The organism is Thalassotalea sp. G2M2-11, assembly GCF_017168195.1.
In the GTDB taxonomy this organism is placed as follows: Bacteria; Pseudomonadota; Gammaproteobacteria; order Enterobacterales; family Alteromonadaceae; genus Thalassotalea_E.
Genome location: NZ_JADNYL010000001.1, coordinates 1,038,084 through 1,268,769, shown reverse-complemented (window position 1 = coordinate 1,268,769; position 230,686 = coordinate 1,038,084). Strand labels below are relative to the sequence as shown.

The 230,686-nt window shown below is 39.6% G+C and carries 205 protein-coding genes, 4 tRNA genes and 2 pseudogenes (2 of these 211 only partly in view); 99 read left to right on the top strand and 112 right to left on the bottom strand.

Features of this window, described 5'->3' with window-relative positions; all coding sequences use genetic code 11:
• The 3 genes and pseudogenes from IV514_RS05510 to IV514_RS05500 all read left to right on the top strand — a co-directional run.
• A pseudogene (locus IV514_RS05510) lies at positions 1 to 367 on the top strand (carbohydrate kinase) (it extends 604 nt beyond the left edge of the window).
• Between the two features lie 36 nt (positions 368 to 403).
• Positions 404 to 2,059, top strand: coding sequence for a glucose-6-phosphate isomerase (gene pgi / locus IV514_RS05505; protein WP_206483895.1), 1,656 nt, complete (start codon positions 404 to 406; stop codon positions 2,057 to 2,059).
• On the top strand, positions 2,046 to 2,546 hold the full coding sequence (locus IV514_RS05500; protein ID WP_206483894.1) for a dual specificity protein phosphatase family protein: 501 nt from the start codon (positions 2,046 to 2,048) through the stop codon (positions 2,544 to 2,546). The genes pgi and IV514_RS05500 overlap by 14 nt, the downstream gene beginning before the upstream one ends.
• A gap of 176 nt (positions 2,547 to 2,722) precedes the next feature.
• On the opposite strand, the gene IV514_RS05495 is transcribed toward IV514_RS05500, so the two are convergent.
• The 6 genes from IV514_RS05495 to queA form a co-directional block, all read right to left on the bottom strand.
• Complete coding sequence (locus tag IV514_RS05495) at positions 2,723 to 3,157, bottom strand: hypothetical protein (RefSeq protein WP_206483893.1); 435 nt, start codon at positions 3,155 to 3,157, stop codon at positions 2,723 to 2,725.
• A 293-nt stretch (positions 3,158 to 3,450) separates the two neighbouring features.
• Complete coding sequence (secF, locus tag IV514_RS05490) at positions 3,451 to 4,398, bottom strand: protein translocase subunit SecF (RefSeq protein ID WP_206483892.1); 948 nt, start codon at positions 4,396 to 4,398, stop codon at positions 3,451 to 3,453.
• Positions 4,399 to 4,409: 11 nt separating this feature from the next.
• On the bottom strand, positions 4,410 to 6,257 hold the full coding sequence (secD, locus tag IV514_RS05485; protein ID WP_206483891.1) for a protein translocase subunit SecD: 1,848 nt from the start codon (positions 6,255 to 6,257) through the stop codon (positions 4,410 to 4,412).
• Positions 6,258 to 6,315: 58 nt separating this feature from the next.
• Positions 6,316 to 6,651 (bottom strand): preprotein translocase subunit YajC, encoded by a 336-nt coding sequence (gene yajC, locus IV514_RS05480; RefSeq protein ID WP_206483890.1) that lies wholly within the window; start codon positions 6,649 to 6,651, stop codon positions 6,316 to 6,318.
• Positions 6,652 to 6,684: 33 nt separating this feature from the next.
• Entirely contained in the window at positions 6,685 to 7,818 is a 1,134-nt protein-coding gene (gene tgt / locus IV514_RS05475; protein ID WP_206484037.1) for a tRNA guanosine(34) transglycosylase Tgt, read from the bottom strand.
• 93 nt (positions 7,819 to 7,911) lie between these two features.
• Positions 7,912 to 8,961 (bottom strand): tRNA preQ1(34) S-adenosylmethionine ribosyltransferase-isomerase QueA, encoded by a 1,050-nt coding sequence (queA, locus tag IV514_RS05470; protein WP_206483889.1) that lies wholly within the window; start codon positions 8,959 to 8,961, stop codon positions 7,912 to 7,914.
• A 246-nt stretch (positions 8,962 to 9,207) separates the two neighbouring features.
• Here queA and aceK point away from each other — a divergent pair, with 246 nt between their 5' ends.
• The 9 genes from aceK to IV514_RS05425 all read left to right on the top strand — a co-directional run bounded on the left by aceK (position 9,208) and on the right by IV514_RS05425 (position 16,758).
• Positions 9,208 to 10,938: a bifunctional isocitrate dehydrogenase kinase/phosphatase gene (gene aceK, locus IV514_RS05465; protein WP_206483888.1), complete on the top strand. Its 1,731-nt coding sequence runs from the start codon at positions 9,208 to 9,210 to the stop codon at positions 10,936 to 10,938.
• 110 nt (positions 10,939 to 11,048) lie between these two features.
• Positions 11,049 to 11,125: transfer RNA gene (locus IV514_RS05460), tRNA-Trp, on the top strand.
• Positions 11,126 to 11,254: 129 nt separating this feature from the next.
• Positions 11,255 to 11,629 carry a DNA polymerase III subunit psi gene (locus IV514_RS05455; protein ID WP_206483887.1) on the top strand — a complete coding sequence of 125 codons (375 nt, stop codon included), beginning with the start codon at positions 11,255 to 11,257 and terminating at the stop codon, positions 11,627 to 11,629.
• On the top strand, positions 11,630 to 12,073 hold the full coding sequence (gene rimI, locus IV514_RS05450) for a ribosomal protein S18-alanine N-acetyltransferase (protein WP_206483886.1): 444 nt from the start codon (positions 11,630 to 11,632) through the stop codon (positions 12,071 to 12,073). It begins immediately after the preceding gene.
• A gap of 211 nt (positions 12,074 to 12,284) precedes the next feature.
• Positions 12,285 to 13,064 (top strand): LytTR family DNA-binding domain-containing protein, encoded by a 780-nt coding sequence (locus tag IV514_RS05445; protein ID WP_206483885.1) that lies wholly within the window; start codon positions 12,285 to 12,287, stop codon positions 13,062 to 13,064.
• A gap of 93 nt (positions 13,065 to 13,157) precedes the next feature.
• Positions 13,158 to 13,712, top strand: a complete 555-nt coding sequence (locus IV514_RS05440; protein WP_206483884.1) for a cytochrome b/b6 domain-containing protein — start codon at positions 13,158 to 13,160, stop codon at positions 13,710 to 13,712.
• Complete coding sequence (locus IV514_RS05435; RefSeq protein ID WP_206483883.1) at positions 13,712 to 14,941, top strand: erythromycin esterase family protein; 1,230 nt, start codon at positions 13,712 to 13,714, stop codon at positions 14,939 to 14,941. Before IV514_RS05440 ends, IV514_RS05435 begins: the two co-directional genes overlap by 1 nt.
• An 85-nt stretch (positions 14,942 to 15,026) precedes the next feature.
• The gene (locus IV514_RS05430; protein ID WP_206483882.1) at positions 15,027 to 15,791 is read left to right on the top strand and encodes an MBL fold metallo-hydrolase; all 765 of its coding nucleotides are present in this window, start codon (positions 15,027 to 15,029) and stop codon (positions 15,789 to 15,791) included.
• 196 nt (positions 15,792 to 15,987) lie between these two features.
• Positions 15,988 to 16,758, top strand: coding sequence for a hypothetical protein (locus IV514_RS05425; RefSeq protein WP_206483881.1), 771 nt, complete (start codon positions 15,988 to 15,990; stop codon positions 16,756 to 16,758).
• A 249-nt stretch (positions 16,759 to 17,007) separates the two neighbouring features.
• Here the strand turns inward: IV514_RS05425 and IV514_RS05420 are convergent, their stop codons facing one another.
• The 3 genes from IV514_RS05420 to IV514_RS05410 form a co-directional block, all read right to left on the bottom strand.
• Positions 17,008 to 17,871, bottom strand: coding sequence for an acyl-CoA thioester hydrolase/BAAT C-terminal domain-containing protein (locus IV514_RS05420; protein WP_206483880.1), 864 nt, complete (start codon positions 17,869 to 17,871; stop codon positions 17,008 to 17,010).
• Positions 17,872 to 17,966: 95 nt separating this feature from the next.
• A complete protein-coding gene (locus tag IV514_RS05415) occupies positions 17,967 to 18,248 on the bottom strand; it encodes a hypothetical protein (RefSeq protein ID WP_206483879.1) in 282 nt (93 codons plus the stop codon).
• Between the two features lie 139 nt (positions 18,249 to 18,387).
• The gene (locus IV514_RS05410) at positions 18,388 to 19,239 is read right to left on the bottom strand and encodes a LysR family transcriptional regulator (protein ID WP_206483878.1); all 852 of its coding nucleotides are present in this window, start codon (positions 19,237 to 19,239) and stop codon (positions 18,388 to 18,390) included.
• A gap of 140 nt (positions 19,240 to 19,379) precedes the next feature.
• Between IV514_RS05410 and IV514_RS05405 the strand changes: the two genes are divergently transcribed.
• Positions 19,380 to 20,084, top strand: a complete 705-nt coding sequence (locus IV514_RS05405; protein WP_206483877.1) for an NAD(P)H-dependent oxidoreductase — start codon at positions 19,380 to 19,382, stop codon at positions 20,082 to 20,084.
• On the top strand, positions 20,077 to 20,556 hold the full coding sequence (locus tag IV514_RS05400; protein ID WP_206483876.1) for a nucleoside deaminase: 480 nt from the start codon (positions 20,077 to 20,079) through the stop codon (positions 20,554 to 20,556). The genes IV514_RS05405 and IV514_RS05400 overlap by 8 nt, the downstream gene beginning before the upstream one ends.
• A gap of 151 nt (positions 20,557 to 20,707) precedes the next feature.
• Here IV514_RS05400 and IV514_RS05395 read toward each other — a convergent pair.
• The 12 genes and pseudogenes from IV514_RS05395 to IV514_RS05340 all read right to left on the bottom strand — a co-directional run.
• A pseudogene (locus tag IV514_RS05395) lies at positions 20,708 to 20,881 on the bottom strand (transposase); the annotation flags it as partial.
• Between the two features lie 84 nt (positions 20,882 to 20,965).
• Positions 20,966 to 21,910 (bottom strand): RDD family protein, encoded by a 945-nt coding sequence (locus IV514_RS05390; protein ID WP_241242177.1) that lies wholly within the window; start codon positions 21,908 to 21,910, stop codon positions 20,966 to 20,968.
• 125 nt (positions 21,911 to 22,035) lie between these two features.
• Positions 22,036 to 22,416, bottom strand: a complete 381-nt coding sequence (locus IV514_RS05385; RefSeq protein WP_206483875.1) for a hypothetical protein — start codon at positions 22,414 to 22,416, stop codon at positions 22,036 to 22,038.
• Positions 22,417 to 22,528: 112 nt separating this feature from the next.
• The gene (locus IV514_RS05380) at positions 22,529 to 23,275 is read right to left on the bottom strand and encodes a HEPN domain-containing protein (RefSeq protein WP_206483874.1); all 747 of its coding nucleotides are present in this window, start codon (positions 23,273 to 23,275) and stop codon (positions 22,529 to 22,531) included.
• A gap of 128 nt (positions 23,276 to 23,403) precedes the next feature.
• Positions 23,404 to 23,880, bottom strand: coding sequence for a hypothetical protein (locus IV514_RS05375; protein ID WP_206483873.1), 477 nt, complete (start codon positions 23,878 to 23,880; stop codon positions 23,404 to 23,406).
• A 142-nt stretch (positions 23,881 to 24,022) separates the two neighbouring features.
• Positions 24,023 to 24,328, bottom strand: a complete 306-nt coding sequence (locus tag IV514_RS05370) for a hypothetical protein (RefSeq protein WP_206483872.1) — start codon at positions 24,326 to 24,328, stop codon at positions 24,023 to 24,025.
• 105 nt (positions 24,329 to 24,433) lie between these two features.
• Positions 24,434 to 24,865 (bottom strand): NUDIX domain-containing protein, encoded by a 432-nt coding sequence (locus IV514_RS05365; RefSeq protein ID WP_206483871.1) that lies wholly within the window; start codon positions 24,863 to 24,865, stop codon positions 24,434 to 24,436.
• Between the two features lie 111 nt (positions 24,866 to 24,976).
• Positions 24,977 to 25,678: a hypothetical protein gene (locus tag IV514_RS05360; RefSeq protein WP_206483870.1), complete on the bottom strand. Its 702-nt coding sequence runs from the start codon at positions 25,676 to 25,678 to the stop codon at positions 24,977 to 24,979.
• A 327-nt stretch (positions 25,679 to 26,005) separates the two neighbouring features.
• Positions 26,006 to 26,572, bottom strand: a complete 567-nt coding sequence (tehB, locus tag IV514_RS05355; RefSeq protein WP_206483869.1) for a tellurite resistance methyltransferase TehB — start codon at positions 26,570 to 26,572, stop codon at positions 26,006 to 26,008.
• A gap of 137 nt (positions 26,573 to 26,709) precedes the next feature.
• Positions 26,710 to 27,468 carry a hypothetical protein gene (locus IV514_RS05350; RefSeq protein ID WP_206483868.1) on the bottom strand — a complete coding sequence of 253 codons (759 nt, stop codon included), beginning with the start codon at positions 27,466 to 27,468 and terminating at the stop codon, positions 26,710 to 26,712.
• Between the two features lie 65 nt (positions 27,469 to 27,533).
• Positions 27,534 to 28,808 (bottom strand): M56 family metallopeptidase, encoded by a 1,275-nt coding sequence (locus IV514_RS05345; protein WP_277601488.1) that lies wholly within the window; start codon positions 28,806 to 28,808, stop codon positions 27,534 to 27,536.
• A gap of 2 nt (positions 28,809 to 28,810) precedes the next feature.
• A complete protein-coding gene (locus tag IV514_RS05340; RefSeq protein WP_206483866.1) occupies positions 28,811 to 29,215 on the bottom strand; it encodes a BlaI/MecI/CopY family transcriptional regulator in 405 nt (134 codons plus the stop codon).
• Positions 29,216 to 29,457: 242 nt separating this feature from the next.
• Between IV514_RS05340 and prfC the strand changes: the two genes are divergently transcribed.
• The 4 genes from prfC to IV514_RS05320 all read left to right on the top strand — a co-directional run bounded on the left by prfC (position 29,458) and on the right by IV514_RS05320 (position 35,100).
• Positions 29,458 to 31,038: a peptide chain release factor 3 gene (prfC, locus tag IV514_RS05335; protein WP_206483865.1), complete on the top strand. Its 1,581-nt coding sequence runs from the start codon at positions 29,458 to 29,460 to the stop codon at positions 31,036 to 31,038.
• Between the two features lie 118 nt (positions 31,039 to 31,156).
• Positions 31,157 to 32,911 (top strand): arginine--tRNA ligase, encoded by a 1,755-nt coding sequence (gene argS, locus IV514_RS05330; RefSeq protein ID WP_206483864.1) that lies wholly within the window; start codon positions 31,157 to 31,159, stop codon positions 32,909 to 32,911.
• A gap of 16 nt (positions 32,912 to 32,927) precedes the next feature.
• The gene (locus IV514_RS05325; protein ID WP_206483863.1) at positions 32,928 to 34,046 is read left to right on the top strand and encodes an HDOD domain-containing protein; all 1,119 of its coding nucleotides are present in this window, start codon (positions 32,928 to 32,930) and stop codon (positions 34,044 to 34,046) included.
• Positions 34,047 to 34,311: 265 nt separating this feature from the next.
• On the top strand, positions 34,312 to 35,100 hold the full coding sequence (locus IV514_RS05320; RefSeq protein WP_206483862.1) for a TatD family hydrolase: 789 nt from the start codon (positions 34,312 to 34,314) through the stop codon (positions 35,098 to 35,100).
• A gap of 15 nt (positions 35,101 to 35,115) precedes the next feature.
• Here IV514_RS05320 and IV514_RS05315 read toward each other — a convergent pair whose 3' ends face one another.
• Complete coding sequence (locus IV514_RS05315; RefSeq protein WP_206483861.1) at positions 35,116 to 35,724, bottom strand: AhpA/YtjB family protein; 609 nt, start codon at positions 35,722 to 35,724, stop codon at positions 35,116 to 35,118.
• Positions 35,725 to 35,828: 104 nt separating this feature from the next.
• Here IV514_RS05315 and serB point away from each other — a divergent pair, with 104 nt between their 5' ends.
• Complete coding sequence (gene serB, locus IV514_RS05310) at positions 35,829 to 36,893, top strand: phosphoserine phosphatase SerB (RefSeq protein ID WP_346776897.1); 1,065 nt, start codon at positions 35,829 to 35,831, stop codon at positions 36,891 to 36,893.
• A 53-nt stretch (positions 36,894 to 36,946) separates the two neighbouring features.
• On the opposite strand, the gene IV514_RS05305 is transcribed toward serB, so the two are convergent.
• A complete protein-coding gene (locus tag IV514_RS05305) occupies positions 36,947 to 39,421 on the bottom strand; it encodes a PilZ domain-containing protein (RefSeq protein ID WP_206483859.1) in 2,475 nt (824 codons plus the stop codon).
• Positions 39,422 to 39,559: 138 nt separating this feature from the next.
• On the opposite strand from IV514_RS05305, the gene radA reads away from it, so the two are divergent.
• Positions 39,560 to 40,921, top strand: coding sequence for a DNA repair protein RadA (gene radA / locus IV514_RS05300; protein WP_206483858.1), 1,362 nt, complete (start codon positions 39,560 to 39,562; stop codon positions 40,919 to 40,921).
• 54 nt (positions 40,922 to 40,975) lie between these two features.
• Positions 40,976 to 41,386 (top strand): hypothetical protein, encoded by a 411-nt coding sequence (locus tag IV514_RS05295; protein WP_206483857.1) that lies wholly within the window; start codon positions 40,976 to 40,978, stop codon positions 41,384 to 41,386.
• Positions 41,387 to 41,459: 73 nt separating this feature from the next.
• Here the strand turns inward: IV514_RS05295 and metH are convergent, their stop codons facing one another.
• The 3 genes from metH to recA all read right to left on the bottom strand — a co-directional run bounded on the left by metH (position 41,460) and on the right by recA (position 47,450).
• Entirely contained in the window at positions 41,460 to 45,152 is a 3,693-nt protein-coding gene (gene metH / locus IV514_RS05290; RefSeq protein ID WP_206483856.1) for a methionine synthase, read from the bottom strand.
• A gap of 53 nt (positions 45,153 to 45,205) precedes the next feature.
• Positions 45,206 to 46,147, bottom strand: coding sequence for a homoserine O-succinyltransferase (gene metA, locus IV514_RS05285; RefSeq protein ID WP_206483855.1), 942 nt, complete (start codon positions 46,145 to 46,147; stop codon positions 45,206 to 45,208).
• A 274-nt stretch (positions 46,148 to 46,421) separates the two neighbouring features.
• Positions 46,422 to 47,450 carry a recombinase RecA gene (gene recA, locus IV514_RS05280; protein ID WP_206483854.1) on the bottom strand — a complete coding sequence of 343 codons (1,029 nt, stop codon included), beginning with the start codon at positions 47,448 to 47,450 and terminating at the stop codon, positions 46,422 to 46,424.
• A 335-nt stretch (positions 47,451 to 47,785) separates the two neighbouring features.
• Here recA and mutS point away from each other — a divergent pair, with 335 nt between their 5' ends.
• Positions 47,786 to 50,353: a DNA mismatch repair protein MutS gene (gene mutS, locus IV514_RS05275; protein ID WP_206483853.1), complete on the top strand. Its 2,568-nt coding sequence runs from the start codon at positions 47,786 to 47,788 to the stop codon at positions 50,351 to 50,353.
• Positions 50,354 to 50,554: 201 nt separating this feature from the next.
• On the opposite strand, the gene rpoS is transcribed toward mutS, so the two are convergent.
• From rpoS to IV514_RS05210, 13 genes are all read right to left on the bottom strand, one after another.
• The gene (gene rpoS / locus IV514_RS05270; protein WP_206483852.1) at positions 50,555 to 51,472 is read right to left on the bottom strand and encodes an RNA polymerase sigma factor RpoS; all 918 of its coding nucleotides are present in this window, start codon (positions 51,470 to 51,472) and stop codon (positions 50,555 to 50,557) included.
• A 79-nt stretch (positions 51,473 to 51,551) separates the two neighbouring features.
• Positions 51,552 to 52,373: a peptidoglycan DD-metalloendopeptidase family protein gene (locus IV514_RS05265; RefSeq protein WP_206483851.1), complete on the bottom strand. Its 822-nt coding sequence runs from the start codon at positions 52,371 to 52,373 to the stop codon at positions 51,552 to 51,554.
• A 32-nt stretch (positions 52,374 to 52,405) separates the two neighbouring features.
• Complete coding sequence (locus tag IV514_RS05260) at positions 52,406 to 52,984, bottom strand: YqaA family protein (RefSeq protein WP_206483850.1); 579 nt, start codon at positions 52,982 to 52,984, stop codon at positions 52,406 to 52,408.
• Positions 52,981 to 53,643, bottom strand: a complete 663-nt coding sequence (locus tag IV514_RS05255) for a protein-L-isoaspartate(D-aspartate) O-methyltransferase (protein ID WP_206483849.1) — start codon at positions 53,641 to 53,643, stop codon at positions 52,981 to 52,983. Before IV514_RS05255 ends, IV514_RS05260 begins: the two co-directional genes overlap by 4 nt.
• A gap of 11 nt (positions 53,644 to 53,654) precedes the next feature.
• On the bottom strand, positions 53,655 to 54,407 hold the full coding sequence (surE, locus tag IV514_RS05250) for a 5'/3'-nucleotidase SurE (protein WP_206483848.1): 753 nt from the start codon (positions 54,405 to 54,407) through the stop codon (positions 53,655 to 53,657).
• A 10-nt stretch (positions 54,408 to 54,417) separates the two neighbouring features.
• The gene (locus tag IV514_RS05245) at positions 54,418 to 55,458 is read right to left on the bottom strand and encodes a tRNA pseudouridine(13) synthase TruD (RefSeq protein ID WP_206483847.1); all 1,041 of its coding nucleotides are present in this window, start codon (positions 55,456 to 55,458) and stop codon (positions 54,418 to 54,420) included.
• 1 nt (position 55,459) lies between these two features.
• Positions 55,460 to 55,942: a 2-C-methyl-D-erythritol 2,4-cyclodiphosphate synthase gene (ispF, locus tag IV514_RS05240; protein WP_206483846.1), complete on the bottom strand. Its 483-nt coding sequence runs from the start codon at positions 55,940 to 55,942 to the stop codon at positions 55,460 to 55,462.
• Between the two features lie 2 nt (positions 55,943 to 55,944).
• The gene (gene ispD, locus IV514_RS05235) at positions 55,945 to 56,670 is read right to left on the bottom strand and encodes a 2-C-methyl-D-erythritol 4-phosphate cytidylyltransferase (RefSeq protein WP_206483845.1); all 726 of its coding nucleotides are present in this window, start codon (positions 56,668 to 56,670) and stop codon (positions 55,945 to 55,947) included.
• Between the two features lie 9 nt (positions 56,671 to 56,679).
• Complete coding sequence (gene ftsB, locus IV514_RS05230; RefSeq protein ID WP_206483844.1) at positions 56,680 to 56,970, bottom strand: cell division protein FtsB; 291 nt, start codon at positions 56,968 to 56,970, stop codon at positions 56,680 to 56,682.
• 91 nt (positions 56,971 to 57,061) lie between these two features.
• Positions 57,062 to 57,682, bottom strand: a complete 621-nt coding sequence (locus IV514_RS05225) for a hypothetical protein (RefSeq protein WP_206483843.1) — start codon at positions 57,680 to 57,682, stop codon at positions 57,062 to 57,064.
• A gap of 86 nt (positions 57,683 to 57,768) precedes the next feature.
• Entirely contained in the window at positions 57,769 to 59,151 is a 1,383-nt protein-coding gene (locus IV514_RS05220) for a HAMP domain-containing sensor histidine kinase (RefSeq protein WP_206483842.1), read from the bottom strand.
• Positions 59,152 to 59,497: 346 nt separating this feature from the next.
• Positions 59,498 to 60,796, bottom strand: coding sequence for a phosphopyruvate hydratase (gene eno / locus IV514_RS05215; RefSeq protein ID WP_206483841.1), 1,299 nt, complete (start codon positions 60,794 to 60,796; stop codon positions 59,498 to 59,500).
• A gap of 147 nt (positions 60,797 to 60,943) precedes the next feature.
• A complete protein-coding gene (locus IV514_RS05210; RefSeq protein ID WP_206483840.1) occupies positions 60,944 to 62,581 on the bottom strand; it encodes a CTP synthase in 1,638 nt (545 codons plus the stop codon).
• Between the two features lie 261 nt (positions 62,582 to 62,842).
• Between IV514_RS05210 and IV514_RS05205 the strand changes: the two genes are divergently transcribed.
• Entirely contained in the window at positions 62,843 to 63,427 is a 585-nt protein-coding gene (locus tag IV514_RS05205) for a DUF4202 domain-containing protein (RefSeq protein WP_206483839.1), read from the top strand.
• A 101-nt stretch (positions 63,428 to 63,528) separates the two neighbouring features.
• Entirely contained in the window at positions 63,529 to 65,658 is a 2,130-nt protein-coding gene (locus tag IV514_RS05200) for a TonB-dependent receptor (protein WP_206483838.1), read from the top strand.
• On the opposite strand, the gene IV514_RS05195 is transcribed toward IV514_RS05200, so the two are convergent.
• The 3 genes from IV514_RS05195 to IV514_RS05185 form a co-directional block, all read right to left on the bottom strand.
• A complete protein-coding gene (locus IV514_RS05195; protein WP_206483837.1) occupies positions 65,655 to 66,032 on the bottom strand; it encodes a YbaN family protein in 378 nt (125 codons plus the stop codon). The genes IV514_RS05200 and IV514_RS05195 overlap by 4 nt on opposite strands.
• A gap of 130 nt (positions 66,033 to 66,162) precedes the next feature.
• A complete protein-coding gene (locus IV514_RS05190) occupies positions 66,163 to 67,275 on the bottom strand; it encodes a metallophosphoesterase (RefSeq protein WP_241242175.1) in 1,113 nt (370 codons plus the stop codon).
• 129 nt (positions 67,276 to 67,404) lie between these two features.
• The gene (locus tag IV514_RS05185; RefSeq protein WP_206483836.1) at positions 67,405 to 70,461 is read right to left on the bottom strand and encodes a TonB-dependent receptor; all 3,057 of its coding nucleotides are present in this window, start codon (positions 70,459 to 70,461) and stop codon (positions 67,405 to 67,407) included.
• A gap of 417 nt (positions 70,462 to 70,878) precedes the next feature.
• On the opposite strand from IV514_RS05185, the gene IV514_RS05180 reads away from it, so the two are divergent.
• From IV514_RS05180 to IV514_RS05165, 4 genes are all read left to right on the top strand, one after another.
• Complete coding sequence (locus tag IV514_RS05180) at positions 70,879 to 72,984, top strand: winged helix-turn-helix domain-containing protein (RefSeq protein ID WP_206483835.1); 2,106 nt, start codon at positions 70,879 to 70,881, stop codon at positions 72,982 to 72,984.
• Between the two features lie 225 nt (positions 72,985 to 73,209).
• The gene (locus IV514_RS05175; protein ID WP_206483834.1) at positions 73,210 to 74,355 is read left to right on the top strand and encodes a cupin domain-containing protein; all 1,146 of its coding nucleotides are present in this window, start codon (positions 73,210 to 73,212) and stop codon (positions 74,353 to 74,355) included.
• A gap of 15 nt (positions 74,356 to 74,370) precedes the next feature.
• Positions 74,371 to 75,285, top strand: a complete 915-nt coding sequence (gene miaA, locus IV514_RS05170) for a tRNA (adenosine(37)-N6)-dimethylallyltransferase MiaA (protein ID WP_206483833.1) — start codon at positions 74,371 to 74,373, stop codon at positions 75,283 to 75,285.
• 3 nt (positions 75,286 to 75,288) lie between these two features.
• Entirely contained in the window at positions 75,289 to 76,254 is a 966-nt protein-coding gene (locus IV514_RS05165; protein WP_206483832.1) for a TIGR01212 family radical SAM protein, read from the top strand.
• On the opposite strand, the gene IV514_RS05160 is transcribed toward IV514_RS05165, so the two are convergent.
• Both IV514_RS05160 and IV514_RS05155 read right to left on the bottom strand, forming a co-directional pair.
• Positions 76,216 to 77,220 (bottom strand): ABC transporter permease, encoded by a 1,005-nt coding sequence (locus IV514_RS05160; protein ID WP_206483831.1) that lies wholly within the window; start codon positions 77,218 to 77,220, stop codon positions 76,216 to 76,218. The genes IV514_RS05165 and IV514_RS05160 overlap by 39 nt on opposite strands.
• A 1-nt stretch (position 77,221) precedes the next feature.
• A complete protein-coding gene (locus IV514_RS05155) occupies positions 77,222 to 78,106 on the bottom strand; it encodes an ABC transporter ATP-binding protein (protein ID WP_206483830.1) in 885 nt (294 codons plus the stop codon).
• A gap of 380 nt (positions 78,107 to 78,486) precedes the next feature.
• Between IV514_RS05155 and IV514_RS05150 the strand changes: the two genes are divergently transcribed.
• The gene (locus IV514_RS05150) at positions 78,487 to 78,669 is read left to right on the top strand and encodes a hypothetical protein (RefSeq protein ID WP_206483829.1); all 183 of its coding nucleotides are present in this window, start codon (positions 78,487 to 78,489) and stop codon (positions 78,667 to 78,669) included.
• A 2-nt stretch (positions 78,670 to 78,671) separates the two neighbouring features.
• The gene (locus IV514_RS05145) at positions 78,672 to 78,887 is read left to right on the top strand and encodes a hypothetical protein (RefSeq protein WP_206483828.1); all 216 of its coding nucleotides are present in this window, start codon (positions 78,672 to 78,674) and stop codon (positions 78,885 to 78,887) included.
• A gap of 23 nt (positions 78,888 to 78,910) precedes the next feature.
• Here the strand turns inward: IV514_RS05145 and IV514_RS05140 are convergent, their stop codons facing one another.
• Positions 78,911 to 81,037 carry a GNAT family N-acetyltransferase gene (locus IV514_RS05140; protein WP_206483827.1) on the bottom strand — a complete coding sequence of 709 codons (2,127 nt, stop codon included), beginning with the start codon at positions 81,035 to 81,037 and terminating at the stop codon, positions 78,911 to 78,913.
• Between the two features lie 217 nt (positions 81,038 to 81,254).
• Here IV514_RS05140 and napE point away from each other — a divergent pair, with 217 nt between their 5' ends.
• The 9 genes from napE to IV514_RS05095 all read left to right on the top strand — a co-directional run bounded on the left by napE (position 81,255) and on the right by IV514_RS05095 (position 87,805).
• The gene (gene napE, locus IV514_RS05135; protein ID WP_206483826.1) at positions 81,255 to 81,416 is read left to right on the top strand and encodes a periplasmic nitrate reductase, NapE protein; all 162 of its coding nucleotides are present in this window, start codon (positions 81,255 to 81,257) and stop codon (positions 81,414 to 81,416) included.
• A 16-nt stretch (positions 81,417 to 81,432) separates the two neighbouring features.
• Positions 81,433 to 81,966, top strand: coding sequence for a ferredoxin-type protein NapF (napF, locus tag IV514_RS05130; protein WP_206483825.1), 534 nt, complete (start codon positions 81,433 to 81,435; stop codon positions 81,964 to 81,966).
• Complete coding sequence (locus tag IV514_RS05125) at positions 81,959 to 82,252, top strand: chaperone NapD (protein WP_206483824.1); 294 nt, start codon at positions 81,959 to 81,961, stop codon at positions 82,250 to 82,252. The genes napF and IV514_RS05125 overlap by 8 nt, the downstream gene beginning before the upstream one ends.
• Positions 82,253 to 82,260: 8 nt before the next feature.
• Complete coding sequence (gene napA / locus IV514_RS05120; protein WP_206483823.1) at positions 82,261 to 84,759, top strand: nitrate reductase catalytic subunit NapA; 2,499 nt, start codon at positions 82,261 to 82,263, stop codon at positions 84,757 to 84,759.
• Positions 84,760 to 84,817: 58 nt separating this feature from the next.
• Positions 84,818 to 85,255: a nitrate reductase cytochrome c-type subunit gene (locus IV514_RS05115; RefSeq protein ID WP_206484034.1), complete on the top strand. Its 438-nt coding sequence runs from the start codon at positions 84,818 to 84,820 to the stop codon at positions 85,253 to 85,255.
• Between the two features lie 9 nt (positions 85,256 to 85,264).
• Complete coding sequence (locus IV514_RS05110; protein ID WP_206483822.1) at positions 85,265 to 85,855, top strand: cytochrome c3 family protein; 591 nt, start codon at positions 85,265 to 85,267, stop codon at positions 85,853 to 85,855.
• Between the two features lie 182 nt (positions 85,856 to 86,037).
• On the top strand, positions 86,038 to 86,211 hold the full coding sequence (locus IV514_RS05105) for a hypothetical protein (RefSeq protein WP_206483821.1): 174 nt from the start codon (positions 86,038 to 86,040) through the stop codon (positions 86,209 to 86,211).
• 99 nt (positions 86,212 to 86,310) lie between these two features.
• Positions 86,311 to 86,964 (top strand): pyridoxamine 5'-phosphate oxidase, encoded by a 654-nt coding sequence (pdxH, locus tag IV514_RS05100; RefSeq protein WP_206483820.1) that lies wholly within the window; start codon positions 86,311 to 86,313, stop codon positions 86,962 to 86,964.
• 97 nt (positions 86,965 to 87,061) lie between these two features.
• Positions 87,062 to 87,805, top strand: coding sequence for a transporter substrate-binding domain-containing protein (locus IV514_RS05095; RefSeq protein ID WP_206483819.1), 744 nt, complete (start codon positions 87,062 to 87,064; stop codon positions 87,803 to 87,805).
• A gap of 61 nt (positions 87,806 to 87,866) precedes the next feature.
• Here IV514_RS05095 and IV514_RS05090 read toward each other — a convergent pair whose 3' ends face one another.
• The 9 genes from IV514_RS05090 to IV514_RS05050 all read right to left on the bottom strand — a co-directional run bounded on the left by IV514_RS05090 (position 87,867) and on the right by IV514_RS05050 (position 95,923).
• Positions 87,867 to 89,000 carry a sodium ion-translocating decarboxylase subunit beta gene (locus IV514_RS05090; RefSeq protein ID WP_206483818.1) on the bottom strand — a complete coding sequence of 378 codons (1,134 nt, stop codon included), beginning with the start codon at positions 88,998 to 89,000 and terminating at the stop codon, positions 87,867 to 87,869.
• An 8-nt stretch (positions 89,001 to 89,008) separates the two neighbouring features.
• The gene (oadA, locus tag IV514_RS05085; RefSeq protein ID WP_206483817.1) at positions 89,009 to 90,778 is read right to left on the bottom strand and encodes a sodium-extruding oxaloacetate decarboxylase subunit alpha; all 1,770 of its coding nucleotides are present in this window, start codon (positions 90,776 to 90,778) and stop codon (positions 89,009 to 89,011) included.
• A 12-nt stretch (positions 90,779 to 90,790) separates the two neighbouring features.
• The gene (locus IV514_RS05080; protein ID WP_206483816.1) at positions 90,791 to 91,066 is read right to left on the bottom strand and encodes an OadG family transporter subunit; all 276 of its coding nucleotides are present in this window, start codon (positions 91,064 to 91,066) and stop codon (positions 90,791 to 90,793) included.
• Positions 91,067 to 91,554: 488 nt separating this feature from the next.
• Positions 91,555 to 91,631 (bottom strand) — tRNA-Arg (locus tag IV514_RS05075).
• Between the two features lie 117 nt (positions 91,632 to 91,748).
• Positions 91,749 to 91,825: transfer RNA gene (locus tag IV514_RS05070), tRNA-Arg, on the bottom strand.
• Positions 91,826 to 91,903: 78 nt separating this feature from the next.
• Positions 91,904 to 91,995 (bottom strand) — tRNA-Ser (locus IV514_RS05065).
• 197 nt (positions 91,996 to 92,192) lie between these two features.
• The gene (csrA, locus tag IV514_RS05060; RefSeq protein WP_206483815.1) at positions 92,193 to 92,390 is read right to left on the bottom strand and encodes a carbon storage regulator CsrA; all 198 of its coding nucleotides are present in this window, start codon (positions 92,388 to 92,390) and stop codon (positions 92,193 to 92,195) included.
• Between the two features lie 384 nt (positions 92,391 to 92,774).
• Positions 92,775 to 95,399 (bottom strand): alanine--tRNA ligase, encoded by a 2,625-nt coding sequence (gene alaS, locus IV514_RS05055; protein ID WP_206483814.1) that lies wholly within the window; start codon positions 95,397 to 95,399, stop codon positions 92,775 to 92,777.
• Positions 95,400 to 95,452: 53 nt separating this feature from the next.
• Positions 95,453 to 95,923, bottom strand: coding sequence for a regulatory protein RecX (locus IV514_RS05050; protein ID WP_206483813.1), 471 nt, complete (start codon positions 95,921 to 95,923; stop codon positions 95,453 to 95,455).
• Between the two features lie 173 nt (positions 95,924 to 96,096).
• Between IV514_RS05050 and IV514_RS05045 the strand changes: the two genes are divergently transcribed.
• Both IV514_RS05045 and IV514_RS05040 read left to right on the top strand, forming a co-directional pair.
• On the top strand, positions 96,097 to 98,076 hold the full coding sequence (locus tag IV514_RS05045) for a BACON domain-containing protein (protein ID WP_206483812.1): 1,980 nt from the start codon (positions 96,097 to 96,099) through the stop codon (positions 98,074 to 98,076).
• Between the two features lie 176 nt (positions 98,077 to 98,252).
• On the top strand, positions 98,253 to 98,870 hold the full coding sequence (locus IV514_RS05040) for a hypothetical protein (protein ID WP_206483811.1): 618 nt from the start codon (positions 98,253 to 98,255) through the stop codon (positions 98,868 to 98,870).
• Between the two features lie 17 nt (positions 98,871 to 98,887).
• On the opposite strand, the gene IV514_RS05035 is transcribed toward IV514_RS05040, so the two are convergent.
• Both IV514_RS05035 and dinB read right to left on the bottom strand, forming a co-directional pair.
• Positions 98,888 to 99,742 (bottom strand): MBL fold metallo-hydrolase, encoded by an 855-nt coding sequence (locus tag IV514_RS05035; RefSeq protein ID WP_206483810.1) that lies wholly within the window; start codon positions 99,740 to 99,742, stop codon positions 98,888 to 98,890.
• Positions 99,743 to 99,946: 204 nt separating this feature from the next.
• Complete coding sequence (gene dinB / locus IV514_RS05030; protein ID WP_206483809.1) at positions 99,947 to 101,011, bottom strand: DNA polymerase IV; 1,065 nt, start codon at positions 101,009 to 101,011, stop codon at positions 99,947 to 99,949.
• 167 nt (positions 101,012 to 101,178) lie between these two features.
• On the opposite strand from dinB, the gene IV514_RS05025 reads away from it, so the two are divergent.
• The 4 genes from IV514_RS05025 to IV514_RS17675 all read left to right on the top strand — a co-directional run bounded on the left by IV514_RS05025 (position 101,179) and on the right by IV514_RS17675 (position 103,760).
• On the top strand, positions 101,179 to 101,805 hold the full coding sequence (locus tag IV514_RS05025) for a Crp/Fnr family transcriptional regulator (RefSeq protein WP_206483808.1): 627 nt from the start codon (positions 101,179 to 101,181) through the stop codon (positions 101,803 to 101,805).
• Between the two features lie 72 nt (positions 101,806 to 101,877).
• Positions 101,878 to 102,504 carry an NAD(P)H-dependent oxidoreductase gene (locus IV514_RS05020; protein WP_206483807.1) on the top strand — a complete coding sequence of 209 codons (627 nt, stop codon included), beginning with the start codon at positions 101,878 to 101,880 and terminating at the stop codon, positions 102,502 to 102,504.
• Position 102,505: 1 nt separating this feature from the next.
• Positions 102,506 to 102,967: a DMT family transporter gene (locus IV514_RS05015; RefSeq protein WP_206483806.1), complete on the top strand. Its 462-nt coding sequence runs from the start codon at positions 102,506 to 102,508 to the stop codon at positions 102,965 to 102,967.
• Complete coding sequence (locus tag IV514_RS17675) at positions 102,954 to 103,760, top strand: GNAT family N-acetyltransferase (RefSeq protein WP_206483805.1); 807 nt, start codon at positions 102,954 to 102,956, stop codon at positions 103,758 to 103,760. The genes IV514_RS05015 and IV514_RS17675 overlap by 14 nt, the downstream gene beginning before the upstream one ends.
• 92 nt (positions 103,761 to 103,852) lie before the next feature.
• On the opposite strand, the gene nqrM is transcribed toward IV514_RS17675, so the two are convergent.
• The 14 genes from nqrM to IV514_RS04940 form a co-directional block, all read right to left on the bottom strand.
• On the bottom strand, positions 103,853 to 104,071 hold the full coding sequence (gene nqrM, locus IV514_RS05005) for a (Na+)-NQR maturation NqrM (RefSeq protein WP_206483804.1): 219 nt from the start codon (positions 104,069 to 104,071) through the stop codon (positions 103,853 to 103,855).
• A gap of 27 nt (positions 104,072 to 104,098) precedes the next feature.
• Positions 104,099 to 105,115 carry an FAD:protein FMN transferase gene (locus IV514_RS05000; protein WP_206483803.1) on the bottom strand — a complete coding sequence of 339 codons (1,017 nt, stop codon included), beginning with the start codon at positions 105,113 to 105,115 and terminating at the stop codon, positions 104,099 to 104,101.
• A 239-nt stretch (positions 105,116 to 105,354) separates the two neighbouring features.
• Positions 105,355 to 106,578 carry an NADH:ubiquinone reductase (Na(+)-transporting) subunit F gene (nqrF, locus tag IV514_RS04995; protein WP_206483802.1) on the bottom strand — a complete coding sequence of 408 codons (1,224 nt, stop codon included), beginning with the start codon at positions 106,576 to 106,578 and terminating at the stop codon, positions 105,355 to 105,357.
• Between the two features lie 61 nt (positions 106,579 to 106,639).
• Positions 106,640 to 107,263 carry an NADH:ubiquinone reductase (Na(+)-transporting) subunit E gene (gene nqrE, locus IV514_RS04990; protein ID WP_206483801.1) on the bottom strand — a complete coding sequence of 208 codons (624 nt, stop codon included), beginning with the start codon at positions 107,261 to 107,263 and terminating at the stop codon, positions 106,640 to 106,642.
• 3 nt (positions 107,264 to 107,266) lie between these two features.
• The gene (locus IV514_RS04985) at positions 107,267 to 107,890 is read right to left on the bottom strand and encodes an NADH:ubiquinone reductase (Na(+)-transporting) subunit D (RefSeq protein WP_206483800.1); all 624 of its coding nucleotides are present in this window, start codon (positions 107,888 to 107,890) and stop codon (positions 107,267 to 107,269) included.
• Positions 107,890 to 108,669 (bottom strand): Na(+)-translocating NADH-quinone reductase subunit C, encoded by a 780-nt coding sequence (locus tag IV514_RS04980; protein WP_206483799.1) that lies wholly within the window; start codon positions 108,667 to 108,669, stop codon positions 107,890 to 107,892. Before IV514_RS04980 ends, IV514_RS04985 begins: the two co-directional genes overlap by 1 nt.
• Positions 108,662 to 109,876, bottom strand: coding sequence for an NADH:ubiquinone reductase (Na(+)-transporting) subunit B (locus IV514_RS04975; RefSeq protein ID WP_206483798.1), 1,215 nt, complete (start codon positions 109,874 to 109,876; stop codon positions 108,662 to 108,664). The genes IV514_RS04980 and IV514_RS04975 overlap by 8 nt, the downstream gene beginning before the upstream one ends.
• Before the next feature lie 2 nt (positions 109,877 to 109,878).
• Complete coding sequence (locus IV514_RS04970; protein WP_206483797.1) at positions 109,879 to 111,216, bottom strand: Na(+)-translocating NADH-quinone reductase subunit A; 1,338 nt, start codon at positions 111,214 to 111,216, stop codon at positions 109,879 to 109,881.
• Positions 111,217 to 111,582: 366 nt separating this feature from the next.
• Entirely contained in the window at positions 111,583 to 112,776 is a 1,194-nt protein-coding gene (gene fabV, locus IV514_RS04965; RefSeq protein WP_206483796.1) for an enoyl-ACP reductase FabV, read from the bottom strand.
• Positions 112,777 to 112,915: 139 nt separating this feature from the next.
• Complete coding sequence (locus IV514_RS04960) at positions 112,916 to 114,013, bottom strand: TRAP transporter substrate-binding protein (protein WP_206483795.1); 1,098 nt, start codon at positions 114,011 to 114,013, stop codon at positions 112,916 to 112,918.
• 45 nt (positions 114,014 to 114,058) lie between these two features.
• Positions 114,059 to 115,444, bottom strand: a complete 1,386-nt coding sequence (locus IV514_RS04955; RefSeq protein ID WP_206483794.1) for a TRAP transporter large permease subunit — start codon at positions 115,442 to 115,444, stop codon at positions 114,059 to 114,061.
• Positions 115,444 to 115,962: a TRAP transporter small permease subunit gene (locus IV514_RS04950; protein WP_206483793.1), complete on the bottom strand. Its 519-nt coding sequence runs from the start codon at positions 115,960 to 115,962 to the stop codon at positions 115,444 to 115,446. Before IV514_RS04950 ends, IV514_RS04955 begins: the two co-directional genes overlap by 1 nt.
• Before the next feature lie 154 nt (positions 115,963 to 116,116).
• A complete protein-coding gene (locus IV514_RS04945; RefSeq protein ID WP_206483792.1) occupies positions 116,117 to 116,440 on the bottom strand; it encodes a BolA/IbaG family iron-sulfur metabolism protein in 324 nt (107 codons plus the stop codon).
• A 129-nt stretch (positions 116,441 to 116,569) separates the two neighbouring features.
• A complete protein-coding gene (locus tag IV514_RS04940; protein ID WP_277601494.1) occupies positions 116,570 to 117,130 on the bottom strand; it encodes an alpha-ketoglutarate-dependent dioxygenase AlkB in 561 nt (186 codons plus the stop codon).
• A gap of 129 nt (positions 117,131 to 117,259) precedes the next feature.
• Between IV514_RS04940 and IV514_RS04935 the strand changes: the two genes are divergently transcribed.
• The 5 genes from IV514_RS04935 to IV514_RS04915 all read left to right on the top strand — a co-directional run bounded on the left by IV514_RS04935 (position 117,260) and on the right by IV514_RS04915 (position 121,865).
• Positions 117,260 to 118,414, top strand: coding sequence for a methyltransferase (locus IV514_RS04935; protein WP_206483791.1), 1,155 nt, complete (start codon positions 117,260 to 117,262; stop codon positions 118,412 to 118,414).
• Positions 118,415 to 118,422: 8 nt separating this feature from the next.
• Positions 118,423 to 118,995 (top strand): YajG family lipoprotein, encoded by a 573-nt coding sequence (locus tag IV514_RS04930; RefSeq protein WP_206483790.1) that lies wholly within the window; start codon positions 118,423 to 118,425, stop codon positions 118,993 to 118,995.
• A gap of 16 nt (positions 118,996 to 119,011) precedes the next feature.
• Positions 119,012 to 119,602 (top strand): peptidylprolyl isomerase, encoded by a 591-nt coding sequence (locus tag IV514_RS04925; protein ID WP_206483789.1) that lies wholly within the window; start codon positions 119,012 to 119,014, stop codon positions 119,600 to 119,602.
• A 234-nt stretch (positions 119,603 to 119,836) separates the two neighbouring features.
• Positions 119,837 to 120,166: a hypothetical protein gene (locus IV514_RS04920; protein ID WP_206483788.1), complete on the top strand. Its 330-nt coding sequence runs from the start codon at positions 119,837 to 119,839 to the stop codon at positions 120,164 to 120,166.
• Between the two features lie 103 nt (positions 120,167 to 120,269).
• Positions 120,270 to 121,865 (top strand): MFS transporter permease, encoded by a 1,596-nt coding sequence (locus IV514_RS04915; RefSeq protein WP_206483787.1) that lies wholly within the window; start codon positions 120,270 to 120,272, stop codon positions 121,863 to 121,865.
• Here the strand turns inward: IV514_RS04915 and IV514_RS17670 are convergent.
• Positions 121,862 to 124,354 (bottom strand): EAL domain-containing protein, encoded by a 2,493-nt coding sequence (locus IV514_RS17670; RefSeq protein ID WP_206483786.1) that lies wholly within the window; start codon positions 124,352 to 124,354, stop codon positions 121,862 to 121,864. The two genes, IV514_RS04915 and IV514_RS17670, sit on opposite strands and share 4 nt — an antisense overlap.
• 216 nt (positions 124,355 to 124,570) lie before the next feature.
• On the opposite strand from IV514_RS17670, the gene IV514_RS04905 reads away from it, so the two are divergent.
• The gene (locus IV514_RS04905) at positions 124,571 to 124,741 is read left to right on the top strand and encodes a hypothetical protein (protein WP_206483785.1); all 171 of its coding nucleotides are present in this window, start codon (positions 124,571 to 124,573) and stop codon (positions 124,739 to 124,741) included.
• 52 nt (positions 124,742 to 124,793) lie between these two features.
• Here IV514_RS04905 and IV514_RS04900 read toward each other — a convergent pair whose 3' ends face one another.
• Complete coding sequence (locus IV514_RS04900) at positions 124,794 to 125,342, bottom strand: YkvA family protein (RefSeq protein ID WP_206483784.1); 549 nt, start codon at positions 125,340 to 125,342, stop codon at positions 124,794 to 124,796.
• A gap of 161 nt (positions 125,343 to 125,503) precedes the next feature.
• Between IV514_RS04900 and IV514_RS04895 the strand changes: the two genes are divergently transcribed.
• Positions 125,504 to 126,706 (top strand): DUF3667 domain-containing protein, encoded by a 1,203-nt coding sequence (locus IV514_RS04895; RefSeq protein WP_206483783.1) that lies wholly within the window; start codon positions 125,504 to 125,506, stop codon positions 126,704 to 126,706.
• Positions 126,707 to 126,766: 60 nt separating this feature from the next.
• On the opposite strand, the gene lysS is transcribed toward IV514_RS04895, so the two are convergent.
• The 4 genes from lysS to dsbC all read right to left on the bottom strand — a co-directional run bounded on the left by lysS (position 126,767) and on the right by dsbC (position 132,150).
• Positions 126,767 to 128,323, bottom strand: a complete 1,557-nt coding sequence (gene lysS / locus IV514_RS04890) for a lysine--tRNA ligase (protein ID WP_206484032.1) — start codon at positions 128,321 to 128,323, stop codon at positions 126,767 to 126,769.
• Positions 128,324 to 128,374: 51 nt separating this feature from the next.
• A protein-coding gene (gene prfB, locus IV514_RS04885) for a peptide chain release factor 2 (protein WP_206483782.1) occupies positions 128,375 to 129,473 on the bottom strand; the annotation gives its coding sequence in 2 pieces (ribosomal slippage) (positions 128,375 to 129,397 and positions 129,399 to 129,473; 1,098 coding nt in all).
• A 139-nt stretch (positions 129,474 to 129,612) separates the two neighbouring features.
• Positions 129,613 to 131,340 (bottom strand): single-stranded-DNA-specific exonuclease RecJ, encoded by a 1,728-nt coding sequence (recJ, locus tag IV514_RS04880; protein ID WP_206483781.1) that lies wholly within the window; start codon positions 131,338 to 131,340, stop codon positions 129,613 to 129,615.
• A gap of 42 nt (positions 131,341 to 131,382) precedes the next feature.
• On the bottom strand, positions 131,383 to 132,150 hold the full coding sequence (gene dsbC / locus IV514_RS04875) for a bifunctional protein-disulfide isomerase/oxidoreductase DsbC (protein ID WP_206483780.1): 768 nt from the start codon (positions 132,148 to 132,150) through the stop codon (positions 131,383 to 131,385).
• 504 nt (positions 132,151 to 132,654) lie between these two features.
• On the opposite strand from dsbC, the gene fldB reads away from it, so the two are divergent.
• The 4 genes from fldB (at position 132,655) to IV514_RS04855 (ending at position 139,157) form a co-directional block, all read left to right on the top strand.
• Positions 132,655 to 133,179 carry a flavodoxin FldB gene (gene fldB, locus IV514_RS04870; protein ID WP_206483779.1) on the top strand — a complete coding sequence of 175 codons (525 nt, stop codon included), beginning with the start codon at positions 132,655 to 132,657 and terminating at the stop codon, positions 133,177 to 133,179.
• 90 nt (positions 133,180 to 133,269) lie between these two features.
• Positions 133,270 to 134,511, top strand: coding sequence for an ATP-dependent RNA helicase SrmB (srmB, locus tag IV514_RS04865; RefSeq protein ID WP_206484031.1), 1,242 nt, complete (start codon positions 133,270 to 133,272; stop codon positions 134,509 to 134,511).
• Between the two features lie 230 nt (positions 134,512 to 134,741).
• Entirely contained in the window at positions 134,742 to 135,782 is a 1,041-nt protein-coding gene (locus IV514_RS04860) for a FecR domain-containing protein (RefSeq protein ID WP_206483777.1), read from the top strand.
• A 489-nt stretch (positions 135,783 to 136,271) separates the two neighbouring features.
• Positions 136,272 to 139,157, top strand: coding sequence for a TonB-dependent receptor (locus IV514_RS04855; RefSeq protein ID WP_241242172.1), 2,886 nt, complete (start codon positions 136,272 to 136,274; stop codon positions 139,155 to 139,157).
• A 60-nt stretch (positions 139,158 to 139,217) separates the two neighbouring features.
• On the opposite strand, the gene yaaA is transcribed toward IV514_RS04855, so the two are convergent.
• Positions 139,218 to 139,994 carry a peroxide stress protein YaaA gene (gene yaaA / locus IV514_RS04850; protein ID WP_206483775.1) on the bottom strand — a complete coding sequence of 259 codons (777 nt, stop codon included), beginning with the start codon at positions 139,992 to 139,994 and terminating at the stop codon, positions 139,218 to 139,220.
• A 335-nt stretch (positions 139,995 to 140,329) separates the two neighbouring features.
• Between yaaA and tal the strand changes: the two genes are divergently transcribed.
• The 3 genes from tal (at position 140,330) to IV514_RS04835 (ending at position 142,203) form a co-directional block, all read left to right on the top strand.
• Positions 140,330 to 141,283, top strand: coding sequence for a transaldolase (gene tal / locus IV514_RS04845; protein ID WP_206483773.1), 954 nt, complete (start codon positions 140,330 to 140,332; stop codon positions 141,281 to 141,283).
• A gap of 131 nt (positions 141,284 to 141,414) precedes the next feature.
• On the top strand, positions 141,415 to 141,588 hold the full coding sequence (locus tag IV514_RS04840; RefSeq protein ID WP_206483771.1) for a DUF3545 family protein: 174 nt from the start codon (positions 141,415 to 141,417) through the stop codon (positions 141,586 to 141,588).
• A gap of 96 nt (positions 141,589 to 141,684) precedes the next feature.
• A complete protein-coding gene (locus IV514_RS04835; RefSeq protein WP_206483770.1) occupies positions 141,685 to 142,203 on the top strand; it encodes a hypothetical protein in 519 nt (172 codons plus the stop codon).
• On the opposite strand, the gene IV514_RS04830 is transcribed toward IV514_RS04835, so the two are convergent.
• The 9 genes from IV514_RS04830 to IV514_RS04790 form a co-directional block, all read right to left on the bottom strand.
• The gene (locus IV514_RS04830; RefSeq protein ID WP_206483768.1) at positions 142,198 to 142,983 is read right to left on the bottom strand and encodes an EAL domain-containing protein; all 786 of its coding nucleotides are present in this window, start codon (positions 142,981 to 142,983) and stop codon (positions 142,198 to 142,200) included. The genes IV514_RS04835 and IV514_RS04830 overlap by 6 nt on opposite strands.
• Positions 142,984 to 143,088: 105 nt before the next feature.
• The gene (gene parC, locus IV514_RS04825) at positions 143,089 to 145,389 is read right to left on the bottom strand and encodes a DNA topoisomerase IV subunit A (protein ID WP_206483766.1); all 2,301 of its coding nucleotides are present in this window, start codon (positions 145,387 to 145,389) and stop codon (positions 143,089 to 143,091) included.
• A gap of 448 nt (positions 145,390 to 145,837) precedes the next feature.
• Positions 145,838 to 147,097, bottom strand: coding sequence for a GGDEF domain-containing protein (locus IV514_RS04820; protein ID WP_206483765.1), 1,260 nt, complete (start codon positions 147,095 to 147,097; stop codon positions 145,838 to 145,840).
• Positions 147,087 to 148,883, bottom strand: coding sequence for a tetratricopeptide repeat-containing diguanylate cyclase (locus tag IV514_RS04815; RefSeq protein WP_206483764.1), 1,797 nt, complete (start codon positions 148,881 to 148,883; stop codon positions 147,087 to 147,089). Before IV514_RS04815 ends, IV514_RS04820 begins: the two co-directional genes overlap by 11 nt.
• 259 nt (positions 148,884 to 149,142) lie before the next feature.
• Positions 149,143 to 149,556: a VOC family protein gene (locus IV514_RS04810; RefSeq protein ID WP_206483762.1), complete on the bottom strand. Its 414-nt coding sequence runs from the start codon at positions 149,554 to 149,556 to the stop codon at positions 149,143 to 149,145.
• Between the two features lie 325 nt (positions 149,557 to 149,881).
• Positions 149,882 to 151,090 (bottom strand): HAMP domain-containing sensor histidine kinase, encoded by a 1,209-nt coding sequence (locus IV514_RS04805; RefSeq protein ID WP_206483761.1) that lies wholly within the window; start codon positions 151,088 to 151,090, stop codon positions 149,882 to 149,884.
• A 12-nt stretch (positions 151,091 to 151,102) separates the two neighbouring features.
• On the bottom strand, positions 151,103 to 151,798 hold the full coding sequence (locus IV514_RS04800) for a response regulator transcription factor (RefSeq protein WP_206483760.1): 696 nt from the start codon (positions 151,796 to 151,798) through the stop codon (positions 151,103 to 151,105).
• Positions 151,795 to 152,199, bottom strand: a complete 405-nt coding sequence (locus IV514_RS04795) for a DUF3019 domain-containing protein (protein WP_206483758.1) — start codon at positions 152,197 to 152,199, stop codon at positions 151,795 to 151,797. Before IV514_RS04795 ends, IV514_RS04800 begins: the two co-directional genes overlap by 4 nt.
• 3 nt (positions 152,200 to 152,202) lie before the next feature.
• Entirely contained in the window at positions 152,203 to 153,063 is an 861-nt protein-coding gene (locus IV514_RS04790; RefSeq protein ID WP_206483756.1) for a MipA/OmpV family protein, read from the bottom strand.
• 473 nt (positions 153,064 to 153,536) lie between these two features.
• Here IV514_RS04790 and IV514_RS04785 point away from each other — a divergent pair, with 473 nt between their 5' ends.
• The 6 genes from IV514_RS04785 to IV514_RS04760 all read left to right on the top strand — a co-directional run bounded on the left by IV514_RS04785 (position 153,537) and on the right by IV514_RS04760 (position 161,958).
• Positions 153,537 to 154,142, top strand: coding sequence for a hypothetical protein (locus IV514_RS04785; RefSeq protein ID WP_206483755.1), 606 nt, complete (start codon positions 153,537 to 153,539; stop codon positions 154,140 to 154,142).
• Positions 154,142 to 156,760 (top strand): hypothetical protein, encoded by a 2,619-nt coding sequence (locus IV514_RS04780; RefSeq protein ID WP_206483754.1) that lies wholly within the window; start codon positions 154,142 to 154,144, stop codon positions 156,758 to 156,760. Before IV514_RS04785 ends, IV514_RS04780 begins: the two co-directional genes overlap by 1 nt.
• A 112-nt stretch (positions 156,761 to 156,872) precedes the next feature.
• A complete protein-coding gene (locus IV514_RS04775) occupies positions 156,873 to 157,388 on the top strand; it encodes a hypothetical protein (protein ID WP_206483752.1) in 516 nt (171 codons plus the stop codon).
• A 39-nt stretch (positions 157,389 to 157,427) separates the two neighbouring features.
• Positions 157,428 to 158,831, top strand: a complete 1,404-nt coding sequence (locus IV514_RS04770) for a S8 family serine peptidase (RefSeq protein ID WP_206483750.1) — start codon at positions 157,428 to 157,430, stop codon at positions 158,829 to 158,831.
• 234 nt (positions 158,832 to 159,065) lie between these two features.
• The gene (locus tag IV514_RS04765; protein ID WP_206483749.1) at positions 159,066 to 159,758 is read left to right on the top strand and encodes a TorF family putative porin; all 693 of its coding nucleotides are present in this window, start codon (positions 159,066 to 159,068) and stop codon (positions 159,756 to 159,758) included.
• A 70-nt stretch (positions 159,759 to 159,828) separates the two neighbouring features.
• Positions 159,829 to 161,958, top strand: coding sequence for a methyl-accepting chemotaxis protein (locus tag IV514_RS04760; RefSeq protein ID WP_241242170.1), 2,130 nt, complete (start codon positions 159,829 to 159,831; stop codon positions 161,956 to 161,958).
• Between the two features lie 143 nt (positions 161,959 to 162,101).
• Here the strand turns inward: IV514_RS04760 and parE are convergent, their stop codons facing one another.
• From parE to IV514_RS04735, 5 genes are read right to left on the bottom strand one after another with little or no spacing between them, the layout of a single operon-like run.
• A complete protein-coding gene (gene parE, locus IV514_RS04755) occupies positions 162,102 to 163,994 on the bottom strand; it encodes a DNA topoisomerase IV subunit B (protein ID WP_206483748.1) in 1,893 nt (630 codons plus the stop codon).
• Between the two features lie 36 nt (positions 163,995 to 164,030).
• Positions 164,031 to 164,624: a YqiA/YcfP family alpha/beta fold hydrolase gene (locus IV514_RS04750; RefSeq protein ID WP_206483746.1), complete on the bottom strand. Its 594-nt coding sequence runs from the start codon at positions 164,622 to 164,624 to the stop codon at positions 164,031 to 164,033.
• Complete coding sequence (locus tag IV514_RS04745; protein WP_206483745.1) at positions 164,624 to 165,439, bottom strand: metallophosphoesterase; 816 nt, start codon at positions 165,437 to 165,439, stop codon at positions 164,624 to 164,626. Before IV514_RS04745 ends, IV514_RS04750 begins: the two co-directional genes overlap by 1 nt.
• Before the next feature lie 15 nt (positions 165,440 to 165,454).
• The gene (locus tag IV514_RS04740; protein WP_206483743.1) at positions 165,455 to 165,892 is read right to left on the bottom strand and encodes a DUF1249 domain-containing protein; all 438 of its coding nucleotides are present in this window, start codon (positions 165,890 to 165,892) and stop codon (positions 165,455 to 165,457) included.
• A 34-nt stretch (positions 165,893 to 165,926) separates the two neighbouring features.
• Positions 165,927 to 166,544 carry an NUDIX domain-containing protein gene (locus IV514_RS04735; protein WP_206483742.1) on the bottom strand — a complete coding sequence of 206 codons (618 nt, stop codon included), beginning with the start codon at positions 166,542 to 166,544 and terminating at the stop codon, positions 165,927 to 165,929.
• A gap of 210 nt (positions 166,545 to 166,754) precedes the next feature.
• Between IV514_RS04735 and tolC the strand changes: the two genes are divergently transcribed.
• The gene (tolC, locus tag IV514_RS04730) at positions 166,755 to 168,131 is read left to right on the top strand and encodes an outer membrane channel protein TolC (protein ID WP_206483741.1); all 1,377 of its coding nucleotides are present in this window, start codon (positions 166,755 to 166,757) and stop codon (positions 168,129 to 168,131) included.
• A 79-nt stretch (positions 168,132 to 168,210) separates the two neighbouring features.
• Here tolC and hldE read toward each other — a convergent pair whose 3' ends face one another.
• On the bottom strand, positions 168,211 to 169,641 hold the full coding sequence (gene hldE, locus IV514_RS04725; protein WP_206483736.1) for a bifunctional D-glycero-beta-D-manno-heptose-7-phosphate kinase/D-glycero-beta-D-manno-heptose 1-phosphate adenylyltransferase HldE: 1,431 nt from the start codon (positions 169,639 to 169,641) through the stop codon (positions 168,211 to 168,213).
• A 68-nt stretch (positions 169,642 to 169,709) separates the two neighbouring features.
• Between hldE and lpxL the strand changes: the two genes are divergently transcribed.
• The gene (gene lpxL / locus IV514_RS04720; protein WP_206483734.1) at positions 169,710 to 170,648 is read left to right on the top strand and encodes an LpxL/LpxP family Kdo(2)-lipid IV(A) lauroyl/palmitoleoyl acyltransferase; all 939 of its coding nucleotides are present in this window, start codon (positions 169,710 to 169,712) and stop codon (positions 170,646 to 170,648) included.
• 63 nt (positions 170,649 to 170,711) lie between these two features.
• Positions 170,712 to 171,374 carry a TcpQ domain-containing protein gene (locus IV514_RS04715; RefSeq protein ID WP_206483730.1) on the top strand — a complete coding sequence of 221 codons (663 nt, stop codon included), beginning with the start codon at positions 170,712 to 170,714 and terminating at the stop codon, positions 171,372 to 171,374.
• Between the two features lie 19 nt (positions 171,375 to 171,393).
• On the opposite strand, the gene glnE is transcribed toward IV514_RS04715, so the two are convergent.
• Complete coding sequence (glnE, locus tag IV514_RS04710; protein ID WP_346776896.1) at positions 171,394 to 174,279, bottom strand: bifunctional [glutamate--ammonia ligase]-adenylyl-L-tyrosine phosphorylase/[glutamate--ammonia-ligase] adenylyltransferase; 2,886 nt, start codon at positions 174,277 to 174,279, stop codon at positions 171,394 to 171,396.
• Positions 174,280 to 174,406: 127 nt separating this feature from the next.
• On the opposite strand from glnE, the gene IV514_RS04705 reads away from it, so the two are divergent.
• The 9 genes from IV514_RS04705 (at position 174,407) to IV514_RS04665 (ending at position 181,169) form a co-directional block, all read left to right on the top strand.
• The gene (locus IV514_RS04705; protein WP_206484027.1) at positions 174,407 to 175,387 is read left to right on the top strand and encodes a hypothetical protein; all 981 of its coding nucleotides are present in this window, start codon (positions 174,407 to 174,409) and stop codon (positions 175,385 to 175,387) included.
• A gap of 24 nt (positions 175,388 to 175,411) precedes the next feature.
• Positions 175,412 to 176,314: a DUF350 domain-containing protein gene (locus tag IV514_RS04700; protein ID WP_206483729.1), complete on the top strand. Its 903-nt coding sequence runs from the start codon at positions 175,412 to 175,414 to the stop codon at positions 176,312 to 176,314.
• Positions 176,315 to 176,350: 36 nt separating this feature from the next.
• On the top strand, positions 176,351 to 178,063 hold the full coding sequence (locus IV514_RS04695) for a polyamine aminopropyltransferase (protein WP_206483728.1): 1,713 nt from the start codon (positions 176,351 to 176,353) through the stop codon (positions 178,061 to 178,063).
• A gap of 151 nt (positions 178,064 to 178,214) precedes the next feature.
• Entirely contained in the window at positions 178,215 to 178,628 is a 414-nt protein-coding gene (locus tag IV514_RS04690; protein ID WP_206483727.1) for a DUF2170 family protein, read from the top strand.
• A gap of 25 nt (positions 178,629 to 178,653) precedes the next feature.
• Positions 178,654 to 179,343: a PspA/IM30 family protein gene (locus tag IV514_RS04685; protein ID WP_206483726.1), complete on the top strand. Its 690-nt coding sequence runs from the start codon at positions 178,654 to 178,656 to the stop codon at positions 179,341 to 179,343.
• A 69-nt stretch (positions 179,344 to 179,412) separates the two neighbouring features.
• Positions 179,413 to 180,051 carry a hypothetical protein gene (locus tag IV514_RS04680; RefSeq protein ID WP_206483725.1) on the top strand — a complete coding sequence of 213 codons (639 nt, stop codon included), beginning with the start codon at positions 179,413 to 179,415 and terminating at the stop codon, positions 180,049 to 180,051.
• A gap of 2 nt (positions 180,052 to 180,053) precedes the next feature.
• Positions 180,054 to 180,374: a hypothetical protein gene (locus tag IV514_RS04675; protein ID WP_206483724.1), complete on the top strand. Its 321-nt coding sequence runs from the start codon at positions 180,054 to 180,056 to the stop codon at positions 180,372 to 180,374.
• A gap of 9 nt (positions 180,375 to 180,383) precedes the next feature.
• Complete coding sequence (locus IV514_RS04670) at positions 180,384 to 180,854, top strand: two pore domain potassium channel family protein (protein WP_206483723.1); 471 nt, start codon at positions 180,384 to 180,386, stop codon at positions 180,852 to 180,854.
• A gap of 75 nt (positions 180,855 to 180,929) precedes the next feature.
• Positions 180,930 to 181,169 (top strand): LPP leucine zipper domain-containing protein, encoded by a 240-nt coding sequence (locus IV514_RS04665; RefSeq protein ID WP_206483722.1) that lies wholly within the window; start codon positions 180,930 to 180,932, stop codon positions 181,167 to 181,169.
• A gap of 73 nt (positions 181,170 to 181,242) precedes the next feature.
• On the opposite strand, the gene IV514_RS04660 is transcribed toward IV514_RS04665, so the two are convergent.
• Complete coding sequence (locus IV514_RS04660; RefSeq protein WP_206483721.1) at positions 181,243 to 182,130, bottom strand: L,D-transpeptidase family protein; 888 nt, start codon at positions 182,128 to 182,130, stop codon at positions 181,243 to 181,245.
• Entirely contained in the window at positions 182,130 to 183,644 is a 1,515-nt protein-coding gene (locus tag IV514_RS04655) for a CYTH domain-containing protein (protein ID WP_206483720.1), read from the bottom strand. The genes IV514_RS04660 and IV514_RS04655 overlap by 1 nt, the downstream gene beginning before the upstream one ends.
• A gap of 148 nt (positions 183,645 to 183,792) precedes the next feature.
• Here IV514_RS04655 and IV514_RS04650 point away from each other — a divergent pair, with 148 nt between their 5' ends.
• From IV514_RS04650 to IV514_RS04600, 11 genes are all read left to right on the top strand, one after another.
• A complete protein-coding gene (locus tag IV514_RS04650) occupies positions 183,793 to 184,407 on the top strand; it encodes a TIGR04211 family SH3 domain-containing protein (protein ID WP_206483719.1) in 615 nt (204 codons plus the stop codon).
• 79 nt (positions 184,408 to 184,486) lie between these two features.
• Positions 184,487 to 185,557 (top strand): CDP-glycerol glycerophosphotransferase family protein, encoded by a 1,071-nt coding sequence (locus IV514_RS04645; protein WP_206483718.1) that lies wholly within the window; start codon positions 184,487 to 184,489, stop codon positions 185,555 to 185,557.
• Between the two features lie 85 nt (positions 185,558 to 185,642).
• Positions 185,643 to 186,059, top strand: coding sequence for an adenylyltransferase/cytidyltransferase family protein (locus IV514_RS04640; RefSeq protein ID WP_206483717.1), 417 nt, complete (start codon positions 185,643 to 185,645; stop codon positions 186,057 to 186,059).
• Positions 186,060 to 186,088: 29 nt separating this feature from the next.
• On the top strand, positions 186,089 to 187,615 hold the full coding sequence (locus IV514_RS04635; protein WP_206483716.1) for a capsule assembly Wzi family protein: 1,527 nt from the start codon (positions 186,089 to 186,091) through the stop codon (positions 187,613 to 187,615).
• Positions 187,616 to 187,862: 247 nt separating this feature from the next.
• Positions 187,863 to 188,258: an adenylyltransferase/cytidyltransferase family protein gene (locus IV514_RS04630; protein ID WP_206483715.1), complete on the top strand. Its 396-nt coding sequence runs from the start codon at positions 187,863 to 187,865 to the stop codon at positions 188,256 to 188,258.
• 2 nt (positions 188,259 to 188,260) lie between these two features.
• Entirely contained in the window at positions 188,261 to 189,292 is a 1,032-nt protein-coding gene (locus tag IV514_RS04625) for a CDP-glycerol glycerophosphotransferase family protein (protein WP_206483714.1), read from the top strand.
• Between the two features lie 302 nt (positions 189,293 to 189,594).
• Positions 189,595 to 191,148 carry a 2-isopropylmalate synthase gene (gene leuA / locus IV514_RS04620; protein WP_206483713.1) on the top strand — a complete coding sequence of 518 codons (1,554 nt, stop codon included), beginning with the start codon at positions 189,595 to 189,597 and terminating at the stop codon, positions 191,146 to 191,148.
• Between the two features lie 60 nt (positions 191,149 to 191,208).
• Complete coding sequence (gene leuB / locus IV514_RS04615) at positions 191,209 to 192,312, top strand: 3-isopropylmalate dehydrogenase (RefSeq protein ID WP_206483712.1); 1,104 nt, start codon at positions 191,209 to 191,211, stop codon at positions 192,310 to 192,312.
• 2 nt (positions 192,313 to 192,314) lie between these two features.
• Positions 192,315 to 193,724, top strand: coding sequence for a 3-isopropylmalate dehydratase large subunit (gene leuC, locus IV514_RS04610; protein ID WP_206483711.1), 1,410 nt, complete (start codon positions 192,315 to 192,317; stop codon positions 193,722 to 193,724).
• Between the two features lie 10 nt (positions 193,725 to 193,734).
• On the top strand, positions 193,735 to 194,331 hold the full coding sequence (gene leuD, locus IV514_RS04605) for a 3-isopropylmalate dehydratase small subunit (RefSeq protein WP_206483710.1): 597 nt from the start codon (positions 193,735 to 193,737) through the stop codon (positions 194,329 to 194,331).
• Positions 194,332 to 194,412: 81 nt separating this feature from the next.
• Positions 194,413 to 195,633, top strand: coding sequence for an HD-GYP domain-containing protein (locus tag IV514_RS04600; protein ID WP_206483709.1), 1,221 nt, complete (start codon positions 194,413 to 194,415; stop codon positions 195,631 to 195,633).
• 11 nt (positions 195,634 to 195,644) lie between these two features.
• On the opposite strand, the gene IV514_RS04595 is transcribed toward IV514_RS04600, so the two are convergent.
• Positions 195,645 to 197,225 (bottom strand): AAA family ATPase, encoded by a 1,581-nt coding sequence (locus IV514_RS04595; RefSeq protein WP_206483708.1) that lies wholly within the window; start codon positions 197,223 to 197,225, stop codon positions 195,645 to 195,647.
• An 86-nt stretch (positions 197,226 to 197,311) separates the two neighbouring features.
• Here IV514_RS04595 and IV514_RS04590 point away from each other — a divergent pair, with 86 nt between their 5' ends.
• Positions 197,312 to 198,559 carry a multifunctional CCA addition/repair protein gene (locus IV514_RS04590; RefSeq protein WP_241242169.1) on the top strand — a complete coding sequence of 416 codons (1,248 nt, stop codon included), beginning with the start codon at positions 197,312 to 197,314 and terminating at the stop codon, positions 198,557 to 198,559.
• 75 nt (positions 198,560 to 198,634) lie between these two features.
• Here IV514_RS04590 and IV514_RS04585 read toward each other — a convergent pair whose 3' ends face one another.
• Both IV514_RS04585 and fahA read right to left on the bottom strand, forming a co-directional pair.
• Entirely contained in the window at positions 198,635 to 201,184 is a 2,550-nt protein-coding gene (locus tag IV514_RS04585) for a TonB-dependent receptor (RefSeq protein WP_206483707.1), read from the bottom strand.
• A gap of 661 nt (positions 201,185 to 201,845) precedes the next feature.
• On the bottom strand, positions 201,846 to 203,168 hold the full coding sequence (fahA, locus tag IV514_RS04580; RefSeq protein ID WP_206483706.1) for a fumarylacetoacetase: 1,323 nt from the start codon (positions 203,166 to 203,168) through the stop codon (positions 201,846 to 201,848).
• A 219-nt stretch (positions 203,169 to 203,387) separates the two neighbouring features.
• Between fahA and IV514_RS04575 the strand changes: the two genes are divergently transcribed.
• Positions 203,388 to 204,101, top strand: coding sequence for a transporter substrate-binding domain-containing protein (locus IV514_RS04575; RefSeq protein ID WP_206483705.1), 714 nt, complete (start codon positions 203,388 to 203,390; stop codon positions 204,099 to 204,101).
• Between the two features lie 11 nt (positions 204,102 to 204,112).
• On the opposite strand, the gene IV514_RS04570 is transcribed toward IV514_RS04575, so the two are convergent.
• The 6 genes from IV514_RS04570 to IV514_RS04545 all read right to left on the bottom strand — a co-directional run bounded on the left by IV514_RS04570 (position 204,113) and on the right by IV514_RS04545 (position 210,639).
• Entirely contained in the window at positions 204,113 to 204,418 is a 306-nt protein-coding gene (locus IV514_RS04570) for a DUF1289 domain-containing protein (protein ID WP_206483704.1), read from the bottom strand.
• Positions 204,419 to 204,495: 77 nt separating this feature from the next.
• The gene (locus IV514_RS04565) at positions 204,496 to 206,052 is read right to left on the bottom strand and encodes a SulP family inorganic anion transporter (RefSeq protein ID WP_206483703.1); all 1,557 of its coding nucleotides are present in this window, start codon (positions 206,050 to 206,052) and stop codon (positions 204,496 to 204,498) included.
• A gap of 226 nt (positions 206,053 to 206,278) precedes the next feature.
• A complete protein-coding gene (locus tag IV514_RS04560; protein ID WP_206483702.1) occupies positions 206,279 to 206,962 on the bottom strand; it encodes a GntR family transcriptional regulator in 684 nt (227 codons plus the stop codon).
• A 114-nt stretch (positions 206,963 to 207,076) separates the two neighbouring features.
• The gene (locus tag IV514_RS04555; protein ID WP_206483701.1) at positions 207,077 to 208,597 is read right to left on the bottom strand and encodes an aldehyde dehydrogenase (NADP(+)); all 1,521 of its coding nucleotides are present in this window, start codon (positions 208,595 to 208,597) and stop codon (positions 207,077 to 207,079) included.
• A 42-nt stretch (positions 208,598 to 208,639) separates the two neighbouring features.
• Positions 208,640 to 209,653 (bottom strand): 4-hydroxyproline epimerase, encoded by a 1,014-nt coding sequence (locus tag IV514_RS04550; RefSeq protein WP_206483700.1) that lies wholly within the window; start codon positions 209,651 to 209,653, stop codon positions 208,640 to 208,642.
• Positions 209,654 to 209,724: 71 nt separating this feature from the next.
• Positions 209,725 to 210,639, bottom strand: coding sequence for a dihydrodipicolinate synthase family protein (locus tag IV514_RS04545; RefSeq protein ID WP_206484025.1), 915 nt, complete (start codon positions 210,637 to 210,639; stop codon positions 209,725 to 209,727).
• A 202-nt stretch (positions 210,640 to 210,841) separates the two neighbouring features.
• Between IV514_RS04545 and IV514_RS04540 the strand changes: the two genes are divergently transcribed.
• The 5 genes from IV514_RS04540 to IV514_RS04520 all read left to right on the top strand — a co-directional run bounded on the left by IV514_RS04540 (position 210,842) and on the right by IV514_RS04520 (position 214,551).
• Positions 210,842 to 212,116: an FAD-dependent oxidoreductase gene (locus IV514_RS04540; RefSeq protein ID WP_346776895.1), complete on the top strand. Its 1,275-nt coding sequence runs from the start codon at positions 210,842 to 210,844 to the stop codon at positions 212,114 to 212,116.
• A gap of 162 nt (positions 212,117 to 212,278) precedes the next feature.
• A complete protein-coding gene (locus IV514_RS04535) occupies positions 212,279 to 213,019 on the top strand; it encodes a DUF1538 domain-containing protein (protein WP_206483699.1) in 741 nt (246 codons plus the stop codon).
• Between the two features lies 1 nt (position 213,020).
• The gene (locus IV514_RS04530) at positions 213,021 to 213,800 is read left to right on the top strand and encodes a DUF1538 domain-containing protein (protein WP_206483698.1); all 780 of its coding nucleotides are present in this window, start codon (positions 213,021 to 213,023) and stop codon (positions 213,798 to 213,800) included.
• Between the two features lie 5 nt (positions 213,801 to 213,805).
• Positions 213,806 to 214,156: a P-II family nitrogen regulator gene (locus tag IV514_RS04525; protein ID WP_206483697.1), complete on the top strand. Its 351-nt coding sequence runs from the start codon at positions 213,806 to 213,808 to the stop codon at positions 214,154 to 214,156.
• Positions 214,153 to 214,551 (top strand): CBS domain-containing protein, encoded by a 399-nt coding sequence (locus tag IV514_RS04520; protein WP_206483696.1) that lies wholly within the window; start codon positions 214,153 to 214,155, stop codon positions 214,549 to 214,551. The genes IV514_RS04525 and IV514_RS04520 overlap by 4 nt, the downstream gene beginning before the upstream one ends.
• Positions 214,552 to 214,635: 84 nt before the next feature.
• Here IV514_RS04520 and IV514_RS04515 read toward each other — a convergent pair whose 3' ends face one another.
• Positions 214,636 to 216,213 carry an ATP-binding protein gene (locus tag IV514_RS04515; protein ID WP_206483695.1) on the bottom strand — a complete coding sequence of 526 codons (1,578 nt, stop codon included), beginning with the start codon at positions 216,211 to 216,213 and terminating at the stop codon, positions 214,636 to 214,638.
• A 461-nt stretch (positions 216,214 to 216,674) separates the two neighbouring features.
• Between IV514_RS04515 and IV514_RS04510 the strand changes: the two genes are divergently transcribed.
• Entirely contained in the window at positions 216,675 to 218,108 is a 1,434-nt protein-coding gene (locus IV514_RS04510) for an MATE family efflux transporter (protein WP_206483694.1), read from the top strand.
• 63 nt (positions 218,109 to 218,171) lie between these two features.
• Here the strand turns inward: IV514_RS04510 and IV514_RS04505 are convergent, their stop codons facing one another.
• The 5 genes from IV514_RS04505 to IV514_RS04485 all read right to left on the bottom strand — a co-directional run bounded on the left by IV514_RS04505 (position 218,172) and on the right by IV514_RS04485 (position 225,621).
• The gene (locus IV514_RS04505) at positions 218,172 to 219,716 is read right to left on the bottom strand and encodes a parallel beta-helix domain-containing protein (RefSeq protein WP_206483693.1); all 1,545 of its coding nucleotides are present in this window, start codon (positions 219,714 to 219,716) and stop codon (positions 218,172 to 218,174) included.
• Between the two features lies 1 nt (position 219,717).
• A complete protein-coding gene (locus IV514_RS04500; protein ID WP_206483692.1) occupies positions 219,718 to 220,944 on the bottom strand; it encodes a cytochrome c peroxidase in 1,227 nt (408 codons plus the stop codon).
• 10 nt (positions 220,945 to 220,954) lie between these two features.
• Positions 220,955 to 221,593, bottom strand: coding sequence for a c-type cytochrome (locus IV514_RS04495; RefSeq protein WP_206483691.1), 639 nt, complete (start codon positions 221,591 to 221,593; stop codon positions 220,955 to 220,957).
• A 182-nt stretch (positions 221,594 to 221,775) separates the two neighbouring features.
• Positions 221,776 to 222,831 carry a helix-turn-helix domain-containing protein gene (locus tag IV514_RS04490; RefSeq protein ID WP_206483690.1) on the bottom strand — a complete coding sequence of 352 codons (1,056 nt, stop codon included), beginning with the start codon at positions 222,829 to 222,831 and terminating at the stop codon, positions 221,776 to 221,778.
• A 144-nt stretch (positions 222,832 to 222,975) separates the two neighbouring features.
• Positions 222,976 to 225,621 (bottom strand): TonB-dependent receptor, encoded by a 2,646-nt coding sequence (locus IV514_RS04485; RefSeq protein WP_206483689.1) that lies wholly within the window; start codon positions 225,619 to 225,621, stop codon positions 222,976 to 222,978.
• 361 nt (positions 225,622 to 225,982) lie between these two features.
• On the opposite strand from IV514_RS04485, the gene IV514_RS04480 reads away from it, so the two are divergent.
• Together IV514_RS04480 and IV514_RS04475 are read left to right on the top strand one after the other, a co-directional pair.
• The gene (locus tag IV514_RS04480) at positions 225,983 to 227,431 is read left to right on the top strand and encodes a DNA-3-methyladenine glycosylase 2 (protein ID WP_206483688.1); all 1,449 of its coding nucleotides are present in this window, start codon (positions 225,983 to 225,985) and stop codon (positions 227,429 to 227,431) included.
• A gap of 3 nt (positions 227,432 to 227,434) precedes the next feature.
• On the top strand, positions 227,435 to 227,914 hold the full coding sequence (locus IV514_RS04475) for a methylated-DNA--[protein]-cysteine S-methyltransferase (RefSeq protein ID WP_206483687.1): 480 nt from the start codon (positions 227,435 to 227,437) through the stop codon (positions 227,912 to 227,914).
• Here IV514_RS04475 and IV514_RS04470 read toward each other — a convergent pair.
• Positions 227,904 to 229,496 carry a GGDEF domain-containing protein gene (locus tag IV514_RS04470; RefSeq protein WP_206483686.1) on the bottom strand — a complete coding sequence of 531 codons (1,593 nt, stop codon included), beginning with the start codon at positions 229,494 to 229,496 and terminating at the stop codon, positions 227,904 to 227,906. The two genes, IV514_RS04475 and IV514_RS04470, sit on opposite strands and share 11 nt — an antisense overlap.
• Positions 229,497 to 229,699: 203 nt before the next feature.
• Here IV514_RS04470 and IV514_RS04465 point away from each other — a divergent pair, with 203 nt between their 5' ends.
• Entirely contained in the window at positions 229,700 to 230,056 is a 357-nt protein-coding gene (locus IV514_RS04465) for a hypothetical protein (RefSeq protein ID WP_346776894.1), read from the top strand.
• 7 nt (positions 230,057 to 230,063) lie between these two features.
• Here the strand turns inward: IV514_RS04465 and trmB are convergent, their stop codons facing one another.
• A protein-coding gene (gene trmB / locus IV514_RS04460) for a tRNA (guanosine(46)-N7)-methyltransferase TrmB (protein WP_206483685.1) crosses the window boundary here: on the bottom strand, positions 230,064 to 230,686 show its 3' portion. Its footprint extends 103 nt past the window's final position; the window shows 623 of its 726 coding nt (coding positions 104-726); its start codon lies off the right edge, out of view; it ends in the stop codon at positions 230,064 to 230,066.

Below are 230,686 nucleotides of genomic sequence, written 5' to 3'. Positions count from 1 at the left end.
ATATTTAGCAAACACGAAACAAATAAGCCTTGAGGCATATTATGACCGTTTGTTATCACTGGGCGTTAAACTTATTCTTGTATCAGATGGTGCAAATGCAGTAAAGCTAATCACGCCGTGTCATACCAGCACTTTCGAAGTTCCCTCCATTAACGCAGTTGACACTACCGCCGCAGGCGATAGCTTCATCAGTGGCTTTTTATTTAATCTAACAAGTGCCTTATCAACCAATAAACAGACATTAGATAACATGATTGAAAAGCCAGAACAACTTTCATCCGCCGTGCTGTTCGGTATTAAATGTGGTGCATATACCTGCCAAAAAAAGGGAGCATTTGCTGCGCTGCCATCTTTTAGCAACCTTTAACCTTAAAATACCACTTTACTTTAACTTAGGTTCACTATGAAATCGAGAGAACAACTGAATAGCTGGCAGCAACTAACCCAACATGCTGATCATATGAAAAAACAACATATGAAAGAGTTGTTTGCTCAAGATGGTCAACGTTTTGAAAAATTTTCAATCAAATTGCCCTCAATACTCTTAGATTATTCAAAAAATACCATCACATCTGAGACAATGTCATTGCTAACACAATTAGCGAAAGAATGTGATCTAGAAAAATGGCGAGAGCGGATGTTCTCGGGCGAGCGTATCAATAGCACCGAAGATCGCGCCGTTTTACATACAGCATTAAGAGACCGCTCATATACACCGATTCAAGTCGATGGATACGATATATCAAAAGAGGTTGAACGAACGTTAGCACAAATAAAAGTATTTAGTGAAGATATCCGTCAAGGCCGCTGGAAAGGTTATTCTGGAAAAAGAATTACAGACATCGTCAACATTGGTGTAGGTGGTTCAAATCTAGGGCCACAAATGGTAACAGAGGCATTAAAAAGATTTAGTGACCACACAGTTAACGTTCACTATGTTTCAAATGTTGATGGTGCTCAAATTGCGGAAGTACTACGACCATTAAAGCCAGAGAACGTCTTATTTATCGTTTCCAGCAAAACCTTTACTACCACAGAAACTATGCTGAATGCTAAAACAGCACTGAAATGGTTAATTGCATCTTCATTTGATCAATCAGCCATAGCACAACATTTTATAGCTGTCACAGCTAACAAGAAGAATGCAATTAATTTTGGTATAGCAGAGCACAATATTTTTGATATGTGGGATTGGGTTGGCGGTAGATTTTCATTATGGTCTGCCATTGGTTTACCTATTGCAATAAACTTAGGGTATGACAATTTTGTCGAACTATTAAATGGGGCTTATGATATTGATTGTCACTTTCAACATACTGAATTATCGAACAATATCCCAGTAATTTTAGCTTTACTCAGTATGTGGAATTGCACTTTTTTAGGCGCTCAATCTCAAGCTATACTACCTTATGATCAATCATTACATATGTTATCAGCTTACCTTCAACAAGCTGAAATGGAAAGTAATGGTAAATCAGTTAATTGGTATGGAGAAACAATCTCTTATCCTACCGTTCCCTCCATTTGGGGGGAGCTTGGTATTAATGGTCAACATGCTTTTTATCAATATTTGCATCAAAGTAACAACATTGTCCCCGCAGACTTTATCGGCTCTGTTGAAAGCGTAACTCCAATACAAGGACATCACGAAACCTTAATGTCGAATTTCTTTGCTCAAACCCAAGCATTGATGCAAGGAGTTAATGAACAACAAGTAAGAGCGGATTTAATAGCTAAAGGTAGATCAGCTGACTATATTGATAAAGTTGCTCCACATAAAGTGCATCAAGGTAACCGCCCTACAAATACATTACTGATGGATAAGATATCACCTTTTACATTAGGTAGCTTAATTGCGATCTACGAGCATAAGATTTTTGTTCAAGGTATTCTTTTACAAATCTGTTCATTTGATCAATGGGGAGTGGAACTAGGCAAAGGACTCGCCAGCCAAATTGAAAGTGAGTTATATCATAATAATATTGATTTATCGCACGATAGCTCAACTTGGAACCTTTTAATGCATTATCAAGAAGTAAAATCGAATGACAAAGTATAATATTCAGCACCCTACTTATCCGATAACTTTACCAAACAAGGCTCAAATCATTTTAACGCCATGTCCGGGTAGTCAAAGGGTTGATATTGTCACATCAATAAAACAATTAAAATTACGTGATACTACGATATTACTGACCTTAATGTTTGATAAAGAAATGACAGAGAATAATTTACAATCACTGCCAACTCTGTGCAAACAACAAGATATTACTTGGTTACAATTACCCATTATTGATGATGATATTCCACGCAAGCCATTTGAAGACAAATGGGCATTATATCAACAAAAGATAATAAAAACGTTAGATGAAGGTGGCAATATAGCCATCCATTGTAAAGGTGGTACAGGGAGAACAGGGCTGGTGGCTGCAATGATTTTAATGCATAACGGTTGGTCGATTGAAAAAACAATAAAAAGTGTCCGACAAGTTCGCCCTAATGCTCTGCAAATTGAAAAACAACTAAGCTACTTGTATCTTGATTAACCTAAGTAGCAAACTGTTATATTAAAATCTTAGACTCCCACATCATATAAAATTTGAGCCACAGCCCAATTAATTACCAATAAAAATATAACCAGCGCTGTATTTTAATAGAAGCACTCATAAAAAAACCGCTTGTTTGAGCAAGCGGTTTTTATTTAATCTAAGTTAATAATAAATTAACTGTCTTTAAATTGTCTAACAAACTGTTTAATATCAACACCATTACACTTTAAGTTACTAATATTAGTTACTTTTTTAACTGCAGCCAAGCCTGATTTAACCGCTTGTAAACAAAGTTGCGATTCATGAGTGCGATTCGCTGGGTATAAACTAACCGTTGAAGTGTCGGCCTGTTCACTTGTTTGATAATAGGCTTTCGCAAAAGCTTTGATTGTCATGCCATTACACTGAGTATTTTTGGTAAAATGTGTGTACTTACCACCAAACTCTTTCCCTTGGTCCAATGCCGCTTGGTAGCCTTTTGTTGCTGCAGTAAAACATAACTGGCTATCTGTTGAAGCATCTACCGTATAGAATTCTGCGTTATCGCTGATAGCTTGAGCACTGCTTGCTGATAATACTAAAGACAAGGTTAATAATAACTTTTTCATGATGACTCCCATGCACTTAATTCAAGTGGATTTCAATTGGTCGCCATCATACACTGACGTAAATAAATCACAATTCAAACACACGTTTAAATGTGCAAAATTTGACCAAAATCAAAGTAAATACGGAATATTTACATTTTATTGAACAATAGTTTGCAAAACCTGTTATTCGGATAGATTTATACATTCTCTAGATTTTACCTTTGAAAACCGTTGGTCAGCATAAATTGAGTGTTAAGCAAAAACTAAAAAGCCGAGCAATGCTCGGCTTTTTCTCAATAATACGCTTGCGATCAAGGCATCATAGTTTCTTGATCAGCCCCTTCTTTTTCGATCACTTCAGGGATCAAGTCTTCTTTTGAAATACCTAATGCTAAAGCAATTGAGCTGGCAACATAAACAGATGAATAAGTACCAACAAAGACACCGAGTAATAACGCGGTGGCAAAGCCATGAATTAATGCGCCACCTTGGAAAAACAAAGCAGCAAGTACTAATAATGTAGTAATTGAGGTAATAAAAGTACGACTCAATGTTTGGGTTAACGAGATATTAATAATATCCTCAGGGCCACTATCTCGTACCTTACGAAAATTCTCGCGAATACGATCTGATACAACAATGGTGTCATTAAGCGAGTAACCTATCACGGCTAAAATCGCAGCCAAAACCGTTAAGTCAAACTCTAAACCAAGTACTGAAAACAGACCTAAGGTCAGTAATACATCGTGGAATAAAGCAAACACAGAGCCTAAAGCGAAACGCCATTCAAAACGAAACGCCACATACACTAAGATACAGATCAGTGCCGTTAACATCGCAAGACCACCTTGCTCAGTTAATTCATCACCAACACTGGCCCCCACAAATTCAATGCGGCGCATGATCAGCTCTTGCCCTGTTCCTTCTTTTAAAATCGACAGGATCTGATTCCCCAGCATTTCAGCTTTTACACCTTCTCGTTGCGCTAGGCGAATAACCACATCTTTTGAGCTACCATATAGTTGAACAATCGCATCTTTGTAACCATTGCTGTCCATGATCTGACGAATTTGTTTTAAATCCGCCGCTTGCTCAAAACCAACTTCAATTAAAGTACCGCCGGTAAAATCTAAACCAAAGTTTAGTTTGTTAACAAACAAAGAGGCTAATGAGGCAAGCATTAATACAATGCTAAACATCATAGCAAATTTGCGATAACGCATAAATTCAACAGTTTCTTTCAACTTCAATAATTGCATACTGTTCTATCCTATATTGGCAGTTTATCGAGACGTTTACCGCCCCAAATAATGTTCACTACGGTACGGGTACCTATAATTGCGGTGAACATCGAGGTGATAATGCCGATTGATAAAGTAACAGCAAACCCTTTGATAGGCCCTGTACCAACAGCAAACAAAATAATTGCTGCAATCAATGTCGTGATGTTCGCATCTAAAATGGTAGAAAATGCCGCATCATATCCTTGATGGATTGATTGCTGTACTGACTTGCCACTACGCAATTCTTCACGGATACGTTCAAAGATAAGTACGTTAGCATCAACTGCCATACCCACTGTTAATACGATACCAGCCATACCAGGAAGCGTTAAAGTAGCCCCTGGGATCATTGACATCACACCAACAATTAAGATCAAATTGGCTCCTAGAGCAAGGTTAGCAACCACACCAAAAGCTCGATAATAAATCAGCATAAAGATAAAAACTAACGCAAAACCGCCAACAATGGCTTGAAAACCTAACTCTACGTTTTCAGCACCTAATGTTGGGCCAACGGTACGCTCTTCAACAATTTGTATTGGCGCAATTAGCGCACCTGCACGAAGTAATAACGCAAGGTTATGGGCTTCTTGCTGTGAGCCTGCACCGGTAATTCTAAAGGTTTTCCCTAAACGCGCTTGAATGGTAGCAACACTGATGATTTCTTCATGCTTTTCAAAAATAGTATTGCCTTGTGCATCCAATTTATCGGTTGGTTTATATTCAATAAATACCGTCGCCATTGGCTTACCAATATTGTTTTTCGTGGCATTAGAGAATTTACTACCGCCAGGTGAATCAAGCGTGATATTGACTTGAGGACGCGAGTATTCATCAAAACTAGAACCTGCATCAACAATATGATCACCGGTCAGCATGACCCGTCTTTTCACTAGCGTTGGACGACCTTCACGGTCATATAATAACTGTGAGCTTGCAGGAACACGACCATTTAACGCACTACCTAAATCACCTTCACCGTCAACCATTCTAAATTCGATTGTCGCCGTTGCATTGAGAATCTCTTTCGCTTTCGCAGTATCTTGTACCCCTGGCAACTCAATAATAATATTTTTCTGGCCTTGACGCTGAACTAATGGCTCAGCCACCCCTAGTTCATTTACACGGTTACGAATAATGGTAATATTTTGCTGAAGTGCATACTCACGAATTTCTTTTAGCTTTTGTTCAGTCATCGTGGCAGTTAAGGTCAAGTTATCTTCATTATCAACAAACAAGAAATCACGATAGCGTTTTTTCAAATAAGAAGTTGCTTGTTCAAGATCTTCCAGCTTTCTAAACTGTAAATCAATACCATTACCCGCTTTTTTGACACTGCGGTAACGAATTTTTTCATTGCGTAAGTCAGTACGAAAATCCCCTACCATGCCATCTTGTGCTTTGACAATCGCTTCGTTCATATTGACTTCCATAGTGAAGCTAACGCCACCACTTAAGTCCAAACCAAGCTTCATTGGCAAACCACCAATACTATCTAACCACTGTGGCGTTGCTGGCGTTAAGTTTAACGCAACAGAATACTCATCGCCCAAAGCTTCGTCTAACATATCACGCGCTTTAAGTTGGTTTTCAGTATCTTTAAAGCGGATCAATACTTGACCATTTTCTAACGCGGCACTTGCATAACCAATGTTTTGCTCACTTAATTGTGAATTAACAGAATCAAGAGTAGCTGCATTTGCCTCAACCCCTCTTAACCCTGATATTTGCACTGCTGGGTCTTCACCGTAGAGGTTAGGTAACGCGTAAAGCGCCCCTATTGCTACCACGAAGAGCACCATTAATGTTTTCCATAATGGAGACTTGTTTAACACAATATTTCCTTAGTTCTTTTAAAATAAAAAACACCCATCATGCGACAGGTGTTATCAATTATAAGTTTTTCATTGTACCTTTTGGTAATACTGCGTTGATCGATGCTTTTTGAACAGTAACTTCAGTACCTTCAGCAATGTTGATCACGATAAAATCTTTTTCATCAGATACTTTAACGATTTTACCTACTAAACCACCTTGAGTGAGCACTTCATCACCTTTCGATAAGGCAGCCATTAAGCCTTTATGTTCTTTCACTCGTTTGGCCTGAGGGCGGTAAATCATGAAATAAAACACTAAACCAAAAACCAATAACATGATCACCATTTCCATACCACCACCTTGTGGAGCTGGAGCGCCTGCTGCATGTGCTGTACCAATCAATAAACTCATAATGTCCTCTTATACTTCTTCTAATATAAATAATTAAACTTGTTCACTGCCTTCAGCTAACGGTGGTACCGGTAACCCTCTTAAGGCATAAAATTCTTCAACAAAGTCGTCTAACTTACCTTGCTCAATCGCATCACGCAATCCTTTCATTACTCGTTGATAAAAACGTAAGTTATGAATGGTATTTAGCTGCGATCCTAAAATCTCATTACACTTATCTAAATGATGTAAATACGCTTTAGAATAGTGCTGACACGTGTAACAATCACATTCACTGTCTAATGGCCCTGTGTCGGTTTTATTCTTCGCGTTACGAATTTTTACTACACCATTAGTGACAAACAAATGACCATTTCGCGCATTACGGGTTGGCATGACACAATCAAACATATCAATACCACGACGCACCCCTTCAACCAAATCTTCAGGTTTGCCTACTCCCATGAGATATCGGGGCTTATTTTCGGGGATCAAGGGGGTAGTGTGATCTAATATGCGCACCATGTCTTCTTTTGGCTCCCCTACAGAAAGACCACCGATAGCATAACCATCAAAATCTATGGCTTTTAACCCTTCAACAGACACTTCACGTAAGTCTTCATACATTCCGCCTTGGACAATGCCAAATAACGCATTAGGATTATCACCATGGGCATCTTTACTACGTTGCGCCCAGCGAAGTGATAACTCCATTGATTCTTTAGATTCCTGGTGAGTCGCAGGGTATGGTGTACATTCATCAAAGATCATCACAATATCAGATCCTAATTTAGCCTGTACTTCCATTGAGCGCTCTGGCGTCAGCATAATTTTCTCACCATTGACGGGAGAGCTAAAACGTACCCCTTCTTCGGTGATTTTTCGCATCGCCCCTAAACTAAAGACCTGAAAACCACCTGAGTCAGTTAAAATTGGTTTGTCCCAGTTAATAAAGTCGTGTAAATCACCATGTTGCTCGATAATATCGGTGCCTGGACGTAGCATTAAATGAAAAGTATTTCCTAAAATGATCTCTGCGCCAATCTCTTTAATTTCTTCACTTTTCATACCTTTTACGGTGCCATAGGTACCAACAGGCATAAATGCCGGTGTTTCAACCGTACCACGAGCAAAAGTCAAACGGCCTCGACGTGCTTTACCGTCTTTACTTAGTAACTCATAGCTCATCGCCTTTTGGGGCGTATTCTCTGTGTGCTTTTCTGTCATTTTGTTTTCCTTACCTACCAGCGAAACAGGCCAGCGGCTTAATGGTTTTTATCGTTAACTCGTCGTTTTTTTGGTCAGCAACATGGCATCACCATAACTAAAGAAACGATACTTTTCTTGTACAGCATGTTGATATGCTGTCATGATATTTTCATAGCCAGCAAATGCGCTGACCAGCATTAATAAGGTAGATTCTGATAAATGAAAGTTAGTGATCAACGCATCAATCACCTCAAACTGATAACCAGGTGTGATAAATATATCGGTATCACCATAAAACTCTTGTAGTGCTTGTCCCTTCGCTTTCGCTACCTGTGCGGCACTTTCGATTGAACGTACCGAAGTAGTACCTACGGCAATTACGCGGCCACCATTGGCTTTAGTTTGCTTAATTTGATCCACCACAGTTTGTGGCACCTCAACATATTCGGCATGCATCACATGATCGGCAATTTCATCTACGCGAACGGGTTGAAACGTACCAGCGCCAACATGTAAAGTGACAAACGCTAGCTCTGCCCCTTTTTCAGCTATTTTTTTCAATAGTGCATCATCAAAATGCAACCCCGCTGTTGGCGCTGCAACAGCACCTGGTTTTTCATTATATACCGTTTGATAGCGCTCTTTATCACTGTCTTCATCGGGGCGGTCTATATACGGCGGTAATGGCATATGGCCGATTTCTTCCAAAATATGTAAAATATTTTGCTCAGCATGTACTTCTATTTCAAATAACGCATCATGGCGCGCCACCATGGTTGCTTTTACTTTACCTTCAAGCAGTAACTCACTCCCTACTTTAGGAGATTTACTGGCACGTACATGCGCTAAAAATCGTTTATCATCTAATAAACGTTCAACCAATACTTCAATTTTGCCACCACTGGCTTTTTGACCAAACATACGCGCAGGGATAACACGAGTATTATTAAAAACTAATAAATCACCAGCATTAATATGTTCAAGAATATCAACAAAATGCAAATCTTGGATTTCACCACTATTGCCATCTAAGGTCATTAACCGACTCGCGGTTCGGTTTTCTTTAGGATAACGAGCTATTAACTCTTCAGGTAATTCAAAGGAGAAGTCGGCTACGCGCATGATGATAGGTTCAAATATTGACTGATTAAAAACCGCGTAATTTTAGTGTTCACGCTAGTTAATAGCAAGTAAAACTCAATTATCATCTGTACGAATTTGTACAGAATAGCTCACAGGGATCGTTTGCGAGATAAATCTCCATACCAAGAGGTATAAATACGGTTTATTTTAGTCATACTAAAAAACTATCGCCCTTAGGCATTTAATTATCGTATGCTAAGGCAAAGCACAATAAAAGAGCTGTTTATGACGCCAAACAATCACGCCCTCGTACACGCCATTGCCAAAACCATACTCAATGGTTTTGCTCGTCATATTTATATTTTTAGTGAATTAACGCGCTCAGCTAAAGAGCGTTTTGAACAATGTCAATGGCATGAAATTCAACAAGCTGCACGTGAACGTACTGACTATTTTGATAAGCGTGTTGAAGAAACGTTAGTCACCATTAAACATGACTTTGAAATTATGCAGCTCGATGATGAGCTATGGAAAGCAATCAAACATTGCTACCTTAAACTGCTCGATCAACACCCTCAGGCTGAACTGGCAGAAAGTTTCTATAATTCAGTGTTTTGTCATTTATTTGAGCGCAAGTATTATCATAATGACTTTATTTTTGTTGAATCAGGGCAAACTGATTTAAATGATATCGTTCACCCACCAATATACACTCGGTATCAACCTGCCGAAAATGGTTTACGAAAAACCATTAACCAGATTATTGCCAATGCTGATTTTACCTTGCCTTTTCCCCAGTTAAAATCTGAAGTCAATGCCTTACTCCGCATGTTCAGGAAACAATCTAACTTAGCCAGTTATGAGTTGTCTGAGTTGGAAATTGATATGCTCAATTTTACCTTCTACCGCAGTAAAGGCGCTTATATTATTGGTCGAGTTCTGACACCAAACGGTGAAATGCCTTTTATTGTTTCAGTCACCAATGATGAACAACAAGGGCTGCACCTAGATGCCTTACTGACCAAACAAGAAAATATGGCAGTAGTGTTTGGCTTTGCCCGTTCATACTTTTTTGTTGACTGTTTGTATCCGCAAGCCTTAGTCAATTTTTTACGCGGTTTGATCCCACATAAAACACGTGCCGATCTCTATTCTGCTATTGGTTTTCACAAACAAGGTAAAACGCAGTTTTATCGTGATTTTCTCCATCATTTGGCTAAAAGTGACGACCAGTTTAAATTAGCTGATGGTATTAAAGGTATGGTGATGTCAGTATTTACACTGCCTTCATACCCTTATGTATTTAAAATTATTAAAGATAAGTTTGCCCCGAGTAAACAAATGACCAAAAAGGACGTCAAAGCAAAATATCGCCTTGTTAAGCTTCATGATCGCGTTGGACGGATGGCTGATACCATGGAATATTCCGAAGTAGCCTTCCCTAAAAATCGTTTTTCACAAGAGCTACTCGATGAGTTAACCACAGTTGCGCCATCAATCATTCGTTTTGAAGATGATTTAATTATTATCGAGCATTTATATATAGAACGGCGCATGACCCCACTGAATTTATATTTAGCGGATGCCAGCGATGAACAAATTGAAGAAGCCATGTTTGGTTATGGTGAAGCAATCAAACAATTAATCGCCGCCAATATCTTTCCTGGCGATATGCTGTTGAAAAACTTTGGCGTCACCCGGCACGGGCGGGTAATTTTTTATGATTACGATGAAATCACCTATATGGATGAAGTAAATTTTCGCGTAAAGCCAGAGCCAGTAACTGAAGAACAAATATATGCTGCAGAGCCTTGGTATAGTGTAGAACCTGGCGATATGTTTCCAGAAGAGTTAGCCACCTTTGCCTTAGCAAATCCTAAATATCGAAAAGCATTTTTAATTCATCATGCTGACCTACTGACCGCAGATTATTGGCAGCAACGACAGAAAAATATTAAACAAGGTATTTATGAGGATGTCTTCCCTTATCCTAAATCGTTAAAGCTACTCGAATGAGTGCCAACCGCTTATGCAGCATGTGGTGAACAATATTTAGCCGAACAGTATAATTTTTTCATTTAGCACTTTACCTTTAGATTTGCTTGCGTATAATTCACCTCCGTTGCAGGGGTATAGTTCCAATTGGTAGAACAGCGGTCTCCAAAACCGACGGTTGGGAGTTCGAATCTCTCTACCCCTGCCATCTTATCTTTTGATAGCCAATTCTTTTAATTTTCTCAATATTACCTTTTAGTTAATAAAATAGCTTAACAAGCCCAAGCGCGAGTTTTATACTGACGACATATTGCATCAATGAATCAACACAGCCTATATGAGTATTTCCGCCAAGCAATTTAGCTATTTAACTGAAATGGGCATTGATTTGTGGCAACGAAAAGATCAGCCAACAACACCCAGCAATCAAGCTAAGCCGCAAGGTGACTATCTAACGGTCTCGTTAAATGAGTTAGCCGAGCAACAACTGTTTCAAGACATTATGTTAGCGTTTAATACCAACCTTGCCGATGTCACTCAAAAAGACAAGGCAATAGTATTTAATGATATTCATTGGTATTTTCATGACCAAGCGACCGTCAGCTATAGCGATGGCGTGTTAATTACCCCCAAGGTAAAACAGCTTAGCAATAGCGATATTAAAAAAGCGTTATGGCAACTGATCCACCCCATTAACATGGAAGCACAATAAATGTCGCTAGAGTTTTACGCCATTACTCAGGCAGATGTCAGCCGATTAATGACGATTGAAAATGCTTGCCATAGCCATCCTTGGAGTGAAAAAGTATTCGCTAGTTGTATTGGTGGCCGATATTTTGGCTACTATTTACACTTAAATGAGCAAATAATAGGTTTTTATATTGGCGAATATATTTTGGGCGAAGCAACCTTAATGGATATTTGTATTGATCCAAACATGCAAGGAAATGGTTATGGTAAACATTTACTTGCCCACTATCATGAACAAGCCCAAGCATTAGGCGCTAATACATTTTTATTAGAAGTGCGTGCTAAAAATATCTCCGCACTAATGATGTATATTAATCATGGCTATTCGGAAATAGGCAGACGAACGGGGTATTACCCAAGTAACGTTGGCTATGAAGATGCCATTGTTATGTCGAAACAGAACTAAGCCAATAATCGCCCACCAAACATGATACATTTAATTACGAAAACATATAAATCAATGTTTGGCTTTGATTTTATTTAACATTAAACTGAAATTCCGAATAATTTAGCTATGTAGAAAATCATTTAATTTGCTCTTATTACGCCAATTTAAACCTCTCTTACATCAATCAAAAGCACACACTCAAGCACTAATTAATCTCGCTTGGTTTGGCATGGCTTACTTGCTGTTCATTGCCATTTATAGTGTTTTTTACTTCAACTATGTTGCTAAAGGCGATACTCAATATCTCGACCATCTTCTTTGGTGGCTAAAGCTTTCAGGCATTTGGTACTTTACAGCGCCGCTGTCATTGCTGATGTTAACATTGAGGATGAAAAAACATTCTCTACTTAACAATGCGATAGTTATCGGCGCGCCTATGGTGCTGATTGCTATAACCCTGCAACTACTGTTCGATTTTTCCTATGTAAAAACCGATTTAACGGGGTATTTTGTGTTATTTATGCCGAAACAACTCGCCATATTTGGTGCTATTTACCTGTATTGGTATGTAAAAATTTATCAAAAGCATATACATAATTTGCAAACACACCAGCAAGCACCGATCAAAGCAAGTGATAGCCAAACAGCAAAAACATCTCCCCTCGTACTCATTGAGCTCGAACATTTAGGCAGACCTTTTAAACTCGATGTGCAAACAATATATTTGATACGCTCTGCAGGTAATTATGTTGAAATCAACAGCACTGAAGGCCAATATTTAAAACGCGCCAGTTTAAAGCAAATATTAACTGAACTCCCCGATCACTTTTACCAGTGCCATCGAAGCAACATAGTTAATTTACATTGTATTAGCGCTATTCAGAATCAAACATCTGGTAATGCATTAGCCATCTTAAACAACCATCAACAGGTGGCCATTAGTAAACGCTGTAAAAGCAATATCAAAGAAAAACTCGCCGATTATCCCATTAGCCTCAGCGAATATTAATTGATACCAAAATCCATCCATTCATCACAAAACCGTAGTTGATATGGCCTAGCAAACATAAGCTAAAGGCAAATTAATGATGGAGAATCCGATATGATTTCAGATAAATACCTGCCGACCCGAGTGTTTCATTGGGTCAGCGCATTACTGCTTATCAACCTACTCGCCGCCGGCTTTTATATGGCAGATGGTAACGACTATTCAATTTACCACTGGCATAAATCTTTGGGTGTCATAGCATTAGTATTCGTTATGATGCGTTTGTATCATCGCTATCAACACACTTGGCCATCAATAGCCGATGGTTCGACACATCAATGGCTAGTTAACTGCGCCCATAACTTGTTATTAGCTTGTAGTATATTGATGCCAATATCTGGGCTGATCTATTCAGGCTTTGGCGGCTACGGTGTTAGCCTCTTTAACATCGTAATTATCCCAGATAATTACACGATATCAGGAGATGTGATCCCTTTTAGTGCAACCTTAAGTAACCTAGGTAAGCAAACACACACTTATACAGGTTTTACTTTTGTGGCATTGCTCAGTGCACATATCATCGCGGCATTAAAGCATCATTTTGTTGATAAAGACTTAACGCTCAAACGCATGATGTCTAAACGTTATACACAATCGGAGACGGTATAATGAAATATTTTAACCTGTTAAGCAGCTGTCTACTTTTACTTTGCTTCTTACCAGCAATTGCACAAACTCAGCTTACTTTATCTCCTTTTACCACGGTATCGTTAACCGATGATCAAGACTTTAGTGATTTAAGCCAGTTTGGTAAGCAAATTCGCAATAAAAATATTGTTTATCTTGATGAGCTTACCCATGGCGAACATGAAGTTTTCGCGCTGAAATCACGTTTAGTAAAATACCTTCATCAACAGCATGGCTTTGATGTGCTACTCCTTGAAAGTGGCTTTTTTGATGTGCAAGAGATCTGGAAAAACACTCAGCAAAGTTTAGCAAGCCAAGCGCTAGGTAATGTCTTTTTTGCCTACGCGAAAGATCAGGCGTTTTTATCACTACTAAATTATATCGATCAGCAAAGGGCTAGCAGTAACCCATTGGCTGTTACTGGTTTTGATGGTCGCTTAAGTGGGGAACAATCGATAAAACATTTTGTTCATCGGTTAAAATCTCAACTAGATAAACTGCCACAAGCTCAGCAACTTTTGGCGAACTGGCCTGTATTCTCTAAGATGTTACAAGCGAGTATCGCCAGAAAACCGCTCTCCTTCAGTAATAATGAAACCAAGGGTTTACTTCAGCACGGCTACCACATTATTGATGCGCTCATTGCTGCAGATAAACAACCTCAATTAGACTCTCCTGCCTATTTTGCTCGCTTACTAGCTGGTGTATTAAGACTGATTGAGGTTGATTATCAAATAAGGCGCTTTGACGAGCATGATCTGGTAATGGCGAATAATATTGATTGGTTACTCACCCATGTTTACCCCAATAAAAAAGTTATTATTTGGGGGCACTATGTGCATGTAAACAAACAAGGATATATCACTAACCGTTACCACAACGTTGCGACCGCATTAGCGAGCAAATATGCAAGCAAATCATACCATGTTAATATTGCGGGCTTATCAGGTAGCTACAGAAACTACATTGATGGTTCAGTAAATCAATTACCTCTAATAGATAAACCGCACTTAGCCGCTGATCTCACGCTCCCCTTTAAACACAATAATCAAGCGGTGTTTATTCAACCAGCGCAATTTAAGGCAAAACAATATCAAGAGTTTTCGTTATTTGGTCATGGTTACCAAAGTGAGCACCAGATAAAAGTAAAGCATTGGCAGTCGCACTTTGACGCTAGCTTTTTGATCAAGCAAGTATCACCAAGCCCATAAGCCATTAAACACCAGTAGCCAATGGCTTACTGGTGCCTGAATAAATAGTTTTACCAATAAAGGAGTTTACCGATAGAATAGCAATATGAAACTCCATAAAATTTCAGGTTATATCCAAACTATTTATCTAGTTGAGTACCCGCATGGTTTACTGCTACTCGACGGTTGTAGTCGTGCAGATATCACAACATTAGCGCACTTTATTATCCACAAGCTTGGCCGAAGCTTTTCAGATTTAACAACGGTTGTTGTCACACATATGCATCCAGATCATGCAGGGGCTGCTAACCAATTAAGAAAATTAACTCAATGTACCGTGGCAAGCGCAAATGTCAGTGGTCAGTGGTACTCAGGCATTGACGGTTTTTTAATGCACCTGACCGATATGGCACTAACTCAGTGGGTAGCCAAGCGTAAAGCCAAGCCAAGAAAAAATATCTGGTACTCACGTAAATTAACCGCAGATGTTGCCTTAAATGATGGTGATACCATACCGCACTTTCCCGATTGGCAAGCCCTGTTTACTCAAGGGCACACAGATAGAGACTTATCCTTGTATCATCGAGCAGAAAATTGTGTCTATATTGCGGACTTATTAGTCAAAGTGAAAGGAAAAGCCACCTTCCCTTACCCAATATTTTATCCCAACCGTTATAAAGCCTCGCTAAACCGCATTAAGCATTTACAAGTAAACAAAATATTATTGGCTCATGGCAATGACATACAATTATCAGATGAGGAATTCGAGCAGATCATCGCACAATCTCCCTCTATCCCAATGACCCATTGGCGATCAACCAAAGCAAAATTAAAAAAAGTGTTATTTGGTGTCAGTCGATTAAAGTCTTAATGGGTGACTTCAACAGGATCTTTTGGCAATTAAAGCACGACAAAGTCGCTTGGTGTTCACAAAATTAGATGAATAATTTCAATCAAATGTCACTGTCGAAAAAGTACCTATAGCAGACATTTAACTCCTATAATTGAAACACCTTAGTTATTGTTCTAATCTGGAACAAAATAAATATAAATAAGAAAACAACAAAATGCTCTTTCGACGCGTATTAGATAATCTATCAAAACAAAATTGGTTAGCGGTAGTGTTAGACTTTTTTATTGTCGTATTAGGTATATTTGTTGGTTTACAAGTTTCAAATTGGAATGAAGAACGTAAAAGTAATGAGCAATCTAGCATAATGTCTGAACGGCTCAGGAAAGACCTAAAAGAAGAAGCATGGAACTATCAGTATCTGATTGAATATTATAGTGATGTAAAAAACAATTTAGAAAAAGTGATCAGTGATTTAGAACATGACCAATACTTAAATGATGAAGAATTTATAATAGCCGCTTACCGAGCAACTCAATATCAAATTGATTATAGAATTAGTGCCACATTTGATGAACTTAGAGCAAATGGTGAACTGAAACTAATCAAAGATGAAATTTTACTAAAAACTGCCATACATGTATACAATTTTGAATTATTTAAAACATTAAGAACAAATGGTCAGAATTCAAAATACAGGGAATTATTCAGAAAATCTGTACCTATTACGTTACAAGATGAGTTGCTAAAACAGTGTGGCGATAAATTAGCACAAACATTGGACTACAAAACCATAGTAAATTCACTTGATTACCCGTGTAAACTGAAGTCTTCAAAAGAATCAATAAAAGAGATAGTAAATATTCTTAAACAAAACAAGGAAATATTAGGCCTTTTAAGGCTTCGTTATTCTCAGTTAGCATCTAACATTTCCAGTCTTACAAAATATTACCCAGAGATAAGAAATGGACTCAAAGCATTACGTTAATTACAAATATTCTAGCGTTTGAAGCGATACACATTATTTAGGGATAGTGAATACAATGTAGAATTGGTTCATCACACCAATAACGCTTTTACGCTTACGGTTGATGGCAAAGCTACTGTAAACATATTATCTTTTGCTTTTTTTGCGTATAGAAAGTTCATTAGACAATAAACCTTTCAACTTCCGTTGTTCACTTTTTCCAGAAAGTACTAAATACTGACATTCAAAACCATAGTATTTTTGTTAGCGCTACAATGTACTTACAAAGTGATTAATGATAGATTTTTTAATTTCGGGAGCTGTCTCTTTACTGAAACCGTGACCAGTTTTATAAGAGTTATGAATTACTTTGTGTTTAAACTGCTTGTTTTTTAAATAAAGCTCTATGTCTTTAGACATTTTATAAGACGGCCACACTTGATCGTTTTCTGCTGAAATCATAAATATTGGACCATTAATATTTTCAAATTTAAATAAAGATTTATTTACGTTAGTTTTATTATCTAATGCAACAGTAAACCTGTCGATTAACTTAGCACTTGAATCCAACGCTAACCCCAAAGCAGGAATATCTTGACCTTCATATGTCCAAGCTGACTTGGGTACTGTTAGACCATACCAAGCAACCTTGCTTGGGGTCGTGACAACAACCGACTTGATTCGAGCGTCCATACTTGCTAATAAAAAAGCAGCTTCCGAGCCTCTAGAGCCACCAACAACACCAATTCTAGAAGAATCTATTAAAGGATGAGTTTCTAAATAATCAATTGCTTCAATAAAATATTCCATTGGTATTTGATCTAGAGTTTGAGAAATACCTTTTTCTTTAAAGTAAGCTAACCCTAAAACAGCAATACCGTGAGGAGCGATCATTTCACCGTTAGCATCACCAGTACCTAATCCACCTTCAAAACCACCAAAGGCAATAACTACAGGAAGTTTTCTGTCAGTTTGAGGTAAATACAAGTTAGCGACTAAATTTTTATATTCGACTTTATTTACCTCATATTGGTGATTTTCAGCTTTTAATGAAAAAGAAACTAATAAAGCAACTAGAAGTAAAAATGATATGGATTTGTGCACGCTATCTCCTTGTAGTGCTAACGCCGCCATATGGGGCGCATAAATGCTTGGCTAAAATTAGCGAAGAATGAGCGCAAGCCAAGCGTTTTGCGTCCAATTGCCATTATAGCCTTGTTAAACGTAAATTATTTGCCGTACTTTAACTCAAACAAATGTTTAATCAAATCGGTTCGTTGCACATTAGAGTGCCCAATTGATGCAACAAATGAAGCTACGACAATAAGGTGGGCTGGAGATAGCGAATTAATTCCTGACCAAATTAGCCAGAAACTGTAAAGCAAAAGCATTAGGCCGCCTATGAAAGGAATAAAACTAAGCCTATGAATTTTTTTCTCAATACGTTGTATTTGATCTATTTTTTGATACTCAGTAAGTGCTTTTACATCTTCTACAGAATTTAATTCCATCTGCTGAACTTCCTTTACGTATAAAGCCTTGCTCACTGGAAAAGTGGGAGTGCAGCGAGTAATTTTTCCTTATGCAGCAACTTGTTATGCAGGTATTTTGCCTTGGGAATACTCAGTTAACCAGAAGTGCCCGCACGAATTATTGATTCAAAACATCTTCGATCCAATTTAGAAATCTGGCTGCACTTCTAGTTTCGAAGCTGTCCTTATTTGGTACATAATAGCAAAAGTCTGATTTGACCGATCGAGTTTCAAATTGTTGTAGAAGGTTAGATTTTAACAGCCTTTTAGTGAGCGTCGTAGAACAGAACACAAGTCCATTCTCTGCCATAGCCTGCTGGATCCCGAAAAGCTCTTGATCAAATTTTTTAAGTTTAATATTAGACCCATCCAATCCATTTTTTTCCAACCAAGCGCCTAGTGGAGGATCCTGTAACGATTTATTTTTCCACTCCGTTGTAAAAAGGGTAATGGGGTCATTTGACCAAGAAGGAGGCGTCATTCCATAAGCACCAAATACATTGAATGATTCAAATCTAATAACATCAGAATCCTCGGCAAGTGAGGCGTCACCAAACCGAATTGGAATAATATATGATTGACTATCGACCGACTCACCGGTCGATATTTCCATAGAAATATCGGGGTTTGCTTGTTCGAATTCATGCTGGGAAGGGATCAGCACCATAGCAGCTAATGATGATGTTGTAGTCACTCTCACCACACTGCCAGCCTTCATCACCTCTTCTAGAGCACTGTCAATTTTCCGAAATCCGTCCGAGGTTGCTTTAGCTAGTCTTTTACCTGTTTCGGTTAGTAATATCCGCCTTCCAAGTCGATGAAACAAATTTACATTTAACCGACTTTCTAGGTTGGTAATGTGGTGTGAAATGGCTGTTGGCGTCAGCGAAAGTTCTTCTGCAGCCAACTTAAAACTTCCCCGACGGGCAGCCGCCTCAAAGGCTTTCAGTGCCTGTAACGATACCTGCAAACTTAATCTCCAAATTAACAACTAGTTCATCGATTCTCTTAGATGATTTAAACTCATCTATAAGTGTAACTTTCTCGTTTGTACTAATCTACTCAAAATCACAAAATAGCTCCTGTTACTAATCAACTAAGAGAATACACATGAGCACATTATTACACATTGATTCAAGCGTTAGAGCTGCGTTCAACCCAAACCCAGACCACAATTCCATATCGAAAAATATTGCTCTTCGATTTATTGATACATGGAAAAATAATCGTCCTGAAGATGAATATATCTATCGTGACGTTGGAGTTAACCCTCCTGCTTTCATTACACAAGATTGGATTGGCGCTGTGTTTACCCCTGAAGAAAAAAGAACCCCTGCACAGAAAGAGAAACTGTCACTATCAGATAAACTGATAGCTGAGGTAGAAGTAGCAGATGTTATCTTGATTTCCTCACCAATGTATAACTACGGCATGCCGGCTCAGCTAAAAGCGTGGTTCGATCAAATTGTACGCATAAACAAAACGTTTGATTTCGATCTCTCACGAGGGGATTTCCCGTTGAAGCCTTTATTCTCAAGTAAGACATTGATCATAGTGACTTCCAGCGGAGAGTTTGGTTTTGAGAACGGAGGGATAAGAGAAGATTCTGGTCACCTGGTACCGCACCTACGAACACTGAGTAAATACTTAGGAGTGGATACAATTTATGAGATTGCCTCTGAATACCAAGAATTTGGCGACGAGAGACACCGCATGTCAGTAGCCAATGCAAAACACCGAGCCGAATGTATCGCATCAGAACTTAGTATTTCAACTATGGCACCATCGTTAAAAGGTGAGACCACTAATGTCTGACCATATCACTGAAGAACTGCTCATAAAGTGTGGAGAAAACGTTATTGATTTAGCTATCAGCAATGTCAAGATAGGTGGCTTGCCGTTTGCAGCAATTATCATTAACCAGAATGGAGAAATTATTGGCAAAGGGGTAAATCAAGTCGCCAAGCATCTGGATTGTACCGCACATGCTGAAATTCAGGCGATAAGAAATTCTTCATGGAATGAAAAAAACGTTTCTTTAAAAGGGACAACATTAATTGCTTCAGGAGAGCCTTGTGCTCTGTGTTATATGGCAATCCGTATTGCAGAGATTATGAAAGTTATAATCATATCGGATAGATATGAGGCGGAAAAACACGGGTTCGATTATCAATGGACTTACAAGTATTTCAATGCCAGTCTCTTTCATGAGCTCGAGGTTGTGAAGCTAAATAATGACAGGAAATTGCTTCCATTCGAGATAGCCAAAATTAATCTGAGTGATTAAGATTAGTACTCTAAACCTTTTTGTTAGTATCCAGTTTTTAATAAGCGCCATATTACGATGTCCACTTTTTTTGGGTTGGGTATATCTAGGCATTGTAGCCTCCTCAATGTAATGAGGAGGTGTCCACTAAAGCGGGTCAAGACCAGTTGTTAAACTTTCCTTCACGATATTCTTTACGCCAACGACAGAGCATTAACGGGTGTATATCGAGTGCCTCTGCAACATCCTTAGACATAACATTGTCGTTTAAGCTTAGTTCGACTGCTTTGATTTTGAAATCGACAGGATAAAACCATGTCTTTTTAGGTTGGGTATATCTAGGCATTGTAGCCTCCTCAATGTAATGAAGAGGTGTCCACTAAAACGGGTCAAGACCACATTGACGCCATAGTCTCTTGTTAGATTACGACTACTCCGAACGATTTAACTCTTGAGGGTTAAACTGGTGGTTGTAACTATTCCACTTTGATGCAATACCAATATCATAACCATAAGTAAGCGTTACTTGAATCAAGTTTTTGTTTAGTGACTCTGGATAAGTTTTAACTATCACCTGTGCTAATTGCTTGGCAATATCCGAATCGTCAACATTATTTTTATAGAGAAAAGCCTGTGTATTCACATAAGTAGTCGTTGTCGTGCCTGAATCAGACGAAGTGAAAGTAGTTGAACCTTCTGTGACACCTGCATATTTTACTGATTCGTTACTATTTATTGCTTCCTGAGTAGCTAATAAGCCTTTGAAAGGTACTGATTTAGCTAAGTCGGAAGTAAATACTGGTACAAGGGCTGCTGTAACGAATAAACCTGCAACCACAACTAAGTGCGGTTTCCACACGGAAGGTAACTCTTCAGGGCTAACCTCAGTATTTACAACATAAGTATCTACAGCAAGGTCATGTAATGATTGCCGAGTTGCACGGTTAAAAATATATAAGTAAGAAATTGAAAATAAGCCACCAAATATAATAAATGACAACGGATACATTAAATATGAAAGCAATGCTTCGTTAGTAATTTGTGCTCCATTCAGTGAAAATGGAACTGCAAGGAAGCTATACCTTAAAAATGATTTAGGTAGACTAATAGTTGAATTGGATGAATCTACAACCTTGGTATTTAGTATTCTCTTACCGATAGTTTGGCCATTTGATAAAGAGCTATTCATAACTCCAAAATATGTAATTGATACGACAAAGCCAATTAATCTTCCCCAGCCACCGAGCTGAACAAAGATATCTTCAAGGAATAAACCTACAACATATCCCAAAACACCTAAAACAAGAGTGTCAATAAACAGCGCCCCGATTCTTCTCCAGAACCCACAAATCCATTTTTCTTGTACTTCTTCCAAAATTTAATCCTTACTACAATATTTAAAGTAATCTAACGCCCGCATAAGGGGCGGAAAAAGCTTGGCTAAAATTAGCGAAGAATGAGCGCCAGCCAAGCTTTAGACGTCCATTTTTAATGCGTTTGTTATGTATCTTTTTCACTAGATTTAATATTCTTGTTATCTTGTTCTATTCTAGAAACCTTTTCATTTAACTCAGCCAAAGATTTTTGAATATCCATTAACACAGGGTTAGACCTAGAGTGATTTCTAATTTCTTCTTCACGAAACCCAAGCCTAGAATCTAAATAACCGAGCACCAAAGAAGCTAATACAAAAATGATTAAAATAATCGGTACAGCGATTAGTGGGCTGTTAAACACAAAATTTGTTACAGGGTTATCACCTAATGACTTTATGAAAACAAAAATAATAAGTAAGAATTGTACATATCCGATATACATTTTTGAGCGATCAATATAGACCTTCCAACGAATTAATGCTTTTTTATTAAACCGTGAACTCAAAACTACTCCTAGATACATAACGCCCCATTCAGGGGCTGATAATAGCTTGCTAAAATGTGTAGCGAAGCGGAACCGAGCAAGCTGTTAGCAGTCCCGTTACTGTAATGGCTTGTTATAAATTCATTGCTCCATCAATTTGTTCTTGTAGAGCATGTACAAAGATCTCAATGTCCGTTACAGCTTTAAGCGCCACTTCCTCATTTAGGACAATTGGACTACCATCTTTAGTTTTAGCGTCACGATGCACAATATCATGACGAACTTTAGTCACTGTATCAATTTCAGATATATCTAAGTTTAATTTACAACCGAGAACCGCCGAGTAAACATTAATTACCTTAGGAATATTATGATATAGATAATCAGATAGCTCACCTAAAACTAGGCTAACAACTCCATTAGGTGATTTATTAATTTGAGTTAGTGAAAATTTAGCTTTTTTAAGACCATCAACATTTAAAATCGCATTCTCAAGTAAGTTAGGATGCTTAACTACTAGTAATTTTAATGTGTCACTAAGGTATGATTCTAGAAGAGTAACAGAGTGCGCATAAGTCATTTTTATAATCGTTTCTTTGAACTCAAAGATTACTATTTTATTTAGCATTTCCTTTAGTTTTGATATTTCTTCATTGAATTTAATATATTCTTCTGAGTAAGACCTTTCATTTAACCAATATAGTTCTTCTTCAAGCTCTGCTTGAGCACGAAATGATTCTTCTTTTTCATCATATTCTTCTGACAATCGCTCCCACTCATCAGAATACTCGTCACTATCTTCATCTTCCAAATGATCGCGAATCCACGCTTCTTTCTGTTCTTCCTGAACTGCGAACCAATATTCTTTTGTTGAACTCATACTCTGAACTTTGACCTGAATTTATAACGCCCCATTAAGAGGCTTTTAATTGTTGGCTAAAATGTCAAGCGAAGCGGAACCTAGCCAACTGTTAAAAGTCCTGCTTGAATGGCTTGTTAGGGCTATTTTTATATAGAACCTGATTCGCATTGTGTTTTTCTTAAATTACGCTCAATCAATAAAGGTTGCCTTAATTGAGTAACCAACACCTCAGAAACCCCTAAACCTGTGTCTACCTCTTGTATCCAAATAGATATTTTATCGTCAACTACTTTTCTGTTTAGCATATAGTTTTTGTTAGGCTCCAACTTCACTTTGAAATTTACAAAAGCTTCTCTTGTACTATTTGGAATGTGTCGATTTGAAGTGCTAGCCTTAACCCATAAATCATGTTCACCACTCAAATATTGCTTAGGCTGTGCCCAAGAGGTTGGTTTTTTTTGATGACACATTAAGTGAACATACTCTGAGTCTGAGCCATTTACTCTTTTAAAGTTTTCAAACCTGAAATTATTTTCCTTAACTCCTACTTTGACAGGTAAAACACTACAGCCAAGCGAAGTTACACATATAGCCAAGATTGAAAGCAATTTTAAATTTTTCATATTCATTTCCTTTTGATAGTTAAATTTAACCAGACTACTTCTATAGCCCTAACGCCCCATTCAGGGGCTTTTAATTGTTGGCTAAAATAACGAACGCAGTGAGGAAAGCCAACTTTTAAAAGTCCCGCACTGCAATGGCTTGTTATATAACTTTGTTACCACAAGCTGGACAGTAGCATTGCTCCGATTTCTCTCCAAGCTCTAAAACTGTAGGTACTAGATTACGATTACAACTTGAGCAAGTTAAATTGTTTTTACGTGCAGTACGTACAAAGTAAAAACTTAAACCCAGTACTAAAACGGCTACGATTACAATTGGAAATGCGTAGTCAGGGAGCCAAACTACACCAGCAAACATTAAAAACAAAACGCCCCATAAAGTATTGGCTGCATTTTGATAAATTTTCTGTTCTTTAAATATTTCGTCTCTATCTTCCTGATAACTCATGAGCCTTCCATAGTTATATAACGCCGCATTAAACGGGAATTTGCAGTTGGCTAAAATTAAGCGAAGCGAACAAGCCAACTGTAAATTGTCCGATTAAATGCCTTGTTATACATTTATAGTTGTTGCCCAGTTATTATTGGCATGACCAAGAACCCAGTCGTTTAAAGGACTTGGCTGTAAATTATAGTTTTTAATTTCTGAAAGTTTAACCCAGAACAGATCTAAGTGAGATTCTTTTGATTCAGGTTCAACAGAGGAATCTAAACCTAAAACATCTACTAGAAATACTAAATTTATCTCGTGGTTATCTTTTACATCTTCAGGCCACATATGTTCAATAGCACCTACGAAGTCACCCACTTTACAGTCATATCCAATTTCTTCATTGATTTCACGAGCAATTGTTTCTTGAACGGTTTCGCCAAACTCTATATGACCACCCGGCAGAAAAGTATTTTTTGCCCCTTTGGCACGTACAAGCAAAACGTGATTATTATTAATGATTAATGCTCTAGCAATATTGTGAAATGTACTCATAACTCTCTTGATGTATAACGCCCTAATAATGGGCTAAAAATAGTTTGCTAAAATGTTGAGGAACGAAAACAGCAAACTGTTTTTAGTCCTTATTTATTAGCTTGTTAAGTGCTACTTACTCTCATTTTCTTTTGTTGATGAGCCACTACTTTCTGTAGGGGCTGCAGATTCGCTTACTGGCGCAACAGTTCCAGGAGCCATTTGCATTGAAGGAAGATCTGCGCTCAATTTTGCGCGACTTTCACCTCCTGGTGCGATCTGCATGTTGGGTATGGGGGCACTATCTCTAAAAGTGACGGTTTTAGATATATTTGTATTAGTTAGATTTTTATCTTTCACGTGTTGATCTCCATTCAAATTAGCAGTAACAAAATAAATAACCAAGGATATTGCGACAGCAAATATAATCCCAGTTATATTATTAAGAAATGAATTTATAGTTGTATATATATTTTTTTCTGTTTGAGCGCTTACTAAGCCCTCAAGGTAATATTTTTCTGCAATTTTGAGTTGCTTACCTATGGCTATATTTCCGATTAAATATGCAAGTAATGAGCAAATAATTGTTGTAAAAAATAGCCACCATGATGTTTTTATTGCCCATAAGTAATGGGCTGTATCTAATGGTATTATAAATTTTATTGCTGTGAGTGATAAAGCTAGCCCAGCAGAAGATAAAGACAAAATAGCTTTGTCATACCCCTCACTGTTGGAGAGTTGCCTCTTAAGAAGGTCGTCTCTGAATTTGTCGTGAATTTCTACGCAACGACTTTGTTCATCTTTATTGCGTTGAAATTTAGCAGCCTGACTCATAACTGTCCTGTAGCATTTAACAATTTAATAGTGCGCAAGTTGCGCATTTTTCTACCGCGCCATTGCTCACTTTTCTGATTACTACATTATTATCAAATTTACTAACCTTTTGCTAGCTAAGAAAATATTTGAAAGTTAGCAAAGTGGTCTAAGGACAAAAATGCGCAAATTGCGCATTTTCCTGAATATAGGGGAAGTTTGTTGGTTCTGGATATAAAATCAGTATCGAAAGAAAATATTTCAATGCCCGTTTCACGCTCACAGATGCAATATCAACTAACTCATCAATACTTTAGCTCAAATGTAAGCGACTATAGCTAAGCATGCTTATCTGGGTTTACGTGCCAACATAGTAGCAAACTGCAATTTAGCGCCATTATGCATGGTACCAACATCTTCATTGTATTTAATCATTTCCCATCCTTTATAAGCTTCAGCTAACTGCCCTGCTTTTAAAGTAAATGGAAAAGGTGCTGGGCATGGATGTGTTTCTGTGTTCATCGCACAAACAATCAAGTTATAACCGCCAGCGAGCGTATGTGTTTGCATATCAGCCAGCACCGCTTCGACATTCAATGGGTCGATAAACATCAGCGTTACGGTACAGTTGATAAAGCCATAATCTTCGCTAAGGTTTGCATTATTAATGTCATAGAGTTGAGTGTTAATGTTAGCCAGGCTCTCTTCAACACTAATACTTTTCAGCATATCAATCGCACTGGGATTAGTGTCAATTGCGGTCACATCAAAACCTTGCTGGCTAAGATATACAGCATTACGCCCGTTAGAACACCCCATATCTAATACCTTGCAGGGTTCAATAATTTTACAAGCTTCAACGACTTCACTGTGCGCAGGGTTTAAACCATAGCGGCTATTTAGATCAACATTCATGTAAACGACTTAAGTTGTGAAAAAAGAGCCGTGATCTTACTATTAATCCAGCACGGTTAACTATGAATAGATCGAATAACTAGACTTTATTTGACCTTAATCAACCTAGCAAAAAATTTGCTCTAAGTGATACAAGATTATTGGTATATAGAGGTTCTATAAACACAATTAGCATTAGGTTGACTTTCTGATGCGGTTAAATAAAAGCCAATATTTTCATTTTCTGTGATGGGAAGTAAGGATATCTCTTTCAAAACTCCATCAGGTGTAGGCTCAATACTTACCCGTTTTTTGAAACTCAAACTTGTACGCCAACTATTAGCACTGAGTGTGATCTTATCTATATCGTCTGAATGCCATGTTCCTGCAACCTTAACCTCTCGGTAATCGTCTAATGCAACATCCCAAATATCAAAATTAATTGTAAATTTAGCATCAGTGTTCAACCTTAAATAACTACCGCACTTAACACTTCCGTATTCATTTACTTCAATGAATGGCTTTATTTCTTGTTTTTTATGCAGCTTATCTGAAAATAAATATAATCCCATATGATTGTGAGTAAAACTGTGATTGTCTACCTTTAAAATAGAAGTCCATGAAATATCAAAACCTGAAGACTCTAAAAGTTCAATTACCTTATAAATTTGCGCATTAGAACTAATAGAAGGCGTATAAAGAATAGAATTGCTTGAAATAGATTCAGGAACTTTTACTGTACTAATAGAGTATAATATTTTTGATGATTTAAATTTATCTTCGATTAACGTTAAATCTGTTTCAGATAAATTATCATTAAATATGTGGACATGTAATTTTGAAGAGCAAGCACTCATCGACAGTAGACTAATCAACCAAACACAACGTAATACAACACCAAAACTTACTGCATTCATCAAACTTTTCCTAGCTTTATTCAAGTAGGACAAAATTCCCTTTGTCCTACTAAACTAACAATCTACTATTGCTCTACTACGTTAATTTTCTCAATTAAATCAACATCTTCATATGTTGAGTTTTCATCCATACGAAAATCTAGCTGTACTAAGTTATTTCTTACCACACTGGAGACAGGTTCATATTTCCATTTCTTCAGTGCAGCAATTGCAACGCGATCAAACACATATGCCGGCTTGCCTTTCATCACTTCAACATTCATTACGTTGCCATCAGTGTTAACATCAAATTTCAAGACTACCGAGCCTTCTATCTTCTCTTCTGCTGCTTTTAAAGGATACTTTGGCTCAACTCTCATAATTGGTTTTGAAATGGCTTGTTCTTTGGGTGGTGTTCGGTACTGTTGTTTAACATCACCTTGGCCAAGGTTACCTGCGTAGCTAAAGCTTGATAACATGGCGACCGTCATTAAAGAGACCAGTGACACGCTTAAAGTTGATGCTTTATGATTTGCCTTAATTTGTTTAATTCGTTCAAACATAATGGCTTTATCTCCATACTTTTTAAATGATAATTGCGCAAAAGCGATACGTGGTGCGGTTTGCGCTGCAACCAATAACGCCTTGCTGTAGTTAACCCTGCTGCTCATGTGCTTGCGCGCCAAAACACGTGAGTCACAGGAAAGTTCTTGGTCACGACGAAAGCGAAAATACGCAAGCCAAACCAAGGGGTGAAACCAAAATAACGCCACCAAAATAAACGCCACTAGGTTCCAATAAATGTCATTGCGATCAAAATGACAAATCTCGTGTTGTAAAATCAGTTGTTGCTGCTCTAAGTTATAAAGCGAGTGAAAATTCGTCGGCAGTACCAATTTTTGTTTGAATAATCCCACCAACATAGGGCTATAGGCCTGTTCACTATAATAAGTCGCAAGTTGTTTAGGCGGTTCACCATCAAAAGGTAATTGCGCAAGCTGAGCAAATGTCAGCTTTTTTAACGACAAATGACGAACAAAATGAATATGAACAACTAACCAATAAGCCAACATCAAGGTACTAACCGATAACCATAAATAGATAAAAAAATCAGAGCTGACTAATGGCGTGATATCTTGTGTAGGATTAACAATATAACGGCTCACTTGTGAGCTAACAGCTAGCGAATGTTGCACAACAGGTAACGGCAGCAAATAGGCGATTAAACTCATCGGAACTATGCTCCACATTAAATACTGATTAGCAGCACCTATTTTTCTACTCATTATACTGTGACTAACAAGTAACACTGTGAGTGAGATAGAAAGTGGGTATAACAGAGAAATGAATGTCGCTACCATGATCAGTTCCCTTTGTTCTCAGCTTCATTTTCTTGCTCCCAAGAAGCAATAATATTTTTGAGCTCAGCAATGTCATCTTTATCGAGATCTTTGTTTTTAGCAAAGCCGGCAACCAACGGTGATAACTTACCTTTAAATAACCGTTCAACCAAACTTTGACTTTGGCTCTCAACATATTCGTCACGTGCAATTAACGGCGTGTAAAGGTAGCGTCGTTGCTGTTTTTCAAAACTAATCGCATGCTTTTTTACTAAGCGATTTAATAAGGTTTTAACCGTTTTCTCGTGCCATTCTTTTTGCTGGTTAAGTCGTTCAATAATGTCATTGGCGCTGGCTGGATACTGTTGCCAAAGTACATCTAATACTTCAAATTCTGTTTGAGACACTTCTTTCATCATTCTACTCATTAAATTAGTCTACAATGGCATTAGCATACGCACTTACTTTAAAAATTACAAATGTAATCACAAGTTAAAGATTACACCTGTAATCAAATAAGTCAACGATAAAATGACATTATTTAAAGTAAAGAAAACTTTTTCGAACTAAAGGTGAGATTATTACTGCCTTAAATCAATGTTTTCGCTATAATAGCGCCCGCTAAAAATTCATCTATTTTTCAACATTCATTTTTAAACAGGTAATTTGCATGTCTGTACAACAGCAGGAAGTCGACATTCGTAGAACGTTTGCGATTATTTCTCACCCTGACGCCGGTAAAACGACTATCACTGAAAAAGTGTTACTTTTTGGTCAAGCCTTGCAAAAGGCAGGTACCGTAAAAGGTAAAAAATCAGGCCAGCATGCAAAATCTGACTGGATGGAAATGGAAAAAGATCGGGGTATTTCAATCACTACCTCAGTTATGCAATTTCCTTACAATGATTGCCTCGTGAACCTGCTCGATACACCGGGACATGAAGACTTCTCGGAAGATACTTACCGTACCTTAACGGCTGTAGATTCTTGTTTGATGGTCATCGATACCGCTAAAGGTGTTGAGGATCGTACCATCAAGCTAATGGAAGTTACCCGCCTGCGCGACACTCCCATCATTACTTTTATGAACAAAATGGACCGCGACGTGCGCGATCCTATGGAAGTAATGGATGAAGTTGAAGATGTATTAAAAATAAAATGTGCGCCAATTACTTGGCCTATCGGCATGGGGAAAGAGTTCCAAGGGGTGTATAACATCCTCACCGATGAAACCATTTTATATCAATCAGGCCAAGGTCACACAATTCAAGAAAAGCGCGTGATCAAAGGGTTAGACAATCCAGAGCTTGATACTGCCATAGGTAATTATGCTGATGATTTACGTGAAGAGCTTGAATTAGTCATTGGCGCTTCGCATGAATTCAACCAAAAAGAGTTTTTAAGTGGTGAATTAACGCCTGTATTTTTTGGTACGGCACTCGGTAACTTTGGTGTTGATCACATGCTTGACGGGCTAACAAAATGGGCTCCAACGCCATTACCTCGTAGTACCGATAAGCGTGATGTTGCCGCCAGTGAAGAAAAGTTCTCAGGTTTTGTATTTAAAATTCAAGCCAACATGGATCCAAAACACCGTGACCGTATCGCTTTCATGCGCATCGTATCAGGCAAATATGAAAAAGGCATGAAAATGCGTCAGGTACGAATTGGTAAAGATGTCAAAATAGCGGATGCTGTCACCTTTATGGCGGGTGATCGCGCTAACGTTGAACAAGCGTTTGCTGGTGATATTATTGGCCTGCACAACCATGGCAGTATTCAAATAGGCGATACGTTCACTTCAGGCGAAGAGATGAAATTTAGTGGTATTCCTAACTTTGCGCCTGAAATGTTCCGCCGTATTCGTTTACGTGATCCGCTAAAAGCAAAACAACTGCAAAAAGGCCTAATTCAATTATCTGAAGAAGGTGCAGTTCAAGTATTTCGCCCATTCAACTCCAACGATATGATCGTGGGTGCTGTCGGTGTTCTACAATTTGAAGTGGTAGTACAACGCTTAAAAACAGAATATAACGTTGATGCCATCTATGAACCAATCAGTGTTGCCACGGCGCGCTGGTGTAGTTGTGATGACGAAAGAACATTAGAGCAATTTCAGAAAAAAGCCTATGATAATTTGGCCCTAGACGGTGGTGATAACCTCACTTATATTGCACCTACTATGGTCAATCTTAATTTGGCACAGGAACGTCATCCTGAGATTAAGTTTCATGCCACGCGTGAACACTAAATAGGCCAAGCAAATAACGAATTGATTACATTCTTCATTGCGTAACAGCACTTAATACGCAATGACTTGGCTCCACTTTACTAGTGAGCCAAACAACCATGAAAAAGAGTTTATTTAAATGAATATTAAACAGTTATTAAGTGAAAAAGTATTATCGGCGATGGTAGCAGCAGGCTTACCTGAAGACACTAACCCTGCCGTTAGTATTTCAAATCGTGCCAATTTTGGTGATTACCAAGCCAATGGCGTGATGGGTGCAGCTAAAAAACTTAAAACTAACCCGCGTGAGCTCGCAAGCAAGGTACTAGAACACTTAGATTTAAGCGATATTGCCAGTAAGGTAGAGCTAGCGGGTCCTGGCTTTATTAATATTCATTTATCACAAACTTGGTTAGCTGAGCAACTTAGTTCAATTGCTGCCGATACTAAGCTCGGTGTTGCACAACGAGGCCAATCGTCTGACGATCAAGCCCAAAATGTAGTGGTTGATTATTCTGCACCTAACCTAGCGAAAGAAATGCATGTCGGGCACTTACGTTCCACCATTATTGGTGATGCTGTGGTACGCGCATTGGAGTTTCGTGGCGACACAGTGATTCGCCAAAACCATATGGGCGATTGGGGCACACAGTTTGGCATGTTATTAGCGCATTTAAGCGATAAATTACAAGCCAATGAAGTGGCTGAAACTGCCTTAGCTGATTTAGAAAACTTTTACCGTGAAGCAAAAGTTCGCTTTGATGACGAAGAAGGCTTTGCCGACCGCGCACGTGAATTTGTGGTAAAACTTCAAAGTGGCGACAGCGAGTGCGGCACACTTTGGCAGCAATTTATTGATATTTCTATCGCGCATAGTGAAGAGATATACGAAAAACTCAATGTCACATTAACACGCGACGATATCATGGGTGAAAGTGCTTATAACCCTGACTTACCAAAAGTTATCGATGAGTTAATGGCAAAACACATTGCGGTGGAAGATCAAGGCGCTAAAGTGGTCTTTATCGATGAAATGGCCAATAAAGACGGTGAACCTTCAGTATTTATTGTACAAAAATCGGGTGGCGGCTATTTATATGCCACCACCGATTTATCAGCATGTCGTTATCGTAGCGGTGAACTTAATGCCGATCGTATCATTATTTTCACCGACGCACGTCAAGCCTTACATTTTAAACAGGTTGAAATTGTGGCCAGAAAAGCAGGCTTCTTACCTGAACATGTCAGCTACCATCACTGCCCGTTTGGTATGATGATGGGTGATGACGGCAAGCCATTTAAAACTCGTACTGGTGGCACCATCAAGTTAGCTGAGTTATTAGATGAAGCCGTCGTGAGAGCAAAAGCTCTTATTCAAGAGAAAAACCCAGATTATAGCGGTGAAAAACTAGATGAAATTGCCCGAAAAGTAGGCATTGGCGCAGTTAAGTTTGCTGATTTATCGAAAAACCGCACCAGTGATTATATTTTCAACTGGCAAACCATGCTAAGTTTTGAAGGAGCGACTGCACCTTACTTACAATATGCATACTCACGCATTCAAAGTATTTTCACTAAGGCTGACGTTGATCAAACAAGCTTAACAAATGACTTTGCCATTGTTGAGCCACAAGAAAAAGCACTGGCATTAAAGCTATTGCAACTTGAAGATGTTATTGACGCAGTGATTAGCGAGTGTACGCCTAATCTGTTATGTAATTACCTATATGAACTTGCTAGCTTATATATGAGCTTTTACGAAGCGTGTCCAATATTAAAAGAAGGGATTGATGCTCAAGTGAAAAACTCACGTCTGGCATTATGTGCGCAAATATCAAAAACCTTAAAGCAAGGTTTAGATATTTTAGGCATTGATGTCATGGAACGTATGTAGTTCATTAGGCGTTTTGATGAAGGTATTATTAATCAACAATCAGGCTAATGATTTAGCCAACCTTAACAGATTGCTCAAGCAAAATACCTGTCAAACCGTGCTTCTTATTGATCCAATACAGGCATTAAAGCTGTTACCTAAAAGCAGCTTTGATGCCGTTATAGTCAGTGATCATTTAACAAAAACCACCAGCTATGATCTACTTAAAGCAATTAGTATTAAATACCCGAAATTAATACGGATTGCCTACCTCAGCCAGGGTTCCACGCTCGAAGAACGTATTGCCCATTATCAGTATGAAGTGACGGTAAATGATACCCAGCTTGTTGAGCAATTACTGTATTTTCAGTCGCAGCATCAGCATATAACTAAAGCAATCATTGTTAATACGCTAAAGCAAGTAAAGTCGCTACCAAGTCCACCAAAGGTTTACCTGCAATTACACAACTTACTTGAAAGCCAACATGCGAACGCAGACAAAATTGCCAAGGTGATCACGCAAGATCCTGCACTTACGGCTAAAGTGATCCAGATAACCAATAATATCTATGCGCATATTGAGACCCCAATAAACAATATTGCAGAAGCCATCGCTAAGCTTGGTATCGACACATTAACCTGTGTTGTGTTAACCGCAGAGTTATGTGCGAACCAATCAGTTATTCCTCACTTTTTTATCAGTAAGTTTCAACAACACAGCTTATCAACCGCACGTTTTGCAGCAACAATTGTTCCTAAGGAAGAAAAGCAAATCGCCATGCTGGCAGGCTTGTTACACGATATTGGCAAATTAGTATTATTTTGTATTGATGACACGCTAAGCGAAAATTACTTAACACAACAGGCACAGCAAAATAGTGATGTGTTACTAGAACAGAAAATGTTTTCAACTGATCACTGCCAGCTTGGCGCATACTTGTTGCATTTATGGAGTTTCCCGTATGAACTGATCAATGCGGTATTGCTACATCATTCACCAGAGAAACTACTCTCTGACCATTTTTCTGTACCGCAAGCAGTATATTTAGCCAATACCTTATTAAACGAGCAACTGCCTTACCCTGACTTTATCGCCCATTTTCAGTTGGCAGAAAAAATACCCTCAATGCAACGGGATGCCCGCAAGTACTTATAATAACGAAGCTCAGCTTCGCATAAGTCATGCGTTTTTAGCAGCTATTTTTACTGACCTCTGCATTATTTTGAAACGAAATAGCAAGCGTTCCCTGCGCCATAAAGCCTTAAATTCAGACAAAAATATCAAGCTGGAAATATGAGATACTGTTACGTTATTGTTTTATTGGACTTAGCACTATTTCTTAAACAAAGCTGAGATTAACTAAATATTTGTTAAGCCTATATTTCTTCACTATAGTTGATGCTACCGAGGCGGAGAACTTATGCAATTTACCGATAGCCATTGTCATATTGACTTTACTGAATTTGACGCTGAGTTTGACTCTTTGCTTGGCAAATGTGCGCAGCAGCATATTCATCGCTTAATTATTCCAGCAGTTTCTCCACATTATTGGCAGCGCCTGTTAACGACCTGTCAAACATCGCAACCATGTCAGCTCTTACCTTGCTTAGGCATTCATCCATGGTTTTTAACTGAGCTCAATGAACAGCACCTTTTGGCACTCAGTGCTAAAGTCGCCGACCACCTAAATGAGATAGTGGCGATTGGTGAGATGGGGCTTGATGGCGTGATAGCCGAACAACAAGATAACTGGGCCAAGCAGATCACCTTTTTTGAGTACCAGCTTTACCTTGCCAATCAAGTAAAAAAACCCGTCATTATTCATCATCGACGCACCCATAATGAAATCATCAGTTTATTAAAAAAAACACCTGCTAGCTGCGGAGGTATTATCCACGGCTTTTCAGGCAGTTATCAGCAAGCGATGACTTACATAGAGATGGGATTTAAATTAGGCATCGGCGGTACTATCACCTACCCTAGAGCACAAAAGACCATTAAAGCGGTGAGTAAACTGCCCTTATCGTCACTGGTATTAGAAACTGATGCGCCTGCAATGCCAATTCATGGTGAACAAGGAAAACATAATACGCCCCTGACCTTATTAACTGTATTCGATACCTTATGCCATTTAAGATCAGAGCCACCAGAGCAACTGGCAACAGCGCTTGAAAATAATATCAATAGTTTTTTAGGCAACACAGGATGAACGATTTCAGCGCTATCAATCAAGTGCTCTTGCTAAGCGGAAACCTTGACGACTAAATCGGTTTAAACCACGCGTTAGTAAAAAGCCAACCACACCCGCTAAAATCATCATTAACCGTAATAAATCAAAATGCGCTTCACTTGCCTCAAGTAATGGCCCTTTTAATCGTTCATTACTCACAGTTAAGCGGATATAGCCTGTCAATTGATTATCGTGGCGTAGCTCTGTGATAAAGGGGGTAAACTGTCCACTACGATCAGGCTTAAACTCTGAAAAACCATAAAGATCATTGATACTAATTTGATTATCAGTAGCCAGTAGCAACTGCCCTGTTGCATCATAAAGGCTAATATCTTTTACCCACTGTTGTTGCATAATGTCATCAAAGTATTGCTCAAGTTTATCACTATCTTTGCGTAACAAAGGAACGGCAGCGGCAATTTGAGCCAAATTTTGCTGACTCACGTAGCGAAAATGTTGTTCGATGGCTTGGTTGTTTTGCCCAAAACTAAAAAACCATAAATTCATTAAGACAATAATGATGAATATAGCTATAGCTAATTGCATAATTTTATTATAAATCGATGATACTTTAGGGTATAAAGGCAATTCAGTTTGTGTCATAGCAAGCATAAGTTAAACATCGCACGTAACTACACTATAAAGTGTTCTCGCTTTGTTTTAAATAAATGCTTATCAATTGCTTTAAAAATAAGGTTTTTTTTACCGTGTCAATCGCTGTTAATAACGTATCTCTTGCCGCTATATTCGATAAATCATTAGCTCAATGTATCGATATTAAACAATCACCTAATGTGTTTCCGTTAGCTTGCTCCATCAATGATGAACAACTGGCGCTGGAGCAAAGTGGTCAACTTTGTGAAAATATAGCGAGTACTAGTGCAACAATAGAGCTCAAAGCATTAGATTCAGCGATTGAGTTAATTGTTTTTTGCCAGCTACAACTAAAACAGTTAGTGGAAATTGTTAATCAGTGCCAAATATCAATTATTGCACTTAATGCAATTAATCACAGAAATGCACAGACAAGTTATCGCTTTATGATCAACTGCCAAGAGCTCTCATTGGCACGAGCGGAATTAGCAAACTTAGCGTTAACACACGGGTTTGAGGCAGCAATTATTAGCAATGCGCCAACTTTATCAGAGCCCGGTGTACTGGTCATGGATATGGATTCCACGACCATAGAAATTGAATGTATCGATGAAATTGCGGCGTTAGCCGGTGTAGGAGAGCAAGTAGCACAAGTAACAGAGCTTGCCATGCAAGGGAAGTTAGATTTTGCCCAAAGCCTACACCAACGTGTTGCAACATTAGCAGGTGCGCCAGCCTCCATCTTAGCTCAAGTCACTGATAATATTCCATTAATGCCCGGGCTAACCACACTTGTAGAGTATTTACATGCTCATCAATGGAAAGTGGCTATCGCTTCGGGTGGTTTCACTTATTTTGCCGATCATCTCAAAGCATTATTATCACTCGATGCTGCTCATGCCAATGTGTTAGAAATTATCGACGATAAGCTGACCGGAAAAGTGTTAGGAGATGTTGTTGATGCTAAGGCCAAGGCGCAATGCTTAACGACATTACAACAGCAATACCAATTACCCGCACAGCAAACAGTTGCCATGGGAGATGGTGCCAATGACTTAGTGATGATGGCTGCGGCTCATTTAGGAGTGGCATTCCATGCTAAGCCAATTGTATTAAAACAAGCCGATAGCGCAATCAATCATCAAGGGCTAGATTGCCTGATACATTGGTTAAAATAATGTCGAGATAATAAAGACAAAGATAGAACAGCAGCTAACTCAACTGCTGTTCATTATTGTGTCGCTAATGCCTGTTGTTCTAATAATTTAAAACGAAATAATGCTTCACTGGTGATATCGAAAACTTGTATCACCCCAGAAACACTCCATATTTCTTGCTCAAGCTGTTTGCCGCGATGAATCGCGTAAGAGCTAATATAGCTTAACTCTGGATTTAAGTAAGTCATATCTGGTTCACTGCTACGAGAAACTAAAACCTGTAAGCAGAAAAATACACCGCGTTTTAAGGCATTTCGAATAAACATTCGTTTCAATTGATCTGAACCAAGTTCTGAATCAAGCTTAGTGGTAACCGACTGCTCTACCATTTCGTTACTCTGATTAATGGCGATATATAAAATATCTTTTTTCGGCGCATCACCGGCTTGCATTCGCTTCAAGGTAGAATGCATTAAGCTGGTCGCTTTTAAGTTATTCAATAACGGATAGAGATTATAATACTGGTGACGATCACTTAATGATTTGCAATACGATAAGAATTTCGATTGTTCATCATTCGTGGTAATAGTTTCAATTTTATAGCGACTGCCACTGCTTTGGATCACCAAAGATGGTGTTTTTAAACTACCGCTATAAATATTACGCAATGCCTTAGCAAGACCAGGACTCAACATAGCATATTCATCTGGCGGTAACTTATCGCGATTTTTTTGGATAAGCGCTTTAAAGAAGGACCGACCAATATGCTGATGTTTCTCAACATAAACCCGCAAATTCAGCGTTGTTTTCTTTTTATTTAAACGCATGACTTCATAGGGTAAGCCATTGAGATCAAACGAGGATGTTATTTTTTGTAATTTAGGAAAAGAAACCTGAATTACATCTCCTTTCTTTAGCATCACAGGCTTATCAACCTCTAATTTCAGCCCTGAAGTTGAAAAGTCATGGGACACCCCCTGCCATTTGACATCGTCAGCAAACACTTCAACGGGGGTTTTATAGATAAATCTAGGCTCTTGTCGTTGGTTATTATAGTTAATGCCGACATCATCGACATTATTAGGCTCAGCCAAACGTTTATGACCAAACGATTTAATTTTACTGGTATTAATATCATCAAACGGTAATTGTTGATAGAAGCTTTTGATTTCTTTATTTTCAATATGCTGAGCAACCACGATTTCGCTTAGCCCCGCCAGAGATTGTTTAACATCACTGGAAATAGGCGCATTGAGATACTCATCTTTTTTTGCCAGCGTATCTGCGAGTGTCAACGAGGGCTCAGCCAAATCAGTATCGAGCGTCAAATAAGATAATTGCGTAATGGCAAAGCTTTTTTTCGATGCCGCAAAACCTAAAAATTGCGCCATAAACGATTTATCGTTGGCTAGCTGAACGGTGTCAGCAGTATAAAAATAGGACTTACCATTGCTAGCATGGATAAAGCTATAGACCAGCAACGACTCTCCTTTGGCTGCCGCTTTTTTCACACGTACTAAACGTTCTGGGGTCACTAAGTTATGCAATGTTGAACGACGCGCTTCATCTTGCCAATATTGATAGACATGTTGATTATTATGACAGGTTAACGCATACCGAGGCACGACTTCTCCTGCATCATCACACATAAAAATAGGTAATTCATTAGACTGAGGCAAAACAAATTGTTCATAGAGCCGCGACTGTAATGCACTGATCGTATTATCTAAATTAATTTTATAACGGCGTTTATTCCCTTGAATAAACCCTTTTAAGAAATGCCTGAAACCATCACGTTGTTGAGCGCCAGTGTATACTCGCTTCACTCCTACTAACTGCATACCTTCAATTTGTTTAATACTTCTCACTTCATAATTAAAAGTATCGTCTTTACCAAACTGAAACTCACCGGTGAGCCCAACATATCTAATTTTAATTAATTGTCTAACTTTCAGCTCAACTTCATTCGTCAAACGAAACTTACAACCATTAATACTAATATCAGAACTCATCGCATCAACAGTATTGCGTTCACCTAATATAACTTGCAGCGAAATGGCATAATTCATTCGTTCTTCACAACGATTATGATAAGGGCCAAAACGATATAATTGGGCAGAATACTGTGTTTTTTCAAAAACTTTAGCTGGGGGAGGCTTAACCGCTTCAGGACTATTAAGCTGGCTTTTTTCACGTTGATAAATAACACGAAAGTTATTTTCGGTATTCATTACCGCTTCATAAACGCCGAACGTATATTCCCCATACTCAGCCACCGCCTCTTCAAATACCTTAATAGCGATATCATCTAGGTAATGATTACGCTCTTCATGTTCATATGCGCGACATTCACCATCAACATGACCTCGCAGATCAATTAAACGAGTACAAGGTGAAGACAAGCGCTTAACTTCCATTTTCAGCAAAAAGCTATCTTTTTTTGAAAGTTTCGCGGTCGCAGTTGCAAAACGTTTTTCAAAGTCACTAGCTGTTACTTGGCCTTTAAATTGGTCAATAATAGATTGATATTTTGAAAAGTCTTTCGTCATTTACGTTTCTAATTTTGCCGTAGCTATATACACAAATTTTTGAGAAAATCATTATAAGTTTATTTTCAAAAATGTAATAGCGCTAATTATTATAATTATTAATAGCTTAAGCAATTTACATACCTTAAAAGGAAAAAGATGGCAAAAAGTAAAACGGCTTATGTCTGTACAGACTGTGGGGCCGAGTATTCTCGCTGGCTAGGGCAATGTAATGAGTGTAAAGCTTGGAATACCATTTCTGAATTTCGCCAAGCAAAAGCCCCCGGCAGAGGGCAAAATTTCAGCGGTTTTTCAGGTATGGTTGAGGCAAAAGTTCAAACTCTTGACACCATAGATCTGGCAGAATTGCCGCGCTTTTCTTCTGGGTTTGCCGAGTTTGATCGTGTGCTCGGTGGTGGTATTGTTCCCGGTAGCGCCATTCTTATTGGTGGCGAACCGGGGGCGGGTAAAAGCACCTTGTTATTACAAACCATGTGTGCCCTTTCCACACAAATGCCAACCTTATACATAACAGGTGAAGAATCTCTCCAGCAAGTTGCCATGCGTGCTAAACGCTTAGGATTAAAAGCTGACACACTGAAATTATTATCTGAAACCAGTGTCGAGAATATTTGCCATATCGCAGAAAAAGAGCAGCCAAAAATTATGGTGATAGACTCTATTCAGGTGATGCATATGGCTGATATTCAATCAGCACCAGGCAGCGTATCACAAGTTAGAGAAACCGCCGCGTTTTTGACCCGATTTGCGAAACAACACCATGTAGCAATGCTGATTGTAGGGCATGTCACTAAAGATGGCTCTTTAGCTGGCCCTAAAGTACTTGAGCACTGTATCGACTGCTCCATCATGTTAGAGGGCAGTACAGATTCTCGTTACCGAACATTAAGAGGTAACAAAAATAGATTTGGCGCAGTCAATGAATTAGGCGTTTTTGCCATGACTGGCACAGGGCTAAAAGAAGTTAAAAACCCATCAGCGATATTTTTAACCCGTAGCGATGAACAAACACCGGGTAGCGTAGTCATGGTGCTATGGGAAGGAACAAGGCCATTACTTGTTGAAATTCAAGCGCTGGTTGATCACAGTGCTTTAGGTAATCCTAGGCGAGTTGCCGTTGGCGCGGAACAAAACCGTTTAGCTATGTTACTCGCGATTTTACATCGCCATGGCGGCTTACAAATGAATGATCAAGATGTTTTTGTCAATGTTGTGGGCGGCGTTAAAGTCTCTGAAACCAGTATTGATTTGGCATTGGTATTAGCTCTAGTTTCAAGCTTTAGAGATAATGCGCTACCACAAGATTTAGTGGTATTTGGTGAAGTGGGGCTATCGGGAGAAATTCGTCCTGTGCCTAGTGGTCAAGAACGGATCAATGAGGCTGCAAAACATGGTTTTAAACGGGCTATTGTGCCGTTTAATAATATGCCAAAAGCGCCTATTGAAGGTATGGAAGTGATTGGCGTGAAAAAACTCAGTGATGCACTTGAACATATTTAACAATCTGTCTCTAGATCGGATGCTCAACACGCCCATATATTAAGGAACACATCAATGACATATTGTAAGCGCATTATCATTTTGCTCACGCTAAGCATAGCAACTCTTGCCCACGGCCAACAAAATCCGTTTATCGGAACTTGGCAACTGGTATCGGGTGAATACCTTGATCATAACAATAAGCTGGTTTCCTATCAGTCACTTGATTTAGTCTCACAAAAAGTGATCAACAAAAATCACTTTAGTTTTATTTCAACCAAAGCAGGAAAGTTCTGGTCAGCGGGTACTGGTAGCTATTCATTTAACGAGAAAACTTACATTGAATCCCCTACTATTGCTTCATATCAATTAGAAGATGGTGGTCATTATCAATTTGATTACCAAATAAAGGGAGATCTTTGGTATAACGCTAGGTGGCGAGATAAAACCCGTGTGGAATTTGAAGTCTGGCAAAAAGTAAAATAACACTTCTTATAATAATTAGATAAAAGGCTGCAACTGCAGCCTTTTGTCATGTTAAGTTAACAATATCAGCAATTTAATCTGGTTCGTAATCCAAATTGGCTGACAGCCAACGCTCAGCTTGTTCAATGGTCATTTCTTTTCGAGCAGCATAATCTAGCACCTGATCTTTTGCCACTTTAGCGACCGCGAAATACTTACAATCAGGGTGAGCAAAATACCAACCACTTACCGCAGCACCAGGCCACATCGCGAAACTGGACGTTAACTCCATACCAATATTTTTCTCAACCTGTAATAACTCCCACAGCAAACCTTTTTCAGTATGCTCAGGACAAGCAGGATAACCAGGTGCAGGTCGAATACCTTGGTATTGCTCACGGATCAACGAATCATTATCAAAACACTCATCAGCCGCATAACCCCAATATTCTTTGCGGATTTTCTCATGCAAATACTCGGCGGATGCTTCCGCTAATCTATCGGCAACCGCTTTGATCAAGATACTATTGTAGTCGTCATGATCTGCATTAAATGTTTTAACTAGCTCATCACAGCCAAAACCTGCTGATACCGCAAATGCCCCCATGTAATCTTTAACCCCTGAGTGTTCATCAGCCACATAATCGGCTAAACAGCGATTATACTGCCCTGCAGGCTTTTTACTTTGTTGGCGTAATTGATGTAAGCGCATTTTAGGGCTTGTTCGCTCGTCATCATCAAAGACAATTAAATCATCTTGCTGACGATGCGCAGGAAATAAACCAAATACCGCTTTCGCCGTTAATTTGTGATGATTGATAACATCATCAATCATGGCATTAGCATCATTAAACAATTTAGTCGCTTCTTCACCAATTAATTCATGTTCAAGAATACTTGGGTATTTCCCTGATAGTTGCCAAGTCATAAAAAATGGCGTCCAATCGATATACTTGCGCACCTCTGTTAGGTCAAGTTGCTCCAGCACCGTTACCCCTAATTTATTAGGTTTTTTCGGCGTATAGTGCTCAAAACTTAATGGAAATGCATTAGCACGTGCTTGCTCAATTGAAATTAAACTGGAACGAGGTCCCTTTTTATAATGACGTTCACGCACCCGTTGATATTCAAGATCCTGACGCTTAACAAAGTCAGGACGGAGTTCATCAGACAATAAACTACTGACCACAGATACAGAGCGTGACGCATTCGGCACGTATACCACGGGCTGTTCGTACTGTTGCTCTATTTTAACCGCAGTGTGGGCTTTTGACGTAGTAGCACCACCAATAAGTAAAGGAATATCAAATGCTTGACGCTTCATTTCTTTCGCAACATGCACCATCTCATCAAGCGATGGGGTGATCAAACCTGATAAACCTATCACATCGGCTTTTTCTTCTTTAGCAACACGCAAAATTTCTTCACATGACACCATGACCCCTAAATCAACTATGTCATAGTTATTACACTGCAGCACTACCCCGACAATGTTCTTGCCAATGTCATGAACATCACCTTTTACCGTTGCTAATACCACTTTACCGTTAGTGCTGGCTTCCGTTTTCTCCGCTTCGATATAAGGGTTTAAGTGAGCAACGGCTTGTTTCATTACCCGAGCAGATTTCACTACTTGTGGCAAAAACATCTCGCCGGCACCAAATAAATCCCCGACGACATTCATACCATCCATGAGCGGCCCTTCGATCACATCTAGAGGGCGTGTTGCTGCAATACGGGCAGCTTCTGTATCTTCGATAATAAACTCATTGATCCCTTTTACTAGCGAATATTCCAATCGTTTATTAATTGGTAATTCTCGCCATGCAAGATCCGCCTTACTGTCTTTAGTACCGGTCTGTCCGCGATATTTTTCAGCAATTTCAAGTAAGCGTTCTGTCGCGCCACTATCACTATTTTGGATCACATCTTCCACGGCAAGTCGTAATTGTTCATCGATATCAGAATAGATTGCCAATTGGCCAGCATTGACTATACCCATGTCCATGCCATTTTTAATCGCATGGTATAAAAACACCGCATGAATGGCTTCTCGCACTGGGTTATTACCACGAAATGAAAACGAGACATTAGAAACACCGCCTGAAATCATCGCATGCGGTAAATTCTGCTTAATATCGGCTACTGCTTCAATAAAGTCGACGGCATAATTATTATGCTCATCAATCCCTGTAGCCACAGCAAATATATTCGGATCAAAAATAATATCTTCTGGCGGAAACCCAATTTCATCAACCAAAATATGATAGGCGCGATGACAAATTTCATACTTGCGCTTACGAGTATCTGCTTGGCCTTGTTCATCAAATGCCATCACAATCACTGCTGCGCCATACCGCCTTAACAATGAAGCTTGATGGCGAAAGTTTTCTTCACCCTCTTTTAATGAGATTGAATTGACAACCCCTTTACCTTGAATACATTTTAATCCGGCTTCTAAAATATCCCATTTAGAAGAATCCAGCATAATTGGCACTTTGGCGATATCAGGCTCTCCGGCAATCAAATTCAAAAAGCGAACCATTGCCGCTTTCGAATCAAGCATGCCTTCATCCATGTTGATATCAATAATTTGCGCGCCATTCTCCACTTGCTGTAAAGCAACAGCGATAGCTTGTTCGTAATTTTCTTCGGTGATCAAGCGTTTAAATATTGCCGAACCAGTCACATTTGTTCGCTCACCCACATTGACAAATAAAGTATCTTTATCGATAGTCAATGCTTCTAAACCCGACAAACGACAAGCAATATTGCGCGGTTCGATTGAACGAGGAGCAACTTGCTCCACCATTTGTGCCATACCTTGAATATGCTCTGGCGTAGTACCACAACAGCCACCAATGATATTGAGAAAGCCCGCATTGGCCCACTCTGCAATATGGCTATTCATATCGTCAACACTAAAGTCATACTCACCAAATGCATTAGGTAAGCCTGCATTGGGATGCGCCGAGACAGCAACGTCTGAAATTCGGCTTAACTCCTCCACGTATTGGCGCAGTTCCACTGGCCCTAAAGCACAGTTCAAACCAAAGGAAATAGGCTTAGCGTGACGTAGTGAATTATAAAAAGCCTCGGTTGTTTGCCCCGATAAGGTACGACCTGACGCATCAGTAATGGTGCCAGAAATCATCACTGGAAGCTTATAACCTATTTGCTCAAAGACTGTTTCTACCGCAAAAATAGCGGCTTTGGCATTTAAAGTATCAAAGATGGTTTCAATTAATAGGATATCGACACCACCGTCGATTAATGCTTTAGTTGATTCAATATACGCTTGGGTTAATTGATCAAAATTGATATTGCGAAATGCAGGATCATTAACATCTGGTGAAATCGAACAAGTGCGATTAGTCGGCCCTAAAACCCCTGCGACAAAGCGAGGTTTATCCGGTGTTTTGGCAGTAAATTCATCGGCAACTTCACGTGCGATTTGTGCTGCAACAAGGTTAATTTCTGCGCTATAACTTTCCATATCATAGTCAGCCATCGCAATTGTAGTTGCATTAAAGGTGTTAGTTTCAATAATATCTGCACCCGCTGATAAATACTCCCCATGAATGGCTTTGATTATCTCAGCTTGGGTTAACACCAGCATGTCATTATTTCCTTTGACATCAAGGTGCCAATCAGCAAATCGTTGACCACGATAATCTTGCTCTTCAAATTTATAAGCTTGTATCATTGTGCCCATAGCGCCATCTAAAATTAAAATGCGCTCTGATAACTGTTGCTCTAGCAAGGTATACGATGCTGATTTATTCATACTACTCTCTTTACGAAACGCAAAGTGTTGAAACACGTTGCGTAATATTTTGACTAACTACTTGGGTGTAAGGCTTTTATATTGTCGGCATCCAATTGATACGGTGTTATTTGATAAACGTAATAATTGAGCCAATTAGTAAATAATAGACTACCGTGCGCCTTCCAAGTACATGCAGGTTCATTGTTGGGATCATTGTCTGGGAAGTAATTTGCTGGCAAGATTGTCTTGCTACCCACTTTTAGATCTCGCTGATATTCATCAGCTAAGGTTGTCGCGTCATATTCTGGATGCCCAGTTAAATACACTTGCTGTTTATTTTTACTAGCCGCAAGGTATACGCCTGCTTGCTCAGACTCGGCAATAATGGTCAGGTTATCGATGGATTGATAATCTTCTTTGCTAATATAACCATAACGCGAATGCGGCACATAAAATTGATCTTCAAAACCACGCGTTAATTCTTCTTTAGGATCATTCGGCTGATGGCTATAAACACCAGACAGTTTTTCTGTACGTAAATGCCGATTCAAACCATAGTGATGATACAAGGCTGCATGAGCTGCCCAACATGAAAACATGGTAGAGGTAACATTTTGCTCTGCCCAATCAAACACTTCGCAGATTTTGTCCCAAAAGGTGACTTTTTCATAATCCATTAACGCTAAAGGTGCCCCCGTGATGATCAAGCCATCGTATTGCTTGTGCTTAATGTCATCAAATAAATAATAGAAGTTATCTAGATGCTCTTTCGGGGTATTTTTTGATTCATTTAAATTGATCCGCACAAACTCTATGTTTATTTGCAATGGCGTATTAGACAGCATGCGACAAATTTGTACTTCGGTTTCAATTTTATTCGGCATTAAATTAAGTATCGCCACCTGCATCGGGCGTATATCTTGATTAGCAGCCCGATGTTCAGACATTACAAAGATGTTCTCCTTGTTGAGAACCTGTAATGCAGGCAACTGATCTGGGATTTTAATTGGCATTTTAGCACCTACAAGCTTAATTATTTGCTACGAATCGACTCCATGACTCACTCTAGGTGATAATGTGCCTTGTTAGTTTAGCTATGTCAACATCTAAACGTATAGACGTCTATAATATTTTGCGCTTTCTTATTAACTATGATCATAGGCTGTATGGATCATAGATCCATAGACCTTACCATTTTCAACTTATGTAAAGCTCACTATCAAAATAACGGCAATAAAAAAGCCATCAATTATTGATGGCTTTCGTTATCACTTGCTAAAGAGAAGATCACTCTGCAACTGGCTCTTCCTGCTCTTTCGAAACATCTTTTTTGTTTAAAAACATTTCTCGTAATTTACTATCAATTTCTTTAGACATTTCAGGATGTTCTTTCAAATAATCAACCGCTTTCGCTTTACCTTGACCAATGCGTTCACCGTTGTAGCTGTACCAAGCACCCGCTTTTTCTACCAGTTTATTTTGCACGCCCAAGTCAATTAACTCGCCTAAGCTATTAATACCTTCACCATACAATATTTGAAATTCTACTTGTTTAAATGGTGGTGCAATTTTATTCTTAACTACTTTTACTCGGGTTTCGTTACCGACAATTTCATCACTTTGTTTCACTGCACCGATGCGACGAATATCCAAACGAACTGACGCATAGAATTTTAAGGCATTACCACCCGTTGTTGTTTCTGGGTTACCAAACATGACGCCAATTTTCATACGAATTTGGTTGATAAAAATGAGCATAGTATTTGACTGCTTTAAGTTACCAGTCAATTTACGCATTGCTTGTGACAACATACGTGCTTGTAGCCCCATATGTGAATCACCCATATCACCTTCAATTTCCGCTTTTGGAGTTAATGCTGCAACCGAGTCAACTACGATGACATCCACTGCTCCCGAACGGGTTAACATGTCACAAATTTCTAACGCTTGTTCACCCGTATCTGGTTGAGATACTAACAATTCGTCAATATTTACCCCTAGCTTTTCAGCATAAATTGGATCTAACGCATGCTCAGCGTCAACAAACGCACATACTTTGCCGTTACGTTGTGCTTCTGCAATCACTTCAAGTGTCAGTGTTGTTTTACCACTAGACTCAGGACCGTATATCTCAACCACACGCCCCATAGGTAAACCACCTGCACCAAGCGCAATATCAAGTCCTAGAGAACCCGTAGAAATGGTTTCAACATCCATGCTACGATTCTCACCTAACTTCATAATTGAACCTTTACCAAACTGACGTTCAATTTGACTTAACGCAGCAGAGAGTGCTTTTTCTTTATTATCGTCCATTTCTAGCTCCACAAATAAAACTTAAAATCATTTAATGACGCAAGTATACTGTATGACCGTACAGTATCAAGTTTTTTTATAACTTTTTTTATTTCGCAGAAAATTTCCAACTAACGACACTTTTAATTTATTGAAATATAACAACAAAATTAAGCTCAATAACTTTTTAAAATTTTCACTAAAAAAGTTACTCTTCACACTTTATCTCTCAATACTGTCATTATACAGTGTTTGAATTACTGTCACTGTGATGAAAATTAAGGAAGTTAATTTAAATCGCTTATGGCATAATATTTTTATTAAAATTTATCATAATCTTATTAGCATAATAATTAATGACTACACCAAATTTAGATCTATCTTCTCACACCCCAATGATGCGTCAGTATCTAACCATTAAAGCTGAATTCCCGCATATTTTATTGTTTTATCGCATGGGAGACTTTTACGAGCTTTTTTTTGATGATGCCAAAAAAGCATCAGATCTACTGGATATTTCACTTACTGCTCGTGGTAAAACAGGAGGAAATGCCATTCCTATGGCAGGCGTGCCTTATCATGCAGTTGAAAGCTATTTAGCAAAGTTAGTACAACTTGGTGAATCGGTTGCGATATGTGAGCAAATAGGCGATCCCGCTACCAGCAAAGGCCCTGTAGAACGAAAAGTTGTAAGAATAGTTACCCCAGGCACGGTTAGCGATGAAGCACTACTGGCAGACAGACAAGATAATTTGCTCGTGTGTGTGTTTGAACATAAAGGAAAATTTGGTTTGTCATACCTTGATATGACCAGTGGCCGATACGTTGTTTGTCAGCCAAAGTCTGTCGAGCAACTGCAAGCAGAGTTACAACGGTTGTCACCAGCAGAATTACTCTACCCTGAATCGTTTGTTCATATGAATATTGTTGAGCAATATAAAGGGCTTCGCCGTCGTCCTGATTGGGAGTATGATTTATCAACCGCGACTCAGTTATTAAACCAACAATTTGGCACAAAAGAACTTTCTGGTTTTGGCGTTGACGATCACCCTTTAGGCCTTTGCGCCGCAGGCTGTTTATTACAGTATGTAAAAGACACACAGCGCAGTGCCTTACCACATATTCGAGCGATCCTTGCTGAATCAGCACAAAAAGGGGTCGTACTTGATGCTGCCACCAGACGCAATTTAGAGCTCACCCAAAATTTACAAGGTAACACTGACAACACCTTAGCGGCTGTATTAGATAAAACATCTACGCCCATGGGCTCGCGCCTACTTAAGCGTTGGTTACATTTTCCATTACAAGATATTGAAACGTTACAATTAAGACAAAATGCCATCAGTGCACTGCTTGGCAATGAAATGTACTTGGATTTACAACCACAATTAAAAACCATTGGTGATATCGAGCGTATTGTCGCTCGAGTAGCACTTCGCTCCGCAAGGCCGAGAGATTTTGCCCGGTTACGTAACGCACTAGGACAGTTACCTGAATTACAAAGCACGCTGGCACTGGTAACTGATCAACAATTAACGCCTTTGGCAAACAAAATACAGCCTATACCAGCAGTTTTTCAATTACTCGATAATGCAATTATCGACAATCCTCCCGTATTAATTAGGGACGGAGGGGTCATCGCTAAAGGTTATAATGATGAACTCGATACGTTACGTGATTTAAGCGAAGGAGCTAGTGAGTTTTTAGCTCAACTTGAAGCTAAAGAAAAAGCAAGAACTGGTATTCAGAGCTTAAAAGTTGGTTATAACAAAGTTCATGGCTTTTATATCGAAATCAGTCGTGCTAGTTCCAATGAAGTACCTGATGATTATATCCGTCGCCAAACATTAAAAAATAATGAACGCTTTATCACCAATGAACTCAAGCAACATGAAGAAAAAGTACTGAGCGCTCAAAGTAAATTTCTCGCTTTAGAAAAACGCTTATATGAACAATTATTCGATCAGATATTACCTTCGATCGAACAATTACAACAATTAGCCCAAGGCATTGCTGAACTTGATGTACTGACAAATTTTGCCGAGCGAGCTGACAGTTTAAATTATGTGAAACCTGTACTTGTTCAATCACCGGGTATACATATTGAAGCAGGGCGTCACCCTGTGGTCGAGCAAATGACAGATGAAGCTTTTATTGCCAACCCTGTGGAATTAAATGAACAGCGTAAAATGCTCATTATTACAGGTCCCAATATGGGGGGTAAGTCAACCTACATGCGCCAAACCGCTCTGATTGTTTTACTTGCTCATATTGGCTGCTATGTCCCCGCTAATGCGGCTAAAATAGGGTTGGTCGATAGAATTTTTACACGAATTGGCGCTTCCGATGATCTGGCAAGTGGTCGTTCAACCTTTATGGTTGAGATGACTGAAACTGCCAATATTCTACATAATGCCACCAGTAAAAGCTTAGTATTATTGGATGAGATAGGACGAGGTACCAGTACTTATGACGGTCTTTCACTCGCCTGGGCCTGTGCAGAAATGCTAGCATTAAAAACGCAAGCGTTTACCTTATTTGCCAGCCACTACTTTGAATTAACGCTACTGGCTGAACAAATTACTAGCTTAGCGAATGTACATTTAGATGCCATGGAGCACGGTGACGACATCATATTTATGCATGCGGTACAAGAAGGAGCGGCAAGTAAAAGTTTTGGTTTACAAGTCGCGCAATTAGCAGGCGTACCTAAGCCTGTTATCCAACGAGCAAAACAACGTTTAACTGAACTAGAAAATCAGCAAGCACCATCAATCATAGAAGATAGTCCAGCGTTATTTGAACAGTTATCGTTAGTTGATACTGAGCATCCGGTTGTGAGCCAATTGAAAGCAACCGACACAGACGATTTAACCCCGAAACAAGCGCTCGATTTGTTATTTCAACTAAAAGAACAACTATAAACTAAAGCAAATAGATAACAGAGTTAACAACTAAAAAACCAGCAACAATGCTGGTTTTATGTATAGCATGTACGGTATGCCGTGAGTGCATGGATGCACAGGAACGGCAATGTATAGGATGTACGGTATGCCGTGGGTGCATGGATGCACCGAAACGGCATTGTCAAGATGCACGGTTCAGCTTTTATCTTCCTAAGAAAACTAAGCTTGAAACAATGCTTCTATCGACAAGTCTTGCGAGCTTAGAATATCGCGTAAACGTTTTAATGCTTCCACTTGAATTTGACGAACACGTTCTCGAGTTAAGCCAATTTCTACGCCAACATCTTCTAAGGTTGCAGCTTCATAGCCTAATAAACCAAAGCGTCTTGCTAACACTTCTCTTTGCTTAGAGTTAAGTTCATTTAGCCAGTAAACAATATTGTTTTTAATATCATCATTTTGAAGATTACCCTCAGGTCCATCAGCTTTTTCATCAGGGATGACATCCAGCAACACTTTATCTGATTCACCACCAAAAGGGGTATCAACTGAAGCAATGCGTTCATTTAATCTCAACATTTTGCTGACATCTTTTACCGGCACGTCAAGCTCTTGAGCGATATCTTCTGCTGTCGGTTCATGATCTAATTTCTGGACAAGTTCGCGCGCTGTGCGTAAATAAATGTTCAGCTCTTTCACTACATGAATCGGTAATCGGATGGTACGGGTTTGGTTCATAATGGCCCGTTCAATGGTTTGACGGATCCACCAAGTAGCGTAGGTAGAAAACCTGAAACCTCGTTCAGGATCAAATTTTTCAACCGCGCGGATAAGGCCTAAGTTACCTTCTTCTATTAAGTCTAATAGAGGTAGTCCACGGTTATTGTATCGGCGGGCAATTTTAACAACCAAACGTAAGTTACTTTCGATCATACGTTTGCGTGATGGTTCGTCACCCTTTAGGGCAAGACGAGAATAATAGACTTCTTCTTCTGCAGTTAATAATGGGGAAAATCCAATTTCACCTAGGTACAATTGAGTTGCATCTAAATTACTTGGTACTTCATCTTGAATCTTGGATAACACTTTTTCTTCGTTACTCGATTCAATATTTTTCACTTCTTTTTCTATGCCCATGCCACTTCTCCCGTACTAGCAAAGCTGATATTACTGACTAAATATTCACGTTAACTCCAAAATTAAATCAATTTATTTATTATCTTCTCGGTAGGTATTTTAATGGGTTGACCGATTTTCCACGAAAGCGAACTTCAAAATGAAGCATAACTCTTTCAGCGTCAGTATCACCCATTTTTGCTATAACCTCTCCGGCTTTAACAGCTTGCTGTTCCTTGACTAAAATGCGATCGTTATGAGCGTATGCACTTAAATAATCATCGTTATGTTTAACAATAATTAACCGTCCATATCCTCGTAACACATCACCGGCATAAACTACCCTGCCATCAGCTGCTGCCTTCACCGAATCATTACGGCGACCCGCGATGTCAATTCCTTTATTACCTTGTTTTTTATAAGAAAACCTAGCAATCACTTTACCTTTTGCTGGCCATACCCATTGTCTTATTTTTTGTGAGAATGGCTTAGTGTTTGGTATCGGCTTTTTGCTTGTTTTTTGGTCTCTTACAATTCCACCATACTCCTGCTTTTTATTTGATGCAACAGCTTTTTTGACAACTTTTTGTTGTCCTGTTTGTAAGCTTTCACGTGAGGGTTTATTTTTACTAGGCTTGATAGATTTTTTAGCCAGAAAAATTTTTTGACCCGGAAATATTTGATATGGTGGAGAAATATCATTCAAAGAAGCTAAGGTTCTAACATCTAAACCTGCACGCCATGAAATGGAATATAAAGTTTCACCTTTTTTAACTATATATTCACTCCCTTTGATACTATTTTTTACTCGTTTACTTAATGGTACTTGTCCTTGTACATCAACAACAGGAGCTGGTGTCTGTCGAGACGAACAGCCGACAAGCACCATTAACAAAATAATAATCAGGTTCTTAAATAACACACAGTCCCCTATATGAACTTAATTTCTATTTTTTATCGAAAGATGAAATAGGCAATAACCACTAAAGCAACGATTGCCCAACCGATAACATCTATCCATTTTCTCAACCCTTGTTCCATCTTCTCGCCTCCCCAATAGATCACACCAGCGACGAGAAAAAAGCGCATGCCACGGCCAATTGCCGAAACCAGTAAAAATGGTAAAAAAGCCATTTGTAAAAAACCTGCGCTCACGGTAAAAACTTTGTAAGGAATAGGTGAGAAGCCTGCTAAAAATACAACCCATACCCCCCACTCGGTAAACCAAAGCACCGCTTTATCAAATGTTTCTTGTTTGCCCCACTCTATCAGTAAGGGTTGGATCCAAGGCTCAAACATATAATAGCCAAGCGCATATCCTGCCATACCACCAATAACAGAAGCAACTGTAGTAATAGTTGCATAATGCCATGCACGATTTGGTTTTGCTAATACCATAGGCGCTAATAAGACATCGGGAGGAATAGGAAAAAATACCGACTCTGTAAAAGTTAATATGGCTAAAATTTTAGGTGCTAACCTGTGTTCAGCCCACTTTAGGGTCCAGTCATAAAGTGCGGTAAATAGCTTCACTGTACCGCTCCCGGGACTAAAGGAACAAAACGCACGGCTTCTATAGTCTGCTCTTTAAATTCACCGCCATGACGCGTAATAATTTTCAGTACCTGAGTATCACCGCCTACTGGTATCACCAATCGCCCACCATCGGTTAGTTGTTCCAACAACGCTTGTGGTACTTCTGTCGGTGCAGCTGTGACAATAATAGCTTGAAATGGTGCTTTTGATTGCCAGCCTTTCCAGCCATCACCATGTTTCATTGAGACATTATGTAAATCAAGCGATTGTAATTTTCTTTTAGCTTGAAACTGTAATGATTTAATACGTTCAACCGAATAAACGCGATCGGTGAGCTGAGCCAAAATTGATGTTTGATAGCCTGAGCCCGTACCAATTTCTAAAATACTGTCTGGTCGACCATCAGCAAGCAGTAATTCCGACATCTTAGCCACGATATAAGGCTGAGAAATTGTTTGTCCTTGCCCTATCGGTAAAGCAGTATTGTCATATGCTTTATGGGCTAAAATTTCCGGAACAAAAATGTGCCGAGGACTACAAGCAATTGCTCGTAACACTTCTGAATTAACAATACCTTCTTGTTGGAGCTTTTGTGCCAGTAATTCTCCACTTCGGGTTAATTTCCCCCCGATACGACTTCCTGCTCTGACATTCATTTAACTAGTTCTCATAATTTAAAATCGCAAACCCATTCTTGCATCTTGGCCATACTTTTATACGCAGTCATATCCACCGTTAATGGTGTAATTGACGCATAACCTTCGCTGATGGCATGAAAATCTGTTCCTTCACCAGCATCTAATTCTGCACCTAATGAGCCATACCAATAAATATCACGATGCCATGGATCTTTTGATGACTTCATAGTTTCCGCTTTATGTCGGTGTCCTAACCGCGTCACTTTTACGCCTTTTAATTGATCTAATGGCAGGTTAGGTACATTAATATTAATAATTTGATCGGCGGGTAACGGGTGCTGTTTTAATCGCTGAATAAACTTAGCCGCTACTTTAGCTGCCGTCAGATAATGCTCTTCTTCTTTGCCGACAAGAGACACTGCAACTGCTGGCATCCCCATATGCCGCCCTTCAGTTGCCGCTGCAACCGTGCCGGAATACAAGGTGTCATCACCTAAATTAGCGCCATGATTGATACCCGCGACCACTAAATCAGGTGCAGGGTCCATCAATTGACTAATGGCTAAATGCACGGAGTCAGTTGGCGTACCATTAACAGAGATAAACCCATTGTCTAACGTCTGCGCACGAAGAGGGTTGAGCAAAGTTAATGAATTGCTGGCACCACTGCAATTTCTATCAGGCGCTACCACAGTCACATCGGCAAACTTTGCTAACTCTTGGTGTAACACTTTAATACCTAATGCATGTACACCATCATCATTACTTAATAAAATTCTCATCTTCTTAACCTTACTCAAATCGGGTTAAACTGACATCTTGATAATCAATCAGCTCTCGTAATATCGACGTAGCAAAACAGCCCGCGGGTAAAGTAAAACCGACTTGCACTGTCTGATTAGTTTTATCCACTTCAATCGAACTATCTTGTACAGACAAACGAATTCGACGTCGTTCCTGTTTTAAGCCAAACTTCACCAAACCTTGACAAATTTCAGGATATTGCTCCGCTATTGCCTGCTCTAATTGCAGAGGTAAACCAGCGGTCATTAACTCGCCTTTACCCCACATTGGCGCGGTAATATCCACATCTTTACTTTGAAACCTTTGCAACATAGTGTCATCAACTTCTGTGAGAGGAAATACCGACTGAGTGCCAGATAGCATCATGACGTCACCGATATGTAATTGCTCAAACTTATCTTGCGCAATACGTGATGAAATCACCTGATTAAACACTAAAGAACGTGCGGCAGACAGATAGATACTGCGTTTTTTCTTATCTTTAAATTTTTGTCCAGCAAACATCGCCAGTGCTTTATCAATATTACCGCCATCGCGACCAAAACGTTGTTCACCAAAATAATTGGGGACACCATGTTGAGTAATTGCCAACCATCGTCGTTGCACATCACCAATATCGGAGACATTTCGCAGCGTGATAATAAAGCGATTACCGCTTAATGCGCCAATACGCAATTTTTTGTTATGGCGCGTCGATGCTAACACTTCCACACCTTGCAATGAAAAATCAGTTAAATCGTCAATATTTTTACCTGGGAGGTGAATACCAAACCATTGCTCGGTCACTGCAAAACGATCTTTTAATCCTGCATAACTGACCAAGCTATCTTTCACCGCAAAGAATTTAGCTAATTGACGAGCAACATAAGTGGTGTTTTGATCGGTTTTTCTAATTTTAACTAATAAGTGTTCCCCTTCGCCATGCGGGGTGAAAGGTAATTGCTCAATCACCTTAAAGTCAGCAAATTGTGTTCTTAAATCACCTTGGCTTTGAGGGTTACCATATAGATAAGCAAATGATGCTAACATGTTAGCTGGCACCTTTTTCAGTCAAGAGCACAACCGCATGCACTGCGATCCCTTCTTTTCGCCCAGCATAGCCGAGCTTTTCTGTTGTTGTTGCTTTAACATTGACTTGATTTAACTGACAATTCAAATCTTGGGTAAGACATTCTCGCATGGTCAATAAATGAGGGGCTATTTTGGGCGCTTGAGCAACTATAGTAATATCAGCATTGCCCAATTGATAATTTTGTTGTTCCATCAGTCCTACTACATGTTTCAATAAAATACGGCTGGAAATATTTTCATACTGCCCATCGGTATCCGGAAAATGATTACCAATATCAGCTAAACATAACGCCCCTAAAATGGCATCACACAAAGCGTGTATCGCCACATCACCATCAGAGTGAGCAATAAAGCCATGCTCAAACGGGATCTCAACACCAGCTAAAACAATTGGACCTTGACCACCAAACTTATGAACATCAAAACCATGACCTATTCTCATACTTACTCCTGTGGCTCAGCCGTTGCTGATAATAACTGTTGTTTAGTTAAGATAAATTCAGCTAGCGCTAAATCATCAGGGCGGGTGATTTTAATGTTATCACTGCTCCCTTCAACTAAGTGACATTTTCCACCAACAAATTCAATAGCAGAGGCTTCATCAGTGATAATGGCGTTACTTTCCAATGCAGCTTCAATAGCCGCTGTTAACTGTACGGTTTGAAACATTTGTGGAGTCAACGCATGCCATAGGTTGTCACGTTCAACCGTTTTACTGATAAGTCCTGATGCACTTCGCTTCATAGTATCTTTAACCGGAGCGGCTAAAATGCCCCCCTCTTTATTTGCTAAGCAGCTAGAAATTAACGCTTCTATATCATCAATGGTCACACAAGGACGCGCTGCATCATGCACTAACACCCATGGAAAAAGCTTGGCATCTAATGATTTTAAACCCACTAGGACTGAATCAACACGCTCAACTCCCCCGGTGACAATTTCAATCGCAGGGTGAGAGGCCAGTTGAGTATCAGAAAAGTACTCATCTTGTCCACCTAACGCAATAATGACTTTCACAATTTGAGGATGTTCAAGTAAACGCAATACCGTGTGTTCAATAATGGCTTGCTTGGCGATTTGCAAATATTGTTTGGGACATGTAGCCTGCATGCGCTTACCTACCCCTGCTGCTGGCACCACAACTGCCAAGGGGATATTATCTTGCTTCATAGAGGCATTTTAACCTTTTTTATCTTTATCATGGGGTATGATCCGAAAGAATGTCTCTCCCTCTTTGATCATACCTAACTCCTTGCGCGCACGCTCTTCAATTGCTTCTAGCCCTGATTTTAGATCATCCGTATCGGCATAAAGCAATTTATTACGCTTTTTCAATTTATCATTATCTTTTTGCTGACGAGCGACTTCTTCTCTTAGCGATAAGTAATCAGGCACACTGTTTTTACCGAACCATAGTCGGTATTGTAAAAGTACCAAAAACACCAGCAAAATGCCGGATAATAAGCGCATAAAGGTAGTTAATTAAATGTTTACTGTTGATGTATTATAAGTGCGCTAACAGCCCTGTAAACCACCTTAATGCATTTAACGCCAATATCGTTTAAAAGATCAGCGGCTGTTTAAAATTACGCCAATTAATTGCACACGATAGCAACAACTCACGTAAAGAAGGAATGATAGGATGGGCTTTTCGATCATTTAACCAGCAATGACCAGCACAGGCGGCCGTCATCACACGCTTTGTTGGTTTTAACAATCGCTTGTTTTCATCAACATTTTCACATTCATCGGTTAATGAAAACCAACCATGTAAGTTAGTACGAAAGCGATGATTTTCACTATCAATTCGATCAATAGAATCAAGCACTATGTGGGTATTTTCTACAACGGGCACCACAAGTCCATGCTTTAACGGCTGAGATAAATACCAATGATTAACCTGCTCTATGTCTTGACCGGTTAACGGCATATGTGTGGCTTGTTTGGCTGACCAACTAGCATTTTGGATATCTAAATCCAGCGGTGTTTGACATTGCAGCATCATATGGGCTGTACGCTTAATGTAATGAGGTAAACTTTTTAATCGCCCTTGAATCAATTGAACTGATTTACTATCCGCATCAGCAAGATGAATAATTTCCCGTTCATAGAGTGCACTGCACAGTTCAGCAAAGTCAGCTGATTGTGATTCATCTTGCCAAAGGGAAGTCTGCTCTGTCATAGAGTTTATTAACTACTTTTCATATGCTACTGCTTAGCTTTTAAGCATACTGCATTGTTAAGCAAAGATAAAATGTTAGCCACAACTTAAGCTTTTACCAATAATTGTTTAGGAATGACTAAGTCAAACTGTACGCCATGACCAAGTTCGCTTTGGCAAGTAATGGTACCGTCAAGTAACTGCGTTACTAGATTATACACTATGTGCATACCTAAGCCGCTTCCCCCTCTACCTCGTTTGGTGGTGAAAAATGGTTCAAATACTTTAGTTTTCACCTCTGGTGCCATACCTAGACCATCATCTTGATAAGTCACTATCACGTTACTGTCTTTTTCATCTATCGTGATATTAATATGACCTTGTTCTCGGCCTTCAAAACCGTGCAGCACTGAATTAAGCACCAAATTATTAATCACTTGCACTAAAGCGCCTTCTGAAGTGTAAACGGTCACTGGCTGCTTAGTGACTATATTTACGCTGTGATTCATTTTGTTGAGTTTGGGTCGTAAATTTTCAATAATTTCTTCAATTTTTTCACCGACATTAAATTTTGTCACTTCAGTGCTAGCTTGCTCAACCGCTGCATCTTTAAAGTTTCTCGTCAGGTTTGCCGCACGATCTAAGTTATTATGAATGAGATTGGCACATTGACTAATATCATTCACTATTTTTAGTGCTTGTGATTTTGTTAATTCGTTACTATCTAATGCGAGCTTCAACGTCTTTGCTTGTTCAGATAAGTGGCTTGATGCCGTGATACCAATACCAATTGGGGTATTAATTTCATGAGACAATCCGGCAACCATATTCCCTAATGAAGCCATTTTTTTAGATTCAACTAACTGATCACGAGTTTCGGTTAACTGCAACAATGAGACTTCAAGTTCAGCTGTTCGTTGCTTTACTTTCTCTTCTAATTCATCTTTATATTGCACTAAATTCTGATTAGCGGCAGAAAGATCGGATGAAACCAAACGAATGGCATATGTGGTAACTGACAAAATTGTTAAAATAGTAATCGCAGACTGAACAGTATTGCCATCCGTCGTGTGTGTCATTACACCAAGCGCATTCAAGCTAGTAATGGCAACAATATTAATAAACATGACGATAAACAAGATAGTAATAAGCCGGTTATTTTGCGTTAAACCAGAAAAGCAGACAATCGCAGGAAAAGCATATAACACTTCATCTCTGATCCCTTCATTTACCCACATCAACACCAGCACCATAAAGGTTAAACTAAGCAATAAAATGGCACTCGCAAGCCCTTGTTTTCCTTTGTTAGCAAAATAGTAAACACTGACAAGAAAAAACATCATGGCGAAAACAAGGTACATAGTAATGGATGGTGAAAAAATCGCCATTTGGAGCACAGCAATCAATAGCGCCACTTCTGTTGCCCAAAAGACTTGAATAGTTCGTTGATGGCTTAACTTGCCTAAATCATTTGATATGCTATTTTGCAATGATTGTTATCCTTTACCGTTCGTTAGAGTGATTAGCTATTAAACTCCTTTATGAAAATATAATGAATTGATTGATAAAAGTATATGTTGTTAATAAAAGTTACTCAGAATATTGATTAAATTTGATATAAAAAAAACAAAGACTTGATAAGTGTTGCGACATTATCCAGATACAATCAGAACATCATTGCCAAGATAAAAAAAACCACTCAAACGAGTGGTTTTAAATAAATAACGAATGAGCTTGAAGCTAACTCAATCTAGAACAAGGCGGATGCACGGAGCTAACGCTAGTTAGTGAGTACATCCAACGCAGTTATTGAATGAGTTAGCAATAAAATCGTCGTTATTGGCCTTTCACTTCAGAAAGGCCGTTAAATACTGCTTTATCACCTAAGAATTCTTCAATACGTAATAATTGGTTGTACTTAGAAACACGATCTGAACGACATAATGAACCTGTTTTAATTTGTCCTGCCGCAGTACCAACCGCTAAATCAGCAATAGTAGCATCTTCAGTTTCACCTGAACGGTGTGAAATTACCGCAGTATAACCAGCATCTTTTGCCATTTTAATAGCCGCTAATGTTTCCGTTAACGAACCAATTTGATTGAATTTAATCAAAATTGAGTTAGCAATGCCGTTATCAATACCACGTTGTAAGATCTTAGTGTTAGTGACAAATAAATCATCACCAACAATTTGTACTTTATCGCCAATTAATTTGGTTTGATAAGCAAAACCATCCCAGTCAGATTCATCCAAGCCGTCTTCAATTGATACGATGGGGTATTGATCACATAAAGTTTTCAAGAAATCAGAAAATTCATTTGAAGAAAATTGCTTGCCTTCACCTTTAAGGTCATAAATACCCTTGTCAGCATCATAAAATTCAGATGCAGCACAGTCCATTGCAAGTGTTACGTCTTTACCTAGCACATAACCAGCTGCCTCAGTTGCTTCTTTAATTACCGCTAACGCATCTGCATTTGATTCTAAGTTTGGTGCAAAACCACCTTCGTCACCAACCGCTGTGTTCATGCCTTGAGCTGATAATACTTTTTTCAATGAGTGAAAAATTTCTGCGCCCATGCGAAGTGCTTCACTGAAGCTACTAGCGCTGACAGGCTGGATCATAAACTCTTGAATATCAACGTTGTTATCCGCATGCTCACCACCGTTAAGAATATTCATCATAGGTAATGGCAATGAATATTGACCTGATGTGCCGTTTAAGTCAGCGATATGTTCAAACAATTGTACTTTCTTTTCCATCGCAGCCGCTTTAGCGTTTGCTAAAGAAACCGCCAAAATCGCATTAGCACCAAATTTTTCTTTATTTTCTGTGCCGTCTAAATCAATCATGATTTGATCGATTTCAGCTTGCGCTAAAGCATCTTTACCGACAAGCGCAGCAGCGATGTCATTGTTAACCGCAGCAACCGCTTTTAATACACCTTTACCTAAATAACGTGCTTTATCGCCATCACGTAATTCCAATGCTTCACGAGAGCCTGTAGATGCGCCAGAAGGAGCAGCCGCACGCCCCCAAGCACCAGACGATAAATAAACGTCCGCTTCTACCGTTGGGTTACCACGTGAATCCATAATCTCACGAGCGATAATTTTACTAATTGTAGCCATTATTGTTCCTCTAAAATACTCACGATAAACGATGAGTCACTTTACGTTAAATTGATACTCTGCCCTTATCAACACAAACTGTATTAATAAGGCGCTTAAAAACAAGAAACCGCAGCACAAGGCTACGGTTTGATTATCATGATTTGCTTAGCTTGATTGCTGTTTTTGTTGCTCAAATGTAGCAGCAATAAAGCTTTCAAATAGTGGGTGGCCATCACGAGGAGTTGAATTAAACTCAGGATGGAACTGCCCAGCAATAAACCATGGGTGATCAGGGATTTCGATCACCTCAACTAATGTTTTGTCCGTAGATAACCCCGAGAACACTAAACCAGCTTTGCTGATTTGGTCGCGGTAGTTATTATTTACCTCATAACGGTGACGGTGTCTTTCATAAATTGTTTCACTACCGTATACGTCACACACCTTGGTACCTTTCACTAGGTGACACAATTGTGAGCCTAAACGCATGGTACCGCCTAAGTCTGACTCTTCACTGCGGTATTCAACTTTGCCTTGTTCATCAAGCCATTCACTAATCAAACCAACGACAGGGTACTGTGTTTCAGGGTTGAATTCGGTACTGTGAGCACCTTCAAGACCAGCAACATTACGGGCATATTCAATTAATGCCACTTGCATCCCTAAGCAGATACCTAAATAAGGGACTTTGTTTTCACGTGCATATTGTGCCGCGATAATTTTACCTTCAACACCACGCTCACCAAAACCACCAGGCACAAGAATAGCATCTAAACTAGCTAACATATCGGTGCCTTTCGCTTCGATGTCTTGCGAATCAATATATTGAATTTTCACATTGACCTGATTTTTCAAGCCCGCATGTTTTAATGCTTCGTTAACGGATTTATAAGCGTCAGGCAATTCAATATATTTACCTATCATGCCAATAATCACTTCACCCACTGGATTAGCTTCATGGTAAAGTACTTCTTCCCATTCCGATAAATCCGCTTCCGGTAAATCTAAACCAAAGCGTTTACAAACTAATTCGTCAGCACCTTGCGATTTCAGCAACGCAGGAATTTTATAAATAGAATTAACGTCACGCATAGAGATAACGGCACGTTCTTCAACATTGGTGAACAAGGCAATTTTCGCGCGCTCATTGGCAGGAATAACGCCTTCACTACGACACACTAAAATATCAGGGAATATACCAATGGAACGTAACTCTTTGACAGAGTGTTGTGTTGGTTTTGTTTTGATTTCACCCGATGGTGCTAAATAAGGCACTAACGTTAAGTGCATAAACATTGCTCGTTCACGACCAAGTTCGGTACCTAATTGGCGAATCGCTTCTAAAAACGGTTGAGATTCAATATCACCAACCGTTCCGCCAATTTCAACCATAGCAACGTCATAACCTTCAGCACCTTCGATCACACGACGTTTAATATCATTGGTGATATGTGGGATCACCTGAATAGTTGCCCCTAAAAATTCACCTTTACGTTCACGAGATAGAATGTCTTGATAAATTCTTCCGGTAGTGAAGTTATTGCGCTTGGTCATTTTGGTGCGAATAAATCGCTCATAATGCCCTAAATCCAAATCAGTCTCTGCGCCATCTTCCGTGACAAACACTTCACCGTGTTGAATAGGGCTCATTGTCCCTGGGTCTACATTAATATAAGGATCAAGCTTTAACATGGTGACTTTTAAACCACGCGCTTCTAATATTGCGGCAAGTGATGCTGCTGCAATACCTTTACCAAGTGACGATACAACGCCGCCTGTCACAAAAATATATCTAGTTGTCATGCGATACCCAGAGTCAGGAAATTCAGAAATTAAGTTTAACTGTTAGTGCTTTTTGTTATGTTGGCTTGATCAAACTAAGAAAAGCAGACCATCTCAACAAGACGGGAAAGTATTATACGTAAAATCACAGAATACGACAATACAAACTCCACGCCAATCTATAGAAAATAGCTTATTTTTTTCATTTTCCTAATTTGATTCACCACAATTGTCAGTTAATATATTGAGAAAGACCGCTTGTTCACTTAATTGGAAACCTTAATGACTAGTCCACAATGCCAGCAGGTACTCGCTGCAATCGATACCATCAACCAGCAAGATCCCAATATCACAGTTGTTAATAACAATGAACAACCCAAAGAGTTACTTTATGGTCGATACATGAGCCAATGTTTAAATGAGTATTGGCCAGATGCGAATGAACTATTACAAATTGCTGTTCGAGCCCAACATATCAAACGCTGGCATTTAGCTCGAAGTGAATTTCCAGCCGGTAAACAAGGATATTTAACTTGGCGAAAAGAGCTAGGTAAATTTCACGCACAAACGACCAAATCCTTGATGCTTGAACATGGCTACTCTGAGCAAGAAGCAGAAACAACTGCCAGTATTATTCGAAAGGAAAAACTGAAAAAAAACTCTGATAGTCAAACGTTAGAAGATGTTGCTTGTTTAGTATTTTTACAATATTACTTTGAAGCATTTGCTGCCAAACACAGCGAAGAAAAAATCATTCGGATTTTACAGTTAACTTGGCGAAAAATGTCGGAGAAAGGCCACGAGATAGCGTTAAGTTTAACCTTACCTGAGCACTTAGCAACACTAGTCAATAAAGCATTATCGTAAAACACACGGCCTTTGATGATACAACTTTTGTCTGTCGATACTATTTATTGCTAAGCTAAAGTTGTTCGCATCTTTCTTAATAAAAGTGGGCAATATTCTCAATGAATAATATTTACAAATTATTTGTCGCAGCAACATGCTATTCCTCCTTTAGTTATGCGGGTGATATCGATAACCTCCTCGAATTAAGCCTCGAAGAGTTGATGAAAATTCAGGTGGTCACTGCCGCTTCAGGCTTTGAACAAAAAACCAGTAGAGCCCCAGCAACTGTCACGATCATTTCAGCCCAAGAATGGCAAAGAACCGGTGCGAGATTTCTTTCAGATGTTTTGTTAAGTATCCCTGGCGTACATGCAGGTAAATCACAAGCTGATTATCGTCACAAGAAATTTTTCATTCGAGGATTATCAGGTTATGGTTCAGGACAAATAAAGCTTCTTATAGATGGAGAGCCATTCGAATCAATTCAAGATAATAGTCTGTTTCTCGGACTGCATTTACCATTAACAAACTTTAAGCGTATTGAGGTGATTAAAGGTCCTGGTTCTGCAATCTATGGTGCTGATGCTTTTGCCGGAGTAATCAACCTTGTGTCATATGAAGCTAACGAGATACCAGCCACAGTAGGAGCGAGGTGGGGAAGCTTTAATACTTATGACCTATTCGCTCGTGGTAGCAACAACATCGGCGATTCTTATTTTCAATGGTCTTTTGATTATACTCAATCTGATGACGATAAAAATCGTGTTGTTAATTCTGACTTACAATCTGTTTTTGATAGTATTTTTAATACATCAGCATCCCGGGCACCGGGACCTATTGACGAACATTACGAGATTTTTACCTTACTGGCTAAATGGCAATATAAGAACATCTCTTTAGATTATTATACGTGGCGAAATTTCGACTATGGTAATAGTGCTGGCGTAGCGCAAGCATTAGATCCTGATGGTTCTGGTGCGACATACGCAGATCAAATTAAAATGAAATTAGATATTAGCCACCTCGTACCTGGGGAGTTAACAGGATTAGTTAATTATCAAACTCAAAAAATAACTAGCTATTTAACAGTGTTTCCCGCCGGCACCTTACTTCCGGTAGGCCCTGATGGTAATATCAACTTTACTCACCCTGTCGGGCTTACCACTTTCGAAGATGGTGTTATCGGCACTCCAAGCCCTGATAGCCGCTCAATCACCATGAGATTAACCCATCTCTTCGACCTAACAGACAAACAGTTATTTCGCTGGGAATTTGGCTACGAAAAACAATACTATCGAACCAGTGAACGAAAAAACTTCGGCCCAAGTATATTAGATGGTACCCAAGCATCGGTATCTGGAGAGTTAACTGATGTCACTGGCACTCCATTTATTTATTTACCTGATATTAATCGAGATTTTAAATATTTATCTTTACTGGATGAGTGGCAAGTCTCTCCAAAATTACAACTCACTTTTGGTATTCGTCATGATAGGTACTCAGATTTTGGTTCAACAACCAACCCTAGGTTAAGCGTTATTTGGCAAATATCGGACGATTTTACAATGAAAGTTTTTTCAGGTTCGGCATTTAGAGCACCGTCTATCGCTCAATTATACGCAAGAAACAACCCGGCGAGTATTGGCAACCCAGACTTACATTCAGCGTCTGTTGATACTATTGAAACAGGCATTAACCTTGAGTATTTCATCACCCAAAACTTTGTCATGTCATTGAATGCTTTTTCTTATCAGGCAAAAGATCTCATCGCCTTTGTTTTTGATGAACAAGAACAAGTAAATATTGCACAAAACACAGGTGAGCAAAAAGGACAAGGAGGTGAGCTTTGGCTAAAATGGAAACCTCAAGACAATATTAGTATTGATGCAAATTATTCTTTTTTACAGGCCAAAGATGAAGATAATAATGATATTGCCGATGTTCCAACACAGATGGCCTACTTAGGAGTGAACTGGCAATTTAATGACTTATGGGTAGCTAACACTGAAATGAAATGGCTGGCGGATAGAAAACGTCCACTAACGGATACGCGAAAACCGTTAGCAAATTATTTATTAATCAATAGTAAATTAGAAAGAAAAAATATTTTACCTAACTTATCCATCAGTTTGATTGCTCGCAATATACTTAATAAAGCATACGCTAAAGAACCTAGCCCCAGTACAATTTCCGATGACTACCCGATTGCAGGCCAACAACTATTATTGGAAATAAATTACCAATTTTAGTCTTTAGCGGCAATAGGTGTATTACCATTCGAGATAGGCAAACGTGAAAGAAAAATAAATGGCCCTGCGATTAACACTACAACTAATAAGCGTAAGGCTGTACTTTCCATTATATAGCAAGACCACGCACCAGCTATGATCATTGATGTTAGAGCGATAATTTTGGCTCGTTTAGGAATGCTACGCGATTGTTGCCAATGATAAATTAATGGGCCAAAGATTTTATTTGCTAATAGCATTTTATGCATCTTAGGTGAAGATTTGGCAAAACAAGCCGCAGCAACGAGCACAAATGGCGTAGTCGGTAATAACGGTAGGAAAGCACCTAAGGTGGCCAGAGCGACAAAAAATATCCCAGTAACTTTTAGTAGCATACCACCTCACTTGCCTATTTGAGCTATTATTTCAAAGCGTTAACAAACATAGTATAACAACGCTTAACTTATCTTATCCCAAGTACATTAATAACTATTTTAGCAAAGAGTAGGCAATTAAAAAATTTTCTCAATGATTTTTTATCATTAATGGCAACTTGTCTCCCCTGAGAGTAGCACGCCACATTTGATCACCATCAACCATCAATAACTCGCCATATTTACCACGTTTAATGCTTGAATCAATAGCAATCACTCGGCCTTGATAACGTGTTTCTACTTGTTTTTGCGACGTATGTCCGACCACTAAATGATCAATATCAAAATGTGATAACAATAAATCAATTTCAGCAGAACTTGCCCCATTGTCTTTAAAGTATCCTCGATACCAAATCGGGCCATTGGTTTTATGTAAATATTGCGCCCAGCCACTTCGTTCCTGATCAAGCTCAGCTTTAACTAAATTATGCTTAAATACTTGATTAATATCTTTAAGGGAGCGCTTTTCTTGCGCTAAAGATGGATGAAAACCGCCATGAGCAAATAGCATATTATTAACTTTTACTAGCACTGGTTTAGTTCTCAGCCAATCACCTAATACAGTACCTTTACCATATAAATGTTCAAAAGAATGCTTTAATCGATGTGCGACAGCAACATACTTAGGGTGCAAATAGCGCAAATCGCCATTTAAAACCATGACTTCATGATTCCCCAATAATAAATGTAATTTTCCCCCCGCTTGCTCAGCTTCTTGTTCTAAACGATAGAGGAACCATAATATTTCTGTGACTTTATCACCTCGATCAAAAACATCACCCGTAATAACGAAATGGCCATTTTTAAATTGCCAATGTCCTTGCTGGTCAATCACCCCATTATTCTCTAACAGTGTTTTCATCAAATCATATTGACCATGAAAGTCACTAGTAGCAACTACTTGAAAGTCTCCGTTAAATTCCAAAACCTCTTGCTCAGTAAAGTTAACCCGATCAAGAATCATATCATCACGACAATGGGTTAACTTAAGCGGTAAAGTCCCAGTTAATTTTTGGTGATACAGTGTATCGTTACAAAACCCAACGGCTGCCAAACCACTTTGTTCTTTAAAGACATAAGGCCCATCTTCAATCACCATTTTAGGCACTTTAAGGCTCTGCTCATTTGCGTGAACACTTGCCACATTCATCATTACACACAAACTACAATAAAACGCACTGACAAAAAAATTAAGCTTTAGCATTATTGATAACTATCCAACCAAGAAGAAAAGGGAGCACATCCGTGTGATAACACATGGTATCCGTACCTCAACTAGTTTCACTTCCCTGTGAAACTAGCTTAGGGGCAGTTGCCCGTAGGGAGAAAACGATTAAAATTTGATTTGAGCACCGGCATAGAAGAAGCGCCCTTTTCCGCCACCATAGGCACTGTCGTAATTACCTCGACCACCTAAAATGAACGGACCATTGTTATCAAATACATTATTGATACCACCGAATAGGCGTAGCTCTGCACCACTGTTTAAATCAGTGCTGTATGAAACAGATACGTCATTACGCACATAAGAAGGTAAGAATAACTGATATGGTGTTTCTGGATCATCCACACACACTGTTGAATCTTCAGCACAAGCGGCTTGATATTCAGGAATAATACCGCCACGACCATTTTCGTCTAAAGGCTCATAAAATTCATCGTAGCGTGATTTGCTTGAAATCACTTCACTTTTATATTTCATGCTCCAGCGCACACGCCAGCTATCTTTATACCAAGTTACAGAAGCACTTGCAGCGTCTTCAAAGACATCAGCTGACAATGAGCCAGTATAATCCTTGCTATATTGCCCATCTGGTGATGTTTTGGTTTCTTCGTAGCTGATCACATGTGTCCAATCAGCCTTTATTTTAATTCTGCCATTATCGTTTAAATCGAAGCGGTACTCAGCTGCCAGATCATAACCACTGGTACTAATTTCATCTTGGTTATACAAACGTTGCATTACCCCTGTGATTTGACCATCACTTGGGTCACGTTGTACGTCGTTACAAAATGAATTACTGCTACCAAATTCCATCGATGAGTTATAACAAAATTCGATAATATCTTCATTGCCAAATGAAGTGATCGCATCTTCAATCGAGATATCATAATAATCGATTGCCATTCTAAAGCCGTCAAGAAAAGCTGGCGCCATGGTCATACCAAGTGTGACGGTGTCTGCGGTTTCTTCAAATAAATCCTCATTACCCACATTCGGTGAGTAACCATTATTCTCATCTTCAAACACACCATCGGTAGCGATCGTAGCGGCAATACCGGCTACTTGACGACAATTTTCATGGCCAGCTCCGGTCGAAGTCGCCGTTACCCCATCACAAAGATCATCAAAAGAATCGTAATCACCACGCGGTGGAGACATGGCTTCAGTTATAGTTGGTGCACGTTGTGCCCGTGCCCAGTTAGCTCGAACTGCATAACCTTCAACTGGCTCCCAAACTAAACCAGTTTTATAACTTTGTACTAAATCGATATTATCGAGATCGTATTCCGCCAAACGTACAGAGACTTCTGCAGATAAGTTTTTCGCGCCTTCAACATCTTTTAATAACGGAAAAGAAGCTTCAGCAAATACTTCCGCAACACTTAAGTCACCTTTAAAATCAGGTACATAGTTAAATGTTACTCCGCCTTCGGGTACATTGGTATTCACCTCTTGTGTGTCTTTACGGTATTCAAAACCAAATACAGACGCGACCTTGCCTGCAGGCATTTCAAATAAATCACCCGCCATATAACCTAAGACATTAAACTGTTCTATGGTGGTGTTTATGTTAGGGTTGGCACGAATATAATCAGCAGCTTCGGCAGAAATAGCCCCTTCACCAAATAAATTTAACGGCACACAACCTTGGCTACGGGCAGTTTCATCCACACACTGGTAACCGCCATTACCATCATCTTCAACATTTAACGCATTACGTACATTCGCTACATACAGCTCATTGAAACGTCGTTGTTTTTGTTCAAACTTACCAAAACCTACCGATAAATCCCAATCCCATTCGCTATCTAACATAGTGCCTTGTAACCCAGCCCAAGAGCGAATTGTTCGACGGGTATTGTCAGTAATAATGTTACCAACCTCAGCAAAATTTCTATCCCATTTGACCCCACGAGAGCTTGCTTGTTCACGAATTTCTTCAGGCATAAACGGGTTGTTTTTCGGAATTCTGCCAATACAATCTTCACCAAATTCTCCGCTGGCAATATCATGGGTGACGATCTTATCGCATTCATCTTCACTTTCTGGTGACTTATGATTGATTGAACGGTTGTAGCTATATTGTAATTGACCATAAAACATCACATCATCAGTTAGATCATAATCAACTTTAACCGCAGCAGAAGCTTTTTCATCAGGAACACGCAACTTTACAAACTGGTTTGTATTAATACCATAGCGTTCTTCATGCCAATCGTTTCTTAAACCATTTCCATCATACCAAAAGCCAGCATCTGGGCGGGTACTGCTTTTTTCATCAAACACCCCACCAGGAATTGAATCACTTAGACTCCGCCAATCGGCTTGCGTAATATCACGCATACATTGATCGCCAGATTCCGTCTGCATTAAGTTACACATTAACTCATCATCATAATCCCAACTGTCTTGCAGCTGAGCACGTTTTCTATCTTTAAAATCTAAGCCAAACTCACGATCATAGCTTGATGCTAAAAACAAATAACCTCGACCATCTGAAAAGTCGGTACCATAGTCAGCATCCAATCCATACTCTCTTGCACCGCCAGCATCTGATTCACCACCACGAGCTTTAAATGAAAAGCCTTCGGTATTTTGTTTGGTAATTATATTGACCACCCCAGCGATTGCATCAGAGCCATAAGCCGCAGAAGCACCACCGGTGATCACTTCAACACGATCAACCATACCTGATGGGATCGTACTCAAGCTAACATAATTACCGCTATAACTATTAGAAACTACTCGGCGACCGTCCACTAACGTTAAGGTACGGTTGGTACCTAATTCGCGCAGATCAATGGTAGAAAGCCCAGTATTTTGCACACTAGATTGTGTATTACTATTACTGCTGCCTTCTGAAATTTGCGGAAGCTCATCAATCAATATATCGGAAAGTGACACAATGCCAGTATCTTCAATCGCTTCTCTATCCATGGTAGCTAATGGTGTAGCAACACTAAAGCTGTCACGTCGTAAACGCGAACCTGTTACCGTGATTTTTTCTGTAGCATCCTCTTTTTCTACTTTTTTTGTAGTGGTTTTTGTATCTTGGGCAGGACGGGCAACTTCATCAAGCGATTGGGCAAAGGTATTTGCCGATATTGCGAAGGTAGAACTGAATATAGCAGATTGTATCGCTATAGTTATTATGGACTTTTTCATGTTTTCTCCGACATTCTCAAAAAATGATCACAGGTTTTTATTGTTATGTTTTTATCTTAGTGTTAGTCAATTAAACTTAGCGACCTGAGTACAACTCATAGGTTGATAAATTTAATTTCAAGCGAGCAACATACCTTGTTGCCAATTTGGTTGTATCTTTACCTTGTGACAACTACAATCATTTCGCTGTCGATTCTATCTCTTTTTAATATCTATTCTTGGTTTTATTTCTTTTATCAATATCTTACAAAAACCACATTATTTTTCTCATTTCAGAAAAAGTGACTTCAATCGCAAAAATATTTTAAGGTTCATTGCTTATTTTCATTGAATGACCCGCATGGAATCGCTATGATAAATTATCTTTTTACTCTCTGCTGTCTAGTGAAAATACTAAAAGGTCACTGTTAAGCACCTATGAATTTTGAGCACCCCTTCAAGATAGGCAATTGTCAGATCATCCCGATGGAATATGCCATCGAATTTGATCATCAAGAAAAACAATCAATTCAACCAAAGTTTATTGACGTTATTTGCTATCTGGCTCAACATTATCCGCGAGTTGTTCCCCGAGAAGAGCTTATCGAGCAAGTATGGCAAGGCAATGCTTACGTAGGTGAGAAAGCATTAACCAATGCAATTTGGCATTTGCGTCAACATTTAAAAGGCTGTGATGAAGCTCAACAGGATGTGATCGAAACCATTAGAAAAGTGGGTTATCGGCTACTAATTAAACCTGAAAACTTGCAAGCAGTACCTGAAGAAAAAACCGAAAATTCACCTCAGTATCAGCGAGGTATTCTTGGTTCAATCATCGCTGTAGTATTTCTTGCGGTAGTTATATTTAACTTTTATGGTAGTGAATTACCACCAGAAAAGAATCAAATCAGTCAAATTACCACCTATCCAGGTATCGAATTATTTACCGCTCCTTCCCCCGATGGTAAACAAGTCGTATTTAAATGGTTGAGCCCACAAACATCTGGCAACCTCTATCTTAAAGATCTGGAAAATCCGCAATTGCCGCCAAAGCAGCTCACATTTGGTAAAGCCTATGTGGGCCACTCAGTGTGGAGTAACGATGGGCGGTTTCTGTTTTTTGCCCGTAAAGATCGCGCTAAAAAAAGTTGCCAAGTGATCCAACTCAAAATGCAAACCCATCAAGAAAAGGTTGTTGCTAACTGCCCACTTGTTGGGGGCTATTACTATGTGGATATTTCTCCTGATGATAAAACCTTAGCTTTCCACGGTTACATGTCACCAGCAGAAAACAGCGGAGTTTATTTCGTTGATTTAACAAAAGATAATAGCCAAGCAGTTCGATTTTCTTGTCAATTTGATTGTGGTTATAAAGACCGAGACTTTAGCTTCTCACCTGATGGCAAAACCATTGCAGTCACTCGTCGCGTTAATCGTTTTAATGAAAATATTTTTTTAGTCGACTTAGCAAGTAAACAAGCGACACAATTAACCTTTGGTGAAGAAGATATCGTTGGTTTAACTTGGCACCCAAACGGCGACAAACTGGTTTTTGGTTCTCAACAAGCCGATATCAGACGTGGTTTTAGTGTTGACATTAACTCAGGTAAAACCCAAGATTTACAGCTTGATGGCTTTAGTTACCCAAGCTTTGCCAAACAAAGTGGTCAATTATTCTACCAACAGCGTACTGAAAAATACCATTTAGCCAGTTTATCGCTTGATAGTGATATCGCATCGACACCTTTTCCAATTATTGTCTCAAAATTTAGCCATCAATACCCTCACTACTCTCCTAAGAGTGATAAGGTCGCCTATGTGTCTAATGAATCAGGCCATTATGAACTATGGATAAGCGATACTGATGGAAAAAACCGACAGCAAATAACCGATTTACAACATAATATCCGCTACCCAAGATGGTCACATAATGGCAATAAAATCGCCTTTTTGGCTCCTATTGAAGATGAACAAGGAGACAAAATATATATTTATGATTTAACCACAAAAACGCTTTCTGTTGTCCCAAGTCAGCATAATGAACATAACCGGCCTACTTGGAGCTGGCAAGATGATGCTATTATCTCAGCCGTATACGAGAAAGAATACACAGACTTACACCTTATCGATATCAAAACTGGTCATAGTCGTCGGATCACTTATGATGGTAGTCGCTATGGTGTAATGACTTCCCCGACAACGTTAGTGTATACCCAAACACAAAAAGGCTTATGGCAAAAAGAGCTTTCAGATGATACCAGTCAGCCTTTAGCGATTATTAGTGATCAAAATTTCAAAGCGACATATTCTTGGGAATATCACCCTGAAGGCGTGTACTTCAGTCAAAGACACAACAAACATTATCTGATCAGTTTTTATGACTTTCAGCAAAATATCACCATACCGTTACATCAAGTACCCAGAAATTTATTTAATAGTCAAACTTCCATCACAAAAATAAATAAAACCAATGAGTTATTACTCACGATGGCAGAATCTCCACAAGCAGATATTCGAGCGATTTATCATCCAATGCTGCCTTAGCCCCCGCTAATTAACTCAAAAAATACGCACCTAAAGATAACAATAACTTTACTCGTCACTACTAATTCCTCCCCTGTACAGTGATGTTAACTTTTGACGAGAGCAAGAGCATGCTAATCGTGTATTTGGCACTTTTTATCAAGTGTTTATTTTAAATCAAACCTATTCAACGCATAGATACGTATCATGCCTGCAAATTTAGTATGCACAAGATAATACCACCTGATGTATCAACTCAATGACCAAGTGTTTTCCATCGATGAATTCTTACGAGACTATTGGCAAAAAAAGCCAGTTGTTATTCGTCAGGGTTTCAACAACTTTAACGATCCAATCAGTGCCGATGAAATTGCTGGCCTTGCCTGTGATGAGGCGGTTCAATCACGCTTGGTATATAAACAAAACGACCAATGGCAAGCTGAATTTGGTCCTTTTGAAGACTATCAGCACTTGGGTGAAGAAAATTGGTCACTGATTGTCCAAGCACTCGATCATTGGTCAGAAGATGCGGCACAATTAATTGAGCCATTTCGCTTTATTCCCCATTGGCGCTTAGATGATCTTATGGTCAGTTTTGCCACACCTGGCGGTGGTGTAGGGCCACATATCGACTTATATGATGTTTTCATTTGCCAAGGCTCAGGTTCTCGTCGCTGGCGAGTTGGTGACCGAGGCGATTATCATGAGTTTGCTGCGCATCCTGCACTACTACACGTAGAGCCGTTTGAACCTATGATTGATGTTGAATTAAACACAGGTGATATTTTATATATACCTCCAGGCTTTCCACATGATGGTGTAACGCTTGAAACGTCACTGAGCTTTTCAGTTGGCTTTAGAACCAACTCAGGTGCAAATTTAATCAGTGGCTTAGCCGACCATCTGATTGATCAAGATCTAGCGACAACACTTATCGAAGATCCGACACGAACGGCAAGTAATCACTGTGGAGCAATCGATGCAAGTGACTATGCATTGATCAAGCGCCATATGCAGGCAGTGTTTGAAGACGATACATTAATGCAACGCTTTATCGGCAGCTTTTTAACTGAAGCTAAGCATGAATTAGATATACAACCAGATAATGAAAGCTACTCAACACAAGAGCTTTCACAATTACTCGCTGAACATGATCTAGTACGCTTAGGCGGCTTAAGAGCGTTTTATTTTAGCGAAACAATTGAGCAAGGCACATGTTACATCAACGGAGAGCCATGCCAATTTGATCCTGATATTTCTCCAATTGTTCAACAGATGTGTGATCATGTACGCCTAAGTAAAGACACCAGTGCTCTATGGCGAGACAACACTTTATTTATCGAGTTTATCAAACAACAGATAGCACGTGGTTATTGGTACTTCGCTGAGTAAATGTAGGAAGCTTAAATGTCTGAAGTTAATTTATTAGCGGTGCTAGGAGCAACAGCATCAGGAAAAACCAGTTTAGCCGTACAACTTGCCCGAGCGCTAAATGGTGAGATAATTTCTGCTGATTCCCGTCAAGTTTATCGTGGCATGGATATCGGCACAGGAAAAGATTTAGCAGAGTATCAAGAAATTAAACATCACCTGATAGATATCGTTGATCCCGGTGATGAATATAGTGTCTTTGACTATCAACAGCACTTTATCGATGCCTTTGATACCATTAATAATAGCAATAAGCTAGCTATCTTAGCAGGAGGCAGCGCGCTTTATGCCGACGCAATATTAAAAGGTTATCGATTAATTGAGGTGCCAACAAATCCGACACTTCGAGAAGAACTCTGCCAACTGAGTATTGCGGCATTGAAAGCTCGATTATTATCGTTAAAACCAAATCAGCACAACACCACAGATTTACTCGATAGAGATCGGCTGTATCGAGCAATTGAGATAGCTGAAGGTGAAAAAGAAAGTAATAGATCAGCGGCCCCTTTTCCAAAGATAGTCCCACATGTAATGGCAATAAAATGGCAGCGAGAAACATTAAAAAATAGAATTACTGCCAGATTAAAAGCCCGTTTAACTGACGGTTTAATCGAAGAAGTCTCCGCGCTAAATCATCAAGGCGTAAGCTGGGAAACGCTACATTTTTATGGCTTAGAATATCGTTTTGTTAGCCAATACCTGCAAGGACAGCTCAACAGAAATGATATGGTACAAAAACTCAACTCTGCAATACATTTGTTTGCTAAAAAGCAACAAACCTGGTTGCGGCGACTCGAGAAAGAAGGCGTCAACATTCATTGGCTTGATGGCAACAAAGATACCTTTAATCAAGCATTAAACTCGTTACAATCAGTATCAGTAAAGAGTTAACCAATGCAACTTGATAACTATGTAAATACCTTTGGTCGCTACCTAAAACAGACCTATCAACAACGAGTAAAAAAACTCACCATAGATGCTGCTTTTACCTGTCCAAATCGCGATGGCACATTAGGGCGAGGCGGTTGTACCTTCTGTAATGTAAAATCCTTTAATCAAGCCAGTAATGAGCAATCGATTGCCAAGCAAATCAATCAGGGCAAAGCTGAGCATGGTAAAAAATCAGAAAAATATTTAGCGTACTTTCAAGCGTATACCAGCACCTATCAAGAAGTAGAGTACTTACGAGAAAAATATCAACAAGCCTTATCTCAGGCAGATATCATTGGTTTATGTGTTGGTACGCGTCCCGACTGTGTGCCCGATGAAGTATTAGAATTATTGCAAGAATATGTCAAACAAGGCTATGAGGTATGGCTAGAGCTTGGCTTACAATCATCCAGTAATAAAACGCTTAAACGGATCAACCGAGGACATGAATTTTCAGCGTATCAAGATGCGGTAGAAAGAGCTGCCAGATATGGCATTAAAATATGCACCCACTTGATCATTGGTCTTCCCGGTGAACAACTAGCAGAGTCGATGACCACATTAGAGCAGGTCCTTAACCATCCTTTGGACGGGCTAAAGCTTCATCCTTTACATATTGTCAAAGGCAGCATTATGGCAAAGGCTTGGCAAGCTCAGCGAATGAAGGTGTTATCAATGACCGAGTATGCGGATATTGCAGGCGAGTTGATCCGACACACTCCGCCGTCAATCATCTTTCACCGAGTCTCTGCCACCGCCCATAAGCATGAACTACTAGCACCCGATTGGTGTTTACTGCGCTGGCCTTCGATTAATGAAGTATGTAAAAACCTTGATCGTTTAGGCGGGCAAGGAGCAGCGTTATCGAAGGAAAATACCGTAACGCAAGAGTTAACGCTCAGCATTCCAATTAAAGAAATACGCGCCTAATGATAAAAATATCAAAGACATTACCGCTAAAATACCTAAGTGATAACTAATATCAACCAAAGTAGCCCCTTCGGTGAGCACTTTTCTTGCCCCAGCAACCAAGTGAGTGAGTGGTAAAAATTCAGCGACTAACTTTAAGCTTTCTGGCGCCCCTTCTAAACTAAACCATACACCCGATAAAATCATCATCGGCCACGAGGTTAAGTTCAGTAACCCGCCAATCAGCTCTTCACTTTTACTTTGGCACGCCACTAATAAACCTAATGAAATTAAACTAAAAGCCCCTAATAAGCCAACAATGAGTAAATCGACATAACTGCCTAACATATAAAAATCAAAGAAGAAATTACACCCGATATACACCACAGTCGTGGTACAGATAACGATAAACAATCGTGAGAAAAGTTGCGCACTGACAAATTCAAAAGCAGAGAGTGGCGTGGCTTTGAGCCTTTTTAAAACTGCATTTTTTCGATATCGTACAATGACATACCCTACGCCAAATAAGCAACTGAACATCATGTTCATTCCTAATACACCTGGCAATACCCAATCTACGTACCGAATTTTTTTCCCTTGAGTCGCCAGTTGTCGAAAGGTGGGATGCTCAGCTAATACTAATTTTTCAACAAAATACCCTTGGGGTGAATCTTGATTCACCCAGTATTGCTGCCCTTTAAAGTCAATCAATAGATCAATACTAAACTGGCTTAATTTTAACTTGGCTTTTTCAATGCTTTTATAATCAATGAAATCAATATGCTGAGTGTCAAGAAAACTGGATGTTGCCTCATTTAAATCAAGCACCCCCACTTTATATACCGCTTTTCCATTACCAGAAAAAATAAACGACATGGCAATAATAATCAAAATAGGAAATGCCAAACTCCAACTCAGCGACGATTTATCACGGAAAAATTCAATATTTCGCGCTTTAACAACCGCAAAAAAACGTTTTAAGTTCATTTTATTCCCTCAAAGAATGACCGGTAAGCTTCAAAAACAAATCATCTAAGTTTGCTGATTTTACGTGCAAACCTTCCAGTGAAACTTGTGCAGCGATCAGTGTTGATAACGTTTGTTCAACTTGATCTGTGGTTATTTCCACTCGTTCTCCTACCACTTTCCATTGGCACTTCCCCACTAAAGATTGCGGCAATTCGGTTAACGGTAAATAAATAAAGACTTCAGTAAAATGTTTTGCCAACAGCTGCTCAGGACAACCACTTTCGATGATTTTCCCTTTATCCATAATGACCACTTCATCGCATAACTGCTCGGCTTCATCCATGTAATGAGTGGTTAAAATAATCGTTTTTCCTTTCTCTTTGATATTTTCAATCAATTGCCAAAAATTACGTCGGGCCTGAGGATCTAAACCTGTTGTGGGTTCATCCAAAAATACAATATCAGGATCATTTATCAAAGCTAATGCCAGTAACAAACGTTGACGTTGACCGCCAGAAAGTAAACGATTATCGCGATGTAAAAACTCGGTTAAATCACATAAATCAATTAATGTTTGATGAGATAAGGTTCGCGTATAAAAAGCAGTAAATAAATCTAATGTTTCTTTAACGGTTAAAAAATCTTGTAAAGCGGTATGTTGAAATTGAATGCCTATTTGCTGAGAAATATCCGCTTTCATTGGTTGATCGTAATAATAAATACGACCAGAGCTTGGCGCAATAATACCTTCCATGATCTCAATAGTAGTAGTTTTACCCGCACCATTAGGGCCTAATAGACCAAAGCATTGCCCTTTATTAATTGAAAAACTAATATCATCAACCGCAGTGATATCATCATATTTTTTTGTTAATCCTTTAACATCAAGCACCGATTTGGACAAAATATACTTCCTTATTGTCTGTTATTTATCAACAAAATAGTACGCTATTGCAGTGTATTTTACATCTATTGTCTACGTAACCTGAGATTCGCATAACTCATGCGTTTCTAGCTGCTATTTTTACTGACTTCTGCGTCATTTGGAAGCGAAATAATCAGTTATTCCAGCGCCAAAAAGCCTTGAATTCAGTCAAAAATAACAAGCTAGCAATATAAGATACTGTTATTGTTTTATTATACTTAGCGCTATTTCTTATACAAAGCTGAGGTTTGGTAAATTCCTTCACATCCACCTCTATCCAAATAATAATAATTATCATTTGCATTAAAATAAAAAGCTGATTATATTATGCTACAAGATAACTACTTTAGGAGTGCATTATGACACCTTGCAATCGGCAAACACTTAATGACAATTGGGCGCAAGTTGGTATTCCAAAAGCCTTGCTAGATGAGTTAATCAGTACAGGGGTACTCACTGGCGATCAGTGCCGCTGCTTAAATAGCATAGCCAAAAATGTGATGTGGGAATCACTATTAAATACCAGTGTGAAAGTTGTTTAACTATGAAAACATCATCGACTGACTCGACCATTATTGTATTAGAAAATTGGTTACAGGTTTTGCTCAGCACCTATGGTCATCATCCTAGTCAAGCTTTAGCAAAAATCATTCATTACTATATAGGTCGCGTACTAAAAGAAAGCGATAGATCAGAACAACCTTTTAACAAGTATCAATATTTACGCATGAAAAAATACTGGTACTGGCGTAGTCTATAACGCAACTATGTTAAGTAACGCAACTATGTTAAGTAACGCTGTTTGACTTCGACGATGGTTTGCTCATTAACTTGCTTCTTGCCAGTAAAGTCTAACGCTGATGCAATCTCAGCGATGGATTGATTTTGCAAAATACGGCGAACTAAGAGTTCTGGAATCACTTCAAGTTTGTTATGCAAATAGATATGGTGGATCAGCCATACATGCAAACTATAGAGACAGGTATCAAACACACTCTGTTTAGCAAAAAAATGCTCAACTACTTGACGATCAAAATCTGTCAATGGTGGCAGCATCGCTTGTGGCCATTGCTTAATAACCTGACAAACAAGCCCTGCTTCTAACGAGTGAAATTGCCGATTAAGCAACAAGACAAATTGACGATAAAACTGCTGCTGGGCTTGACTAAACAAGACCTTGCCTTCATCGGTTAACGGATGTAATAGTAACGCTGAGTGCTCTCCGCTGGTATTATCTCGAGTCAATCCTAAGCGCACGATGTAATAATCACTTTTTTGCCAAAATTGAAGTAATTGTTTATTTGCACCAAAACTGGTGCCTAACAGTGCTATGCCGTGTGATTGTCCATACTGCTTAATGTATGTTAATAATGCTTGCCCAAGGCCACGTTGCTGGTATTGCTCCTGCACAGCAATGCGCATGATACGCAGGTAACGATAATCAAAGGCCTGCTGACAATGGTTATAAAGAAACAAAGATTGAGGCAAAAATTGATTTTTTAGCCGTTTTACTGAAGCAGCAACCAGTGAACTCTGTTCATCACTCACCTCCCCTTCAAGCATAGTTAAGGCAACGGCTATTACTCTCTTATGATGAAAACTGACAAATATTCGCAAGGCTTGATTATTTAGCAACAACTTCAGATCACTTGGTTTCGTTTGATAATGCGCTTTAACTAACACACCAAACACTTGTTGCAATAACATTTCATCAGCAAATAACTGTGTTGTCGTTATCTCGTTCGTTGTAACTCCTTCAATACAAGTAAGATTATCCGCCACATTCTGAGTAACGTTAACGTTCTGAGATTCTCCAAGTAAAAATCCATTAAAAGTCAGTTGCTCTAACGGATCATGCTCACTCCAGCGTATCGGCTGATGAAGATGTAAATGCTTATATTGTGGTGTTTTACTTGCCAAAATTTGATGAAACTTTACAGCAAAACCTCGACCCGCGCCTTCGTAACCATGCACCGTCGAAGCAAATACCATCCGAGGGTAAACAGTTAATAATTTTGACAATATATAAACAGGAATGGCGGCCGCCTCATCTACCAATAATAAATGACTTTCAGGAGTATATCGAAGCAAGTCATCGATACAGCTAAATTGCACTTTATGTGTTAAATAACAAAAACTATGCCTTTGCAACGTCCCATCTGGACAAGACTTTTGCAGCTGCTGAAAAAAGATCGCTACTGCATCGGCATGAGGCGCAGTGATAGTGATCACCAGCTGAGCATGTTTTTCAGCCATTGTTAATATATTTGCCACAGCAATAGCGAGCGCAGAAGATTTGCCCCTTCCTCGATCTGCCGTTATCACTAACGGCCGCTTTCGGTGGCCATGCATCACATGTTCAATTGCCTGCACAGCCATCAACTGATCTTGAGTGAGACAGTCATCATCAGAAAATGCAGAATCTTCCTCTGTTAATTTAACCTCATGTAGCCTTGTCAACGATGGAAGTGTGTTATCGGACTGCTTCACTGTCACTGTCTTTTGATCGGTTTTTATTTGCTGCCAAAAGCGCTGAAGGAATAAATTTTCGGGCTGGTTAATTCGCTCCGGTGGACATAGCCAAATCATCAGTCCACCCGCTCGCACTGTGCCGCTTAATGCAGCAAAGGCATCGGGATGAAAGTTTCTGTCAGCAAAAATAACTACATCATTCTCGCAACCAAGATGATGCCGATAATTATCAACAATGATGGTCTGCTCAGCCGAAAACTCATCACCATAAACAACCGCAGATGAAGAAGACGGCTTATCAAAGTCACTCATGAGTGAACAAAGTAGTGATTTTGACCACTCAAGTTCACCGTATAACACCACTAAACAACGCTGCTGCTGCTTGAGCAACAAGGCTCTTAAATCGTTTACCCAGTGATAAAAATCAGACGTATTCAAGCTAGGATCATCATTCACAAAAATTTATAGCAGTTTAACAAGCAATTTATAAAATCTAAACTAAACTTTACCGAAGTCGAATAACAAAATAATCAACAGAAATATACCTTTAATTGGCTAATTAATAACATAAAAGTGGCATAACTTGATTTTGATCAATACCTGCTTTTCTAGTAGAGTCACAATAATAACCATAGTAATTTGTAAGGATAATTCAATGAGTGACAACAATAATCCAGAGCAAGTTAAAAAGTATGAAAAAAATACTTTTCTCTTTCTCGCCGTGTTTTTAGCACCGATCCTTTCGATCATCGTAGTGGGGGGATTTGGTTTTATGGTGTGGATCAGTCAGTTGCTGTTCGGCCCACCAACGTCTTAATTTTGAATAACTATCTATGAATCAATCAATAGAAAACCCAAGCAGAAGACGATTATTTCGTGGTAAGTTCACTCAGCCTGCGCCATCGCTACGTTTACCTTGGATCAAAAGTGAAGAGCACTTTTTAAATCATTGTACACAATGTGGTGACTGCCTAACTGCCTGTGAAACAAATATCATCGTTAAAGACGACGCTGGATTTCCAAAAGTTGATTTTACCATTGATGAATGTACGTTTTGCAATGCTTGCCATACGAGCTGTCAGCAACCACTGTTTATTAATAAAGAAGAAATATCTACAAACAATACGCCCCCGTGGCCTGCTCAATTAACCATTAGTAATCAATGTTTGGCACAAAACAATGTTTTTTGCCAAAGCTGCCAAGATGTTTGCGACCCTCGTGCTATCACATTTAATTTCCAAGGCAGTAGCATTCCAACACCCAATGTTAATCTAGCAGATTGCAACCAATGTGGCGCCTGTGTCTCAACGTGTCCACAACAAGCAATATCACTAACGCCCCAAAAGCAAGAGGTTAACCATGCCTGAAATATACACGCCAGCAAATGCTGATCATCAGGAATCATGCAACGAATACCACGTTGCCAGCTTTGTTGCGCATGCCCAAAACGGGCATGTTGAAGAAGTCACCAGTGAAATTTCAAGCACTGAAGGTGCTGAAATTCATGCTGTCAGTGACGAAGGCAAAATCGTATTTACTATCGAAGCCTCAACTCAAAAGAAGATAGGCTTCTTAATTGACCAATTAAAACACCATATCGGATTACTTAGTTTATCACCGATATACCATCAATTTTTAACAGAAGAAGAATAGGTGAGCTTATGACTATTAATCGCCGAGAGTTTATAAAAGCTAACGCTGTAGCAGCTGCGGCTGCAGTTGCTGGTGTTGCAGTACCTGCAAAAGCCTCGAACCTTATCACCAGTAGTGATATTACCAAACTCAAATGGGACAAAGCACCTTGTCGTTTTTGTGGTACAGGCTGTAGTGTTAACGTAGGGGTGATGGATGGCAAAGTAGTTGCTACCCACGGTGACATTAAATCTCCCGTCAACAAAGGGCTTAACTGTATCAAAGGTTATTTCCTTTCAAAAATTATGTACGGTAAAGATCGCCTAACTACGCCATTATTAAGAATGAAAAATGGCAAGTTCGATAAAGAAGGTGATTTTACTCCGATTACTTGGGATGCCGCTTTTGACATCATGGCCGAAAAAGCGAAGAAAACCTTAAAAGAAAAAGGCCCTGAAGGTATCGGCATGTTTGGTTCTGGCCAATGGACAGTATTCGAGGGTTACGCCGCATCAAAATTAATGAAAGCAGGCTTTAGAACGAACAATATCGATCCAAACGCTCGTCACTGTATGGCTTCTGCCGTGGGTGGTTTTATGCGTACCTTTGGTATCGACGAGCCAATGGGCTGTTATGATGATATTGAAGCGACCGATGCTATGGTGTTATGGGGCTCAAATATGGCAGAAATGCACCCTATTTTATGGACTCGTATTACTGACCGCCGTTTAAGTGCTCCTCATGTAAAAGTTGCCGTTTTATCTACCTTTACTCATCGTAGTTCAGATCTTGCCGATAACAGCATGATTTTTACGCCGCAAACAGATTTAGCAATTTTAAACTTTATCGCCAATTACATTATTCAAACGGATCGTGTTAACAAAGACTTTGTTAACAAGCACACCAACTTTAGATTAGGTAATACGGATATTGGTTATGGCTTACGCCCTGAGCACCCATTAGAGCAAAAAGCAAAAAACAATGGTAAAACTCGTGGTGGTTCATCGCCAATTACCTTTAAAGAGTACGCAAAGTTTGTCAGCACTTATACCGCGGAATACACTTCTAAATTATCGGGCGTGCCAATTGACAATTTGAATGCATTAGCAGAGTTATATGCTGATCCTAAAGTGAAAGTCTGTTCATTCTGGACCATGGGCTTTAACCAGCATACGCGTGGTGTATGGGCAAACAACCTTGTTTATAATATTCATTTATTAACAGGTAAAATTTCAACTCCTGGTAACAGTCCGTTCTCATTAACCGGTCAACCTTCAGCTTGTGGTACAGCGCGTGAAGTAGGAACATTTGCACACCGTTTACCAGCTGACATGGTAGTAAAAAATAAAAAACACCGTGATTTATCAGAAAAACTGTGGAAAGTCCCTAATGGTACTATTCCTCCTAAACCTGGCTACCATGCGGTACTACAAAACCGTAAATTAAAAGACGGCGAGTTAAATTTTTATTGGGTGCAATGTAACAACAACATGCAAGCAGCAGCCAATATGAATGAAGAAACATACCCTGGTTATCGAAACCCGAAAAACTTCATTATTTGTTCTGACCCATACCCAACGGTCACAGCGCAAGCATCCGATCTGATTTTACCTACCGCTATGTGGGTTGAAAAAGAAGGTGTGTACGGTAACGCCGAGCGTCGTACCCAAGCTTGGTATCAAATGGTTGAAGCGCCAACAGGCGCTAAATCTGACCTATGGCAATTAGTTGAGTTTTCAAAACGCTTCAAAATTGAAGAAGTTTGGCCAAAAGAGCTATTAGATAAAAACCCAACATACAAAGGCAAGACCATGTATGAAGTGTTATTTAAAAATGGCCAAGTTGATAAATACTCAATTAACCAAGTACCAACTGACCGCTTAAATGATGAAGCACGTCACTTTGGTTTTTATATCCAAAAAGGCTTATTTGAAGAGTATGCAAGCTTTGGTAGAGGAAAAGCGCATGATTTAGCAGATTATGATCGTTACCATGAGGAGCGTGGTTTACGTTGGCCTGTTGTTGATGGCAAAGAAACATTATGGCGCTTTAAAGAAGGTTCAGATCCTTACGTAGAAGCGGGTAAAGACTTCCAGTTTTATGGCAAAAAAGACGGTCGAGCCATTATTTTCGCCTTACCATATGAGCCAGCAGCAGAAAGCCCGGATGCGGAATACGACCTATGGTTGTCAACCGGTCGTGTATTAGAGCATTGGCATTCTGGTTCAATGACACAACGTGTGCCTGAGTTATACAAAGCTATCCCAGATGCATTAGTGTATATGCACCCAGATGATGCAAAAGAGCGAGGAATGCGCCGAGGCGACTTAGTCAAGCTAGTATCTCGTCGTGGTGAAGTGCAAACACGAGTTGAAACGCGTGGAAGGAATAAGCCCCCAAGAGGCCTAGTCTTTATGCCTTGGTTTGATGCCAGTCGTTTAGTGAATAAGGTCACTCTTGATGCAACTGATCCATTATCAAAAGAAACTGACTATAAAAAATGTGCAGTGAAAGTGGTTAAGGTATAGGAGAATAATGATGAAAACGAATACCCATCAGTTTATTAAAAATGTGTTCAAAACAATAATGGTTTCGGCATTATTTTCTTCCACTGTGATCGCTGCACAAAGTAATGTCGCAACATTACGTGGCGATGCCAAGCTTGATAGCCAGGGCAACACTGCAGCAATCCCTAGTGTACTTAATAAGGACATTAAGCAAGCACGGAACTACCCAATGCAACCACCGGTAATTCCGCATAAAACACGCAATTATGAAGTGAATTTGAACTCAAACAAATGCATGTCATGCCACAGTCGTACGCGCACCGAAGAGTCACAAGCTCCTATGGTAAGTGTCACGCACTACATGGATAGAGATGGTAACTTCCTAGCTGATGTATCGCCTAGACGTTATTTTTGTAATCAGTGTCATGCAACACAAAGTGACGTAAAACCACTGGTAGAAAATAATTTTGTCGATATGCATAGCCTAATGAAAGCTAAAATATCAGCTAAAAAGTAGGAGCATAGTATGAAAGAAATCATCAAAATAGGCTGGCAAACATTAAGAAAGCCGAGCGCATATTTTAGTTTAGGCTTCTTAGTCATTGGTGGCTTTATAGCAGGAATCATCTTTTGGGGTGGTTTTAACACTGCACTTGAAGCAACCAATACTGAAGAATTCTGTATCAGTTGCCATGAGATGGAAAATAATGTTTATGAAGAGTTAAAAACTACCATACATTTTTCTAACCGTTCAGGGGTTAGAGCCACTTGCCCTGACTGTCACGTCCCTCATAAGTGGACGGATAAAATCGCTCGAAAAATGCAAGCTTCAAAGGAAGTTTGGGGCAAGATATTTGGCACGATCAACACACGTGAAAAGTTTTTAGCGCATCGTAAACAATTAGCGCAAAATGAATGGAGACGTTTAAAAGCGAATGATTCTCTAGAATGTCGGAACTGCCATAACTTTGATTATATGGACTTTACCTCACAAAGTTCTCGTGCGGCTAAGCAACATTCAACGTCACTCGCTAGTGGTGATAAAACATGTATCGACTGCCATAAAGGGATTGCTCACCAATTACCTGACATGAAAGGTGTAGAAGGTTGGCACTAAGCACAAACCATTTCAGCTGAACTTAAAAAGCCAGTGATTCACTGGCTTTTTATTTCTCTCATAAAAAGTTTGCTAATATTTTAAACATCCAATCATTTTTCATTTGAAAAAAAATATTTTTTTGCCTATGTTTCACATTATACCGTGTTAAGAATAAACCATTATTTTTATAGGCTGCACTAATGACATATGATGATACGGATGAACTGAACGACGAAAATTTAAGCGACGACAATGATCTAGACGTTGAATTTGACACTATCGAGCAAAAAGATGCCCAAGTACGTAAGCGTATAGATGAACTATTAGAGAGAAAACGTTTAAAAGAGTTACTTGATGATACCGATGACTGGTAAATAGCGAGGCGAAAAATCAAAGATTTAGCCCTTCTCCTCCTTCCTAATGTATAAATTGCTGATACAATATACGCCAGTTTTTAGTAAATACTTTCCCACATGACCTTATTTGAAAAATTACGTTGCTTGCTCACTTTTGGGCAAGGGGTTGCATTACCTTTACCCGATATATCTTCATCGACCTCCCCTTTTACTTTATTTCAGCAATGGTTTGATGATGCAAACAAATCAGGGATTTTGTTACCCGAAGCCATGTCGGTCAGTACCTGTAGTAAAAATGGCCAACCCAGCAGTCGCATGGTGCTATTAAAATCATTTGATGAGCAAGGCTTTGTCTTTTATACCAACTACGGCAGTCGGAAGTCGCAAGAATTAGTTGATAATGATAAGGTTGCCTTGTTATTTCATTGGAATGTTTTACAACGACAAGTCCGTATTGAAGGCACGGTAGAAAAAGTATCTCACGAACAATCAAACCACTATTTTCAAAGTAGAGACCGCGGTAGCCAGATTGGTGCTTGGGCTTCAAAACAAAGTAAAAAGTTGCCACATAATGATGAACTTAAACAACGTGTAGAATACTTTGAAAATAAATTTTCCGACAGCGAAGTGCCTTTACCTGAGTTTTGGGGAGGTATTCGAGTCAAACCTCATTACATCGAGTTTTGGCAAGGACGAGCAAGCCGTTTGCATGATCGAATTTGCTTCGAACAACAGGATAATAGCTGGCAGCAATTAAAGTTATATCCTTAATATTGTTCAGGTTTATTTACAACACTCAGTAAGTCAAACGCTTAACCTAGTTCCGTAAAAATGATAAAGTAGCGGAAAAATTAACATGAGACGATTAATGAAAAAAATAACAACTATCATTTTCTTCATAATTGTCTTTTCTTTTCAAGCAATTGCCGAAGAGATAAATGTTGGTTTAGAACCCTTTCCCCCTTTGATCAATGAAGATGGCACAGGGGTCATCATTGACATATTTAATCAAATATCCTCGCATTCCGACTTATCCTTTAACATACATTTAATGACCTATGCCCGCGCCAAACGGGATCTGAAAAATCATCAATTGGATATCGCTGGATTAACTCCAAAAAATAATGAAACAGAGAGCTTTTACCAATATGGGCATGAATTAGATTGGTCATTTAAAACCAACGTTGACATCTTCACATACCAAAAGCCGCCAATAAACATTAAGCAACTACCGGAATATAGCGTCGGTACTTTGTTAGGCAATGCAGAATTTTTTGCACAAGTGTTAAACATGCCAATCAACAAATTTGTTGAAGTCAGTAGTTTACCCCAGTTGGTAAAAATGTTGGCTAAAGGTCGGATACAATCCATCGTTTTTGAACGGATCTCAACAATGACAACCATTAAGCAATTAAACAAACAAGGCATTTACTATCAAAAGATTGCCAATATACCTGCCAGTTTAGCCGTTCAAAACAACGATAAAGGCAAACAATTAAAGCAAAAGCTCGATCAACTTCTGATCCAGTCGCAAATAACGATCCAGAATAAAAAATTAGAATTCTATAATACGTTAACAGATACAGGCCAAGTGTCAGTTGCTAAACACTAATTGATGCGAGCAATAACAATTGTTATTGCTCGATAAAAGATCTTAAAGCGGTATAAATAAATTAGCCACCCACAAGTGCTAACAAGATACCGGCAGCAACCGCTGAGCCTAGTACTCCAGCTACATTTGGCCCCATAGCATGCATTAATAAAAAGTTATGAGGGTTGGCTTCAAGCCCCACTTTATTGGCGACCCGAGCTGCCATAGGCACGGCTGACACCCCTGCTGCACCAATTAATGGGTTTACTGGCTCTTGACTAAATTTGTTCATTAACTTGGCCATCAATACCCCAGAAGCAGTACCAATTGAAAACGCTACTGCCCCTAAGGCAAGAATACCTAATGTTTCTACATTGAGGAATTTATCAGCGCTTAACTTAGAGCCCACTCCTAAGCCTAAAAAGATAGTGACAATATTAATCAGCTCATTTTGTGCCGTGCTACTTAGTCGATCAACCACGCCACATTCTCGCATTAAATTACCTAAACAAAACATGCCCACTAATGGTGTAGCAGCCGGTAAGAAGAAAATAGTCATCATCAACACAGCTAGAGGAAATATCACTTTTTCAATTTTCGTGACAGGTCGCAACTGTGCCATTTCTATTTTACGCTCCTGTTCGTTCGTAAGCGCTCTCATAATGGGTGGCTGAATAATTGGCACAAGCGCCATATATGAATATGCAGCAACTGCGATAGCGCCTAATAATTCAGGTGCAAGTTTTGATGCAAGAAAGATTGCTGTTGGACCATCGGCACCACCAATGATGGCAATAGCTGAAGCATCCGCTAAGGTAAATTCAAAGCCAGGAATCGCATTTAACGCAATAGCACCAAACAAGGTTGCAAAAATACCAAATTGTGCAGCAGCCCCCAGTAATAAAGTTTTAGGGTTAGCGATCAAAGCACCAAAGTCGGTCATTGCACCAACACCCATGAAAATTAATAAAGGAAAAATCCCAGTATCTATGCCCGCGTAATAAATATAATGTAGCAAGCCTCCTATTTCAGAAAAGCCCGCGATAGGAATATTAGTTAAAATGGCGCCGAAGCCCATAGGCACTAATAAAAGAGGCTCAAAGTTCTTTGCAATAGCTAAGAACAATAATAAGCAACCAACCAACATCATTACTACTTGGCCAAACTCAAAATTAGCTAGCCCAGTAGACATCCACAACGTTTGTAATGACTCCATTACACCACCTATGCCAAACTTAATAAAACATCGCCAACGGCAACAGAGTCGCCTTCTTTGACGTTAATTGAGACAATCTTGCCACCCGTTACGGCACGTACCTCTGTTTCCATTTTCATTGCTTCCATTACGATAACAACATCACCGGCTTCAACCTGCTCACCTTCACTAACTAGCAGTTTGAAAATATTGCCCGCTAACGGGGCATTTAATGTTTCGTCACCGCTGACAGTGGCAGACTGCTTCGTTTCTGAATCTGTTGCAGCGCTCACGCCACTAACAGAGCCACTAGGACCAACAACCACATCGTAAACTTTACCATCAACACTCACAGAGTAATTTTCTGTACTACCTTGAGCCGCAGGAACAGGCGTAGACGCAGCATCTTCTTTAGTTGGTACAGGTTCAAACGCATCAGGATTATGACGGTTTTCTAAAAACTTTAAGCCAATTTGTGGGAACAAGGCATAGGTTAAAACATCATCAATTTTATCTTCAGCTAATTGAATATTTTTCTCACTGGCTAACTTATCCAATTCCTGAGTTAACTTATCCATTTCAGGCTGGATCATATCTGCTGGGCGACAAGTGATCGCTTCCTTACCGTCTAATACACGCGCTTGTAATTCAGCATTCACTTCTGAAGCCGTTGCACCATACTCACCTTTTAATACGCCGGCAGTTTCTTTAGTAATAGACTTATAACGCTCTCCGGTTAAGACATTCAATACTGATTGCGTGCCTACAATTTGAGAAGTAGGCGTCACTAAAGGAATATTACCTAAATCTTTACGTACACGAGGGATTTCTTGTAACACTTCATCAAATTTGTCTGCTGCGCCTTGTTCCTTAAGTTGATTTTCCATATTGGTTAGCATGCCGCCTGGCACTTGCGCCAATAAAATACGTGCATCAATGCCTTTTAAACTTCCTTCAAATTTTGCATATTTTTCTCTTACACCACGGAAATAAGCCGCTACTTCCGCTAATTTCTCCATATCTAAACCAGTATCGCGTTCAGTACCTTCCACGATAGATACAATCGTTTCGGTTGGTGAGTGTCCGTAAGTTTGGCTCATCGATGAAATTGACGTATCTATCACATCTACATCCGCATCAATGGCTTTCATGTGAGTCGCAACGCTAAGACCTGTTGTTGCATGACAATGTAATGAAATAGGTAAAGTAACGGTTTCCTTCAAACGGCCAATAAGTTCAGCAGCATCATAAGGTTTCAATAAGCCTGACATATCTTTAATACATAAAGAGTGTGCTCCCATATCCTCAAGTTGCTTAGCCATGGTGAGCCAGCCTTCTAAGGTATGAACAGGGCTTTCGGTATAACTTAAAGTGCCTTGGGCATGCGCGCCCACATTAACAGCCGCCTTCACCGCCGTTTGTAAATTTCTCACGTCATTCATGGCATCAAAAATACGAAAAACATCAACACCATTAACGTGTGCACGTTCAACAAATTTCTCGACAACATCATCAGCGTAGTGTCGATAACCTAGAATATTCTGGCCACGAAATAACATTTGCTGTTTGGTTTTCGGCATGGCTTTTTTCAATGCACGTATACGCTCCCAAGGATCTTCTCCTAAATAGCGAATGCAAGAATCAAACGTTGCCCCCCCCCATGATTCAATCGACCAAAAGCCAATCTCATCAAGAACAGGTGCAATAGGAAGCATATCTTCTAAACGTAGCCTAGTGGCCAACAACGATTGATGCCCATCTCTTAAAACAACTTCTGTAATCCCTAGTGGTTTTGACATGTGCTGATGCTCCTATTTCTTTTTACTATTTTTTTGACGATATTGATTCACCGCAGAACTAATCGCGGCAACAATGGCAGGGGATATTCCCTCAGTAGCTGAATTACCACTTTTGGCAACATTACGCTGAGATTTAGGTTGAATAATAGGATCTGGGTATTTATCCGCAAGTTTTACCAAGACAATATTAATAAACAGGATCAGTATCCCTAAAAAAGCGAAAACAAATACCATTCCTGCTAGCATCAAAGTGCCAGCTTCAACAAATAACTGTGATAAGTTATCCATGACGATTCTCTATTGATTACAAACCTAGAATTAGAATAATCACTCCAATATATAAATTGCAAATCATATTTAGTCGTTTCAGAAAAAAAAACACAAGTCAATAGGACAAAAGACACTTTTTTAGCAGGTTATTCAACTTTTTTTAATAATTATTCGTTAAATGGTTATAAAAGCATAACATTGTATACAATTTAATTTCTTTATATTTCGCATGTTAGCGAGTCAAAATACAACATTGTATACAATATTAAAAATACAACCACTGAATAGCTGTTGAATATACTTGTTCAATAGCTTACTACGAAAATCATCGTTTATTGTTCAACTCAGCACATAATTGACTGCTCAAAGAGCTGATCAATTGTATGTGATGGCCTACGGATAATTAGGCTAGACAAATCGGGAAAGTATGAAAAAGTAACTAAGAGAACCAAAGGCACAAACCTTCAGGCGAAAAAAAACCAACCCTAAGGTTGGTTTTCTTGATGTGGCGGACGCGGCAGGAGTCGAACCTGCGACCGCCTGGTTCGTAGCCAGGTACTCTATCCAGCTGAGCTACGCGTCCGCGGTCAATCTATATTTTATATCCCAGATTTAGAGATAAGCTAAAAGCTATACTATTATATTATTTATCCAGCCTTAATAGTAGCTGCTCTTATTTATTTTACCACTTTAAGAAAAGTGGCGGACGCGGCAGGAGTCGAACCTGCGACCGCCTGGTTCGTAGCCAGGTACTCTATCCAGCTGAGCTACGCGTCCGCAATTAACCTATCTTTTATATCTTAAGTTTAAGATAGCGAAACTAGTTCGCATTCTAGTTTTTATCCCTAGAAAGGATGGCGGTGAGCGAGAGATTCGAACTCTCGATCGGGTTTAACGCCGATACTCCCTTAGCAGGGGAGCGCCTTCAGCCACTCGGCCAGCTCACCAGTGGGTGCGAATATTAATGGATCTTAAAAATATGTCAAACGATTTTTTAGCTTTTATTTCTGTTTGCTGAGAATTCACCCAACACGGCGATTAATCAGCCATTTTTTTAACAAAAAATAACAACTGCCGTAAAATAATAGTTGTTAATATACAAAAAAGCCGACTTACGCCGGCTTTTTGTTTGAATGCATTATTTTTAGAATTTATTGCCTGATGCTTCACTGTCACCCTTTTCAGACTGAATTCGCATATAAATTTCTTCACGGTGCACAGAAACCTCTTTAGGTGCATTGACTCCAATACGAACCTGATTTCCTTTTACACCTAATACTGTGACGGTTACATCGTCACCTATCATCAAGGTTTCTCCAACTCGACGTGTTAATATTAACATTCCTAATTTCCTTTCTTTTAACTACGGGATCCACTAAAAATACATAAGCTAGTAATAAATTTAGTCTAAATTTGGTAATTTACATACTTATTTGGATAAATATTTATGTAAAAATAACTACTTACTCAAATTTCTATGTACTAAAATTCAATCAAATTGGTAAAAAGCTAGTAAATTTATCCAAATGATGATTTTAGTAACCAACACTATTATTTTAGCAAGCTTATCACTTGGGTACACAAAAAAAGTACACTTTTATTGATTTATTCGTAAATGCAATGATTTTGTCAAAATAAAGCAACAATTTATTAACATTTTCTGCGTTAGATACAAAAAAGGAAACACTTAGGTTTCCTTTTCAACTATCTGTAATAACAAATCAAATTAACTCAGCTTTTCCTGCAACCAGCTTTCAACACTCGCTAACGCACTCGGAATGTTTTCAGGTTGGCTACCACCGGCTTGCGCCATATCTGGGCGTCCGCCCCCTTTACCGCCAACTTGCTCGGCAACAAGATTAACTAATTCCCCTGCTTTGACTTGCCCGACGAGATCTTTGGTTACACCTGCAATTAACCCCACTTTGCCATCATTTGCTGTCGCTAACAAAATAATACCTGAGCCTAATTTGACTTTAAGATCATCTACCATGCCTCTGAGATCTTTAGAGGCAACGCCATCAAGTGCTGCAATTAATGCTTTAACGCCATTTACTTCAATAGCTTGACTGACAAGATCAGAGCCCGCTTGTGCGGCTAACTGTTGCTTCAATTGCGCAATTTCTTTCTCAAACTGCTTATTTTTATTGATCACTTGCTCAACTTTATCAATCGAATTAGCAACATCAGATTTAACCAAGTTGGCAATTGATAATAGCGTTTGTGCTTGCTGATCAACATAAGCTAAAGCTCCTTCACCTGAGACAGCTTCAATACGCCTTACCCCAGCGGCAATACCCGATTCAGAGACAATTTTTACTAACCCTATTTCGCCGGTTCTATCAACATGGACACCGCCACATAGCTCAGTAGAGAAATCGCCTAGTGTTACTACACGTACTTCATCGTCATATTTCTCACCAAATAACGCCATTGCTCCTTTTTCTTTCGCCTCATCAATTTGCATCAACTGAGTATCACGTGAATGATTACGACGAATCTCATGGTTAACCAAGGTTTCAACTTCATTGATCTCTTGTGGCGTTAAAGCTTCAAAATGTGAGAAATCGAAACGCAATTTTTCGGCATCACATAACGAGCCTTTTTGTGTAACATGCTCACCTAATACTTTTCTTAACGCCGCATGTAATAAATGCGTTGCCGTATGGTTTTTCACAATAGCGGCTCGACGATCAGCGTCTATCTCCGCTTTAACTCTGGCATTAAGGTTAATATCTGTTTTAGCAATACCTTGATGGGCAAATGCATTACCAATTTTCACGGTATCTGTGACTTCAAACACTCCGTGCTCTGTCACGATAAAACCAGTGTCCCCTACTTGACCACCTGACTCAGCATAAAACGGGGTATTATCAAGGATCACTATGCCTTGCTCACCGCTTTTTAACACATTGACCTGACCATCATTATTGAATAATTCAACCACAGTCGAAGAAAATGAATGATTGGTGTAGCCTTTAAAGTGAGTTTGTTTGTCTGACTTTAATTGTTTGTTGTAGTTAGTACCAAATTGACTTGCTTGTTGGGCACGTTCTCGCTGTAAGCCCATCGCGACATCAAAGCCATTGTGATCAATTTTTAATTGACGTTCTCGGGCAATATCCGCGGTTAAGTCGGCAGGAAAACCATAGGTATCATATAATTTAAAGACGTCATCACCACTGATCGTATCACCCTGTAAATTAGATAAAATATCTTCTAATAACAACATACCGCGATCTAAGGTACGACCAAATTGCTCTTCTTCAATACGTAAAATTTTCTCAATAACCGCTTGTTGTTGTGCAAGTTCGGGGTACGCCTGCCCCATTTGTTCAATAAGTGCACCAACCAACTTATGGAAAAAGTGTGATTTAGCTTCTAATTTATGACCATGGCGGATTGCACGACGAATAATACGTCTTAATACATAGCCTCGTCCTTCATTTGACGGCATCACACCATCTAAAATCAAAAAGCTACACGAGCGAATATGATCGGCAATGACGCGCAACGATTTATGTTCAAGATCATTACAATGCAATAACCTTGCTGTCGCTTGAATTAACGCTTGGAAAATATCAATTTCATAGTTGCTATGCACGTTCTGCATAATTGCAGAAATACGCTCTAACCCCATCCCGGTATCAACCGAAGGCTTAGGTAAGGCTTCCATCGTACCGTCTTCTTGACGGTTATATTGCATAAATACAATATTCCAGATTTCAATAAAACGATCACCATCTTCTTCAGGAGAACCAGGAGGGCCACCCCAAATCTCTTCACCGTGATCATAAAAAATTTCTGAGCATGGACCACAAGGGCCAGTATCCCCCATAGACCAGAAGTTATCTGATTCATACTTCTTACTTGGTGACTTATCGCCAATACGAATAATCTTTTCTGCTGGCACACCAATTTTATTTGCCCACAAATCGTAAGCTTCATCATCCGATTCGTATATGGTCACTAATAGCTTTTCTTTAGGCAATTTCAGCACTTCGGTCAGAAACTCCCACGCATAAGCAATAGCATCTTCTTTAAAATAATCACCGAAACTAAAATTACCTAACATTTCAAAAAAGGTATGGTGGCGCGCGGTATAGCCAACGTTCTCTAAATCATTATGTTTACCACCCGCACGAACACAGCGCTGCGACGAAGTAGCACGCGTATAACTACGCTTTTCAGCACCAAGAAACACATCTTTAAACGGTACCATACCGGCATTAGTAAAAAGCAAGGTAGCGTCATTACCAGGAACTAATGAGCTACTCGCAACAATCTGATGTTGCTTTGATGAATAAAAATCTAAAAATGCCTGTCTCAAATCGGCACTGGTTTTAATCATGGGAATATCCAAATTTTTTAGTGATCTGTAAACTGTATAATTAATGGATGCTGTTACTCACTTTGCACATCCAAGTTCAATACCGAAAAAATTTCATCCGTTGAAAAGCCTCGATATTGTAAAAAACGTATGCGTTTTGCTTTATCTTTTTGATCTTTAATGTCGCTACCATTAAATTTTTTAAGGTAACTTTGCCTCGCTTGGTGGTACCAGTCAATATCAGTTTGTTCTTCAGCTAATGCAATAATGGATGAGTTCACCCCTTTTTGTTGCAACTCTGTCTCAATATAGCGCCTGCCATAGCCTTTATTAATTCGGCTACGAAACACACTTTCGGCAAACCGTTGTTCGCTAAGATAATCATTGTCGAGTAAAAAACTGATCACCGTATCGATGTCATCAGCCTGATACTCTCGTTGTCGTAACTTATTGGTTAATTCAACAATCGAATGTTCTCGTCGAGATAATAAATCTATTGCTTTATGTAATAGTGCTTTATTCAAACCTTCAACGCCAAGGATCATCTTGTACCACAAGATAATGCAATTTAGTGCAAAACATCTAACTATTCTACCTTTAACTCAATAAAAAATCATAATTGCAGGTGAAAATATGATAAGTTTTTACATTATTGAAAGAATCACGCAAAATATAAAAAATGTGACCCGCTATGCTATTAATAACAATAGGGAACTGTATGAAGGATTATCTTAACCATTTTTATCGTTTAATTTATATTTTAACCTTGGCTGTTGCACTACAAGCTTGCGGTGGTTCTAACGATAAATCTGAAAACTACACTATTTCAGCGAATACAACTGCAATCACCTTTAGTAATGAGTTTTTGCAAGTTTCAGATGATACTTATCAAGTGGATGTGACTTTTAATGGTAAAGGATTATTAGTAGGTTTTGCGCCAGACAGTCAACTCGCTAGCTGGTTAAACTATCAAACTAAAAATGTCACCGAAAATTCAGCAAGCTTAATTATCAACGTAGTCAATGCTGAAAATATTATTGCCAGTCAATACAATACGACGTTGCGTTTATCTACAGGTGATGTCGATAAAGTAAACTTAGTACATCATGATATTGATATTTCTCTCTTGGTATGGCAGTTATCTACAAACAAAGAGCAGATCAACTTCCAAACAACTTATGGTGAAACCACACTTGCCAGCCAAACATTAGATATCGTCAGTGAAAATAATCAGTGGATCGCGCAAAGTGATGTTGATTGGCTAAGCTTGGATATTAGCGAAGGAAATGGCAACGGACAAATTACGATCAGCCCTAAACTGGAACTGTTCAGACAAGCAGGGCTTTATCAAGGCAATATAGTGTTAACAGAAATGACTTCTGGTGATACCAAAAACGTACCCGTTAACATTGCATTAGATCCAATACGATTATATGGCCATACTCCCGCGATAGCATTTAATCAACAGTTTAACCTGTCATATTTAACGCAAACGGTAGATATTCTGACTAATGCCGTTACTGACATTGATTGGCTGGCAACGAGCAGTGCTGAGTGGTTAACATTAACCCCAGACAGCGAAAATAACCGCTTAACTGTTAGCGTTGACCCAACAAAAGTTGCCGACAATGGCTTTTATAGTGCTGATATTCTGTTATCGCCACAAGAGCCAGCAGCAAGTTCATCAGCTACTATCAAGGTAAGTTTTACCAAAGGTAACTTTGACACAAATGATTTACCTGAAGTGATAATATCTGAAGTCACTGCCAATAATAATGCAACGGTGTTAGACCCTTTAAGACCTTATCTTTATATTGCTCAAGGCGATACCATTAAAGCATTTAATATAATTGATGGTTTAGAAGTCAGTAGCACAGTTTCTCCATTACCTGGATTTGAGCTGACCAACTTAGTGATCCACCCCGATGGTTCAATGATGTTAGTTTCAAATAATGAAACCTATGTTGATGAAAATGAACAAGAACAAACACGCACCAATTATTATCAATTTGATTTAACAGATTTAAGCTTTACCCAACTCGATAGCTCATTAATCGATATTGAATATCCCCCTAAACGTATCATTATGGTGTCAGGACAACCTGTTGTGGTGACCCAAGCATTAGAACTTGCTAATTTGTCTTTACAGCGCCAATACTGGGATGTTGAAAATGCCTTTTTAACTTCCACTATCGATTATGTGGCTGCAAGCAATCACTTATTAGCGTTCGATGCTGCCAATCTAAACTTAAAGCACCACAGCTTAAGCTACAATGCCTTTGCACCGAGCAGCGTTAAAATAGAAAGCACACAAGATTATGTTAATACGGCTTTTAATAGTGGCATTGCTGCTATCGCAACCAGCAAATCTGGCCAATATATTTATACCGTCAATTCACTATCAGAATGGTCAACCTTTGATGGCGAAACTTTTAATGATCAAGGCATGCTTGATGGCAACGCATTAACCATTCCTGTTGCCATAACCACAGACAATAATGACAACAGCTACGTGTACCGCTTCGATAGTGAAATTGGTTATTTCACTTTAAGCCAGTACGACAGTCATCAGGTAAACACTTGGACGGCTGCTTATAGCGCTGGCTCTACTGAGGTCTACTTATCCGCTGCATATCAACGCGTGATCCATTACAACCGTGACGAAAATAAATTAGTCATCGACTACATTAGCCACTAGTTTTCTACTGAAATACGGGAGTCGGTGATATCAACAATCATTATTAATATCACCAACTGCTACTTTTCTTGCTTCATCGTTTATCGCGCCATTAAGCCCATTAACCGCAAAATATTTGTTTATAAAAACACCGTCGTTTAATTTATCAGCAACAACTTCAGTTTAGAGGGAACTAAATGACAAACCTAACAAAGCTATTAATGTGCATATTGGTACCTTTCACCGCCAATACTTATGCAACAGAGAGCACTACAATTAATTTTACCAATAAAACACCGCTGTTTGATGGTCACTGTAAACAAAATGAATGGCATGGGGCAACAAAACTACAACTTCCTGCACAAATCACGCTTTATCTTATGCACAATAAAGATTCATTATTTGTTTGTGCCACAGGAAAAGACAAAGATTACACCGTAATTGACCTTTATATTGAAGATAAGAAAACGGGACATCTACACAATCTTCACGCATCTGCGCAACTAGGAGAAAGAATTTTAGTGGATAAAGCGTGGAGTGAGTCTGTTTTTTGGAATAATAAAGACTGGGGCGGTTTTTGGGTGCCTTACGCAGGAGAAGAGAAAACTGACAATGGCACAAGAACTCTATTTTTAGCAGGCTCAGACCGGGAGATCCAAGTACTTAGGAACAAATTCACCGGCAATACTTGGACCATGATGATTGGTATCAGTGCCGTTTACCAGCAAGGAAAATACGGCGCAAAATTCTTTTACCCTAGCAAGGCAAACGATAGCGATAAATCAACTTGGGCAAAATTTTCATTTACTCAATAACCGCTATATCTCTGCAATTATTTTAGCCCTTTGATGAGTGTTTTTAGCCAGCGCTCTTCACTGATAAATGACCATGCCTGATCTTTGTATTGCTCGCCGATACCAGCAGCAAGTATTTGCTGTTCAGACTTACCTTCAGCCAAGGCTTTAGACACTCGCTTAATGCTAAAGTCAATCATCTTAGCAAATGCACTATAGCCAGCTTTATCAGTTAACTGACCATGACCTGGAATAATGGCGACATCATCCGGCATCATTGCCAATAACTGATTCACATTGGCTAAATAACCTTTGACACTGCCGCCACCATCAAGGTCAATATAAGGAAAACCTAGTTCAAAAAATAAATCACCTGTGTGTAACACATTCGCCTGTTTAAAATAGACAACCGTATCACCATCGGTATGGCCTGCGGGAAAATGTATTAGCTGCACTTCTTCATCTTGTAAATAGATGGTAACGCCATTGTCATAGGTGACAACAGGTAAAGCCGCGGTTTGATGATCTTGCTCAGCTTGTAAACGACTTCTGACATTCTGATGAGCAAAAATAGGTGCTTTATGGGAAAAGAAAGCATTACTCCCCGTATGATCACCATGATAGTGAGTATTCACAATATATTTTAATTGATTATTGTTAATGCCCTGCATGGCCGCTTCTATTTTCTTTGCTAGCGGCTGAAACTGATCATCGACTAACAATAAACCAGCTTCTGTCGCCAATACGCCAATATTGCCACCCGCGCCTGTTAACATATAAACATTACCAGCAACCGCCGTTGTTTTGATCTCAACGTCTGACATATCTTGTGCATGAACACTAGTTAAAGTTAATGCAATCACACATAGTGATAACCATGATTTTTTAAACATTTATCCTTCCTTTAAAGTAAACTGATTAACAACAGCAACGCCTCTATTTCCTAGTGTTTAATCATTTGACTTTTAACGCCTAATGTCAAACCATTAAACAAATTTCACAATCGTTTACCCTTCCTGTTTGTCCTTTACATGCTTTATCTAACCACTTTTAAATTAGGTGACCATAGTGATAAAAGCATATTAAGCGATTGCTACCTAAATTGAAAAATCCAAATCTAATTGTTTTCTTTGTGATTTTTCTTTGCAAAGGCTCACGTGAATACCAAGTAACCTTACTGATTTTCCGTTGCCTCGTTGTATCGCTTCGATGAGAAGTTGCTCTAACATCTCTACACTTATTGACGTCGCAGCCTGTTCTCTAGTCGTTTGTTGAAAATCAGCGAACTTAACCTTAACACCTACCTTATTCATACCTCTTGATGCCAGGTATTTAGCTGCGCGACTTTCAAGTTCTGGTAGCAATTTTTCCTTGATAATTAACAGCATATCACTTAAATGACAAATATCTTGTTCAAACGTTCTTTCCACCCCGACAGATTTTCGCTCTCGAGACACTTGAATTTCACGATCATCAATACCGTGACACCTGTCCCACAGTACGCGACCATACTTACCAAATTTTTCGATGAAAAAAAGCTCATTAGCCGCCCGAACATCGCCACAGGTTAAAAACCCGAGTTCGCCTAACTTCTTTGAGGTAACCTTGCCGACACCGGGTATTTTTCGAAGTGAAAGTGTCTCAAGAAATTCATTTACCTGTATGGGACTGATCGTGCATTGACCATTAGGTTTATTCAGATCAGAGGCTATTTTGGCAACAAATTTCAATGGGGCAATACCTGCACTTGCCGTCAATCCAGTTTGTCGAAATATCTCTGCTCGAATTTCTTGTGCGATGAGGGTTGCAGAGCCTTCATGCAAAGGACACTCAGTCAAATCAAGATAGGCCTCGTCCAATGATAATGGTTCAATGATGTTAGTATATTGCTCGAATATTGCTCTGATAACTTTGCTTGTTTCCTTGTAGACGGCCATTCTTCCAGGAACCACAATCAGGTTGGGACACTTTTTCATTGCCATTGCCGTTGGCATCGCTGAACTGACTCCGTATTGTCGGGCAATGTAATTGCACGTTGATAGAACGCCCCGACGGTCTGATTTTCCGCCCACAGCCACAGGCTTTCCTATCAGGTTGGGATTATCTCTAATTTCCACCGACACAAAAAAGGCATCCATGTCTACATGTATAATCTTGCGCATGACTTAGAGTAGCACCTAAAACACTGTAAATAAAAACAGTATTTATTATTTAATGGAAAAAATCAATCACCGTTTTAACTGTGGTGACAATAATTCTTTGTCGTACTTTTTAACAAAACCCAGGTATATCTCTTTGTTTGACGGAGTAATTAAGAGATAATTAAGCAATGAAAAAAACACAGCTTACTATCAAAGAACAACACATATACCAAGCACTTAGACAGACGATGGAAAAATATGCCCCGCTGTCAGAGCAAACTTGGCAAGCATTTACCACCATCACTCGTATCAAAAAATTTGCAAAGGCGAGTGCCTTGGTTCGACTTGGAGAAATACCAACGAGTTACCATTATATCTACCAAGGCTTGGTTCGCGGCTTCACCTGCAACGACAAAGGTGTTCAGTACAACAAAAAATTTTTTAGTGAAGGCATGTTTCCTGGTGCAATGACGGCGCTGTTAACCAACTCCCCGTCAATATTGGCATTGGAAACCATTGAAGAAACAGAGTTAGTTGAGATCAATTTCAACGGATTTCGCCATCTCTTATTAGAAAAAGATGATCTAAAGTTATTTCAAATTCACTATTTAGAGCAAAATTGGTTGCTAGATAAAGATCAACGGGAGATAGAAATCGTACAGCAAGATGCGACCATGCGTTACAGACAATTTCTTCAACAACACCCTGAGCTCATCGAGCGTATTCCACAGTATCATATTGCTTCTCATCTCGGCATTACCCCAACACAATTAAGCCGGATCCGAAAAAATTTTCCAATTGATCAACCTATGTAAATGAAAGCTGTCGTTGTTCACTTTAACCTTGCCATATCTAATTGAGCAAAAACAATTAAAGAGAGAATAACGATGAACATACTTGCTGCACTTAACTGGCGTTACGCCGTGAGAAAATTTTCAGACCAAATCATCCCAGAGGATTCAATCACCACATTGATGGAAGCTACTCGCTTATCTGCTTCGTCATATGGTCTTCAGCCGTATAAAATATTACTAATAAAATCCAGTGACATCCGACAACAGCTACTGCCTTACTCCTACGGACAGGATAAAGTAGCCAACAACTCCCACTTAGTTGTCATTGCCAGTCATACCAACATTGGAGATCAGACGGTGGAGCGTTATATAGATCAATATGTCGCAACGACAAAGCAACCAGCGGCAAGTATTAGTGGCTATAGCGAGCACATGAAAAGCTCTCTTGCACAAATGACAAAACAACAGCAGCAAGAGTGGGCACATCAACAAAGCTATATTGCTCTTGGTAATCTGCTCACCTCTGCTGCGTTATTGAAAATAGACACCTGCCCGATGACAGGGTTTGACCGTAAGGGCTTTGATCAAGTGCTGGGACTGAATCAACAAGGGCTCACTGCATCCATTATCTGTGCATTGGGTTACCGTGATAGCCAAGACCTAGCCGCTAGTAAAGCAAAAGTGAGATTTAATTATCAAGAAATGGTGATGGAGCTCTAACATGAACTTATTGTCGTTACTGGCTTTAGCTGCTGGCGCTGCCATTGCCATACAAGCAGCAATGAATGCCAAACTAGGTTTATTGGTCAAAAACGCCTTAATGGGCTCAAGTATTGCTTTTTTTGTTGCTTGTCTATGTTCGTTGCTGGCGATTACGCTAACTTCCAGCCAATTCCCCCGTTCAGAGGATATTCGTGCTGTACCACTCTATTTATGGTTTTCTGGTGGTGCACTAGCAGCATTTGGTGTCGGGGCCTTTTATTTTCTTATACCAAAGCTTGGTGTCGGTGCCATGATGTCATATGCATTGGCGGGGCAAATTATTACGGCAAATATTATCAGTCACTTTGGTTGGTTTAACCTGCCACAAAAGCCAATTGATATAAAACTATCTTTCGGCACCCTGTTATTCGTCGCTGGTATCATATTAATTAACGGAGGACTCTCTAGTGACAACAACTAAGTTAAACAAAGCACAGATAGATCAAGCCAATCTGGCAAACTTAATGTCGCTATGGCAATGCTATGGAGTAGAACATGGCAAGAAAATTAGACAATACCAACTCAATAACAGTCAGCACTGGCCACACCGTGTATGGCTTAGTAAGAAAGAAGACCCAACTCATTCTACTTCAACTCCACTAGCAAGTTGTCAACTGAATAATTCAATGCAACTGTTGCCTTCTGGCAGCATCTTTCCAGTTTGGCCAAGTGATATTATTAAAGAAAGTGATTATGCTTGTCTGTCAACCCTAAATGCTGTTAACCAATATGTTAGCCAGCACTGGGCGTTACATTTTCAACAAACAGCGATGTACTTACCATTGAACCATCCGCTCAAATTACCAAAATGCAATAACGCACTTAATATAAAATCCATTTCTACGGATAATGACATCAAACAATGGGTCGGCATTGGCAGCCAGGCATTTGGTTATGATATTAATTTTCAAGTGATCCAGCAGCTTCGCCGCAATTCAGCTATCCACTTATTACTAGCTTGGTTAGATCAAACGCCAGTTGCATGCGGTTTGCTCTACCAGACCGACAAGGTTATCGGTATTCATCAGGTTGCCATCGCTCCTAAGTATCAAGGGCAAGGATTAGCAAAACAACTAATGGTTGAAATGATAAATCGTTGTTTTGAATTAGGGGGAAACTATGTGGTGTTACAGGCTTCTAGTGCAGGAAAACCGCTTTATCAAAAGCTAGGCTTTCACGAACAATTTATCATCGATAACTATCAATTGGTATAACTTATCGCTAATGATGCAAACGTTACAAGAGTCAGTCCTGAAAAAAAGCAAAGGCCACTATGATAGTGGCCTTTGCTTAGTAAACATTAACATCAGATATTCTTAATATCGATAGTTTGTTGCTGCGCTGCCTTGCGTTCTCGCTCTTTACGTTTTTCGCATGGATTTTCACAATCACAGGCTTTTTCAATCCCGATTGTAGATAAACCACCACAGCTGCCTGCTAAGGTTTTTTGTTGAAAAATATAGCCAACTGCCATTGCCACGACAATCACTAAAAAGAAGCCGAAAGTGATAAGAAAAATCGTCATAAATACAACCTTAATAAGTGGACAATGCTACTTTAAATACTGCATAAATTTTACCGTACTTTGCTCAACAAAGCCATGCTCTGTTTTTGCAATCATATACGCGGCAATATCATGCTGCTTAGCGAATGCTAACGCTTTCTCTTCTCCCATCACCATCATGGCAGTCGATAAACCATCAGCGGTCATTGATGAAGGGTGAATAACGGTCACAGATACTAACTTATGAGAAATCGGTTTGCCGCTATCTGGATCAATAATATGGGAAAAACGTTGACCATCAACTTCAAAATAGTTGCGATAATCTCCCGATGTTGCCACGGCGTTATCTTTTGGCACTATGACCTGATGGACAGCACGCTCTTCTGACACTGGTTTTTCAATGGCTATATGCCAAAGCTCGCCGGTATGTTTGAAGCCCTTGACGCGCATCTCACCGCCAATTTCAACTAAGTAGTTATGTATGCCTCGCTGCTCAATAAGCTCAGCAACCAAGTCAACACCATAGCCTTTCGCTATGGTAGACAAATCTACGTACAATTGCGGGATTGCTTTAGTCATCTTATCGTTAACAAGCGATAAGTGCTCCAAACCCACCTTTTTTTGTACCTCAGTAAGTTCTTGTGCTGATGGTACCGTTTCAGGGCGATATTGAGGACCAAAGCCCCATAAATTAACCAATGGACCAACGGTAACATCTAATTTACCTTCGCTAAGATGACCAAGGCGTATTGCCTCTTTTACCACGCGTTTTAATCCCGCCGATACCGAAACCGCTTCGGTTGAGGTGGATTGGTTAAACAGCGACAACTCTGACGTTGGAATATAAGTCGACATTTCTTGATTAACTTGCACCAAGGCTTTATCAATATCTTGATGCAGAGTTTGCGTATCAAAGCTTTCATCCACCACGATTTTGATATTGTAAGTAGTGCCCATGGTTTGCCCTTGCAGCAAAACCTCTTGTTTCGCTAAGTCATTACTTGGAAAGCAGCCCGAAAGCACTATGGCAATAAAAAAAGCGCCGACTAGTTTTATATGATTCATCACAATTACCTAAAAAATTATTTATCTAAACGACCTTCGTCTGTGGCAATTTAATTAACCAAAGTCGCTTAGATAAATAAAAGGTGACCTAAGTCACCTTTTATTTATCTATTTCATAAAATTTTAGAATTTTTACCCGAGTGAATGGTTTTAGTTCTAGGAGTGAGCGCGGAGCCTAGTTTACTAGGTGAGCACTCACGACAACGAAATTAAAGCATTCAATCAGTAAAAAACTAAAATTATCCGCCGAAGTCGTCAAGCAAGATGTTCTCATCTTCCACGCCTAACTCTTTCAGCATGTGGATAACGGCAGCATTCATCATCGGTGGCCCACACATGTAGTATTCACAATCTTCTGGTGCTTCATGATCTTTTAAGTATTGCTCATAAAGTACGTTGTGAATAAAGCCTGTTAGACCGTCCCAGTTATCTTCTGGTTGTGGGTCTGATAAAGCAACATGCCACTCAAAGTTGTCATTTTCAGCTGAAAGCATATTGTAATCGTCTTCGTAAAACATTTCACGAAGTGAACGAGCACCATACCAGAAAGACATTTTACGCTTAGACTTAAGACGCTTAAGCTGATCGAAAATATGAGAACGCATTGGCGCCATACCGGCACCACCACCAATAAAGACCATTTCTGCATCGGTATCTTTTGCGAAGAATTCACCAAATGGACCAGAAATAGTCACTTTATCACCTGGCTTTAAGCTAAAGATGTATGACGACATTTTACCTGCTGGTAAATGCAATTTACCTGGTGGTGGTGTCGCAATACGCACGTTAAGCATGATAATGCCTTCTTCTTCAGGGTAGTTCGCCATTGAGTATGCACGTAATGTTGGCTCATCTACTTTAGATTCTACATCGAAGAAACCAAAGTGCTCCCAATCACCACGATATTGCTCATCAATATCAAAATCAGAATATTTAGCATGGTACGCTGGTGCTTCAATTTGAATATAACCACCTGCTCTAAATGGGACAGATTCACCATCAGGAATTCTAAGCTTCAATTCTTTAATGAATGTTGCTTTGTTATCGTTAGAGATAACTTCACATTCCCACTGCTGAACACCAAAGATTTCGTCTTCTACTTCAATATCCATGTCTTGCTTAACAGCAACTTGACATGAAAGACGACAACCTTCTTTTGCTTCACGTTTAGTAATATGGCCCAATTCTGTTGGTAAAATATCACCACCACCAGATTTTACATGTACACGACACTGACCACATGTACCACCACCACCACAAGCAGAAGGTACAAAAATACCTTGGTCTGCTAGGGCACCTAATAGCTTACCACCTGCCGCAGTTGTAACTGCTTTTTCAGGGTCGCCATTAATTGAAATAGTCACATCACCATCAGCAACCAACTTTGATTTAGCAAATAAGATCACTAGAACCAAAGCGATAACGATTGCGGTAAACATGCCTACGCCGAGAATAATTTCCATCGACTTTTCCTTTACACTTTTCTAGGAGAAAGCATACTAGATGCTTTCTGCGTTAATCTTATTATAACGAAATACCACCGAAAGAAAGAAAGCCAAATGCCATCAATCCTGCAGTAATAAACGTAATCCCCAAACCTTTAAGGCCAGCTGGTACATCAGAATATTTCATCTTCTCACGGATACCCGCAAGTAACACAATCGCTAATGCCCAACCAATACCTGAGCCAATACCATACACAACTGACTCGCCTAACGTGTAGTTACGAGCAACCATAAATGATACCGCACCAAAAATCGCACAGTTCACTGTGATTAATGGTAAGAAGATACCTAATGCTTGATAAAGCGCAGGGAAATACTTGTCTAAGACCATTTCAAGGATCTGTACTAACGCAGCGATCACACCAATAAAGGTAATAAATGATAAGAAGCTAAGATCAATTGACTCTTTCGGGTCAGTGATACCTAAGATTCCATCTAATGCGCCTGGTGCCAAGATTGCTTGGTAAATGACTTGGTTAGCAGGTACGGCAATGCCTAATACCACAATAACCGCCACACCTAGACCAATCGCTGTGCTGACTTTCTTAGAAACCGCTAAGAAAGTACACATACCCAAGAAAAATGATAACGCAATGTTCTCAATAAAAATGGTTTTAACTAATAAACTAAGATAATGTTCCATCGGTTAGTCCTTCTCAACTTGCTCTGGTTTCCACTGGCGAATAGCCCAGATCATCAAACCAATAATGAAGAATGAGCTAAATGGTAAAACCAATAAGCCGTTCGCTTGATACCAACCACCGTTTTGAATTAACGGTAGAACTTCCATACCAAAAATGGTACCGAAACCGAATAACTCACGGAAGAAAGCAACCGTCATCAAGACAAAACCGTAACCTAAACCGTTACCGATACCATCCATAAAGCTCACGCCAGGTTTTTCTTTCATGGCGAACGCTTCTGCACGTCCCATAACGATACAGTTAGTAATAATCAAACCGATATATACTGATAACTCTTTCGATAACTGATATGAAAAAGCTTTCAATACTTGGTCAACCACAATAACCAATGAAGCAATAATTGCCATTTGCACGATAATACGTACGCTTGATGGTATCTGATTGCGAATTATCGAAATAAAGAAGTTAGAAAATGCAGTTACCAAAACCACAGCGATAGTCATAACTAACGCATTAGTCATTGAACTGGTAACAGCAAGCGCAGAACAAATACCCAGTACTTGTAACGCGATAGGGTTATTATCAACGATCGGTTTCGTTAATACTTTTTTAGCATCTGAAGACATTAGATTAAGCCTCCGTCATTGTGCTTAGTAATGAAAGGTAAGTACCCCTCTTTACCAAACCAGAATTGAAGTGTGCGGGTTACACCATTACTTGTTAAAGTAGCACCAGATAACGCATCAACACCGTTGATATCGCCAGCTTTTGCGCCACCTTTCACTAGATTAACTGCCGCTTCACCCTGCTCATTATAGATTTTTTTACCTGGCCACTTAGCTTTCCACTTAGGGTTCATTACTTCAGCACCTAAGCCCGGAGTTTCCTTATGATCAGAGTAAACAACACTTTTTACTGTGTTTAAATCAGCTTCTAAGCCAACATAACCGTACATTAAGTCCCAAAGACCAGAACCAACGATTGGGAATACCACAGTATCAACCGTGCCAGCACCATTACGCACAATGTAAATCACAGCGTCATGTGAGCGACGATTAATACCTGCCATATCGTTTTCTGGTTTTTCAGACTTAGTTGCATCACGAGAGTTACGGCGCTCGTCAAATAACAATGGGTCACCGTCAATAAACTCACCAGAGTCTAAATCGATCATTTTCGCTTCAACAAACTTACCGTAAGTTTCTTTAATCGAAAATGGCGTACCATCTGTCATGCTAAGCAAACCAGAGGCTTCTAAGATTTTTGTTTGTTGGTCAAGTAACTTATTAGTAACCTGCTTGTCTTTTAAACCAGAAGCCGCAATTGAAACTAAAGCAGCACAAACAATACATACTGCAAAAACGAATCCGACCGTTTTGCCAAAAGATTCTTTATTACTAGACATTGCGAGCAAGCCTCCGTTTTACGTTTGATTGCACAACAAAGTAGTCAAACAAAGGTGCAAACAAGTTAGCAAATAAAATTGCTAGCATCATACCTTCTGGGAATGCTGGGTTAACAACACGCACTAAGACCACCATGACACCAACTAAGGCACCAAACCAATATTTACCGGTATTAGTGAATGACGCAGAAACAGGATCTGTTGCCATAAACATCATACCGAAGGCAAAACCACCTACTACTAAGTGCCAGTGCCATGGCATCGCAAACATTGCATTAGTGTCACTACCAATCGTATTGAATAAGAAAGAAGTCACAACCATACCGCCAAACACACCTAATACGATGCGCCAAGAAGCAATACCTTTATAGAGAATATAAGCACCGCCTAATAAAATAGCCGCCGTTGACACTTCACCAACAGAACCAGGAATAAAGCCCCAGAAAGCATCCCACCAAGCTTGTGTACCAAGCGAATAGTCGATTGCACCAACTTCTGCCGCAGCACCTGCTGCTAAGGCAGTAGCACCAGAGAAACCATCAACAGCGACCCACACAGAGTCACCTGAAATTTCACTTGGATAAGCAAAGAATAAAAATGCACGACCTGCTAACGCTGGGTTTAAGAAGTTCTTACCTGTACCACCAAAAATTTCTTTCGCGATAACCACACCAAAAGTAATACCGATAGCCACTTGCCATAAAGGAATGGTTGCCGGCACAATTAAGGCGAATAAAATAGAACTTACGAAGAAACCTTCGTTCACTTCATGCTTACGAACAGCAGCAAAGAGTACTTCCCAAAAACCACCAACAATAAAGGTGACAGCATATATAGGTAAGAAGAACATCGCGCCATAAAGCATCATGCTAAACCAGCCTGAGTCTGTGGTTAAGCTACCACCGATAAACTCAAACAAGCCAACTTGCCATGTTTCAGGTAAAGCATAACCAGCTGCTAATGCTTCTGTTGCTTGGTAGCCAATATTGTACATACCAAAAAACATTGCCGGGAATACCGCTAACCAAACGGTGATCATGATACGCTTAAGATCGATGCTATCGCGCACATGTGTTTTACCCTTGTTAACATAACCTGGGGTAAATAAACCAGTAGCTATTGCTTCATATAAAGCAAACCACTTTTCATGTTTGCCGCCTTTTTCAAAATGCGGCTCAATATCTTCAATAAACTTTTTCAAGCCCATGACTAACCTTCCTTCTCAATTGTGGTTAGGCATTCACGAAGAAGCACACCGTAATCTGTTTTACCTGGGCAAACAAATGTACATAATGCTAAATCTTCTTCATCCAGCTCTAAGGCACCTAATTGTTGTGCACTGTCAGTATCGCCAGCAGCCAAATCACGTAACAACATAGTAGGTAAAATATCTAATGGCATCACTCGCTCATAGTTACCAATTGGTACCATGGCACGTGCACTACCGTTAGTCGTTGTTGTCATGTTGAACAACTTATTCGGGAAGAAATGCGACATATAAGCACGCGTCACTGAGAACTTATTCGGGCCCGGATACATATAGCCGATAAATTCTTTATCGCGACCTTCTTTTAACGCACATAACTGCACGTGATAACGACCAAGATATGCATGCACACCTTTGGCTTCTGAACCAAGTAAAACTGAACCAGAAATCACGCGAATTTCACCATCGTTAATTTCGTTAGCCACAAGGTCTTGTGTGCTAGCACCAAGAGTGGTGCGAATTAAGCGAGGGTTCTTCACTTCGGGACCCGCTAATGAAATGACGCGGCTGTTATTTAACTCACCTGTAGTAAATAACTGTCCAAAAGCAATAACATCTTGATAACCCAGATGCCAAACAAATTTATCAGAATGAACTGGTGCTAAAAAGTGGATATGTGTTCCCACTAAACCTGCTGGATGCTTACCAGCAAATTCATTCACTTCGACAGTCGAAGTGGTTGGAATATCGGCACCTGGTGCTTTCGATACGAACACTTTACCTTCGGTTAAGCGTGATAAAATAGTTAAACCATTTTTAAACGCTTGCGCTTGCTCTTTAATAACAACTTCAGGGTTAGCAGCTAATGGATTGGTGTCCATCGCACTAACGAAGATAGCTGATGGTGTTGAGTCAATCGCTGGTGTCTTGCTGTAAGGACGGGTACGTAACGCAGTCCATAATCCTGAATTAACTAAATTAGCGACAACATCTTCGCGAGCGATATTGGCTAATTCATTTTCAGGATAGCTAGTAAACGTTTCTTGCTCGTCACCATCGATTTCAATGACAACAGATTGCAAAACACGCTTTTCACCACGGTTAATTTCAGTAACAACACCTGCAGCTTGAGCTGTGTATTTAACGCCTGGGTTCTTTTTATCTTCAAAAATCACCTGGCCTTTTTTAACGCGATCACCCACTTTAACAAACATGGTTGGTCGCATTCCCACAAACTCTTCACCTAATGTTGCAACGGTTTTGATGGGCGAACCATCATGGATTACTTGCTGGGGAGCACCTGCAACAGGAACATCCAGACCTTTTTTTATTGTAATCATAAACACTTGCACTACTTTGACGGGAGTATAAAAACCTTTTATTTTCTCACCTAAGTACTTTAAAAATCATAATATTAAAAAGTACCCAAGTGAAAAAACAGCCGGTTTCAGTGTATTTCAGTAGAACATCACTTTATTAAACTAGGTTAATAAAATGCATCTACCGGCTCTAAGTTAAAAATATTCTGGGGCGAATTTTAGCACAAATTTTCACAATTGCGCTATCCGACATTGATACTTTTATTGACAATTTCTTACTCTTTGTTGTTTTTTTACACGAAAAGGTAAGTTTTATTATTTTAGGTCAAAAAAAAAGGACAAAGTTTTAAAAACATTGCCCTTTTCAAAAGTAAATTTTTGACAAAACTAGTCAATTAAATGGTTAATTTCCGCTAAAGGACTGACATCCGCGTCATAATCAACCGAATCTATGCCAAAACCAAATAATTTTAAGAACTCATTGTGATAACCAACATAGTCAGTCAGTTCATCAATGGTTTCTGTCTCAACGCTGTCCCAGATCTCTTGAACGCGATCTTGCACACTATCTTCAAGTTCTTTGTAATTTTGACTCAAGCGCCCTGCTTCGTCTAAACGCGGCTTTTCGCCGTAAAGGTTTTCTTTAAACAAGCTTTGAATTTGTTCAATACAGCCTTGATAAGTGCCATCAGCTTTCATCACCTTGAACATGGCAGAAATATACAAAGGCATGATTGGGATCGCTGAACTGGCTTGAGTAACCACCGCATTCAACGACGTCACATACGCTTTGCCGTTTACCGCAGCTGATTTTTCACAAATTGCCTTTGCCGCTCTATCTAAATCTTCTTTTGCTCGACCTATTGTCGCGTGACCATAAATTGGCCAAGTTAATTTCTTACCAATATAGGTATAGGCAGTAGTTTTAAAATCATCTGCTAATACGCCAGCTTCAGACAATGCCTTGATCCACAATTCCCAGTCAGCGCCACCCATGACATCAATGGTACCTTGAATTTCATCTTCATTGGCTTGTTCAACTGACACTGAATCAATAATACGTTTTGAAGTATTCAAGTTTTTCGTGGTCACACTCTCACCAATAGGCTTTAAAGTAGAAGAGTAGACTTCGCCAGTATCAGGATCGGTTCGACGAGGAGAAGCTAAGCTATAAATCACCAAATCAATTTGGCCTAACTCTTCTTTGATCACCTCGATCGCTTTCGCTTTTAGCTCGTGAGAAAAAGCATCACCGTTAATATTTTTTGACCAAAGCCCTGCTTTATCTGCAGCCTTTTGAAACGCTGCGGTGTTATACCAACCTGCTGAAGCTGTTTTCTTCTCTGTTGGTGGCTTCTCGAAAAAGATCCCTAAGGTACTTGCACCATTACCAAAGGCAGCAGTGATGCGAGACGCTAAACCATAACCAGTTGAAGCACCAATCACTAAGACATTTTTTGGTTTATTATCTGCTTGTGTTTGATTTTTTACATATTCAATTTGCTCATTAACATGAGCTTCACATCCAACGGGATGAGCATTCGTACAAATAAAACCACGAATTTTAGGTTTGATGACCATAAGATCGCCTTTTCAATTTAATTATCGAGTAAAAGTTGCTGCATAGTTTACTCCGCTGAGCGAAATAAGAGGTATGAGCAGTTAAAGAAGCACATTTTACTGATGCACTTCTTTGTAAATGGTAAGCCCCTACTGTTAGCTATCGATGCTCAAAATACGCCTTCAGTGTTAAATCATGATAGTCACGCATCGACTGCAAAAAAGCACTGTAAGATTGCCAAATTTTTGCAAAGTTTTCATCGGCTTCGGCCTGTTCCTTTAACACTTCATCGGTATAACCTTTCAGTGCGACTAAGACATCTTTAGGGAATTTTTTTAGTTGCACGCCATGGGTATTAACTAATGTTTGTAGTGCTTGGTTATTACGCGCATTATATTCATCAAGCATGTCTTCATTGACCGCTTTAGCGGCAACTTCAATGATTTTTTGTAAATCGTTAGGCAATGCCCTAAGCGCTTTTTCATTGATAATAAACTCTAAATTTGTCCCTGTTTCATGCCATACCGATGAATAGTAATAATCAGCCGCTTGGTAAAAACCAAACGCTAAATCATTATATGGCCCCACCCACTCTGACGCATCAATGGCACCACTTTGTAATGAGGAGAAAATTTCACCACCGGTTAAGGTGACAGGAATCGCACCCGCTCGTTTCAGTACTTCCCCCCCTAGGCCTGGAATGCGCATTTTTAATCCTTTAAGGTCGTCAATACTGTTGATCTCTTTCTTAAACCAACCAGCAAACTGAGCACCAGAATTGCCACCGGCCATAGGCACAACACCAAAAGGTTTATAAAGCTCCTGCCATAATTCAAGACCACCACCATAATGTAACCAGGCATTAAATTCAGTCGCAGTCATACCAAAAGGAATCGCACTAAAAATAGGCGCAGCTGGCATTTTCCCTTTCCAATAATACGCACCACTATGCCCCATTTGTGCGGTGCCTTGCGATACCGTATCAAACACTTCAAAGCCAGGGACAAGCTCACCGGCACCATAGACTTTAATGGTTAAGCGTCCCGCACTCATCTCATTAACATATTGAGCAAATTTTTCAGGCCCTAAGCCCAAACCAGGAAAGTTTTTCGGCCATGAAGTGACTAGCTTCCATTGATATGTTTTAGCAGGCTCAGCCTGCACGGATTGTGGTGATGTTTTGTCTTGGCCACACCCCGATAAAAAGGCGACACTACAACTAAGCAAAGCAACTAAACTGAGCAAGGTTTTTTTCATATTTTTCTATCCCTTATAATAAGTAACTCACCAAGGTAAAAATTATCACCCATAAATCACACTTGGCAACCAAGTGACGAGATCTGGCCAAATAGCTAACGCTAATAGTAACAACAACTGCATAATAATAAAGGGCACTACGCCACGATAAATCGATGAGGTCCGGATTGCTTTATCAGCGACACCTCGTAAATAGAACAAAGCAAAACCAAATGGCGGCGTTAAAAATGACGTTTGTAAATTGATGGCAATCATTATCCCTAACCAAATAGGATCTAAGCCCATCGCTAATAACACGGGGGCAACAATAGGTACAACAACAAACGTAATTTCAATAAAATCTAAAATAAATCCCAAAAGAAAAATCACTAACATCACAATGAGTGTCGCACCAACAACGCCACCAGGCATTTGATTAAACAAACCATGTACCAATTCTTCACCACCAAAACCTCTAAATACGAGTGAAAACAAGCCAGCACCGATTAAAATCAAAAACACCATAGAAGTAATTTTTACCGTACTTTCCATCACCGCAACCAGATTAACCCGAGATAACTGTTGTTGAGCTAAAGCTAATAAGGTGGCGCCCATGGCGCCAACACCAGCCGCTTCTGTTGGCGTAGCGAAACCGAACAAGATTGAGCCCAAGACCACAAAAATAAGTGTGATAGGTGGGACAAGCGCTGACAGCATAAGGCCAGTTTTTGACCTGCCCTGCTGTATCTTTTCAATATCCTCTACGGTTAAATTTGGAACCTCTTTAGGCTTTAACATGGCGTATAACAAACAATAAAGCGTGTATAAGCCCACTAAAATTAGCCCGGGGATCACAGCACCTGCAAATAAATCACCAACAGAGACTGTTTCTGGGTTGAAAATACCCATTTTAAGCTGTGCTTTTTGATAAGCACTGGATAAGACATCACCTAGTAATACTAAAGCGATTGATGGTGGTATGATTTGGCCTAACGTGCCTGTCGCACAAATTATCCCCGTTGAAAATTGTTGGTTATATCCCCGCTTTAACATGGTTGGCAAAGACAATAAGCCCATGGTGACAACTGTGGCGCCAACAATTCCTGTACTAGCGGCAAGCAACATACCAACGAGCGTAACAGAGATGCCTAAACCGCCATGAAAGCGCCCAAAAAGCACCGACATGGCATTGAGCAAGTTTTCCGCAATTTTTGAGCGCTCAAGCATGGCGCCCATAAACACAAACAGAGGAACAGCTAATAAAGTTTGATTATTAATTACCCCATAAATACGACTAGGTAAGGCATGTAAAAAGCTAAATTCAAACACACCAAACTGCGAGCCAACGCCAGCGAACAACAAGGCAGTTCCGGCTAGGCTTAATGCAACGGGATAGCCCAACAGCAATACCAAACATACCACAACAAACATCAGTAATGAGAGATACTCCATTAGCTCTGCTCCCCTTTGATGACGATGATATTTCGTAAGATTTCGGCAATTCCTTGCAATGAAAGGGTGATGGCTAACAGTAAAATCAAAGATTTATTGATATAAACCAAAGGCAAACCACCCGCTTCAGCGGATTTTTCCATGATTTGCCATGAGGTTAAAACGTATTCAAAGCTGATAAAAAAAATGGTCAGACAAACAGGAAGCAGTAACAGCAGACCACCAAGTAAATTGACCCAAGCTTGCTGTACTCGAGTAAATTTTTGATAAAAAATATCTACTCGCACATGCCCATCGGCTTTGAGGGTAAAAGCCGCTCCGAGCATAAAAACGATCCCATGAAAATACAAAACCGATTCTTGCATCGCTACCCAACCTAGGTTAAAACCATAGCGTAATACCACAATTGAAAAGCTTAGCACCACCATGATTAAGGTCAGCCAAGCGATTAATTTTCCGGTATATTCGGTTAAGGTATCTATTGTGGCGATAGCAAATTTACACCATCGAAGTAACATCAATTTTCCTATTTATTATTATTTTATCCATTAGGCAGATAAGAGATTGTAATGGAATGAGGAAAGACTATTACAAAAATAATAAGAATTAAACCCAAACAAGTGCTTAGCTCATCGCTTAACTGTTAGAAACACTTGTTTGGTTAACCATGTGCTAAGCACGTTTTTTACTGCCACCTAAACATTTGGGTGATAATGGCGTGTTCGCTTCGTAATAATCATGCCATTCTTTTTCTGTATAAGTGTGCAATGCAAGTGCATGAATATGTTGAGATAATTCTTCAGACAATGCTGAATTAATTGCACGATGTCGCTTGATCAAACGCTCGCCTTCAAAATCGTTTGACACTATGATCACTTTAAAGTGTGATTCACTCCCTGGTGCCACATTATGCTGATGGCTTTCATTGATAACATCTAAATGTAGTGGAGAAAAAGCAGATAATAATTTTTGTTCAATAACAGCTTCTATAGTCATGTGAAATTCCCTAATCAGTCGCCTTCATGTTTTCATTCAATTTTAGTATTTATCAATGAATCTGCCATCTGTCTAGACGGCTATTATTGAGCAATGCATGCTAAACCTATGGAGAAAATACTAAAAATTTTAATATATTTTTCGAAATGTTAAATTAATACGCATTGGCTGTTCACGCCTAGTTTTCAGTATGGCGTGCTGCCAGTAATGCTGAGTTGGTCCAGACATCACTAATAAGCTGCCGGATTGTAAAGGTATTTTATATTTTTCACCAGTGACTTTATGTTTCAAATGAAATAAACGTTGAGCTCCGAAAGATAAAGAAGCAATCGTGGGTTGCTCACCAAGTTCAGGTTCATCATCACTATGCCAACCAACAGAATCATGTTGATCACGATAGTAATTAGCCAAGACACTGTTAAATCGGTGCTGGCAAAAATCGCTCACCTTTTCACGCAAAGACAGTAAACTCGGCGTAAAAGGCAATGCCGTTAACGTAAGGTTGGAGTAAGTATATTGCTGATAATCATCACCATACCATGCTTGTAACCTTGGCAGTTTTACCAGTTTGCCAAACATAGCGAGTTGATCGGTTCGCCATTGCAACTCTTGATGCAAAACAGATAGCCACTGCAAGCTTTCGCCATAAGGAATAAAATTAGGATAATACTGTATATTAGCATCCGTCAGCTCGATATTAATAACTCACTCCCAATACAAATAAAGCCTAAATTAATCTAGTGACAACTCAGTTATTTTGGCACAATAGCCACTCACCCACTACCGTCCATTTTGGATCGATAAAATATTACAGTAGTCATGATAAGTCCTTTTTTAATCAAAGATAAAAACCTGTTCCTTGAGCGTTACCCAGCGAATCAAGTTAATCGTAGTCTGCAAGCATGGGACTCTGCTGACGAGTACTTAATAAATTACCTCAATGAGCAGCAACTTGTCACCAATAAGCAACGCATTTTAGTGTTTAATGACAGCTTTGGCGCATTAAGCTTGCATTTTACCGAACACAGCTTGTTTATAGTGACAGATTCTTTTATCAGTCAACAAGGGCTGCTCCACAATGCTGAGCACAATCACTTATCACTTGCACACGCTAAGTTATTAACCAGTTTAGATACACTTCCACACCCTATTGATATTGTGCTGTATAAAATTCCTAAAAGTAAAACTTTGTTAGTTGAGCAGCTACAGCAATTAAGGAAAGTGGTTAATGACCGCACTGTATTCATTGCAGCAGATAAAGCGAAAAACATTCAAACCTCAACCTTAAAGATATTCGAAAAATACCTCGGCACCACAACAACGTCACTGGCGGTAAAAAAATCACGTCTGGTATTTTGTCAACTTGATAATGATCCTCAACAATTACCGCAAGAAGACTTTAGCCAAAATAAACGCTGGTACATAGAATCTCCCAAGCTGGCAATCACCAACTATGCCAATGTATTTGCCAGAGAAAAATTAGATATAGGTGCAAGAGCGTTTATCGACCATCTTCCTACATTGGATAACAAGCAGAGTACAGTGATAGATCTTGGCTGTGGTAATGGCGTAATAGGCTTAAGCTTATTAGCTCAAGCGCCCGATTGTCAGCTACATTTTGTTGACGAATCCTTTATGGCCGTACAATCTGCCAAAGAGAATGTCGCAAGTAATTTTCCGAACAGCATAGACAACTGCCAATTTAGCGTGAATGATTGTTTAGCAGATTTTCCCGCGAACAGTGCCGATGTCGTTTTATGTAACCCGCCTTTTCATCAGCAAAATGCCATGACAGATCATATTGCCTGGCAAATGTTCAAAGACAGCTTCCGTGTCCTTAAAAAAGGAGGGGAATTACGTATTGTTGGTAACCGTCAACTTGGCTACCATATAAAACTTAAACGACTTTTTGGTAATGAAAAACTCATTGCCAGTAATCAAAAATTTGTCATACTTTCGGCGATAAAACGATGAAATATTTAATGAAAAAAACTTCTCTTAGTTTATTAATAGCCACAACCTTAGCTTGTTTAACTTCCGGTTGTGCAACGACGGCAAAGCAACTTGTGATCGCTCCTCAAGCGGTAATGACTCAAGGCCAGCACTATCAACAAAAATCGGCACAAGTGTTAGTCGATGATTTACGTAATACCATTCATTTAGTTGAAATTCACCAAGAAGATGCCGCCGCTGAGCTAATCAACAGTCAGGAAAATCTCGGGCAAACCATCGCTGAACATTTAACTCAAGCATTGGTAAGCAGTGGTTTAGATATAAAATCACCCACCAACAATTCCATCACCTTAATTATCAATAATGCCATTGTGAAAGTACAACAGGGGTTATTAAAGTACCAGGCAAACACCCAACTTACTTTTACCGTTAGGGTAAAATCTGGTGAGCAAGTACTAACGAAAACCTATAATACCAAGCTAAATAGTGAAGGGGCATTTAACGCTGATTTAGCAGTATTAGAACGTGACTTTAATCAGCAACTGTCAACGCTATTACAACAAATCGTAAATGACAGCGAAATTTATCAATTTTTACAATAACTCTTGTGTAACTAATATGAAAAAACTATTTACTTTTATATTGTCATGCTGGTGGTCAATTACGGCACTAGCACAAAGTTCGACTATCGATCCTGATAACCTCTACCCGAAAGTAAAATTAGAGACTTCCATGGGAGTGATAATCGTTGAGCTTGATCGAGTCAGCGCGCCCATTACCGTTAATAACTTTCTCTCGTATGTCGTTGCTGGCGAATATGACAACACTATTTTTCACCGCATCATTGGAGAGTTTATTGTACAAGGTGGCGGCTATGACACTGAATATGCCATGAAAAAAGTAAACCAAGATATTGTCAATGAATCGGGTAATGGTTTAAAAAACACTGTAGGCACTATCGCAATGGCAAAAGAACGTCATCCTCATTCGGCTAATCGTCAGTTCTTTTTCAATCTTAACGATAATGAAAATTTAAATCCTGGACGAGACTGGGGCTATGCGGTATTCGGTACTATTGTCGAAGGAGAAGCAGTACTTGAAGCCATGGGCAAAGTAAAAACCCAATACAGTGAATCTCTAGGCTGGGATGATGTCCCGATTGAAGCTGTCATTTTACAAAAAGCAACATTATTACCTGCCTCGTCGTAATGAGCTTTCATCATCATATCAAGTATTCACCTTGATTAATCTGTTGATGAAAATCAACTAATTACCAATACTCTTCTCACACTTCACGATATAACAAGCTGAATTTTTTTGACAAATTCAGCTTTTTCTACGATAAGTAATGTAGTGAGAGATAGCGATGAATAATCACCCAAATACGCTCACCTTAGTTCTTTTTCGGCAATCTCCCTTATGTTTACCATTTAGAGGTCAGAAATGATAATTGAGCAGTTTATCAATGAAAAAATACTGCAAACAAGCGCCTATATAAAAGCTGTATTAAATAAAGCATTACATTACACAGAATTAGATGAATTTGTAAATAACACCATGGAAGAGTGGACCTTGCTCAATGTCAATGATGAAACTCCAGGGAGTGCCAAAGAGCGTGTATTTTGGCATGTGATGCATGAACTCTCTTTGCACGGCGGGCAAGCGCTTCATTCTAACTTATATTTTCGCAGTGAAATGACTACATGCATTGATTTTTTTAATGGCATTGGTAGTTACCCTATCGATTGTATTGGTTGGCGCCCCATTGCCTAGCCTGCATTTTTAATGCTATTTATTGATAAAAAGACTTCTTAAGCTTTAATGACTCTGATAACCTGATGCCACTTTTATTCCATCGTCATATATTATCAATTAGATGTCTGCTAACCACTCACTCGTTCAAACCCTAAGCTATTTTAAAGATAAACGTTTACTCACTATATTCTTATTTGGTATTGCCAGTGGCTTTCCTTGGGTCATGATAGGCTCTGCGATGACAGGTTGGTTGAAAGATGATGGTTTAAGCCGTTCAAGTATCGGGTTGTTTGGTCTCATATTTGTTGCTTACAGTATCAATTTTCTTTGGTCACCGCTTGCCGATCGTGTCAAATTGCTATTTATCACCAAGTGGTTAGGTTTAAGGCGCAGTTGGATTTTTGTCACTCAATGCATCATAGTTGTGATGGCGTTTCAAATGAGTTTACTTGATGCTTCACACCAATTGAATCTGATGGCAGCATTCGGGTTAGTAATTGCCATTAGTGGTGCAACCCAAGACATTGCCATTGATGCTTACCGTATCGACTCATTAGCAGATAACGATAATAATATTATGGCAGCAGGATCTGCGATGGCAACCGCAGGTTGGTGGACCGGCTATGCCGGGCTGGGAAGTATCCCGTTTCTTTTAGTGAGTCAGCCTAGTTGGCAGTGGTCTGAAGTTTATCTAATTCTTTCTGGCATCATGGCAGCGTTGGTGATCACTGTACTAGTCGTTGCTGAACCCAAAAGCACCCGTGAGAGCAAGCTACATTTAATTGAGCAAAAATATTTAACGGTGTTACCGCATTTTGGTCATCGTTCATTAAGTATTTTACTAATCATCCCGATGATTTTTATTAGTATTGTTTACGCCAATATTGGCTATCCCAATTGGCCTGATAGCCTTATTGATCCCCAATATCGGTTTGCCACAATTACCTTAGTTGTCGTGACTTTGCTCATACTATTTAGCCAACAATTATCTCAGCTTAATCGTCGTATTCATCAACATAATGGCCAAAAGATTCAACAAAAAAATAGCCATGTTGACCGGCTAGTGGCTTGGCTTCTCACCACGCTAGTAGCCCCTATTCAAGAGTTTTTTCAACGTAACGGTACTCGGCTGGCTTTTTCGATACTAATGTTTATTTTTCTATTTAAAATAGGTGAAGCTTATTTAGGACGTATGTCGATAGTTTTTTATCGTGAAGTGGGATTTTCCAACGAAGATATTGCGTATTATTCAAAAATGATCAACTGGGCGACCACAATAGTATTCTCGTTAATTGGCAGTGTGTTTACTATTCGTTATGGTATTTTAAAGGGCTTGTTCATTGGCGGTATTGCCATGTCTGCCAGTAATTTACTCTTCTCTTTAATGGCAATAGTCGGCCCTAACAAACTGTTATTTGCTTGCACCGTTTTTATTGATGGTTTTACTTCTGCCTGGGGCTCTGTCGCATTTGTCGCTCTGTTGTCAGTTTTATGTAATAAAACCTTTACCGCCAGCCAATACGCACTGATGGCATCATTAGGGACCTTTGGTCGAGTAATGTTAGGCTCATATTCGGGCATTATTGTTGATTGGCTAGATGGCAATTGGGCATTATTTTTTGTCTTAACCTCTGTGATGGTGATCCCAAGCCTGCTATTTTTATACTCCATCAGAAAGCCACTGAACGCCTTAATTGAACAACAAAATACTAATTAGCTGAAGTATCGAATTTGAGTGTCGTGGGCACTCAATGGACGACTATAATAATAACCTTGATATACATGACAGCCATGTTCAGTGAGAAAGTCAATCTGTGTTTTTGTTTCAACCCCTTCAGCAATAATCGCTAAATCTAACGCATTAGCCATGGCGATAATGGTTTTCACAATCTGACATTGACGAGGGTCTTCAGGTACATTTGCTACAAAACTAGCATCAATTTTCAAGGTGTCTAAAGACAGTTGAGATAAGTAATTAAGTGATGAATAGCCGGTACCAAAATCATCTATTGATAGTGAAACACCTAGTTGATTTATTTGTTTGAGCATTGATTGTGCATTTTCAATATTTTGAATAAAGCAACTTTCGGTCACTTCCAACTCTAACAAATGAGCAGGTAAATCACTGATGGATAATGCTTGTTCCACCGCATACACCAGATCATGATTAAAATGTAAGGCAGAAATATTTACCGATACCGCCCCACAATCAACTCCTTCATCGTACCAATGTTTTCGCTGTTTGCAGGCCTGAATTAATACCCAACGATCAATGTCAACGATCAAACCGAGTTCTTCAGCCAACGGAATAAACTGTGCGGGTGATACTTGGCCAATATCATCATTTCGCCAGCGTAATAACGCTTCCATACCAACGATATTTTCATTACTTTCATGGACTTTCAGCTGATAATACAATTCTAATTCTTGTTTTTTCAATGCCGTTTGTAAGCAATTTTGCATAATCAAACGCTCCATTGACACTAAGTTCATCTCTGGTGAATAAAGCTGAAATGAATTACGGCCATTATCTTTAGCCTTGTACATAGCAACATCAGCGTGCTTTAACAAAGTATCGGTATCTTCACCATCATCTGGATATATCGCCACACCAACAGATGATGTGACATGTAACTCGCGAGAGTCTAGTTCATAAGGCACATTGAGCACAGTAGAAATACGTTTGACCACATTGATCACATCTTCAATGGTTGACATTTCGGTTAGCAATACCACAAATTCATCACCACCAAAGCGTGACACTGTATCTCCTTCTTTGATACAGCCAGTTAAGCGTTCAGCAGTCACTTTTAATAATTCATCGCCAATTTTATGGCCTAAGTTATCATTAATTTGTTTAAATCGATCAAGATCCAAAAACAACACCGCAACATACTGTTTATTTCGATGCGCCGTTGACAAAGCAATATTAAATCGATCATCAAAGAGTCGTCGATTAGGCAAACCGGTTAAACCATCGAAAAATGCTAAAGAATGAATACGTCGTTCATTACGTTTTCGCTCGGTAATATCGTTAAATATCGCAGCAAAAAAATGCTCTTGATCGTCTTCATCACCTAAACGAACAATAGAGAGCCACTCAACATAAACTTCTCCAGATTTCTTTTTATTGGATATTTCCCCTTGCCATGTGCCCGTTTGCTCGATCGATGACCACATCTTTTGGTAAAACGCATTATCTTGCATGCCTGAACTTAAAATACTTGCAGGCTGACCGATCACTTCACTCAGCTGATAGCCAGTAAGTGCGGTAAAAGCGGGGTTGACCGAGACAATCATGGCATTTTTGTCCGTAACCATGATGCTATCAAGTGATTCTTCAATAATTTTTTCTGCAAAATACAGATGCTTACGCGACTCTTTCAAAGCATTATCACGCTCGCTCAGCACCTCTTCTAGCTTTTGCACATAAGTAATTTCAATATCTGAAAGAATATGCTGTAGTGAAAGTACCCCAACAATTTCTGTTTGTTTGCAAACGACTAAGTGCCTAACACTGTTGTGTTTGATCATGTTATAGGCTTGAAACAATGAATCATTAATATCAATGGTTAATAACGGCCTCTTAGCGTGATGCCAGGCACTTTGGCTTTTATCTTTATTGGCAATTAAACGTAATAGGTCGCGCTCTGTGATGATCCCAAACTCACTGCCAGCGTCATGTTTGATTATCGCCGAAGTACTGCGATACTCTGCCATATACATTGCTACTTCATCGATACTTGCAGAACCTGCAACCGTCGGCACGCGAGGATTAAAATTGTCCTTGATGCTGCGCATTTGCAAATAACGCTCAACTCCTTGGACTTTAATCACATCCGTTTGACTAGTGATACCGACAGGAACATTGTGTTCATCAATTACCAGTAAGTGACGCACACGATGTCTGTGAAAAGCCATTATGATCTCTTGAACTGGCGTGTGCTCTCGAATGGAAATTACTGGGGTGCTCATAAATTCAGTAATGGGTAAATGGAAGTTGGTTAAGTCGTCAAAAGACACTTTGGTACTGTCTGCTTCAGTCCAGATACCAATAATTTCACCATTCTCTTCCACAAGCACAGAGCTAGTACTTCTTTGTTGAATCAAACGGGCTGCTTCAAAAATAGGTGTCGACGGCGGACAGGTTAATAAATTGGGATTGGCAATCTGGCAAGCGTTAATAACAATATTCTCTTTCGACACAGTAAGTCCATTTTGCTGAGATAATACCCCCTTATTTTAATGGAACAAAATCCACCCACCCTTGTTCTAGATCAAAGATTTTTACGGCAAATGTTACTATAGAGTTAAACTTTATGTGATATTTTGTAATTCGTTATTATTCGATAATAAACTAAGGCTAGCGATATTGATAAATCTAATCTATCATATTGAAATAAAATATTTTTATTGAATTATATGATCCGATTTTTCTTTTTATTACCATTAATCATGTGCGCCATTTGGTGGAGTTACCTCAATAGTAAAGGCTTTACCGCAAAACAAGGGTTAAAAGGCTTTCTGTATATCTTTGCCTTTAATGCCATCATCATTGGCTTTTTCGTGATAATGTTATTTGTGACGCACTAAAAGGCGGTGAATAACCAACCAGCCTTTTAGTTATCATACGAGCTAATCGTATTTAGAAAATAGAGCGAAATGATGAACGACCACCACGACGTGTTGTTCTTCTGTTACGCATACGGCTATGTAATTCTCGACGTTTTGCATCTAACCAGTCTTCAGTCGTGATTGGGGTATCACCCGCACGCCCTTGTTCTCGCTCACGGTAGGCACAAAACTCTTCGAACGCTTCGATATCATCTTTTAACTCTTCAGCGACCAATTCGATCATAATCGCATCATCAAGAAAACCGAGTGCAGGGATATGATCAGGCACTAAATCCTCAGGATCACTAAAATAGGCTAGAGCCGTTAACACATCCATTTTTTCTTCTTCTGGGATTTGCCACTCACTATCTTCGACCATAGCGACAAGCGTCTCTAATTTTTTTATTCGCTCACTGACAAAAGCAGGAACCCCACCTTTAACGTCCTCACTCAATTTACGGGCATTATTTAAAATATCGGTTTGTGAAAGTGATTTGGCTCCTTGTTGAGCCTTCTTCATTACTTCACGAAAATGATCCAGATCTGAGTCAGATAATTCAAAAGTCACTTCAAACGCCATTCTTATTCTCCTACGGTTGGCTTTATCGTACCTAAGTTTAATCTAGCAGAAGATTGACCAAGCATCACTAATGAATGCAAAATAAATGTAAAATTTGTGTGAAAATAAAAGAACCACCGAGTTATTTAATTTTCCACTCGCAAGTTAACAATGAGTTTTCAATGGAAACAAAGCACTTAACACCTTCGACATCGCAAAATAAAACTGCAATCACACAGTGTGAAAATTGCAACCAACCACTAAGCGGGCCTTATTGTGCTCAATGTGGTCAAGCCGAACAATCATCCATTCGTTATTTTTGGTTGGTAATATTGCACTTGCTAGATGACATATTTAGTTTTGATTCCAGAGCTAGCCGAACTTTATTACCTTTAATATTCAAACCAGGATTTTTAACACTACAATATTTTGCTGGTAAAAGAGTGTATTATGTCCCACCACTAAGACTGTACCTGTTTATTAGCATTGTATTTTTCCTCTCACTAAAGTTTTTCAACCAAAGCAGTGAAATTATTGATAATAAAAAGTCGATTACCCAAGAACAAATCAGTGAGTTTCGCAAAGAGATTAACTTACTCGCTCTTCAAGAAGAGCAAGTCAATCCGCAGCAAATCGACAAACTAAAGGACTACCTTAATAAGCTGGAAGCGGGTGACACTCCGGACCAATTAAATTTAGCTAAAGACGTTTTATTAGAAGAGCTTGCGACAATTAATGCCAATGACAGTATCAAACCACAAGCTCCACCAAGCGAGCAGCCGTCTGATTTGTTAACCGCACCTACAAATCAGAGCGCTAATGATGGCAAGCTTGAATTCTCGCTCGGTAATGCCGCAGATGGCTCATTATCGTTGCCTTTTTTATCTGAGCAAGAGAATGAAAAGTTAAATGAAAAAAGCGAGTTGATTGAAAGCAAAATAACAAAATTATTAAATGAAGACAGAAAAAAACTATTGCAGGCAGCAATCTCAAAACTTCCTCAATTGATGTTTATTCTCTTGCCTATTTTTGCCTTGCTATTAAAAGTAATGTACTTGTTTTCAAATCGTCTTTATATGGAACATTTAACGGTAGCACTTCATAGTCATGCATTTATCTTTTTCACAGTGCTGATGATCGAGCTAATTTCTGTGTTTCAAGATGTGTTGTCATTAAGCGGAGGACTGATCAACGATAGTTTACAGTTTATCATTACCCTAGCCATGGCTTGGATCCCAATTTATTTATTCATTATGCAAAAGCGGGTTTATCAGCAAGGCTATGTGCTAACGTCAATAAAGTTCTTTTTAATTGGCTTACTGTATATATTTTTAATCGCTATTACCGCAATTATTGCCCTTATTTGGGGAGCCGTAGAAATATAATTACACACAAAAAAGCCGGTGAATGACACCGGCTTAGATTATTGAAACAGCTTACGTTAGTTATTCAGACAACGGCTTCATATGAGGGAATAAAATCACATCTTTAATGGTTGGTGAATCGGTAAATAACATCACCAAACGGTCGATACCAATACCTTCACCCGCTGTTGGTGGTAAACCATGCTCTAGTGCACGAATATAGTCTTCATCAAAATGCATGGCTTCGTCATCACCAGCATCTTTTTCTTCCACTTGCTTGCGGAAACGCTCAGCTTGGTCTTCCGCATCGTTAAGCTCTGAGAAACCATTCGCCAACTCACGGCCGCCAACAAAAAACTCAAAGCGGTCAGTTATAAACGGGTTTTCATCGTTACGGCGTGCCAATGGTGATACTTCCCATGGGTACTCAGTAATGAACGTAGGTTGATCAAGTAAATGTTCAGCGACTTCTTCAAAGATTTCGCAGATATATTTACCAGGTCCCCATACCTTAGCGGCGTCACCTTCTTTAACATGTACTTTTTTAGCTAATGCTTTAATGGTATCAAAGTTGTTTTCAGGATCGCGTAATGCAGCTTCATCTTCTGCGGTAATTAAGCCTTCTTTAGCGTGCTGTAAAATAGCATCAACCATAGATAAACGCGCAAATGGCTTGCCAAAGTCATAGAACTTTTCTTCGATTACTTCGCCTTCATCATTTTTCACTGTATTGCGAACAACACTAGTACCTAACACGTCTTCTGCCACTGTACGTAGCATTTCTTCTGTTAAGTCCATTAAATCATGATATGTCGCGTAGGCTTGGTAGAATTCGATCATGGTAAATTCTGGGTTATGACGCGTCGATAAACCTTCATTACGGAAGTTACGGTTAATTTCGAATACTCGCTCAAAACCACCGACAACCAAACGTTTTAGATAAAGCTCTGGCGCTATGCGCATAAACATTTCAATGTCTAATGCATTATGAAATGTGGTAAAAGGTTTAGCCGTTGCACCGCCGGGGATGGTTTGCAACATTGGCGTTTCAACTTCCATAAAGTCGCGTTCCGCTAAGAATCGACGAATACCCTCAACAACTTTTGAACGTACTTTAAAGGTATTGCGTGTTTCTTCGTTGATGATCAAATCAACATAACGCTGGCGATATTTAGTTTCGGTATCTTGCAGGCCGTGGAACTTTTCTGGTAATGGACGTAACGACTTAGTTAATAGCTGGTACTCGTTCATATTGACGTATAAATCGCCTTTACCCGATTTATGTAAAGTCCCTGTGACGCCGATAATATCACCAATATCTAACACTCCACCCCAACGGGCTTTAATGTCTTTTTGTACATTTTTATCAGCATACGCTTGCACTCGGCCCGTCATATCTTGCAATACTAAAAATGGACCACGTTTAGCCATGATACGACCCGCAATGCTGTAAACCTCAGTTTCAGCCTCTAAGGTTTCTTTGTCTTTTTCACCATGAGCAGCTTGTAAATCAGCCGCATAGTGTTTTCGATCAAACTTATTTGGGTGGCCATTGGCCGAACAGTTTTCTCGAATTTGCGCTAATTTGCCGCGACGTTCGGCAATCAATTTGTTTTCGTCTTGTGCTTGCTCGCTCATGTTTTGCATTATCTCAATTAATTAAATGTGAACTCGTTGTTACTTACGGACTTACAGCCCTGATTTTAATGATGCCTCGATAAACTTATCCAGATCACCATCTAATACCGCTTGGGTGTTTCTATTTTCAACCCCAGTGCGTAAATCCTTAATGCGGCTATCATCCAATACATACGATCGAATTTGACTGCCCCATCCTATATCTGACTTACCATCTTCTAATTCTTGCTTACTTTCATTCTGCTTTTGCATTTCCATTTCATAAAGCTTCGCTTTTAAGAGCTTCATTGCCGTGGCACGGTTTTTATGCTGAGAACGATCCGCCTGACAAGCAACTACGGCACCGGTTGGCTCATGGGTAATTCGAATAGCAGAGTCTGTTTTGTTAACATGCTGACCACCCGCACCAGAGGCACGGAAAGTATCAATACGTAAATCCGCTGGATTAATATCGATTTCAATATTGTCATCGATTTCAGGGTAAATAAACGCCGAGGCAAACGACGTGTGACGGCGACCACTAGAGTCAAACGGTGATTTGCGCACTAAACGATGCACGCCGGTTTCGGTTCTTAACCAACCATAGGCATAATCACCTGAATATTTGATTGTACAACCTTTAATACCGGCGACATCGCCATCACTGACTTCAATAACTTCGGTTTTAAAGCCGTGCGCTTCTCCCCAGCGGAGATACATACGCATCAACATTTCTGCCCAATCTTGGGCTTCGGTGCCACCAGAGCCAGACTGAAGATCTAAATAGCAATCTGCGCTGTCTTGTTCGCCAGAAAACATTCGGCGAAATTCTAATTTCTCAAGGCTTTCTTCTAACGCAGCGACCTCGGCAGCAGCATCATTAAATGTTTCTTCATCTTGTTCTTCGACGGCTAATTCAACTAAACCTTCAATATCATCGCAACCCGCATCTAAGCTTTGAATGGTTTCTACTACCGCTTCAAGATTAGCTCTTTCTTTACCCAAAGCTTGCGCACGCTCAGGTTCATTCCATACTTCGGGAACTTCTAACTCACGAATAACTTCAACTAAACGCTCAGCTTTTTGGTCATAGTCAAAGATACCCCCGAAGCATTTGCGCACGTTCACGAATTTCTTTGACTTTAAATAACACCGGATTGACTTCAAACATTACTAAATTAAATGCCTTTAACAGATGAAAATAAGGGAAAATTAGTCGCGCATTGTAGCCTAATTGCTCAACCAAATAAATGCTCAGATGCGGCTATTTTATTATTTCTCTTGAAGATATTGAGAACGATTTTACCCCATTAACTTACTAAGGCGAGGTGCTCAACCATTAACTGAACATTTCGTTTGCCTCGAAACTCATTAATATCAAGGCGGTATGCAAGATGAACTTTACTTGCTTGGCTATTAGGCCACTGTTTTATATCAATATTAAAAGCAATGGCATCAAACACTTGCCCTTGTTTTTGCACCACCATCTTCAAATGTTTTTCACCAACGATACGTTGCTGCACTAATTCAAAGTCATCATCAAATACAGGCTCAGTAAAGTTTTGTCCCCATGGGCCACTTTGTTGTAATAACTGAGCAAACGCAAGGTTCATCACTTGAATATCAAGCTGGCCATCAGAATACAATTTACCTTGCAAGGCTTCTTCCGTTAACCATTGTTGGGCATATTCATTAAAATATTGTTGAAATTGTGCAAAATTTTCAGGAGCTATTGATAATCCTGCCGCCATCGCATGACCACCAAACTTTATGATCAGTGCCGGGTGCTGACTGGCAATGTACTCAAGTAAGTCTCGAATATGAAGACCAGGGATCGAGCGTGCTGAGCCTTTTAGCTCAGTGCCTGTTTCATTAGCAGCGAAGACCACGCTAGGTCGATGAAATTTTTCTTTTAGCCTTCCAGCCACAATGCCGATCACCCCTTGATGCCACTGCTGGTGGTATAGCGCAAGACCAAAGGGTAAAGCTTCTTCAGTAAAATTAAGCTGCTTCATCACTGTTTCAGCTTCTTGCTGCATGCCCTGTTCTATTTCACGGCGCGCTTTATTTAAACTATCAAGCTCTGCCGCCATCACCCGTGCACTCATTAAATCAGAAGCCAGCAAACAGTTAATGCCATAAGCCATATCGTCTAACCGCCCTGCAGCATTGATTCTAGGCCCGAGCGCAAAACCAAAATCTGCCGCGGTTAAACTTGGTTGATTTTTACCTGCCACTTCAATTAAGGCTTGGATCCCTGGACGGGTTACTCCAGCGCGAATACGTTTAAGCCCTTGCTCAACCAGAATACGATTATTTGCATCTAACGACACCACATCGGCCACAGTGCCAAGCGCCACTAGATCAAGGTACTGTGCGATATTGGGCGGCTGGATCCCTTGCTGTTCAAACCAACTACGTTCATGTAAATAAGCCCGCATGGCCACCATAAAATAAAACGCGACACCGACACCAGCAATCGATTTACTGGGAAACAGGCAGCCAACTTGATTCGGATTCACAATGGCATCGGCGTTTGGCAATGTTTTACCCGGCAGGTGATGATCGGTCACAATCACAGTTAAACCGAGCGCTTTCGCTTTATCGACACCTGCGATACAACTAATGCCATTATCGACAGTAATTAATACTTCGGCCCCTTGTTTCGCTGCTATATTGACAATTTCTGGCGTTAAGCCATAACCATAATCAAAGCGATTAGGCACTAAGAATTCATGGTGTTGACTGCCAAATGCCGACAGTGCACTCATCATCAATGCCGTGCTGGTTGCGCCATCAGCATCAAAGTCGCCAATGATAAAGACGCGTTGCTGCTCAACAAGTGCCTGATATAGCAATTCACAAGCGCGCTCGATACCCAGCATTTGCTTAGCATCGAGCAAGTGTTTTACATTCAGTTGTAATTCTTGTTCGTTTTTTACGCCTCGGGTTGCGTAAATTTGACGAATAACGGGGTGTAAGCTTTCAGGTAAGTGGCTATCATCAACACGATCGCGACGAACAATAGTTTTATCCATGAACAGTCACTTACCTGATGTATAAAAAAAATGTTCAGACAATTAGCTGTCTGCCGTAAAACTTTCTAAAATGGATAATATCGCGTCAGGTTCTTTATAACCTGGCAACATAAAACCATTATCAAAAATAATTGCCGGTGTGCCGCTGACGCCAATTTGACGACCAAAATTAAATTCATCTTCGATAGGTTTATCACAAACTCGTTGTGCGACCGATGAACCTAGTTTTGCTTTGGTTAATGCTTCAGCAGGATTCTCATGGCACCAGATAGAACGTAAATCTTTAAACCCTTGTGAAAGCTGTCCGAACTGATCTTTCACTCCCGCTCTTGGATACGCTAAATAACGAACAGTAATACCTTTGTCGTTCAGTTGATCCATCTGTTTATGAAGTTTACGGCAATAGCCACAAGTAATATCAGTAAACACAGTGATGACATGTTTCTCATTTTTAGCAGGATAAACAATCATGTCATTTTCAAATTGTTTCATGCCGTCAACACGCACTTTAGCAAGGCTTTCTTCGGTATGATTCACTACATTATTACCAGCTAAACCGTACAATTTACCGTGTATTAAAAACTTACCATCACTACTTGTATAAAACATACCTTGAGAAGTGACAACTTCAATAAGGCCTGCCATAGGAGAAGGTTTAGCAGAAACAACTTCCAGACCTATGGTCTCTGATAACTGCTTTATTAGTTGGGCTTTTTCATCACTTGAATGTTGCTGCCCACTGGTCGCATTGGCTTTGAGTAAACCACTTGAAATAACTATCAGCAACGCTGAGGCTAATACTTTATACATAAAACTTCCCAAATTTTGTATTTTTCACTGAACTTATACCAATGGAATTAATAATTTGATCATTCAGCGAGAATTAAAAGGCTTATAGACAAGGCATTGATTGCAGAGAATGGTTATTCCCTTGTCAAAATCAATTACGCAGCATATAAGCCTTTTAAACTCGCCCTTTGGGAGCTTGTCATGAAAGTGATAACGTTACAAATTGCTTTGATGGAGAATAACTACACCAGCATCAATTTGTTTTGTTCTAACTCTCCTGACACAGCTCTGAACTGGTTAAATATTTATTTCCATTGGTATTAACGCCAGTAAATGCGTGTCTAACTGTATAGACCTTAATAAGACCGACAAAATTACAGTGAATTTAAGTAAAAATCAATCAGCGTGCACGAGACAGTGCTATTATCACCATAAAAAGTCATAGTGAAACTAGCATCATAATAAGCACATCTGTTAAACTTGCCGCCAATTTTGCACCCTTCCAATAAAAATCGAGTTATTCTCATGAAAATTGGTCTATTTTATGGCTCTACAACTTGTTATACCGAGATAGCTGCGGAAAAAATTCAGGCACATTTTCCTCAAGGCGATGTTGAGTTATTTAATTTAAAAGATGTTCCGTTAGCCCACTGTGAACAGTTTGATTTATTAATTTTTGGTATTTCTACTTGGGATTACGGAGAAATCCAAGAAGACTGGGAAAGTCATTGGGATGACATTAGCCATTTAGATCTTAATAACAAGGTGGTTGCGTTATATGGCATGGGTGATCAAATTGGCTATACTGAATGGTTCCAAGATGCTCTAGGCATGTTACATGAACAAGTGATCGCTCAAGGCGGCTATGTTATTGGGTATTGGCCAAACCAAGGATATGAGTTTTCAGCGTCAAAAGCCCTAACCCAAGATAAAACAAACTTTGTTGGATTGGCACTCGATGAAGACAACCAATATGCACTAAGTGATGAGCGTATCAATCTTTGGTGCCAACAACTTCAACAAGAGATCAGTGATTTATTAACACAATAAAAGCTGGTTTTATAAACTTTTTCTGTGCAGCTATAGGTAAATCATCACTTTACCTCTATAATTTGCACATCTTAAATTCGAGCAAAAATCATTATGTTTGAGCAGTTTGATCTAGATTCAGCACTTCTAGGCGGAATAAAAAATATCGGTTTTACCAAACCAACATCAATACAATCATTAGTGTTACCAGAAGCTATGGCGGGTAAAGATGTACTGGCTTCTGCCCCCACCGGCACGGGAAAAACCGCTGCATTTTTATTACCAGCCGCCCAACATTTACTCGATTACCCTCGTACTAAACCGGGTTTCCCTCGAGTATTAGTCCTTTCTCCGACCCGAGAATTAGCACTACAAATTAATGAACAAAGTGAAAAACTAACCGAACTCACTAATATTAAAACCGGTGTCATTACTGGTGGTGTCAATTATGGCAGCCATAAAGAAATTTTAACCGAAACCACTGATATGCTAATCGCCACACCGGGGCGTTTACTCGAATATATTGAAAACGAACAATTTGATGCACGCGAAATAGAAATTTTAATTCTAGATGAAGCGGATCGCATGCTTGATATGGGCTTTGCCGAGACAATTAACCGTATCATTGGTGAAGCTAGATGGCGCAAACAAACCTTGTTATTCTCAGCCACACTTGAAGGTTCACATGTCTTAAAGTTCTCAAAAGAGATATTAAATGAGCCGGTATTTTTAGAAGCGAATCCATCGCGTAAAGAAAAAGCTAAAATCCACCAATGGCTACACTTAGCCGATGATAAAAACCATAAGTTTCAATTACTCAGTAACTTATTAAAGCAAGACGAAGTCAAACGAGCAGTGGTTTTTGCGAACAAACGAGAAACAGTACAATTTTTATCAGGCAAACTCTACGCCGAAGACATCCCTTGTGTTTGGCTCGAAGGAAAGATGCCGCAAGATAAACGCAATAATGCAGTTGAACGATTCCGTAATGGCAAGGTGAATGTCTTGGTGGCTACCGATGTCGCGGCACGCGGATTAGATATTGATGATATTAGCCATGTGATTAATTTTGACATGCCAAGAAAAGCAGATATCTACTTACATCGTATCGGAAGAACTGGGCGTGCAGGAAACAAAGGTACGGCTATCTCTTTAGTTGAAGCTCATGATATGCCTGTTATCGGGAAAATCGAACGTTATATGGATGAGCGATTGCCCCGTCGTGTCATTGAAGGCTTGCGTCCTAAACATAAAGAAGCCAAAGTTGCCTTGAAAAAACCAAAAGTGAAAAAATCGACCGCTCAGAAAAAAGCAAAAGCGAAAAAACGCGCCAAAAAACAACAGAAAATGTAAATAAAAAGTAAACAACAGGATATGGATCGCACTCATCATTCAATATCCTGTTAAATCCTCTAAAAAATTAAACAAAAAACCAATAAAACTTGCTTAGCACCAATGAATAGGCGAAAATTACAACATATTGAGTTAATTGTATCCGGCTTCCAATACAATTGTTGTAAATAAAGCCTCAATCACATAGATTATCGTCTATATATTGCAACGTTAGGGATAAGCAAGCATATATGTCTAAAACATTGGCCAATCATCAGATCAAGCAACAAGCAAAATATTGGGTTTGTCGTTTAAATCGCGGCTTAACTCAGGAAGATAAGCCCTTGTTAATTGCTTGGCTCAATCAAAACCCAGTTCATCATCAAACTCTTTATAAGGTTGCTTCTATTTTTGATAATATTAGTGAGTTAGAGAGTCTTAATGGGATCTTTCCACTGGAAAAGCCAACAACCTTCTTACATGTTAATAAAGTAAAATGGCTCTTAGCCTTGGTGTTCACTAGCTTGATAGTAATCACCTTACTTATTTTGCAACAAACATTAATGCAAACTGATAAAGCGCCAGCACCACTTCGTACTTACATGACAAATACAGGTGAAATTAAAACCATCACCTTATTCGATGGCAGTACCATCACCCTGAATACGCAAACGAAAGTACAAGTGCAATATACAACAGTTCACCGTCATATCGATTTATTGTATGGTGAAGCTCAGTTTGATGTTGAAAAAGATGCAAGTCGCCCATTCACTGTCACTTCTGGCACAAAATCATTTACTGCCTTGGGTACCATTTTTAATATCCAGAAAAACAATAGCACCGACATGGAGCTCGTAGTAAGTGAAGGTAAGGTACTTATCAGCGAAGCTAACTACTCCGCTCAACAACTAGCAACATTGATCCATAGTGAAGTGACTAAATTCGATTCCCAGCAAATTATCCAGCAAGGGGAAAAATCTATCATCGAAGACACTGTGCAGCTGGCTACCGCAACATTATCTAATAAGCAATCAGATAAAGAACTCGCATGGCAACAAGGGATGTTAGTATTTTCTGGCGAAACCTTGGTACAAGCACTAAATGAGATTAGCCGATACAGTGATGTAGAATTTGTCCTAGTCGATGAAGCAATCAAACATATCCCGATTGCTGGTTATTTCAAAGCCGGTGACATTGAAGGTTTATTAGCCTCTTTATCCTATAATTTCGGCATAGCATCTCAATTTAACGCAACAAACTCAGTGCAACTTAGCCTGAAAGATAATAGTTAGGGCGTGTTGAACTTTGCTGTTTGAATTTTGTTCAAGATAAACGACTTCTGATCGCGGCACTTGAATTTTTGCATAGTCGTCTATGGTTAATTTAACTACAGCTTCCGCTCCTGCTCACGCTAAGTACCTACATCCATGTAGGCAACAAGCTGGAGGCGTTTAGTTGAACCCTTCGGGCAACATTCGTTTGGCATTTTTACTGTGTTGCCTAACACGGATGTGGGGTAAGATGGCTTTGCAGGAGCATAAAGTCTTTATCGCTTGATTTGAGTACGACTGCATGGATGCAGGAGCTAGGGCGAAGCAGGAAGCCAGAGCCGAGAATGACTACACTATACAAGCGCTGCCTTGTATAAATACCAAACAAACTGCTGCAAAAACAAACTTAAAAGATCTACACGCCCTATATAAAGCTTTAGCTCGTAGCACCTTCATACTATACTGGGATTTTCAGCGTATTATGATTGTTTACTAGTTGCAGTATATTTAATGTTTTCTGATGCTCAAAATGTAAAAAGGGATCAACAACATCATTACTTTTGGGTCTTACTAAAAGTAAAACCCTCGTTAGTTATTTTGGTAACTTTGCTCAGCATCTGTTTACCCGTTATTGCTAAGCAATTATTCTTCTTTGATATTAAAGCTCAACCTGCTGATCAAGCACTTATCGCTTTCGCCAAGCAAAGCGAGCGTACCATTATCTTCTCATATGAATTAACCAAACAATACCGGACTAATCGATTAAATGGTTATTTCAGCCTCCAACACGGCTTAAACAAGTTATTACGACACACGGAGCTTGAAGCTATTTTCAGTGCTCAAGATAAAATACGCATACAACGACGTACAACGAATAACATCAACATTCCCACAAAAACAAAATTAGCGACTAACACCGCTAAGAAAATGGCGAGTAACCAAAGTGCAATAGAGAAAATAGCCATCGTAGGTAGTCGCAGTATCGGCCGAAGTATTAGTGAACTTCCTGTGCCTGTTGACTTATTATCGCATCAGTTATTACAAACAACAGGTCAACAAGATAATGGCAGAATGCTACAAATGCTGGCTCCTTCGTTTAACTTTCCCAGCTCTTCCATTAGTGACGGGACCGACGTATTAAAACCAGCAACTTTAAGAGGCCTTGGACCAGATCAAACCTTAATTTTAGTCAATGGTAAACGTCGTCACCATGCCAGCTTATTGCATATTAATACCTCGGTTGGTCGAGGTACCTCTGGTGTCGGTATTAATTCTATTCCATTTCAGTCAATCAAACACATTGAAATCCTACGTGATGGAGCTGCCGCCCAGTATGGCTCAGATGCCATTGCTGGTGTTATCAACATAGTACTCAAAGACTCCCAAACAGAAGGACAACTCACCGCCAGTTATGGTCAATACAGCCTAGGTGATGGACAGAATATAGATATCAGCCTAAATAAAGGCTTTGCTATTGATCAGGATGGTTTTTTCAATGTTTCATTTAGCTTAAAAGATCATCAGTCAACCGATCGCTCGGGTTTACATGGTTCATGTCAGTATTCAGGTTGCATCAAACAACCTGATGGAAGTTATGTCACAAGCAATCCGGAAGAAGTTTCCGCTAACCGAGATACTTTTAACATTGGCGACCCGGCTTACAACCAAATTGCTTTGGCCTACAACAGTGAATTAAAACTCGTTCATGGCAGCTTATACAGCTTTGCCACGATCTCTGAGCGCAGTAATGAATCCGCTGCATTTTTTCGCGATAATATCAGCGAGCAAGCAAACCCAATATTACCCGATGGTAAACCCGTTATTCCTGGCGGTTACCTTCCTTTTATTGACTCAGACATCACCGATAGAACAATAACACTGGGGTATAAAACCGAGCTAACAAGCTCTTCCTCTTTTGATATTTCCTATTCTTTTGGTGAAAACGAAATCAACTACAGCACGAAAAATTCTATTAATGCCTCTTACGCAAATATGTTAGTAGCGCAAGGCGACTTATCCAGCCATGAGATCAGAGTGCAAATGCCTAGATCGGCAGATGCTTATAATATTTACTTATCCTTACATACCTTAAATTTTGATATACAGCATAGTTTTGATAATTACACTTTAACCCTAGGGGCTGAGTTACGAAAAGACCGCTATCAAGTAAACAGCGGCGAACAATACAGTTACTATAATTATACTCAACAGCTACCGCCAAGCTTTCTAGGACAATACGCCCTCTCTGGTATTCAAGGGTTCCCCGGCATATCTGAAGATGCACAAGTCAATGAAGACCGTAATGTCACTTCATTCTACCTTGAATTAAGCAGTGAGCTGAGCGAATCGATTCATATCAATAGCGCGGTGCGATATGATGACTACGATGGTTTTGGCAGTACATCAAACATAAAACTGGCAGGGCTTTGGCGATTAACGGATGCCATTAAACTACGAAGTTCGGTGAGTACAGGATTTCGAGCTCCCTCAATGCAACAGCTGTACTTTAACAACATCAGTAGCCAATTTCTGGTCAATGAGCACAATATGTTAACCGCCGAACAAGTGGGCACCTTCAGAAACGATAGTCAATTAGCCCAAAGCATTGGTATCCCCTTATTACGTGAAGAACAATCAAATAACTTCTCTCTTGGCGCGGTGTGGGACTTCAGCCAGAAGTTTTCACTTAGCTTAGATTACTACGCCATTGATATTGATGATCGTATTGTTATCAGTAATAAATTATCACCTGAGTATTCACCTATTTTATCTCAGGCACTGACTCAAGCGAATGTTGATAAAGCACAAGTATTTATCAATGGTGTGGATACCCAAACGCGCGGCATTGATCTGATATCAACATGGCAACATCCTTTATTTCAAGGTCAACACACCTTAATTGTGGCCGCTAACATCACGGATACAGATGTAAAGAAACTTAACTTTCCAAAGCAAAGTGTATTAAACCAGCTATCGAATGAACAATTGTTTTCTGCGCAAGATATTTCGATTATTGAGCAATGGCAACCCAAAGATAGGGTTAGCATTAACTCGCAATATCAGCAAAATGATTGGTCATTAACGCTAGGATTAAATCGTTTTGGTAAATACACCATTATGGATGGGAAGACCCAAACCTATGGTGCCAAGGTACTCACAGACGTACGATTTGAACAACAATACTCCCCAGAGTTTACTTGGTATGCAGGCATCAACAATGTCTTTAACGTCACTCCTGATAAAAACACGATTGGCAACTCGCACGGCGGTAGAATTGTTGATCAACAAGGCAATGAAGTCGTTGATAGTTTAGGGGTATTTAAATACTCTCGACGCTCTGCCCCGTTTGGCTTTAATGGTAGTTATCTGTACTTTGGTGTTAACTACCATTTTTAACCAAGCCTCATACAAGTTAAGGGCAAAAGCGGCGACTGTTAATTGCTAAACATCTTCGCATTACTGCGCTTCTTTTCGGGTAAACACCCAGTCATTCCCTTTTGATAATTCGGCATTATATTGGTAACCTGCCACAGCAAATTTCTTCAGCCCTTGTACATCATTAATCTGATGTTCAATGATATAACGCGCCATTAAGCCGCGTGCTTTCTTAGCGAAGAAGCTGATCATTTTATATTGCCCGTTTTTCCAGTCTTTAAACGCAGGCGTAATAATCTCAGCAGCTAATAATTTCTTTTTCACCGATTTAAAATACTCATTCGACGCTAAATTAATCAGCACGTTATCGCCTTGTTGTTCAAGTGCTTCATTTAATTTATTAGTGATAATATCCCCCCAAAATTGGTATAAATTAGCGCCACGTTCATTCGCCAACTTTGTGCCCATTTCAAGGCGATACGCTTGCATCAAATCCAGCGGCTTCAGTAAGCCATATAAGCCCGATAAAATGCGCATATGTTGTTGTGCATATTCAAAATCTTTCTCAGTGAGACTAGCGGCATCAAAGCCCGTATAAACATCACCATTAAAAGCCAAAACAGCGGGTCTGGCATTTTCAGGGGTAAACGGTGTCGACCACTGTCCAAATCGTGCGGCATTTAAGCCCGCAAGTTTGTCACTAATCCCCATTAAAGAAGCAATATCTGCAGGCGTCAGCGTTTTACATTGTTCGATCAATCGCTCACTCTCAGATAATAATTGTGGTTGAGAATATTTTTGTGTGACTAAAGGAGATTCATAATCAAGATTTTTTGCTGGTGAAACAACCAATAACATAACTAACCTTTATGACTTATTAAAATGAATAATTTTATCAACACTATACCACAGCCAGACCATTTTCCTACGTTCTCCCAGCTAAAGTAATACACCAGCGTGTTATTACGATATAACTAATAATGAATAAATTGCGAAAGCTACTTGCTAATTTAACAGAATTTGATACAAATTAGAGTTCGTGCTCAAATTAATGCGCCGTCACAGTATTCCTTAGCTTAAGGAACCCATTCGGACATTATTTGTGCATTTTAGGAGTTACACCAGAAATAAGCATCTTGTCTCAACGCTTAACCGGTAGACTTTTCATTTTTAACACGACAAAGGCAGATGTTATGGCTAATCAATTAGCACAATTAAAAGAAATGACCACAGTAGTCGCAGATACAGGGGATATTGAAGCCATTGCAAAGTTTCACCCTCAAGACGCTACCACTAATCCTTCACTATTACTAAAAGCAGCTTCGTTAAGTAATTATCAACATTTATTAACGCAAGCGGTTGAATGGGCAAAAACACAATCAAGTAATGCCGAGCAACAAGTTATTGATGCTGCTGATAAATTATCAGTACTGATCGGAATTGAGATCCTCAAGATTATCCCAGGTCGTATTTCAACCGAAGTGGATGCTAGATTGTCATTTGACACACAAGCATCAATCGATAAAGCCCATAAATTAATTGCCATGTATCATGAAGCAGGCATCAGCAATGATCGTATTTTAATAAAACTTGCCTCAACTTGGGAAGGGATCAAAGCCGCTGAGCAGCTTGAACAAGAAGGCATTAATTGTAACCTAACCTTATTGTTTAGTTTTGCACAAGCACAGGCCTGCGCAGAAGCTGGCGCTTTTCTTATTTCACCATTCGTGGGGCGTATCTTAGATTGGTACAAAAAAGACACTGGTAAAACGGCATACCCTGCGAATGAAGATCCAGGCGTATTATCAGTGACTAAAATCTACAACTATTACAAAGCCATGGGATATAACACTATCGTCATGGGGGCAAGCTTTAGAAATAGCGGTGAAATCCTTGAATTAGCCGGTTGTGATCGCTTAACCATTAGCCCTCAATTGTTGGAAGAGCTGGCAAATTCAGATGCGGTAATAGAACAAAAATTATTTGCCGAACAACCTGCTATGAGTAAGCAAAGCAGTTTAACTGAAGCTGAGTTTCGCTGGCAAATGAACCAAGATGCAATGGCAACAGAAAAGTTAGCCGAAGGTATTCGAAATTTTGCAATCGACCAAGTGAAACTTGAGAAGCAATTAGCAGAAATAATCTAAGGTTAGTTAGCACACCCTAGAGTTAATTTATTTATTATTCATTTACTTAAAGTTAATTAGTAAAAAAATGTTTCATTTATGCAATAGAGTATGATAAAAAAATCATGCAGTTGTAAAAAAAGGAGCATACCATGAATAAACTCGAAGAAGTGTTGGGCTCACTTGGTAAACAACCAAAAGCAGCCACAAGCAATAACAAAAAACGAAAATGGCGTGAAATAGAACAACTGAAAGAAAAGTTCCAACTAGAAAAAGATTTAAAGGTATATGATGACTCGTTAGAGTACATGTTGGACGAGTTTTAAGCTAATTAAAACATTTTAACTAAAAACCCAGTCATTACTGGGTTTTTTTATAGCATAATAAAAATGCTGCTAGTAACAATTGACCAAAGCGAATCAATGCAGACAAACATTATCGGTCTTGGCGACCATCAAGCTACTATACGTGTTCATATTGAGCACAGGCCACCGCTCGAGCTTTATCAGAAATTAACTCAATTACAGCCGTTACAACAAGGTGACATCGCCAATATCGCCACTCAAACAGGGAATCATTGGCGAAAAATATTTAATGTCTATGCCAAGTTTATTTACCAGTTAACACAAGCTGAATTTGACCGCTGGCAAGATTATAGAGATCAACAATTACTCCAAGCCCGAAGTAATACCGCGTTGATATTTACCTCGCCTGCTGAAGGCGTAACAAAGCTGACTAATCAACATAACACCATTGATATCATCATGGGCAAAACCTTTGCAAGCAAGCTTGGACTCGATAACCAATGTCATTGGCTTTCACCAGAATTTGCCGTCAATAAATCTTTGGGTATCATCATCTGCCCCTATTTTGACTATCGACAATTAAGTAACCTGAAAATCACTCGCCTTTGTCAATTAGTCCAGACTTTGCAATCATAATACGCTGTTATAGGCTTGTAACTGAAATAAATTATTAGCTCTTAACCAGTACGGGTAGTGACGAACGGGCTCATGTGCAGGTTTAGCAAGATAATAACCTTGTGCGTATACCATACCGAGTTGTCGCAGTAATTCAAATTCAGCAAAGCACTCAATCCCTTCGAAAACAACTCTAGCATTGGCCGAATTGGCTAACTCAAAAATGGCGGTTAAGAACTTACGCTTAAAACTATCTTGATGACAATTTTCAACAAAATAACGATCAACTTTAACAAGATCTGGTCTTAACTGGCTCCATAGTTTCAAACCGGAATAACCGGCACCTAAATCATCAATCGCCACATCAAAGCCAAACTCACTATACTTTGCTAGCGCTTGACTGAGCATTTGTTCATTCGGTGTTGGGTACTTCTCACTTAACTCGATCACTATTTGTTGACAGTCGAGTCCTGCAGCTTCGACAAGACGTTTCGTTTCACCTTGAGGGTGAGCATTATCGAGAATAACAAGCGGGCTAATATTGAGAAATAATTTACCTTGCAACGCTAATCGAGAAAATGCATTGACCGCAGTATCCCGACAAAGTATTTCTAATTCAGATAACAGACCACAATGAGTGGCATGCTGAAATAATATATCGGGAGAATAATAACAAGTGTCTTTCGGGCCACGCGACAATGCTTCGTAGCCAAGGATTGTCTGTTGGTTAATATCAAAAATTGGTTGAAAAACCGTGGTGACCTGTTTGTTTTTTAGAATATTTTCAATTGTTTTATACACTAGCATCTCCTTTAACTGATGCTAGTGTAATCGACATGAATGACAGTTTTATGACAACAAAAGTGGTAATGGCTACCCGCAAATAACCAATATTACTAGGGTGTTTTACTCACTTGTTGCGGTATTTTCATCTTCTTGCCCCTCAGGCTCCGCCACAATTTCTACTTCAATGCGATCAACGCGCTGTAAACCTCGTGGTAGCTTATTGCCACGACGACCGCGCTCACCACGATAATGTTCAATATCATTGGATTTAAGCGTCAATTTACGCTTCCCTGCATGTAAAGTCAGTGCATCTTGAGGCGAAATAACCGCTAATAAAGTGACAAATTCTTCTCTTGCTTTTGCTCGCGCTGAAGAAATATTAATGATTTTATTCCCTTTACCTTTACTAAGAATAGGTAAATCTTTCACTGGGAATACTAACATCCGACCCTCAGATGTAATTGACAATACCAGTGCCGTGTCAATATCTGCAATTACTTTTGGTTCCATCACTTTAGCGTTAGCAGGTAAATTCAATAACGCTTTACCATTTTTATTACGACTGACCATATCGACAAACTTACCAACAAAACCATAGCCAGCATCACTGCTAAGGAGGTAATTGGTATCATCATCTGCCATGATCGTTTGTTCAAAATTTTCTCCCGCAGATAAATTAAAACGCCCCGTTAATGGTTCGCCCTGACTTCGTGCGGTTGGTAAGCTATGCGCATCTGTAGTAAATGCCCTACCACTGGAATCAATAAATACCACAGGACGATTACTTCGCCCTTTAGCTGAGCATAGGTAATCATCCCCTGCCTTATAACTTAATGCTTTTGCGTCAATATCATGCCCTTTAGCACAACGCGCCCAACCTTTTTGCGACACAACAACCGTGACGGCTTCACTTGGCACTAAATCTTTCTCTGATAGTGCCTTCGCTTCACTACGCTCAACAATAATTGAACGGCGCTCATCACCATATTTTTCAGCCGCTTCGAGTAACTCTTTTTTCATCAAGGTATTCATCCGCGCTTTAGAGTTAAGTGTTTTCTCTAAATATTCGCGTTCTTTATTGAGCTCGTCCTGTTCAGCACGTATTTTGATCTCTTCCAGTTTTGCTAACTGGCGTAATTTAATTTCTAAAATCGCTTCAGCTTGAATTTGTGACAGCTCAAAACGTGACATCAACTCAGCTTTAGGGTCATCAAAGTTACGAATAATTTCAATAACTTCATCAATATTTAAATAGGCAATTAATAAACCATCTAAAATATGTAAACGCGCTAAAACTTTATCGAGTCGATGCTGTAAACGTCGTCTTACCGTGGTACGGCGAAATTCAAGCCACTCAACCAACATCGTACGTAAATCTTTTACCGCTGGCTTATTATCTAGCCCGATCATATTCAGATTGACGCGATAATTTTTTTCAAGATCTGTGGTGGCAAATAGATGCTGCATTAATTGTTCAACATCGACACGATTGGAACGAGGTACCACCACTAAGCGAATAGGGTTTTCATGATCTGACTCATCACGCAGGTCCACCACCATAGGCAGTTTTTTGGCCGTCATCTGATTCGCTATTTGCTCTAATACTTTACCGCCAGACGCTTGATGAGGTAAGGCAGTGATCACGATTTCACCATGCTCCATTTCATAAACAGCACGCATTTTGATGCTGCCTCTCCCAGTCTGATATATTTTTTCAATATCAGCTTTGGGCGTAATAATTTCAGCATCGGTAGGGTAATCAGGTCCTTTAACATGCTCAAGCAGATCGGCTAACTCACTTTTGGGTGATTCAATAAGCTGTATACAAGCATTGGCAATTTCTTTGACGTTATGGGGCGGAATATCAGTAGCCATACCCACCGCTATACCGGTAATGCCATTAAGCAAAATATGCGGTAATCTGGCAGGTAAGTTCTTCGGCTCCTTCATGGTGCCATCAAAATTGGGGATCCAATCAACCGTGCCCTGACCTAACTCTGAAAGTAAAACCTCACTAAAGCGAGATAACCTCGCTTCGGTATAACGCATAGCAGCAAATGATTTAGGATCATCGGGTGCACCCCAATTGCCCTGACCATCAACGAGAGGATAACGGTATGAAAAAGGCTGCGCCATTAATACCATAGCTTCGTAACAGGCTGAGTCACCATGAGGGTGGAATTTACCCAAAACATCACCAACGGTACGAGCTGATTTTTTATATTTTGCTAGTGCGGATAAGCCAAGTTCTGACATTGCATAGACAATGCGACGTTGCACCGGTTTTAAACCATCGCCGATATGCGGCAGTGCACGATCCATGATCACATACATGGAGTAATTTAAATATGCTTCTTCTGTAAATTGGCGTAATGGTCGTTGTTCAATACCGTCAAGACTATAATCAAGTACATCAGACATGAAAGGGTTTCCCGAGATAAACTTTTATTATCGTTATATTCTACGCTTGCTTTACCGTCAGCCACATTTAGTGAGTATTAGGTAATAAGCTGTTTTTTTTCAAAAAAATAACTTGCAAAAGGCACACAAACTATCTTTTCCATAGGTGCTGTTGATCTTTATTGTTTAACTTTTGTTCGAGAGAAAAGCGTTTTAATCACGGCGTGTGGATTGACGCTTAGTCATCTAAGCAAAGCGCCTCACAACAAAGAGTAAAACGCTTTGAACCGAACTTTTCTGGCAGTGTCATTTCTACTGTGATAGTACTTTATCATGTGAAACAACCACACATCAAAAGTGCTGCCTTGTATCAATCTCCAACAAACGGCTGCAAAAACAAACTTGAAAGATCTACAGCCCCTAGCTTATCTGATTATCTGGCGAGAAAAAATAGTTGAGATGAAGAAATTTAACTTTGTTGGCCTTGATAACAACAAACTTGATTACGACCTGAATTTTTTGCCTGATACATTGCCTGATCAGCAGCATGCAGTAGATCATCAAATTCAGCTTTGGTTGCTTGGTTACAGGCAACACCTGCACTAATAGTAACTGTTTGTGTAAGTTCTGAAAGCGGGTTTTGCTCTACTTTTTCTCGAAAGTGTTCGGCAATTGCTTTGGCTTCATCTAATTGGGTATTAGGAAGAATAACAGCAAACTCTTCACCACCTAGTCGAGCAAAAACATCACGGGTACGAATAACTTCTTTCCCTAATAAAGCAACATTTGTGATCACTTTATCACCAACATCATGGCCGAAATTGTCATTAATTTGTTTAAAGTGATCGATATCAAGCATGATCACACTAATAGCGGTGTTATCATCACACGCCTTATCAATCAAGGCGTCCCCTTGAGCAAACAAAGTACGACGATTATATAAGCCTGTTAAACTATCTGTTTTCGATAGTGAACGTAAAATTGAACGCACTCTAAACTGTCGGATTAAAATTAGCAGAAATATAATCACGGTGATCAAAAGAATATACATATTGCGATGCTGCGCAAATTTCTTCTTTTCCGCTTCTTTTATCTGCAAAGCTTTTAATTCATGTTGGCTTTTTAATAATTCATTTTCTTTTAATTTCAGATCGGTTTCATATTTTTCATTTAATTTGGCTAAACGTGCTTCTCTGATCTGCTTACGATAATCGTAATATTTTTTTAAATATAACTCTTTTTGTTTATACGCTTTTTCATAATCTTGCATCGCCGCATATTGCTCGGCTAACAGCAAGTGCACCTGAGAAAACTCAGGGGTAAACAATTGCGTTTTCGCTATTTTATCTTCCAAAGCCATTGCACGGTTAAGTTCGTCAATCACTCGTTGCGCACGATCACTTCCCTCAGGGATAAGCAACGCATTGATAATATGCATTAAATATCGTTCTGCACGATTGAAATTATCGCTAATCGCTTCAATTTTATTCAATACTTGCCGCGCTTGTTCAGCATCAGTTTTGCTTTGCTTAAGTAAAGAAAGAATTCTATCATTTACCGGCATCGGGTGAGCATCAGATAATAAATCAGATGTTTTCTCTCCTTGAACTTTATCTTGATTGAGCTTTTCTTCTGCCGATGGCATCGAGGCAGGAGCAGCAGCTGCAATGCTCGCTAAAAACGCTAAAATCAACAGCAATAGTGTATTAGCTTGGCAATTACGACTCATAACACACCCTATTTTTGCCCTGTTCTTTCGCCTGATACATCAATAAATCTGCTTGATTTAACATCTGATCAAAGTTGTTCTCTTTCGAAGTGGTTACCCCGATACTTACCGTCACATTTCGACCTAAAGTATCTGACCACGGATGTTGCTCAATCTTGACTCTACACTGCTCAGCAAAATCAATTGCCTGTGTAAAACTTGTTTCTGGTAGTAGAACAGTAAACTCTTCACCACCTAAGCGAGCAAATACTTGCTTATGGCTAACCAAACTCTGTCCTAATTGAGCTAACTGTTGTAGAGTTTTGTCTCCTGCTTTATGACCAAACTGATCATTGATGGTTTTAAATTCGTCTACATCAATCACTAGCACACTAAAGGGTTGCTGATATTGTTGCGCCTGTTGCGCATAAAGCTTGCCCAATTGCATTAATCGACGACGATTAGTCAACCCCGTTAATTCATCCGTTCTGCTGGCAAGCAATAAGTGGCGCTGCCCCTTTACTGTTTTCAGTAACAGCCACGCTAAAACCAAGGAGATAACCGCAAACATTGACATTAAAAATTGTCTGCTTTCCTCTTCCACTTTTGCTTCTTTTATCTTAAGTGCCTGTAACGATTCTTTCTGTGCTAATAGCTTGTTTTCAATATCTGCTTGCTCACTCTCATAACGCATACGAATATCTTCAACTTTATCAGCATTGCTTTTCTCAGGCAGTGATAAGGCAAATGTTACGTATTTATCTTGCGCCATATAAGCCTTTTTATAATCACCCAATTCTTTATATAGCTGTGCTTTTAAATAATAAACATCCAGCTGAGAAATGGTGGAGATAATTTTATGTTCATTATCTTGATATTCCCTTAATAATTGCTCAGCTTGTTCCATACTTGCTATTGCTTCTTCAATTTTGCCCAGTTCTCTAAATAAATACCCTCGTTCTAAGGCAAAACTGATTGGGATATCAGCTTGTTGTGCGTTTTGTGCGTATTGACTTGCCAATAACATATATTGATAAGCCGCTTCAGGATCGCTATCTTCTTTCTTTACTTGAGCCCATGCCATACCTGAGTAGGCATAAGCAATGAGTTCATCATTTCCCACTTGATCAGCGTTTTCTATCACTTCCTTATATAAAGGGATCGCTTTGTCATAATCTTTATTAACCGCGTAACCGGTTGCCAAATTACGTAAGGTTGTATAAGCGTAATACGTTTTACCTGCCTTTAAATAGTGTTCATATGACTTTTCATAATAGGCGAGTGATTTTTCATCTTGAACAATTAAACCATACAAGATGCCAAGCTCAGAATATACATAACCTAATAACTCATCATCTTTTAATTTCTGCGCTATCGACAAGGCATCATTGAACATAATTAATGAACGATCAAACTTCTCCACTAGATAATCCAACGCGCCTAAATTGATTAATCCGATGGCAACATTTTTGTTATCATTTAATGAATCAGCAATTTCCAAACCACTACGATAATCTTCTCTGGCTGCTTGATAATCACCTAAACTTTCAATAGCAAATCCCCGAGCGAATAATAACTCAGCCGTTTCGATACTTGGATTAGTTAACCGTCTGGCAAGCGATAAGGCCTTTGTCGCCACAGACTTACTTCTATGATACTGCGCTTGTTCTACATAGACCTCAGCTAACAGACGGTAAAAGGTAAGTTGATTTTCAATCGTTAATGCTGACAAATTTTTCATTTGAGCATCTAAAGCGAGAAAAGCTTGGCTTGGATTTTTATCTTGTAATGATTCAACCTCAGTCACGAACAGCTCAAAACTGCTATCACTAATTGCCTGTGCCGCATATAATTTACAAGATATTAACAAAAAAACACATGGAATAAGGCCGAGGATCAATTTGGTTAAATTGAACAGACCGTAGGGCAAATTACCTTCCTTTCATACTGACGATAATAATTATTATGTTTTTTCATCTGAAGAACCGACCCAGTATAAAACGATTTACTTAAAATGATAAAGCCTATTTTATATTTATTTGCTAAAACATTATGTTACAGAATGTTTACTGTTCGCTCTGTGCTTCATGCCAATAACTGGCTTCAATTTTGTTCCCTTGTTTATCAATAACAAAACAACCGTAATACGGGTCACCATATTCTTTTCTCGGCCCTGGCTCACCATTGTCTTTTGCACCAAGCGCTATCGCCATTCGATAAAATTCGTCTACTTGCGCTGTCGAACTTGCAACAAAACCAAAATGAACACCGTTACCGGAAGTTGCGGTTTGCTTGTCATAAGGAATTTGTACCCAAAACTCCGGATACCCTTTGCCAAATGCAATAGCATCTGGATAGTCACACACTAAATCAATATTGAGTATTGCTAATAATGGCTGATAAAAAGCTTTCGCTTCACTAAGGTCATTACAGCCAATTGAGGCATGACAAATGGAACGTAAATGACGGTGAGCAATCATGATATTATTTCCTCTCCAAGGTATTAAAAACGCATTATCTAACTGAGTAAATACGAATAAGCAATCATCTTAATCGCCCAAATAGAGATACACCATAGTTTTACGAGAAAAAGTGAGGCACTAGCTTCCCCCCTCATCAAGTTAACAATAATGAACAGCTCATTATTGGCAATAAATGCTATTAAGCAAAGGCAAAGTCCCAAAAAACCATCAAGCATAGTTACGCTGTCGACTTTATTAATCACAATCGGGGTTTTCATTGCATGAGTTTTACAAGCTGTAAAATAGGAGATAAAGACGAGAGCACTATCTTACATTGGGAGGGTTATTTCATTTTTTCATTCGGCCAAACCAAGGTAAATCGTGCACCACCAAGCTCAGGATCATTATCAACTCGTAAATCACCAGAGTGCAAAATTGCTACACGTCGAGCAATATAAAGTCCTAAGCCAAAGCCCTGATCTGATTGGTTATTTTTTTGCCTGACAAAGGCATCAAATAGATCAAGTTTGTCTGAAACAAAACCAGGACCATCATCAGCAATAGTGACTTTACAGACATTATTTTCTAACGATAAATCAACATTAATTGTTGATTGACTATAACGCATAGCATTAGAGATCAAATTTTGAATTGCAATAGAGATATGCTTGGCATCAAAACTAGCTCTGACATTTTGATAACTAAAATTTATCTGCACCTTGTCTTGAAAAATTTGATATTTCTCTTTTAATTTATCAACAAAAGGTTCGAAATAATGCTTTTTCTTATTGAAAATATTTTCTTTATTTTCAAGCTTGGCAAAGTTTAAGTACGCTGCGATCAGCCGATCAATTTCTTCAATATCTTGATCTAAGCGATCATGATAGCTTGGCTCTATCGTGTCTTTTAGTGCCTGATTAACAAAGCGCATACGCGATAATGGCGTTCTAAGTTCATGAGCAATAGTGCGAGACAAGTCTCGGTTCATCGTCAACAAATCCATGATCTGACGCGACATTTTTTGAAACGTCACTGCTAATGGGTAAATACTCGAACGCTGGCCAATATCTAAATTAATTGCTTGTGGTTTTTTACCAAACTTTTTAGCTGATTTAAGCAATTGATCCAGCTCAGAAAATAATGGCTTCAATAAGCCCAAAAACAATAAGGCCAGTGCACTATAAAAAAAGATCAAAAAGTAATTTTGAATATTGTCATCTTCGGGCTCTGCTGGCACAGGACCAAAAGCGACTAACTCATCGCCACGTAGTTGATAGTAAGTCCAAAAGCCAGAGCTTAACTCCAAAGGAATGATCTCACCTTGCTCAAGCTTTACTTGCAAATGCTCTGGCAGGGATAAATGCTCAGCAGGTACCTGATAAAAACTAGGTAATGTATCGCCTGTCGCTTGTAAGGCAAATAGCTGATTCACTGAAGTGTAATGTGTGGTATCTACGTCGCTCACTTCTTTAAAAATAGCGTTAAATGAGTAAAGTAATAAACATACAATAGCAATCATTAACACATATATTCGAATAAATTGCGTACGCATAGGGAAGTTACATTACTCTGAAATACTAAAAACGTAGCCTTGATTACGAATAGATTCAATCACTAACTCATCTAAACCGAGCAATTGCAATTTTTTTCGCAAGCGACTTATTTTAAGATCTGCAGCGCGATCACTGCCATCATATTCGCGTCCGACAATTTCCTGAAATAAAAAATCCCGAGGTAATGGTTGATTCAAGTTATTGACAAACAACCATAAAATATCAAATTCTTGATTAGTTACCGCTATTTTTTCTTTATTTTGCATTAATGATTTAGTGCGATGATCAAAAACGAAAGTGCCAAATTGCAAGACATCTGTTTTATCTGAAGTCTTGATCTTTTTCAGATTGGCTTTAATTCTTGCCAGCAATACAGAAGGATTTACTGGCTTAGGTATATAATCTACGGCTCCCGCATCAAATCCTTCGATTTGACTGTCATCATCCCCCAAGGCGGTGAGAAAAATAACAGGGCATTGTTGATGTTTAAATAAATCTTTGATCAGAACAAAACCATTACCATCAGGCAACATTACGTCACAAACAATAATGTCAAAGTGCTTCTCTTGTGCAATATGGCGAGCCTGTTTTGCCGTTAATGCAATGGACACATCAAAATTATTGAGAGATAAAAAATTTGCAACCAACTCAGCAAGTGCTAAATCATCTTCAACTAACAATAAATGAAAAGGTCGCGTTTGACTCATAGAAAGTTCCAACCAAAATTACGGCGCTTCCTTGTTTCCTTTCGTTTATACATCACTACATCCATTGTTGTATGCGCTATGACTGCATTAGAATGCTGCTCTTGCACTTCAATTTCAAGTGAATTTTCTGTTTTGACATCTACCTGCAATTGCAGTTGCTGTACTTGTTGATAACAGCGTCTAATGTGGTAAGTGGCAATGACAATACAGTAATCTGCAAGATGATCGGTATGATATTGAATATCTACCACCGTTTGACAGCGCTTTTCACCTTGGGCAACTACACAAATTTGGGGTGTCACTTGCAATGCCTTACCATTAGCAGCCAAGGCATTGTTGCCATAGGTAACTATGAAAAAGAAAAGGAAAAAATGTAGTTGCTGCAAATGCTTTTGTCTCATTAGCTAAAACTTATAATTTATCCCGGCCACTCCTTTTAAATAGCTATCCTTTTCTACTAATGGAGAAATTAACAACTGATCATCTAACCAGGTTTTCTTCACAGATATGACAAAATCCAAATGGCGAGTTAACTGATAACTAACTGCAATTTGTCCATAAGTGTTGGTAATACTGTCAAACGTTAATCCGGTAGAGGTTAAGTTCCCTATCTCATCTGAAGTTAAATCATAGTAATATTCGACTAAGGTGCGACTTTTACGTACCGCCCCCAGTTGCCAATTAAGCTTGACATGACCAAATTGGTAATAATTAAATAAACTAAAAGTTATTTCTTCACCATGATGCCCAACGCTAATATCTTTGCCATACACGAATCGAGCTTGAATATATTCATTTAACCACTGAATTGAAGCACCCGCCATATAGGAAAAGTCACGCTCAATGTCTGCAAAAACAGGTTCAACATAACCGGGTCTGAGTACATTTTTTCGAGGTACATAGTTACTGATATCTAAAAATGATAAGTTATCGTTGCCTAAATTAAATAACGCACCGTCTTCATTCAAATAGCCTGCAATATCAAAAAGCAAAGTATCTGTTTCAATTAAGCTATAACCTAAGGTGGTGTTATCAATATAAAAATTCTCACCATAATAGCTCCATGTAGGTAACACATACGTTTCCAAGCTATCACGCTCTTTTAATGGATTTTCAATCGCAGCATAGCCACCAAGTAAAGCAAAGCTCCACTCTCCTACGGAAGCTTCACCAATAGGTATATCATTTGTTTGTTGATTGGCGAAGGCTTGTTCTACACTCAACAACAGTGTAAACACGAACAAACCGATAAATTTAACTTTCATTGATCTTTACTTTACGCATAGTTATCCCTTAACACTAACAAGTATAGAGGTTAATGCAATGACTATTCACCTATTTGTACAAAATGCTACATAACAGATATTAAGAATATTCCCTGCCAACAATAAATGAATTTTTATTCAAAATACCGCATAAAAATACATAAGCAAGATTTAAAACTAGAACATATACTCAAATTTGTATCACAAAATTTCTATTCACTGACTTTTATCAATTATAAAAACACCCAAAAAAACAACCTTTAAATTATTGTTTTATATAAATTTTAACGAACAAGTAAATATAGACTCTATTTATTCCCTCAAAATCAAACATTATAATTTTGTACAAAACGCTACACGAATGTAAGTGATTATTACAGTTTTCTATTGCATAACTATAGACACCAACAAGGGAACTATAAAAACAAATCCCCTAGGTAAAAACTATTTTAAATGTCAGTGGAGAAAAACAAATGAGAGCACATTCGTTACTTAAAAAAGTTTCAATGATGTTTGTTGTCGTCGCAAGCTTATCACTTGCCACATCAGCAAATGCCATGAAATTAAAAAAACAAAACTTAAAACAACTAACTGATGCCTCACAAAGCATTATTGCTGGTGAAGTGATTAAAGTAACCGACGGTTTCGATAACAAACGTCCATTTACTGAAATCACCATCAAAGTCGACTCAGATGCCAAAGGTAAATTAAAAGAAGATTCAACCTATACGTTTCGTCAATTTGGTTTATTAAAACCACGTTCAATGGGTAACGGTAAAATTTATTTAGGTGTATCACCTGAAGGGTTTGCTAAGTGGAATGAAGGGGAACAAGTAGTCGCTTTCATGTACAAACCTGCATCTATCACCGGCTTCCAAACTACCGCAGGTATGGCGCAAGGTAAGTTTGTTGTCGATAACGGCAAAGTTGCCAACCAATTTGATAACAATGGCTTATTTGAAAATATCGATACCACTAACCTTTCTCATGAAGAAGTTAATTTAATGACAACCGTAGGTGCCGTAGATGCAAGCGCATTTATGAGCTTAGTAGGTAAGCTAGCAGGAGTACAACAATAATGAAATTTTCAAAAATTGCAGCAGCATTAACTTTAGCAACAATTTCTGTCGGCGCACTAGCGGGTGGTCCATTATACATTCATGAAAAATCCATGATGCCTTATAAATGGGATACATCAAAAGGCGCGATCCCAGTTTATACTGATGGCGGTATGCTAATCAAAGATAAAGACGGTAACGATGTACAAACTTTTACTGTCCTTGAAGCTGGAACAACATTTAATCAAGACATTACCCTACCCGACGGTACTGTATTACCTAAATATGTTGCACTAGATAGAGACTATACCTTCCTGACCATTGAGCAAGCTAATGCAGTAACGGCTCATGCAGTAAAAGAATGGTCTAATGTAGAAACCTCAACTTTTGAAATGACAGTGCAAGGGACTATTTTTGAAAAAACCGGCATTGCCGATGTTAACGCCGACAATGTTGACCAAATTTATGGCGCAGAAAACGGTTATGGTTTTTGGGTTAACTATGACACTGATGGCTCTATTTTAGAAAGCTATTTTGGTGTGCCTAGAAGCATGGTATTAGGTATTGCTTTTCCTGAATGGGCAGATGAAGAAACCGGTGAAATTATCGAAGCAACTGCGCTTATGAATGGTTGGTTCGTTGATGTTAGTGATACTGACGGTATGAAAGTCGGCGGTGTATTCACCCATGAATTTGGTCATGCCATGAATATGTCACATTCGCAAGCCAATGGTCATTTATCTTATATGTCTAAACCTTGGTCGCCACAATATGATGGTGTACCTGGTTGTGATGGTGTTACAACTTATACCAGTGGTAGACAAAGTGATGTCAACAATATCGAAACCATGTTCCCATTTATTGATGTGCGCAGCAACGCAGGTAAGGCTCAAGGCACAGTCAATGTACGTGACGACATTGTTAACCTTTCAGACCTGTATCCAACGGCTGACTATAAAGCTAATTATGGTTCTATTTCAGGCACCTTACGCACTAAAGAAGGCGTTGAATACTCAGGTATGAACATGGTAGCCCGTAACTTAGACGATCCATACCAAGACGTTATCACTCAACAATCCGGTAATATGACCCAAGGTATGATTGGCCCTGATGGTAAATTCACCATCAATGGTTTAACACCTGGTGGCCGTTATGCACTTTATATTGAAACAATTAAAGCAGGTGGTTATCCAACAGCGCAAACACCACTAGTTTCTGAAGCTGAATATTGGAATGAAGCAGAAAGTGCAAACCCAGGTACAGATAATGCGTGTGATTATTCAGAAATCGTAGTCGCAGGTGGTGAAACTAAAGAGCTTGAAATGTACTTCAACGGTTACACTGACGGCATCAGTTATACACCGTTAATTGGCGCTTTTGTCATGGATCAATCTAAAAATGGTAAACGTGCGCTAGGTACGACACAAGGCGGTATACCATTTATTTATGATTCCACTAAAAAGCAAATGATCGACACAGCAACCAATGCAGAAGGTTATGCATTACTTAAATCAACCACTGCCACTATGAATAAAACGGCAACCAAGGCTGCTGTACTTGCCGACTTTAACGGTAACGGCATTTCCCAAGGTGCAATTTGGGATATTAAAAATGACAAAATTACTCCATTAGAAGACTTAACGGGTAACACTTGTCATCTATCTAGCCAACAAGGTATATCTTCACACAGTATTTGGGATATAGACGATGTAGGCTCAACAGTCGTTGGTACCACTCGTTTCCCATATGATGGTAGCAATAGCTGTGCTGACGGCCAAGGGGCTGCTTCATATGGAATGCCTACTGTTTGGGACACCAAAACAGGTAAAGCTAAAGTACTTGATAATGGTATCGAAATCGTTGATAGAACTTGGGGAACAGGCAAAGAGGTTCTATTAACGGAAACAAACCGTCGTATCCCTTGGATCCGCGCAGATCGTGTATCTGGCAATGGTGAAACCATTACTGGTACAACGAATGGCTTTGGTCAAGTTGCTTGGGTTGACGGAAAACTTGTTGATACCAATGGCAAGTTTGGCGCAACTGATGGTTCTGTCATCTCTGAAGATGGTCGCTATGTTGCCTTTACTACGCTAAATAGTCGACGTGCAGCGCAAGGTGTTCATCGTTGGGATACTCAAAGCGACACACTTGAGAACTTAGGCAGCCTACGTTGGTGTGATGATGTGCCATTTATACAGCGTTGGACAAACTTCTGTAACTTCTATAATCACGATGAGTTAGTTGCATTAGGAGCTGGACTACCAAGAATGACGGTATTAGATGCTACAGATGATTTATCAATGATCACAGCACGTGCAGGCGGTGTCTTCAGTGGTGGTTATATCGGTGCTATCTATATGGAAGGCTTAGGCTGGATGTCAAATAAAGACTTTTTCGCTAAGCAAGGAGTAGTTGAAGCGAAAAACTTCCTAACTGACAACATTTTTGGCTTAAGTGCTAACGGTTCTGAAATGATGGCAGGTATTGCTGGTGCGGTATTAACCATAGATGTTGATGCCAACAAAGCCTTTGTTTGTGACAACGGTGTTGATATGGAACTAAGCTTCCCTAAACAAGTGGTTGAAGCCGTTAAGAAAGGTGCAGAATTTGGACGCTGTGCTCACATTAACGAGTAAGATCATCATTTGATTAATCTTAAATAATTAAAGCCCAATTAACTTTGGGCTTTTTAATTTCAACCTAATCAATTTACTCGCCCGTTAACGATTTTTGTAGTGGAGATCACCAATGAAATCACCTTACATTTTAGTTGCATTACTGTTACTAATGTCATCTGAACTCTATGGTAAAGGAAACTATAGTAAAGGGCTTTACGGCAATATGCTGACACAAGCCAAGACGATAGGACAAAAACAATCGTCCGTTAGACAAAACAGCTCAGTACCAGATGATATTCAGGGAAACTGGCAATTAGATAAACAAGCGTCATTAACTTTTGCTAAACAACTCCCGCAGTGGAATGAAAAACTCGCCAAGCTACTACCTAAGTTACTGACAATATATGCCAAAGAACGTAACCAATTATCTCATCAAGCGCTAATAGTAACCACTGGTGACAATGATGCCAAAATTTCTCTAGTGTTAAAAAGCGCTAACAACAAACAATATGAGTTTATCGGTTCAATTGAACAACAAACATTCCCGTTATCCATCTCTTTAGTCGACAACCAATATTTGCGTTTGCAAGCCCCTGAGTTATTTGGTTATCAATTTTTGCTATGGAAAAAAACAGAAGACTCATAACTCCCTAAACAAATAAATATAAAAATAGAAGGAAGAACGATGAAAAAATTATTTTTACTAACAGCATTATCTCTATCGGTCAGTGCTGGTATTAACGCTAAATCGATTGATTTTATTTATGATGCAGGTGCAAAAGCTAATATAAAGAAAATACACCAAGACGTGGCAAAAAGTGGTGGTACCCTTGTTGACTGCATTGAGGAAATTTCAGTGTGTAAAGTGTCATATCCATCAATTGATGCCGCACAACAATCTGGCTTAACACTTATTCCAGATGCCTCCGCATTTACTCCCAAAGTGGAAAAATTACCAACAGACGTCAATTTATTGGTCACTGAAGCCAACTACAGCAATCCCCCCGCAAGTGGCGATGATGATTTCTTTTTTGATCTGCAGTGGGGTCATCAAGCAGTAGGCGCAGTAGAGGCGTGGAATGCAGGTAACCGAGGTGCTGGTGTGCGTGTTGCTGTTATAGATACTGGCGCTGATGGTGCCCACCCTGATTTAGCACCAAACATTAATATTGAACTAAGTGCTTCTTTTATCGCTGGTGAAACTTGGGATTATGCAGGTACTGACATCAATAACCACGGTTCTCACACCGCTGGGACCATTGCTGCTGCAGACAATGGCTTTGGTACAATCGGTATTGCACCTGAAGCAGAGCTTGTTATTTTAAAAGCCCTATCTGCCGATACTGGTCGTGGTAGCTCTTATGCAACCATGGCAGCTATGGTATATGCCGCTAATATTGGCGCTGACGTTGCCAACATGAGCTTAGGCTTAGGCATCCGTCATAATGGCCTGTTTGATATCAATGGTACGCCATATGATACCTCTGATGACATTCGTTTTCAGGTCGGTGGTAAAGATGGTATTGCACAATTTATTAATACCTACAGCAAAGCGGCAACGTATGCCAAACAAAATGGTGTCACACTAATTGCTTCTGCAGGCAATGAAGCCACTGATTTAGATCATACTGACAGCTTAGTGAAACTACCTGCTGACTTACCTGCGGTAAATTCTATCTCAGCATTAGGCCCTCGCTTATGGGGAAAAAATCCGTCAACTTATACTGATCATTTAGCACTGTATTCAAACTTTGGTCAGTCAGCCATTGATTTTGGTGCGCCTGGCGGAGATTACATGAGTGCCTTTATGCCAGGGGGGCGTGATCTTTGTACCGTCGCTGGTATCACCAATGTTTGCTTCGCATTTGACTTTGTATTTAGCACAGGTAATGGCGGTTGGTATTGGTCAGTTGGGACTTCTATGTCAGCCCCTCATGCCGCTGGTGTTGCTGCATTAATTATTGGTGCCAATGGTGGAAACATGAAACCCGCTCATGTCGAAGCAAAATTACGAGAACTGGCATTAGATATGGGGAAACCGGGCAAAGATGACGTATTTGGTCATGGTAAGGTACAAGCGCCTAAATAAGCCTTTGCTCCCTAGGGCACGCCCTAGTATCTGTGTAAACTGAGTAAAAGGTGGTTTGTAGCCACCTTTTATCATTCACAGCTAACTCATTTTTGCTTTAATACGGATAAACGAGTAAGTGACTCATTGCAAGCGCTTTCATACCACCCTGCTTTTCTCGCTTATTTTTCACACTTTTTTAAATAGTTAGCTATATTTTAAGCAAATAACAATTTTCAAACTTGGAGAATTCTCTTGCCAAACCATCATAAATTATTGTCAACGATTGCAGCTAGCCTACTCGTCTTATCAACACAAAGCTTTGCAGAAGTATCTGTCACCATCACTGGCGCTTCTGATTATTTATTCAATGGTGTTTCTCAAACAGATGAGAAGCCTGCCTTGCAAGGCAGTATTGATTGGTCAAATAACGCTGGTTGGTATGCTGGCCTATGGGGGTCAAACGTTGACTTTGGCGATGATACTAATGCAGAAATTGATTATTATCTCGGATTTTCACAAAGTATTGATCAACATTTTTGGTACGATGTTGGAGTCGCCCATTATACTTATGTCGGTGGGGATAACAGCAGTGATATTAACTATACCGAACCTTACTTCGCTTTAGGATATCAAAATACCCAAATCAAGACTTGGTACTCTAATGATTATGCCGGCACCAAAGCTGCACATTATGTGCTGGCACTAATGCACAGTATTGAAATTTCAAAAGATCTTACCATTAACCTTCAAGTCGATCGTTCAACGAGTTTAGATGATGATCTCTTTGTTTGGGACGATAATGATGACAGTTACTTACATTATAAAACCGAAGCCGCTTTTAATTGGCAAGGCATTGACATTAGTTTGTCACTGGAAAAAACCGATTTAAGTTATGACGATGATATTAAAGTACTTGGTACGATTAGCTACACCTTCGGCTCATAAAACGCAGCGAAAAAAACTATTCATCTGTGACACATAACACGTAAGTAAAACTAAAAAGCAGGAAACAACCATGATATTTGAAGAAAAAAGTTTGTCATTAAAACTACTATTTGTTGTTGGTGCGCTGTTTATTTTAATGTCTGTTGGCTACATGGGAGTGACAACATATTCCTTATCAAATACTGAGAAAGTGATTGTCACCGATGTTGGTGAAGAAGTATCAAAGCAAATAGAAGACACACTCAGGTCAAAAACCGATGCCATTGCCGAAAAAATATCAAACTTATTTAGCGAGTCTTTTTCTGTACCTAATAAACTAGCCCAGCAAATTACCAGTAATATCGAAGGTGATATTGACCCCGCTTTATCACGCGACCAAGTAGAAAATATTGTTAAAAACACCCTTAAATATAGTGGTACTTCATCCATTTATGCCCAATTTGAAGCGAATGCCTTTGACGGTAGAGACGATGAATATAAGCAAGGCTATAAACATTCAGTAGCTGGTTACGGGAGCTTTGAGGTGTATTTTGTTAGAGAAAACAACGGCGAAATATCACAAGAGGTAGTTGAATCACCAGACGAAAAACACGATACCACACTTGATGAATATGGATTTAGAGCTGCCGAATGGTATCTTTGCGCCAAAGATAACAACGAAGCTTGTGCATCAAACCCATACAATTATGAAATCAGACCTGGCTACAGTGAGCTAATGACCAGCTTAGTGGTACCTGTTGTTGCCCAAGGGAGTTTTAGAGGTGTAGTCGGAGCAGACTTAAACCTGCCTATTCTGCAACAAATGGCAAAAGAGTTAAAATCTTCCTTGTACAAAGGAAACTCAAAGGTATTTATTGTTAGCCAAAGTGGTTTTTTAGCTGCGGCTACCGAGCATGAGGAAAGCTTAGCCAAGCCATTCAAAAAAGTTTTTGACAATAGCCAATCGCTACTTGCCCTGTCAGGGAAAGAAAAATCAACCATTATTGATAACTATCTCTATGTCGTAAGGCCGATTAAAATCAGTACCGCCAATGTTGAATGGCAACTTGTGGTTGGCATTGATGTCAATACTGCCATGCTGCCTGTTGATAATGTTTCCGCCATGATTTCTGATGAAGTCGATAATATATTACGTAATTCTCTTATTGTTGCCGTGATCTTAATTGTCATCGCATTACTGTTAATCCAACTATTTACCCGCAGTATCGTACGTCCAGTGGAAATGGTTGCCGATCGTATGAGCGAACTTGCTGGGCAAGGTGGAGACCTAACACAAGCAATAGAGGTTCAATCCCATGCTGAGTTAATAAACTTAAGCCATGGTTTTAATCAATTTAGGGAAAAAGTAAGAGGATTGTTAGAGCAAGCTAAACAGTCTGGTTATCACGTGATGGAATTAAGTGAAGAAAGTAAAGACAGTGCGCAAAAAACCCATCAACATATTTCGACCCAACAGTCAGAAGTCAATACCATAGTGACGGCGATCACAGAAATGTCAGCTACCGCTCAGGAAGTTGCACATACCGCATCTTCTGCTGCAGATAACGCCACCGCGGCAACAGAGTCGGTTAGAGAAACAGAATCAGAAGTTTCCGTTGCCGCCACACAAGCGACTGAACTATCAACCGAAATTGGAACCGCTTCGGAAGCAGTAAAAGCGGTCTCTGTGCGTAGTGATGACATAAAGAAAATACTTGATGTCATTGGTGTCATTGCTGAACAAACGAACTTATTAGCATTAAATGCTGCGATAGAAGCAGCACGCGCTGGCGATCACGGTCGCGGCTTTAGCGTTGTTGCTGATGAGGTGCGGGCACTAGCATCAAAAACGGCTGACTCTGTTGATGAAATATCCCAAGTAATTTCAGCACTGCAAAACGAAGTATCGACCACGGTCGATATCATCGAAAAAGGCAGTATCAAAGCCGATAATGCGGCTACCTGCTCAAATGGTGCTTTCGAAAAAATGCAGGAAACCGTCAAACAAATAGATGAAATCAATCAACATATTTTACAAATAGCCGCAGCGGCAGAAGAACAAAGCCAAGTTGCGGAAGAGTTAAATAAAAATATGGTCGTAGTAGGTGATGCGACTAATGAAGTGGCGATACTATCAGAAGCATCTGAAGCCAGCTCGATAGATATTCACAAATCAGCTCATGAATTGATCGAATTTCTCAATAAACTAAAAACCAGCTAATAGAACAATTAAGCCGCTAAAGTAGTCACTTTAGCGGCTTTACTATACTCATTCCAATATTTTACTCTATAAAAGAGATTAAATGGATACAGACAAATATGAATTAGTTGAATCTAGCTGTAACCGGTCTCGATGCCATCAAATTATACTGCGACTTCAACACTATCACCTTTTTCTTGTAGCCAATTTTTACGATCGCCACTGCGCTTTTTCGACAGCAGCATATCCATCAGCTCCATAGTAGTATCAAACTCATCAACCGTTAATTGCACTAGGCGACGAGTATTAGGATCCATCGTGGTTTCGCGCAATTGAAGCGGGTTCATTTCACCCAAGCCTTTAAAGCGTTGCACATTAACTTTACCGCGTTTTTTCTCCGCTTCTATCCGATCTAATATGCCATCTTTTTCATCTTCGTCTAGGGCATAAAAAACTTCTTTACCGACATCAATTCGATACAAAGGTGGCATCGCAACATAGACATGACCAGCTTGCACCAAAGGTAAAAAATGTTGAGTAAATAGCGCACATAATAACGTGGCAATATGTAAACCATCAGAGTCAGCATCAGCGAGTATACACACTTTCCCATAGCGTAGACCGGAAAGATCCTCAGTATCAGGATCTATGCCGAGCGCCACCGAAATATCATGGACTTCTTGCGATGCCAAAATTTGTCCTGAATCGACTTCCCAAGTATTTAAAATTTTACCTCGCAGCGGCATAATCGCTTGGTTTTCTCGATCACGTGCTTGTTTCGCACTACCGCCAGCAGAATCCCCTTCCACTAAAAACAACTCGGTACGTGCAATGTCTTGACTACCACAATCTGTTAATTTGCCCGGTAATGCTGGGCCTTGAGTGACTTTCTTTCGGACAATTTTTTTACTGGCACGTAAGCGACGCTGAGCGTTAGAAATACAAAATTCAGCAAGTGCTTCGGCTATTTCGGTATGTTCATTGAGCCATAAACTAAATGCATCTTTGACAACACCGGTAACAAACGCAGCACATTGACGAGATGACAAGCGCTCTTTTGTTTGACCGGCAAACTGCGGATCTTCCATTTTGACCGATAAAATATAAGAACACTTGTCCCAAATATCATCTGGCGTGAGTTTAACTCCCCGCGGCACTAAATTACGAAATTCACAAAACTCGCGCATTGATTCTAACAGGCCTTGACGCAAACCGTTGACATGCGTTCCACCTTGCACGGTTGGGATCAAGTTAACATAGCTTTCTCCGATAGACTCACCGCCTTCCGGTAACCAAGTTACCGCCCAGTCAACCGCTTCGTTATGGGACGTGAATGAACCTACAAACGGCTCTTCAGGTAAACTAGCATACCCTTTAACTGACTCTTTTAAATAATCACACAAGCCATCTTGGTAACACCACTGGTATTTCTTACCTTCATTTTTATCATTAAACTTAATGGTAAGCCCAGGACACAAAACCGCCTTTGCTTTTAATAGATGTACTAAGCGTTTTGCAGAAAACTTGGCAGAGTCAAAATAACTGGCATCCGGCCAAAACTTCACTCGTGTCCCTGTGTTTCGTCGACCTACCGTGCCAGTTTCGTGTAATTCTTCAACTTTTTCACCATGCTCAAACGCCATTTCATAGACTTTACTGTCACGGCGCACAGAAACATCAACTCGGGTAGACAAGGCATTTACAACAGAAATCCCCACACCGTGCAGACCACCTGAGAATTGGTAGTTTTTATTTGAAAATTTACCGCCGGCGTGTAACTTACAAAAAATGAGTTCGACGCCCGAAACACCTTCTTCTTTATGAATATCAATTGGCATACCACGGCCATCATCGATGACTTCTAATGATTGGTCTGTATCTAAAATCACAGAAATATTCTGTGCGTGTCCCGCAAGGGCTTCATCCACGGAGTTATCAATAACCTCTTGTCCTAAATGATTAGGGCGTGTGGTATCGGTATACATACCGGGACGATGTCTGACCGGATCTAAGCCACTTAAGACTTCAATAGATTCTGAATTATATTGTTCGCTCATAACTCTATTCTAATAATTATTATGATAATGAAAGTGTTAAACTACTGCTTTGTTTGCAATAGGGAAAAATGCCATAATTTTCGGCAGCATTTGCTCATAATGAATAAAACTATGATCGCCACCTTGTTGGACAATTAATTGGCTATCTTGATACTTATCGACTGCCTGTTGATAATCTAACACTTCATCACCTGTTTGTACCATCACCATATAACGTTTTTTTGAGATTTTTTCATTATATAGCGCTTGTAAGTCTGTCATATACTGATCAGTTACCTGATAAACCTCGCCAGTATAAGGGTTTTGTTGCTCACCAATATAGTCCACTAATAATTCAAACGGACGTACAGCCGGGTTAATTAACACGGCAGGTAAATCATATTTTTCAGCTAAATAGCTAGAAAAATACCCACCTAAAGATGACCCCATCACAAACCATTGTGCAGATGGAGCACTCTCAACAATGGCCTCTAGCTGTGCAATTGCCCCTTTTGGATTGAAAATAACCTGAGGGCAATAAAAAGTTATCTCAGGGTAATACTTTTCAATATATTGCTTAGTGCTTACTGCCTTTTGTGACATCGGAGAAGAGTTAAACCCGTGGATATATAAAATATTAATAGCTTTCATTAAAAACCTTTATCAGTTTTATCGCCGTTTGGCACATCATTAACAAGAAAAACCGCTTGGCTTGATACCTCTCCACTCGCACAAAGGGTAAAACGACGATAACCTGCACCTAAGTTAGCATTTGCTACGCCATCTACATGCTTGTTGAACTGAATCGACGTTGCAGGGCAAGTCCATAATGGCAGCTGCTGGCTTGATGTTGCTAGCGTTAGTTCCATCGCATTATGCACATGACCACATGCCAGCCCTTTTAGCTTAGGCATCTCAGCTAACCATGAATAAAATGCCATTTTATTGAGCAATCCATGGCGATCAATAAAATAATCAACATCGCAGGCATGGTGATGCATCATCATCATTTGCCACTTACCTTGCTCCTGCCGTACTTGTACCTTATTCATTTCATCAAGGGTAATAAAACCTGCAGGTGTATCACTTTTACTGTTTAACAAATGCAGTTGCCAATGTGCTAACAGCACCTGTTTTTGCTGACAAAACGGTTCGCCAGACAAATACTGATCTAACAAAGCCTGCTCATCATGATTACCAGCTAAGTAATATACTGGTATCTTTATCTGCGCTTGCGCAACTGCATCGACAAAGTTCTGGTAAGCATCAGGGCTATGGTCTTGCGTTAAATCGCCTGTAAAAACAATAAACTGTATATCTGCTTGTTGTGCTATATCAATTAATACATCACATAGATTTTGATAGACATTAGCACCATGATGCAGCGCACTCTTCTTAGCATAAAGGTGACTATCACTGATTTGTGCAAAAATAACCTGAGTTGATTGGCAACTTTCCAATGACATAACCTCTGACATATTTTAGACGTATTGCACTTTCGTTTGACCTAGTTGCAAACTCAGTTGTAACCACTCTTTTAAAAACTCATTAATTTGTTGTTTTTCATCAGGTAAATGCATTGATTGATTGGGGTAATCATAACGAGGTTTAATATACCTGATATCTTGATTACTGATCACTTCAGCCATTCTTGCATCATGATACAAACGGATGACCATTTTAGGACTAAAATATTCCGATAAATGATGCTCAGCAATGGTCGCATCTTGACGCATTGTGATTAACGAGGTGTAACGTGTGACTTCATCAACTACTATGGTATAAGACAAAAAATCAGAAATAAAATATTGACGTACATCACCTGCTTGCTCTTTATCTGCAAGCAAGCGCAACAGCATCATATAATTGACCTCACACAGGTTCATTAATGTTGATAATTGTGGCCGATAAACCGCCATGCAAATGCACCTAACCTTAAAAAATATATTACTTTTACTGGAACGTTTGATAGTTCAACGCTAACCATTGTAACCCAATTACAGTAGCAGCATTAGCTATTTTTCCCTGTGCCAGTAAAGTAAGTGCCTGCTCACGCCCCACCACATGCACTAAGATATCTTCACCTTCTTCCTCCAAACCATAGACACCACCAACCGACGAACTATCAACTTTAGCGACATATAAGTGGATAGCTTCACTCATGCCTCCAGGGCTTGAAAGGTACTTCATCACTTTTTGCACTTGTGATTGGTCAATATCAAGGTTGGCTTCTTCTTTTGCTTCACGCACAGCAACTTCAACGGGAGACTCTCCTGATTGGAACATACCAGCAATAAATTCAAGCATCCACGGGGTATCACCGGCACGAATTGCTCCGGGGCGAAACTGTTCGATTAACACTACAGCATCATTAATGGGATCATAAGGGATCAACACAACCGCATCATCTCGCTCAAACACTTCACGAGTAAGTTCTTTACTGCGACTGCCATTAAAACAACGATGAGTGAATCGATACTCATCTAACTTAAAAAAGCCCTGATAACAGGTCTTTTTTGCTAATAAAGTAAAGTCACCATGAGAATAACGCAGTAGCGATTGTTGGCTCATTCTGCACTCCAAAGTATGTCAAACAGGAAATAAGTGTTTCTAAAGTTTACATCCGCAATAGATTTAAATATTTTGTTACACTAGAATGCATAGGTAAACACTTATTATATTTAGCTTAATCTATCTTACGTGTAGCATAGCAACATAATAAAAATAATTTAGAATAAAAATAAAACAGAGAAAATAGCAAACTCAAGGAATTGCTTACCCATGAAAAAAACAATTACCTCTTTAATGGTTGGTTTTGCCTGTGCAACAGCCAGCACAATGACATTTGCTGAAGATCTACTGTCAGTTTATCAACAAGCCAAAGCCAATGACCCTGTGGTATTAAAAGCACAAGCGCAATTTAATGCGTCACAAGAAGGGATTGAACAAGCTCGAGCTTTATTGTTACCACAACTGTCGGCAAGTGCAACGCTATCAGCCAGTGAACGTGATAGCCAAAACTTCAACGCCGACTTAGGTGCTTTCGGTAGTAGCATTACCTCAAAAACCGATTCCACTAGCTATGGCGCAAATTTAAATATGCAATTGTATCATCACGATACCTGGTTAAAGCTAGACAACGCTAAAAAGTTAGCTCATCAAAGTGATATCAATTACCAATCAGCTAAACAAGAGCTAATTGTTCGTGTCACAAAAGCCTACTTTGATGTGTTGAGTGCTAAAGATGATTTAGCGTTTGCCAATGCAGAAATGAAAGCGATTGAACGTCAATTAGAGCAAACCAAACAACGTTACTCGGTTGGCTTAACAGCTGTAACTGCGGTACACGAAGCTCAGGCACAATTTGATAATGCCGTGACTTCAGTGATCCGAGCCGAAAACAGCGTATTTAATGCCGAAGAAGCGCTTAGAGAGATAACCAACGTTTATCCAAGAAACTTGAACCGATTAAATACCGAACGTTTTAGCGCCTCGCGTCCTATCCCAGATAGCGCGAATGAGTGGCAACAAACCGCCGAAGCGAAAAACCTAAATTTAATTGCACAAAAAATTAGTGTTGATGTTGCCAAAGAGAACATCAATATTGCCCGTGCTGGTCATTATCCAACGCTCGATTTAAATGGCTCATATGGAAAACAAAAATCACAGTCAGACTTTACAACTAATGGAATGACTCAAAGCTTTCCTGAGTCGCCTTACAATGACAGCCAATCGATTAGTGTCACTTTACGCGTGCCTATCTACTCAGGTGGAGCCATCAGCAGCTCAGTAAGACAAGCGCAAAGTAATTATGTCGCTGCGAGTCAAGACTTAGCCAGAACTCATCGCAGTGTCGTACGTAATGCACGCAATTCGTATAATACCGTTATTGCCGCAGTCTCTAGCATCAAAGCACTTGAACAGTCGGTTATTTCGGCAGAAAGCGCCCTAAAAGCCACTGAAGCAGGTTTTGAAGTCGGTACGCGTACCATAGTTGATGTGCTTGATAGCACAAGAAACTTATACAATGCCAAGCGTAACTTGTCATCAACACGTTATAACTACATTCAGTCAATATTAACGTTAAAACGTGCTGGCGGTACAATCTCTGAAAAAGATATTATGAGTATTAACCAAGGTTTAGCACCTAGCGAATAATCATGATTTAATCTCAGAAACATATTAAAAAAGGTGTCATTAGACACCTTTTTTATTACTGTCAATCAGTCAATGTTGTTCACGAGTCTTCCAAACGAATGGTATTAATAATTTCGGTAGTTGAGATCCCGTCTTCAAAATTTAATACTTTAACACTGCCGCCATTTGCTAACACTTCCTCGCCGCCAGCAATTTCTTCCACCTTATAATCGCCACCTTTAACTAAAATATCAGGAAGAATATTTGCAATTAATCGCTGTGGCGTATCTTCTGAAAAACTTACCAGCCAATCAACAGCTCCTAAGCCCGCTAGCACTGCCATGCGTCTATCAGCTGGGTTTACTGGGCGACCAGCACCTTTTAATCGTTTAACCGAAGCATCGTTATTCACCGCAACAATTAAGCGATCCCCCAAGTTAGCCGCATTTTGCAAGTAAGAAACATGGCCTGCATGCAAAATATCAAAACAGCCATTGGTCATGACAATTTTTTCCCCTCGGGCTTTTGCCATCTCTACTGCAATTTTTAACTGTTCTTCCGAGACCACACCAAAGCCGCTTTCCTGACCGGTATGCACAGCATTTAATATTTCAGCTTCGCTAACCGTTGAAGTGCCCAACTTACCGACCACAATACCTGCTGCAATATTTGCTAACGCACTTGCTTGTGGGTAATCAGCTTTTGCTGCAACCGCTAAAGCAAGTGTTGCAATTACCGTATCTCCGGCACCTGTAACATCGTATACTTCTTGCGCTTGAGTCGGTAGATGAAACTCTTCATGATCGCGACGTAGCAAGGTCATGCCATGTTCACTTCGAGTCACTAAAATAGCGTCTAGTCCAAGCTCCTCCAACAATTGCTGACCTTTAGCCACAATCGCCGCTTCATCCGAACACTCACCAACAATAGCTTCAAACTCTGCCATATTTGGTGTTAACACACTAGCCCCTGCATATTTAGTAAAGTCGCTACCTTTAGGATCGACCAGTACTGGCACTTGATGCTTTCGGGCAATTTCAATCAGTACTTGCACATCGGATAATGTGCCTTTGTCATAATCGGAAAGCAAAATGACATCATGCTGTGCCACTAAGGTTTCTACTTTTGCAGCCAAACTTTGCTTTTCAACCGCTTGTAATGATTGTTCAAAGTCAAGGCGGATCAACTGCTGATTTCGACTCATGACCCGCAATTTAGTGATGGTAGGTACATCATTATGTGGAATAAACTGGCAATTGATATCCATAGCTTGAAGATGAGTAGCAAGCGTATTGGCGGCTTCATCACTTCCGGTGATACCTGCTAATGTCACTTTTCCCCCAAGTGAGGCAATATTTAACGCCACATTGGCAGCACCACCAGGTCTATCTTCATCTTGATTAATTTTTACCACTGGCACAGGTGCCTCAGGTGAAATGCGCTGCGTAGGCCCATACCAATAGCGATCTAACATGATATCGCCAACCACTAAAACGTTTGCTTGATCAAAAGCGGGAATATCTACTTTCATCCTGTGCCTCTATCCAGATATAATAAGCTAAGTGTATCACATCAAATTCAATGAGTTGACATCCTCCCGTGAGTAAAAACAAAGTTTTACAACCTAATTTTAAACTATCCTTTCTATTGCCTAAATATTGGTTAACTTGGCTTGGTGTTACCATTTTATATTGCGTTTCTTGGTTACCTTACCGTTTTCAACTGTTTTTAGGGCGACAAATCGGCAAATTATTACTGCTCATTGGTTCAAGCCGAAAAAAAGTAGCCGAGCGTAATTTAGCGCTGTGCTTTCCCGAGATGTCAGAAAGTGAACGTCAACGCATCCTGAAGACAAACTTTGAAAATACCGGAATCGCCCTATTAGAAACAGGCATGGGATGGTGGTGGCCTGAGTGGCGTGTCAAACGCAAATGTAAAGTAGTTGGTCTCGAACATTTAGAGCAAGCCCAAAAAGAAGGCAAAGGCGTACTTTTACTTGCGATGCATTATTTAAGCGCTGAAATTAATTGTCGCGGCATTGGCACAGGACATCCGATGGTGGTGTTTTATCGCCCGCATAACAATCCATTAATGGAGTATTTTCAATATCGCGGCCGAGGTCGTTCTAATAAATACATGTTAGGGAAAAAAGACGTCAAAGGCTTGCTTAAAGCACTAAATGATGGTGAAAGCTGCATCTACCTGCCGGATCAAGATTATGGCCGTAATAGAAGCTTATTTGTGCCCTTTTTTGCCGTCCCAGATGCAGCGACAACCACAGGCACATTAATCTTTGCTAGAAATAAAAATACCTATAGCCATATGCTAATACCGACACGAAACGATGATGGCAGCGGTTATACCTTAGAGATAAAACCAAGGCTTGAGAACTTTCCCACTGGGGATGATATGGCTGATGTGATCAGGGTTAATCAAGAGTTAGAAAAAGCAATTCTAGTCAAACCTGAGCAATATATGTGGTTACATCGTCGTTTCAAAACTCGGCCAAACAAATCGGATCCATCATTGTATAAATAAAAAGTTTTCAGTATGGTATATACTAAATCTATATATTTTTAGTGGAACGCAAAAGCTAAGCTCATGTTATTTTGGATAAAAAACATTATCTTTCTCATGGTTTTGTTGGCCTTGGCTTACTATTTAATCGCCAATGAGGAAGAGTTATTTGGTTCAACCACTAAAGAAGAAATGATCACAGCTCCGGTAAAAGAAGGTGATGTTGCCACAATAAGCACTGAACCTAAGTTAAATATTAAACAAGACAACAAAGCTGCTGAGGGTTTATCACGTTTTTATGCCAACCTTCGTGGTACCGACGAAGGTTCTGGCCCGCGTATTCGAAATAACATAGTCTATCTCCCTGAGCCACAAGGTGAATTAATCGATCTACTTGAAGCAAAACGATTAACCACTCGCCCTTTACGTAGCAACTGGAAAGGCACAAAAGCAAACCGTCCATTTCGACAGGGCTATACCTTGCACCAAAAGCTTAGAGAATACGCCGAACAAGATGGTATAGATATTATTTGGCGATTAAATCGAGATTTTGTCATCAAAAATCCCTTTCGAATTGATAAAAATATTATCGATACCGCCTATCAAATAGGCCAAGCCATTTCAGGTCACTTCCAAGACGGACTAAAAACTTTCTTCTGTAATCAACAACGCACGATTGTTTTTATTGAAAAAGAATCTCAATATTTGGAAGAAGAATGCATCCTTCTTCCACTCAAACGACGTTGATGATCTCCCAGTTTGATGATCAGCCTGATAAGTACCGGCTGATAATTAACTGCACTTCTTGCCCAAAACTTTCGAACTCGTCACGCGGCATTTTTGCTGCCTGACTGCGCAAGCTAGTGCGATGACCATAATCACGTAGTCGACAATATTGACTGATTAATGACTTCTTCTCAGCTACCGTAAGCACACCAGCTTTCGCTAATGCATCAAAAATTCGAATATTATCAGAATACTCACTGATCGATGGAAATGTTGCACTGTAATTGAGTGACAAATATTGCGCGAGGAATTCGATATCAACTAAGCCGCCAACCCCCTGTTTAATATCTATAAATTCTTCAGAAGAGCCATCAAGGTGTTCTCTCATCTTGTGACGCATTTTGACCACTTGCTCTCGCAGTTCTTGCTCATCTCGCGATAAGGCTAATACTTCTTGTCGCACTTGTTTAAAGTCATCAATTAACGATTCACTACCAAAAATGGCACGTGCTCTAACGAGCGCTTGATGCTCCCAAGTCCATGCATCTTCTTGCTGATATTGAGCAAAGGTATTGATATTAACCACCAATACACCAGAGTTCCCCGACGGTCTTAAACGCATATCCAGTTCGTATAAAATACCACTTGTCATCTTGGTATTAAAAATATGCATAATACGCTGAGCAAGTTTAAGGTAGAACTGACTAACCGCTACTGACTTGTCACCGTTGGTCACCTCATTAGGTTGACGATTATGAATAAAAACTAAATCAAGATCGGAACTATAACCTAACTCACAGCCACCTGTTTTACCATAACCTATCACCGCAAAACCTTTATCGTCACTATCAACCAATGACATTGGCACACCAAAACGCGCACTAACCTGCTGCCATGCCATATTAACGACTTCACCCACAATCGCTTCTGCCAGCGCAGTTAAATGATCGCTGACTTTCGTCACAGGCAAAACGTTAACAATATCGGCGGCGGCAATACGTAGCTGTTGAGCTTGTTTGAATTGTCGAAGCACATCCATTTGCGCTTCAAGATCATCTTCAGGTATGCGTAATAAGGCTTGCCTTAAATCGCTTTTATAACTCGATAACGCAGGGGGATTGTTCAATAATTTTGGATCGATCAACTCATCAAGTAAGATCGGGAACTTAGCGATATATTCGGCAACCCAACTGCTTTGGTCGCACAATTTAACTAAGTGGTGTAACGCCCCTTGATTTTCGTACAGTAACTCTAAATAGGCTGTCCGTGTTGTGATCTTAGTGACAACCCACATCACCCGCTCTAGCGTGAGTTCATTACCATTAATTTCAGCAATATGACTCAGTAATAATGGCATTAACTTGGCAATAACAACACGGCCACGATTGCCCAAACCACGCTTGGTTAACTCACTTTGAAAATCATGCAATAACCGCCATACTTTCTCAGCTTGCCATTGAGGTTGATATTTTGCGATCCACTGACAGGCTTCCTCATCAGTCCATTCACTTTCCCATAAAGTGATCCAATGTTGATCCTGAGTATCATGCTGAGGACTTTCCTCACCAATGAGCGACATAAATTCTTGATGCACCGCACTCGTCATCTGTGCTAAATAAGCTAAAAATCCTTGCCAGTCAGTAAAGTCTTTATTCCCTAATATTTGTAAAATTCGCGCTTGATCCAGCGGGTTTTCAGGTAAGGTTTGTGTTTGCTGATCATCCAAAGCTTGAATAATGTTTTCTACGCGGCGTAAAAAACGATATGCCTGTTCAAGGACTTGTGCACTATGGCGCGATATTTCCTGATGTTCAACCAGTAAGGGCAGAACCGTTAACAAATTTCGTCGCTGCAAAGGTTTAATGCGACCACCACGGATCAACTGAAAAACTTGTACAATAAACTCGATTTCACGAATACCACCTGCGCCTAATTTAATATTCCCTGTTAACTGCTTACGCCTTACCTCCTGAGCGATCATTGACTTCATCCGGCGCAGACTATCTATCACACTAAAATCAATATACCTGCGATAGACAAATGGCCTAAGCATGTTAGACAACTCGCCATGATACTCACCTTCACCAATAAGCCTTGCTTTTAACATGGCATAACGTTCCCAATCACGGCCCTGCTCTTGGTAATAATCTTCCATGGCATTAAATGTCAACACTAACGGTCCGCTTTCACCAAATGGTCGTAAACGCATATCAACACGATAAACAAAACCATCGAGTGTTTTTTGATGTAATGCGGTGATCAACTTTTGCCCTAAACGGGTAAAAAACTGTTGATTATCAATACTCTTTCTTGCCCCTTGTGTTTCACCTGACTCGGGATAAACAAAAATCAAATCAATATCAGATGAAAAATTTAGCTCTCTGCCCCCAAGCTTACCCATGCCATAGACAAGTAAGGGCTGTGCTTTTCCCTGTCTATTAGTGGGAACGCCCCATTTAGCCTGACAAAAGTTGGTTAGCCAACCAAGTGCAGCAAGAATGATCTCGTCGGCTAAGGTAGATAAACGCTTTAATGATGCATCCAACTCAATGCCTAGTACTAAATCGGCAAAAGCAATTTTTACCATCTGCTCTAAACGAAATAAGCGCAGTTGTTGATGAAGTTGTTCTTCCGAAGTGCAATCACTTAACCTAGCTTGCAATAAACGCGCATAATTTGGCATATCTTGTTGATAAATATCACCACTTTCAAATAAAGCAAGAACGATTTCTGGCGCTTGTAAACTTGAACGCAAGACAAAATCACTTAACGTAATTATCCGCTGAAAATCTTCAACCGTTTGTTGCTCAAATCGATCACTAAACTGCTCTGTTAACCTTGGGTATTGTTCGCTAAATTCCCGCCAACTTTTGGCTTGCTGGCTTACCAAACATGATGAAGTAAAGATTTCCGACACTTTTTCCACAACGCCCTCGATAAATAAAAATGATACAGCTAAGATAGATTACGTTAGAATATACCAATCAAACATTGGACATATTATGTCATCAATGTTATTAATAGATGATAACCATAGCATTTTTGAGGGAACTATGGCAGGAATGCACCGTATTAAAACGCTAATTATCGCTATTTGTTTGATCTTAGCTGGATGTTCAGATCCAGTACTCGAACAAATAGCCAAACAAACCCCTATCAGCGAACAACGTGTGGCTCAATTGGCTTCAGCACTTGAGCAAGGGCAAGTGCGCAATGCAAAATTGATCCGCACTTATAGTCAGAAATTACGTCAAAGTAAACCAGAGTTATCCGATTTAATCGATGAGTTTGAAAAAGATGCCACCACTCAAGGTCCTATGTATAAAGCCTTGTTGGACAGACTCAATACTGTTAAAAATCAACCACAAATGTTTAGCAGCAACCAAGCGATATACGAGGAATTACTCAATATTTATCAAGCAGCCGATCCTGTGCTTTATTCTGATGCATTAAGTGACCCATTAAACGTATTGGCCGATATGTCAGACGGTCAATTACCTCGGGTAAATGCGTTGTCAAAAGCCCAAAGCTTGCAGGCAAATAATGCGCAAGATTTTGGTGTTGGTGAACAGCTCATTGGAAACCCTAATTATGGCCAATGGCAAACAGGTAGTAATGGCATGTCTTTTTGGGCTTGGTATGGCATGTACGCTATGATGGATAACTTGTTTGATTATCGCCGTAAACGCATTTATTACAATGACTGGGGACGTTATCGCAATTACAGCTATTATAATGACTATGGCAGAACACGTTATAGCTCACCGAGTCAATTACGCAAGCAAACGGATCTAGATACTCGCACACGAAAATCTTTTGCTAGCAAAGGACAAAAATTTACCAGCGCCTACAGTAAAAGTCGTACAGGCTCCTCAAGTTTATCAGGGCAAAGTAAAAGTGCCCAAAGCAGTGCCAAACGTTTTGCCAGCTCCAGCCGAAAAAGCTCGTTCGCAAAAAAATCATCCTACTCAAAAAGCGCCAGCTTTCGAAATAGTCGAAACACGACTTCTCGCAGCTTTAGACGTGGCAAATAACAGGACGATCGCAAGGAATTTATTATGAATACATTATTTGAAATAACCGGTTTAACGACAGATTTACTTATCTTTCTCGCCATAGACATCACCATCGCCATTATTTTGCTTGGTGCAATGAAGTTTGTTTCAGGTTTATCTGCCAAAGTAAATGCCACTGATGAGCTTGCCAAGGAAGATAACTTTGCATTTGGGATCAGTGTTGCTGGTAGTGTTGCAGCGCTTGGTATCGTGTTAACGGGTGCTATCACTGGTGAGAATGCTGACAGCTACCAATTAGAAATAATCGGTATGCTTTCATACGGCTTACTTGGCCTTGTGTTAATAAAGATAGGACGCTTTATCCATGATCGTCTGGCACTGAATGAAATTAAGAAAACCGAACAAATCAAAGCAAGAAATATCACTGTAGGTTTAGTTGACGCAGCTGGCGCCATTGCCACTGCGGTGATTATTAGAGCGGTATTACTTTGGGTGCATGGCTTAACCGTCAGTACCTTTATTGCCATTATTACCGGCTTTTTAGTCGCACAAACCATGCTGATTATTGTCACCCGCTTAAAAGAGCGTCAATACGCAAATGATAATCAAAATGACAGTCTGCAAGAAGCTTTTGCTAACGGACAAGTCGCCTTAGCGATCCGTTATGCGGGACAAGTCATTAGTACCGCGCTTGCTGTGACAGCAGCCAGCCATTTTCTAATTTATAGTGCCGATGCACTTGTTTCAAACCTGATCGGTTGGTTTGTGATCAGTATTATCATGACCGCATTAGTCGCTATACTAACGGCGATTGCAAAACGTATCATCTTATGGGGCATTAACCTGTCAGAAGAAGTCGATCAACAGCACAATATCGGTGTTGCCAGTGTTGAAATGGCCATTAGTATTTCTATTGCGTTAATTTTAACAGCGTTAATGGCCTAACGAAGAGTTTTGCACACAAGCAATCAAAACAGTTCAGTGAAAAAAGCCACAAAACAGCAGCTCATCTTTAATGATGTGCTGCTTATCCTCACCATGGCGGTACTTGCCGGCTGTGGCTTGATCTATGAATATTTACTCTCCCATTACGCAGGCCGTGTGCTCGGCGTTATGGAGAGTGCTATCTATGCCATGATTGGCTTAATGATAGTCTCTATGGGGCTAGGCGCTTTTGCTGCACGTAAAATTACGTGTGCCTTTAATGGCTTTGTCTGGCTAGAATTAATTATCGCCTTTCTCGGCACCAGTGCTATTTTAATCATCGCTTGTTTAATTGCTGCGACACAATTATTACCACAAGTATTGGCTGACACGTTCAACTTACCACCAGATATACAACCACGTGGTGGATTTTTTAAACAGCTGAGCTTTTTAGCGATCAATAGCCCGTATTTCTTTGGCTTACTGTTAGGCTTTTTTATTGGTATGGAAATACCACTGATTGCCAAAATTAGAGAGCAAATTCACCAAAAGCACTTAGCCAATAATCTTGGCACTATATACGGCGCTGATTACATTGGTGCAGGCATTGGCGCCGCTATTTGGGTATTAGTACTTTTGAGTATTGATATCAGTAAGGCAAGTGCGCTAACCGCAGCGCTCAACTTAACCGCAGGTTTCGTTTTTATCTTCTATTATTGGCAAAAACTCAACTGGCGCAAAACCTTAGTGTCTTTGCATTGTGTTTTAGCGTTAATTATCGTTGTTATCTATCAGCAAGGTAATGGCTGGATGAATCAACTGAGTAATTTGCTGTATCTCGACAAAGTCATTTATACCGATAAAACACGCTATCAACAGCTCACCTTTACTGAACGGGCGATGGGCTTATATCAGCCAAGCATCATTAACTTTTATTTAAATGGTCGCTTACAATTTTCATCAAGCGATGAACACATCTATCATAGTTACCTCGTTGCTCCAGCCTTAGCGGGTTCAGCACGCCATGATGAGATCTTAATCATTGGTGGTGGAGATGGACTCGCATTAAGAGATGTACTTAAATGGCAACCTCAACATGTCACACTGATCGATTTAGACAATGAGTTATTGTCAATTTTTCAATCTCCCGAAAAACACTTACCCAATACTTTGGCACAAAGAATCAAACAGTTAAATCAGCAAGCATTATCCGCGAGCAATGTAGAGGTTATTGCCAGTGACGCATTTCTTGCTATCAATCAACTGATTCAGCAACAAAAAAGCTTTGATAGCATTATTGTTGACTTACCTGATCCCAGCCACCCGGATCTCAATAAATTATATTCTGTTAATTTTTATGCGCGATTAAAACAGCTATTGGCAGGCGATGGTTTACTCGCGATTCAATCAACCAGTCCATATCACGCAAAAGAAGCTTTTATTTCAATAGGTAACACCGTTGAAGCCGCAGAATTTAAACACGTTGAACAATACCATGATAATGTGCCAAGCTTTGGCGAATGGGGGTGGACGATTGCTGCGAAAAGAGGCTTAAGCCCCAGTCATCGATTAAAGCAATTAACGCAATTTCCTATTGAACAATCATGGCTGACGTTGCCTATGTTACTCGGCAGTTTTGAGTTCGCCCATGGCTTTTATCAAGATAAGAAAACAGTACCGATCAATTATTTAGGTAGCCACACGCTTTATCAACTGCACCAAAAGGCATGGCAAGATCAACAAGGATTAAATAGCGCCTATACACAGTAGTAAAATAGGTTAATAATATCTGTTGATAAAAATACAAATAGTTTCTTGACATATTATGTCACAGTGGTAAATTAGCCTCTAACGACATATTATGTCGTCTGATTGTCAGGATAATTCGTTGACAATCATTTGAATTAATATGAGGAATCACATGAATATTCACAAAATTGCGAATCACTTGAATACCTTAGCTGATGATTCTGAAACAGGTATGGTGTTTGACTGCCAACCTATTTCAGGTGAAGTTGATGTATTACAAATAACCGTTATCGGACGTGAAGAATTACCTATTTTTGTTTCTGTTACCGATGACCAAATACTGTGTATTACCTATTTATGGGGCACAGATGAAGTTAAACCTGCAAGCATCGATGACATGCATGAAAGCATGCTAGAAATGAACATTCCTATGCCGTTATCATCTTTTTCAAAAATTGGTGATAAATATGTGATTTTTGGCGCTCTATCAATTAATTCGACATTTGACGATATTGAACATGAACTGGCAGTTCTAAGCAATAACGCCATCGAAATAATTGATGACATGAGCGATTTTCTAGTTTAATTGACCACCTATTGGAGTTTTTATTATGAGTATTTTTAAGAAAATCATGACCGCTATCCGTGGTGGTGCAACGGAAGTAGGCGAAACCATTGTTGATGCCAACGCGACCCGAATTTTTGAACAAGAAATCCGTGATGCCGAGAATCATTTAACGAAAGCAAAACGCGATTTAACCGGCGTAATGGCACAACAAATGTCTGCCAGCCGCGAAGTTGACCGCATCAAACGTGAGATCACTGAGCATGAAGGCTATGCAGTGCAAGCGTTAGAAAAAGGCGACGAAGCACTGGCATTAGCCGTTGCTGAAAAAATTTCCGCTCTTGAGAATGAATTAAGCACTCAGCAACAAGCCTTAGACAGTTTCTCAACTAATGCTGATCGTTTAAAAGAATTAGTGAAGAAAAGTGAACGACAAGTACAAGAGTACAAGCGTCAATTATCTATGGTGAAGACGACAGAAAGCGTACAAAAAGCCACTTCTGCGATCACTGATAACTTTTCATCGAGTAACTCTAAGCTATTAAACGCCAAAGACTCTTTAGAACGAATTAAAGCGAAACAGCAAAAATTTGATGATCAAATGAAAGCGGCTGAAGTACTTGAGTCTGAAAACTCAGATTCATCACTTGAAGCAAAACTAAAAGAGGCAGGTATCGGCGCGACAGATAATAGTGCCAACTCGGTACTTGAGCGCTTAAAAGCAAAACAAAAGTAATTATTTTCACTTTTCCAACCGCACCATTTACTCCCCCCTGTAATGGTGCGGTTTTTATGGTATTAAGCTATGAGTTTTTTCAAAAAAATATTCAATAAAGAGCAAGCCGCCCGTCAAATCACCAATGTCAACGATCTAAAGGTCAACGACATTATTGTCCTCACAGATAGCTTTGCGTTACCAGAAAACTTACGTCAACAGCAATTTCAAGTAAGTGCAGTGAACAGCTATGAATATGAGCACCATACTGAAACTGAGTGGGTGTTAACCGGTAATGATGATACTGAATTATTTTTAAGCCTTGATATTGACGATAAAACCTATTTAAAATTCTCTTTGAAAATTCAACATCACGACGTTGAAAACCTGTTTGATCTCGATGAGTTTGCCACCATTTTTGATGAGCCCGGCGAGGCTTTTTTAGTTAAACAAGCCGATACTGATTTATCTCAAGGTTGGAGCGCTGAGCAATACCAACAAAGCATCTTTGCTAAAGTAGGCTACTTTCATCGCAAAGATCATCGTACGGAGCAACTGTCCAGTTACGAAGGAGCTGACGCTGGTGAACAGTTCGAGCTTTATCAATTACTTAATGAAGATCAAAGTCGTGGTATCGAACTGGAAGTGTGGCAAGATGGTGATACTGACGTATGCTTAACCTTATACCGTCCAACACATGATATTATTGATATGTACCCTGGAAGTTAACTGTGAGTAGAAAATTACCTGAGAAATGGCAATCCTCAGTCAAAGCCGTGAAAGCAACGCAAGTGGCATTTGATATGGATGAAAAAATTCAATTAGAGATCCGCAAAGAAGCGCTAGAAGATGGCTTAAGCCCGTCGGATAAAATTCGTGATATCTTAGGGCTCCCCATCAATCGACGTCCCAAACGCCCTCGCTTAACGGTCAGCTTATCGGCAGACGATTACCGCGTTCTGGCAGAAAAATATCAATTAGATGTCGATCAACAACTAGAAATTAAACGTAAATTGATGGATGATTTAATCAATTATATCAATAACAATTAAACGTTTATTATGAAAGAATCTCTCAAAACTTATACCATCGATGAATTCGGTGTTAAAAATTACAACTCTTTCTACCTGCTAATCATTACTGTCGCCGTATTATATGGCATTATTGCGCTATTATCTGTGCCACTATTTCACTTTGAGCAAGTCGCTGAAAACGGCAATATATTAACTTATCGAGACGCATTTTGGACATTGCAAATGAGTGCCAGCACCATAGGCTTTGGTGATTATTATCCTGTTACTCTAGAAGGCCGCATTATTGTTGCCGCTATGTTTTATATTGGTGTCGGGATGGTGGGTTTTGTCGGCGCTCAATTTGTTAATAAATTTGTTGGTTTTTCCGATACTAATGTGAAAAACCGCGAATTAAGAAAACAAAACCGAGATTTATTGGCGCATAACATCAAATTAGAGCAAAAAATCGACTTACTAGTAGAAAAAATAGAAAGAATTGTTGAAAAAGAAAGCAAATAGACTGTTGAATTGCCTGAACTATGCCATACTAAACACAATAAAAACAAACAGTCATGATCTATTAGGGAGTCAATCATGTTAGTCAAACATTTATCGTTTATCGCACTTATGTCATTAACTATTGGTTGTGCCAGTAACGAAGGCCTTGAGCAACAAGTCAGTTCATTGTCGAATAAAGTTGATAAATTAACCCTAGAAGTCTCTAAAATCAAAGCTCAGCAACAAAAAAATACTGATGCGTTAACTATTTTAGAACAAGCACAAGAACAAACTAACCAACGCATTGATAACGTTGCGGCTAGTTACAAGAAGTAAGATCCTATACTAACTACTGTAAATATCTATAGTCGGTATCAAGAGATAAAGTCTTAGCCTTTGCGCTAAGACTTTATTGTAATGGCACCACAATCCCATTTGGTTGTTTAATAAGCTCTGCCAATTGTTGTTGATGCTGAGGTTCTTCTCCAATAAAGCGACTAACCGCTGGAGATAATGTATCCATTGATAATGCTCCTTGTTCACTTAATGGCCGATGCACCTCAATCAATTTCTGTCCGTCACGTTCATAAGACATTTTAATGGCCTGATTAATAATACGGACTTGTGTGCCTTTATGAACATTATTAAAAAGCCATTCAATATCAGGTTCATACATACGAATACAACCGGAGCTTGCGCGCATACCAATACCCATGCGTTGATTGGTACCATGGATCAAATATTCACTGGTGCCTATACGCATCGCATACTGACCAAAAGGGTTATTCGGGCCTGCAGGAATTTCTTTGGCTAATTCTACTCCGTGTTCATCAAAATACCTTGCTCTCATCGCCTGGGTTGGACGCCAAACCGGATCTTTTCTTTTCTCACCAATATAACTTACCACTTCAGGCGTTGATAACCCCTGCCGGCCAATACCTACAGGAAAAACATAAACCAGTTGTTCACCTGGAGGAAAATAATATAAACGCAATTCTGCTAAATTAATCACTATGCCTTTTCGTTCAGCGTAAGGCAGTAGCATTTGCTTTGGGATCGTTAATCTTTGTCCGACTTTAGGCAAAAAAGGATCAACATCAGGGTTAGCAGCAATCAACGCGAGTAAGCCAACATCATGGTATTCCGCGATTGCTTGAAAATAATCTCCTGATTCCACGCGATAACTCACCGGCTCTCCTAAGAGACGAGAATCACTCGGAGGTAACGAATAAACCGTTGCAGATAGTTCACCAAGTAATGAAAGCCAACATACAAGGCTCAAAAATAACTTTGTCATTAGCTTAACCAGTAAGCCGGTAAGGCAAGTGCAGCTGTTTTGCTATGAGACAAAGCTGTTAATAAATTTTCCACCTTACTTTGTTGCCAGCGAATTATTTTTTGAATCTCCGGTTCATTGCGCTCATCTAATTTTTCTAACTGCTGTTTGATGATCCATAAACTTTGTAATTCCCGCAATCCCATCTTAATATCTAGCCATGGAATACGAAATTCAGCCCTGCTCTGCTCATTAAAGAGCTCACCAAACCAGTGCCCAGTTAATAAGCTACGGTGTAACATTTTTCGTTGAGCTAAATACTGTTCTGCATTTAAGTTATCAACTTTGACTACCTCTTTCTCCAAGGCAATCAAACTATCCGATAATTTAGTTTTAGCAAACTCAGTTACAGATCCTGCTGATGCTTGTTGAGAGAAATAATTACTACTATTGCCATCAACCACTAAGACAAGCAGTGATAGCTGTAACTGATTGAAACGCTCACTGTGTAACAATTGTTTAACCATAAGGTAATCTGGAAAATGACTTTTCTCTAGCTTTAATCGCTGGATCAATTGCTCACTGTATTCCAGTTTTTTCCGATAATTACCGGTTTTGTTCATTAACTCTCGTAGATAAATAGCATTATCAACCCAAGCAAATAATTGAATAAAATGGCTGATTTCTGCGCGTAATTCTTGTGTATTATCAGTCAAATGTTGCTCAAACAACCAAAAACCATGGCGCAATAATGATAAAATATCGACAAATTCTGCTAGCTTAGTTAATTTTTTTGTCTGTAAATAATCGGCAATGACTTGCTGCAACTTTTGTAAACAACTATCAATTCCTGATAAAAAATAACGCTGAATATTATCGCTAGCAGCTTGAATATCGAGTGACACCGTTGTCGATGGACGCCTTTGTTTAAAAAACAACTGATAGCCTCGAGCAGCCTTACTTTCTGTTCCCGCCCGCAATGAAAGGGTCGAAAAGAGAAGCTGAGCCAGAGCAAATAAATCACCACGATTCCCTGAGATTAATTCTAACTCAATTTCAAAGATAGCTAACTGTTCACCCGATGAACTGATCTCGCCCTGATCGAAAACCAGCTCAATTTCACTATCAGCAAAACTTACTTGCCATAATTCCCGAGTGAAATCGGTATTAAACAGAGGGATCAACTCTGCCTGCAATTTATCTACCTTAGTTACTTCAGGCCAAATATTGTCTGGGAATAATGATAACTCAGGAAAGGCATTGGTCATGGCGACATTATATTCAGGTCGTTGGTGTAGGCCACCAACTACTTGCCCTGCTGTTTTAATGGTCTGCTCGATAGCGCCGCCATCAATTCGGATACGTAAGCCCATATCTAACTGACGCAAGGCTAAATCAGCGGTATCGTAATAACAATTACTTAATTGTTTTACCTGATGAGTAAAAGGTAGTTGGTGCACATTCAGTAACTCAACTATTCGTTGTGCTACGTTTTCATTAAGCACTAAATATTTCAGTTCAACTTCAGTTGTCATTGTTCCCTTAAACGGAAATCGTTCAAATTTGTTTGATTATTGATTAACCTTACAAAAGCTCCTGCAATGAAGCAATATTTTTCCTTGCTATCAGTGACTCAAAGCCCTACTATTTTGCCAAGAAGTGAAGAAAAGTTTTGGTAATTCAATGAAAAGAATAAAATGTTTGCTGGCATGTACCATGTTACTCGTCAATTTTACCTCATTTGCTCAAGAATCAGATGCGCAATCAGACTATGACAATTTACCCGCTGGATATATTTCTGACGATTTATTTATTTATATGCACGCTGGGCCTGGTAATAACTACCGAATTTTAGGCAGTATCAATGCTGGTGACGAAATAAAGCTTACTGAAAAACAAGAAAATGGCTACACACAAATTGTTGATAGTAAAAATAGAACCACTTGGGTTGAAAGCAAATATGTCAGTAGCAAACCCGGTTTACGTGTCGCTATTGCCGAGTTAAATGCGAAATTAGCAGACAATGAAGATGTTAATTTACAAACCACAAACGATTTGTCAAAAGCAAACCGAGAAATTCTTGAGCTAGCTGAAAAAAATGAGCAACTGAACCAAAAGATTACCGACTTAACAAAGCAGCTTAGCCAAACACAATCACAACTTTCAACCCAAGACATGGCGATCAAAAAAGAATACTTTTTTAATGGCGCAATAGTGTTAGTGATTGGTTTATTACTCGGTTTGATCCTACCCCGCATAGCAGCGCGTAAACGCTCGAGTATGGATAACTGGCGATAATGACGATATTCCCGTGAACAGTAGTAATTATTCATGGTAAAATATCGCCCTATTTACCATGAATAATTTAACGCGCCTCATGCATATAATTTTTGACGTACGTCACCTATATTACCTTCCCCAATATTTACCTGTTTACCATACTCTGCTTAAACAACGCGCAGGTAAGGCTAGTTTTGTTTTTTATCGCGGTATCCATGATTCCATCATTGAGCAAATCATTGAACAAGAGCAGTTAACTTTCATTTGGGTTGACAACGAACAGCAAGCTACACAATTTTACCTTAAACAAAAAGCAAGTTGGGTCTTCTTCGCTAATAGCTTCCCTTTTCTTGACCAAGTTCACCAAGTTAGTCAGTCTGTTCAGCTCGGTCACGGAATTGGTCCAAAAGCCAGTTATTATACAAAATCTGATACCGCTACTAGTGTCCGCTTTGTTGAAGGACAATACCGCACCAATCGCTTTAATCAAATGTACCCAAACGATACGTTTGTCGATGTGGGTTTTTGTAAGCTTGACCCTATAATTAATAATGAAACTCAGGGTTTTGACCTTGCAAATATAGGGTTAGATATTAATAAACCTACCTTATTATATGCCCCCACATTTTACCCGAGTAGCATAGAGTGCTTTCCTGCAAATTTCCCGGCGCAATTTTCCCAATATAATATCTTAATCAAGCCTCATTACTTTTCTCTCAGCAAAGAGAAATATAAAAAGCAACGCTTACTGCTTGAGCTCTGGCAAAAATTTGACAATGTATATCTCGCGAAAGTTACTGACTACTCTCTCGTGCCTTTTTTAGCAAGCGCAGATTTGATGATAAGTGACGCATCTTCAGCATTATTTGAATTTGCAGCACTTAATAAGCCCGTCATTTGGTGTGATTTTTTGAAACTACGTTGGAGCTATCGAGGCATATTTTCTTATCGCTTTAAAAAGCGTATGGATCAAGATTACGGTGAGTATGCTGAAATTGCCGTTCATGCTAAAAAATACTCCCAATTACAAGCTCTCGTTGAACAACAAATTAACCAGCCAAAACAACTTGAAGAAACTCGCTTAGCTTTTGCAGAAAAACTAGCAGGTAAGCTTGATGGCAAAGCAAGCGAACGCATTGTGAGTTATTTACAGCAACATGCAAGTTAATTGATAATTTATCACATCGTGGCTATCGCAATCAGCTAAACATCATGTAGAATACCGGATAAATTTGTTCATCATTAGGCAAAAAATGAAAAAAATAGGTTATACCACAGGCGTTTTTGATTTATTTCATATTGGGCATTTAAACGTGCTTAAACGAGCAAAGCTTGAATGTGATTATCTTATCGTAGGTGTAACCAGTGATGAATTATCATTAGCCGCTAAAAATAAAACCCCCGTGATCCCATTTAATGAACGTTTGGAAATTGTTGAAGCAATAAAATTTGTCGATGAAGTTGTCCCACAGGTCAATTACGATAAAATGGAAGCGTGGAATAATCTAAAGTTTGACCGAATGTTTGTCGGTGATGATTGGAAAGGCACAGATAAATGGAATCAAATTGAAAAAGAATTTGCTGAAGTGGGTGTCGAAATTCTTTATTTCCCCTATACCTCACATACTTCTAGTACCAAACTACGCGAAGTACTAGACAAAATACAATAAATATCAAACCATCAAGACTTTTTATATCAATGCTCAGGTTTAATCGACTGCCAATTGCCGGATTATTTTTTGCCTTTACCTTGGCTCATGCTGAGCCTTGGGTCGATACCTCGAATATTTTTCTGCGAGCCAATATCCAGTATTTAGCTGATCTGGGCATTATCACCACGCCGACCACCAGCTATCCGTTGATGTGGCACGATATTACTCAAGATATTAACAAAGCATATCTTTCTGATTTAGATGAACAGGCTAAAGAAGCACTGATCTATGTCAGGCATCAACTCAAATTAGCAAAACGCAATCAGAAAACGTTTTCCTTTAATATCGCAAGTAAAGACAAACGCTTTACCAGCTTTGGTGAAGATTTTAGAAATCGTAACAACCTTCAAATCAGCAGTACCTTTATTGGCGATATTTTTGCCGCCAAAATTGCAACCACATATAGTTCAGCACCCGATGATGATAAAAAAGTTCGATTTGATGACAGCTATGGCGCATTTTACTTGGGTAACTGGGTTTTTTCTGCTGGTTTGCAAAACCGTTGGTGGGGCCCCGGCTGGGATACGAGTTTAAGTTTAACTAACAACGCAAGACCAATGCCGGCAATTGCGGTTTCTCGAAAATCAGCCATCCCTGTAAGTTTACCCTTTACTAACATTACCATTCCTTGGACTGTCACTACATTGCTCGGAAAAATGGATGATGATCGAGTAATATCGAATACTTTGCTCTGGGGCTTTCGTCTAAACTTTAAGCCAACCAAATCACTTGAAATAGGAATATCACGTCTAGCTCAATGGGCTGGAGACAACCGCCCTAAAGACTTTTCAACATTTTTAGATATATTAAAAGGTTTAGATAACTGCGGTGGTAATGGCCCAACCATTGAGGAGTGCGCAGCTGGAAAAGAACCAGGTAATCAATTAGCTGGATATGATATTCGTTGGTCTTCGCAACTATTTAACCAACCATTTGCGTTATATTTTACTTCATTTGCTGAAGATGGTGATAGAAAAGGCGGCCTAAGTATTTTAGGAGAAGAACGCTATCAGGCAGGTATTGAAACCAGTATCCATGCCTTAGATTACCAGTGGAAAATCTACCTAGAAGGCACAGACACTTACGCTCTTTGTCGTGATGGCAATAATGGGGATGGCACCAGCCGCATCGGAAATTGCTATTATGAACATCATATTTATCAAACAGGCATGCGCTATCAAAGCCGTACCGTCAGTAGCTTGTATGATAATGATGCAAGCTCTTTAGTATTAGGTGCTATTTCGCAATCCAATAAAAATACCCAGTACGAATATAAAATGCGCTGGTTACAGTTGAACCAAGACAACCAAGATAAAGCCCCAGAAAACCCGTTCATTGGAAATCCCTTAACTCCAGTGGCTGAAGATATGGTGATGTTTTCTGCTAAAGTTCAGCATAGTTACCGTAACTGGCGCTTTACTCTTGGGACTGACCTAAGTCGCTCTAAGTTTCATGAAGTAACGGCGAACAAAACAACTGTCAATGCCTTTGCCAAAGTTGAATATAATTTATAAATTAGCTGCTTAACTTCCTCTATTTTAAGCTAAAAACGCTATACAGAAACTGGATAAGCTAATAGTTCAAGCTCAGTGATAAAACTCAAACTTCTTACGCATGTAAATCAAGTTAACCTTTATATATCTTTTTTAATCCATTGAAAAAGCAGATAAAATCAGCAATATTTTTGTAGACCTATCATTTTTTATCTATAATAGTGCCTTTGGAGTGCGCTTGCCCCTGATTTAATGAGAAAAAGACTATATGCGAATTATCACCTTTGGCACGTTTGATGTATTTCATGCCGGTCATGTCAATATTTTAGAAAGAGCAAAGTTACATGGTAGTCATCTTATTGTCGGTGTTTCTTCTGATGAACTCAATATGTCGAAAAAGCAACGTTATCCCATATACAGCCAAGAAGATCGTCTCCATATCATCCGTTCGTTACGTTGCGTGGATGAAGTCTTTATTGAAGAATCTCTGGAATTGAAAGCTGAGTATATAAAGTATTATAACGCTGATATCTTAGTCATGGGAGATGATTGGGCAGGGAAATTTGATCATTTATCCAATATCTGTCAAGTCATTTACTTACCAAGAACGCCTTCAGTCTCTACCACAGAAATTATTGAAATCGTAAAAACAAAACGGTATTAACTGTGCAAGCAAGAAAATATTTGTTCTACATTTCTCAAAACTATTCTTTTGAAATTTTAAGGCCTCTCCAGCAGCAAATTCATGCACAAAATAACCAAGTCTACTGGTTTGTTGCTGGCAATGATGTCGATAGAACAAACTTTAAAGCCAATGAGTTAGTATTTAGCACAGTTGATGAAGTCGTAGCATATAAGCCTGACGCTTGCTTTGTACCCGGCAACATTATTCCTAACTTTATTCCTGGCATTAAAGTACAAGTATTTCATGGCTTAGAATGGAAGAAAAAAGGTCATTTTGTTATTCGTGATTGCTTTGATTTATATTGTACACATGGCGTTGCGACCACCTCGCGGTTTAAGCAATTATCCCTACAACATCAATTCTTTGATGTGATAGAGACAGGTTGGCCTAAGCTAGATAATTTGTTCACCGCAACAGCAAAACAATTCTTTCAAAATACTAAGCCGACGATCTTATATGCGCCAACATTTTCACCTTCTCTGACATCAGCCAAAGTATTGCACCAACAAATTGCAAGCCTTATTGAGCAAGAACAATATAACTGGCTGATAAAATTCCACCCTAAAATGAATACTGATTGGATTGCCCAATACCAATCATTAGCAAGTGATCACTGCCAAATCATTGATTCTGACAATATCAATGAATTACTGGTTTATGCCGATATCATGATTTCTGATACCTCTTCGGTAATAGGTGAATTTTCACTACTGGACAAGCCCGTGATCACCTTTCGAAATAGTGATCCTGGTGATTACTTAATTGATATTACCTATGCTGAGCAGTTGCCCGAGGCAATCAACCAAGCATTATCACCAAGTGATGAGTTGAAACAAGCGATTAACCGTTATGCTCAAGAGCTACACCCCTATCAAGATGGTCAATCATCTCAACGCATTTTAGCCGCGGTAGAAAAGTTGTTAATGGGACAAAAAGAGGCGACAAAGCCATTGCCACGCAACCTGTTTAGAAACCTTAAACAGCGTAAAAAATTAGGTTATTGGCGCTTTTGATGGCTGCTTATACGATATATAGATGGATTTATATTGATTAATTATGAATAAGCATTTGACAATATTTGAGTAAATACGCTATTAATAGATCACTGATGTAATAAAGTTACAAAAAACTAAACAAATGAATATAGCAAGCACATTAATTATCAACCTCTTACTCCTCGCAAAAACTGCGCGGATAAGTTAGTGCTTGCTAAAAATTAACATAGCAAAGATAAAATAACTAAACCCGCGCTACTCACCGCGGGTTTTTTTATGCTCGCAAGAAACTATTTAAGCGAATAATGAAGGAATACAACATGGATAATCGAGTCATATTATTTGATACCACTTTACGTGACGGAGAACAGGCATTAACCGCAAGTTTGTCTGTCCATGAAAAACTACAAATTGCCCAGGCTATCGAGCGGTTAGGAGTGGATATCATTGAAGCAGGCTTTCCAGTGTCATCACCGGGAGATTTTCAATCGGTACAAGCTATTGCTAAAACCGTTAAAAACTCTATTGTTTGCGGCTTATCTCGCGCTGTTGAAGCCGATATTAAAGCCTGTGCTGACGCACTAAGTGTTGCCGACCAGTTTCGTATTCATACCTTTATTTCAACCTCAGATGTTCATGTGCAGCAAAAATTACGTAAAGGCTTTGATGATGTTGAAGCGATGGCGGTTCATGCGGTTAAATATGCCAGACAGTTCACCGATGACGTTGAATTTTCCTGTGAAGATGCCGGACGTACCCCTATTGATAATTTATGTCGTATGGTGGAAAGCGCCATTAAAGCAGGCGCAACCACAGTCAACATTCCCGATACGGTCGGTTATACCATTCCTAATGAGTTTGGCGGTATCATCAGCCAATTATTTAACCGAGTACCGAATATTGACCAAGCGGTGATTTCTGTCCATTGCCATAATGACTTAGGTTTAGCCGTAGCAAATTCCATGGCAGCAGTACAAGCCGGTGCTAGACAAGTAGAAGGGACGATTAACGGGATTGGTGAACGCGCAGGCAACTGTTCTTTAGAAGAGATCGCCATGATCATTAAAACCCGTCATGATTTATTAGGCGTTAATAGTGGAATTAACCATCAAGAAATAGCGCGTACTTCTAAGTTAGTCAGTCAATTATGTAATATGCCAGTGCAACCTAACAAAGCAATCGTTGGTAGCAATGCCTTTAGTCACTCATCTGGGATCCATCAAGATGGCATGTTAAAAGCCGCTAATACCTATGAAATCATGACACCAGAAAGTGTCGGTATTGCAAAAACTAAGTTAAACCTGACCTCACGAAGTGGCCGTCATGTGATCAAACATCGTATGGAGAGTTTAGGTTATCAAGAAAGCGATTATAACTTAGAAGAGTTATATAACGATTTCTTAGCATTAGCGGATAAAAAAGGCCAAGTGTTCGATGACGATTTAGAAGCGTTATTATTTAATATTCAACAGCAAGGTGAACAAGAATATTACCATTTAGCCACCATGAATGTGCAATGTGGTGTTGGTGAATTTGCCACTGCTGGCATCAAACTAATCTCAGGCGATAGCAGCCAAATCGTCTCAGCCACAGGTAATGGCCCTGTGGACAGTTTATACCAAGCAATTAAGCAAGCGGTTGATATTGAATTTGAAGTGTCCGATTACAAAATATCCAACAAAGGTGCCGGTGAAGATGGCTTAGGTAAAGCCGATTTGGTGGTTGCATGGCAAGGACGAAACTTTCATGGTTATGGCTTAGCCACTGACGTTATCGAAGCATCAGGACAAGCACTAATTCATTGCTTAAATAGCATCCATCGCGCACAAACGATTGCTGAAATAAAAGAGCAGAAAAAAGAATCACAAGTATAGAATTTATATTAATCACCGCTGATATAAGTTAATTATCGGCTTAAGGAAAAAGGTTATAAGATGTCAAATATTGCAGTATTAGCCGGGGACGGAATTGGTCCCGAAGTCATGGCTGAAGCGAAAAAAGTGCTAGCCGCTGTCGCAGATAAATTTCAGCTAGAAATCAATACCACAGATTACGATGTTGGCGGTGCCGCTATTGATAACCATGGCAACGCGCTACCACCAGAAACCCTATCAGGCTGTCAGCAAAGTGATGCTATTTTATTTGGTTCAGTGGGTGGCCCTAAATGGGCAAACTTACCACCAACCGAGCAACCGGAACGTTGCGCGTTATTAGGTTTACGCGGTCATTTTGATTTATTCTGCAATATGCGCCCTGCCACCTTACAATCGGCACTAGCGGATTTATCAACCTTGCGTCAAGATATTTCAGCAAAAGGCTTTGATGTGTTAGTCATTCGAGAATTAACTGGCGATATATATTTTGGCGAGCCGAAAGGCAGACGCGGCGAAGGTGAAGACGAGACCGGCTTTGATACCATGCTTTACTCACGCCGAGAAATCAAACGTATTTCTCATTTAGCCTTTCAAGCCGCGCAAAAGCGCAATAAAAAAGTCACTTCCGTTGATAAAGCCAATGTTTTAGCAACTTCACAACTTTGGCGTCAAGTCGTCGAAGAAGTGGCAAGTGATTATCCTGATGTGAGTTATGAGCATTTATACGTAGATAACGCGGCGATGCAACTAGTACGAGATCCGAATCAATTCGACGTCATGTTATGCCCTAATTTGTTTGGTGATATCTTGTCTGATATTTGCGCCATGATCACAGGCTCGATGGGATTATTACCTTCTGCCAGCTTAAATTCTGAAGGTTTTGGCATGTATGAACCCGCTGGTGGCAGTGCGCCTGACATTGCAGGCCAAGGCATTGCGAACCCAATTGCCCAAATTTTATCTGCCGCACTAATGTTACGTTATAGCTTAAATCAAGACAGCGCTGCAAAGCTTGTAGAAGATGCGGTTGAATCAGCATTAGATAATGGCATATTAACCGCAGATTTATTAGCTGATGACCAACGAGCTCACGCAAAAACAACCACAGAAGTTGGTGATTATATTTGCCAATTTATTAATCAATCAAACATCTCGGAGGCATAAGCATGGCAACCACTTTGTATGAAAAATTATGGCAACGCCACTTAATTGAAGAAAAGCCAGGAGAAACGCCATTATTGTATGTAGATCGCCACTTAATTCATGAAGTGACGTCTCCCCAAGCATTTGCTAACTTGCGCTTTCATGGCCGAAAATTACGTCACCCTGAGCGTACTATTGCCACTATGGATCACAATATTTCCACGCGTTCTATCGAAATTAATGCCGCAGGTGAAGGGGCTGCCAATCAACTGCGTACCCTAGAGAAAAACTGTAAAGAATTCGGTATTGAGCTTTTTGGTATGGGGCATAAAAACCAAGGCATTGTTCACGTAATGGGACCAGAGCTTGGTTTAACCTTACCTGGTACTATCATTGTGTGTGGTGATTCGCATACCGCCACACATGGCGCTTTTGGTGCTTTAGCCTTTGGTATTGGCACCTCTGAGGTTGAACATGTTTTTGCCACCCAAACGTTGCGCCAAACAAAAGCAAAAACCATGAAAATAGAGGTCAAAGGACAAGTCGGTAAAGGGGTAAGTGCCAAAGACATCATCTTAGCCATCATTGGTAAAACAGGTAGCGCGGGCGCTACAGGATATGTCGTTGAATATTGTGGCGAAGCGATTCAAGCGTTATCCATGGAAGAGCGCATGACCGTTTGTAACATGAGTATAGAATTTGGTGCCAAAGCTGGTCTGATCGCTCCCGATCAAACCACCTTCGATTACATTGAAGGTAGGGATTACGCCCCGAAAGGCGAACTGTGGCAACAAGCCGTTGCCGATTGGCAGACACTGAAATCAGATGACGATGCACAATTTGATACCGTGATCACGCTTGAAGCAAAAGATATTAAAGCTCAAGTGACATGGGGTACCACGCCTGGTCAAGTAATGGCAATTGATGGCACCATCCCATCCCCTGATGATTTCTCCGATCCTGTGGAGAAAGATTCTTGCGCGAAAGCATTAACTTATATGGGGCTAACCGCCGGCACTAAAATAACCGATGTACAAGTTAATAATGTGTTTATTGGCTCTTGTACTAACTCTCGTATTGAAGATTTACGGGCAGCAGCATCAACTGTTGAACATTTTGCTCGCCAAGGTTTGAAGTGCTCCGATAAGGTAACTGCTATTGTTGTGCCTGGTTCGTATCGAGTTAAAGAACAAGCAGAGCAAGAAGGTTTAGATCAAATCTTTATCAAAGCAGGCTTTGAGTGGCGTTTACCAGGATGTTCTATGTGTTTAGGGATGAATGACGATAGATTAAAACCCGGTGACCGCTGTGCTTCAACTTCAAACCGAAACTTTGTCGGACGCCAAGGCAGAGATAGCCGCACTCACTTAGTCAGTCCTGAAATGGCTGCCGCAGCTGCCATTACCGGCCATTTTGTCGATTTAAATGCATAAGGAGCAACAAATGGATAAATTTACTACACACACTGGTTTAGTTGCGCCTTTAGATGCTGCTAATGTCGATACCGACCAAATCATCCCCAAGCAATTTTTACAAAAAACAGAACGTGTCGGCTTCGGACAACACTTATTTCATGACTGGCGTTATTTAGATAACGAAGGGAAACAGGAAAATCCCGACTTTGTTCTTAATCAAGCACAATATCAAGGGGCAAGTATTTTATTGGCTCGAGAAAACTTTGGTTGTGGTTCTAGTCGTGAGCATGCGCCATGGGCCATCCAAGAGTTTGGCTTTAAAGTCGTTATTGCCCCCAGTTATGCTGATATTTTTTATGGCAATTGTATCAACATAGGTATCGTGCCAGTCAAATTAACTGACCAGCAAATTAATACCTTATTTGATAAATGCCAACAAGGTGACGTAACGCTAACGATTGACTTGACCAATAACAAAGTGATTGGTGACGATATTGAATATTCTTTCTCTTTAGGAGAGTTTCATCAATACTGTCTTGAACAAGGCATTGATAGTGTCGGCTGGACATTGAAAAAGCTAGCGAAAATTGAAGCATTTGAAGCTCAACTGCCTGCATGGCAATAAAAATTCGCTCAAACAAGGATTAAGTGGTAACTTTACGTTAGTAGTATCAAAAAGTTACCGCTTATTTACTTGAGTGATAAAATGACAAATGCAAACGCGGAAAACAATCTAAAAACTCTGGATATAAAACAACTTAAACTGGGTATGTATGTAATGTCTGTCATAGACGATCAAGGCATCACTATCTCCTCAGAAGGCTATATCAGTGACCAACAATCTATTAATCAACTAGTAAATGCTAATATTGTCAAAGTTGTTGTAGACCCAAACAAAGAAAAACCCGCAGAGCAAGTTGATCGCGTACTTGCTGATATCTCCACCAGCAGAGCTAAGCCTGTAAAACAACAGCCAAAGATCCATATAGATCAAGAAATAAAACAAGCTAATCGTTTATATCAAGACGGCAAAGCACTACAGAGTAAAATTATAGAATCTGTCAAACTCAATAAATCGCTTAAAATTGAAGGAATTGGTGAAACAACTAATGCCGTAGTTGATTCAGTATTTAGAAATCAAGATGCATTAACCTGTTTAACTCGCATACAAAGTAAAGATTCTTACTTACTGGAACATTCTCTTAATTGCGCCATTTTAATGTCAGTTTTTGCCAAGCATTTAGCCATTGAGCGCCGTATTATCGAACAGCTCACCTTAGGTGCTTTTCTTCATGATATAGGTAAAGTATTGATCCCAAAAGAAATACTCTACAAACGCACGGCGCTCACAGCTCAAGAAACAAAAATAGCCAATAGCCATGTTGCCGTTGGATTAAAACTCTTAGAAGACAGTCCTGAGATTTCTCATATTGCGATGCGCATGGTGCGTGAGCATCACGAACGTTTAGATGGTTCAGGTTACCCTCAAGCATTAAAAGCGAATGAAATATCTCAATACGGTCGTATGATCGCTATTGTTGATACTTACGACAAACTAACGTGTGAACGCCCTTATAAGAAAAGCATATTTCCTATTTCTGCGTTTAAAACCCTCATTTCCGATGCTCCAAGCCAATATGATGAAGAGCTTGTGGAAAAGTTTATTCAATGTATTGGCGTATATCCGGTTGGTACCTTAGTCAAATTAAACAGCGGTAAACTCGGTTTGATCAGTCAATTAAACAAGAAAAAACCATTACATCCTTATGTTAAAGTGTTCTATAACACTCGACTTAGCCAAGCAATTCCGATTGAAGAGATCAATCTGGCACAATCAAAGTACAAAGATCAGATCGATTGTTGTATCAGGCCTGAAGATTTTAATATCAACTTACTTAAGTTTTTTAAAACTGCATTTATCGATTAAGCATGCCAATGCTACCAACTCGATAATGCTGGCATAGTAAAACGTTGATTTTCAAACTCCAGCACAACTTGTTGTGGTAAAATCGCAGCCAACATCACACCTTGGGCGATCATATCTCCCTCAAAGCGATCGGTACCATTAACTCTAACCCAGGCTTGCCCTTCAGTGGCATAAATATGCATTTCAAATTGCAACCGCGGTAATTGATTCTGCAATGACGGTGGCATTTGGTGAATAGGTTTTATTTCATCATCAGTAATATTACTATCAGAGTCTGCACTAAAAGCTGTATTATTATCTGCTTGTTTAGTTTCATTTACTGCTGCTTTAAAGCGCTCCAATAAATCTTCAGAAACCCCTTCGTTTGCCACAAGTTCAAACTCTGTATCGTTTTTCTCAATTAACTTTTCAGGTTGATAACCGACAATACTCGGTTGCTGCTCAATCGCTTTTACTTGCTCATTTGGTTGTTTCGCAAGCTTAGTGTTATCAGCTAAGCTACTAGGCGTTAATTGTTCACTAATTTCTTGTGGCTGAGCTTTTTGGCTCTGTTCTGCTTTTAGCTGTTGCCCCTCTTTAGGGGGCTCTGGCTGACTTAACGCTTGCTTAGCGGCTACCGAAGGTAGTGGCTTGTCAATATCAAGCTGAGCCAAATCATCATGACTATTACTTGCATAAAGGCTATAGCCAAGCCAATAACCACCAGCAATAATTAACGGTAATAACAGACCCGCTAGAATGCCATAAAATACGGGGCTTAAGATAAAGCTTTTATCTTGATACTCATCACCTAAGGCTTCCTCAGCCGCCTTTCTGACAATCGCTGCATTAACAACAGAAGCATTTTGCCCATACGCTAAAATTAATGCTCGATCACACAATAAATTAATCACACGAGGGATCCCTTTCGACACCTTATGTAATTGCTTAATAGCGCCCTGATTAAATAATGCTCGGGTACATTGCGCCACAGACAAACGATGTTGAATATATTGGCTAAGCTCATCCTTAGTTAACGGCAGTAAATGGTATCTGGCAGTAATACGCTGGGCTAATTGACGCAGATCTCTTCGTTGCAATAATTGCTGCAACTCCGGTTGACCAATTAAGATCACTTGTAACAATTTTTTAGTGTTTGTTTCCAGATTAGTCAGCAATCTAAGTTGTTCCAGTACTTGCGGTTGCAGGTGCTGCGCTTCATCAATGATCAATAGAGTATTAATATTATTTTGATGATTTTTCAGTAGTTTTTCTTGAATTTTATCGGTTAAATATTTAAGCGTAGCGCCTGTTTTTTTATAGCGAACTTTTAAGTTATCACATATTGTTGCTAATAATTCTTCACAAGATAAGGTGGGGTTTAAAATAAAGGCCGCTTGTGTATTCTCAGGTAGTTTTTCCATCACACTTCGACTGATGGTGGTTTTCCCGGTACCCACCTCCCCGGTTAACAAAACAAACCCACCATTATCACCCAGCCCATAACTTAGATGAGCTAAAGCTTCACGATGACGATCACTCATAAATAAATACGCTGGATCTGGGGCAATTGAAAATGGCGCTTCACTTAAGCCAAAATATGCAAAATACATTACTTTTCTAAGATAACTAAAAGACTGCTCGAAATTACCTTGTTAGCTTTAAGAAGTCAAAGTATCGAGCAGTTCAAAGTAAACTTATGATAAACTTTTCTCTAATATCAGCTTTATCAATAATGACCATGAATAATGAGCAAATAAATCAAACCATCAATGTTTTTTTAGTCGGTGGTGCCGTCAGAGATCAGCTATTAGATCGTAAAGTGATTGAACGAGACTATGTGGTTGTAGGAAGCAATGTTAAACAAATGCTGAGCTTAGGCTTTAATCAAGTTGGCAAAGATTTTCCCGTGTTTTTACACCCTGAAACTAAAGAGGAGTACGCACTTGCACGTACTGAGAAAAAACAAGGCCATGGCTATACAGGATTTATTTGTCATAGTGCGGAAGATGTTACCTTAGAGCAAGATCTTCTGCGCCGAGATTTAACAGTTAATGCCATGGCTCAAACAAGTGATGGTGCCATTATTGACCCTTACAATGGTCAACATGACTTAAAAAACAGAGTGCTTCGCCATGTATCTTCAGCATTTTGTGAAGATCCTCTTCGTGTGCTAAGAGTGGCTAGATTTGCTGCCCGCTATCATTATTTAGGCTTTAGTATTGCCGAAGAAACCATGGAATTAATGAAAAAAATAAGCGCTAGTGGCGAATTATCAAGTTTATCAGGGGAGCGTATCTGGAAAGAATTAGAGCGTGCGTTAGGCGAGAAAAATCCAGAGGTATTTTTCAAGATTTTACAGCACTGTGGAGCTTTGCATGAGATTTGGCCTGCATTATCAAATTTATGGCATACCAAGGCTCAAGATACTCAAAAATATCAATCACTCGCCGAGCTTTCTTTAGCGTTATTACAACAAGCAGTCAAACTCTCAGACAACACTAGTATCCGTTTTGCTTGCTTATGCTTATATATGGCTCATCAGCAGTCAGGTGAACAACAAAATAACATCACAGGCAAACTAAAACTCCCTAACGCCCCTAAATTGCTTGCAACTAAGTGTCAGCAACATCATGAAAAGCTTAATCAGTTATCACAATTGAGTGCAAGCGACATATTAAGCTTATTTGATCACTTAGATGCCTGGCGAAAACCTGATTTTTTTAACGATTTTTTAATGGTATGTCAGGCTGAGCAAGCGGTATTAACACAAGGTGAGCGTACTGACAGCACACCATTCAATATGTTAAACGAGTTGCTTTTACAATGTAATCAAGTCTCAGCAAAAACATACGTTGAACAAGGTTTAACAGGAAAGGCGATAAAGTCCGCAATAACTAACGCCAGACTTGCGCTTATTAACGAGCAGATTACTTCGTTGAATTAGGGGTAATTCATTTCACATCATACAGGCAAAAAAAACCACGCTAATTAGCGTGGTTTTTAATAGTTAACTTAACAATTAAAAGTTATAGCTTGCTTTTAAGTAGTAGTAACCACCATTGTAATCAAACGGACCACTTTCGTAGTAAATAGCACCACTCCAGTTATTCACCGCTTGTAGCTTTTGTGCTTCTTGGTCAAAGATGTTCATCGCACCTGCCGAGAAAGTTAATGCATCACTATAGAAATAACTGATTTCAGCATCAAAAGTCACTGCAGCATCCGCCATTTCTGATTCTTCTGGTGAGGTACCGTCTGCATGAGTTGCATAGTACTCACCAAAATAGTTCGCACGAAGGAACATGCTGACATCTTCCCATGTCTGCGCAACAGTAAAGGTTGCACGATGATCTGGCATACCATCTTCTAAACGGTCAATTTTACCTTGGTTAGTCGTCAATGGATTAAATGAATCAACTTTTGTATCTGTCCAGTTGTACGCAAGACTCAGCTGAGTATCTCCATCAAATAAATTCATTGAATAGTTAGCAACTAAATCAATACCTTGTGTTGTGGTATCAAAGTCATTAGCAAAGTAAGTCACCGCAGAAATCAATTCAGGATTCTTCACACCTTCCGTTCGAAGTGCATCATAATCTTCTGGCTCAACATCAATTTGACTTGATTGTGCGATACGATCAGTCACTTCAATATTGTAGTAATCAACCGTCATGAAGAAATCTTCATAGTTATAAACAAAACCTGCTGCATAACTGACTGACTCTTCAGGCTCTAATTCTTTACCACCATAAAATGCCGATAATGGATTGGTTGGTGGCGCTAAAAAGCTTTGAATTAACTCACCTTCAACCAATGAAGTAGCCGTATTCACCACATTTGCTTGACCAACGGTTGGTGCTCTAAAGCCAGTGCTATGTGATAAACGTAATGATAATTCATCAGAAACTGTGAATTGGGCAGTTAGTTTATAATTTAAGGTATCACCAAATGATGTGAAGTCTTCATAACGCAAGGCACCACCAAGTAACAATGCCTCAGTAACTTGTGCTTCAACATCACCATATAAACCAACACTACGTCTTACATCAATACCTTGAGCTTCAGGGCCAAAACCTTTAAAACCATGGGAACCAATATTAAAGCCTTGTGCAGCATACGGACCTGCTTTCCATGATGCTTCCTCACCTGCAGTGATTTCAAAGCTTTCTTCTCGCCATTCAGCACCAACAGCCACATTGATTGGGTAATATAAACCTACTTCAACTTCTCTAACTAAATCAAGGTTAAAACCTTTCTCTAATTGAGTATATCCACCGGTTTTAAAATCAAACGGTGTTTCTAAGCCAAGTGAAGGGTTTAGTGTATTTTTCAATAAAAATGTCGACGCATTACGTCCGACCGAGCCGCTGATATCATAAAACCAATCGTCTAAAAAGCCCGATTTCACTTCACCTTTCGTACCAGCGGTAAATGAAGTATCAGTAATATTTCCGCCAAATCTTGGCGTATAACCACCTGGCATCAACTGGTTCATGGCAAAACAATTAGGATCGGCCACCATGTCCTGATACGCTTGAGTGTTCAAAACATTTGGTACATCCGCAGGTACCACTGCACAAGTCCGCTCAGCTCCCATTGCTTGTGCAACATCCCCAATTAACAGTGTTTCACCACCATCGATTGAGAAAACATTACTACGGTTATGCGGGTTACGATAATAGAAGCCACCTTCTGCATCACGCTCTGAGTAGTTACCAAACATGTAAAACTCTTTATCATCACCCAAGTCAAGACCCGCATTGGCAAAAATGGTAATATCATCTTTAATTTCAGGATTACCCCAGATCATCGCAGGATCAGGTACAGCTGTGTTACCCGCATCAATTAACGCTTGTGCATCAGGACGTTGTACACTGCGACTAGTAGCATCGGCATTTTTTAATTGAAAGCTTAAATTTACAAAGCCATCATCACTAAATGGTAAGCCTAAATTACCGTCAACAATTGTGGATGTACCATCGCCTTCATAGTACTCACCATGTTTAACAGAGATTGAACCACCATCAGCATCATCTTTTAGAACAAAGTTCATTACACCGGCAATCGCATCAGAGCCATATTGCGCCGCTGCACCATCACGAAGTACTTCTACTTGTTTTAGAGCAATACTTGGTATTACTGAGATATCAGGACCTTGTGCCCCATCATTGACTCCACCACCTTGGAAAGCAATAACCGAGGCACGATGACGACGTTTACCGTTCAATAACACTAACGTACTATCGGATGACAGACCTCGTAAGTTAACTGGACGTATTAAAGTTGCAGCATCACTAATAGGTTGTTGGCGCACATTAAATGATGGTACTGCACTTTGTAATTGATCGAGCATATCACTTGAAGCACTTCTACCTAGCTCGTCAGCTCCTACAATATCAATAGGTACTGGAGATTCCGCCACTGAACGAGGAGCAGAACGCGTACCCACAACAGCAATACGTTCAACTTCTTTTTCAGCGCCAGTTTCATCTTGAGCATAGACAGGTGCAGTACCTAAGGCAACGCCCACAGCAAGGGCTAACGTAGCTGCACGAAATTTATTAGACATGTTTTATACCTTCCTAGATTTAAATAAAATTTAAAATTATTAAATTTTTTTATTATTTTTATAATTATGCTGGAGCACTTAAACGCATAGCGTATAAGCAATTCAGCTAATTTAGTTATAAAACAGCAATCAAGGCTTTACAAGTAGCCAACTCAGTGTGCAAATGGCAGTCACTAACCTGTAGAAATGGTTTTAACAGTAAGTTTTTACTAGAGGCAATTTATTTTTCAAGCAAGGTTTATGCACTTATTTAAAGCAACAACCAGACAAAATGAAAGCTCTGGCTTTATTGACTTGTACCATCCTCCAACATTATTCATAATATTAACCAACGCCAAACATAACCAAAAGGAATTAAAAAGCTAAAAGCAAGACCAAAAAACTATAAAACTAATTGGAACTTTTTTTCACCTGCAACTTTTTCCACATAAAGAATTAACAAAAAATAAACAACATAAAAAATTTACAAGACCATTTATCGTAACTTTTTGTCTATTTATCGCAAAAAATACCGGTAAAATGACCGAAAATAGCAAATTGGCTGCTGCATAGTTATGCAATTTTTGCTTCAAATTTATGCTGACTTCAATCTTACTTATCAACCATTAAGATCAAAAAAGGGCTTGTAGATACAAGCCCTTTTACCGTTATTATATTGTCGTTATTCTGCTGGAAGTACTTTCGCTTCAACTAAGCCAAAGCCAATACTCACAGCACCTGCTTTTTGACAGTAACCTTTCATAATGACATTATCGCCATCTTCTAAGAATGTACGCGTTTCTCCATTTGGCAAACTTACAGGTTCAGAGCCCGCATTAGAAAGCTCTAATAATGAACCAGCCTCTTCAGGTTTTGGACCAGATTGAGTACCACTACCGAACATATCGCCAGCACGTAAATTACAGCCATTAACAGTGTGATGTGTAACCATTTGAGCAACGGTCCAGTATGAATCATTAAAGTTTGACTGAGAAAGCTTCACCGCAGCTTCGCTATTGGCGCGCATTTTTTCTGTTTCAAGATACACTTGCAATTCAATATCAAATGAACCAAGCGCACGATTTTGCTCGGACTCTAAATATGGCATTGGCTGTGGATCATTTTCATCACGTGTCCAAGAAGATTTAAACGGTGCTAATGCTTCTGTAGTAACAATCCAAGGTGAAATTGTTGATGCAAAACTTTTTGACAAAAATGGACCTAAAGGTTGGTATTCCCAGCCTTGAATATCGCGAGCTGACCAATCATTGAATAAACATAAACCAAAAACATGATCTTCTGCTTTATCAATTGTAATAGCCGAACCTAAGTCATTCCCTTGTCCCACAAATATACCGACTTCAAGCTCATAATCTAAACGCTTACACGGCCCAAATGACGGTTCAGTTGCCGTAGGTGCTTTAGTTTGCCCTTTCGGACGCTTAAAACTCCCCCCCGAAACTTCAATAGATGAAGCACGACCATGATAGCCGATAGGAACCCATTTATAATTAGGTAATAACGGGTTATCAGGGCGAAATTTCTTACCAACAGAAGTCGCGTGATGAATTGATGTATAGAAATCAGTGTAGTCACCAATACGACATGGCAGTGCATATTCAACATCGGCTTGCACTACTAAGCAATTTGTTAATTGTGCCTGAGCGGAAGAGCCTACAGCTAACGCTTTTGATAACGCCGCACGTAAACTGCTCCAAGCTTCTTTTCCCATTGCCATAAAATCATTTAACTGATCTTTTGAACAAGCTGCTAACGCTTGTTGAGCAATGCCTTCAAAAATACCGCTAGCTTGCGCTGCTGCTAAATCGAGCACTTGATCACCGATAGCTACCCCACCACGAAAGTTTTCTGATGAGCCTTTCACACGAAAAATAGCAAAAGGTAAATTCTGGATCGGAAACTCATTACCCGGTACATTAGCCGACTCAACCCAACTTGTTAATTGGGGATCATGAGTTTCATTTAGCAAAGAATGGTTAGACATTAGCGAAAAATACTCCAAGTTTGGCGTGTATGATGCTTTAAAGTCATCATAAAACACGCAAAAAATAATAACGATATTATATCAAGCTCATGATTAAACGCTAAATTATTACAAATCATGCCTCGCTATACTGTCAACATATTGTTGCACTAATATATTTACACTGCAGCATAGCTTCTTCTATACTGACTAATTAAGGTCAAACATCAGGGGCTTATTTTGCTTTTTATCCGTTCACTACTTTTGTTAGTAATGCTGTCATTGCCTACGGTTGCACGATCTGATCTTAAGCAACTCACTATTCTTACAGAAGAGTTTCCCCCTTATAACTATTCCGACGGTAAATCCGCACAAGGCATCAATAGTGAACAAGTAAAACAATTACTTAACAAAGTAGCACTAGAAAAACAAATAGAATTTTTACCTTGGAACCGTGCTTATCATATTGCTTTAAACCAAGCGAATGTGCTTATTTTTTCACTAGCCAGGCTTGAATTTAGAGAAAAAATGTTTCACTGGATTGGTAAACTTTCTGACACACAAATTTGCGCCTTTTCGCTAAAAAGCGCTTCTGAATTAAACGCAGTCAACACACTTGATCAAATGCAGCAATACAGAGTTGCCACGCAGCGAGACAGCCATACTAAACAAATTTTAGCAAATCAAGGTTATCGTAATTATCAGAATTTACTTGATGCCGAGTCCGTTGCTCATTCAATAAAATTACTCAACCATCAAAGGGTTGACTTTATCATTCATTCGAAAGAAGTGTTTTATTATCAGTTGAGCAATCTGGGAACGGACATTAAAAGTTTGATACAAACAAATTTTTGTATCAATACTTACCCACTCTATCTAGCGGCGAGTTTAGAGACACCATTAGCTACAGTAAAACAACTACAAGCTGCCTTTAAACAAATTAAGCAGCCGTAAATAAAGCGCTATTACAGCTCAAAATCACCAAAATCCATGTCGGATGAATTTGAATGACTTACTTTACTAGGAGGATCTAATAAGGAAGGTTGCTTGATCTCAACCGTTGCTTGCTCTTGCTTAGGTTTAACCTTGCCTTCTTTTCGTTTGCGTCGTTGAATACAACGCTTGATCACTTTCTGTTTGTCATCTGATGCTAAATTAATCCAATTTTGGCGCTCTTCACGTGTGCGATAGCAACCTTTACAATACCCTTTTTCGTCCGACTGACAAATGCCGATACAAGGGCTTGGAACATCAAAAAACTCTAACTGCATGGTAAACCTTAAGCCAAGAAAGAAAGCCTATACATTAACTATAACCTATAGGCTTATTTTATACTGATTAATTCAGCTTAAGCCAATTTATCTGTTGCGATATGATAATCAGGGTCTTCAATTAAATTTATTTCAACAAGGCTACCGGCTTTGGTAAGTAACTGCTTACACTCAGTATTTAAATGCCTTAAGTGCATGGTTTTCCCTTTGTTCAAGTATCGCTCAGCAAGCGTGTCTATTGCTTCTATTGCCGAGTGATCGGCAACACGTGAATTTCTAAACTCCACGATAATGTCATCACTGTCATTTTCAATATCAAATTGATCTAAAAAGTGAGTTACCGAACCAAAAAACAGTGGTCCATTCACGTCGTATACCGTTGAACCTTGCTCATTGATACTTCTAAGAACATTGACATGTTTTGCATGCTCCCACGCAAACACTAAGGCAGAAACTATCACGCCGACAACAACAGCGATGGCTAAATCTGTCGCAACAGTGACACCGGAAACCAATACAATAACAAAAGCATCTGATTTGGGAACTTTGTGCAAGATTCGAAAACTTGACCACTCAAATGTACCGATCACCACAATAAACATCACACCAACTAATGCGGCTAATGGGATCAACTCGATTAATCCAGAAGCAAATAAGATAAAACCAAGTAATGCTAATGCAGCGGTTATACCTGACGCACGCCCGCGACCGCCAGAGTTCACATTAATCATTGATTGACCAATCATGGCACAACCACCCATACCACCAAAAAAACCATTGACAGTATTAGCAGTGCCTTGAGCAACACATTCTTTATTACCCCGACCACGAGTACCGGTTAATTCATCCACTAACGTTAAGGTAAGTAAGGATTCAATCAAACCGACTGCCGCCAAAATTAACGCATATGGGAAAATAATTTTTAAGGTTTCAAGATTAAAAGGTACATTAGGGATAGCAAATTGCGGAAGGCCACCAGCTATTGAAGCACTCGGATCGTTTGTCATATCTCGAACAAAATCGACCACTGTACGAGCATCTAAGTTCAAGCTTTGGACTAATACAGTTACAACAATAATGGCAACAAGAGAAGAAGGGACTGCTTTTGTTAACTTTGGCAATAAATGAATGATAGCCATAGTCAACACAATCAAACCAATCATGGTAAAGAGTTGCTCGCCTTGCATCCAAGTTAGCTCTCCAGCAGCATTGGTCACCTTAAATTGCCCTAGCTGAGCTAAGAAAATAACAATAGCTAAGCCATTAACAAACCCGAGCATCACCGGATGAGGCACTAAACGAATAAATTTACCAAGCCTAAAGACGCCTGCCAGAATTTGCAGTACCCCCGTTAACACCACACAAGCAAATAAATATTGCACGCCATGCACAGCGACTAAACTAACCATGACCACAGCCATTGCGCCAGTGGCACCTGAAATCATACCTGGACGACCGCCTAAAATAGAGGTAATTAAGCCAACCATAAATGCAGCGTATAAACCAACAAGCGGCTCCACTCCAGCCACGAAGGCAAAGGCAACAGCTTCAGGCACTAATGCCAAGGCGACCGTTAAGCCAGATAATACATCATTTTTCAAATTACCAGTTTTACTGGCACGTAATTCAAACATTCTGCTCTCACGTAGTTGGTTATTAGCTAAATTCACACTTAGCTGTTTGATATTAAGTATTTACACTTAATCATAGAAGAAATTGAGTGAAAATCACTCAATGATAAAAAGCCGCGAATACTATAGATTTTTACGACAAATGTCAATAATGTTCAAACATTAACCAAGGATAGAGTAGTATATAACTACCTGATAAAACTATAAAAATATCTCAGATAGAAAACGGTTAATTTGATGATGCTTGCTGAGTTGTCTTTTCTCTCTGATATAAAAATTCTTTAATTTCATCACGAGAGCCTAAAATATGCTGTTTCATTAAGGCAACGGCTTTTTCAATATTTTTTTGTTTGCACAGAGCTAATAACTCATTATGCTCAGATTCCGCTTTAGAGATGCCACCAGCCCATAATAAATGCATACGAATATAACGATCGGCATTCTTATTAAGTGTATTCACTAAATCTTTCGTCTGTGGTCTGTCAGCACCTGAATATAAACAATTATGATAACTAGAGTTTAATTCACTCCAAGTATTCGCCGCATTTTCTTTGCCAAGTGACTGATTAAGTTTTGTTAAGATGGCTGTGGCTTCATCAAGTTTTTCATCAGATAAGTTCGGTATTGACGCTGCCAATAATTCCGCTTCAAGCATCGCTCTTAATTCAAACAGTTCATCAACTTGTTCAATATTTAACTCTGTTGCAGTAGCTCCTTTATGTGGTTCAAATGCAACCAGCCCTTCCGCTTCTAACTGCAAGAGCGCTTCTCTAATAGGAATACGACTAACGTTCAACTCATTCGCTAATGCCGCCTGACGCAAAGGTTGTCCAGCCTTGATCGCACCATTAAGGATCTTTTCTCTTAACGTTTCAACCACTAATTGGGTGCGTGTTTTATAAACTATGCTCATCCATCATACCAAATTACAACCTATTACATTGGCAACCATTATAAGCATTTAATCTTTAAAAAAAAGGAGCGATTACAAATAGCTCCTTTTATGAACTAATACCCTTTTCCAATATTATTGTAACTGTGCTGGCAATAGTTCTTTTGGCATATTTTGATAACAAATAGGACGTTGGAAACGCTTGATCGCTTCACTTCCAACAGAAGTTGTACGTAAATCTGTTGAAGCCGGAAAAGGGCCACCATGATTCATTGAGGCACACACTTCCACCCCTGTAGGCATTTGATTATAAATCAATCGCCCGACCTTGTGAGCAAGTGCCATACTTATCGCGTGACTTTGTTCACTATCATTGTCAGTCGCATGAATACTAGCGGTTAAATTACCTTTAAGTAAGGAAATCAATTCCATCATTTCTTGCTGATCTTTCAAGCGTAACATTAATGCACATGCCCCGAAGACTTCGATTTGTAATGATTTATTTGCTTTGAATGTTGCTAAGTCTGTGGCAAATAACGCTGCTTGACAAAAATGAGTCTTATCAGCTTGCCCCTTTGCTAACAGCTCAACGCCGTCAATGTTTTGCCATGTTGCAACCGCTTGTTTATAGCTATTAGCAATTTCAGGAGTCAGCATCACTCCGGCAGTTGTTGCCTGAATCGCTTCACTCGCTGACAGCTCAAAAGTTGAACAACTCTCATGAGTAATATACGCCCATATACCAGGACTCGTACAAAACTGCCCTTGTCCCATGATTAGTGATGCAACCAGTTCTTGTGCTAATATTCTGCCATCATTTGCCATTTTATCTTGCAAAATAAATTGCGGGTTAACACTGCCCAATTCACCATAAAATGGGATAGGTTCTTCTCGCTGATGAATTTGCTGTTGTAGGATCATACCGACACGCTGAGAACCAGTAAAACCAACCGCTTTAACTAAAGGGTCCATAATAATTTGGCTGGTAATCTGGTAGTTTTTGCCCTGAATTAATGAAAAAACACCTGCATCAATTCCACAAAGCGTGATCGCTCGACTAATTGCCTGAGCAACTAGTTCTGATGTACCGGGGTGAGCATCATGTGCTTTCATGATCACCGGACAACCAGCCGCTAATGCCGATGCGGTATCACCACCGGCTGTAGAAAATGCCAGTGGAAAATTACTCGCGCCAAAAACCGCCACAACCCCTAATGGTAAATAACCTAGACGAGTATCAGGTTTCGCCACTGGCTGACGATTCATATCAGCAACATCAATCACCCCTTGATATTCTCCTTGCTCAAGCAAGTTGGCAAACAACCCCAACTGAGCCACCGTTCGGCCACGTTCTGATTGAATTCTCAATGCAGGTAAACCGGTCTCAGCACACGCCATGTCAATTAACTCATCCCCAATAGCAATAATTTGCTCACCTATCGTTCGTAAAAAACTTGCTCGAGCTGTTGCTGGTAGCTGGCTATAGCTGACAAATGCCTGATCTGCACGCTCTATCGCGTGGCTAATTTCGATTTTGCTAGCTTGTGCAAATACTTCCTTCATTGCTTGATTACGAATCGCATCTGTGGCAGAAAAACCGGCTGTTAAATCTCCCGACCACTCCCCTGCAATTAAATTTTTTCCAGAAATCGTCATGTTATCTCTCTCTTAACGTTATTCTTCATTTTATGCTTATATTTACTGAACGATAAAACCCAGTGCATAGGGGTCATCATCATCAATCGTGATACAGTTACGGCCAAAAACTTGTGCACAGCCTTGTATACTAGGTTTGATCGCATTAATCACTCCTTGTGGTGTTGCTATTTCGATTACTTGTTCCACTTTGCCAACAAATTGACTCCCTATGTAGCTTTCATGAGTAAAACTATCACCAAGCCTCAACTTACCTTTAGCGAAAAGTTGCGCCATTCGTGCGCTCGTTCCTGTACCACAAGGCGATCTATCGATTGCTTTGTCTCCGTAAAACACAGCATTGGCACCATCTGAACCAACTGCTTGTGGCTGCCCTGTCCAAAGTACATGGCTCACACCATGCACCGTAGGATCTTCAGGGTGAATACATTCAAGTGATTTTTGCACCACGCTGCGCACGATCGGACTCCAATGTAAAATATCATTGGCAGACCACTGTTCAATCCCAGGAAAATTGACTTGCGGATCGACAATAATGTAAAAATTGCCGCCATATGACACATCAACGGTTAGTGAGCCTAACCCTGGAATTGTTAACTCAATATCTTGGTGGGCTAAAAATGCGGCTACATTGTAAATTTTCACCGCTGTGACTTTACCTGCGGACATTTGATAATCGACCTTGATTTGACCTGCGGGTACATCCAACACTAACCTTCCAGGTATTTTCGGGCTTAATAATCCGGCTTCAAGCGCCACGGTCACTGTACCAATAGTGCCGTGACCGCACATCGGCAGACAGCCAGACGTTTCAATAAACAAAATCGCCGCATCAGCATTTTCACTACAAGGCGGGTAAAGTAACGCCCCAGACATCATATCGTGACCACGAGGCTCAAACATTAAACCTCGCCTGATCCAGTCAAAATGGTTGATAAAGTCTTGACGTTTTGCACTCATCGTATCCCCTTTGAGATTTGGATGACCACTTGTCACTAACCTAACAGGGTTACCACAGGTATGGGCATCAATACAAAAAAACGTACCTTTGATCATACATTTACCTCGGTTATACCAAGTTATTGCTTGCCCATTGCCGAGCAAGCTAACTCACTAACCAACAAGGGTTAATCCAAATTGAACTTAGCTAAGTCAATACGCGTCGCCATTGCTTGATTATATAGCTGTTCAACACGTTCACGCTCTGATCCCACAAGTGGCATACGTGGAGCACGTGTCACTTCACTGCCTCTACCTGCTAATTGCTCACAAAACTTAATACATTGCACTAAGGTTGGGATGGTATCTAAACGCAACAAAGGTAAGAACCAACGCCAGATTTCTAGTGCCTCTTGAAAACGCCCTTCTCTGGCTAACTTATAAATTGCCACGGACTCTTGCGGAAAAACATTGGTTAATCCTGAAATCCAACCGGTACAACCTAGCATTAAGCTTTCAAGCGCAATATCATCAACACCACCAAAGACGATAAATCGATCGCCAAAAGCGGCAAATAATTCAGAGACTCTGCGGGTATCTTCCGTTGCCTCTTTAACAGCAACGATATTAGGTTCTTCGGCTAAAATTCGCATACCATCAATAGAAACATCCACACCATAAGTCACAGGATTATTGTAAATCATTATTGGTAAGCCACATTGCCGCGCTATTTGTTGATAATGTGCTATTGCTTCCGCTTCAGTTGAACGATAGACCATGCCGGGCAGTACCATTAAACCGTCAATACCAAGTTGTTCACACATTTTCGAATAGTCAATGGCAAACTGTGTCGTTGTTTCTGCCACCCCCGATATTAAAGGCACACGTCCTGCAACCACTTCCTTTACTGCAATCAAAATTGCTTTTTTCTCCTCTTGGGTATGAGAACAGTTCTCGCCTACCGTACCTAAGACAATGATCCCATCGACACCTTCTTTTATCAGTGAATCAACCATGTGCTGTGTTGCTTCTAAGTTGACAGACATATCGTCGTGATATTGAGTTGTGACTGCTGGGTAAACACCTTGCCAATTAACATTCATCATTTATTTATACCGCTGTTATTAAGTGAATGGTGTATTTTAAAACACCGTAGAAAATATATTAAATATTGTATACAATATTTAAATTCGTACAAGAGTTATTTAGTCATCAATTATATTCATGGCTAAACAGCAGCATCTAAAACAAAGTTAACGCCTTAATATTAATGGGTTAAATAAGAATATTCTTAGGAAATAGTCAATGAGCAACATGCAGTCAAACAACAAGGTCGCCGTTATTGGTGCCGGTATCATCGGAATAAATTGTGCGATTGAATTGCAGCAGCGGGGTTATCAAGTAACGCTTCTTGATAAAACAGGCATAGGACAAGCATGTTCAAAGGGGAATGCGGGTCACTTTGCCACAGAGCAAGTATTTCCAATGGCTGATGCTAAGTTATTAACACAACTACCGAAAATGTTACTCGATCCGCTCGGACCTATTTCATTATCGATAAAGTATTTACCTAAATCATTACCTTGGTTTATGCAATTCCTTGCCAATATGTTCAACAAACAACGGCTTAGTAATACCAAAGCACTACGTAGTTTGAATGAACGAGCCCTTGCTTATTACCAGCCATTGTTACAAGCCGCAAACGCTCAGCATTTATTTTCACAAAATGGCAGCTTATTAGTATTTGAACACACCGAACTGACACAAATAACCGCAATACAACAAAGTTACTTAGCACAGAATGTTAAAGTATCACTGTTAACGCGTGAGCAAGCCTTAATGTTAGAACCCAACTTAAGCCCTAACATCCGCTATGCGTTACATTTCACCGATGTCGGCCACACCATTAATCCTCTTGTTTTAAGTCAATGCTTGGCCAATTATGCCTTGTCGTTAGGGTGTCAGTTCCAGCAATTTGACGTCAATGATATAATTCATCACAGCAATTACGTGGCAGTCAGTGATAAACAACACACACATAAGTTTGATCAAATCGTGATTGCTACTGGCGCTTGGTCAACATCAATACTGGCTAAACTCGGCTACAAACTGCCATTAATCGCTGAGCGCGGGTATAGTTTAGATTTAAACGCACAAACGCTAAATAAGCTCTCTCGGCCAGTAGCGTCTGCTGAAAGGCGTTTTATCATCACACCTATGTCACACGGATTGCGTCTATCGGGTACGGCAGAATTTGCTAGCCTGTCACAAAAGCCAAATATGCGACGAGCCACTATGTTGCTCCAACATGCACAACATATCATCCAAGGTCTATCATCTCCTACCCAACCCAATGAGAACGCTTGGATGGGATGTAGACCATCTCTGCCTGATTCTTTACCTGTGATAGGAAAAGCCCCTAAACATCATAATATTAGTTTAGCCCTTGGTCATCAGCACTTAGGTCTGACACTTGGCGCCATTACAGGTAAACTGATTGGGCAAATTGTTTCAGGACAACAAACCGATGTTGATATTACCCCTTTTTGTTTAACTCGTTTCAACAAGTCATTGAGATAAAATGATCAGGGCGTGTTGATCTTTACTCGATAAAGCTGATATTCATTGACAAGTATCAATAAATGACTAGCGTTAACAAGGTAGACTTGAGATTGAATATGCTATGCATTTCATATAAATAACAAGAAAAATTATCTTTAACTGTTGATTTACAAGGGAGTTATGCAGGCTCAATTCATTGTTTTTTTTAAAGCACTGTTGGGAAGTTGTAAAGACTTACTCCCGATTATCTTGGTTATTGCTTTTTTTCAAATTTTAATTTTGCAACAACCGCTACCTAATTTATCCGATGTTTTTATCGGCCTCATGCTCGTCGTTCTAGGGTTAACCTTCTTTATTTATGGTCTTGAAATGGGCCTGTTCCCTATTGGAGAGTCTATGGCTCAAGCCTTTGCTCGCAAAGGTAGTATTTGGTGGTTATTAACCTTCGCTTTTTGTTTAGGTTTTGGAACAACAGTCGCTGAACCTTCGCTGATCGCGGTTGCAAAAGAAGCTGCAGTAGTTGCTGCCAACGGCGGCATCATTGAAAATAACGAACAAGTCAAAGAAAGTTATGGAGACGGCTTACGCCTTACCGTGGCCTTTTCAGTTGGCTTTGCCATTGTCATAGGTGTGTTACGTATTATTAAAGGCTGGCCAATCCACTACCTAATAATGGGTGGCTATGCCATGGTAGTATTAATGACCGCCTTAGCCCCTAAATGGATCATTGGTATCGCTTATGATTCTGGTGGAGTAACCACCTCAACGATTACTGTCCCTTTAGTGACAGCACTAGGTGTAGGATTAGCGTCTTCCATCAAAGGGAGAAACCCGATGATCGATGGTTTTGGCTTAATTGCCTTCGCTTCACTTACTCCGATGATATTTGTCATGGCTTATGGTATGGCGATCGGAGGCTGATATGAATTTATTACTCGAATTTTTCGCTACATTAAAAGCAACCGTCACTGATGTCCTCCCGATAATATCCATCTTGTTGGTGTTTCAACTAGTCGTCATCCGTAAGCCAATTCCCAAAGTTAAACAGGTGGGATTTGGTTTTCTTTATGTGTTGATCGGTTTAGCACTATTCTTACTAGGTCTAGAAAAAGCATTGTTTCCTTTAGGGAAAATGATGGCGCAACAATTAACAGATCCAAGCTTTATTTTATCAGAACAATCAACATCAGCGGCCATTAATTGGACTGATTATACTTGGGTTTATATTTTTGCCGCCGCCATAGGCTTTAGCACCACAATTGCCGAACCGTCACTTATTGCCGTTGCATTAAAAGCTGAAGAAGTCTCAGGTGGAGCAATTCATGCGAACAACTTAAGGATCTCTGTTGCAATAGGGGTCGCAATTGGTATTTCGGTAGGAAGCTTTCGCATTGTGGCAGGCCACCCAATTCATTACTACATCATTGCCGGCTATGTGGTGGTCGTTATCCAAACCATGTTTTGTCCCAAGCTTATTGTTCCTCTTGCTTATGACTCAGGGGGCGTCACAACATCAACAGTAACAGTACCACTTGTTGCTGCATTAGGATTAGGGCTAGCCAGTACCATTGAAGGCAGAAGCCCATTAATTGACGGTTTTGGTTTGATCGCATTTGCTAGCCTATTTCCGATAATTGCCGTTATGGCGTATGCTCAAATAACCCAAACTAAAACCGAACATCGTAAATACAAAAAAAGGTAAACAATATGCAATTTAAATTACTCATTGCTTTTGTTGATGACAATGTAACAGAAGCGGTTATGAAAGAAGCCAGAAGAGCTGGTGCAACGGGTGCCACTATCATCAATAATGCACGGGGCGAAGGGATCAAACGCCAACGAACATTCTTTGGTATGCAACTTGAAACACAAAGAGATGTCTTACTCTTTGTCGTTGAGAAGCATTTATCAAGAAAAGTATTGGAGCGTATTGCGAAAGTAGCCGATTTTGATGATGAGCCGGGTAAAGGAATTGCTATTCAAATTGATGTGGAAGACGCAGTGGGTGTTGCCCACCAAGTTGATAGATTAAAAGGTAAAGTTGAGGAAGAGTTATGAGCCATAAATTAATTCAAGTAAAAGATGCAATGACAAACAATTGCTATCAATTTGCTGATGGTATGCTCACCGTTTTAGAAGGGATAAAGCTTGCAAAAAAGCATAAAGTTAAAGCATTAATCATTAATAAACGCGACGAACATGATGAATACGGCATTGTAATGTTAGCCGACATAGCTAAACAAGTGATTGCCCAAAATCGCTCTCCAGAACGAGTAAACCTTTACGAAATCATGGCCAAGCCGGTGATTACAGTACCCTCCAATATGGATGTACGATATTGTGCAAGGTTATTCGAACGTTTTGGCTTACATACCGCACCAGTGATGGATAACCATCAAATCATTGGCATGGTAGATTATACCGATATGGTGCTCTCTCAAATAATTGAATAAGACATGAACAGCAAAAGATAAGCCACATTCTAGCTTTAACGTGGCTTATCGATATTCATATTAATTAACAAACTAGTGATGGTGCTATTCTGGCAACTCACAAGGCTTTTCAGACTGCACTATGGGCACTTTAACTTGGAAGCTACAGCCAGTATCGGTATCAAGAGACTTTATGGTGCCGTTTAATTTAGCTGTCACTAAATTATAAACGATATTCATTCCTAAACCAGATCCCCCCTGTCCTCGCTTGGTAGTGACAAAAGGATCAAAGATCCGGTTTTTCACTTCATCACTTAACCCTCGACCATTATCGCTGTATAGCAATGTTAAGTAACCTTCGCTTTCTGTAAAGCGAATATTGATCTCACCTTTATCTCGTCCTTCAAAACCATGAACATGGGAATTGGTCATAAAATTAGTCAAAATTTGGTTCCATGCACTTGGGTATGTTACTAAGTTAAAATCTTTATCCACAGAAATATTAATCTTGTAATCTTTTCGCTTAAATAAGGTTTTAACCGTATTGACCACATCATTTACATGTCGTGCCAGATTAATATTGAGCTCTGGATCTGTATGTTGCTCCACAGCCACCGATTTAAACCCTCGGATCAGTTCTACCGCTTTATTTAAACTGCGTTCAATAATTTCCTGATATTCTACCAACAGAGCCAAAGTTGATGTGAGTTTAGATTTAGTGAGGTTTTCATTTTCAACCGCTCGGTTCAAATCTATGACTTTTTCTTTCAACGCTGTGATAGAAGTAACACAAATGCCTAAAGGTGTATTAACTTCATGAGCAACCCCCGCCACTAACTGTCCCAACGACGCCATTTTCTCCGACTGAACTAATTGATCTTTTGCTAACGTTAAATCATCAAGCGATTGTTGTAACTGTTGATTGCTGGCAGCAAGCTTGGCGGTGCGATCATAAACTTTAATTTCTAATTCACCATTTAAGTTGATCAACGCATTTTCAGCTTCTTCTAACTTAACAATGTCATTCTTCAATGCTAAACGCATTTTATTGATCGCATCGGCTAGATCATCTAATTCATCTTTTCGCTTACTTCGTTCACTAAGCACTAACGGTTCATTGAGATTCTCTGTTCTAACATTCTGTGAATAGTCGGTGATGTGATAAATATGCCGCGTGATGACCCAATGCACAATAAACATGATAAACAACGCAACAATAAAGGTTTTAATAAACTCAGAAGTAATAATATAACCGGTTTGCTCCCACAAGCTTTGATAAATATCCGAATAATCAGCAGCAATATGAATGCTGCCGATATCATTATCACCATAGAAAATGGGGTAATCTACCACCTTCGTAGCAACAACATTTTCATCGCCATGTTGATACACTTTGTCAAAACTGGTGGTAATTTTAACAAAACGAATATCGGGTAATTTGGCGATCCCTTGGATCTGCTGCTGTACTAAAGGCTCATTAAAATCCCATAAACTTGTCGAGATCGATTGAATATAACTCGATTCAATATTATCAAAGCGCTGATCGAGCCGAGTTAGATCTTTTTCAAAAGCAATATAAACTTGAATAACAGTAGAAGCGATAGAAAGAATAGAGCTACAGAGTAAAATATAAATCAATACGCGTCGACTTAATTTATTGTTAAACGAGGCCGTTGTATTCATTTATTTTTTCCCTAAAGATGCAATACCCTAATTAAAATAGTCAATCTGATGGTTGTCAATAAATACTATTGCGCTATAACAAACTGTTAACAGAAAATGCTATTATTTTGAATTTTCAAAACAAAATTGCTTTATTATTTTAAGTTATTGACAATTATTTCACTCACTGAGATATTAGCATGCTCAGTTTTACATTTCGTGAGGAAGCGAGACAATGAACAATTCAACTCTGACAATGACCGTTATCATCGATTTTGCTACGTACTGGGCTGGCGCTTAAAAAAAGCATCCATACTAAGCAGCTCCTGTATTAATTGTTTTTATATAACTTCCGCTGTCCTTAACAATTAATCCTCCCCTTACTAGCCGTTCAAGATAACATTGCCATAATTCCACTAAGTGGAGTTGAGATTTATCGATCAAGTTTTTTACTGAACTTGTTCTCTAAAAGGTACCTCATTTTGACAACACAACCAAACACTCAACCTGCGCAGCCAGTAGCTGAGCAGAAACTAACATTCAGGCAACTCTTTGCTTTAGCGTTAAAAGGACAACATCGAGATTTAACTTCAGGCTCTATTGGTGTTGCTGCTTTTTTACTGGCAGTTCCAATGGTATTAGAAATGCTGATGGAATCGATTTTTGCCATTACCGACATCTTTTTTGTTTCAGGTTTAGGTGCACAAGCCGTTGCCGTAGTTGGTTTAACAGAAGCGGTTTTAACATTGCTATACGCCATCGCAATTGGTTTTAGTATGGCCGTAACCGCCACAATTGCCAGAAGATATGGCGAGAAAAACATTGAACAAGCCAATGTAGTCGCGGGGCAAACACTATGGATAGGGATGACAGTCGCCTTGATTGTTGGCTTTATCGGGTTAAATTTTGCTGAAGATATTCTGATTTTAATGGGCGGTGAGCAGGCATTAGTCAACGCAGGTAAAAGCTATACCACCATAATGTTAACAGGCTCTATCACCATACTTTACCTATTTTTGCTGAATGCCGTATTCAGAGGCGCAGGAGATGCTTCGGTTGCCATGCGAGCATTGTGGTTAGCTAATGGCATTAATATTGTGCTTGATCCATTGTTAATTTATGGCATAGGTCCATTCCCTGAAATGGGGCTTACAGGCGCCGCAGTTGCCACCACAATTGGCCGAGGAGTTGGTGTACTCTATCAGCTCAATTACCTATTTGGTATTAACGGACGCATTAAAATAGCAATGCACCACCTTGCATTTAAACTTACGGTGTATTTGAGCATTGTAAAACTCTCTTTTGGTGGTGTCGTACAGTTTTTAATTGCGACAGCGAGCTGGATTGTGCTTATCCGTATCATTTCAACCTACGGCAGTGAAGCCGTTGCAGGATACACTATTGCTATCAGAATTTTTATGTTCGCAATTTTACCTGCGTGGGGGTTAAGCAATGCCGTTGCTACTCTGGTCGGGCAAAACTTAGGAGCCCAACAGCCGGACCGAGCAGAGCAATCTGTATGGCGTATCGCCAAGTATAATATTTACTTTTTATTGGTGGTTGCAATCATTTTTATTACCATTCCTCACGGCATTATCAGTCTGTTTAGCACAAATGATTTAATCGTGGCTTATGGTGTAGATTGTTTACGTTATATTAGCTATGGCAATGGCTTTTTTGCGTTAGGGATGATTCTAGTGCAGGCATTTAATGGCGCGGGAGATACCATGACACCAACAAAAATTAACTTTGTCTGTTATTGGTTAATACAAATACCACTCGCTTATGGTTTAGCAAAATGGTTAGCTTTGGGCCCAACGGGTGTGTTTTTATCAGTCACCCTAGCACAGCTAGTATTTGCTTTGATAGGCTGGCGGATCTTTAGTAAAGGACAGTGGAAACTAACAACAGTGTAAATGTTAGCCTTAAACATAAAAATGGGAGCAATTTGCTCCCATTAGTTTACTTATCAACGCTATTTAGCGAGAAACTTTCAACATATACTTAGCAACGGCAAGACGAGTTTCTTCATCTAAGTAATTTTGTGGTGGCATCTCTGGATAATCATCACGTTTCTTTGTAGGACTAGCAATAAAGTCCGCAATACCTTGAGGGTTGTCCATATACAATGCCTGGATAATTTGTACTGGCGGACCAATCATACGCCCAGTGTAAGTGTGACAACCGGCACAAATACCATTATAGACAACACTGCCACGCTCTGATGGGTCAATAACACGTGGCGCAACTGGCTTATCAAGTAAGTAAGTAACAACATCATCGGTGTTAGTAAAGCTACATTCTTTCCAGCTATTCACACCAACCGAAACGTAACGGTGACGATTAATAATACAACTACCATCAGTTGCCCCTACACGGACGATATCAGGCTCGCCTTGTTTAAACTCAGTCAACATTAACGCTTTCACTTCGTCTATCGTGTCATAGCCATTACGGTACATAAGGTTATTTAACAGCATTACTCGATCAGGTTTAGGATCTGATTCAGGATCTATGGTGGTGTTAGGTGCATTATTGTGATCTGTGATCAAAATACCTGCGGTTTTATTATCGCTAATAATATTATCTTCCACCACAACATCATCAGCCGCCATAATTAAAATCCCTGTACCTGGGGGAATGCCGGCCACTGTAGAGCCTGGAGCAGCAAAGTTTTTATGGTTATTACCAATAACGAAATTATTGCGAATAATGACATCATAAGTCGTTTTTATCGGTAAGCCAGGAGTAATAAATGCCAATATGCCGCCAGTATTGTTGTGTACATTATTATGTTCAACAATAGCATGACGAGAATTTTCAATTTCAATACCCGCAACACTGTCAAATACATCGTTATACGCAACATGAATGTTATCACTCATGCCGACATAAATGGCTGCATCCTCGATGCCTGAAATCACGTTATATTCAACCACACCATTTTTACCCAGTTGGGGAAATATGCCGTAAACGCCAGTATCAACAATGATGTTATTACGAATTTCAAAGTTGTTACCCGCCTGCCCCATGATGGCATTGCCTTTGTAGTTAGTAATTTCTAAATTCTCAACGATAAAGTTATTACCCGAATACAACACAGCATCATTTAACTGTTTCTTACCATCAAGTACCGCACGCTTTCCTTCTTTAATCACCCCGATAATACTGATGTTATCTTTATCAATATAAACGGTTTCATGATAAGTACCCGGCATGACTTGAATGATGTCACCAGGCTTAGCCTTTTCGACCATCGCCATGATGGATTCACCATCATTGACCACATGAGTTTCACCTGCAATAGAACGATCAGCCACAATGCTATTGTATTTCGTCTTTGTCGCATTATTTTCTTGTGCTGTTGTTTGGGCATCCGATGATTGCTGATAGCCACCGCTATAGCTTTCCCCACCGGCACTATTAGTAATCACCGGTGCTGAGGTTTGTTGGCTACCATAATAACTGCCACCGACAAAAGCGCCGACAACGAGTAGTGCCGCTACTATTTTTCCTGAACTCATATTATTCTCCGCGTTGCTCATTGAGTTTATTGTTATTTTTAGTATTAGTTAGTGTTTGTTGTTCAATTCTTTGTTGATACTTTTGATCGATCGGCGGTAAACCAGATGGCACCCGCTCAGGCACTTGTGGCGTTAAGCTTTCATCGGTTAACGTTCCCATAAATTCAACAATTAACTGTAGCTCATCATCGGTTAAATCGGGTTCAGAAATATGCCAATGCAATTGCATCTTCTCCCCTTTGGGTACCGAGTTTCCTCGACCATCGTTATAAAACTTCACCGCATCAATTAATTTTTCATAGCGACCTGAATGCATATACGGTGCAGATTTAGTGATATTTCTCAGGGTGGGCACTTTAAAGCCACCCCGTAACTTAGGGGCACTAAAGGTTTTTTCAGCCCCAATATCTAGTGCTCGACCTTCAGGCTCCGGGCTACCGATCACCGCCACTTGATTGTTGGTAAACAATGGCGGTTGATGACACTCTGCACAACGAGCAACAAAGGATCGAAAGACATTTAAGCCGGCAATTTCTCTTTTATTTAATGCTTTATGGTAACCATGCGCATACCTATCATATCGACTATTTAATGAGATCAGTGATGTTTGAAAGGCAGCTAATGCTTGATAAACCGACGTAAGCTCTATCTGTGGTTTTGTCGGGAATGCCTGAGCAAACATATCAACATAATCTAAGTTATTTCGTAGTGTGGTTAGCAACTGTTCAGGGCTATTACCCATCTCAAATTCATCAAACAAAGGACCTTGCGCCTGTTCTTCTAAAGATGATGCTCGTACGTCCCAAAAAAACTTATCAAGAAATGCAACATTCCAAAGCGTTGGTGCAGAACGCCCCACTTTTTCCCCCGTCACGCCAACACTTCGATCTAAACCATCACTAAAGCCTTTGTCTGGCTGATGGCAGCTAGCACAAGAAATCGAGCCATCTTTTGATAACGCGGGATCAAAAAATAAATAACGTCCTAAGTCAATTTGAGCCGGTGTAAATCCGTCGCGGTGGGCAGGTAAAGAGGTTTGTGTTCCCCCAACCCCTCTATTTTGCACTGAGTCATAAAACTGATATTGAGTCACTAATCGACAGACACCTTGCTCGGTTAATTCAAAACTTGGCGGACAATTACTGGCTAAGGAGAAAGAACCATCGTTTGCTGTTACCTCAGCGGAGATGATACAAACACTCAATAATACATAAACAAGATGCTTCATACTTGACTACCTACTTTGATTGCGTCGCAATGTAATGCAAAATATCATCAAGCTCTTTACCTGTTGTAGTTTTCGCCATCATAGCCATTTGTCGACCCAGTTTATCTTCTGCGTGCGAGCCTCTCACCCCGCTGACAAAATTATTCATTTGACGTTTTAAATATGCCAAGTTTTGCCCTGCTAGTTTGGGCGCATTAAATGCTTCATTTCCTTGTGCTTGACCACCATGACAGGCTCCACATTTTGCTTGAAAATAACGACTACCATTCATTAAATCACCGCTTGATGTTTGTGTTGTCTGTGGGGAGAGCTTAGCTAAATACTGACTAAGTGCAGGAACTTCTTGTTCAAAGTCTAATTGCTGACTAACTGCCACCATTTGTTGACCAAAACTATCAGCGGGTTTATTGCCACGAATGCCAGTAGCAAAATGTTTTAATTGGCGAGTGGTATAACTTGCAGATAAGCCCGCAATAACTGGGGCATTTAATTGTGGATTGCCTTGGCCTTTGTCACCATGACAAGCAACACATTGTTGAAAAGATTGCGGAGCTTTGTCCGCATAAGCAATATGGCTAACAGTTATTATTAACGCACCACATATTAAACTGGTTACCCGAGTAACAAATTGCCTTGTTGCTAACTTCATATCATCCGCCGTTTCTTGCATTCATCAACTAATCGCTGACTCCACTATATCGTGCTGAAGATTAAATGCTGACGAATTATCAAATAAAGCTGACGGATTCTAAAACTGGATGTTTTTTTAAAATTAAACCAGTATAAAAATAGGAATTACAGATAGAAAACAACAAGTTAAAATTATTTAAGTTATTTTTTCATTAAATGTTTTTTTCTATACTCTGTTGGTGTCATATTATGTGTGGCTTTAAATGCCTTATTGAATGAGCTTAAACTACGAAAACCACTTTCTAACGCTAAAGTTAATACTGGTGTATTTTGAAAAGCAGGATCATTTAAAAAATGAGTCACTTCTTTAATACGGTAATGATTAAGAAAGTCATTAAAATTACGATAATTTAATTCACCATTAATTAAATTACGCAATTTGTATTCGTGAATACCAAGATGCTTTGCCAAGCTTGAGATGGTCATCCCTTCTTGCTGATATAATTTATCTTGCTCCATAGAGTTAAGAATTTGAACCACTTCTTTTGATGACTTTGTAGATTGAGACTGCGAGATACCCTGATTATCATTTACCGTTACTGTTTCAAATAAACTTGATTCATTTAATTGAAATAAGAAAAAGTTAATCCCTGTTACTAACGTTACTAATAAAGCACTTTTCGCCAATTCAAGCCATTGCCACTGAATATTAAACAGCGTTTCTAAAACGATCACTAAAATAATATAAATAGAAGCAATGGTGATCACTGCGCCACGTAAATAACGGCGCTCTTGTACGAGATCATCTCGCCACTGACAAAAAGAAATCACCAACGCATGTGAAATCAGCACTAATTCAAGTAATAAAGCCCCGTAAGTAAACAAGCCATAAATCGCAGGATAGTTAATGAGTTCAATGGAGAAAAGCAGTTCAATAACCTGACTCAACAATGGCACAAATAAAGTTAATGATGCCAAAGCATATTGCCATCTCTTTAATTCGGTATGCCCGCCAAACACACTCAAACTGACTAACCAAAACACCCCTGGTAGCGCATTACCACCAAGATGCCCAAGCCACCACAATACAGAGTGCGTGCCAATGGAAGTAAAGGTATCACTAAGGATATAACTACCGCTACATATCATTAATAAGATAAAAAGAGGAATAGCCGTATTTTTTTTTCGATAAGGAAATAATAATAAGACGCAAAGCGACATTTGAGCAAAAGCAAAATGGTAAAAAAATTCAGCCATAATGGAGAGTAAACTAATCAGTATTATTATGTGCGTCATATACTAAACGCAATATCACATTATACCAAGTAGAGAAAATCATTAAGATAAAAAAAGCTTAACAGCTTGCACTGTTAAGCTTAATAAAGGTGACAACAGCATGAGTTAAAACATATACTTTACATCAATACCGGCTTCCAAGCCTTTATTGACACTAGTTGTACCGGTACCAAGTACATCTTTAGTTCGGCCGCCGACCGTTCCAGGATAGCGATTGTCTAATAAGTTCTTACCCCATAAACCTATCTCTAGAGATTCATCATCACTGATCCATGAAATACGCGCATTTAATAGCTTAGTATCATCAAAATAATGAGGAATACTATTAACCCACTCATCATTACCAATTTCTAGGCCTCGACCATTTTCACGAAAAACGTAATCAAGGTGCACAATAGCGAACCCTTCAGATACTGCTGGCATCCAATCAGCAACAAGCGTATAAGAACTATTAGTATCGCTCTTGGCGGTTCCTGCCTCGATCAAGGTGCCAACATCGTTATAAAACGCTTCTGTTTCCACGTCAACATTTCTAACTTCAGTGACAAAACCGGTCGAAAATGTATCGGTCATTTGCCAATTCATCGACAGTTCAAAACCGTCAATCACCATATCTTCATTGACTATGGTAGGTAAGGCCTGTGCTTGCTCAGGTGGCTTAGAGTTTTTGCTAACTTGTCTATCATCTAGGACATTATGAAATAGCGATAACGTAGTGACGATTTCTTCAAACAATACGCCCTTATAGCCAATTTCATAATTCAGAGATTCTTCGGGTGCAAACGAAACATCCAGCACCTGACCCGTTGCGGGATCAAGCAAGATACTGCCATCACTTTCACTGTGAGGAGAATTTAGTGAATCAAAGCCGCCCGCTTTATAGCCAGTAGCAATCGAAGCAAACACCATATGATCATCATTAATAATATAGCCCGTACCTAAACGACCTGTGGTTTTACTCCACGACTTTGACTGCTCAAGTTGCTCACGAGCAGGAAATAAAATATTACCTACGCCAGGTCTTACTTGAGCAAACTGTGTTTGCGATACCTGCCATGAGAAGTCTTTTTCATCTTTGGAATAACGTAATCCAAAGAACACATTCCATTGATCCGTAATTTGAAAATCAAAATCAGAATAAACCCCGTAACTGGTGAAATCCCCCGTATTGATAAAGTTCTCAGACCACATTTGTCCCGCATAACTAGGACCAAAAATTTCGGCAATACCTAATTGTTGAGCGACAATATCATAGGTAGCATCACCGGTTAAGGCCACAATATCTGCTGTTAATGGTGTGCCAGGAGGTACCGCTCCAATGGCTGCAAGGTAATTCATGATATCACCTGCAACGCCCATCACATTCAACGTTGTCGCCCATTGGTCAGCATCCCAAATATGCTCTAAAGGAAGACCATACAAGCCCAATAAATAATCAACAGTTTCTTGAGGAACATTTTCAGGAGCGACACCCACAGAGTTGGCAAATTCTTGTCGAACCCCTGCTGCTATTTGATCATTTAACTGACCAGACACTAAACGTGCCGCAGTATCTGTCGTGGTACTGATAAAAGTCGTTTGATGAACATCTTCTTTAGAATAAGTCAGTCCACCAACATAATTGAAGTTGTTGGTATTATAATTGATTTGTAACTCATTATAAAAAATGTCTGAATCTTCCTGATTATCGGTATCTAAATAACGAGTCACATCTTGTGTGCCATCTTCATCAATCCGGTTAGTTGTTTGCCATTCCCGCTTACTTGAAATCAACATCATTGACCAATGGTCATCAAACTCATGATTCAACTTAACGGTGACGGCAGACATATCACGGCTTTCATTGCCGTTTACCACATCGTTGGCAAAAGTATCGGCAAAAGGGTCTGTTGGATTTTCTGCATATGGGCTTAAACCAATAGCAGCACCTGGCGCTTGTTCAACCTGATCCCAATCATATGATAATTGTAGATCAGTACTTGATGACACCTGCCACTTTAAAGCAGCACGTAATGCTTGATGGTCTTTTTGACCTGCATCTTTGGCTTTTTTACCCGGCAAGTTTGAATTGGCAACATTTTTAATATAGCCATCTTGCATGTTGCTTAAACCATTGACTCGAAGATATACATCATCAGATAACGCGACATTCCACATGCCTTCTATACGCTGTAAATTATCAGTGCCAAAAGAACCTTTAATAAAACCAGTATTGTCATCTTCAGGCGCATTAGGGATCATATTTACCACCCCCATAGCTGCGTTTTTACCAAATAAGGTACCTTGCGGCCCTTTTAGTACTTCCACTCGCTGCATATCCGAGAACAGCACATTTTGCGCCGCTCTTGGCATATAAACACCATCAAAAAAAGTTGCTGTCGATGGATCGCCCCCAACACTGATGTTCGGACTAGAGACACCACGCATCGTCACGCCGGCTTGGGTAACATCGCCATCGCTAAAATCAAAACCAGGAATAAACTTATCAATATCAGCCAGCATCACTGAGCCGGATTGTTTAATTTCTTCATTAGAGATACTGTCAACGGTAACGGGCACTTTCATAATATTTTGCACCCGCTTTTGTGCCGTCACTTCCAAAACTTCTATTTCTTGTTCGGCTTCATTGCTACTTTGCTCAGCAGCATGTAACCACAGTGGCGTTAGTATGAGTGATGAGATTATTGCTTGTGCGATACGATTTTTTCTATGTTGAAATATTAACCTGCTGTTGTAATTGCCATCTGACATATTACTTTCCCCTTGAGCGAATCTAAAATTATGATTATTTTTATTGCTGATTTATTTTTATACGCCTGTTTACTATATTGATGTATATCAACTAATGCTTACGTAAAGTTGAAAAACACTGACGGAATATTAAAAACCCCCTAGTGATTATTAAAAACCGCAGTAAAAAAGCTAAGTAATTCAATAAATTTGGTTGATGTGATTTAACGCAAATAATCAATTTAAATATTAAAAATATTGCAGATAAACATTCACTTTTAACATTAACTCAGATTATTTTTACTATTGATGTCCGATTTTCGCCAGTAATTCAGTACAATTACCCTAAGCTAAACTTTTAAAAATAATTACTAAGCCCTTAATGACATTTACCCTAAACACTAAAATCTGTGAATCAGCAAGACTCAGTAGAGATGCCCGTTTTGATGGTAAATTTTTTACTGCCGTATTAAGTACAGGCATATTTTGCCGACCTATTTGCCCTGCTCGTCCGCCAAAACCAGAGAATGTTCAATACTATCTGAGTGCAGAACAAGCATTACAAGCTGGTTTTTCACCTTGTAAACGCTGTTTCCCTGAGCAAGCGGCGATGAAAAACTTACCTCCTAAGATAAAGAAAATTATTCATAGTGTTGATTACCAGCAGAATAATATTAGTGATATCGCCCAAAAGTTTCACTTGAGCCCTCGACAATTACAACGCATATTCAAGCAATATTTTGGCATATCACCCAGTGCCTATTTTCAACAGCAACGCTTACTACTTGCGCGTAAATTATTATCCACCACACAATTATCAATCAGTGATATTTGCTTTGCCAGTGGTTTCCAAAGTGTTAGACGCTTTAATGAAGCGATCAAAGCTTGCTATCAGTGCCCACCTTCATCGATAAGAAAACAAAGCAAATTAAGCAACAATAATCTAGTTGAGATCAGCTTAGCTTATCGCCCCCCTTTTGACTGGCCATTAATGCTCAGTTTTTTTAGAAACCGACAAATTGCTGGGGTGGAGTACATTGACGAACATAGCTACCAACGCAGTATCAGGCTTGACGACTGTGTTGGCTGGTTTTCACTCAGTCATGCAATTAAACAATCAGCACTGATCTTACGCGTTTCACTGTCTGATTTTAGCTACCTCAATCAGGTGATTATCCGTGTTAGGCGCATGTTTGATTTAGATGCCGATATGCAATTAATTCATGAACAGCTAAATGATCACCCATTATTAGCTCAGGTAATTAAGCGATGTCCAGGCCTTCGTCTACCCGGTTGTTGGGATATTTTTGAATTTTCAGTACGCGCCATACTTGGTCAACAAGTTTCAGTAAAAGCTGCAACCACCTTCGCTAAACGCATCAGTGAAAAATACGGTCAATATCATCCAGATTTAGCAGAAAATACCCAGTTAACCTTTCCCTCGGCAAAAATGCTTGCCGATACAGATTTTGATGGGCTAGGGTTAACTCAATCTCGACGCGATACCTTACAACGCTGGATAGCATTTTATCTATCAAATAGTGATTTAATGGAAAATTACCCATCACTTGAGCAATTAGAGCAACAACTATGTCAAATAAAAGGTATTGGCCCTTGGACGGTAAATTATATTGCCATGCGTGGCTTAAGTGAGCCAGATGCCTTCCCCAGTGCTGATCTAGGGATTATCAAAGCCTTAACCGACAACCAGACAAAGCCTAAAAATCAGCAAATACTGGCATTGGCAGAACAATGGCGACCATGGCGCTCTTATGCCGCTATTTATCTATGGCAATCACTTACTCCCAATACCCCACCAACAAAGGATTAATCCATGTACTTCTCACTTTACCACTCTCCTTTTGGCGACATAGCTTTAACGGCGACAAAACAAGGCTTAACTGGCTTAGCTTTTCAACAAGGCGAAGCTAAAATTAAGCTGCCTGAGCAGTACCAACAAAATGCAGCTTTTTTTCAGCCCGTGCATCAACAATTAGATCAATACTTTGCAGGAACCAGAAACAGCTTTGATATACCACTAGCTCCACAAGGCACAGCGTTTCAACAAAAAGTATGGCAAGCCTTAACCACAATCAAACAAGGTGAAACCAAAAGTTACGCTTGGTTGGCTGAGCAAATTAAGAATAAAAAAGCCGTGCGAGCCGTGGGCAGTGCCAATGGCGCAAACCCAATTGCACTTATTATCCCATGTCACAGAGTGATAGGAAGCAATGGTAAATTAACCGGTTATGCCGGAGGATTAGCGTTAAAGGCTAAGTTACTTGCTCATGAAGGGGTACAATTTAAAGACTAACAACTTTATTTCTGCCAGATTCTTTAGCTCGATAAAGCGCTTGATCAGATCGCTGAAGCAGTTTGTCTACCGAGTCGCCTTCTGAATATGCGGTAACACCAAAACTTACCGTTAAGTTAAAACAGATGTCTTGATAATGAATATGTGTGCGCTGAACTTCCTGCCGGATACGATCAGCCAGAATTGAAGCCGATTGTTTGTCTTTATCAAGACAAATCACCACGAATTCTTCACCACCTATGCGGGCTGGCGTATCCGAAGCACGCACATTTTTTTTCAAAATTTTGGCCATTTTTTTCAAGGCTTCATCTCCTGCCCCATGGCCAAACTGATCATTAATTTTCTTAAACCAATCGATATCCATATAAATCATCGACAATGACAAACCATTACGTTTTGCTACCGACAAATCATGCTCGATCACTTCTAGGCAATAACGCCTATTTGCAAGCCCAGTTAAAATATCTGTTCTCGCATCAACTTCCGCTTGCTTTTTGGCAATACGAATTTCTTTGGTTCGCTCGCGGATCATTTGTTTCAAGCGAGTATTATGAACGAATAATAAGCTACCAATAAGCAGAGCAAAAACTAAAAACAGTTCTACCTTGTAGACCCCTAGCCAATCTAGTGCACTTTTTTCGATATATTTACTGTACAAAAATTTATTTAAATTAAGTTGGTGATATTTAATATAACCAGCAGTTTCTAAGATATTAATTATTTCCGACCAACGCTCTACACTCATATAGCCAATCGGAACAATATCAGCATGGATCAGCTTTATTAATGCACGTGCTTCATACATCAATCTCTGTTTTGATTTATCCTGGGTGTTATATTTTTCAAGTATTAAGTCAACGATCTCTTCCTGATGATCAATAGCATACTGCCACCCTTTTATCGTCGCAGCTCGAAACCGAGCCACTTCATCAGGGTGTGTTTGCAGCAGTCGCTCAGAGGTTACTAGCACATCACCATAAAACGAGACATTATGATCCTGAGGGGAAAAGACAAAAAAAGGCTGGTTTACTTGCTCTAAATAGAATGGTTCATTGGTATTGTAGCCATTAAAGGCAGCAAACTGCTTTGTTAAAAACCCTTTAAGTGGGTCATTGGTGGGAATAACATCAAGATCGGTAATATCAAGGCCAGCTTTCGTTAGCATGGCATTAATTTCGGCATTCATAATGCCCGTACTCAGCATAACCTTTTGACCTTTCAGGTCAGTCATTTTTTTATAATGGCTAATTAACACAGAAGGGGAATGTTGATAAATAGCGGCAAGTGCTACCAAAGGCACACCGTTAGCGCGATATACAATGGCACCAGCCCCAACGACAGCATAATCAGCCTTTCCCAGTACTAATTGCTCAACAGGAGTCGGGCCTGATGAACGCTCCAATAGCGTAACATTAAAGCCAGCTTGTTGATAAAATCCTTGTTCTAGAGCCGCATAATAACCAGCAAACTGAAATTGATGCTTCCATTTAAGTTGTAAATTAACATCGGTAACATTTTTACTGTTTTCGGTTGATGTACAGAGCAAGGGGTATAATAGTAAGATAAAAATGAGAACACGCATGAGAATACAGCCATCTTTCCTTGGTTAACTTCTGTACTATATTAAATTTAGTCCAACAAACTATATATGTCACTAAAATAGTTACAACTAAACTTTTTCTCCTTAGAAGAAACTAATTTTCATGAGTGAATCGACGATAAAAACATACCTTTTTATGAATAGTTCACTTACACTAAGCCTACTGATATTGAAGAGATAATGATGTGGAATTTTTTGTTGTATTCGCCGTTATTGTGCTTAGCTGGATGGCTTGGCAACTCTATAGAGCAAAGCAATTTACTGGCTTTAAAAAGCAGGTCGAACAAGAATTAAAAGCTCAAGTGATCAAAACGATCCAATCACAATTAAAAGCAGGTCAAACAGCACTAACACCTAATAATGACTGTCATGTACAAGCCACGATAAATTATTGGTGCCAATACCCGGTAAGAATTGTTCAATATGCGCTAGCACATGAGATAATCAGCAAAGAAAGCTTAATTGCAGCTGGCAATTATCGTCATTGCCAGCACTTATTTCATGTCCAGCGCCAATATATGCACCATTTTCAAGATCAATAAGTTCAATCTAATCGATTCGTTCGAACTGTAAATCCCAGACACCGTGACCTAAGCGCTGTCCTCGATTTTCAAACTTAGTCAAAGGCCTTGATTCTGGGCGCGGCACATAATCATTTGTTTCAGATAAGTTTTTAAAACCAGGAGATGATTGCATATCTTCTAACATACATTCTGCATAGTTTTCCCAGTCTGTCGCCATATGGAAAACGCCACCTACTGCTAACTTCTGGCGAATCGTTTCAACAAACTCAGGCTGAACTATGCGGCGTTTGTGGTGCTTCTTTTTATGCCAAGGATCAGGGAAGAACAACTGTACCTTAGCTAAACTTTCGTTTGGAATGCAGTCGGCAAGTATTTCTATCGCATCATGCTCATATACTTTCAGGTTGTTAACCCCTTGCTCTTTCGCTAACGCAATACATGCACCAACACCTGGCTTGTGCACTTCAATACCAATGAAATTAAGCTCAGGAGCATTTTTCGCCATTTCAACTAGCGATTTCCCCATACCAAAACCAATTTCAAGCACGATAGGCTGATCATTGCCAAATACACTGTGGTTATCAATGAAACCGTCACTATGATTAAGCCCCATTTCATGCCAATGCAATTCTAAAGCTCTCGCTTGTG

Excerpts from the sequence above, each read along its gene's own strand:
- pgi (WP_206483895.1), top strand. The coding sequence starts at position 404 with ATGAAATCGAGAGAACAACTGAATAGCTGGCAGCAACTAACCCAACAT.
- IV514_RS05500 (WP_206483894.1), top strand. The coding sequence starts at position 2,046 with ATGACAAAGTATAATATTCAGCACCCTACTTATCCGATAACTTTACCA.
- IV514_RS05495 (WP_206483893.1), bottom strand. The coding sequence starts at position 3,157 with ATGAAAAAGTTATTATTAACCTTGTCTTTAGTATTATCAGCAAGCAGT.
- secF (WP_206483892.1), bottom strand. The coding sequence starts at position 4,398 with ATGCAATTATTGAAGTTGAAAGAAACTGTTGAATTTATGCGTTATCGC.
- yajC (WP_206483890.1), bottom strand. The coding sequence starts at position 6,651 with ATGAGTTTATTGATTGGTACAGCACATGCAGCAGGCGCTCCAGCTCCA.
- tgt (WP_206484037.1), bottom strand. The coding sequence starts at position 7,818 with ATGAGCTATGAGTTACTAAGTAAAGACGGTAAAGCACGTCGAGGCCGT.
- queA (WP_206483889.1), bottom strand. The coding sequence starts at position 8,961 with ATGCGCGTAGCCGACTTCTCCTTTGAATTACCTGAAGAGTTAATAGCT.
- aceK (WP_206483888.1), top strand. The coding sequence starts at position 9,208 with ATGACGCCAAACAATCACGCCCTCGTACACGCCATTGCCAAAACCATA.
- IV514_RS05455 (WP_206483887.1), top strand. The coding sequence starts at position 11,255 with ATGAGTATTTCCGCCAAGCAATTTAGCTATTTAACTGAAATGGGCATT.
- rimI (WP_206483886.1), top strand. The coding sequence starts at position 11,630 with ATGTCGCTAGAGTTTTACGCCATTACTCAGGCAGATGTCAGCCGATTA.
- IV514_RS05445 (WP_206483885.1), top strand. The coding sequence starts at position 12,285 with ATGGCTTACTTGCTGTTCATTGCCATTTATAGTGTTTTTTACTTCAAC.
- IV514_RS05440 (WP_206483884.1), top strand. The coding sequence starts at position 13,158 with ATGATTTCAGATAAATACCTGCCGACCCGAGTGTTTCATTGGGTCAGC.
- IV514_RS05435 (WP_206483883.1), top strand. The coding sequence starts at position 13,712 with ATGAAATATTTTAACCTGTTAAGCAGCTGTCTACTTTTACTTTGCTTC.
- IV514_RS05430 (WP_206483882.1), top strand. The coding sequence starts at position 15,027 with ATGAAACTCCATAAAATTTCAGGTTATATCCAAACTATTTATCTAGTT.
- IV514_RS05425 (WP_206483881.1), top strand. The coding sequence starts at position 15,988 with ATGCTCTTTCGACGCGTATTAGATAATCTATCAAAACAAAATTGGTTA.
- IV514_RS05420 (WP_206483880.1), bottom strand. The coding sequence starts at position 17,871 with ATGGCGGCGTTAGCACTACAAGGAGATAGCGTGCACAAATCCATATCA.
- IV514_RS05415 (WP_206483879.1), bottom strand. The coding sequence starts at position 18,248 with ATGGAATTAAATTCTGTAGAAGATGTAAAAGCACTTACTGAGTATCAA.
- IV514_RS05405 (WP_206483877.1), top strand. The coding sequence starts at position 19,380 with ATGAGCACATTATTACACATTGATTCAAGCGTTAGAGCTGCGTTCAAC.
- IV514_RS05400 (WP_206483876.1), top strand. The coding sequence starts at position 20,077 with ATGTCTGACCATATCACTGAAGAACTGCTCATAAAGTGTGGAGAAAAC.
- IV514_RS05380 (WP_206483874.1), bottom strand. The coding sequence starts at position 23,275 with ATGAGTTCAACAAAAGAATATTGGTTCGCAGTTCAGGAAGAACAGAAA.
- IV514_RS05375 (WP_206483873.1), bottom strand. The coding sequence starts at position 23,880 with ATGAAAAATTTAAAATTGCTTTCAATCTTGGCTATATGTGTAACTTCG.
- IV514_RS05370 (WP_206483872.1), bottom strand. The coding sequence starts at position 24,328 with ATGAGTTATCAGGAAGATAGAGACGAAATATTTAAAGAACAGAAAATT.
- IV514_RS05365 (WP_206483871.1), bottom strand. The coding sequence starts at position 24,865 with ATGAGTACATTTCACAATATTGCTAGAGCATTAATCATTAATAATAAT.
- IV514_RS05360 (WP_206483870.1), bottom strand. The coding sequence starts at position 25,678 with ATGAGTCAGGCTGCTAAATTTCAACGCAATAAAGATGAACAAAGTCGT.
- tehB (WP_206483869.1), bottom strand. The coding sequence starts at position 26,572 with ATGAATGTTGATCTAAATAGCCGCTATGGTTTAAACCCTGCGCACAGT.
- IV514_RS05350 (WP_206483868.1), bottom strand. The coding sequence starts at position 27,468 with ATGAATGCAGTAAGTTTTGGTGTTGTATTACGTTGTGTTTGGTTGATT.
- IV514_RS05345 (WP_277601488.1), bottom strand. The coding sequence starts at position 28,808 with ATGGTAGCGACATTCATTTCTCTGTTATACCCACTTTCTATCTCACTC.
- IV514_RS05340 (WP_206483866.1), bottom strand. The coding sequence starts at position 29,215 with ATGAGTAGAATGATGAAAGAAGTGTCTCAAACAGAATTTGAAGTATTA.
- prfC (WP_206483865.1), top strand. The coding sequence starts at position 29,458 with ATGTCTGTACAACAGCAGGAAGTCGACATTCGTAGAACGTTTGCGATT.
- argS (WP_206483864.1), top strand. The coding sequence starts at position 31,157 with ATGAATATTAAACAGTTATTAAGTGAAAAAGTATTATCGGCGATGGTA.
- IV514_RS05325 (WP_206483863.1), top strand. The coding sequence starts at position 32,928 with ATGAAGGTATTATTAATCAACAATCAGGCTAATGATTTAGCCAACCTT.
- IV514_RS05320 (WP_206483862.1), top strand. The coding sequence starts at position 34,312 with ATGCAATTTACCGATAGCCATTGTCATATTGACTTTACTGAATTTGAC.
- IV514_RS05315 (WP_206483861.1), bottom strand. The coding sequence starts at position 35,724 with ATGACACAAACTGAATTGCCTTTATACCCTAAAGTATCATCGATTTAT.
- IV514_RS05305 (WP_206483859.1), bottom strand. The coding sequence starts at position 39,421 with ATGACGAAAGACTTTTCAAAATATCAATCTATTATTGACCAATTTAAA.
- radA (WP_206483858.1), top strand. The coding sequence starts at position 39,560 with ATGGCAAAAAGTAAAACGGCTTATGTCTGTACAGACTGTGGGGCCGAG.
- IV514_RS05295 (WP_206483857.1), top strand. The coding sequence starts at position 40,976 with ATGACATATTGTAAGCGCATTATCATTTTGCTCACGCTAAGCATAGCA.
- metH (WP_206483856.1), bottom strand. The coding sequence starts at position 45,152 with ATGAATAAATCAGCATCGTATACCTTGCTAGAGCAACAGTTATCAGAG.
- metA (WP_206483855.1), bottom strand. The coding sequence starts at position 46,147 with ATGCCAATTAAAATCCCAGATCAGTTGCCTGCATTACAGGTTCTCAAC.
- recA (WP_206483854.1), bottom strand. The coding sequence starts at position 47,450 with ATGGACGATAATAAAGAAAAAGCACTCTCTGCTGCGTTAAGTCAAATT.
- mutS (WP_206483853.1), top strand. The coding sequence starts at position 47,786 with ATGACTACACCAAATTTAGATCTATCTTCTCACACCCCAATGATGCGT.
- rpoS (WP_206483852.1), bottom strand. The coding sequence starts at position 51,472 with ATGGGCATAGAAAAAGAAGTGAAAAATATTGAATCGAGTAACGAAGAA.
- IV514_RS05255 (WP_206483849.1), bottom strand. The coding sequence starts at position 53,643 with ATGAATGTCAGAGCAGGAAGTCGTATCGGGGGGAAATTAACCCGAAGT.
- surE (WP_206483848.1), bottom strand. The coding sequence starts at position 54,407 with ATGAGAATTTTATTAAGTAATGATGATGGTGTACATGCATTAGGTATT.
- IV514_RS05245 (WP_206483847.1), bottom strand. The coding sequence starts at position 55,458 with ATGTTAGCATCATTTGCTTATCTATATGGTAACCCTCAAAGCCAAGGT.
- ispF (WP_206483846.1), bottom strand. The coding sequence starts at position 55,942 with ATGAGAATAGGTCATGGTTTTGATGTTCATAAGTTTGGTGGTCAAGGT.
- ispD (WP_206483845.1), bottom strand. The coding sequence starts at position 56,670 with ATGAAGCAAGATAATATCCCCTTGGCAGTTGTGGTGCCAGCAGCAGGG.
- ftsB (WP_206483844.1), bottom strand. The coding sequence starts at position 56,970 with ATGCGCTTATTATCCGGCATTTTGCTGGTGTTTTTGGTACTTTTACAA.
- IV514_RS05225 (WP_206483843.1), bottom strand. The coding sequence starts at position 57,682 with ATGACAGAGCAGACTTCCCTTTGGCAAGATGAATCACAATCAGCTGAC.
- eno (WP_206483841.1), bottom strand. The coding sequence starts at position 60,796 with ATGGCTACAATTAGTAAAATTATCGCTCGTGAGATTATGGATTCACGT.
- IV514_RS05210 (WP_206483840.1), bottom strand. The coding sequence starts at position 62,581 with ATGACAACTAGATATATTTTTGTGACAGGCGGCGTTGTATCGTCACTT.
- IV514_RS05205 (WP_206483839.1), top strand. The coding sequence starts at position 62,843 with ATGACTAGTCCACAATGCCAGCAGGTACTCGCTGCAATCGATACCATC.
- IV514_RS05200 (WP_206483838.1), top strand. The coding sequence starts at position 63,529 with ATGAATAATATTTACAAATTATTTGTCGCAGCAACATGCTATTCCTCC.
- IV514_RS05195 (WP_206483837.1), bottom strand. The coding sequence starts at position 66,032 with ATGCTACTAAAAGTTACTGGGATATTTTTTGTCGCTCTGGCCACCTTA.
- IV514_RS05190 (WP_241242175.1), bottom strand. The coding sequence starts at position 67,275 with ATGCTAAAGCTTAATTTTTTTGTCAGTGCGTTTTATTGTAGTTTGTGT.
- IV514_RS05185 (WP_206483836.1), bottom strand. The coding sequence starts at position 70,461 with ATGAAAAAGTCCATAATAACTATAGCGATACAATCTGCTATATTCAGT.
- IV514_RS05180 (WP_206483835.1), top strand. The coding sequence starts at position 70,879 with ATGAATTTTGAGCACCCCTTCAAGATAGGCAATTGTCAGATCATCCCG.
- IV514_RS05175 (WP_206483834.1), top strand. The coding sequence starts at position 73,210 with ATGTATCAACTCAATGACCAAGTGTTTTCCATCGATGAATTCTTACGA.
- miaA (WP_206483833.1), top strand. The coding sequence starts at position 74,371 with ATGTCTGAAGTTAATTTATTAGCGGTGCTAGGAGCAACAGCATCAGGA.
- IV514_RS05165 (WP_206483832.1), top strand. The coding sequence starts at position 75,289 with ATGCAACTTGATAACTATGTAAATACCTTTGGTCGCTACCTAAAACAG.
- IV514_RS05160 (WP_206483831.1), bottom strand. The coding sequence starts at position 77,220 with ATGAACTTAAAACGTTTTTTTGCGGTTGTTAAAGCGCGAAATATTGAA.
- IV514_RS05150 (WP_206483829.1), top strand. The coding sequence starts at position 78,487 with ATGACACCTTGCAATCGGCAAACACTTAATGACAATTGGGCGCAAGTT.
- IV514_RS05145 (WP_206483828.1), top strand. The coding sequence starts at position 78,672 with ATGAAAACATCATCGACTGACTCGACCATTATTGTATTAGAAAATTGG.
- napE (WP_206483826.1), top strand. The coding sequence starts at position 81,255 with ATGAGTGACAACAATAATCCAGAGCAAGTTAAAAAGTATGAAAAAAAT.
- napF (WP_206483825.1), top strand. The coding sequence starts at position 81,433 with ATGAATCAATCAATAGAAAACCCAAGCAGAAGACGATTATTTCGTGGT.
- IV514_RS05125 (WP_206483824.1), top strand. The coding sequence starts at position 81,959 with ATGCCTGAAATATACACGCCAGCAAATGCTGATCATCAGGAATCATGC.
- napA (WP_206483823.1), top strand. The coding sequence starts at position 82,261 with ATGACTATTAATCGCCGAGAGTTTATAAAAGCTAACGCTGTAGCAGCT.
- IV514_RS05115 (WP_206484034.1), top strand. The coding sequence starts at position 84,818 with ATGGTTTCGGCATTATTTTCTTCCACTGTGATCGCTGCACAAAGTAAT.
- IV514_RS05110 (WP_206483822.1), top strand. The coding sequence starts at position 85,265 with ATGAAAGAAATCATCAAAATAGGCTGGCAAACATTAAGAAAGCCGAGC.
- IV514_RS05105 (WP_206483821.1), top strand. The coding sequence starts at position 86,038 with ATGACATATGATGATACGGATGAACTGAACGACGAAAATTTAAGCGAC.
- pdxH (WP_206483820.1), top strand. The coding sequence starts at position 86,311 with ATGACCTTATTTGAAAAATTACGTTGCTTGCTCACTTTTGGGCAAGGG.
- IV514_RS05095 (WP_206483819.1), top strand. The coding sequence starts at position 87,062 with ATGAAAAAAATAACAACTATCATTTTCTTCATAATTGTCTTTTCTTTT.
- IV514_RS05090 (WP_206483818.1), bottom strand. The coding sequence starts at position 89,000 with ATGGAGTCATTACAAACGTTGTGGATGTCTACTGGGCTAGCTAATTTT.
- oadA (WP_206483817.1), bottom strand. The coding sequence starts at position 90,778 with ATGTCAAAACCACTAGGGATTACAGAAGTTGTTTTAAGAGATGGGCAT.
- IV514_RS05080 (WP_206483816.1), bottom strand. The coding sequence starts at position 91,066 with ATGGATAACTTATCACAGTTATTTGTTGAAGCTGGCACTTTGATGCTA.
- csrA (WP_206483815.1), bottom strand. The coding sequence starts at position 92,390 with ATGTTAATATTAACACGTCGAGTTGGAGAAACCTTGATGATAGGTGAC.
- alaS (WP_206483814.1), bottom strand. The coding sequence starts at position 95,399 with ATGATTAAAACCAGTGCCGATTTGAGACAGGCATTTTTAGATTTTTAT.
- IV514_RS05050 (WP_206483813.1), bottom strand. The coding sequence starts at position 95,923 with ATGATCCTTGGCGTTGAAGGTTTGAATAAAGCACTATTACATAAAGCA.
- IV514_RS05045 (WP_206483812.1), top strand. The coding sequence starts at position 96,097 with ATGAAGGATTATCTTAACCATTTTTATCGTTTAATTTATATTTTAACC.
- IV514_RS05040 (WP_206483811.1), top strand. The coding sequence starts at position 98,253 with ATGACAAACCTAACAAAGCTATTAATGTGCATATTGGTACCTTTCACC.
- IV514_RS05035 (WP_206483810.1), bottom strand. The coding sequence starts at position 99,742 with ATGTTTAAAAAATCATGGTTATCACTATGTGTGATTGCATTAACTTTA.
- dinB (WP_206483809.1), bottom strand. The coding sequence starts at position 101,011 with ATGCGCAAGATTATACATGTAGACATGGATGCCTTTTTTGTGTCGGTG.
- IV514_RS05025 (WP_206483808.1), top strand. The coding sequence starts at position 101,179 with ATGAAAAAAACACAGCTTACTATCAAAGAACAACACATATACCAAGCA.
- IV514_RS05020 (WP_206483807.1), top strand. The coding sequence starts at position 101,878 with ATGAACATACTTGCTGCACTTAACTGGCGTTACGCCGTGAGAAAATTT.
- IV514_RS05015 (WP_206483806.1), top strand. The coding sequence starts at position 102,506 with ATGAACTTATTGTCGTTACTGGCTTTAGCTGCTGGCGCTGCCATTGCC.
- nqrM (WP_206483804.1), bottom strand. The coding sequence starts at position 104,071 with ATGACGATTTTTCTTATCACTTTCGGCTTCTTTTTAGTGATTGTCGTG.
- IV514_RS05000 (WP_206483803.1), bottom strand. The coding sequence starts at position 105,115 with ATGAATCATATAAAACTAGTCGGCGCTTTTTTTATTGCCATAGTGCTT.
- nqrF (WP_206483802.1), bottom strand. The coding sequence starts at position 106,578 with ATGGAAATTATTCTCGGCGTAGGCATGTTTACCGCAATCGTTATCGCT.
- nqrE (WP_206483801.1), bottom strand. The coding sequence starts at position 107,263 with ATGGAACATTATCTTAGTTTATTAGTTAAAACCATTTTTATTGAGAAC.
- IV514_RS04985 (WP_206483800.1), bottom strand. The coding sequence starts at position 107,890 with ATGTCTTCAGATGCTAAAAAAGTATTAACGAAACCGATCGTTGATAAT.
- IV514_RS04980 (WP_206483799.1), bottom strand. The coding sequence starts at position 108,669 with ATGTCTAGTAATAAAGAATCTTTTGGCAAAACGGTCGGATTCGTTTTT.
- IV514_RS04975 (WP_206483798.1), bottom strand. The coding sequence starts at position 109,876 with ATGGGCTTGAAAAAGTTTATTGAAGATATTGAGCCGCATTTTGAAAAA.
- IV514_RS04970 (WP_206483797.1), bottom strand. The coding sequence starts at position 111,216 with ATGATTACAATAAAAAAAGGTCTGGATGTTCCTGTTGCAGGTGCTCCC.
- fabV (WP_206483796.1), bottom strand. The coding sequence starts at position 112,776 with ATGGTCATCAAACCTAAAATTCGTGGTTTTATTTGTACGAATGCTCAT.
- IV514_RS04960 (WP_206483795.1), bottom strand. The coding sequence starts at position 114,013 with ATGAAAAAAACCTTGCTCAGTTTAGTTGCTTTGCTTAGTTGTAGTGTC.
- IV514_RS04955 (WP_206483794.1), bottom strand. The coding sequence starts at position 115,444 with ATGGAGTATCTCTCATTACTGATGTTTGTTGTGGTATGTTTGGTATTG.
- IV514_RS04950 (WP_206483793.1), bottom strand. The coding sequence starts at position 115,962 with ATGTTACTTCGATGGTGTAAATTTGCTATCGCCACAATAGATACCTTA.
- IV514_RS04945 (WP_206483792.1), bottom strand. The coding sequence starts at position 116,440 with ATGACTATAGAAGCTGTTATTGAACAAAAATTATTATCTGCTTTTTCT.
- IV514_RS04935 (WP_206483791.1), top strand. The coding sequence starts at position 117,260 with ATGATAAGTCCTTTTTTAATCAAAGATAAAAACCTGTTCCTTGAGCGT.
- IV514_RS04930 (WP_206483790.1), top strand. The coding sequence starts at position 118,423 with ATGAAAAAAACTTCTCTTAGTTTATTAATAGCCACAACCTTAGCTTGT.
- IV514_RS04925 (WP_206483789.1), top strand. The coding sequence starts at position 119,012 with ATGAAAAAACTATTTACTTTTATATTGTCATGCTGGTGGTCAATTACG.
- IV514_RS04920 (WP_206483788.1), top strand. The coding sequence starts at position 119,837 with ATGATAATTGAGCAGTTTATCAATGAAAAAATACTGCAAACAAGCGCC.
- IV514_RS04915 (WP_206483787.1), top strand. The coding sequence starts at position 120,270 with ATGTCTGCTAACCACTCACTCGTTCAAACCCTAAGCTATTTTAAAGAT.
- IV514_RS04905 (WP_206483785.1), top strand. The coding sequence starts at position 124,571 with ATGATCCGATTTTTCTTTTTATTACCATTAATCATGTGCGCCATTTGG.
- IV514_RS04900 (WP_206483784.1), bottom strand. The coding sequence starts at position 125,342 with ATGGCGTTTGAAGTGACTTTTGAATTATCTGACTCAGATCTGGATCAT.
- IV514_RS04895 (WP_206483783.1), top strand. The coding sequence starts at position 125,504 with ATGGAAACAAAGCACTTAACACCTTCGACATCGCAAAATAAAACTGCA.
- lysS (WP_206484032.1), bottom strand. The coding sequence starts at position 128,323 with ATGAGCGAGCAAGCACAAGACGAAAACAAATTGATTGCCGAACGTCGC.
- recJ (WP_206483781.1), bottom strand. The coding sequence starts at position 131,340 with ATGGATAAAACTATTGTTCGTCGCGATCGTGTTGATGATAGCCACTTA.
- dsbC (WP_206483780.1), bottom strand. The coding sequence starts at position 132,150 with ATGTATAAAGTATTAGCCTCAGCGTTGCTGATAGTTATTTCAAGTGGT.
- fldB (WP_206483779.1), top strand. The coding sequence starts at position 132,655 with ATGAAAATTGGTCTATTTTATGGCTCTACAACTTGTTATACCGAGATA.
- IV514_RS04860 (WP_206483777.1), top strand. The coding sequence starts at position 134,742 with ATGTCTAAAACATTGGCCAATCATCAGATCAAGCAACAAGCAAAATAT.
- IV514_RS04855 (WP_241242172.1), top strand. The coding sequence starts at position 136,272 with ATGTTTTCTGATGCTCAAAATGTAAAAAGGGATCAACAACATCATTAC.
- yaaA (WP_206483775.1), bottom strand. The coding sequence starts at position 139,994 with ATGTTATTGGTTGTTTCACCAGCAAAAAATCTTGATTATGAATCTCCT.
- tal (WP_206483773.1), top strand. The coding sequence starts at position 140,330 with ATGGCTAATCAATTAGCACAATTAAAAGAAATGACCACAGTAGTCGCA.
- IV514_RS04840 (WP_206483771.1), top strand. The coding sequence starts at position 141,415 with ATGAATAAACTCGAAGAAGTGTTGGGCTCACTTGGTAAACAACCAAAA.
- IV514_RS04835 (WP_206483770.1), top strand. The coding sequence starts at position 141,685 with ATGCAGACAAACATTATCGGTCTTGGCGACCATCAAGCTACTATACGT.
- parC (WP_206483766.1), bottom strand. The coding sequence starts at position 145,389 with ATGTCTGATGTACTTGATTATAGTCTTGACGGTATTGAACAACGACCA.
- IV514_RS04820 (WP_206483765.1), bottom strand. The coding sequence starts at position 147,097 with ATGAGTCGTAATTGCCAAGCTAATACACTATTGCTGTTGATTTTAGCG.
- IV514_RS04810 (WP_206483762.1), bottom strand. The coding sequence starts at position 149,556 with ATGATTGCTCACCGTCATTTACGTTCCATTTGTCATGCCTCAATTGGC.
- IV514_RS04805 (WP_206483761.1), bottom strand. The coding sequence starts at position 151,090 with ATGCGTACGCAATTTATTCGAATATATGTGTTAATGATTGCTATTGTA.
- IV514_RS04800 (WP_206483760.1), bottom strand. The coding sequence starts at position 151,798 with ATGAGTCAAACGCGACCTTTTCATTTATTGTTAGTTGAAGATGATTTA.
- IV514_RS04795 (WP_206483758.1), bottom strand. The coding sequence starts at position 152,199 with ATGAGACAAAAGCATTTGCAGCAACTACATTTTTTCCTTTTCTTTTTC.
- IV514_RS04790 (WP_206483756.1), bottom strand. The coding sequence starts at position 153,063 with ATGAAAGTTAAATTTATCGGTTTGTTCGTGTTTACACTGTTGTTGAGT.
- IV514_RS04785 (WP_206483755.1), top strand. The coding sequence starts at position 153,537 with ATGAGAGCACATTCGTTACTTAAAAAAGTTTCAATGATGTTTGTTGTC.
- IV514_RS04780 (WP_206483754.1), top strand. The coding sequence starts at position 154,142 with ATGAAATTTTCAAAAATTGCAGCAGCATTAACTTTAGCAACAATTTCT.
- IV514_RS04775 (WP_206483752.1), top strand. The coding sequence starts at position 156,873 with ATGAAATCACCTTACATTTTAGTTGCATTACTGTTACTAATGTCATCT.
- IV514_RS04770 (WP_206483750.1), top strand. The coding sequence starts at position 157,428 with ATGAAAAAATTATTTTTACTAACAGCATTATCTCTATCGGTCAGTGCT.
- IV514_RS04760 (WP_241242170.1), top strand. The coding sequence starts at position 159,829 with ATGATATTTGAAGAAAAAAGTTTGTCATTAAAACTACTATTTGTTGTT.
- parE (WP_206483748.1), bottom strand. The coding sequence starts at position 163,994 with ATGAGCGAACAATATAATTCAGAATCTATTGAAGTCTTAAGTGGCTTA.
- IV514_RS04750 (WP_206483746.1), bottom strand. The coding sequence starts at position 164,624 with ATGAAAGCTATTAATATTTTATATATCCACGGGTTTAACTCTTCTCCG.
- IV514_RS04745 (WP_206483745.1), bottom strand. The coding sequence starts at position 165,439 with ATGTCATTGGAAAGTTGCCAATCAACTCAGGTTATTTTTGCACAAATC.
- IV514_RS04740 (WP_206483743.1), bottom strand. The coding sequence starts at position 165,892 with ATGGCGGTTTATCGGCCACAATTATCAACATTAATGAACCTGTGTGAG.
- IV514_RS04735 (WP_206483742.1), bottom strand. The coding sequence starts at position 166,544 with ATGAGCCAACAATCGCTACTGCGTTATTCTCATGGTGACTTTACTTTA.
- tolC (WP_206483741.1), top strand. The coding sequence starts at position 166,755 with ATGAAAAAAACAATTACCTCTTTAATGGTTGGTTTTGCCTGTGCAACA.
- hldE (WP_206483736.1), bottom strand. The coding sequence starts at position 169,641 with ATGAAAGTAGATATTCCCGCTTTTGATCAAGCAAACGTTTTAGTGGTT.
- IV514_RS04715 (WP_206483730.1), top strand. The coding sequence starts at position 170,712 with ATGTTATTTTGGATAAAAAACATTATCTTTCTCATGGTTTTGTTGGCC.
- IV514_RS04705 (WP_206484027.1), top strand. The coding sequence starts at position 174,407 with ATGGCAGGAATGCACCGTATTAAAACGCTAATTATCGCTATTTGTTTG.
- IV514_RS04700 (WP_206483729.1), top strand. The coding sequence starts at position 175,412 with ATGAATACATTATTTGAAATAACCGGTTTAACGACAGATTTACTTATC.
- IV514_RS04690 (WP_206483727.1), top strand. The coding sequence starts at position 178,215 with ATGAATATTCACAAAATTGCGAATCACTTGAATACCTTAGCTGATGAT.
- IV514_RS04685 (WP_206483726.1), top strand. The coding sequence starts at position 178,654 with ATGAGTATTTTTAAGAAAATCATGACCGCTATCCGTGGTGGTGCAACG.
- IV514_RS04680 (WP_206483725.1), top strand. The coding sequence starts at position 179,413 with ATGAGTTTTTTCAAAAAAATATTCAATAAAGAGCAAGCCGCCCGTCAA.
- IV514_RS04670 (WP_206483723.1), top strand. The coding sequence starts at position 180,384 with ATGAAAGAATCTCTCAAAACTTATACCATCGATGAATTCGGTGTTAAA.
- IV514_RS04665 (WP_206483722.1), top strand. The coding sequence starts at position 180,930 with ATGTTAGTCAAACATTTATCGTTTATCGCACTTATGTCATTAACTATT.
- IV514_RS04660 (WP_206483721.1), bottom strand. The coding sequence starts at position 182,130 with ATGACAAAGTTATTTTTGAGCCTTGTATGTTGGCTTTCATTACTTGGT.
- IV514_RS04655 (WP_206483720.1), bottom strand. The coding sequence starts at position 183,644 with ATGACAACTGAAGTTGAACTGAAATATTTAGTGCTTAATGAAAACGTA.
- IV514_RS04650 (WP_206483719.1), top strand. The coding sequence starts at position 183,793 with ATGAAAAGAATAAAATGTTTGCTGGCATGTACCATGTTACTCGTCAAT.
- IV514_RS04645 (WP_206483718.1), top strand. The coding sequence starts at position 184,487 with ATGCATATAATTTTTGACGTACGTCACCTATATTACCTTCCCCAATAT.
- IV514_RS04640 (WP_206483717.1), top strand. The coding sequence starts at position 185,643 with ATGAAAAAAATAGGTTATACCACAGGCGTTTTTGATTTATTTCATATT.
- IV514_RS04635 (WP_206483716.1), top strand. The coding sequence starts at position 186,089 with ATGCTCAGGTTTAATCGACTGCCAATTGCCGGATTATTTTTTGCCTTT.
- IV514_RS04630 (WP_206483715.1), top strand. The coding sequence starts at position 187,863 with ATGCGAATTATCACCTTTGGCACGTTTGATGTATTTCATGCCGGTCAT.
- leuA (WP_206483713.1), top strand. The coding sequence starts at position 189,595 with ATGGATAATCGAGTCATATTATTTGATACCACTTTACGTGACGGAGAA.
- leuB (WP_206483712.1), top strand. The coding sequence starts at position 191,209 with ATGTCAAATATTGCAGTATTAGCCGGGGACGGAATTGGTCCCGAAGTC.
- leuC (WP_206483711.1), top strand. The coding sequence starts at position 192,315 with ATGGCAACCACTTTGTATGAAAAATTATGGCAACGCCACTTAATTGAA.
- leuD (WP_206483710.1), top strand. The coding sequence starts at position 193,735 with ATGGATAAATTTACTACACACACTGGTTTAGTTGCGCCTTTAGATGCT.
- IV514_RS04600 (WP_206483709.1), top strand. The coding sequence starts at position 194,413 with ATGACAAATGCAAACGCGGAAAACAATCTAAAAACTCTGGATATAAAA.
- IV514_RS04595 (WP_206483708.1), bottom strand. The coding sequence starts at position 197,225 with ATGTATTTTGCATATTTTGGCTTAAGTGAAGCGCCATTTTCAATTGCC.
- IV514_RS04590 (WP_241242169.1), top strand. The coding sequence starts at position 197,312 with ATGATAAACTTTTCTCTAATATCAGCTTTATCAATAATGACCATGAAT.
- IV514_RS04585 (WP_206483707.1), bottom strand. The coding sequence starts at position 201,184 with ATGTCTAATAAATTTCGTGCAGCTACGTTAGCCCTTGCTGTGGGCGTT.
- fahA (WP_206483706.1), bottom strand. The coding sequence starts at position 203,168 with ATGTCTAACCATTCTTTGCTAAATGAAACTCATGATCCCCAATTAACA.
- IV514_RS04570 (WP_206483704.1), bottom strand. The coding sequence starts at position 204,418 with ATGCAGTTAGAGTTTTTTGATGTTCCAAGCCCTTGTATCGGCATTTGT.
- IV514_RS04565 (WP_206483703.1), bottom strand. The coding sequence starts at position 206,052 with ATGTTTGAATTACGTGCCAGTAAAACTGGTAATTTGAAAAATGATGTA.
- IV514_RS04560 (WP_206483702.1), bottom strand. The coding sequence starts at position 206,962 with ATGAGCATAGTTTATAAAACACGCACCCAATTAGTGGTTGAAACGTTA.
- IV514_RS04555 (WP_206483701.1), bottom strand. The coding sequence starts at position 208,597 with ATGACGATTTCTGGAAAAAATTTAATTGCAGGGGAGTGGTCGGGAGAT.
- IV514_RS04550 (WP_206483700.1), bottom strand. The coding sequence starts at position 209,653 with ATGATCAAAGGTACGTTTTTTTGTATTGATGCCCATACCTGTGGTAAC.
- IV514_RS04545 (WP_206484025.1), bottom strand. The coding sequence starts at position 210,639 with ATGAATGTTAATTGGCAAGGTGTTTACCCAGCAGTCACAACTCAATAT.
- IV514_RS04540 (WP_346776895.1), top strand. The coding sequence starts at position 210,842 with ATGAGCAACATGCAGTCAAACAACAAGGTCGCCGTTATTGGTGCCGGT.
- IV514_RS04535 (WP_206483699.1), top strand. The coding sequence starts at position 212,279 with ATGCAGGCTCAATTCATTGTTTTTTTTAAAGCACTGTTGGGAAGTTGT.
- IV514_RS04530 (WP_206483698.1), top strand. The coding sequence starts at position 213,021 with ATGAATTTATTACTCGAATTTTTCGCTACATTAAAAGCAACCGTCACT.
- IV514_RS04525 (WP_206483697.1), top strand. The coding sequence starts at position 213,806 with ATGCAATTTAAATTACTCATTGCTTTTGTTGATGACAATGTAACAGAA.
- IV514_RS04520 (WP_206483696.1), top strand. The coding sequence starts at position 214,153 with ATGAGCCATAAATTAATTCAAGTAAAAGATGCAATGACAAACAATTGC.
- IV514_RS04515 (WP_206483695.1), bottom strand. The coding sequence starts at position 216,213 with ATGAATACAACGGCCTCGTTTAACAATAAATTAAGTCGACGCGTATTG.
- IV514_RS04505 (WP_206483693.1), bottom strand. The coding sequence starts at position 219,716 with ATGAGTTCAGGAAAAATAGTAGCGGCACTACTCGTTGTCGGCGCTTTT.
- IV514_RS04500 (WP_206483692.1), bottom strand. The coding sequence starts at position 220,944 with ATGAAGCATCTTGTTTATGTATTATTGAGTGTTTGTATCATCTCCGCT.
- IV514_RS04495 (WP_206483691.1), bottom strand. The coding sequence starts at position 221,593 with ATGAAGTTAGCAACAAGGCAATTTGTTACTCGGGTAACCAGTTTAATA.
- IV514_RS04490 (WP_206483690.1), bottom strand. The coding sequence starts at position 222,831 with ATGGCTGAATTTTTTTACCATTTTGCTTTTGCTCAAATGTCGCTTTGC.
- IV514_RS04485 (WP_206483689.1), bottom strand. The coding sequence starts at position 225,621 with ATGTCAGATGGCAATTACAACAGCAGGTTAATATTTCAACATAGAAAA.
- IV514_RS04480 (WP_206483688.1), top strand. The coding sequence starts at position 225,983 with ATGACATTTACCCTAAACACTAAAATCTGTGAATCAGCAAGACTCAGT.
- IV514_RS04475 (WP_206483687.1), top strand. The coding sequence starts at position 227,435 with ATGTACTTCTCACTTTACCACTCTCCTTTTGGCGACATAGCTTTAACG.
- IV514_RS04470 (WP_206483686.1), bottom strand. The coding sequence starts at position 229,496 with ATGCGTGTTCTCATTTTTATCTTACTATTATACCCCTTGCTCTGTACA.